The 225,870-nt window shown below is 29.9% G+C and carries 244 protein-coding genes, 4 tRNA genes and 1 rRNA gene (1 of these 249 cut by a window edge); 151 read left to right on the forward strand and 98 right to left on the reverse strand.

Annotation, left to right across the window (positions count from 1 at the left end):
• The 3 genes in view from leuS to holA are tightly spaced (each overlapping or abutting the next) and all read left to right on the forward strand, a layout consistent with a single transcriptional unit that may run on beyond the window.
• Positions 1-1,672: the 3' portion of a leucine--tRNA ligase gene (leuS, locus tag ACTT9C_RS02070; RefSeq protein ID WP_440922848.1), read on the forward strand. Its footprint begins 872 nt before the window's first position; 1,672 of the gene's 2,544 nt are visible here — the last part of the coding sequence; its start codon lies off the left edge, out of view; the stop codon is at positions 1,670-1,672.
• Entirely contained in the window at positions 1,672-2,139 is a 468-nt protein-coding gene (locus tag ACTT9C_RS02075) for a hypothetical protein (protein ID WP_440922849.1), read from the forward strand. The genes leuS and ACTT9C_RS02075 overlap by 1 nt, the downstream gene beginning before the upstream one ends.
• Positions 2,129-3,127: a DNA polymerase III subunit delta gene (gene holA, locus ACTT9C_RS02080; protein ID WP_440922850.1), complete on the forward strand. Its 999-nt coding sequence runs from the start codon at positions 2,129-2,131 to the stop codon at positions 3,125-3,127. Before ACTT9C_RS02075 ends, holA begins: the two co-directional genes overlap by 11 nt.
• Here holA and ACTT9C_RS02085 read toward each other — a convergent pair.
• The 9 genes from ACTT9C_RS02085 to hemE all read right to left on the reverse strand — a co-directional run bounded on the left by ACTT9C_RS02085 (position 3,111) and on the right by hemE (position 12,522).
• Positions 3,111-3,953 (reverse strand): ParB/RepB/Spo0J family partition protein, encoded by an 843-nt coding sequence (locus tag ACTT9C_RS02085; protein WP_440922851.1) that lies wholly within the window; start codon positions 3,951-3,953, stop codon positions 3,111-3,113. The genes holA and ACTT9C_RS02085 overlap by 17 nt on opposite strands.
• Complete coding sequence (locus ACTT9C_RS02090; RefSeq protein WP_440922852.1) at positions 3,953-4,747, reverse strand: ParA family protein; 795 nt, start codon at positions 4,745-4,747, stop codon at positions 3,953-3,955. Before ACTT9C_RS02090 ends, ACTT9C_RS02085 begins: the two co-directional genes overlap by 1 nt.
• A complete protein-coding gene (locus tag ACTT9C_RS02095) occupies positions 4,744-5,391 on the reverse strand; it encodes a 16S rRNA (guanine(527)-N(7))-methyltransferase RsmG (protein WP_440922853.1) in 648 nt (215 codons plus the stop codon). Before ACTT9C_RS02095 ends, ACTT9C_RS02090 begins: the two co-directional genes overlap by 4 nt.
• The gene (gene mnmG / locus ACTT9C_RS02100; RefSeq protein ID WP_440922854.1) at positions 5,391-7,262 is read right to left on the reverse strand and encodes a tRNA uridine-5-carboxymethylaminomethyl(34) synthesis enzyme MnmG; all 1,872 of its coding nucleotides are present in this window, start codon (positions 7,260-7,262) and stop codon (positions 5,391-5,393) included. The genes ACTT9C_RS02095 and mnmG overlap by 1 nt, the downstream gene beginning before the upstream one ends.
• Positions 7,263-7,379: 117 nt before the next feature.
• A complete protein-coding gene (gene mnmE, locus ACTT9C_RS02105; RefSeq protein ID WP_440922855.1) occupies positions 7,380-8,711 on the reverse strand; it encodes a tRNA uridine-5-carboxymethylaminomethyl(34) synthesis GTPase MnmE in 1,332 nt (443 codons plus the stop codon).
• A 41-nt stretch (positions 8,712-8,752) separates the two neighbouring features.
• Positions 8,753-10,021 (reverse strand): transcription termination factor Rho, encoded by a 1,269-nt coding sequence (gene rho, locus ACTT9C_RS02110; RefSeq protein ID WP_440922856.1) that lies wholly within the window; start codon positions 10,019-10,021, stop codon positions 8,753-8,755.
• Between the two features lie 63 nt (positions 10,022-10,084).
• The gene (hemJ, locus tag ACTT9C_RS02115; protein ID WP_440922857.1) at positions 10,085-10,519 is read right to left on the reverse strand and encodes a protoporphyrinogen oxidase HemJ; all 435 of its coding nucleotides are present in this window, start codon (positions 10,517-10,519) and stop codon (positions 10,085-10,087) included.
• 3 nt (positions 10,520-10,522) lie between these two features.
• Positions 10,523-11,521: a ferrochelatase gene (gene hemH, locus ACTT9C_RS02120; RefSeq protein WP_440922858.1), complete on the reverse strand. Its 999-nt coding sequence runs from the start codon at positions 11,519-11,521 to the stop codon at positions 10,523-10,525.
• Positions 11,521-12,522, reverse strand: a complete 1,002-nt coding sequence (gene hemE, locus ACTT9C_RS02125) for a uroporphyrinogen decarboxylase (protein ID WP_440922859.1) — start codon at positions 12,520-12,522, stop codon at positions 11,521-11,523. Before hemE ends, hemH begins: the two co-directional genes overlap by 1 nt.
• 282 nt (positions 12,523-12,804) lie before the next feature.
• Between hemE and ACTT9C_RS02130 the strand changes: the two genes are divergently transcribed.
• From ACTT9C_RS02130 to dnaQ, 5 genes are read left to right on the forward strand one after another with little or no spacing between them, the layout of a single operon-like run.
• Complete coding sequence (locus tag ACTT9C_RS02130; RefSeq protein WP_440922860.1) at positions 12,805-13,629, forward strand: pyruvate, water dikinase regulatory protein; 825 nt, start codon at positions 12,805-12,807, stop codon at positions 13,627-13,629.
• Positions 13,622-14,206: a Maf family protein gene (locus ACTT9C_RS02135; protein WP_440922861.1), complete on the forward strand. Its 585-nt coding sequence runs from the start codon at positions 13,622-13,624 to the stop codon at positions 14,204-14,206. Before ACTT9C_RS02130 ends, ACTT9C_RS02135 begins: the two co-directional genes overlap by 8 nt.
• The gene (gene aroE, locus ACTT9C_RS02140; protein ID WP_440922862.1) at positions 14,203-14,997 is read left to right on the forward strand and encodes a shikimate dehydrogenase; all 795 of its coding nucleotides are present in this window, start codon (positions 14,203-14,205) and stop codon (positions 14,995-14,997) included. The genes ACTT9C_RS02135 and aroE overlap by 4 nt, the downstream gene beginning before the upstream one ends.
• Positions 14,994-15,563: a dephospho-CoA kinase gene (gene coaE / locus ACTT9C_RS02145; protein ID WP_440922863.1), complete on the forward strand. Its 570-nt coding sequence runs from the start codon at positions 14,994-14,996 to the stop codon at positions 15,561-15,563. Before aroE ends, coaE begins: the two co-directional genes overlap by 4 nt.
• Entirely contained in the window at positions 15,560-16,222 is a 663-nt protein-coding gene (dnaQ, locus tag ACTT9C_RS02150) for a DNA polymerase III subunit epsilon (RefSeq protein ID WP_440922864.1), read from the forward strand. Before coaE ends, dnaQ begins: the two co-directional genes overlap by 4 nt.
• Here dnaQ and ACTT9C_RS02155 read toward each other — a convergent pair.
• Together ACTT9C_RS02155 and ACTT9C_RS02160 are read right to left on the reverse strand one after the other, a co-directional pair.
• A complete protein-coding gene (locus tag ACTT9C_RS02155) occupies positions 16,219-16,641 on the reverse strand; it encodes a protein-export chaperone SecB (protein ID WP_440922865.1) in 423 nt (140 codons plus the stop codon). The two genes, dnaQ and ACTT9C_RS02155, sit on opposite strands and share 4 nt — an antisense overlap.
• Positions 16,625-17,050: an FxsA family protein gene (locus ACTT9C_RS02160; protein ID WP_440922866.1), complete on the reverse strand. Its 426-nt coding sequence runs from the start codon at positions 17,048-17,050 to the stop codon at positions 16,625-16,627. The genes ACTT9C_RS02155 and ACTT9C_RS02160 overlap by 17 nt, the downstream gene beginning before the upstream one ends.
• A gap of 57 nt (positions 17,051-17,107) precedes the next feature.
• Here ACTT9C_RS02160 and ACTT9C_RS02165 point away from each other — a divergent pair, with 57 nt between their 5' ends.
• Positions 17,108-17,704, forward strand: coding sequence for a Tim44/TimA family putative adaptor protein (locus ACTT9C_RS02165; RefSeq protein WP_440922867.1), 597 nt, complete (start codon positions 17,108-17,110; stop codon positions 17,702-17,704).
• Complete coding sequence (locus tag ACTT9C_RS02170; RefSeq protein ID WP_440922868.1) at positions 17,705-18,118, forward strand: Smr/MutS family protein; 414 nt, start codon at positions 17,705-17,707, stop codon at positions 18,116-18,118.
• Here the strand turns inward: ACTT9C_RS02170 and hslU are convergent.
• The gene (hslU, locus tag ACTT9C_RS02175) at positions 18,113-19,486 is read right to left on the reverse strand and encodes an ATP-dependent protease ATPase subunit HslU (protein WP_440922869.1); all 1,374 of its coding nucleotides are present in this window, start codon (positions 19,484-19,486) and stop codon (positions 18,113-18,115) included. The two genes, ACTT9C_RS02170 and hslU, sit on opposite strands and share 6 nt — an antisense overlap.
• A complete protein-coding gene (gene hslV, locus ACTT9C_RS02180; RefSeq protein ID WP_440922870.1) occupies positions 19,486-20,001 on the reverse strand; it encodes an ATP-dependent protease subunit HslV in 516 nt (171 codons plus the stop codon). The genes hslU and hslV overlap by 1 nt, the downstream gene beginning before the upstream one ends.
• A gap of 91 nt (positions 20,002-20,092) precedes the next feature.
• Between hslV and hisB the strand changes: the two genes are divergently transcribed.
• The 9 genes from hisB to ACTT9C_RS02225 are packed head-to-tail and all read left to right on the forward strand — an operon-like array spanning position 20,093 to position 26,127.
• Positions 20,093-20,683 carry an imidazoleglycerol-phosphate dehydratase HisB gene (gene hisB / locus ACTT9C_RS02185; RefSeq protein ID WP_440922871.1) on the forward strand — a complete coding sequence of 197 codons (591 nt, stop codon included), beginning with the start codon at positions 20,093-20,095 and terminating at the stop codon, positions 20,681-20,683.
• A 5-nt stretch (positions 20,684-20,688) separates the two neighbouring features.
• Complete coding sequence (hisH, locus tag ACTT9C_RS02190; RefSeq protein WP_440922872.1) at positions 20,689-21,315, forward strand: imidazole glycerol phosphate synthase subunit HisH; 627 nt, start codon at positions 20,689-20,691, stop codon at positions 21,313-21,315.
• Positions 21,316-21,341: 26 nt separating this feature from the next.
• Positions 21,342-22,403 carry an adenine-specific methyltransferase EcoRI family protein gene (locus tag ACTT9C_RS02195; protein ID WP_440922873.1) on the forward strand — a complete coding sequence of 354 codons (1,062 nt, stop codon included), beginning with the start codon at positions 21,342-21,344 and terminating at the stop codon, positions 22,401-22,403.
• Positions 22,403-23,521 (forward strand): HNH endonuclease family protein, encoded by a 1,119-nt coding sequence (locus ACTT9C_RS02200; protein ID WP_440922874.1) that lies wholly within the window; start codon positions 22,403-22,405, stop codon positions 23,519-23,521. The genes ACTT9C_RS02195 and ACTT9C_RS02200 overlap by 1 nt, the downstream gene beginning before the upstream one ends.
• A 5-nt stretch (positions 23,522-23,526) precedes the next feature.
• Positions 23,527-24,243, forward strand: a complete 717-nt coding sequence (hisA, locus tag ACTT9C_RS02205) for a 1-(5-phosphoribosyl)-5-[(5-phosphoribosylamino)methylideneamino]imidazole-4-carboxamide isomerase (RefSeq protein WP_440922875.1) — start codon at positions 23,527-23,529, stop codon at positions 24,241-24,243.
• Positions 24,236-24,991 carry an imidazole glycerol phosphate synthase subunit HisF gene (gene hisF / locus ACTT9C_RS02210; RefSeq protein WP_440922876.1) on the forward strand — a complete coding sequence of 252 codons (756 nt, stop codon included), beginning with the start codon at positions 24,236-24,238 and terminating at the stop codon, positions 24,989-24,991. Before hisA ends, hisF begins: the two co-directional genes overlap by 8 nt.
• 1 nt (position 24,992) lies before the next feature.
• Complete coding sequence (hisE, locus tag ACTT9C_RS02215) at positions 24,993-25,265, forward strand: phosphoribosyl-ATP diphosphatase (protein ID WP_440922877.1); 273 nt, start codon at positions 24,993-24,995, stop codon at positions 25,263-25,265.
• The gene (locus ACTT9C_RS02220; protein WP_440922878.1) at positions 25,262-25,627 is read left to right on the forward strand and encodes a histidine triad nucleotide-binding protein; all 366 of its coding nucleotides are present in this window, start codon (positions 25,262-25,264) and stop codon (positions 25,625-25,627) included. The genes hisE and ACTT9C_RS02220 overlap by 4 nt, the downstream gene beginning before the upstream one ends.
• A complete protein-coding gene (locus ACTT9C_RS02225) occupies positions 25,624-26,127 on the forward strand; it encodes a GNAT family N-acetyltransferase (protein ID WP_440922879.1) in 504 nt (167 codons plus the stop codon). Before ACTT9C_RS02220 ends, ACTT9C_RS02225 begins: the two co-directional genes overlap by 4 nt.
• On the opposite strand, the gene ACTT9C_RS02230 is transcribed toward ACTT9C_RS02225, so the two are convergent.
• A complete protein-coding gene (locus ACTT9C_RS02230; RefSeq protein WP_440922880.1) occupies positions 26,124-26,672 on the reverse strand; it encodes a LolA family protein in 549 nt (182 codons plus the stop codon). The genes ACTT9C_RS02225 and ACTT9C_RS02230 overlap by 4 nt on opposite strands.
• Positions 26,672-28,759, reverse strand: coding sequence for a DNA translocase FtsK (locus ACTT9C_RS02235; protein ID WP_440923117.1), 2,088 nt, complete (start codon positions 28,757-28,759; stop codon positions 26,672-26,674). Before ACTT9C_RS02235 ends, ACTT9C_RS02230 begins: the two co-directional genes overlap by 1 nt.
• A gap of 63 nt (positions 28,760-28,822) precedes the next feature.
• On the opposite strand from ACTT9C_RS02235, the gene ACTT9C_RS02240 reads away from it, so the two are divergent.
• Positions 28,823-29,905 carry an FAD-dependent monooxygenase gene (locus ACTT9C_RS02240; protein ID WP_440922881.1) on the forward strand — a complete coding sequence of 361 codons (1,083 nt, stop codon included), beginning with the start codon at positions 28,823-28,825 and terminating at the stop codon, positions 29,903-29,905.
• Position 29,906: 1 nt separating this feature from the next.
• Here ACTT9C_RS02240 and ACTT9C_RS02245 read toward each other — a convergent pair whose 3' ends face one another.
• On the reverse strand, positions 29,907-30,548 hold the full coding sequence (locus tag ACTT9C_RS02245; RefSeq protein WP_440922882.1) for an LON peptidase substrate-binding domain-containing protein: 642 nt from the start codon (positions 30,546-30,548) through the stop codon (positions 29,907-29,909).
• Positions 30,549-30,601: 53 nt separating this feature from the next.
• Between ACTT9C_RS02245 and ACTT9C_RS02250 the strand changes: the two genes are divergently transcribed.
• From ACTT9C_RS02250 to ACTT9C_RS02260, 3 genes are all read left to right on the forward strand, one after another.
• Positions 30,602-31,453, forward strand: a complete 852-nt coding sequence (locus ACTT9C_RS02250; protein WP_440922883.1) for a sulfotransferase domain-containing protein — start codon at positions 30,602-30,604, stop codon at positions 31,451-31,453.
• Positions 31,454-31,503: 50 nt separating this feature from the next.
• Positions 31,504-31,578: transfer RNA gene (locus tag ACTT9C_RS02255), tRNA-Gly, on the forward strand.
• Positions 31,579-31,585: 7 nt separating this feature from the next.
• Entirely contained in the window at positions 31,586-31,930 is a 345-nt protein-coding gene (locus ACTT9C_RS02260) for a 4a-hydroxytetrahydrobiopterin dehydratase (protein ID WP_440922884.1), read from the forward strand.
• On the opposite strand, the gene purH is transcribed toward ACTT9C_RS02260, so the two are convergent.
• From purH to ACTT9C_RS02290, 6 genes are all read right to left on the reverse strand, one after another.
• Positions 31,920-33,455, reverse strand: coding sequence for a bifunctional phosphoribosylaminoimidazolecarboxamide formyltransferase/IMP cyclohydrolase (gene purH, locus ACTT9C_RS02265; protein ID WP_440922885.1), 1,536 nt, complete (start codon positions 33,453-33,455; stop codon positions 31,920-31,922). The two genes, ACTT9C_RS02260 and purH, sit on opposite strands and share 11 nt — an antisense overlap.
• On the reverse strand, positions 33,455-35,080 hold the full coding sequence (locus tag ACTT9C_RS02270; protein WP_440922886.1) for a heparinase II/III family protein: 1,626 nt from the start codon (positions 35,078-35,080) through the stop codon (positions 33,455-33,457). Before ACTT9C_RS02270 ends, purH begins: the two co-directional genes overlap by 1 nt.
• A gap of 1 nt (position 35,081) precedes the next feature.
• The gene (rpe, locus tag ACTT9C_RS02275; RefSeq protein ID WP_440922887.1) at positions 35,082-35,741 is read right to left on the reverse strand and encodes a ribulose-phosphate 3-epimerase; all 660 of its coding nucleotides are present in this window, start codon (positions 35,739-35,741) and stop codon (positions 35,082-35,084) included.
• A gap of 40 nt (positions 35,742-35,781) precedes the next feature.
• A complete protein-coding gene (locus ACTT9C_RS02280; protein WP_085146653.1) occupies positions 35,782-36,126 on the reverse strand; it encodes a hypothetical protein in 345 nt (114 codons plus the stop codon).
• A gap of 69 nt (positions 36,127-36,195) precedes the next feature.
• Complete coding sequence (locus ACTT9C_RS02285) at positions 36,196-38,010, reverse strand: sodium:solute symporter family protein (protein ID WP_440922888.1); 1,815 nt, start codon at positions 38,008-38,010, stop codon at positions 36,196-36,198.
• Complete coding sequence (locus tag ACTT9C_RS02290; RefSeq protein WP_085146648.1) at positions 38,010-38,270, reverse strand: DUF4212 domain-containing protein; 261 nt, start codon at positions 38,268-38,270, stop codon at positions 38,010-38,012. Before ACTT9C_RS02290 ends, ACTT9C_RS02285 begins: the two co-directional genes overlap by 1 nt.
• A gap of 125 nt (positions 38,271-38,395) precedes the next feature.
• Here ACTT9C_RS02290 and ACTT9C_RS02295 point away from each other — a divergent pair, with 125 nt between their 5' ends.
• Positions 38,396-39,019 (forward strand): esterase, encoded by a 624-nt coding sequence (locus ACTT9C_RS02295; protein ID WP_440922889.1) that lies wholly within the window; start codon positions 38,396-38,398, stop codon positions 39,017-39,019.
• On the opposite strand, the gene acs is transcribed toward ACTT9C_RS02295, so the two are convergent.
• From acs to tsaD, 3 genes are read right to left on the reverse strand one after another with little or no spacing between them, the layout of a single operon-like run.
• Positions 39,016-41,103 (reverse strand): acetate--CoA ligase, encoded by a 2,088-nt coding sequence (gene acs / locus ACTT9C_RS02300; protein ID WP_440922890.1) that lies wholly within the window; start codon positions 41,101-41,103, stop codon positions 39,016-39,018. The two genes, ACTT9C_RS02295 and acs, sit on opposite strands and share 4 nt — an antisense overlap.
• Positions 41,104-41,109: 6 nt before the next feature.
• The gene (locus ACTT9C_RS02305) at positions 41,110-41,523 is read right to left on the reverse strand and encodes an EVE domain-containing protein (RefSeq protein ID WP_440922891.1); all 414 of its coding nucleotides are present in this window, start codon (positions 41,521-41,523) and stop codon (positions 41,110-41,112) included.
• Positions 41,523-42,596 carry a tRNA (adenosine(37)-N6)-threonylcarbamoyltransferase complex transferase subunit TsaD gene (gene tsaD / locus ACTT9C_RS02310; RefSeq protein WP_440922892.1) on the reverse strand — a complete coding sequence of 358 codons (1,074 nt, stop codon included), beginning with the start codon at positions 42,594-42,596 and terminating at the stop codon, positions 41,523-41,525. Before tsaD ends, ACTT9C_RS02305 begins: the two co-directional genes overlap by 1 nt.
• 55 nt (positions 42,597-42,651) lie before the next feature.
• On the opposite strand from tsaD, the gene hemC reads away from it, so the two are divergent.
• Genes hemC through ACTT9C_RS02345 form a run of 7 tightly spaced genes read left to right on the forward strand, consistent with a single transcriptional unit; the run spans position 42,652 to position 47,005 of the window.
• Entirely contained in the window at positions 42,652-43,569 is a 918-nt protein-coding gene (hemC, locus tag ACTT9C_RS02315; RefSeq protein WP_440922893.1) for a hydroxymethylbilane synthase, read from the forward strand.
• Position 43,570: 1 nt separating this feature from the next.
• Entirely contained in the window at positions 43,571-44,269 is a 699-nt protein-coding gene (locus ACTT9C_RS02320) for a uroporphyrinogen-III synthase (protein ID WP_440922894.1), read from the forward strand.
• Between the two features lie 2 nt (positions 44,270-44,271).
• The gene (locus ACTT9C_RS02325; protein WP_440922895.1) at positions 44,272-45,357 is read left to right on the forward strand and encodes a mechanosensitive ion channel family protein; all 1,086 of its coding nucleotides are present in this window, start codon (positions 44,272-44,274) and stop codon (positions 45,355-45,357) included.
• Complete coding sequence (locus ACTT9C_RS02330; protein WP_440922896.1) at positions 45,354-45,644, forward strand: YggT family protein; 291 nt, start codon at positions 45,354-45,356, stop codon at positions 45,642-45,644. Before ACTT9C_RS02325 ends, ACTT9C_RS02330 begins: the two co-directional genes overlap by 4 nt.
• A 5-nt stretch (positions 45,645-45,649) precedes the next feature.
• A complete protein-coding gene (locus tag ACTT9C_RS02335; RefSeq protein WP_440922897.1) occupies positions 45,650-46,495 on the forward strand; it encodes a bifunctional 5,10-methylenetetrahydrofolate dehydrogenase/5,10-methenyltetrahydrofolate cyclohydrolase in 846 nt (281 codons plus the stop codon).
• Between the two features lie 36 nt (positions 46,496-46,531).
• On the forward strand, positions 46,532-46,735 hold the full coding sequence (locus ACTT9C_RS02340; RefSeq protein WP_440922898.1) for a hypothetical protein: 204 nt from the start codon (positions 46,532-46,534) through the stop codon (positions 46,733-46,735).
• A 3-nt stretch (positions 46,736-46,738) separates the two neighbouring features.
• Positions 46,739-47,005: an SHOCT domain-containing protein gene (locus ACTT9C_RS02345; RefSeq protein ID WP_440922899.1), complete on the forward strand. Its 267-nt coding sequence runs from the start codon at positions 46,739-46,741 to the stop codon at positions 47,003-47,005.
• Positions 47,006-47,008: 3 nt separating this feature from the next.
• On the opposite strand, the gene ACTT9C_RS02350 is transcribed toward ACTT9C_RS02345, so the two are convergent.
• From ACTT9C_RS02350 to ACTT9C_RS02365, 4 genes are read right to left on the reverse strand one after another with little or no spacing between them, the layout of a single operon-like run.
• On the reverse strand, positions 47,009-47,908 hold the full coding sequence (locus ACTT9C_RS02350) for an EamA family transporter (RefSeq protein WP_440922900.1): 900 nt from the start codon (positions 47,906-47,908) through the stop codon (positions 47,009-47,011).
• Between the two features lie 57 nt (positions 47,909-47,965).
• Positions 47,966-49,024 carry a PQQ-dependent sugar dehydrogenase gene (locus ACTT9C_RS02355; protein WP_440922901.1) on the reverse strand — a complete coding sequence of 353 codons (1,059 nt, stop codon included), beginning with the start codon at positions 49,022-49,024 and terminating at the stop codon, positions 47,966-47,968.
• Between the two features lie 5 nt (positions 49,025-49,029).
• Entirely contained in the window at positions 49,030-49,332 is a 303-nt protein-coding gene (locus ACTT9C_RS02360; RefSeq protein WP_440922902.1) for an antibiotic biosynthesis monooxygenase family protein, read from the reverse strand.
• Between the two features lie 6 nt (positions 49,333-49,338).
• Positions 49,339-50,049, reverse strand: a complete 711-nt coding sequence (locus tag ACTT9C_RS02365; RefSeq protein WP_440922903.1) for an SDR family NAD(P)-dependent oxidoreductase — start codon at positions 50,047-50,049, stop codon at positions 49,339-49,341.
• A gap of 27 nt (positions 50,050-50,076) precedes the next feature.
• Between ACTT9C_RS02365 and ACTT9C_RS02370 the strand changes: the two genes are divergently transcribed.
• The 8 genes from ACTT9C_RS02370 (at position 50,077) to ACTT9C_RS02405 (ending at position 55,503) form a co-directional block, all read left to right on the forward strand.
• Positions 50,077-51,567: a cryptochrome/photolyase family protein gene (locus ACTT9C_RS02370; RefSeq protein ID WP_440922904.1), complete on the forward strand. Its 1,491-nt coding sequence runs from the start codon at positions 50,077-50,079 to the stop codon at positions 51,565-51,567.
• A complete protein-coding gene (locus ACTT9C_RS02375) occupies positions 51,567-51,698 on the forward strand; it encodes a DUF2256 domain-containing protein (protein ID WP_440922905.1) in 132 nt (43 codons plus the stop codon). The genes ACTT9C_RS02370 and ACTT9C_RS02375 overlap by 1 nt, the downstream gene beginning before the upstream one ends.
• On the forward strand, positions 51,695-52,228 hold the full coding sequence (locus ACTT9C_RS02380) for a hypothetical protein (protein WP_440922906.1): 534 nt from the start codon (positions 51,695-51,697) through the stop codon (positions 52,226-52,228). Before ACTT9C_RS02375 ends, ACTT9C_RS02380 begins: the two co-directional genes overlap by 4 nt.
• A complete protein-coding gene (locus ACTT9C_RS02385) occupies positions 52,218-53,663 on the forward strand; it encodes a CRTAC1 family protein (RefSeq protein ID WP_440922907.1) in 1,446 nt (481 codons plus the stop codon). Before ACTT9C_RS02380 ends, ACTT9C_RS02385 begins: the two co-directional genes overlap by 11 nt.
• Positions 53,660-54,349, forward strand: coding sequence for a hypothetical protein (locus tag ACTT9C_RS02390; protein ID WP_440922908.1), 690 nt, complete (start codon positions 53,660-53,662; stop codon positions 54,347-54,349). Before ACTT9C_RS02385 ends, ACTT9C_RS02390 begins: the two co-directional genes overlap by 4 nt.
• 73 nt (positions 54,350-54,422) lie before the next feature.
• A complete protein-coding gene (locus ACTT9C_RS02395; RefSeq protein ID WP_440922909.1) occupies positions 54,423-55,142 on the forward strand; it encodes a type 1 glutamine amidotransferase in 720 nt (239 codons plus the stop codon).
• Entirely contained in the window at positions 55,139-55,276 is a 138-nt protein-coding gene (locus ACTT9C_RS02400) for a hypothetical protein (RefSeq protein ID WP_440922910.1), read from the forward strand. Before ACTT9C_RS02395 ends, ACTT9C_RS02400 begins: the two co-directional genes overlap by 4 nt.
• 5 nt (positions 55,277-55,281) lie before the next feature.
• A complete protein-coding gene (locus tag ACTT9C_RS02405; protein WP_440922911.1) occupies positions 55,282-55,503 on the forward strand; it encodes a hypothetical protein in 222 nt (73 codons plus the stop codon).
• Here ACTT9C_RS02405 and ACTT9C_RS02410 read toward each other — a convergent pair.
• Genes ACTT9C_RS02410 through ACTT9C_RS02435 form a run of 6 tightly spaced genes read right to left on the reverse strand, consistent with a single transcriptional unit; the run spans position 55,500 to position 60,270 of the window.
• Entirely contained in the window at positions 55,500-56,639 is a 1,140-nt protein-coding gene (locus ACTT9C_RS02410; protein WP_440922912.1) for an FAD-binding domain-containing protein, read from the reverse strand. The genes ACTT9C_RS02405 and ACTT9C_RS02410 overlap by 4 nt on opposite strands.
• 6 nt (positions 56,640-56,645) lie before the next feature.
• Positions 56,646-57,026, reverse strand: a complete 381-nt coding sequence (locus tag ACTT9C_RS02415) for a phosphate-starvation-inducible PsiE family protein (RefSeq protein WP_440922913.1) — start codon at positions 57,024-57,026, stop codon at positions 56,646-56,648.
• Entirely contained in the window at positions 57,026-57,484 is a 459-nt protein-coding gene (locus tag ACTT9C_RS02420; RefSeq protein ID WP_440922914.1) for a UbiA family prenyltransferase, read from the reverse strand. Before ACTT9C_RS02420 ends, ACTT9C_RS02415 begins: the two co-directional genes overlap by 1 nt.
• Before the next feature lie 57 nt (positions 57,485-57,541).
• Positions 57,542-58,729 carry an argininosuccinate synthase gene (locus ACTT9C_RS02425; RefSeq protein WP_440922915.1) on the reverse strand — a complete coding sequence of 396 codons (1,188 nt, stop codon included), beginning with the start codon at positions 58,727-58,729 and terminating at the stop codon, positions 57,542-57,544.
• 3 nt (positions 58,730-58,732) lie between these two features.
• Positions 58,733-59,236: an invasion associated locus B family protein gene (locus ACTT9C_RS02430; protein ID WP_440922916.1), complete on the reverse strand. Its 504-nt coding sequence runs from the start codon at positions 59,234-59,236 to the stop codon at positions 58,733-58,735.
• On the reverse strand, positions 59,233-60,270 hold the full coding sequence (locus ACTT9C_RS02435; protein WP_440922917.1) for an aldo/keto reductase: 1,038 nt from the start codon (positions 60,268-60,270) through the stop codon (positions 59,233-59,235). Before ACTT9C_RS02435 ends, ACTT9C_RS02430 begins: the two co-directional genes overlap by 4 nt.
• 77 nt (positions 60,271-60,347) lie before the next feature.
• On the opposite strand from ACTT9C_RS02435, the gene ACTT9C_RS02440 reads away from it, so the two are divergent.
• Complete coding sequence (locus ACTT9C_RS02440) at positions 60,348-61,112, forward strand: Bax inhibitor-1/YccA family protein (RefSeq protein WP_085146588.1); 765 nt, start codon at positions 60,348-60,350, stop codon at positions 61,110-61,112.
• Position 61,113: 1 nt separating this feature from the next.
• Here ACTT9C_RS02440 and ACTT9C_RS02445 read toward each other — a convergent pair whose 3' ends face one another.
• Positions 61,114-61,455, reverse strand: coding sequence for a DUF2794 domain-containing protein (locus tag ACTT9C_RS02445; RefSeq protein ID WP_440922918.1), 342 nt, complete (start codon positions 61,453-61,455; stop codon positions 61,114-61,116).
• The gene (locus ACTT9C_RS02450) at positions 61,448-61,999 is read right to left on the reverse strand and encodes a septation protein A (RefSeq protein WP_440922919.1); all 552 of its coding nucleotides are present in this window, start codon (positions 61,997-61,999) and stop codon (positions 61,448-61,450) included. Before ACTT9C_RS02450 ends, ACTT9C_RS02445 begins: the two co-directional genes overlap by 8 nt.
• Positions 62,000-62,084: 85 nt before the next feature.
• Between ACTT9C_RS02450 and hspQ the strand changes: the two genes are divergently transcribed.
• The 21 genes from hspQ (at position 62,085) to ACTT9C_RS02555 (ending at position 80,232) form a co-directional block, all read left to right on the forward strand.
• Positions 62,085-62,408, forward strand: a complete 324-nt coding sequence (hspQ, locus tag ACTT9C_RS02455; protein WP_440922920.1) for a heat shock protein HspQ — start codon at positions 62,085-62,087, stop codon at positions 62,406-62,408.
• A 161-nt stretch (positions 62,409-62,569) separates the two neighbouring features.
• On the forward strand, positions 62,570-63,277 hold the full coding sequence (gene ccmC, locus ACTT9C_RS02460) for a heme ABC transporter permease CcmC (protein WP_440922921.1): 708 nt from the start codon (positions 62,570-62,572) through the stop codon (positions 63,275-63,277).
• Complete coding sequence (ccmD, locus tag ACTT9C_RS02465; RefSeq protein ID WP_440922922.1) at positions 63,274-63,501, forward strand: heme exporter protein CcmD; 228 nt, start codon at positions 63,274-63,276, stop codon at positions 63,499-63,501. The genes ccmC and ccmD overlap by 4 nt, the downstream gene beginning before the upstream one ends.
• A gap of 10 nt (positions 63,502-63,511) precedes the next feature.
• Positions 63,512-63,931 (forward strand): cytochrome c maturation protein CcmE, encoded by a 420-nt coding sequence (gene ccmE / locus ACTT9C_RS02470; protein WP_440922923.1) that lies wholly within the window; start codon positions 63,512-63,514, stop codon positions 63,929-63,931.
• 2 nt (positions 63,932-63,933) lie between these two features.
• Positions 63,934-65,811: a heme lyase CcmF/NrfE family subunit gene (locus ACTT9C_RS02475; protein WP_440922924.1), complete on the forward strand. Its 1,878-nt coding sequence runs from the start codon at positions 63,934-63,936 to the stop codon at positions 65,809-65,811.
• Positions 65,801-66,319, forward strand: coding sequence for a DsbE family thiol:disulfide interchange protein (locus ACTT9C_RS02480; protein WP_440922925.1), 519 nt, complete (start codon positions 65,801-65,803; stop codon positions 66,317-66,319). The genes ACTT9C_RS02475 and ACTT9C_RS02480 overlap by 11 nt, the downstream gene beginning before the upstream one ends.
• Positions 66,316-66,678: a cytochrome c-type biogenesis protein gene (locus tag ACTT9C_RS02485; protein ID WP_440922926.1), complete on the forward strand. Its 363-nt coding sequence runs from the start codon at positions 66,316-66,318 to the stop codon at positions 66,676-66,678. Before ACTT9C_RS02480 ends, ACTT9C_RS02485 begins: the two co-directional genes overlap by 4 nt.
• A 15-nt stretch (positions 66,679-66,693) precedes the next feature.
• On the forward strand, positions 66,694-67,203 hold the full coding sequence (locus ACTT9C_RS02490) for an acyloxyacyl hydrolase (protein ID WP_440922927.1): 510 nt from the start codon (positions 66,694-66,696) through the stop codon (positions 67,201-67,203).
• 9 nt (positions 67,204-67,212) lie between these two features.
• A complete protein-coding gene (locus ACTT9C_RS02495) occupies positions 67,213-68,364 on the forward strand; it encodes an alpha-hydroxy acid oxidase (protein ID WP_440922928.1) in 1,152 nt (383 codons plus the stop codon).
• The gene (locus ACTT9C_RS02500) at positions 68,364-69,515 is read left to right on the forward strand and encodes an alpha-hydroxy acid oxidase (RefSeq protein WP_440922929.1); all 1,152 of its coding nucleotides are present in this window, start codon (positions 68,364-68,366) and stop codon (positions 69,513-69,515) included. The genes ACTT9C_RS02495 and ACTT9C_RS02500 overlap by 1 nt, the downstream gene beginning before the upstream one ends.
• Before the next feature lie 17 nt (positions 69,516-69,532).
• Positions 69,533-70,699, forward strand: coding sequence for a pyridoxal phosphate-dependent aminotransferase (locus tag ACTT9C_RS02505; protein WP_440922930.1), 1,167 nt, complete (start codon positions 69,533-69,535; stop codon positions 70,697-70,699).
• Positions 70,700-70,738: 39 nt separating this feature from the next.
• Entirely contained in the window at positions 70,739-72,112 is a 1,374-nt protein-coding gene (locus tag ACTT9C_RS02510) for an FAD-binding oxidoreductase (protein WP_440922931.1), read from the forward strand.
• Positions 72,113-72,124: 12 nt separating this feature from the next.
• A complete protein-coding gene (locus ACTT9C_RS02515; protein WP_440922932.1) occupies positions 72,125-73,078 on the forward strand; it encodes a 2-hydroxyacid dehydrogenase in 954 nt (317 codons plus the stop codon).
• A 118-nt stretch (positions 73,079-73,196) separates the two neighbouring features.
• Positions 73,197-74,354, forward strand: a complete 1,158-nt coding sequence (locus ACTT9C_RS02520) for a TRAP transporter substrate-binding protein (RefSeq protein WP_440922933.1) — start codon at positions 73,197-73,199, stop codon at positions 74,352-74,354.
• 88 nt (positions 74,355-74,442) lie between these two features.
• Positions 74,443-75,033 carry a TRAP transporter small permease subunit gene (locus ACTT9C_RS02525; protein WP_440922934.1) on the forward strand — a complete coding sequence of 197 codons (591 nt, stop codon included), beginning with the start codon at positions 74,443-74,445 and terminating at the stop codon, positions 75,031-75,033.
• Complete coding sequence (locus ACTT9C_RS02530; protein WP_440922935.1) at positions 75,023-76,384, forward strand: TRAP transporter large permease; 1,362 nt, start codon at positions 75,023-75,025, stop codon at positions 76,382-76,384. The genes ACTT9C_RS02525 and ACTT9C_RS02530 overlap by 11 nt, the downstream gene beginning before the upstream one ends.
• Before the next feature lie 6 nt (positions 76,385-76,390).
• The gene (locus ACTT9C_RS02535) at positions 76,391-77,719 is read left to right on the forward strand and encodes an amidase (protein ID WP_440922936.1); all 1,329 of its coding nucleotides are present in this window, start codon (positions 76,391-76,393) and stop codon (positions 77,717-77,719) included.
• A 4-nt stretch (positions 77,720-77,723) separates the two neighbouring features.
• Entirely contained in the window at positions 77,724-77,900 is a 177-nt protein-coding gene (locus ACTT9C_RS02540; protein ID WP_179850329.1) for a hypothetical protein, read from the forward strand.
• Between the two features lie 11 nt (positions 77,901-77,911).
• Entirely contained in the window at positions 77,912-78,817 is a 906-nt protein-coding gene (locus ACTT9C_RS02545; protein ID WP_440922937.1) for a DMT family transporter, read from the forward strand.
• Positions 78,801-79,619, forward strand: coding sequence for an alpha/beta hydrolase (locus ACTT9C_RS02550; protein ID WP_440922938.1), 819 nt, complete (start codon positions 78,801-78,803; stop codon positions 79,617-79,619). The genes ACTT9C_RS02545 and ACTT9C_RS02550 overlap by 17 nt, the downstream gene beginning before the upstream one ends.
• A gap of 49 nt (positions 79,620-79,668) precedes the next feature.
• The gene (locus ACTT9C_RS02555; RefSeq protein WP_440922939.1) at positions 79,669-80,232 is read left to right on the forward strand and encodes a hypothetical protein; all 564 of its coding nucleotides are present in this window, start codon (positions 79,669-79,671) and stop codon (positions 80,230-80,232) included.
• Here ACTT9C_RS02555 and ftsY read toward each other — a convergent pair.
• Together ftsY and dapF are read right to left on the reverse strand one after the other, a co-directional pair.
• Positions 80,225-81,142: a signal recognition particle-docking protein FtsY gene (gene ftsY, locus ACTT9C_RS02560; RefSeq protein WP_440922940.1), complete on the reverse strand. Its 918-nt coding sequence runs from the start codon at positions 81,140-81,142 to the stop codon at positions 80,225-80,227. The two genes, ACTT9C_RS02555 and ftsY, sit on opposite strands and share 8 nt — an antisense overlap.
• Positions 81,142-81,966 carry a diaminopimelate epimerase gene (gene dapF, locus ACTT9C_RS02565; RefSeq protein ID WP_440922941.1) on the reverse strand — a complete coding sequence of 275 codons (825 nt, stop codon included), beginning with the start codon at positions 81,964-81,966 and terminating at the stop codon, positions 81,142-81,144. Before dapF ends, ftsY begins: the two co-directional genes overlap by 1 nt.
• Positions 81,967-82,127: 161 nt before the next feature.
• Here dapF and ffh point away from each other — a divergent pair, with 161 nt between their 5' ends.
• The 29 genes from ffh (at position 82,128) to atpC (ending at position 115,021) form a co-directional block, all read left to right on the forward strand.
• The gene (gene ffh / locus ACTT9C_RS02570) at positions 82,128-83,486 is read left to right on the forward strand and encodes a signal recognition particle protein (protein WP_440922942.1); all 1,359 of its coding nucleotides are present in this window, start codon (positions 82,128-82,130) and stop codon (positions 83,484-83,486) included.
• Positions 83,487-83,498: 12 nt separating this feature from the next.
• Positions 83,499-83,981 carry a 30S ribosomal protein S16 gene (gene rpsP, locus ACTT9C_RS02575; protein ID WP_440922943.1) on the forward strand — a complete coding sequence of 161 codons (483 nt, stop codon included), beginning with the start codon at positions 83,499-83,501 and terminating at the stop codon, positions 83,979-83,981.
• Between the two features lie 14 nt (positions 83,982-83,995).
• On the forward strand, positions 83,996-84,682 hold the full coding sequence (gene trmD / locus ACTT9C_RS02580; protein ID WP_440922944.1) for a tRNA (guanosine(37)-N1)-methyltransferase TrmD: 687 nt from the start codon (positions 83,996-83,998) through the stop codon (positions 84,680-84,682).
• Positions 84,683-84,698: 16 nt separating this feature from the next.
• On the forward strand, positions 84,699-85,274 hold the full coding sequence (rplS, locus tag ACTT9C_RS02585) for a 50S ribosomal protein L19 (protein WP_440922945.1): 576 nt from the start codon (positions 84,699-84,701) through the stop codon (positions 85,272-85,274).
• A gap of 11 nt (positions 85,275-85,285) precedes the next feature.
• A complete protein-coding gene (leuC, locus tag ACTT9C_RS02590) occupies positions 85,286-86,689 on the forward strand; it encodes a 3-isopropylmalate dehydratase large subunit (RefSeq protein WP_440922946.1) in 1,404 nt (467 codons plus the stop codon).
• 1 nt (position 86,690) lies between these two features.
• On the forward strand, positions 86,691-87,296 hold the full coding sequence (gene leuD / locus ACTT9C_RS02595) for a 3-isopropylmalate dehydratase small subunit (RefSeq protein WP_440922947.1): 606 nt from the start codon (positions 86,691-86,693) through the stop codon (positions 87,294-87,296).
• Entirely contained in the window at positions 87,289-88,395 is a 1,107-nt protein-coding gene (leuB, locus tag ACTT9C_RS02600) for a 3-isopropylmalate dehydrogenase (RefSeq protein WP_440922948.1), read from the forward strand. The genes leuD and leuB overlap by 8 nt, the downstream gene beginning before the upstream one ends.
• 26 nt (positions 88,396-88,421) lie before the next feature.
• Positions 88,422-90,185 carry an acyl-CoA dehydrogenase C-terminal domain-containing protein gene (locus ACTT9C_RS02605; RefSeq protein WP_440922949.1) on the forward strand — a complete coding sequence of 588 codons (1,764 nt, stop codon included), beginning with the start codon at positions 88,422-88,424 and terminating at the stop codon, positions 90,183-90,185.
• Positions 90,186-91,802 (forward strand): long-chain-fatty-acid--CoA ligase, encoded by a 1,617-nt coding sequence (locus ACTT9C_RS02610; protein ID WP_440922950.1) that lies wholly within the window; start codon positions 90,186-90,188, stop codon positions 91,800-91,802. It begins immediately after the preceding gene.
• Positions 91,803-91,810: 8 nt separating this feature from the next.
• A complete protein-coding gene (locus ACTT9C_RS02615) occupies positions 91,811-92,587 on the forward strand; it encodes an alpha/beta fold hydrolase (protein ID WP_440922951.1) in 777 nt (258 codons plus the stop codon).
• Positions 92,584-93,693 carry a dimethylsulfoniopropionate demethylase gene (locus tag ACTT9C_RS02620; RefSeq protein ID WP_440922952.1) on the forward strand — a complete coding sequence of 370 codons (1,110 nt, stop codon included), beginning with the start codon at positions 92,584-92,586 and terminating at the stop codon, positions 93,691-93,693. The genes ACTT9C_RS02615 and ACTT9C_RS02620 overlap by 4 nt, the downstream gene beginning before the upstream one ends.
• Before the next feature lie 15 nt (positions 93,694-93,708).
• A complete protein-coding gene (locus ACTT9C_RS02625; RefSeq protein ID WP_440922953.1) occupies positions 93,709-94,716 on the forward strand; it encodes an aspartate-semialdehyde dehydrogenase in 1,008 nt (335 codons plus the stop codon).
• Complete coding sequence (gene sdhC, locus ACTT9C_RS02630) at positions 94,706-95,089, forward strand: succinate dehydrogenase, cytochrome b556 subunit (RefSeq protein ID WP_440922954.1); 384 nt, start codon at positions 94,706-94,708, stop codon at positions 95,087-95,089. Before ACTT9C_RS02625 ends, sdhC begins: the two co-directional genes overlap by 11 nt.
• A 1-nt stretch (position 95,090) precedes the next feature.
• Positions 95,091-95,414 carry a succinate dehydrogenase, hydrophobic membrane anchor protein gene (gene sdhD, locus ACTT9C_RS02635; RefSeq protein WP_440922955.1) on the forward strand — a complete coding sequence of 108 codons (324 nt, stop codon included), beginning with the start codon at positions 95,091-95,093 and terminating at the stop codon, positions 95,412-95,414.
• Entirely contained in the window at positions 95,411-97,186 is a 1,776-nt protein-coding gene (gene sdhA, locus ACTT9C_RS02640) for a succinate dehydrogenase flavoprotein subunit (protein WP_440922956.1), read from the forward strand. Before sdhD ends, sdhA begins: the two co-directional genes overlap by 4 nt.
• Positions 97,186-97,965 carry a succinate dehydrogenase iron-sulfur subunit gene (locus ACTT9C_RS02645; protein ID WP_440922957.1) on the forward strand — a complete coding sequence of 260 codons (780 nt, stop codon included), beginning with the start codon at positions 97,186-97,188 and terminating at the stop codon, positions 97,963-97,965. Before sdhA ends, ACTT9C_RS02645 begins: the two co-directional genes overlap by 1 nt.
• Before the next feature lie 42 nt (positions 97,966-98,007).
• Complete coding sequence (locus ACTT9C_RS02650) at positions 98,008-99,501, forward strand: CoA-acylating methylmalonate-semialdehyde dehydrogenase (RefSeq protein WP_440922958.1); 1,494 nt, start codon at positions 98,008-98,010, stop codon at positions 99,499-99,501.
• A gap of 6 nt (positions 99,502-99,507) precedes the next feature.
• Positions 99,508-100,470 carry a malate dehydrogenase gene (gene mdh, locus ACTT9C_RS02655; protein ID WP_440922959.1) on the forward strand — a complete coding sequence of 321 codons (963 nt, stop codon included), beginning with the start codon at positions 99,508-99,510 and terminating at the stop codon, positions 100,468-100,470.
• The gene (gene sucC / locus ACTT9C_RS02660) at positions 100,470-101,630 is read left to right on the forward strand and encodes an ADP-forming succinate--CoA ligase subunit beta (protein WP_440922960.1); all 1,161 of its coding nucleotides are present in this window, start codon (positions 100,470-100,472) and stop codon (positions 101,628-101,630) included. The genes mdh and sucC overlap by 1 nt, the downstream gene beginning before the upstream one ends.
• Positions 101,631-102,506 carry a succinate--CoA ligase subunit alpha gene (gene sucD / locus ACTT9C_RS02665; RefSeq protein ID WP_440922961.1) on the forward strand — a complete coding sequence of 292 codons (876 nt, stop codon included), beginning with the start codon at positions 101,631-101,633 and terminating at the stop codon, positions 102,504-102,506.
• 35 nt (positions 102,507-102,541) lie between these two features.
• Positions 102,542-105,415 (forward strand): 2-oxoglutarate dehydrogenase E1 component, encoded by a 2,874-nt coding sequence (locus ACTT9C_RS02670; RefSeq protein ID WP_440922962.1) that lies wholly within the window; start codon positions 102,542-102,544, stop codon positions 105,413-105,415.
• Positions 105,416-105,421: 6 nt separating this feature from the next.
• Entirely contained in the window at positions 105,422-106,747 is a 1,326-nt protein-coding gene (gene odhB, locus ACTT9C_RS02675) for a 2-oxoglutarate dehydrogenase complex dihydrolipoyllysine-residue succinyltransferase (RefSeq protein ID WP_440922963.1), read from the forward strand.
• Position 106,748: 1 nt separating this feature from the next.
• Entirely contained in the window at positions 106,749-108,149 is a 1,401-nt protein-coding gene (lpdA, locus tag ACTT9C_RS02680) for a dihydrolipoyl dehydrogenase (protein WP_440922964.1), read from the forward strand.
• A gap of 22 nt (positions 108,150-108,171) precedes the next feature.
• Entirely contained in the window at positions 108,172-110,127 is a 1,956-nt protein-coding gene (gene priA, locus ACTT9C_RS02685) for a replication restart helicase PriA (protein ID WP_440922965.1), read from the forward strand.
• Between the two features lie 108 nt (positions 110,128-110,235).
• Complete coding sequence (gene atpH / locus ACTT9C_RS02690; protein ID WP_440922966.1) at positions 110,236-110,793, forward strand: ATP synthase F1 subunit delta; 558 nt, start codon at positions 110,236-110,238, stop codon at positions 110,791-110,793.
• On the forward strand, positions 110,794-112,329 hold the full coding sequence (atpA, locus tag ACTT9C_RS02695) for a F0F1 ATP synthase subunit alpha (RefSeq protein ID WP_440922967.1): 1,536 nt from the start codon (positions 110,794-110,796) through the stop codon (positions 112,327-112,329).
• 6 nt (positions 112,330-112,335) lie between these two features.
• The gene (locus ACTT9C_RS02700; protein WP_440922968.1) at positions 112,336-113,208 is read left to right on the forward strand and encodes a F0F1 ATP synthase subunit gamma; all 873 of its coding nucleotides are present in this window, start codon (positions 112,336-112,338) and stop codon (positions 113,206-113,208) included.
• A 2-nt stretch (positions 113,209-113,210) separates the two neighbouring features.
• On the forward strand, positions 113,211-114,629 hold the full coding sequence (gene atpD / locus ACTT9C_RS02705) for a F0F1 ATP synthase subunit beta (RefSeq protein ID WP_440922969.1): 1,419 nt from the start codon (positions 113,211-113,213) through the stop codon (positions 114,627-114,629).
• Positions 114,629-115,021 (forward strand): ATP synthase F1 subunit epsilon, encoded by a 393-nt coding sequence (gene atpC, locus ACTT9C_RS02710; protein WP_440922970.1) that lies wholly within the window; start codon positions 114,629-114,631, stop codon positions 115,019-115,021. The genes atpD and atpC overlap by 1 nt, the downstream gene beginning before the upstream one ends.
• On the opposite strand, the gene ACTT9C_RS02715 is transcribed toward atpC, so the two are convergent.
• The 12 genes from ACTT9C_RS02715 to metX all read right to left on the reverse strand — a co-directional run bounded on the left by ACTT9C_RS02715 (position 115,004) and on the right by metX (position 124,043).
• Positions 115,004-115,489, reverse strand: coding sequence for an RNA pyrophosphohydrolase (locus tag ACTT9C_RS02715; RefSeq protein WP_440922971.1), 486 nt, complete (start codon positions 115,487-115,489; stop codon positions 115,004-115,006). The two genes, atpC and ACTT9C_RS02715, sit on opposite strands and share 18 nt — an antisense overlap.
• Positions 115,490-116,629, reverse strand: a complete 1,140-nt coding sequence (locus tag ACTT9C_RS02720) for a S41 family peptidase (protein WP_440922972.1) — start codon at positions 116,627-116,629, stop codon at positions 115,490-115,492.
• Complete coding sequence (gene rsfS / locus ACTT9C_RS02725; RefSeq protein ID WP_085149447.1) at positions 116,626-116,976, reverse strand: ribosome silencing factor; 351 nt, start codon at positions 116,974-116,976, stop codon at positions 116,626-116,628. Before rsfS ends, ACTT9C_RS02720 begins: the two co-directional genes overlap by 4 nt.
• 17 nt (positions 116,977-116,993) lie before the next feature.
• Positions 116,994-117,536, reverse strand: coding sequence for a nicotinate (nicotinamide) nucleotide adenylyltransferase (gene nadD, locus ACTT9C_RS02730; RefSeq protein ID WP_440922973.1), 543 nt, complete (start codon positions 117,534-117,536; stop codon positions 116,994-116,996).
• Positions 117,517-118,767: a glutamate-5-semialdehyde dehydrogenase gene (locus ACTT9C_RS02735; protein ID WP_440922974.1), complete on the reverse strand. Its 1,251-nt coding sequence runs from the start codon at positions 118,765-118,767 to the stop codon at positions 117,517-117,519. The genes nadD and ACTT9C_RS02735 overlap by 20 nt, the downstream gene beginning before the upstream one ends.
• Positions 118,767-119,873: a glutamate 5-kinase gene (gene proB / locus ACTT9C_RS02740; RefSeq protein ID WP_440922975.1), complete on the reverse strand. Its 1,107-nt coding sequence runs from the start codon at positions 119,871-119,873 to the stop codon at positions 118,767-118,769. The genes ACTT9C_RS02735 and proB overlap by 1 nt, the downstream gene beginning before the upstream one ends.
• Positions 119,863-120,846, reverse strand: coding sequence for an Obg family GTPase CgtA (gene cgtA / locus ACTT9C_RS02745; RefSeq protein ID WP_440922976.1), 984 nt, complete (start codon positions 120,844-120,846; stop codon positions 119,863-119,865). Before cgtA ends, proB begins: the two co-directional genes overlap by 11 nt.
• Positions 120,847-120,873: 27 nt before the next feature.
• Positions 120,874-121,128, reverse strand: a complete 255-nt coding sequence (gene rpmA, locus ACTT9C_RS02750) for a 50S ribosomal protein L27 (protein WP_085149425.1) — start codon at positions 121,126-121,128, stop codon at positions 120,874-120,876.
• Between the two features lie 13 nt (positions 121,129-121,141).
• Positions 121,142-121,540 (reverse strand): 50S ribosomal protein L21, encoded by a 399-nt coding sequence (rplU, locus tag ACTT9C_RS02755; RefSeq protein ID WP_440922977.1) that lies wholly within the window; start codon positions 121,538-121,540, stop codon positions 121,142-121,144.
• 64 nt (positions 121,541-121,604) lie between these two features.
• Positions 121,605-122,324, reverse strand: coding sequence for a hydroxyacylglutathione hydrolase (gene gloB / locus ACTT9C_RS02760; RefSeq protein WP_440922978.1), 720 nt, complete (start codon positions 122,322-122,324; stop codon positions 121,605-121,607).
• A 1-nt stretch (position 122,325) separates the two neighbouring features.
• Entirely contained in the window at positions 122,326-122,922 is a 597-nt protein-coding gene (metW, locus tag ACTT9C_RS02765) for a methionine biosynthesis protein MetW (protein ID WP_440923118.1), read from the reverse strand.
• A gap of 2 nt (positions 122,923-122,924) precedes the next feature.
• Positions 122,925-124,043 (reverse strand): homoserine O-acetyltransferase MetX, encoded by a 1,119-nt coding sequence (metX, locus tag ACTT9C_RS02770; RefSeq protein WP_440922979.1) that lies wholly within the window; start codon positions 124,041-124,043, stop codon positions 122,925-122,927.
• A 194-nt stretch (positions 124,044-124,237) separates the two neighbouring features.
• Between metX and hisC the strand changes: the two genes are divergently transcribed.
• Positions 124,238-125,323: a histidinol-phosphate transaminase gene (gene hisC / locus ACTT9C_RS02775; RefSeq protein ID WP_440922980.1), complete on the forward strand. Its 1,086-nt coding sequence runs from the start codon at positions 124,238-124,240 to the stop codon at positions 125,321-125,323.
• A complete protein-coding gene (locus tag ACTT9C_RS02780) occupies positions 125,320-126,216 on the forward strand; it encodes a prephenate dehydrogenase (RefSeq protein WP_440922981.1) in 897 nt (298 codons plus the stop codon). The genes hisC and ACTT9C_RS02780 overlap by 4 nt, the downstream gene beginning before the upstream one ends.
• Here the strand turns inward: ACTT9C_RS02780 and ACTT9C_RS02785 are convergent.
• The 3 genes from ACTT9C_RS02785 to ACTT9C_RS02795 are packed head-to-tail and all read right to left on the reverse strand — an operon-like array spanning position 126,213 to position 129,773.
• Positions 126,213-126,965: a C40 family peptidase gene (locus ACTT9C_RS02785; protein ID WP_440922982.1), complete on the reverse strand. Its 753-nt coding sequence runs from the start codon at positions 126,963-126,965 to the stop codon at positions 126,213-126,215. The two genes, ACTT9C_RS02780 and ACTT9C_RS02785, sit on opposite strands and share 4 nt — an antisense overlap.
• Complete coding sequence (locus ACTT9C_RS02790; RefSeq protein WP_440922983.1) at positions 126,955-128,331, reverse strand: AmpG family muropeptide MFS transporter; 1,377 nt, start codon at positions 128,329-128,331, stop codon at positions 126,955-126,957. Before ACTT9C_RS02790 ends, ACTT9C_RS02785 begins: the two co-directional genes overlap by 11 nt.
• A 2-nt stretch (positions 128,332-128,333) precedes the next feature.
• Entirely contained in the window at positions 128,334-129,773 is a 1,440-nt protein-coding gene (locus ACTT9C_RS02795) for a TrkH family potassium uptake protein (RefSeq protein ID WP_440922984.1), read from the reverse strand.
• 88 nt (positions 129,774-129,861) lie between these two features.
• Here ACTT9C_RS02795 and ACTT9C_RS02800 point away from each other — a divergent pair, with 88 nt between their 5' ends.
• The 4 genes from ACTT9C_RS02800 to ACTT9C_RS02815 are packed head-to-tail and all read left to right on the forward strand — an operon-like array spanning position 129,862 to position 133,395.
• On the forward strand, positions 129,862-131,424 hold the full coding sequence (locus ACTT9C_RS02800) for a lysine--tRNA ligase (protein WP_440922985.1): 1,563 nt from the start codon (positions 129,862-129,864) through the stop codon (positions 131,422-131,424).
• Entirely contained in the window at positions 131,424-132,470 is a 1,047-nt protein-coding gene (locus ACTT9C_RS02805) for a quinone-dependent dihydroorotate dehydrogenase (RefSeq protein ID WP_440922986.1), read from the forward strand. Before ACTT9C_RS02800 ends, ACTT9C_RS02805 begins: the two co-directional genes overlap by 1 nt.
• A gap of 56 nt (positions 132,471-132,526) precedes the next feature.
• Complete coding sequence (rpmB, locus tag ACTT9C_RS02810) at positions 132,527-132,841, forward strand: 50S ribosomal protein L28 (protein WP_440922987.1); 315 nt, start codon at positions 132,527-132,529, stop codon at positions 132,839-132,841.
• Complete coding sequence (locus tag ACTT9C_RS02815; protein WP_440922988.1) at positions 132,841-133,395, forward strand: queuosine precursor transporter; 555 nt, start codon at positions 132,841-132,843, stop codon at positions 133,393-133,395. Before rpmB ends, ACTT9C_RS02815 begins: the two co-directional genes overlap by 1 nt.
• Here the strand turns inward: ACTT9C_RS02815 and speB are convergent.
• The 3 genes from speB to ACTT9C_RS02830 are packed head-to-tail and all read right to left on the reverse strand — an operon-like array spanning position 133,392 to position 136,498.
• Positions 133,392-134,267 carry an agmatinase gene (gene speB, locus ACTT9C_RS02820; RefSeq protein WP_440922989.1) on the reverse strand — a complete coding sequence of 292 codons (876 nt, stop codon included), beginning with the start codon at positions 134,265-134,267 and terminating at the stop codon, positions 133,392-133,394. The two genes, ACTT9C_RS02815 and speB, sit on opposite strands and share 4 nt — an antisense overlap.
• Before the next feature lie 3 nt (positions 134,268-134,270).
• Complete coding sequence (locus ACTT9C_RS02825) at positions 134,271-135,314, reverse strand: 1,9-bis(guanidino)-5-aza-nonane synthase (RefSeq protein ID WP_440922990.1); 1,044 nt, start codon at positions 135,312-135,314, stop codon at positions 134,271-134,273.
• Positions 135,314-136,498, reverse strand: coding sequence for a type III PLP-dependent enzyme (locus tag ACTT9C_RS02830; protein WP_440922991.1), 1,185 nt, complete (start codon positions 136,496-136,498; stop codon positions 135,314-135,316). The genes ACTT9C_RS02825 and ACTT9C_RS02830 overlap by 1 nt, the downstream gene beginning before the upstream one ends.
• Before the next feature lie 149 nt (positions 136,499-136,647).
• Here ACTT9C_RS02830 and ACTT9C_RS02835 point away from each other — a divergent pair, with 149 nt between their 5' ends.
• Positions 136,648-137,211 (forward strand): ActR/PrrA/RegA family redox response regulator transcription factor, encoded by a 564-nt coding sequence (locus tag ACTT9C_RS02835; protein WP_440922992.1) that lies wholly within the window; start codon positions 136,648-136,650, stop codon positions 137,209-137,211.
• Here the strand turns inward: ACTT9C_RS02835 and ACTT9C_RS02840 are convergent.
• A complete protein-coding gene (locus tag ACTT9C_RS02840) occupies positions 137,204-137,755 on the reverse strand; it encodes a biotin transporter BioY (RefSeq protein WP_440922993.1) in 552 nt (183 codons plus the stop codon). The genes ACTT9C_RS02835 and ACTT9C_RS02840 overlap by 8 nt on opposite strands.
• 46 nt (positions 137,756-137,801) lie before the next feature.
• On the opposite strand from ACTT9C_RS02840, the gene polA reads away from it, so the two are divergent.
• Genes polA through ACTT9C_RS02875 form a run of 7 tightly spaced genes read left to right on the forward strand, consistent with a single transcriptional unit; the run spans position 137,802 to position 146,276 of the window.
• The gene (polA, locus tag ACTT9C_RS02845; protein ID WP_440922994.1) at positions 137,802-140,576 is read left to right on the forward strand and encodes a DNA polymerase I; all 2,775 of its coding nucleotides are present in this window, start codon (positions 137,802-137,804) and stop codon (positions 140,574-140,576) included.
• Between the two features lie 45 nt (positions 140,577-140,621).
• The gene (locus tag ACTT9C_RS02850; protein ID WP_440922995.1) at positions 140,622-141,329 is read left to right on the forward strand and encodes a response regulator; all 708 of its coding nucleotides are present in this window, start codon (positions 140,622-140,624) and stop codon (positions 141,327-141,329) included.
• On the forward strand, positions 141,329-142,870 hold the full coding sequence (locus ACTT9C_RS02855) for an ATP-binding protein (RefSeq protein WP_440922996.1): 1,542 nt from the start codon (positions 141,329-141,331) through the stop codon (positions 142,868-142,870). The genes ACTT9C_RS02850 and ACTT9C_RS02855 overlap by 1 nt, the downstream gene beginning before the upstream one ends.
• A gap of 45 nt (positions 142,871-142,915) precedes the next feature.
• Positions 142,916-144,202: an adenosylhomocysteinase gene (gene ahcY / locus ACTT9C_RS02860; RefSeq protein WP_440922997.1), complete on the forward strand. Its 1,287-nt coding sequence runs from the start codon at positions 142,916-142,918 to the stop codon at positions 144,200-144,202.
• On the forward strand, positions 144,186-144,641 hold the full coding sequence (tsaE, locus tag ACTT9C_RS02865; protein WP_440922998.1) for a tRNA (adenosine(37)-N6)-threonylcarbamoyltransferase complex ATPase subunit type 1 TsaE: 456 nt from the start codon (positions 144,186-144,188) through the stop codon (positions 144,639-144,641). Before ahcY ends, tsaE begins: the two co-directional genes overlap by 17 nt.
• A 10-nt stretch (positions 144,642-144,651) precedes the next feature.
• A complete protein-coding gene (locus ACTT9C_RS02870) occupies positions 144,652-145,590 on the forward strand; it encodes a phosphotransferase (RefSeq protein ID WP_440922999.1) in 939 nt (312 codons plus the stop codon).
• Entirely contained in the window at positions 145,587-146,276 is a 690-nt protein-coding gene (locus ACTT9C_RS02875; RefSeq protein WP_440923000.1) for a sugar phosphate nucleotidyltransferase, read from the forward strand. The genes ACTT9C_RS02870 and ACTT9C_RS02875 overlap by 4 nt, the downstream gene beginning before the upstream one ends.
• On the opposite strand, the gene ACTT9C_RS02880 is transcribed toward ACTT9C_RS02875, so the two are convergent.
• A complete protein-coding gene (locus tag ACTT9C_RS02880; RefSeq protein WP_440923001.1) occupies positions 146,254-146,967 on the reverse strand; it encodes a 2,3-bisphosphoglycerate-dependent phosphoglycerate mutase in 714 nt (237 codons plus the stop codon). The genes ACTT9C_RS02875 and ACTT9C_RS02880 overlap by 23 nt on opposite strands.
• A 44-nt stretch (positions 146,968-147,011) precedes the next feature.
• Between ACTT9C_RS02880 and ACTT9C_RS02885 the strand changes: the two genes are divergently transcribed.
• Entirely contained in the window at positions 147,012-147,407 is a 396-nt protein-coding gene (locus tag ACTT9C_RS02885) for a VanZ family protein (RefSeq protein WP_440923002.1), read from the forward strand.
• Positions 147,388-147,987, forward strand: coding sequence for a transglycosylase SLT domain-containing protein (locus tag ACTT9C_RS02890; protein WP_440923003.1), 600 nt, complete (start codon positions 147,388-147,390; stop codon positions 147,985-147,987). The genes ACTT9C_RS02885 and ACTT9C_RS02890 overlap by 20 nt, the downstream gene beginning before the upstream one ends.
• Here ACTT9C_RS02890 and ACTT9C_RS02895 read toward each other — a convergent pair.
• From ACTT9C_RS02895 to msrA, 4 genes are read right to left on the reverse strand one after another with little or no spacing between them, the layout of a single operon-like run.
• Complete coding sequence (locus ACTT9C_RS02895; RefSeq protein ID WP_440923004.1) at positions 147,977-151,105, reverse strand: efflux RND transporter permease subunit; 3,129 nt, start codon at positions 151,103-151,105, stop codon at positions 147,977-147,979. The two genes, ACTT9C_RS02890 and ACTT9C_RS02895, sit on opposite strands and share 11 nt — an antisense overlap.
• Positions 151,105-151,974, reverse strand: a complete 870-nt coding sequence (locus tag ACTT9C_RS02900) for an efflux RND transporter periplasmic adaptor subunit (RefSeq protein WP_440923005.1) — start codon at positions 151,972-151,974, stop codon at positions 151,105-151,107. Before ACTT9C_RS02900 ends, ACTT9C_RS02895 begins: the two co-directional genes overlap by 1 nt.
• A 7-nt stretch (positions 151,975-151,981) precedes the next feature.
• Positions 151,982-152,797 carry a rhodanese-like domain-containing protein gene (locus ACTT9C_RS02905; protein WP_440923006.1) on the reverse strand — a complete coding sequence of 272 codons (816 nt, stop codon included), beginning with the start codon at positions 152,795-152,797 and terminating at the stop codon, positions 151,982-151,984.
• A 1-nt stretch (position 152,798) separates the two neighbouring features.
• Entirely contained in the window at positions 152,799-153,242 is a 444-nt protein-coding gene (gene msrA, locus ACTT9C_RS02910) for a peptide-methionine (S)-S-oxide reductase MsrA (protein ID WP_440923007.1), read from the reverse strand.
• 35 nt (positions 153,243-153,277) lie between these two features.
• Between msrA and ACTT9C_RS02915 the strand changes: the two genes are divergently transcribed.
• Positions 153,278-154,162 (forward strand): DMT family transporter, encoded by an 885-nt coding sequence (locus tag ACTT9C_RS02915; RefSeq protein WP_440923008.1) that lies wholly within the window; start codon positions 153,278-153,280, stop codon positions 154,160-154,162.
• Complete coding sequence (locus tag ACTT9C_RS02920; RefSeq protein ID WP_440923009.1) at positions 154,155-154,790, forward strand: DNA-3-methyladenine glycosylase family protein; 636 nt, start codon at positions 154,155-154,157, stop codon at positions 154,788-154,790. Before ACTT9C_RS02915 ends, ACTT9C_RS02920 begins: the two co-directional genes overlap by 8 nt.
• Here ACTT9C_RS02920 and ACTT9C_RS02925 read toward each other — a convergent pair.
• Together ACTT9C_RS02925 and ACTT9C_RS02930 are read right to left on the reverse strand one after the other, a co-directional pair.
• On the reverse strand, positions 154,777-155,076 hold the full coding sequence (locus ACTT9C_RS02925; RefSeq protein ID WP_440923010.1) for a DUF1330 domain-containing protein: 300 nt from the start codon (positions 155,074-155,076) through the stop codon (positions 154,777-154,779). The two genes, ACTT9C_RS02920 and ACTT9C_RS02925, sit on opposite strands and share 14 nt — an antisense overlap.
• Positions 155,076-155,966, reverse strand: coding sequence for a hypothetical protein (locus ACTT9C_RS02930; RefSeq protein ID WP_440923011.1), 891 nt, complete (start codon positions 155,964-155,966; stop codon positions 155,076-155,078). Before ACTT9C_RS02930 ends, ACTT9C_RS02925 begins: the two co-directional genes overlap by 1 nt.
• Positions 155,967-156,030: 64 nt before the next feature.
• Between ACTT9C_RS02930 and ACTT9C_RS02935 the strand changes: the two genes are divergently transcribed.
• A complete protein-coding gene (locus ACTT9C_RS02935) occupies positions 156,031-158,571 on the forward strand; it encodes an NAD-dependent epimerase/dehydratase family protein (RefSeq protein ID WP_440923012.1) in 2,541 nt (846 codons plus the stop codon).
• A 9-nt stretch (positions 158,572-158,580) separates the two neighbouring features.
• The gene (locus ACTT9C_RS02940) at positions 158,581-159,102 is read left to right on the forward strand and encodes a phosphoribosyltransferase (protein WP_440923013.1); all 522 of its coding nucleotides are present in this window, start codon (positions 158,581-158,583) and stop codon (positions 159,100-159,102) included.
• Between the two features lie 32 nt (positions 159,103-159,134).
• Here ACTT9C_RS02940 and ACTT9C_RS02945 read toward each other — a convergent pair whose 3' ends face one another.
• Positions 159,135-160,445 (reverse strand): NCS2 family permease, encoded by a 1,311-nt coding sequence (locus ACTT9C_RS02945; RefSeq protein WP_440923014.1) that lies wholly within the window; start codon positions 160,443-160,445, stop codon positions 159,135-159,137.
• 126 nt (positions 160,446-160,571) lie between these two features.
• Here ACTT9C_RS02945 and ACTT9C_RS02950 point away from each other — a divergent pair, with 126 nt between their 5' ends.
• Positions 160,572-160,877: a hypothetical protein gene (locus tag ACTT9C_RS02950; protein ID WP_440923015.1), complete on the forward strand. Its 306-nt coding sequence runs from the start codon at positions 160,572-160,574 to the stop codon at positions 160,875-160,877.
• A 38-nt stretch (positions 160,878-160,915) separates the two neighbouring features.
• On the opposite strand, the gene ACTT9C_RS02955 is transcribed toward ACTT9C_RS02950, so the two are convergent.
• On the reverse strand, positions 160,916-161,362 hold the full coding sequence (locus tag ACTT9C_RS02955) for an Hsp20 family protein (protein ID WP_440923016.1): 447 nt from the start codon (positions 161,360-161,362) through the stop codon (positions 160,916-160,918).
• 100 nt (positions 161,363-161,462) lie between these two features.
• Complete coding sequence (locus tag ACTT9C_RS02960; protein WP_440923017.1) at positions 161,463-163,538, reverse strand: S9 family peptidase; 2,076 nt, start codon at positions 163,536-163,538, stop codon at positions 161,463-161,465.
• Between the two features lie 14 nt (positions 163,539-163,552).
• On the opposite strand from ACTT9C_RS02960, the gene ACTT9C_RS02965 reads away from it, so the two are divergent.
• Positions 163,553-164,056 carry a J domain-containing protein gene (locus tag ACTT9C_RS02965; RefSeq protein ID WP_440923018.1) on the forward strand — a complete coding sequence of 168 codons (504 nt, stop codon included), beginning with the start codon at positions 163,553-163,555 and terminating at the stop codon, positions 164,054-164,056.
• On the opposite strand, the gene ACTT9C_RS02970 is transcribed toward ACTT9C_RS02965, so the two are convergent.
• Positions 164,053-165,015 (reverse strand): glycosyltransferase family 9 protein, encoded by a 963-nt coding sequence (locus ACTT9C_RS02970; RefSeq protein WP_440923019.1) that lies wholly within the window; start codon positions 165,013-165,015, stop codon positions 164,053-164,055. The two genes, ACTT9C_RS02965 and ACTT9C_RS02970, sit on opposite strands and share 4 nt — an antisense overlap.
• 48 nt (positions 165,016-165,063) lie before the next feature.
• Between ACTT9C_RS02970 and ACTT9C_RS02975 the strand changes: the two genes are divergently transcribed.
• Genes ACTT9C_RS02975 through ACTT9C_RS02990 form a run of 4 tightly spaced genes read left to right on the forward strand, consistent with a single transcriptional unit; the run spans position 165,064 to position 168,689 of the window.
• Positions 165,064-165,948 carry a dihydrodipicolinate synthase family protein gene (locus ACTT9C_RS02975; RefSeq protein WP_440923020.1) on the forward strand — a complete coding sequence of 295 codons (885 nt, stop codon included), beginning with the start codon at positions 165,064-165,066 and terminating at the stop codon, positions 165,946-165,948.
• Between the two features lies 1 nt (position 165,949).
• Positions 165,950-167,137 carry a class I SAM-dependent methyltransferase gene (locus ACTT9C_RS02980; protein WP_440923021.1) on the forward strand — a complete coding sequence of 396 codons (1,188 nt, stop codon included), beginning with the start codon at positions 165,950-165,952 and terminating at the stop codon, positions 167,135-167,137.
• Positions 167,138-167,166: 29 nt separating this feature from the next.
• Complete coding sequence (locus tag ACTT9C_RS02985) at positions 167,167-168,366, forward strand: hypothetical protein (RefSeq protein WP_440923022.1); 1,200 nt, start codon at positions 167,167-167,169, stop codon at positions 168,364-168,366.
• Between the two features lie 29 nt (positions 168,367-168,395).
• Positions 168,396-168,689 (forward strand): hypothetical protein, encoded by a 294-nt coding sequence (locus ACTT9C_RS02990; RefSeq protein ID WP_440923023.1) that lies wholly within the window; start codon positions 168,396-168,398, stop codon positions 168,687-168,689.
• On the opposite strand, the gene ACTT9C_RS02995 is transcribed toward ACTT9C_RS02990, so the two are convergent.
• The 10 genes from ACTT9C_RS02995 to rpmH are packed head-to-tail and all read right to left on the reverse strand — an operon-like array spanning position 168,672 to position 176,070.
• On the reverse strand, positions 168,672-169,160 hold the full coding sequence (locus tag ACTT9C_RS02995) for an SET domain-containing protein (protein WP_440923024.1): 489 nt from the start codon (positions 169,158-169,160) through the stop codon (positions 168,672-168,674). The genes ACTT9C_RS02990 and ACTT9C_RS02995 overlap by 18 nt on opposite strands.
• A gap of 30 nt (positions 169,161-169,190) precedes the next feature.
• Complete coding sequence (locus tag ACTT9C_RS03000; RefSeq protein WP_440923025.1) at positions 169,191-170,114, reverse strand: histone deacetylase family protein; 924 nt, start codon at positions 170,112-170,114, stop codon at positions 169,191-169,193.
• Positions 170,111-171,268, reverse strand: coding sequence for a succinyl-diaminopimelate desuccinylase (gene dapE, locus ACTT9C_RS03005; RefSeq protein ID WP_440923026.1), 1,158 nt, complete (start codon positions 171,266-171,268; stop codon positions 170,111-170,113). Before dapE ends, ACTT9C_RS03000 begins: the two co-directional genes overlap by 4 nt.
• A 2-nt stretch (positions 171,269-171,270) precedes the next feature.
• Positions 171,271-172,098, reverse strand: a complete 828-nt coding sequence (gene dapD, locus ACTT9C_RS03010) for a 2,3,4,5-tetrahydropyridine-2,6-dicarboxylate N-succinyltransferase (protein WP_440923027.1) — start codon at positions 172,096-172,098, stop codon at positions 171,271-171,273.
• Between the two features lie 3 nt (positions 172,099-172,101).
• Complete coding sequence (locus tag ACTT9C_RS03015; protein ID WP_440923028.1) at positions 172,102-172,794, reverse strand: pyrimidine 5'-nucleotidase; 693 nt, start codon at positions 172,792-172,794, stop codon at positions 172,102-172,104.
• On the reverse strand, positions 172,791-173,639 hold the full coding sequence (gene argB / locus ACTT9C_RS03020; protein WP_440923029.1) for an acetylglutamate kinase: 849 nt from the start codon (positions 173,637-173,639) through the stop codon (positions 172,791-172,793). Before argB ends, ACTT9C_RS03015 begins: the two co-directional genes overlap by 4 nt.
• A 27-nt stretch (positions 173,640-173,666) precedes the next feature.
• A complete protein-coding gene (yidC, locus tag ACTT9C_RS03025) occupies positions 173,667-175,346 on the reverse strand; it encodes a membrane protein insertase YidC (protein ID WP_440923030.1) in 1,680 nt (559 codons plus the stop codon).
• The gene (gene yidD / locus ACTT9C_RS03030; protein ID WP_440923031.1) at positions 175,346-175,585 is read right to left on the reverse strand and encodes a membrane protein insertion efficiency factor YidD; all 240 of its coding nucleotides are present in this window, start codon (positions 175,583-175,585) and stop codon (positions 175,346-175,348) included. The genes yidC and yidD overlap by 1 nt, the downstream gene beginning before the upstream one ends.
• Positions 175,582-175,926, reverse strand: coding sequence for a ribonuclease P protein component (gene rnpA, locus ACTT9C_RS03035; RefSeq protein WP_440923032.1), 345 nt, complete (start codon positions 175,924-175,926; stop codon positions 175,582-175,584). The genes yidD and rnpA overlap by 4 nt, the downstream gene beginning before the upstream one ends.
• A 3-nt stretch (positions 175,927-175,929) precedes the next feature.
• Complete coding sequence (gene rpmH / locus ACTT9C_RS03040; protein ID WP_440923033.1) at positions 175,930-176,070, reverse strand: 50S ribosomal protein L34; 141 nt, start codon at positions 176,068-176,070, stop codon at positions 175,930-175,932.
• Positions 176,071-176,163: 93 nt separating this feature from the next.
• On the opposite strand from rpmH, the gene ACTT9C_RS03045 reads away from it, so the two are divergent.
• The 16 genes from ACTT9C_RS03045 to ACTT9C_RS03120 all read left to right on the forward strand — a co-directional run bounded on the left by ACTT9C_RS03045 (position 176,164) and on the right by ACTT9C_RS03120 (position 188,662).
• The gene (locus ACTT9C_RS03045) at positions 176,164-176,886 is read left to right on the forward strand and encodes a TVP38/TMEM64 family protein (RefSeq protein ID WP_440923034.1); all 723 of its coding nucleotides are present in this window, start codon (positions 176,164-176,166) and stop codon (positions 176,884-176,886) included.
• Between the two features lie 174 nt (positions 176,887-177,060).
• Positions 177,061-177,258: a hypothetical protein gene (locus ACTT9C_RS03050; RefSeq protein WP_440923035.1), complete on the forward strand. Its 198-nt coding sequence runs from the start codon at positions 177,061-177,063 to the stop codon at positions 177,256-177,258.
• 97 nt (positions 177,259-177,355) lie between these two features.
• Positions 177,356-177,916, forward strand: coding sequence for a dCTP deaminase (dcd, locus tag ACTT9C_RS03055; protein ID WP_440923036.1), 561 nt, complete (start codon positions 177,356-177,358; stop codon positions 177,914-177,916).
• 3 nt (positions 177,917-177,919) lie between these two features.
• Complete coding sequence (gene murA / locus ACTT9C_RS03060) at positions 177,920-179,185, forward strand: UDP-N-acetylglucosamine 1-carboxyvinyltransferase (RefSeq protein ID WP_440923037.1); 1,266 nt, start codon at positions 177,920-177,922, stop codon at positions 179,183-179,185.
• Positions 179,178-179,576 carry a DUF2948 family protein gene (locus ACTT9C_RS03065; protein WP_440923038.1) on the forward strand — a complete coding sequence of 133 codons (399 nt, stop codon included), beginning with the start codon at positions 179,178-179,180 and terminating at the stop codon, positions 179,574-179,576. The genes murA and ACTT9C_RS03065 overlap by 8 nt, the downstream gene beginning before the upstream one ends.
• The gene (hisD, locus tag ACTT9C_RS03070; protein ID WP_440923039.1) at positions 179,573-180,856 is read left to right on the forward strand and encodes a histidinol dehydrogenase; all 1,284 of its coding nucleotides are present in this window, start codon (positions 179,573-179,575) and stop codon (positions 180,854-180,856) included. Before ACTT9C_RS03065 ends, hisD begins: the two co-directional genes overlap by 4 nt.
• 2 nt (positions 180,857-180,858) lie before the next feature.
• Positions 180,859-181,074: a translation initiation factor IF-1 gene (gene infA, locus ACTT9C_RS03075; RefSeq protein ID WP_075535637.1), complete on the forward strand. Its 216-nt coding sequence runs from the start codon at positions 180,859-180,861 to the stop codon at positions 181,072-181,074.
• 6 nt (positions 181,075-181,080) lie between these two features.
• A tRNA-Phe gene (locus ACTT9C_RS03080) sits at positions 181,081-181,155 on the forward strand.
• 75 nt (positions 181,156-181,230) lie between these two features.
• Positions 181,231-181,443 carry a cold-shock protein gene (locus tag ACTT9C_RS03085; RefSeq protein WP_085146969.1) on the forward strand — a complete coding sequence of 71 codons (213 nt, stop codon included), beginning with the start codon at positions 181,231-181,233 and terminating at the stop codon, positions 181,441-181,443.
• A gap of 344 nt (positions 181,444-181,787) precedes the next feature.
• Positions 181,788-183,185: a histidine--tRNA ligase gene (hisS, locus tag ACTT9C_RS03090; protein WP_440923040.1), complete on the forward strand. Its 1,398-nt coding sequence runs from the start codon at positions 181,788-181,790 to the stop codon at positions 183,183-183,185.
• Entirely contained in the window at positions 183,163-184,215 is a 1,053-nt protein-coding gene (locus tag ACTT9C_RS03095) for an ATP phosphoribosyltransferase regulatory subunit (RefSeq protein ID WP_440923041.1), read from the forward strand. Before hisS ends, ACTT9C_RS03095 begins: the two co-directional genes overlap by 23 nt.
• Positions 184,215-184,904 (forward strand): ATP phosphoribosyltransferase, encoded by a 690-nt coding sequence (hisG, locus tag ACTT9C_RS03100; RefSeq protein WP_440923119.1) that lies wholly within the window; start codon positions 184,215-184,217, stop codon positions 184,902-184,904. The genes ACTT9C_RS03095 and hisG overlap by 1 nt, the downstream gene beginning before the upstream one ends.
• 147 nt (positions 184,905-185,051) lie before the next feature.
• Positions 185,052-186,143 (forward strand): DNA recombination protein RmuC, encoded by a 1,092-nt coding sequence (locus ACTT9C_RS03105; protein WP_440923042.1) that lies wholly within the window; start codon positions 185,052-185,054, stop codon positions 186,141-186,143.
• 37 nt (positions 186,144-186,180) lie between these two features.
• Positions 186,181-186,870 carry a hypothetical protein gene (locus ACTT9C_RS03110; RefSeq protein ID WP_440923043.1) on the forward strand — a complete coding sequence of 230 codons (690 nt, stop codon included), beginning with the start codon at positions 186,181-186,183 and terminating at the stop codon, positions 186,868-186,870.
• A gap of 3 nt (positions 186,871-186,873) precedes the next feature.
• Positions 186,874-188,310, forward strand: coding sequence for an exonuclease domain-containing protein (locus tag ACTT9C_RS03115; protein WP_440923044.1), 1,437 nt, complete (start codon positions 186,874-186,876; stop codon positions 188,308-188,310).
• A 34-nt stretch (positions 188,311-188,344) separates the two neighbouring features.
• Positions 188,345-188,662, forward strand: coding sequence for a thioredoxin family protein (locus ACTT9C_RS03120; protein WP_440923045.1), 318 nt, complete (start codon positions 188,345-188,347; stop codon positions 188,660-188,662).
• Here the strand turns inward: ACTT9C_RS03120 and ACTT9C_RS03125 are convergent.
• The 13 genes from ACTT9C_RS03125 to ACTT9C_RS03185 form a co-directional block, all read right to left on the reverse strand.
• The gene (locus tag ACTT9C_RS03125; protein ID WP_440923046.1) at positions 188,659-189,924 is read right to left on the reverse strand and encodes a bifunctional folylpolyglutamate synthase/dihydrofolate synthase; all 1,266 of its coding nucleotides are present in this window, start codon (positions 189,922-189,924) and stop codon (positions 188,659-188,661) included. The genes ACTT9C_RS03120 and ACTT9C_RS03125 overlap by 4 nt on opposite strands.
• Complete coding sequence (locus ACTT9C_RS03130; RefSeq protein ID WP_440923047.1) at positions 189,878-190,810, reverse strand: acetyl-CoA carboxylase carboxyltransferase subunit beta; 933 nt, start codon at positions 190,808-190,810, stop codon at positions 189,878-189,880. The genes ACTT9C_RS03125 and ACTT9C_RS03130 overlap by 47 nt, the downstream gene beginning before the upstream one ends.
• The gene (gene trpA / locus ACTT9C_RS03135) at positions 190,807-191,607 is read right to left on the reverse strand and encodes a tryptophan synthase subunit alpha (RefSeq protein WP_440923048.1); all 801 of its coding nucleotides are present in this window, start codon (positions 191,605-191,607) and stop codon (positions 190,807-190,809) included. The genes ACTT9C_RS03130 and trpA overlap by 4 nt, the downstream gene beginning before the upstream one ends.
• Complete coding sequence (locus ACTT9C_RS03140) at positions 191,600-192,835, reverse strand: pyridoxal-phosphate dependent enzyme (RefSeq protein WP_440923049.1); 1,236 nt, start codon at positions 192,833-192,835, stop codon at positions 191,600-191,602. The genes trpA and ACTT9C_RS03140 overlap by 8 nt, the downstream gene beginning before the upstream one ends.
• On the reverse strand, positions 192,832-193,455 hold the full coding sequence (locus ACTT9C_RS03145; protein ID WP_440923050.1) for a phosphoribosylanthranilate isomerase: 624 nt from the start codon (positions 193,453-193,455) through the stop codon (positions 192,832-192,834). Before ACTT9C_RS03145 ends, ACTT9C_RS03140 begins: the two co-directional genes overlap by 4 nt.
• Positions 193,452-194,126, reverse strand: a complete 675-nt coding sequence (gene pyrF, locus ACTT9C_RS03150; protein ID WP_440923051.1) for an orotidine-5'-phosphate decarboxylase — start codon at positions 194,124-194,126, stop codon at positions 193,452-193,454. Before pyrF ends, ACTT9C_RS03145 begins: the two co-directional genes overlap by 4 nt.
• Positions 194,113-194,406, reverse strand: a complete 294-nt coding sequence (locus ACTT9C_RS03155; RefSeq protein ID WP_440923052.1) for an HU family DNA-binding protein — start codon at positions 194,404-194,406, stop codon at positions 194,113-194,115. The genes pyrF and ACTT9C_RS03155 overlap by 14 nt, the downstream gene beginning before the upstream one ends.
• Positions 194,407-194,423: 17 nt before the next feature.
• On the reverse strand, positions 194,424-196,148 hold the full coding sequence (locus ACTT9C_RS03160; RefSeq protein WP_440923053.1) for a S1 RNA-binding domain-containing protein: 1,725 nt from the start codon (positions 196,146-196,148) through the stop codon (positions 194,424-194,426).
• A gap of 148 nt (positions 196,149-196,296) precedes the next feature.
• The gene (gene aroA, locus ACTT9C_RS03165; protein ID WP_440923054.1) at positions 196,297-197,622 is read right to left on the reverse strand and encodes a 3-phosphoshikimate 1-carboxyvinyltransferase; all 1,326 of its coding nucleotides are present in this window, start codon (positions 197,620-197,622) and stop codon (positions 196,297-196,299) included.
• Positions 197,623-197,624: 2 nt separating this feature from the next.
• Positions 197,625-198,401, reverse strand: a complete 777-nt coding sequence (locus tag ACTT9C_RS03170) for an ATP-binding cassette domain-containing protein (protein WP_440923055.1) — start codon at positions 198,399-198,401, stop codon at positions 197,625-197,627.
• A 2-nt stretch (positions 198,402-198,403) separates the two neighbouring features.
• Positions 198,404-199,000, reverse strand: coding sequence for a hypothetical protein (locus tag ACTT9C_RS03175; RefSeq protein ID WP_440923056.1), 597 nt, complete (start codon positions 198,998-199,000; stop codon positions 198,404-198,406).
• 3 nt (positions 199,001-199,003) lie between these two features.
• A complete protein-coding gene (locus ACTT9C_RS03180) occupies positions 199,004-199,966 on the reverse strand; it encodes a KpsF/GutQ family sugar-phosphate isomerase (RefSeq protein WP_440923057.1) in 963 nt (320 codons plus the stop codon).
• A gap of 8 nt (positions 199,967-199,974) precedes the next feature.
• Entirely contained in the window at positions 199,975-200,586 is a 612-nt protein-coding gene (locus ACTT9C_RS03185; protein ID WP_440923058.1) for a ribonuclease D, read from the reverse strand.
• Between the two features lie 18 nt (positions 200,587-200,604).
• On the opposite strand from ACTT9C_RS03185, the gene ACTT9C_RS03190 reads away from it, so the two are divergent.
• Complete coding sequence (locus tag ACTT9C_RS03190; protein ID WP_440923059.1) at positions 200,605-201,570, forward strand: complex I NDUFA9 subunit family protein; 966 nt, start codon at positions 200,605-200,607, stop codon at positions 201,568-201,570.
• A gap of 18 nt (positions 201,571-201,588) precedes the next feature.
• Here the strand turns inward: ACTT9C_RS03190 and ACTT9C_RS03195 are convergent, their stop codons facing one another.
• Positions 201,589-202,086, reverse strand: a complete 498-nt coding sequence (locus ACTT9C_RS03195) for a GcrA family cell cycle regulator (protein WP_440923060.1) — start codon at positions 202,084-202,086, stop codon at positions 201,589-201,591.
• Positions 202,087-202,257: 171 nt separating this feature from the next.
• Between ACTT9C_RS03195 and ACTT9C_RS03200 the strand changes: the two genes are divergently transcribed.
• Positions 202,258-203,424, forward strand: a complete 1,167-nt coding sequence (locus ACTT9C_RS03200; RefSeq protein WP_440923061.1) for an aspartate aminotransferase family protein — start codon at positions 202,258-202,260, stop codon at positions 203,422-203,424.
• On the forward strand, positions 203,425-204,354 hold the full coding sequence (gene argF, locus ACTT9C_RS03205; RefSeq protein WP_440923062.1) for an ornithine carbamoyltransferase: 930 nt from the start codon (positions 203,425-203,427) through the stop codon (positions 204,352-204,354).
• On the opposite strand, the gene ACTT9C_RS03210 is transcribed toward argF, so the two are convergent.
• Positions 204,346-204,888 (reverse strand): c-type cytochrome, encoded by a 543-nt coding sequence (locus ACTT9C_RS03210; protein WP_440923063.1) that lies wholly within the window; start codon positions 204,886-204,888, stop codon positions 204,346-204,348. The genes argF and ACTT9C_RS03210 overlap by 9 nt on opposite strands.
• A gap of 106 nt (positions 204,889-204,994) precedes the next feature.
• Between ACTT9C_RS03210 and kdsB the strand changes: the two genes are divergently transcribed.
• The 5 genes from kdsB to recR all read left to right on the forward strand — a co-directional run bounded on the left by kdsB (position 204,995) and on the right by recR (position 209,268).
• Positions 204,995-205,729, forward strand: coding sequence for a 3-deoxy-manno-octulosonate cytidylyltransferase (gene kdsB, locus ACTT9C_RS03215; protein ID WP_440923064.1), 735 nt, complete (start codon positions 204,995-204,997; stop codon positions 205,727-205,729).
• Positions 205,729-206,565, forward strand: a complete 837-nt coding sequence (locus tag ACTT9C_RS03220; protein ID WP_440923065.1) for a prephenate dehydratase domain-containing protein — start codon at positions 205,729-205,731, stop codon at positions 206,563-206,565. The genes kdsB and ACTT9C_RS03220 overlap by 1 nt, the downstream gene beginning before the upstream one ends.
• Before the next feature lie 134 nt (positions 206,566-206,699).
• Positions 206,700-208,343: a DNA polymerase III subunit gamma/tau gene (gene dnaX / locus ACTT9C_RS03225; RefSeq protein ID WP_440923066.1), complete on the forward strand. Its 1,644-nt coding sequence runs from the start codon at positions 206,700-206,702 to the stop codon at positions 208,341-208,343.
• Positions 208,336-208,653 carry a YbaB/EbfC family nucleoid-associated protein gene (locus tag ACTT9C_RS03230; RefSeq protein ID WP_440923067.1) on the forward strand — a complete coding sequence of 106 codons (318 nt, stop codon included), beginning with the start codon at positions 208,336-208,338 and terminating at the stop codon, positions 208,651-208,653. The genes dnaX and ACTT9C_RS03230 overlap by 8 nt, the downstream gene beginning before the upstream one ends.
• Before the next feature lie 3 nt (positions 208,654-208,656).
• Positions 208,657-209,268: a recombination mediator RecR gene (gene recR, locus ACTT9C_RS03235; protein ID WP_440923068.1), complete on the forward strand. Its 612-nt coding sequence runs from the start codon at positions 208,657-208,659 to the stop codon at positions 209,266-209,268.
• Here recR and ACTT9C_RS03240 read toward each other — a convergent pair.
• On the reverse strand, positions 209,260-211,416 hold the full coding sequence (locus tag ACTT9C_RS03240) for a malate synthase G (protein WP_440923069.1): 2,157 nt from the start codon (positions 211,414-211,416) through the stop codon (positions 209,260-209,262). The two genes, recR and ACTT9C_RS03240, sit on opposite strands and share 9 nt — an antisense overlap.
• 98 nt (positions 211,417-211,514) lie before the next feature.
• Here ACTT9C_RS03240 and ACTT9C_RS03245 point away from each other — a divergent pair, with 98 nt between their 5' ends.
• On the forward strand, positions 211,515-212,612 hold the full coding sequence (locus ACTT9C_RS03245) for an acetyl-CoA carboxylase carboxyltransferase subunit alpha (protein ID WP_440923070.1): 1,098 nt from the start codon (positions 211,515-211,517) through the stop codon (positions 212,610-212,612).
• Here the strand turns inward: ACTT9C_RS03245 and secA are convergent.
• On the reverse strand, positions 212,607-215,150 hold the full coding sequence (gene secA / locus ACTT9C_RS03250) for a preprotein translocase subunit SecA (protein ID WP_440923071.1): 2,544 nt from the start codon (positions 215,148-215,150) through the stop codon (positions 212,607-212,609). The two genes, ACTT9C_RS03245 and secA, sit on opposite strands and share 6 nt — an antisense overlap.
• A 65-nt stretch (positions 215,151-215,215) precedes the next feature.
• Between secA and argJ the strand changes: the two genes are divergently transcribed.
• Together argJ and ACTT9C_RS03260 are read left to right on the forward strand one after the other, a co-directional pair.
• Positions 215,216-216,517: a bifunctional glutamate N-acetyltransferase/amino-acid acetyltransferase ArgJ gene (gene argJ / locus ACTT9C_RS03255; RefSeq protein ID WP_440923072.1), complete on the forward strand. Its 1,302-nt coding sequence runs from the start codon at positions 215,216-215,218 to the stop codon at positions 216,515-216,517.
• A 39-nt stretch (positions 216,518-216,556) separates the two neighbouring features.
• Positions 216,557-216,988, forward strand: coding sequence for a DUF1178 family protein (locus ACTT9C_RS03260; RefSeq protein ID WP_440923073.1), 432 nt, complete (start codon positions 216,557-216,559; stop codon positions 216,986-216,988).
• Here the strand turns inward: ACTT9C_RS03260 and ubiG are convergent.
• Positions 216,985-217,713, reverse strand: a complete 729-nt coding sequence (ubiG, locus tag ACTT9C_RS03265) for a bifunctional 2-polyprenyl-6-hydroxyphenol methylase/3-demethylubiquinol 3-O-methyltransferase UbiG (RefSeq protein ID WP_440923074.1) — start codon at positions 217,711-217,713, stop codon at positions 216,985-216,987. The genes ACTT9C_RS03260 and ubiG overlap by 4 nt on opposite strands.
• A gap of 68 nt (positions 217,714-217,781) precedes the next feature.
• On the opposite strand from ubiG, the gene ACTT9C_RS03270 reads away from it, so the two are divergent.
• From ACTT9C_RS03270 to ACTT9C_RS03290, 5 genes are read left to right on the forward strand one after another with little or no spacing between them, the layout of a single operon-like run.
• The gene (locus ACTT9C_RS03270) at positions 217,782-219,002 is read left to right on the forward strand and encodes an aspartate kinase (RefSeq protein WP_440923075.1); all 1,221 of its coding nucleotides are present in this window, start codon (positions 217,782-217,784) and stop codon (positions 219,000-219,002) included.
• Positions 218,999-220,099, forward strand: a complete 1,101-nt coding sequence (ispG, locus tag ACTT9C_RS03275) for a flavodoxin-dependent (E)-4-hydroxy-3-methylbut-2-enyl-diphosphate synthase (protein ID WP_440923076.1) — start codon at positions 218,999-219,001, stop codon at positions 220,097-220,099. Before ACTT9C_RS03270 ends, ispG begins: the two co-directional genes overlap by 4 nt.
• Positions 220,096-221,169: a peptide chain release factor 1 gene (gene prfA / locus ACTT9C_RS03280; RefSeq protein WP_440923077.1), complete on the forward strand. Its 1,074-nt coding sequence runs from the start codon at positions 220,096-220,098 to the stop codon at positions 221,167-221,169. The genes ispG and prfA overlap by 4 nt, the downstream gene beginning before the upstream one ends.
• Complete coding sequence (gene prmC / locus ACTT9C_RS03285) at positions 221,170-222,012, forward strand: peptide chain release factor N(5)-glutamine methyltransferase (RefSeq protein ID WP_440923078.1); 843 nt, start codon at positions 221,170-221,172, stop codon at positions 222,010-222,012. It abuts the gene before it with no gap.
• Positions 222,013-222,022: 10 nt separating this feature from the next.
• Positions 222,023-222,406, forward strand: coding sequence for a DUF4167 domain-containing protein (locus ACTT9C_RS03290; RefSeq protein ID WP_440923079.1), 384 nt, complete (start codon positions 222,023-222,025; stop codon positions 222,404-222,406).
• A 20-nt stretch (positions 222,407-222,426) separates the two neighbouring features.
• On the opposite strand, the gene ACTT9C_RS03295 is transcribed toward ACTT9C_RS03290, so the two are convergent.
• Complete coding sequence (locus ACTT9C_RS03295) at positions 222,427-223,719, reverse strand: M23 family metallopeptidase (RefSeq protein ID WP_440923080.1); 1,293 nt, start codon at positions 223,717-223,719, stop codon at positions 222,427-222,429.
• A gap of 333 nt (positions 223,720-224,052) precedes the next feature.
• On the opposite strand from ACTT9C_RS03295, the gene ACTT9C_RS03300 reads away from it, so the two are divergent.
• From ACTT9C_RS03300 to ACTT9C_RS03310, 3 genes are all read left to right on the forward strand, one after another.
• Positions 224,053-225,527: ribosomal RNA gene (locus ACTT9C_RS03300) — 16S ribosomal RNA — on the forward strand.
• A gap of 97 nt (positions 225,528-225,624) precedes the next feature.
• A tRNA-Ile gene (locus ACTT9C_RS03305) sits at positions 225,625-225,701 on the forward strand.
• 12 nt (positions 225,702-225,713) lie between these two features.
• Positions 225,714-225,789, forward strand: a tRNA-Ala gene (locus tag ACTT9C_RS03310).
• The last annotated feature ends 81 nt before the right edge of the window (positions 225,790-225,870 follow it).

Genomic DNA, 225,870 nt, shown 5'->3' on the forward strand with positions numbered 1-225,870 from the left:
TGAGGAATCTATCGCTCAAGCAACTAAAATTGGTTATAAAACTGATCTACTAGCAATAAATCCTTTAGACAATAACTCTAAAGTCCCAGTATACTTTGCAAATTTTGTCTTAATGGATTATGGATTTGGGGCTGTTTTTGGATGTCCGGCTCATGATCAGCGTGATTTTGATTTTGCAAAAAAATATAATCTTAAAATAAAAACTGTCGTTAAACCTGATAATGAAAATGACAATTTTGAGGTAAAAAATGAAGCTTACACTGGACCTGGTTTAATAATTAATTCAAAATTTTTAAATGGCTTAAAAGTACCTGAAAAATCTATTGATGAAACAATAAAAGTTTTGGAAGATAAAAATTTAGGAAAGAGAAAAACAAACTTTAGATTAAAAGATTGGGGAGTTTCAAGACAAAGATATTGGGGATGTCCTATACCAATCGCATACGATGAAAACTATAACGTCATAAAAATCCCTGAAAAAGATTTACCTGTAAAACTACCAGACAAAATTGATCTAAACACTAATGGGAATCCACTAGATGCTCAAAAAGAATGGAAAGAAATAACTATCAGCGGAAAAAAATGTATCAGAGAAACAGATACTTTGGACACATTCGTAGACTCATCTTGGTACTTTCTAAGATTTTGCTCTGCAAAAACTAATAATGAACCGTTTCATGTTGATGATATTGATTATTGGATGCCAGTTGATCAATATATAGGTGGTGTTGAACATGCTATATTACATCTTCTATACTCACGTTTTTTTATGAAAGCTATAAGCTTAAACAATAAAAAGATAAAACTACAAGAGCCATTCAAAGGTTTATTCACTCAAGGAATGGTTTGTCATGAAACTTACAAAGATGAAAATAATAATTGGCTTTTTCCAGAGGATGTGTTCAGCAAAGATGGCAAAAATTATTATGTTAATAATGACCCTTCAAAAAGAGTTATTGTTGGTCCCTCAGAGTCAATGTCAAAATCAAAAAAAAACACTATCGACCCTGAAAAAATAATAAAAATGTACGGCGCTGATGCAGTTAGATTATTTATATTGTCAGATAGTCCTCCAGAAAAAGATATTCAATGGTCTGACACTGGCATCAGTGCATCTTTTAAATTTCTACAAAAATTTTGGATGCTTAATAACGAAATTCTTGAAAACAAAAAAAATTTTTCTATGTTTGATGAAAATCTTGAAAAATTCAATAATCAAACAATTAAAAAACTTGAAAAAGATTTAGATAGATTTGGATTTAATGTAGTTATAGCCTCAATACATAAAATTTATGCTTTTTATAGTCAGCAAATTAATAAAAAAGATTGGGGCAGTAATTTTTACAAAAATTACATAAATATATTAAAAGTAATCAATCCAATATTGCCTCATTTTTCCAATGAATGCCTTGATAAATTGAATCAAAAAGTAGATGGAGTTGAGTGGCCTAAGATAAATGAAAAATATCTAGAAAACGAAATTTTTAATATAGTTACCCAAATAAACGGAAAAAAAAGAAAAGTATTTTCTGTAAGTAAGACTTTAGATAAAGACACCATGGTGAAAGATATTAAAAATGATCCACAGATAAAAAAACATCTAGATAATAAAGAAATTATCAAAACAATATATGTAGAAAATAAATTAATTAACTTTATTATAAAAGAATAATGAAAAACTTAAAATTTTTACTCATTTTCTTCTTTTTACTAAGCTGTGGATATATACCTATTTATCAAACAGATCAAAACTCAAAAATCAAGTTAGATATTATAAATTATTCAGGTAATAAAGAATTAGGTAGATCTATAATTAAAGGTATTGAAAGATTAAAAAACAACGAATCAACCAACATTTATGATCTTAATTTTACAAGTTCAAAAAAAGAAGCTATCGCTGCAAAAGATAAAAAGGGGAATATATCAACATACAAACTGATTATAGAGATAGATGTTAGTTTGAAAAATAAAGAAAATAACAAAGTTTTTTCAAAAAAGTTTTCTGAAGAAACGACGTATAATTCAATGAACAACAAATTTGAATTAAATCAATATAAATTAAATTTAGAGAAAAATATGATTTCACAAATATTACAAGATTTAAATATTTTTTTAAGCATAATTGGAAATGATCTCTAAATTTTATGAACTAGTTAAATACAAGAATAAGTTTAATTACTATTTATTTTATGGCGAAAATGATGGACAAAAATTAGACACCATAGAAACAAATTTTAAGAATTTTACCAAAGAGAATACTTATAAGTATTCAGAAAAAGAGTTAATTGCTGATCCACAAATTTTTTTTGAAAAATTATATTCAAAGTCTTTTTTTGAAAAAGAAAAATTAATAATAATTTCAGATGTAACAGACAAAATACTTAATTTAATTAAGGAAACTTTAGAGACCAAAATTGAAGATATAATCCTTATATTACTAGCAAAAAAATTAGATAAAAGATCTAAAATTAGAAATTTTTTTGAAAAAGAAAAAAAAGTCTTGATTGTTGCTTATTACGAAGACACGCCACAAACACTTATCACAATTGCAAAAAATATTTTAAACAAAAGTAAAATAAATTTATCACAAGAGTATTTAAATCTAATAATTGAAAGATCACAAGGAGATAGAATTAATCTTAAAAATGAATTACAAAAAATTATTAACCTAAGTCAAAAGAATAAAAAATTAGAATTAGAAGATATTTTAAAATTAACAAACTTAAGTGAAAATTACAGTGCTGGAGAGTTAGTAGATAATTGTCTGAGTAAAAATAAAAAAAGAACTCTCAATATTCTTAATGAAAATATTCCATCAAGTGAGGATAATATTTTAATTTTAAGAACTTTTTTAAATAAGTTAAAAAGACTAAGAAAGTTAAGATTAAATTTGAACGAAAATAATAATATTGATCAAGTAATTAACTCATTTAAACCTCCAATATTCTGGAAAGATAAAAATGTAATCAAGCAACAGATCAAAATATGGAAATTAAATGATATTGAGAGTTTTATTGAAGATTTAAACAAAACTGAGAGTTTAATTAAAAAAAATCCTCAGATTTCTAATCAAATCATTAACAATATGATTTTAGATAAAGTTGAAAATACTAATATCCAGATTTAATTATATCAATAATCTTGTTTAATTGATCAAGCTCTTTGTAATAAAATGATATTGTGCCCTTATTGTTTTTATTATTTTTAATAGAGACACTAAGTCCAATTTTTTCAGAAATAGAGTTTTCTAAATCTCTTATATTTGAGTCTACTCTACTTGAGGTATTTCTTTTAGATTTTCTGAATAATTTAACCAAATTTTCAGCTTGTCTAACAGATAATTTTTTTTCAATAAATTTATTTGCTAAAAAGGTAGCATTATCTAGTCCAACTAATATCTTTGCATGACCAGCCGTGATTTTTTTTTGCTCAACAAAATCAAGAACTTCTTTGGGTAAATTCAGTAATCTTAATGAGTTAGAAATATAGCTTCTGCTCTTTCCTATAAATTTTGATACTTTATCTTGATCATATGCGAATTCATCTATCAGTCTTTTATAGCCTTGTGCTTCCTCTAAAGGATTAAGATCATGTCTCTGAACATTCTCAACAATCGCAAATTCTAAAGATTTAAGATCATCAGCATCTGTTACAACGACTGGAATATCATACAGACCAGCTTTTTGAGCTGCTAACCACCTTCTTTCTCCTGCTATAATTTCGTATTTAGAGTTATCCGTATTAGATTTTCTAACTATAATTGGTTGAATAACACCCCGTTCTTTTATTGAATTAACTAAATCATTTAAATTTTCCTCATCAAAATTCTTTCTTGGTTGATATTTGTTTGGAACTATTTCGGCTAAACTTAAATTATTTGTTTTATTCTCAACTTTAGTTTCACCGATTAAGGAAGATAAACCTCTGCCCAAACCTTTTTTTATTTTATTCATTATGCGGCACTCCCAACTTTATTTTCTTGCGCCATAAACTCATCTGTAAAATTATAATATGACTTACTACCTGGACAATTCTTGTCATAAATCAATACTGGAATACCGTGAGATGGGGCTTCAGATAATCTTACATTTCGAGGTATTACAGTTTGGTAAACTTTATCTTTGAAATAATCTCTCGCTTCTTGTTCAACCTGCGATGAAAGTTTGTTTCTTCGATCATACATAGTTAAAAGTATGCCTTGAATTTCTAATTCAGGATTTAAGTTAGTTTTAATTCTCTCAATAGTCTTCATAAGCTGTGTAAGTCCCTCTAAAGCAAAAAATTCTGTTTGTAATGGCACAAGCAGTGAGTTAGATGATACCAAGGCCATTACTGTTAAAAGACTCAAAGAAGGAGGGCAATCAATGAGAATATAATCATATAATCCTCTAGAATCATTTAAATACGAGGTTAATTTAGCCTTAAGTATAAAGGCTCTATCACTATCACCAGCGGTCTCAACCTCTAATCCAGACAGATCTACATTAGATGATATTAAATCAAGATTTTGAAAGTTTGTTTTTTTGATTACGTTTGAAATCGACATTGTCCCATTAAGAATTCCATAAATTGTTTGATCAGATTGAGAGTTGTTGGATAATCCTAATCCAGTGGTAGCATTCCCTTGTGGGTCTAGATCAATTACTAAAATTTTTTTACCAAGTTGAGATAACGCTGATGCTAAATTGATAACGGTTGTTGTTTTTCCAACCCCACCCTTTTGATTTATAATTGAAATTATTTTCATGAAATTTTTTTTTTAATTTTTTTGATGTTTAATATAAACGAGTCGTTGTTTGTTAAACTTTTTTTTTCTTCATAATCTAAATCCCACTCCTGAAGAGCTTCATTAAGAATTTTTCTTCCACTACTTCCCATAAAAAAAATAATATTTTTATATTTTTTAAAATTTTCATTAACCAAGTTTAAAATGACTGGCATCGGCTTAAAAGCCCTGGACATTATTGTTCCAGTTTCAATATTTTTAAGAGAAAAAATATCTTTCTGAATTATTTCTGTATTTAAGTTTAATTTTTTTGAAACTTCTCTTAAGAAAACACATTTATGATAACTTTTTTCATAAAGGTTAACTTTCATGTTATTTTTAATTTTTTTCATCACTATAGCCACTATTAATCCAGGCATTCCACCCCCTGTACCTAAATCAGAGGTTGTATTATAATTTAAATCAACAAAATCAATGATTTGTGCAGAATCTATTATATGACGCTCTCTTATAGCCTTTTTTTCATACATTTTTTTACTTATAATGTTAATTTTCTGATTTTTTTCCTGTATCATTGTAATTAAGCTTTCAAGCTCATTACAAGTTTCACGTGAAACATTCAAATTAGAGATTTTGGAATAAGAATTTAAAATTAAGTTATCCATTAAGCTATATGCTTAATAGACTTTCTTTTGACGTGTGACAACAAAATATATACGGCTGCAGGAGTGATTCCATCGATTCTTAGGGCCTGGCCCATGGTTTTAGGCTTTATTTTTTTGAATTTAGCTTTTACTTCATTAGATAGGCCTGAAAATTGATCATAATCAATATTATCTGGTATTGTTAAATTCTCATCTCGTTTAAATGCTAAAATATCGGCCTTTTGTTTCTTTAAATATCCTCTGTAATGAGAGTTAATCTCAATCTGCTCATCAATTTCATTCCCATAATCAGCTATTTCAGGCCAAATGTTCCTTATTTTCGTCATATCAACGCTTTTTTGAGTAAGAATTTCCTCTGCTGATCTAAAAACACCATCTTTCGCTATTTTTATACCGAATTTATCTGCTTTAGAAGGTGAAATGTTTAAATTAGACATTTGAAGAGATATTTTGCTTAATTTATTAAATTTATCCTCGAATAGTTGTTTTCTATTTTCTGCTATTAAACCAATTTTAATTCCTTTATGAGTAAGCCTTAAGTCTGCATTATCTGATCTAAGACTTAGTCTATATTCTGCTCGAGATGTGAACATTCTATAAGGCTCAGCAACACCTTTAGTGACTAAGTCATCTATCATAACGCCAATGTATGCGTCTGATCTATCTAAAATAAAAGGTTCCATGTTCTTTAAAGATAAAGCAGCATTAATTCCCGCAATAAGGCCTTGAGCAGCTGCTTCTTCATAACCTGTAGTTCCATTTATTTGACCAGCGAGATAAAGATTTTTTATTTTTTTTGTCTCCAATGTTAAAAAGAGCTCTCTCGGGTCAATATAATCGTATTCAATAGCATATCCTGGTCTAATTACTTTTACATTTTCTAAACCATTGATATTATTGAGTATTTCATTTTGCACAACCTCAGGTAGTGATGTTGATATGCCATTTGGGTAAATAGTATAATCATTTAAACCCTCAGGCTCTAGGAATATTTGATGTCTTGTCTTATTAGCAAATTTTACTATTTTGTCCTCAATAGACGGACAATATCTAGGACCAACACCTTGTATGCTCCCGGAATACATTGCACTCTTAGATAAATTCTTTTCTATTATTTTATGAACCTTTTCGTTTGTATAAGTCATCGAACAAGAAACCTGCTTGTTTATATTTTTTTTGGTCAGAAAAGAAAAAAAATATGGATCTTCATCGGCAAACTGTTTTTCCAAATTTTCAAAATTAATTGTTCTAGAATCTAACCTAGGAGGTGTGCCTGTTTTTAATCTTCCAATTTTGAAATTATACTTTTCTAATTGTTCACTTAAACCTGTACTCGGTTTTTCATTAAATCGTCCTGCAGGAGTTCTTTCATCACCTATATGTATCAAACCATTCAAAAAAGTGCCTGTTGTTAAGATTAACTTGTTACAACTCACTTTGTTACCTTTAAGTGTTATAAACCCACTTATTTGGTTATTTTCAAAAATAAACTTTATTACAGGATCAGAAAAAATGCTTAAATTACAATAGTTTACAAGTTTTTCTTGCATATATTTACGATATAATGATCTATCAGACTGAGTTCGTGGTCCCCTTACCGCCGGTCCTCTACTTCTATTTAACAATCTAAATTGTATTCCTGACTTGTCAGCAACCTCTCCCATAACACCATCTAAAGCATCTATTTCTCTAACTAGATGACCTTTGCCTAAACCACCTATAGCTGGATTACATGACATTTCCCCGATTGTATTTTTGTTATGTGTAAACAAAGCAGTATTTATACCAAGCCTTGCTGAGGCTGCTGCAGCTTCACAACCAGCATGACCACCTCCGATAACAACTACATCAAATCGTAAATCTTTTTTCATGAGCTAAATTTATATTCGATTAGAATATTTACAAGATTTCTGTTTTTTTTTCGTAAAAATTGTTATTTATCAACGAGTATCTACAAAAACCTTCTAAAAACCCCCATAAAACAGCTATTATTTTCCAATGCAAAAATCGTTAAAAATGCTGCCTAATATCTCCTCTATATCAACTCTACCAACAATCATACCTAATTGTCTTGTGGCTAATCTTAAATCCTCGGCACCTTTATCAAAATCTTTTTTATCATTTTTATCTGAAAAATTTTTCAAGTGTTCGACACACTGTAGCAAATGCTGTCTATGTCTTTCTCGTGTAATTAAGATATCTTCCTCTGATATAAATTTATTTTCTAAGTGGTTTTTTATTTTAGAAATCAATTTATCTATATTTAGATTTTCTTTTAGTGAAATTAAAACATGATTAAATTTAGAAATTTCAGAGTCTAATTTTTCTTTCAACAAATCGGATTTGTTAATAACTAAAATTGCGTCTTTTTTTAATAAATCATTCAAAAAACCGCTTAAATCAATGTTTTTGGCATCAACTACTACTAACTTTAAATCAGCATTTTCTGCTTTTTTAAGAGATAACCTTATGCCTTTTTTTTCTATTTCATCTTTTGAGTCTCTTATGCCTGCCGTATCCGAAATGATAACTGGGTACCCATCTATGTTTAAATGTGTTTCAACGACGTCTCTTGTGGTACCAGCAATTTCAGAGACTATAGCAACTTCCCTGTTTGATAAATTATTTAATAGACTAGACTTACCAGCATTAGTTGGGCCTACAATTGCAATTTTAAAACCTTCACGAATTATCTCACCAACTTTTTGATCATTTAAAATTTTCTTAATCTCATTTAAGACATTCGATGAATCCTCTTTTATCTTCTGTAAATTTTCTTCTGGTAAATCCTCCTCTGGAAAATCTATTTTTGCCTCAACAAATGACAAAATTTTCAATAATTTTTCTCTCAACTCATTAAATTTGTCTGAAGATTTTCCTTTCATCATTTTTACAGCTTGTAATCTCTGAATTTCGGTTTCTGCCGAAATCAAATCAGCTATGCTCTCTGCTTTTAGTAAATTTATTTTACCATTTTGAAAAGCCAGTTTTGTAAATTCCCCTGCCTCTGCTAATCTACAATTTTCAATTTTTGAAATTTCATTTTGAACAGAGATAACTACTGCTTTCCCGCCATGTACATGGATTTCTGCCATATCCTCTCCTGTGTAGCTCTCAGGACCTGGAAACCAAATTATTATACCTTCATCAATGAGCTCAGAAGTGTTGATATTGTTTATTTTACGAAGGGTTGCCACTCTTGGCTTTGGAATTTCTTTATTTGTAAGTTTTTTTAGTGCTTTTACAGTCTCAGGACCTGAAATTCTTATAACAGCCACCCCAGACACACCTGGGCCAGACGATAGGGCGTAAATTGTCATTAAATCAGTATAACTTTAATTCGAAAATAATGAAAAATAAATTAAGTAGGTTTATTCATCGAATTAAAGAAGTCCGAATTATTTTTTGTATCCTTTAATTTAGAACTTATAAATTCGATTGCATCCATAGTGCCCATCGGGGCAATAATTCTTCTTAAAACATTCATTTTTTGCAGATCATTTTTATCGAACAGTAATTCTTCTCTTCTCGTTCCTGATTTAGTTATATCAATAGCTGGATATATTCTTTTGTCAGCAATTTTCCTGTCAAGAACTGTTTCGCTATTACCGGTTCCTTTAAATTCTTCGAAAATTACCTCATCCATTCTGCTACCTGTATCAATCAACGCTGTGGAGATAATTGTCAAAGATCCTCCTTCTTCGATGTTTCTTGCTGCACCAAAAAATCTTTTTGGGCGTTGAAGTGCATTGGCATCAACACCGCCGGTTAAAACCTTTCCAGAACTAGGTATTACAGCATTGTAAGCTCTTCCCAATCTGGTTATTGAATCCAAAAGAATTACGACATCTTTTTTGTGCTCAGTAAGTCTTTTTGCTTTTTCGATAACCATCTCTGCCACTGCAACGTGTCTTTGTGCTGGTTCATCAAAAGTAGAGCTTATTACCTCACCTTTTACAGTCCTTTGCATATCTGTAACTTCTTCTGGTCGTTCATCAATAAGCAATACAATTAGATAGCATTCTGGATAATTTTTAGCAATTGAGTTTGCAATGCTTTGTAAAATCATTGTTTTACCAGCCTTGGGAGGTGAAATAATAATCGATCTTTGTCCTTTTCCTATTGGGCTTACTAAATCAATTAATCTAGGTGTTAGATCTTGTTTTTTGTCTGGTTTTGACATTTCAACTTCCATAACCAGTTGTTTATCTGGGTATAATGGAGTCAGGTTATCAAAAGCTATTTTGTGTCTAGACTTATCAGGTTCTTCGAAATTTATCTTACTTACTTGTAAAAGAGCAAAGTATCTCTCACCTTCTTTGGGTGCTCTAACTGGCCCTTCTACTGTATCTCCAGTTCTTAATCCAAATTTTCTTATTTGGCTTGGACTGACATAAATATCGTCAGGTCCTGGAAGATAGTTTGATTCCATGGCTCTTAAAAAACCAAATCCATCCTGAAGCAATTGTAAAACGCCAGCTCCTGTAATTTCCTCTTTTTCAGCAACTTTTTTAAGAATTGCAAAGAGAATTTCTTGTTTTCTAAGTGTGCTTGCGTTCTCAATACCAAGCTCCTCTGCTTGTGTAATAAGTTGTTCAGATGATTTGAGTTTTAGTTCTTGTATGTTCATGATTAAAATTATTAAGGACTTAATAATAAACTAAATATATATACTATTTGTAAATATTCAACCCTAGATAGGCTTAAAAATCACAACAAATATGATTAAAATAAGCAATAACGTCGGTATTTCATTTATAAATCGATAAAATTTATGTGAATGTGTATTAAGATCTGATTTGAACTGTCCTAAAATTCGACCTAGATAAAAGTGATAAATTGTTAATATAACCACAAATATCAATTTCAAAATCATCCAGGTTTGTCCAAGTTGTTGAAATCCTATTTCATGGATAAGTAGCAAGCCAAATAGCCAAGATAATATCATTGCTGGTGTCATGATATAAAAAAATAGTTTTCTTTCCATAACCTTAAATACATCTGATATAATTGGCTGAGTATTGTTTTGAGAATGGTAAACAAAAATTCTTGGAAGATATAACAATCCAGCCATCCAAGAAATAACAGATATTAAATGTAGCGATTTAAAAAGTAAGTAAGTATTCATTAATCAGATATTTTTTTGAATTAAAGATTTTAATAAAATTATGTGATCATCATTATCATTCAAACATGGCACCATATCAAAATTTTCTCCACCAGATTCTAAAAAACTCTCTTTTCCTTGAATTTGTATTTCTTCTAAAGTTTCAACACAATCTGAGGCAAATCCTGGACATATAGCTAAAACATTTTTTTTACCCTCTTTAGGTAAACTCTCTAAAGTTTTGTCTGTGTAAGGTTGAAGCCACTTCTCAGGGCCAAATCTAGACTGGAATGTTGTCTTGATCTCAACTGAAGTAAATTTCTCTGATATAAGTCTCGTTGTTTTATGACAATAGCAATGGTAAGGGTCACCTTTATCAAAATATTTTTGTGGTATTCCGTGATAAGAAGCTAATATCAAATCCGGTTTCCAATTTATTTCTTTAATTTTCTTATTTAAAGAATTTACAAGCGCTTCTATATATAAAGGGTCAGATTCATAATGTGGCACTATTTTTAGTGAAGGCTGCCATCTCATTTTCATAAGAGTTCTATATACTTCATCACAGACGGTTGCTGTAGTTGCTGCTGCGTATTGAGGATAAAGCGGTAGAATTATTAAATTTTCACAACCCATTTCATGAAGAGTTGCAATTTTACTTTTTATGCTCGGATTTCCATATCTCATTGCGTAATCTATTATTAAGTTTTTTTCAGATATTAGGTTTGAAAGCTTTTCTGCTTGTTTTTGCGTATAATGCAAAAGAGGAGAAATGTTTTTATCTTCCATCCAAATTTCTTTATAAGCCTTAGCTGTTTTAGATGGCCGAAAGGTTAATATGATTACATTCAATATGATTTGCCAAATTATCGGGTTAACCTCGATTACTCTCCTATCCGATAAAAACTCTTTTAGATATTTTCTTATATCAAACCAACTTGTTGAGTCGGGAGTTCCAAGGTTAACAATTAAAACTCCGGTTTTTCCAAAATTAACCGGTGGGTGGTCTATTTTTTTTATCATTAATAATCCTTCACAGTTTTTACTAAATAATCCATCATATTAGGGTCCGTCTCTGGAAGAACGCCATGTCCTAAGTTGAATATATATGGATGATCTTTAAATATATCTAAATATTTGGTTGTTTCTTTTTTTAAGTTTTCTTTATTAGAAAGCAAAACTTTTGGATCCATTCCACCTTGAACAGGAATTTTTATTTCTTTATTAATTTTTATCGGATCAACCTTATAATCAATGCAAATTGTGTCTGGTTTGATAATTTCACAATAATCTTTGTAATTTCTAATACCTCTTGGAAAGCAGATAACAGGTACGTTTAAAGTTTTGGTGTAATTAACCAAGCTTAAAGTGGGGTCATAAATGTAATGAGGTAAATCCTTTTCTTTTAACAAACCAGCCCAACTATCAAAAATTTGAATTATCTGGGCACCATTATCAATCTGGTTTTTAATGTGTATCTTTAAAAATTTATCTAAAATTTTAAGAACTTTATAAATTAAATCTTTGTCTTCAAAAAAATTTTCATTCAAACTTAATTTTGGTGATTTCTTATTTATCATATAAACTAATAGAGTCCACGGTGCTCCAACAAAGCCTATAGTAGTTTTATTTTTAGTAAATTGGGAGTTACTAACTAATTTAATTAATTTATAAACAGGGGATAGTTTTTCTACAAATTTGACTTCTTCAATATTTGAAATTTTTTTTAAGTCTAAATTTCCAAGTAATGGGCCTACATTTTTTTTAAATTCAACAACTTGATTTAAACCATATGGTAACATTAAGATATCAGAAAAAATTATTGCTGCATCTAAATTGAACCTTTTTAAAGGTTGTAAAGTGATCTCACTTGATAATTTTTCGTTCAGACACAATTTAATAAAATCAGGATTTTTTTTTCTTATTTCTCTAAATTCTGGTAAATATCTACCAGCCTGTCTCATTATCCAAATAGGTTTAATATCACTTTTCTTGTTTATTATTACTTCTTCGATTGGAGACATATTAATAATTAAATATAATTAATTGTAATGTTAGTATATTCTGTGAATAATGGTGATTAAATTTATTGAACATTTTGTAAACAGTTTGTTAACATTTAGAATTTAAATTTTAATAAATATATACGCAAAATTGAAGCTTATTAACTAAATACACCAAATGATTATTAGAGATTTTAACATGTTTAATTTTGTTAATAAAAGCATTGTTTTACAACATAAATTTTAAAATATGAAAAATGATCAATATAATAAAAATAGTACAAATTTATACACATATTATACATGAGTAATTTATATCAGATTTATCTTATATCAGATGCAACTGGTGAAACTCTTGATCGTATTTTTATAGCTATCAAAGCTCAATTTAAAAATATAAATTATAAGATACACACTTATTCTTTTACCAGAACAGAAAATCAAATTATAAAAATTTTAGAAAGCGCAGAAAAAGAAAAAAACTCAATAATTTTATACTCCATTGTTGATAGTAATTTAGCAAAATATCTTGCAAAAAATAGTGACATGAAAAAAATTCCATGCTTTGGAGTATTGGGTGACTTAATATTAAGTTTTTCAAAACTTTTAAATCAAAAAGCCTCACATCAACCAAGTGGTCAATACGCTCTTGATGAAGAATATTATAAAAGAATTGAAGCTATTCAATTTACAATGAACCACGATGACGGCAATCTTGTAAAAGAAATAAAAAAATCTGATATAATTTTGCTGGGGGTAAGTAGAACAAGTAAGACGCCAACCGCAATCTTTTTAGCCAACAAAGGCTTTAAAACATCCAATATACCTTTAATAAATGAAAATTCTTTACCGGATGTTTTAAAAGAAAACCCTAAAATCTCATGCATTATCGGATTAAATACTGAGCCAGAAAGGCTTGTAGAGATTAGAAAAAACAGGATGACTTCTCTTAAGGAAAATAAAAATAAATTATATACAGATTTGGAACAAATTAAAAAAGAAGTAGATATGGCAAGAAATACTTTCAAAAAATATAAATGGCCATTTATAGATGTGACACGAAAATCTGTAGAAGAAACTGCAGCTTCAGTAATTAAAATTTACGAAATATATAAAGAAAATGCTTAAGATTATTCTAGCTTCTAAAAGCAAGGTTAGAAAAAAGATACTGGATGATAATGATATTTTAAATGAGGTAAAACCATCAAATGTTGATGAAGATGTTGTGAAATTAAGTTTATTAAAAGAAAAAGTTTCGCCAGAAATTATATCAAAAAATTTAGCAGAATTAAAAGCCAATAAAGTAAGCAACAAGCATGTCGATGATTTGGTTTTGGGTGCTGATAGTGTAATTGATTTAGAGGGAGAACTCATATCAAAACCTAACAACAGAAATGAAGCATTAGAAATTTTAAAAAAGCTTAATGGTAAAAAACATCATTTAATAAGCTCAGTTTGTATCTCTAAAAACGGATCTATGATATGGAACCATACCGATAGAGCATTACTGACAATGAAAAAAATGACAGAAGAAGAACTAAAAAAATATCTATTAAAAATTTCGGATGAGGCGTTATATGCTTATAATGTTTATCAAATAGAAGGTCAGGGAAGAGATTTATTCTCAAGTATTGATGGAAACGAAAATACAATAATGGGGCTTCCGATTGAAAAAATTAAAAAATATTTAGATAATTATAAATGAAAAAATATCTTGTAATTGGAAATCCTATCGAGCATTCACTTTCACCCAAATTACACAATTATTGGTTTGAAAAAAATAATATTAATGCAAATTACGATAAAAGAAAAATAGATAAAAGCGAAATCAAACAGATTATTTCTGAAATTAAGGATGATAAATTAGATGGGATAAATGTTACTGTTCCTTTTAAAAGTGATGTTATTCCTTTTTTGGATGCACTAAGTGAAGAGTCCCAGATTACACAATCTGTTAATACTATATATAAACAAGATAAAAAACTTATTGGTCACAACACTGATATAAAAGGTTTTGAATTGAGTTTAAAGGAAATCCAATTTGCTTTAGAAAACAAAACAATATTTATATTGGGAGCTGGCGGTGTAGTACCATCTATAATTTATGCTTTAGAAAAATTAGATGTCTCTAAAATTATAGTAAGTAATAGAACTAAACAGAAAACTGAAAATTTAAAAAAATATTTTTCAAATATCAGCATAGTCGATTGGGGAGATCAACCTGAATTTGATATGATTATTAACGCTACCAGTCTGGGTTTAAACAAAGAAGATAATATTAATTTAAACTTTAAAAATATAAATAAAGAAAAGCTATTTTACGATGTTATCTACAATCCAAAAGAAACCAATTTTTTAAGAACTGGGAAAAATTTAGGCTGTAAGGTTTCTAATGGTAAAATGATGTTTATTTATCAGGCTTCTGAGGCATTTAAATTATGGCACAGGGTTAAACCAGAAATTAATGAGGAATTAAAAAAATATTTAAATTTATGAAAAGAGTAGGTATTTTAGGAGATATAGGTTCTGGCAAAACTTACATATCTAAATGTTTTGGTTTTCCTGTATTTAACGCTGATTTAGAAGTTGCAAAAATTTATAAAAATAACAGAAAAGTTTTTCAAAAATTAAAAAAAGAACTTCCAAATTATTTTGGCTCTTTTCCTGTAAAAAAAAAAGAAATTATTAATGCAATTTTATCTAATAAAAAAAATTTAAAAAAAATTATTAAAATTGTTCATTATGAAGTTAGAAAAAAAATGAATGATTTTTTGAGAAAAAACAAACATAAGAAACTTGTTATATTAGATATTCCTCTTCTCTTGGAGAACAAGATTAATGAAAAAAAAGATATATTAATTTTTGTTGAGTCTAAGAAATCAGAAATTTTAAAAAGACTAAAAAAACGAAAAAATTTTAATATGAAAATACTTAATAATTTTAAAAGGATGCAACTATCGCTTGTTTTAAAAAAGAAAAAATCTCATTTTATAATTAAGAACAATTTTAAAAAAAATTCTGTTAAAGTTAGAGTAAGAGAAATTATAGAAAATTTAGTATGAAAGAAATTGTTTTAGACACAGAAACAACTGGTATTTCAGTTAAAGAGGGGCACAGAGTTGTAGAAATTGGGTGTATTGAGTTAAACGATTTAATACCAACAAAAAAAAAATTTCATTGTTATTTAAATCCTGAAAGAAAAGTATCTGAGAAAGCTTTTGAAGTGCATGGATATTCAGATAGTTTTTTATCTGATAAAATGAAATTTGGGGAAATTGCTGATGATTTTCTTCAATTTATAAAAGATAAAAGATTAATAATTCATAATGCGGAATTTGATCTCTCTCATTTAAATAATGAGCTTAAGATTATTGGAAAAAAAAAAATTGATAATGAAGTAGTGGACACGGTATTACTGGCTAGAAACAAATTTCCTGGGTCCCAAAATAGTTTGGATGCTTTATGTAAAAGATTTAGAATAGATAATTCCAAAAGGGTTCAACATACTGCGCTTGTTGATTGTGATCTGCTAGCCAAAGTTTATATAAACTTAATTGATCAAAAAGAACCAACTCTAGATTTTAAAAATAAAGAGGAAGACTTTTCTAAATTAAATACTGGAAATGTTATTTATTCCACAAAAGTTATCAAACCATCTTCCGAAGAGCTTAAAAATCATCAAACTTATCTTAAGAATTCTCTTAAAAAAAACTATTTTTAATTTAATCTTTCTAAATAAAGTTTTGTAAAATCAATTTTTTTTTCTAATTTTATATTAGGGAATCCAGAATTGTGCATCATATCTGTAAATGATTTTTCTATGTCTGAAACAACTGAATTAGGCACGTCGCATAATACAATTTTTTCTAAGTCTTTTTTTTCTTTTATAGTCTCATCAATTTTTACAGCTACTGCGTATACAATTTCAAAATGAGATTTTTTGAGTTGAGTGTCTTTGTGTTGAAATTTCAGTGTTATAATTACCTCAATCATTTTATTTTTAAGGGCTATTGACTTGATATCTATATCTAATTGATATTTACTAATATTATTCCCGGCAGATATGTAAGTTTCAACATCAGGTGTTTCGCTAGACATATCTTTAATGTATTTTGCTAAAATTTTAAATTTTTCTGTCATTGTCATCTTCTATATCTTCAAATTCTCCCTCAATAAAATCACTCTTCTTTACGTCTTTATTTTCAAATTTTTTGTTAAATTTTCCTATTATTAACTTTCGTGTTATTGGGATGATTAAGAGGAAACCAATCAAGTCAGTTGCAAATCCTGGTATGATTAACAAAACAGCCGCAAATGCTATTGCAGCACCTGAGATTAATTCGTGGGCTGGAATTTGATTTTTAATTATTTGCATCATTCCAGATCTTAGAGTGTTAATACCTTCGTATCTGGCATAGTACACTCCTACAACCGCAGTAAAAAATACTAGGAATATAGTACTGAAAGCGCCAATTTGAGACCCGATCTTTATAAAAAGGTAAATCTCTACAATTGGGATTAAAATAACAGCTAAAAGTACTGTGTTCATTTGTCTTTAATGTAATTGTTAGTTGAAATTAATCAACATAGTAATTAAGTTTAGTATATGAATTATAGTTTCGAGTATATTGATATTATTTTATTAGCAATGATTGCCGGCTTCATTTTTTTAAGACTAAGAGGAATTTTAGGAAAAAGAACAGGTTTTGAGGGAAAAGCCTCACCTCAGTTTGAGGAAATGTTGAAAAATATAAATCCAGAATCAAAAATAAATAAAAAAACTGATTTTGACGAAAATGCAAAAAAAGACTTTTTAAAAGGTGCACAAATAGCTTACGAAACTATTATTACAGACTTTGGTGATAGTGATAATAAATTGACCACAAGCAAGCCTCTATTAAGTAATAAAATTTACGATCAATTTAACACAGCATTAAAGGAGAGAGGTAAAAGGGGTCATATTGCTGAAATAACTTTTATTGGAGTAAATTCAGCGAATGTAAAAGAGCACAAGTATTTAGGAAAAATTTTACAGGTAACTGTAGAATTTGTAGCTGAAGTAATAACTTGTATAAGGGATAAAGACAAAAAAATAGTTTCTGGAGACCCAGAAAAGATCAAGAAGATTTACGATACTTGGGTATTTTCAAGAGATACAAGCACTAATAATCCAAACTGGCAATTAGTTGATACTCTTACGTAATTGACAAATAATATTTCAGACAAAGATCAAAAAGATTGGAAAAATTTTTTAGAAAAAAATGAAAAGTTAACTAATAAAGATTTAGAAAAAGAAGAGGTTAAGTCTCATATAACTAAATCATTAGATCTCCATGGCTACACACTTGATGAAGCAAACAAAAAAGTAGAAAACTTTATAACTGATTGTTTTGATCAAAAAGTCTCCAAAATTATAATAGTTACTGGTAAAGGACTGCATTCCCAGAACGATAAAGACCCATATATTTCAAAGAAATTTGGTATTTTAAAAAATTCTGTTCCTGATTTTATTAAAAATAATTCCAGCTTAATGAAAAAAATAAAAAATATAACTGATGCCGAAATTAAAGACGGTGGCAGTGGCGCTTTTTATGTTTTCTTAAAAAAAAAATTATAAAATAAATTTTGATAAATCTGTATCCTTAACAAGATTATCCAGGTTTTTATTAATATATTCTTTATTTATTGAAATTTTTTCACCAGATCTATCAGTTGCCGTGAAGCTTATTTCATCAAGGATTTTTTCTATTATTGTGTGCAATCTTCGAGCACCTATATTTTCAACTGTAGCATTTACTTCAGAAGCAATATTAGCGATTGCATCAATCCCATCTTCAGTAAACTCAAGCTCAACATTCTCAGTCTTTAGTAAAGCCACATATTGTTTAATTAAACTGAAGTCAGGCTCTTTAAGAATTCTTTTGAAATCTTCACTTGATAAAGCCTCTAGCTCAACTCTTATTGGTAGTCTACCTTGTAACTCAGGAAGTAAATCAGAAGGCTTGGCTAATTGGAAAGCACCAGATGCAATAAATAATATGTGGTCAGTTTTTATAGGTCCATATTTTGTGTTTACAGTTGTTCCTTCAATTAAAGGCAACAAATCTCTCTGCACACCTTCTCTAGATACATCCCCTCCAACCCTATCTGTTCTTCCAGAAATTTTATCTATTTCATCTAAGAAAACTATTCCATTATTTTCTAAAGAGATTTTTGCAGCTTTAATTATTTTATCTTGTTCTATTAACTTATCAGACTCATCGTTAATTAAAATTTCGTGAGACTCTTTCACTGTCATTTTTTTCTTTTTTTCCTGCTTGCCCATAGATTTTCCAAGCATCTCTCCAATATTAATCATTCCTACATTGGCACCAGGCATTCCAGGAATTTCAAAAGATGTGCTATTACCACCACTTTCGCTGACAGCTATTTCTATCTCGTTATTATCTAAATCTCCGTCTCTAAGTCTTTTTCTAAAACTTTCTCTTGTAGCCGCACTTGCCTTCTTCCCAACTAAAGCATCCAATACTTTTTCCTCTGCTAATTTTTGAGCTTTTGCGTATACCTCTTTTCTTTTTTTAACTTTTTCCATTGAAATTGCTATTTCAATTAAATCTCTGACAATTTGTTCTACATCTCTTCCAACATAACCCACCTCAGTAAATCTAGTTGCTTCAACTTTTACAAAAGGAGCCTCCGCTAATTTAGATAGTCTTCTTGAAATTTCTGTCTTACCAACACCCGTTGGCCCGATCATTAAAATATTTTTTGGCAAAACTTCATTTCTCATTTCACCTTTTAAAGCTTGTCTTCTCCATCTGTTTCGTAAGGCAACAGCAACCGCTCTCTTAGCTTTATTTTGACCTACTACAAACCTGTCTAATTCAGAGACAATCTCTCTTGGTGACAAGGAGCTTACTAACGAAGCTTCTTCTTTTTGCTGATCACCTTTAGGATGCAATTGAGTTACGTTTGATTTATCCATTATATTTTCTCAACTTTGACATTTTCATTTGTAAATACGCAGATATCAGCTGCAACTTTTATTGCTTTTTTTGCAACTTCCTCTGCTGATATATTACTTTCCATTAAAACTTTTCCTGCAGCTAAAGCATAATTGCCACCAGAACCAATACCAATTACATCTCCCTCAGGCTCTAATACGTCACCAGTACCTGAAATAATATAACTATTATGTTTGTCACCAACAGCCATTAGTGCTTCTAATCTTCTTAGATATTTATCAGTTCTCCAATCTTTAGCTAGCTCAACAGCAGCTCTAGATAAGTTACCAGCATGTTTTTCTAATTTTCCCTCTAACCTTTCAAACAATGTTAAAGCATCAGCTGTTGATCCAGCAAAACCAGCTACAACATCTCTCTTTTCAATTTTTCTGACTTTTGAGGCAGTGCTTTTTACTACAGTATTGCCCATACTTACTTGGCCATCACCAGCTACTACTACTTCGTTGTTTTTCCTAACTAACACAATCGTTGTCATAGCTTATAAATGGATACTAAATTTGATACTTCAAGCCCAGGTTTAGTATTATTGCCATAATTGGATAATATATGTATACCTGTTTTTAATTATGAAGCGTAAAGGCAAAATAAGCAGGAAAACAAAAGAAACAAGCATTAGTGTTGATTTAAATATTGACGGTAAAGGTAAATACAAAATTGACACAGGAATAGGTTTTCTAAATCACATGCTTGAACAACTATCTAAGCATTCTTCAATAGATATGAGTATAAAAGCTAAAGGAGATACTCATATTGATCTACACCACACAACTGAAGATACAGGAATTGCTATTGGTGAGGCTTTAAAAAAAGCTTTGAAAAAATCTGTTGGAATCAGAAGATATGCTCATGCGATGATCCCAATGGATGAAACTCTATCACGTGTTGCAATTGATATTTCAAATAGACCTTATTTAATTTGGAAAGTTAAGCTAAAGGTCGAAAAGCTTGGTGAAATGGATACAGAACTTTTTAAAGAATGGTTTCAAGCATTTTCTCAAGCCGCTGGAATTACTCTACACGTTGAAAATATTTATGGTGATAATAGTCACCACATTATCGAGTCTTGCTACAAAGGGTTAGCAAGGTCTCTAAGAGCTGCATTAGAAATAGATCCGAGGAATAAAAAAACTATTCCTTCTACAAAAGGTTCTTTATAAGTTTAATGAACGTCACAATTGTTGATTATAAATCGGGCAATATAAGCTCGGTAATAAACTCTTTTAAAGAAGTTGCAAAAGATAAAGTAAATATCGAGGTTACCTCAGATTTAAATAAGATAAAATCAAGTGACAAAGTGGTTTTACCGGGGCAAGGCTCGTTCAAAAGTTGTGTGGATGCTCTGAATAAAATTAAAGGTCTTACAGACACTTTAAATGAATTTGCAATAGCAAATAAAAAACCTCTACTTGGAATTTGTGTTGGTTTGCAGATGTTTGCTGATGTTGGTTATGAAGAAACCGAAACTAAAGGGTTAGGTTGGATTGAGGGAAAAGTTTCAAAAATAGATAATCAAAACGGTAAGTATAAACTTCCTCATATTGGTTGGAATGAAATTGAAATTAAAAAAGAAAGTAAGATTTTCAAAGATATCAAAAATAAGACACATATGTACTTTGTACATAGTTATGAATTTATTCCTGAGGATAAATCAGTTATTTTAGCAACAACAAACTACTCATGTGAAATAGTATGCGCTATTGAGAGAAATAATTTATTTGGAACACAGTTTCATCCAGAAAAAAGTGATAAAATTGGACTCAAAATAATTGATAATTTCATTAAAATTTAATTTTTTGTAATATAATATAATTATTTATGCCTAATACAGATTTAAGAAATGCTAATAAGGCAAAACAGGATGAGTTTTATACCTCGCTAACAGATATTGAAAAGGAACTTAGATTTTACAAAAAATTTTTTAAAAATAAAACTGTTTATTGTAATTGTGATGACCCGAGAGTAAGTAGTTTTTTTCATTATTTTTCAGAACAATTCGAAAACCTGAAACTTAAAAAACTTATAACCACTTGTTATAAAAATAAAAATTTAGATCTATTTAGTAAAAATGATAGCGAAAGAGCGATTTACCTAGAATATAACGGCGATAAAAATGGTAATAGTGTTCCTGATTTAGAGGAAATAGGAATTAATGAGTTAAAAGGTGACGGTGATTTTAGAAGCGAAGAGTGCATAGAACTTTTAAAAAAAGCGGATATTGTTGTTACAAATCCTCCTTTTTCTTTATTTATACCTTATGTTCAGCAACTCCTTAAATATAAAAAAAAATTTCTTATAATTGGAAGACTTACAGCTTTTTCATACAAAGATATATTTCCACTTTTAAAAAATAATTTAATGTGGGTAGGGCCCAGTATTCACAGCGGAGACAGGGAATTTGGAGTACCAAAAAATTATGAACTAAGATCAAAAAGTCAAAGAATAGACGAGAACGGCAATAGATTTATCAGTGTCAGTGGTGTGCGATGGTTTACAAATATAAATTACAAAGAAAAAATCGACGATATAGTCCTTTATAAAAAGTATAATAAAACAGATTATCCAAAATATGAAAATTATAATGCAATCAATGTAAATAAGACTAAAGAAATACCAAAAGATTATGCCGGTCATATGGGTGTGCCCATTACTTTTTTTGATAAATATAACCCAAAACAATTTGAAATTATTGGACTTGGTATAGCAGGGTTAGGCTTAGAAATGGGAGTAAAACCTTATAAGAAGGAACACAAAAAATATAGAAAAGAAGTTCAAAAAAGAGCAGCGGTAGATGGAGATTTATATTTTGCTAAAGAAAATGGCGAAATCGAAGTTCCATTTTCAAGAATTATAATTAGAAATAAAAAATTAACAAAATAATGGATATAAAACTTCATCAAATAAAGATTAAAGATCTATTTAATGGTTACCAAGATAATGATGAAGAGGGTGTTGTTGGATATGGAGGAAAATTAGATATACGACCTAAATATCAAAGAGAATGGGTTTACGATGATAAAAAAAGAAATGCTGTTATAGACACATTACTAAAAGGACATCCACTAAATTCAATATATTGGGCGGTAAGAAAAGACGGTGGATACGAAGTAATAGATGGACAACAAAGAATTATTTCAATTTGCAGATTTTTAAATAATGATTTTTCAATAGAAGGTAAATATTTTAAAAGTTTTAGGGAGCAAAGAGATGAGATATTAAATTATTCACTCACTGTATATTTTTGTACTGGAACAGAGAAGGAAAAATTAGAATGGTTTGAGACTATAAATATTGCTGGAGTAGTATTAACACCTCAAGAATTAAAAAATGCAACTTTCTCCGGACCTTGGGTCACTGATGCAAAAAAATACTTCAGTAAATCTGGTTGTTTAGCGTTTAATATTGCTGCAGATTATCTAGACGGACGAAGAGATAGGCAAGAATATTTGGAAACAGCAATAAAATGGATATCAGAGGATAAAATTAAAGAGTACATGTCTAAGAATCAATTTAAGGAAAATGCAAACGAGTTGAGGGACTATTTTACAAATGTAATTGAGTGGGTAGAAAAAATATTTGTAAATAAAAGGTCTAAAATTATGAAAGGCCAGCCATGGGGAGAGTTTTATAATAAATTTAAAGATAGAAAATTTGATCCTCAACAAATTGAGGAAGCAGTTTCTTATTTAATTAAATACGATGGTAAAATTAAGTTAAAGGGTATTTATCAATTTATTTTGACTGGAGATATAAAATATTTGCAAGAAAGAAAGTTTTCAGATTCTATCAAAATGAGAGTTTATGAAAAACAGAAAAAAGAGTGCAACATTTGTAAAGAAAATTTTGAAATAATAGAAATGGAAGCTGACCATAGTAGACCCTGGTATGACAATGGAGAAACTATTGAAAATAATTGCCAGATGCTATGTAGACCTTGCCATTATAAAAAGACAGACTCTCAAACAAAATTTTTAAAAACAAAGCTTAACATAATCTAGAACTAGTGAAAATTTTTCCAGCAATAGATATTAAAGATAAAAAGTGCGTGAGGTTAATTAAAGGGGATTTTGATAACAAAACTGAGTATAAAATGTCCCCACTTGAGCAAGCTGCAAAATATAAAGATCATGGTTTTAAAAATTTGCACATAGTTGATTTAGATGGGGCTTTAATTGGTGAAACAGTAAATCTAGAAATTATTCAGGATATAGTTGGTAAATTTAATTTAAAGGTTGAAGTAGGTGGTGGTATTAGAAATTCTGATAGTATTCAAAAATATATAGATGCTGGTGTAGAGAAAGTAATTCTGGGAAGTGCTGCTATTAAAGACAAAAATTTCTTAAAAGAATCATGTGAAAAATTTCAAAATCATATTGCTTTAGGTTTAGATGCTAAAGAAGGGTATTTGTCAGTGTCTGGATGGAAAGAAAGCTCTAATCAATTAGCTTTAGATTATTTAAAAGAAATTAACGACTTTGGTGTTAGTAGATTAATTTATACTGATATTAACAGAGATGGTATGAAACAAAGTCCAAATTTCAATGAAACGATGAAAGTAGCTAAGATGTCAAATTGCCCCGTAATTGTATCAGGTGGTGTTTCATCAATAGATGATATTAAAAAAGCAAAGAATTTAGAAAATGTTGAGGGTATAATTGTTGGTAAAGCTATTTATGATGGTGATATAAAATTAGAGGAATTAGTAAAAGAAGATGCTTAAAAATAGAATAATACCTTGTTTAGATGTTAAAAATGGCCGAGTTGTTAAGGGTATAAACTTTGTTGATCTAAAAGATGCAGGAGACCCTGTGGAACAAGCCAAAATTTATAGCGAAGGTGGAGCAGATGAAATTTGTTTTTTAGATATTACTGCGTCCAATGAAAATAGAGATACTATTTATGATGTTGTGGAGAAAACTTCAAAAAAGTGTTTTGTGCCATTAACTGTAGGCGGTGGTGTTAGAAGTGTTGAAGATATTAACAAATTACTTAATTGTGGGGCTGATAAAGTTTCCATAAACACTGCAGCAGTTGAAAATCCAAAAGTTGTTATTGATAGTTCAAAAAAATTTGGGTCTCAGTGTATTGTAGTTGCAATCGATGCTAAAAAAAATGGAGATAAGTGGGAAGTGTTTACTCATGGAGGAAGAAATAATAGTGGTATTGATGCGTTGGAGTACGCTGAACAAATGGAAAAAAATGGTACAGGGGAGTTATTAGTAACTTCGATGGATAGAGATGGAACACAAGTAGGTTATGATATTGATCTCATGTCAAAAATTTCATCCAAAGTAAATATTCCAGTTATTGCATCTGGCGGGGTGGGTAATTTAGATCACCTAGTGGATGGAATTAAATTAGGAAAAGCTAGTGCAGTTTTAGCAGCTTCTATATTTCATTATGGAAAACACTCGATAAAAGAAGCCAAGGATTATTTGGACTCAAAAGGAATACCTGTTAGAATTTAATATGCTCAATACTTTAGAAAGCTTATTTAATCTTGCAAGAGAACGGAAAAAAACCCCAGTAGATGGTTCTTACACTAATAAATTACTTAGTGATAAATCCTTCAGTAAGGAAAAGATCCTAGAAGAAATTAATGAACTTATTGAGGCAGTAGAAAAAAATTCAAATAAAATTCATGAAGCAGCTGATGTTTTCTATCATTTAATAATGTATCTAGAGGCAAATGATGTGAAAATTGAGGATGTAATGGAAGAACTAAACAAAAGAAAAAAATGAGTTACGATGATAATAATATTTTTGCTAAAATTTTAAGGGGAGAAATTCCTTGTAAAAAGATTTTTGAGGATAAATATGTTTTGTCATTTCATGATATTAATCCACAAAAAAAAATTCATGCGTTAGTAATACCAAAAGGAAAATATACTGACCTTGATGATTTTAGTCAAAAAGCCTCTCCAGAGGAAATGGTGGGTTTACTAAAGGGTATAAATTTAGTTGCTAAAAAACTTGGTATATCAGTAGACGGCGGTAAAGGTTATCGTGCTTTAGCTAATATTTCTGAACATGGTGGCCAAGAAGTGCCTCATTTACATTTTCATTTGTTTGGGGGTGAAAAAGTTGGAAAGATGGTGGAGTGAGTATTAAAGTTGAGAGAAATTACCTGGAAATCAATTCTCTTAAAGATCTAAAAATATCAAAATTTTCTCCAGAAGACTGCATTATTAATTTGAGTGACCCAGCAGATTTTCAAATAAATAAGTTTTTTTATAAAAGTATCGGTAAAGAACATCGATGGACCGACCGGTTAGTTTGGACAGATAAGCAGTGGATTGCATATATTTCTGATCAAAAAGTAAAAACATATATCCTTAAAAAAGCCAATGATATTGCTGGTTATTTTGAACTAATTTTTCACCAGGAAAAAAAGGAGACAGAGATTGCTTATTTAGGTTTGCTTAAAGAATATCAAAATAAAAAATTAGGCTCATTTCTTTTAACATCAGCTATTAAAAATTCTTTTTTAGATACCACTAAGCGAGTGTGGGTACATACATGTTCTCTAGATCATGAACATGCTTTAAATAACTATATTTCGAGAGGCATGAGAGTTTTTAAAACCGAGTCTGTTTTGATTTAGTTTTGTTTAGGAAGAATAAATAAACTGTTATCTAATTTTTGGTTTTTTTTAACGGAAGCCAAGAAGGTGATACTAAGATTTTGATAGATATCGGTAGTTTGCCACCCTATTAGATTAAGAGTTTTATAATCAAAAAATATATTTACCTGAAAATCAGCTTCAGAAAATTTAAAATTTACAAATTTATTATCTAAAATTCTTTCATTCAAACCCTTGATTTTATTCACTAAAAAATTTTTATTTAGTATTAAATTTAGTGGTGTTCTTTCAAGCGGATAAAGATAATAACTATTTGTAGTTTTAATCACTATTGACTTTCCATTGGAAACTAAAATTTTATTGTTTTTTAAATTATATCTACAAAAAATTTTTTTAGGATATGACAATGCACAATAGCCATTTTCAGTTTTGCCGTTGACGTTTTGCTCAAAATTAAATGTTAAATTTTCTGTAGATTTTAAGTTTTGGACTATTTTTTCTTTGATAGATGCTGAGGCATCGACGATTGAAAAAAATAAAAATAAGATGATTAATTTATTTCTCATTAAAGAACATCACGTTTCCCAACATGATTAGCCTTACTCACAACTCCTTCTGCTTCCATCATATCAATGATTCTTGCTGCACGATTATATCCAATTTGAAGTTTCCTTTGTAAAAAAGATGTAGATGCTTTGCCCTCGGATTTAATTATTTCTAGCGCGGTTTGATAAAGTTCATCTTTATCATTAAGATTTTTTGAGCTATCTCCAATTTCCTTCTCATCAGCAAAATTTAAGATTTCATCAACATAATCTGGCTCTGCTTGAGATCTCAGAGAAGTATTAATTTTTTCGATTTCATTGTCAGATACAAATGGTGCATGTATTCTTACAATTCTATTAGCTGAGGACATATAAAGCATATCTCCCTTTCCTAATAATTGTTCAGCACCCTGTTCTCCTAAAATTGTTCTACTGTCTATTTTAGAAGTTACTTGGAAGGATATACGAGTGGGAAAATTTGCTTTTATAGTCCCCGTTATAACATCGACACTTGGTCTTTGAGTAGCCATGATAATGTGTATACCGGCAGCTCTGGCCATTTGTGATAATTTCTGAATATAATTTTCAATTTCCTTTCCAGCCACTAGCATCAAATCCGACATCTCATCAACCACGACAACTATGTATGGCATTGGAAGTTTGTGTTTGGAGTTATATCCATCAATATTTCTCACACCCTCCCTAGTCATTAATCTGTATCTACTTTCCATTTCTTTAACTACCCAACCTAAAACTGAAGCAGCTTTTTTAGCTTCAGTAATTACCGGACATAATAAATGAGGGACTCCTTCGTAAGTTGATAGTTCTAACATTTTAGGATCTATCAAAATAAATTTACATTTTTCCGGAGTGTGTCTAAAAAGAAGAGATAATATAATTGTATTTATACATACAGATTTTCCTGATCCAGTTGTCCCTGCAATCAGCAAGTGAGGCATTGATGATAAGTCTTCCACTATTGGATTACCAGAAATACTTTTACCTAATGCAATAGGTAATTTGATATCTTTTTTTTTAAAATCAGAGTTATTTAAAATTTCACTCAAATATACATTTTCTCTTGCAGTGTTTGGGAGTTCAATTCCAACTGTATTACTGCCTGGAATAGTAGAAATTCTTGCTGATTCAGAGCTTGTATTTCTGGCTATGTCATCTGAAAGATTAATTATCTTTGATACTTTTACTCCAGCTGCAGGTTCAAATTCGTTTAGTGTAACCACTGGGCCATGACTGATCTTCTTTATTTTTCCACTAACCCCAAAATCTAACAATATTTTTTCTAAAAATTCTGGATCAGAAAATTGATTTTTTTCAGAGTTATCCCTCTCTTTTTTTGAGGGAACTTTAAGTAAATCTAAAAGTGGTAACTTAAATTTTAATTTATCTCTTTTATTAATCTCTTCAGCTTTGATAAAAGGCAAGTCTTCTTGAATTAAGTTTTTAATTTCTTCCTGAGGAATATACTCATTAATTACCTCACTTTTATCTGTATAGTTCTTTTCTTTTTTATTTAAATATAACTTAATTTTTTTAAAAAAAATAAATACTTTTTTTAGACTAAAATTAATACTTAATAGGAATAGTACTGAAACTAATATGATTAAAAAATAGTATGATATAATCTCATTAAAATTAATTAGGTTCTTGAATATATTGTCACTTAGATAAGATCCAATAAAACCTCCATTACCATTGATAAATAAAGCAAAAGTGGTGTTATAAAAAAAACTTAAAAAAAGAGAACCAAATAGAAGGTATAATATTGAATAAAAAATATTCTCAATTATTAGAAAAAAATCTTTGTTTGAAAAAATATTTATACCTGTGAAAATTAGCGTAAATGAGAATAAAAAAGAGGTTAATCCGACAGATTGAAAAAAAAGGTCGGAAATATAACTCCCTCTAAAACCTAACCAATTTTTAATTTCCATATTTTCTGGAAATATAAAATTTGGATCTTCTGGAGAATAAGAAATTAAGGAAATAAATAGGAGTAAACCAGATATAGAGATTATAACACCAAATATTTCTGACAATCTTTTTATAATGAAAAGAAAAGCCGTATTAGTGATTTTTTTTATATCCATATTAACTGAATCAAATTTATCACTTTGTATCATCTAATTTTTCTTGTTAAAATTAAATTTATTATGAAAATTTGTATTATTGGAAATAGCTTGACTAGCTTAACTTTGGCGAAAGCATTAGTTAATAAAGAGATATTTGTTGATGTTTTTTGTAAAAATAAAAATATTGACCTAGATAAGTCTCGTACAATAGGAATTTCAAAGTCAAATATAAATTTCTTCAATAATAATATCTCAAAAATTAATAAAATTTTATGGCCAATTAAAAAGATTAAAATTTTTTCAGAAAATTCAGGGGATAATGAGTTAATTGAATTTGAGGAGCCAAATAACCATCTTTTTTCAATTATCAATAATTTTAGTCTGTATAATCAATTAAATTCTGAATTAAATAAAATCAAATACTTTAAAGTAAAATATGATATTCCATTTAAAAAATTAGACAATCTTGGTTACGACCTAATTATAAATTGTGATCCTAATCATTTAATTACCAAAAAATTTTTCTCAAAAAAATTTGAAAAAAAATATCATAGCTTTGCATTTACAACAATTATTGAGCATAAAAAATTAGCACTCAATAACACTGCAATCCAAATTTTTACAAAGAAAGGTCCTATAGCCTTTTTACCAATCTCAAATAATAAAACTTCAATTGTTTATTCTATGAGAATAAAAGATGGTGGACAGAATTCAGATATAGAGAAACTTATCAACAAGTTTAATCCAAATTTTGAAATTAGAAAAATTAATAAAATTTCAAAATTCAAATTGAAATCATTCAATTTAAGAAAATATTATAAATCAAATATATTAGCTTTTGGTGACTTATTGCATAAACTTCATCCATTGGCTGGACAAGGTTTTAACATGTCCTTAAGAGATATAAAAAAATTATTGGATGTGATTAATAAAAAGATAGAACTAGGATTAGCTCTGGATCAGAGTGTATGTAATGAATTTCAAAATAAAACAAAAACCAGAAATTTTGTTTTTTCTGAGGGAATAGATTTTATTTATGAGTATTTTAACTCTGAAAATAAAATTAAAAATAATTTGATAGACACCTCTATTAAATACATCGGAAAAAATAAATATATGAATGACTATTTTAAAAAAATTGCAGATGAAGGTTTACAGATTTAATCTATTGAAGTGTTGTGTTTTCAAATTCATCGTAAGTGTAAGTATTTAATATCTCTGCAATTTTAGTTTTTCTTGTATTTAAATTTTTAGCTTCAAGTAGGACTTGTTTTTCCTCTAAACTAAAAGGTGAGGTCATTGCAAGAGCATTTATTGTTTCATCTAAGCTTTGTTTTTCTAGTGCTCTCCAATTTATTATAAAACCTCTCTTTTCAAATAATGTTTTAAAATCTTTAAAGATTAGCTCTAAATCTGAAAATTTTAGATCCTCTTTTTTTTCATCTAAATCATGTAAAAAATTATCGTAATCTATTTCAACTTCTCTATATTTCTTACCTGAGTTGATTTCCTGCTTGATCTCAAACCTGATTACTCCTTTTAATTCAATAAGATATCTGCTGTCACTCGTTTCTTTAAAGCTGGTTATTTTACCCAAGCAACCGATTTTATGAAGCACAGGAAGTTTTGAATTATCAAAATTTTTCAAAGTTTTCGGTTGTACCATCCCTATAAATTTATTTGATTTCATGGTATCATTGACCATATCTACATATCTTGGCTCAAAAATATTTAAAGGCACTGTTGTTTTTGGAAAAATGATAAAATTACTCAGCGGGAAAATAGGTATTTTTTTTGGGAGATCCATAATTTTATTAACTATATAATATAAATTATATTAATTTTTAAAAGATTAAATAAATGATAATTTGGCTTTCATCTTACCCCAAAAATGGAAATACTTGGTTACGTGCGTTGATAAGTGCTTATTATTACTCTGATGATGGTCTTTTTTTAGGAGATAGAAACTTACAAAATATTCAACAATTTCCTGTTAAAAAAAGTCTCGAGGGCTTTAATTTTGATCCAAGTAAACCCGGTGAAAGCGCAAAATATTGGATTCCTGCTCAAGAAAAACTGAATGTTGATAAAAAATTAAGATTTTTGAAAACTCATAGTGCTTTAGTAAAATTAGGTCAAAACGATTTTACAAATAAAAAAAATACACTTGGTTGTATATATATTGTTCGTGATCCTAGAAATGTTCTAGACTCCATGTCTAGGCATTTCCAAATAGATCATGATAAAGCTTTGAGCGTGATGCAAGATGAAAAAAATTTTACTTATGACTTTAAGAAAATAAACGATTACAGTGACTATCAATTTATTAGTTCATGGGAAAAAAATTATCAATCGTGGAAAAATAATAGATTAATTCCAATAAAATTTTTAAGATATGAAGATTTATTAAAAGAAACTTTTTTTGTTTTTAAGGAAGTTGTGGAATTCATAGATATGTTAATTAATAATAAAAGTGGTTTTAATAGAGAGAAAGCCAAAAATGCAGTTAAAAGTACATCATTTGAAAATCTCAAGAAGATTGAGGAAAATAATGGATTTAGCGAATCTATTATTGCACGAAAGGATAAAAAAAAAATACCTTTTTTTCATTTAGGTCCGAAAAATGAGTGGCAAAAAAATTTTGATAATAAATTTATTGAAAAAATTAATAACATTTTCCAAAAAAATTTAGATGAATTGAATTATCTGTAATTAAAATTTCTTGAAATAAGAATTTACATTCTTTATATTGTTTGTGTTTTGCGGGCATAGCTCAGTGGTAGAGCGTCTCGTTGCCAACGAGAAGGTCGAGGGTTCGACCCCCTTTGCCCGCTCCATTAAACTATGAATGATTTATTAGAAAAAAAATGTGTTCCTTGTGAGGGAGGTGTTAAAGCTTTTGATATTTCTGAAATTCATAAATATCAAAAAAAAGTTGATGGCTGGGAGATTATTCAAAACGATAAAAAAGTTTATCTTTTAGAAAAAAAATTTGAATTTAAAAATTTTTTAGAAAGTCAAAAATTTGTTAATGAAGTTGGAAAAGTCTCTGAGGAAGAGGGGCATCATCCAGATATTATTTTTGGATGGGGTTATGCTAAGATTAATATCACAACTCATGCTATAGAAGGTTTATCTGAAAACGATTTTATATTAGCCGCTAAGATTGATAATATAACTAATGCCTAAAATGACGAGTTTTTGAAAAAACCAAAACAGTATTCGTTTCGTTTGCAAATTTTATAATTTCTTTATCTCTTATTGATCCAGCAGGCTGTACTATTGCACTAACTCCTGACTGAACTAATTTTTCTATTCCATCAACAAATGGGAAAAAAGCATCTGATGCAGCTACTATTTCATTTTTGATTTTTGAAAATTTATTCATTTTATTTATTGCAATCTCACAACTATCTAATCTACTAGGTTGTCCTGAACCAATGCCAATAGTGGATTTATTACTAGCAAGAACGATGGCATTTGATTTTGTGTATCGACAAACATTAAATGCAAACATTAAATTATCAAACTGTGATTTACTTGGTTGTCTTTTCGAAACAATTCTAAAATCTTTCTTTGAAATAACCTTTTTATCTTCTGATTGAATAAGTGTAAAATTATCTAAAGAGTTGAATTTCCATACTTCATTGAATGAAATTTTTGAGGAGTCTATCAGCCTAAGATTTTTTTTTGATTTTAATATTTTAAGAGCTTTCTTATCAAAACCATTGGCCACAACTACTTCAAGAAAAATTTTATTTAGCATTAATGCGAGTTTTTGAGTAACCTTATAGTTACACGAGATAATACCACCAAATGCACTCATTGGATCAGTCTCTAACGCAGATTTATAACTATCTAAATTATTTTTCAAAGCTGAGACACCACAAGGGTTTCCGTGTTTAACAATTACTGTACCAATGTTTTTTGGTAATGATTTTGAAATAGTAATTGCAGCCAAAATATCATCGTAATTATTATAACTCAAAGTTTTTCCATGTATTTGCGCTAATTTATTTTTTTTATTTTGAGAATAGAAAGCACCCAATTGGTGAGGATTTTCTCCATACCTAAGATTTTCTATTAAATTAGTGTAAAGAATTTTTCTTTTAGGGAAATTAATATTGTTAAATTTATTGAAATAATTTGAAATCACGGCATCATAATAGGCAGTTTCGCTAAAAGCTAACCTAGACATTTTTTCTCTAAATTTTAGAGATGTACTACCTTTATTTTTTTTTAACTCATTTATAAGTTCTGAATATTGATCGGTAGAAGTAATTACAGTCACATCAATATAATTTTTGGCAGCAGCTCTTACCATAGTTGGTCCACCAATATCAATATTTTCAATTATTTTTGAATGGTTTTTTGTTTGTTCAATCGTTTTTTCAAATGGATAGAAATTTACTATCACTAAATCAATATTCTCAAAACCATTTTTTTTAATATCACTCGAGTGAGATTTGTTATTCCTTTTGTTTAAAATTCCAGCATGTATTTTTGGGTGCAAAGTTTTGACTCTTCCATTAAGTATTTCCTTAAACCCTGTAAAATCTGAAATATCTAAACATTTGAACTTAAGTTTCTTAATTATTTTAAATGTTCCACCAGAACTAATTATTTTGATATTATTTCTCCTCAATTCTTGCAATAAAGGCTTAAGATTAGATTTATCAGATAATGATATTAAAGCTGATCTAATTTTTTTCATTATATTTTTTTAATTTCCCATTTAATGTTCTCTTCAATATTATTTAATATTCCTGAAACAAAAAAATTTTGGTTCTCAATATATGAATTTTTATTACCGAAGTATAATCCATTATCAATATTAATTTCATAATTATCACAAGTAAATTTCCAACCCTCATCCTCTAATTCTATTAAAATGGATTTATTATCTTGAGTTTTCATTAATTTAATATTTGGTTCTAAATGAAATCGAATATCAAACTTGAAATTATGATTATTTTTTTTTCTTATAATCTTATCATTTCCAACAAATTTCATTTGCTCAGGATAAAATTCAATATTTCTCTCATGAATTGATTTAAATTTTTTAAAATATCCATCATGAGCAGCGTTGATTTTCCAATAATTTTTCTCACACACAGAATTTTTTTGAGTGATTTTTAAACCTGTTTTTAAAATTAACTTATCTTTCTTTTTTGTAAATTTGCACGAGGAATTATCATCAATTATTAAAGTGCTGTGTGCAGCTGATGATTTTGATATTTCATTAAGATTTTGATTATTTTTTTTGTAATAACCACAATTGGTTATAAGTTTCTTTCCATTTGAAATTATTTCAAATGAAAGAGCACCCGACTGGTAATCCCTAGTATAGTTGGTATTTGGCGAAGATCCCGCATCCATTGCAAGGCAAATTTTTTTATTCTTTAAAATTATGTAACCACCGCAGTCTTTATTTTCATTTTTAAATTTATAACCAAGTCTTCTTAAGTAATGATCGAAATCTTGTTTATTAGAGTTATTATTACCATTAAACAAAAGATCTGCGTTTATATTTTGTCTTATGAAAGCATAACTTTGTCCAAAATAGTAAATATTTTCTTCTATGTATTCTGGAACCTCAATTTTAGATTCCTTAAACCACTCTCTTATAATTATAAAATATTTTAAAAAAAATATTAATTGTTTTATGTTTCGTGAGTTTGTAAAACCTTGGTTATCTATTGAGGAATTAGTAATTTTTTTTAGAAAATTTAAACCAATATCTACATAATTTTTCTCAATTTTGTAACATAATCCTGTCAAAATTATTGCAGAGCAACCAATTATTTTGTTCTCTAAATCTTTAGAGCTTTTTATTTCGTTTAATAAATGATTAGTTTGTTTTTGAATCATGTAATTAAACATTGACCGATATTCTTTGTCACTTTCGCTATAAGAAAGTTGGTGGTTAGATAACCATGAAATTATTCTTTTTGCAGTAATATTAAATTCCCAACTCTCTTTTTTAAATTTATTGTTTTTATTCATCCAATTTAAGATGACTGCTTGGACTGACTTTTTTGAAGATTTTAAATCTAGACTAAAAAACCAAAAAAAATTATTCAATTTTTCAAAATCTTTAGGTTTAATTTGGCTATTCCAAACTGTCTCTAGTTCAAAATCTTCAATCTTGTATTTCTTGTTTTGGTATTTGATTATTGATGAAAGTAAGTGAGGACTTGGTTTGTATATGAACTCATTATCAAAAGTTTTAGAAATTTTTTTTTCGTATAAACTTGAATTTTGATAAATACCCCTGATTTCTTTTTTTATTATTTCAGTAAAATCATTTAAAGTTTCAAAAAATCCATCTAACAGCATTCTACACTTCTTTAAGTGTTTCTATATTTTTTTTAATGTTTCCGTTGTTTTCTCTAAATATTGTAGTTCCTGATACAAGAATATTTGCGCCTGCGTTTATTACATCTTTCGAGTTTGAAAAATTTATTCCTCCATCTACTTCAATGTCGTACTCATAATTTTTATCATCTTTTATCTTTTTTAATAGTTCAATTTTTTTAATGACGTCAGGTATAAATTTCTGCCCTCCAAAACCCGGATAAACACTCATGACTAAAATCAAATCCACATTTTTTAATTCATTTTCAATTATGTTGATCTCGGTATTTGGATTTAGAGAAATACCAACTTTTTTTTTAAAACTTTTAATATGTTTAATCGATTCTGATAGATTATCAGTGGCTTCAGGATGTATAGTAATTATATCAGCTCCTGCATCTGCGAAATCTTTTATATATTTATGGACAGGTGAAATCATTAAGTGCACATCAAAGGTTAATTCTGAATGCTTTCTAAGATTTTTAATGACTGGAGGTCCAATAGTTAAATTTGGAACGAAGTGACCATCCATTACATCAACATGTATCATGTCTGCCCCTGCATCCTCGAGTCTCTTAATCTCATTTCCTAGTTGACTAAAGTCAGCAGATAATATTGAAGGGGAAATTTGTATTTTTTTCATAGATTATTAAATTAACTAGTACCAAATTTTAAAATCTAATTTAATTAAAAAATTGATAAATTTGTCTTGAAATCTCACTTTCTAACGGAAATGACAACATGCCCATCACCGAGTATCCTAAAACCCAAGGCATAAAGTAAAACCTTATCATAAAAAAAAACCAAGCAACGTAAAGAGGCACGATTGGTTGTATGATAAAAGACGGAGTTATAGGTTTAAATAAGTTGATCAAAGGATTAGTAAATTTAACAAAGACTCTCATAAAAAAAAATTGAGAATCTTCTCTTTGAAAAATATTCATTGCAACTCTTCCAATCAATGTCCACATGATTACTCCAAGAATATAGTCAATTATATATACTAAAGGATGAAAGTTAGCCGACATTGAGAAATTTATATTGGAAAAAGATCGAAATTAAAAGGGGCGAAATTAATCGCCCCTTAAAAAGATTATTTAGTGTTGTTTGCCAAGGATCGATTTACCAGCTGGTACACGAACCTCATCAACCATTTTCTGCGTTGCAGCGTTTGGTGCTTGAGTCATTAAACTCACTACAACCATTGCTACTAAGCTGACAGCTGAACCAAAGATACCAAACGTTAACTGAGTAATTCCTAAGAATCCACTTCCGCCTGTTCTTACCCAAACTAGGTAAGCAGCACCAGAAACTAATCCTAAGAACATACCAGCTATAGCACCTTCTTTGTTAGCTCTCTTCCACCATACACCAAGTACAAGTGGGAAGAATAGTCCTGACATCGCAAAGTCAAAAGCCCAGATTACTGAACCTAAGATACCTTGAATCTCAAGAGCTGCGATTGTTGCTCCTGCAAAACCAATTACTACAAGTAATACCCTTGCAACAACTAGTCTCTTCGCAGTCTCAGCTTTTGGATCGATGATCTTATAGTAAACATCGTGTGAGATTGCGTTTGCAATTGCTAAAATCAAACCATCAGCTGTTGACATGGCAGCGGCCATACCTCCAGCAGCAACCAGACCTGAGATTACATATGGTAATCCAGCTATTTCTGGAGTTGCTAACACAACGGCTTTACCACCCATGAAAAACTCATTTAACTCAAGAGTTCCATTTCCGTTAAAGTCGCTTACAAACATTAAGTTTGCTTGGTTCCAGTTTTGATACCAATCTATCGATTGAACTTCAGCTATTGATTTACCGATAATACCTGTTGGTAGTGACGGATCAATCAATGACAACTTAGATAGTGTCGCTAACATTGGAGCAGAAGAATAAAGTAGGAAAATAAAGAATAATGACCAACCTACTGATTTTCTAGCTGCTTTTACACTTGGAGTAGTAAAATATCTCATCATAACGTGAGGCAATGAAGCTGTTCCCATCATCATCGCTAACGCTAATGAAATAAATGCCCAAGGTGTTGCGTTCACCGCTGAGTGAGCTTTAGTTATTCCAGCCAAACCTTTTGGCACTTCTTTTAGATTTTCAGCTGAGTTTTTAACAAAACCAAACTGAGCCTCTAATTCAGCTATTCTAGAAACTTCATCAGCTAACATGAAGTGAGGGAAGAAACCCGCACCCATTTTGTTACTGATCCAGAATACTGGTAATAAGTAAGCTATGATTAGTACGATATATTGAGCTACCTGTGTCCAAGTTACCCCTCTCATACCACCAAGCATTGAACAAAGTAAGATACTTATAAGTCCAACGTATACAGCGTATTGGAATGGAATATCAAGTGCAACAGATGCAATTGTACCTGTGGCGTTAATTTGTGCAGTCACATAAGTAAATGAAGCAACAGTTAAAACTACTACCGCCATAAATCTACTTAAATTACCACCGTATCTTGTACCAATGAAATCTGGAACTGTGTAACAGCCAAATTTTCTTAGGTAAGGTGCTAATAATGATGCAACTAATACATATCCACCAGTCCAACCTACAAGTAATGCCATGTATCCGTAACCTTTAAAGTAAATACCACCTGCCATTGCAACGAATGATGCACCAGACATCCAGTCTGCTGCTGTCGCCATTCCGTTGAACACGGTTGGTACTTGTCTTCCAGCTACGTAATACGCATCAGCTTGAGCTGTACGTGATAGATAACCAATTATAGCATAGATGGCTACCGTGAAGGCAACGAAACAAATACCAATTGTTTTCGCTGTCATACCCATCTGCTCGGCAATTGACATAATGATTATGAAAGCTAAAAAACCACCTGTATAGATTCCATAAACTTTAGGTAAATTGTCTATAAAATTACCTTTTATCATTAGTCATCTCCTCTTTCACTGAAGCCGAACTCTTCATCAATTTTTTCTTGCCTGTTCGCAAACCAGAAAATTAGTAATACGAAAATTCCAAGAGAACCTTGACATGTGAACCAATAAGTTAACGGATAACCAAATGGTCCCGTAACTTCGTTCATTTCAGCCCCGAATAGGAAGATGCCAATTGAGAAAACAAACCAAATTGCTAACGTCATCATTAGCAAACCCTTGGATTTTTCCCAGTGTTGTTCTTGTTTTGACATTTATACCTCTCTCTTTTTAGTTATAACTGGCGAAAACCATAACCATTATGAAATAGATTTAAAGTGTTAAAATTGGTAAATTTGCTAGCCTTTTCAAGTTATAAGTGTCAAAAATAGGGCTTTTTATGGGAAAATACAAATTAACGTGGAGAGACTTAACTTGGCATGATTTTAAGACTTATCTTTTTGCTATGTTCAAAGCTTTCATCCCCAAGGGGAAAATTAGCAATTTGGATGAACTTGAAACGTTTATTCAAACAAAATCTGCCTGGGTGAGTCAGGTCACTCTTTACGGTTATCTTAAAACAAGAATGGGGACTAGATATGTTCTTCATTTTGAAAATGATAATTTTATGGACTCAGTAAATCTGGCAAAGTGGAATATTTATGCGGTTGCTCTTCAAGATCTTACATTGTTTACATTTTCAAAATTGAAAGCAAATTTTAATTACCAAGATACTGAGAAAGCAAAAGAAATTTTTTTAAAGATTTTAGATGATGAAACTTCAAATAAGATGCCAACTGATATTATAGAAAATGCAAAAAAAAGTTTTGATGAAAGAATACAAAATATTAATTGGGATGATCATCACAATGATTTACCATTTAATCCAAGTGCTTTATCTTTGTATAAGTGGGCACCAATTGCAGAAGATTTAAAAACTTTAGATCGCAAAATTGTTCTCAATTCAGTGATTTTAAAATGGGATGTTGTAAAAAAAGAATTTAATGAAAGAATAAAATTTTAGATATTTTTTCTATTTTCAACTAAGCTATCGACTACACCTGGATCCGCAAGAGTAGTAGTATCACCTAGTTGACCGTGTTCATTTGCTGCAATTTTTCTTAAAATTCTTCTCATAATTTTCCCAGATCTTGTTTTTGGAAGCCCAGGAGTAAAATGAATTAAATCTGGTGTAGCCAAAGGTCCTATTTGTTTTCTTACCCAAAGTTTTAGTTCTCTATCCAAATCGCCCGTCTCGTTTTCTCCAGCGTTTAAGGTAACATAACAGTACAACCCATTTCCTTTGATATCATGAGGATATCCAACTACTGCAGCTTCAGCTACTTTAGGATGTGCAACAAATGCACTTTCAATTTCAGCGGTACCAAGATTATGCCCAGAGACAATAATCACATCATCAACTCTACCAGTTATCCAATAGTAACCATCTTTGTCTCTTTTACATCCATCTCCGGTGAAATATTTTCCATCAAACTGTGAAAAATATGTATCAATAAATCTTTGATGATCACCATAAACTGTTCTCATTTGACCAGGCCAAGATTGAGCTATACAAAGTCTTCCTTCACCTTCACCTTTTATTTCTTTACCGTCTTTATTTACAAGCACCGGTTTAATTCCATAAAAAGGTTTTGTTGCTGATCCAGGTTTAAGCGGAATAGCTCCAGTTTGTGGCGCTATAAGAATTCCTCCCGTTTCTGTTTGCCACCATGTATCAACTATTGGACATTTTGAATTACCAACAGTTTTGTAATACCACATCCATGCTTCTGGATTTATAGGTTCTCCAACAGTTCCAAGTAATTTCAGAGATTTTCTAGTAGTTTTATTAACTGGGCCATCACCTTCTCTCATCAAGGCTCTAATAGCTGTTGGCGCTGTATAAAAGGTGTTCACTTTATACTTGTCTACAATTTGCCACCACCTTGAACTATCAGGGTAATTTGGAACACCTTCAAACATAATGGTTGTTGCACCATTAGCTAATGGTCCATAAATTATATAGCTATGACCAGTTACCCATCCAATATCTGCTGTGCACCAATAAATGTCATTTGGTTTATAATTGAAAATATATTGATGAGTCATAGAAGCATAAACCATATATCCTCCAGTGGTATGTAACACTCCTTTAGGCTTTCCGGTTGATCCTGATGTATAGAGAATAAACAAAGGATCCTCTGCATTCATTTCTTCAGCCTCACAATAATTTGGTACATCTTTAATTAGGTCGTGATACCAGACATCTCGATCTTGATCCCAATATACATAATTACCAGTTCTCTTTACTACAATACATTTTTTAATATCTGGACAATTAGATAAAGCTTCATCTGTCGTTGCTTTTAAAGGAATAGTTTTACCTCCTCTTACTCCCTCATCAGCAGTAATTATATATTCTGATTTACAATCATTCACTCTTCCTGAAATTGACTCTGCAGAGAAACCACCAAAAATTATTGAGTGGACGGCACCTATTCTTGCACAAGCTAACATCAGTATTGCTAATTCAGGTATCATCGTCAGATAGATAGTGACACGGTCACCTTTTTGTATTCCTAGTTTTTTTAGACCATTAGCAGCTTTTGAAACTTTTTGATGCAATTGTTTATAAGAAATTTTTTGAGTATCTTTAGGATCATCTCCCACCCATATAATTGCAGTTTTATCTTTTTTGTCTTTTAAATGACGATCAATACAGTTTGCAGATGCATTTAAAGTACCATCTTCAAACCATTTAATTCTTACTTCGTCCTTACTATACTTGACATCTTTAATTTTTTTGTAAGGTTTTATCCAAGTAATTCTCTTTCCTTCTTTTTTCCAAAACGAATTATTATTTTTAATAGAATCAGAATATTTTTTTTGATATTGGGCTTTATTTGCTAAACTTCTTTTTACCCATTCAGGTTTAGTTTTGATAACTTGATCATTAGAAGATTTTTTATCTATATTTATCTTTTTAGATCTTTTGGCAGGTGTTCTTTTAGCTTTTGAAGCTCTTTTTATTTTTCTTCTTTTTTTTGAAGATTTTTTTTTATTTCGCTTTTTGGCTTTTTTCTTTTTTGATTTCTTTTTTTTTGGCATATTTTTTTAATATTTACTCATTTTATTTAAAATCTTCCAGCTTTTAGAGTCAATAGGCATTACAGATAATCTACTTTGTTTAATTAAAGATAAATGGCTTAAATCCTTGTTTTTTTTAATTTGTTCTAAAGACACAGGATTATCAAGTCTTTTCAAAAACTTAACAGTCACTGCAACAAATCTTCCTGATTTGTCTGTTTTATCAATGTAATGTTCTTTCACAACTTCTACTATGCCAACAATTTCTTTTCCTATATTTGAGTGGTAAAAAAAACATTGATCACCCTTTTTCATAGTTTTTAAATTCTTAGCTGCTTGATAGTTTCTCACACCGTCCCAGGGTGCTCCTTTTTCACCAGCTTTTTTTTGTTGATCAATTGACCAAACGTCAGGCTCTGATTTAAGTAACCAGTATTGCATTATAATTTTACACCTGCTCCTTTTAAGAAACTAGCTTTTTCATCTAGCGGCCATCTGGGTTTTGCTGGATAATTCAAATCACTGAATTGATTTAATCTAAATTTTTCTAAGCCTACCATCCCTATCATTGCAGCATTGTCACCACAGAGTTCTAATGGAGGAAATATACTTTCATAATTTTTTTCTTTACATAAATTAATTAACATTGATCTAATTTTTTTGTTAGCTGCAACACCGCCAGCAACAACAAAAATTTTTTTTTTAAGATTATTTTGTTTCTCAAACTCTAAAAAAGCAATCTTTGTTTTCTTATACAGAATTTCTATAATTGTTTTTTGAAAAGAGGCTGCTAAATCAAACTTATCTTGTTCTGTTTTTATTTTTTTTGATATTTTTAAAATTGCTGTCTTCAAGCCTGCAAATGATAAGTTACAACCTCCTCTGTTAATAATTGGCTTTGGTAACTTATATCTTTCAGGATTTCCCTTATCAGCAAAAACTTCAATTTTGGGTCCACCGGGAAATTCTATTCCTAATAATTTTGCGGTTTTATCAAATGCCTCACCTAAAGCATCATCTATAGTAGTGCCCAATCTTTTATAATTTCCAAGTCCTTTAACATTTAAAAATTGTGAGTGTCCACCTGAAATTAATAAAAATAAATACGGGTAATTTAACGCCGAATTAATTTTTGGACTTAAAGCGTGGCCTTCTAAATGATTAACTGCAATAAATGGTTTTTTAATTAAATTAGCAAAAGTTTTACCAAAACTTAATCCAACTGATAAACAAACAACCAATCCTGGTCCAGCCGTTGCAGCAACTGCATCTATTTCGTCTATTTTTTTTCCACTTTCATCCAAAGCCTTTTGAACAATCCAATCAATTTTTTGTAAATGGGACCGTGCAGCAAGTTCAGGAACAACTCCACCAAATTCCTTATGCACCTCTGTTTGGCTAGAAATAATATTAGAGAGAATTATTGGTATTCCTTGCTCATTTTCTGAAATTAAAGATGCTGCAGTCTCATCACAGCTAGTTTCTATTCCTAGAATTAAAGGTTTTTTATTCATACAAATAGTTTTTAATAATTGTACAATCCCAATACAAGTAAGAAATGATTTTTTTATGAAAAAGAAAATAACAATTGGGTCTCGAGGAAGTAAGTTAGCATTATTATATGCACAAAAAGTAAAACAAAAAATTATTGAGGCAACCAACTTTACTGGTCAAGATATAAATATTGAAAAGATTTCTACCAAAGGTGATGAGATACTAGATACCAGATTATCCGATGTTGGTGGTAAAGGTTTGTTTTCAAGTAGTATCGAACAAGAACTTCAAAAAAATAATATTGATATAGCTGTGCATGCACTAAAAGACATGCCAGCTATTGAGACCAATGGTCTTTTAACAGATACATTTCTTGAAAGAACTGATGCTAGAGAAATCGCAATAGTTAATGGAAATAAAAAATTTAAAGATTTAAAACAGAATGCTGTTATTGGAACATCTTCTTATAGGAGACAATTTCAAATTAAAAAAATAAAGCCTGATGTTAACTGTAAACTTATAAGAGGGAATGTTGACACTAGAATAAAAAAATTAGCAGATGGTGAGTATGATGCGATAATTTTATCTTATGCTGGAGTAAAGTACCTTAAATTAGAAGATAAAATTTCAGATATTTTTTCTATTGAGGAAATAATTCCAAGTGCAGGACAAGGCATAATTGCTATACAGTGTAGAGAAAATGATAAAGATATGATTTCAATGTTAAAAAAGATCAATCATAAAGAAACTTATCAAAGAGCACATGCTGAAAGAAATATTTTAAAAATTTTAGAGGGAGATTGTGAAACAGCAGTAGGAATTCATTCTAAAATAGATGAAAACAAAATTACAGTGGAAGCTGAGCTCTTCTCATTAGATGGTTCACAAAGATTTTATGAAAAAAAATCTGATAAATTAGAAAATTTTAGAGAACTCGGAAATGAGATTGGTCAAATTTTAAAAACAAAATCGAATAATTCTTATAAAAGATAAAATGCATATTCTATTAACCAGACCTATAGAAGACTGTTCTGAAATGATCATCAAGTTCCAGTCTCTTGGTCATAAGGTTTCTCATTTGCCTTTATTATCAATTAAAAAAATTCTGCATGAAGAAATAGATCTTTCTGAATTTAGGGGTATCATTTTTACAAGCTCTAATGCTGTAAGATTTTTAAATTCAAACGGACTAGATAAAAATATAAAATGTTTTTGCGTAGGAAATGCAACCGAACAAGAGGCAAGAGGCCATGGTTTTTCCAATACAATTGCTGCAGAGGGAAACGTTCTAAATTTGAAAGAATTGATATTGCAGAATTTTGCTAAAACAGAGGGTAAATTAATTTATGTAAGTGGAGAAAACATATCAGTAGATCTTGATAATCAACTACAAAATGAGGGATATGAAGTTAAAAGACTGATAAACTATGAAACTATACATAATGAAAAATTTGATAATGATTTTATCAATAAGTTAAAACTTGATATGCCTGATATGGTTTACGTTTATTCACAAAATAGTGCATCAAGTCTTTTAAAGTTTATAAAATTTAATCAGCTAGAGAGTCTTTGGATGAGTACTAATTTGATGTGTATAGGTGAAAAAACATCAGCTAAATTAAATGAAATTAAGTGGAAAAAGATATTTCTTTTTAACCCTGGAGAAGAGGAATTTTTGTTATATAAAATTTAATTATGGAAATAATAAATAATTTTTCTGAAGTTTTTTTATCAGTCTGGAATAGAGGGATTCTAGGAGTAGATATTTTTCAAATATTAATTGGTATTGGAATATTTTTAATTTTTTTAATATTTAGAGGATTAATAAGTAAACTTATTATTAAAAAATTAGAGATAATTTCTAAAAGAACTACTAATAAATTAGATGATACTTTTGTGTCTGCATTGATTGGACCAGCAAGATTTTTACCAATTGTTTTGGGTTTTTTTATAGCAAGTTATTATATGACTTTTTCAATTGAAGGTAGAGAAGTTGTTGACACAATAAATAGAACTTTAATAACAATTTTAATCTTTTGGGTGATACATCAAATTATTGAACCTGTATCTTATATTTTAAGCGGACTTGATAAACTTTTAACAAGAGAGTTAATTGGATGGATCATTAAATCTTTAAAAATACTAATTTTTATTTTAGGTCTAGCTGCTGTACTAGAACTTTGGGGAATAAAGATAGGACCAATTATTGCTGGTCTTGGTTTATTTGGTGTTGCAGTAGCTTTAGGTGCTCAAGATTTATTTAAAAATTTGATTTCAGGTATTTTAGTTTTGGTTGAAAAAAGATTTAAAATTGGTGATTGGATATTAGTCGAGGGAATTATAGAGGGTATAGTTGAAAAAATTGGATTTAGATCAACAACAATAAGAAAATTTGATAAATCATTAGCGATTATTCCTAACTTTCAATTTGCTGAAAATGCAGTTGTAAATGTTAGTGAAACTTCAAATTGGTTAATAAGTTGGATTATTACTCTTCAATATGACACCACGGTTGATCAATTAAAAACGATAAGAAATGAAATTGAAGATCACATTCAAAAAAGCGAAGACTTTAATACAAGCATAGGAATTGCAGTAAGAGTTGACAAATTTTCTGATAGTTCGATTGATATGTATGTTCGTTGTTTTACTAAATCAGACAGTTGGAACGAGTGGTTATCAGTAAAAGAAAAATTAGCAATTGGTATCAAAAAGATTGTTGAAAAAAACAAAGCGTCTTTTGCATTCCCAAGTTCTTCTATTTATATAGAAAAAAAATGATAGCCATTTTTTATTTAGCTTTACAAATATTAAAGCTTTATTCCTACGTAGTAATAGCGAATGTAATTATAAGTTGGTTGGTTGCTTTTAATGTTTTAAATACACAAAATAGATTTGTTTATTCAATTTTAGAATTAACATATCGTTTAACAGATCCTATACTTAATAAAATAAGACGTTTTTTACCTAATTTAGGATCCTTAGATATCTCACCCATTATATTACTTCTATTGATTTGGTTTATAGAAATGTGTATGAAGCTCTACATCGCACCTTTAATTTTTTAAAACTTATGATTCTAATTGATGGAAAAAAAGCAGCAGCTGAATTAAGAGAAGAACTTAAACAAGAAGTTGCTGAATTAAAAAATAAGTACAATAAAGTGCCAGGTTTAACGGTGATTTTGATTGGAGATCTTACCCCTAGTCAAATATATGTAAGAAACAAAGAGAAATCAGCAAAAGAGGTTGGTTTAAAGTCTGATGTAATTAAATACCCAGACTCTGTAGAAGAAAAAGTTATTTTGGATAAGATTAATGATCTAAATAAAGATAAGAGCGTTTCAGGTATTTTAGTTCAGTTACCTTTGCCAAAACATATCGATAAACAAAAAATTATTGAAGCTATTCATCCATCAAAAGATGTTGATGGATTTCATCCTATGAATGTTGGTAATCTTTCTTCAGGTTACGAGAGTTCCGTGCCCTGTACTCCACTAGGCTGTTATTTATTAATTAAAAAAATTGAGCCAAACTTAAGTGGAAAAAAAGCAGTTGTAGTTGGAAGATCTAATCTAAATGGAAAACCAATGACACAACTTCTTTTAAAAGAAAATTGCACGGTAACAATTACCCATTCAAAAACAAAAGATCTCAAGGCTGAATGTTTAGAAGCAGATATTATTATAGCTGCTGTCGGTATCCCCGAACTTGTTAAAGGAGATTGGGTTAAAAAAGACACAATCGTAATTGATGTTGGAATTAACAAAACCGATAAAGGTATTGTTGGCGATGTTGCATTTGATGAAGTTTCAAAAAATGCTAAAGCATTAACACCAGTTCCAGGTGGAGTTGGACCAATGACAATCGCTTGTTTATTAAAAAATACTGTAGAGTGTTTCAAAAGATCGCAACTTTAAAGTTACAACCTATTAATTTTTTTGATATTTTGAGGTGTGAAGAAACCTAAATATCCATATAGAATTGCAATTGTATTCTTAATTTTAACAGTTCCTACCATTGGAGCGACCCAATTGGGCTGGTACTTATATGATCAACAAACAGGTTTTGATTATGGTATGATTGTTGGAACATTTTCAGTTATATATGCAGCTTGGCTAATGTATGAAAAAAATTGGAGAGAAGAGGATGATGATTAAGTAATGGAAAAATTAATTTTTTTTGGATTGGTAATTCCTATTTTATTCTTTGTTTTATACTTAGGGACGAGAGCTATCATGAGTGGTGTTAGTGCGAAACAAGCTAACCAAGCTAACAAAGATGAAAATGAAATAGATGAAAATAATGAGGAGTCAAACTCTGATAAATCTTTGAGTGACGAATTAGAAAAATTGAATGAACTTAGAGAAAGCGGTGTATTAACCCAAGAAGAGTTTGAAAAGGCAAAAAATAAATTATTAAATAATTAAAGATTAAGTTGTTCTTGTTAAAAGCAATAAAGTTGCACCAGCTATAAATATCAAAATACCTAAAATCTCAATAAAAGTTATTTTTTCTTTAAAAAGATATTTTGATGAGATGTAACTAAAAAATATTTCAATTTGGCCAACAGCTCTAACAAAAGATGCTTGAATCAAAGTGAAAGCAAAAAACCAAGATAGTGTCGCTAAAAAACCAGCTAGTCCAGTCAAGCATATTTCAAATTTATTATCAAAAAATTTTTTGAATTCTGATTTTTCAAAAATTATCAGATATGCAGTAATGATTATAGTTTGAATTACTAAAGCAAAAAAAACTGTAGTAAGCGCTTTATCAAAATTAGAGGAAAAATTTTCTAGTGTTAGTGCAGCTGCCCTAAAATATACAACACTGAGACCCAGTAAAAGTCCTGCCCCCAATCCAATAAGTGTTACTCTTGAAAAAAAATTTTTAAAAAATAATTTATAATCTTTGATCGAAATAATAATAACCCCAAGTGTTGCAATTATTATTCCAAAAACACCAAGCAAATTTAATTTATCTTTTAATATGATATATTCAAAAATCGCAATTTGAATAACTTCTGTTTTACTTAGTGAAGTACCGACAACAAAATTCGAAAATCTAAAAAGGTATAATAGTGTTATTGTAAAAGTAACTTGTAAAATAGATCCTAAAAAAGTGAAAAAAATAAAGTTAGTTTGATCTAGAATATCTGAAACGACATTAAAGTCATGAAAAAGAAAAAATAATATAAATGCAAAAGGTAAAGCAAAAGCAAATCTTACATAACCAGATGCTACCAATGATAAATTTTTATTTAATTTTTTCTGTAAAGAAGTTCTTAGATTTTGAAAAAAAGCTGCTAAAATTGTAAAAACGACCCAATTCATAAATTTATTTAGATATAATCTTTTATTCGAATTAAGTGGTTACTTATATCTAAAAAATTAGTTTTTCTCCATCAGCCAGAGAGCATCTTCTCCTAAAAAGTAAATTTTTCCGTTATCTGGATGGACTTGTATATCTCTTATTCTTCCAATTTTATTTTTAAATATGATTTCCTCTTTTACGTTAGATAAGTCGTCAAATATTAATTTTCTCAAGGATTTATCTTTAAGTGAAGTAATTAAAGCATGGCCATTCCATTCACTAAACTCTTTACCTTTGTAAATTGTTATTGCACTTGTTGCTATGGATGGCACCCAATATTGTATCGCTTTTGTAAAACCTGGCTTCCATTTAGGACCGATAGGAATACCTGAATAGTTTGTCCCTCCCCAACCTAAAATTTTCCATCCATAATTTTCACCTTTCTTTGCTTCACCAAACCAATCTCCTCCTCTTGCTCCATGATTACTCATATAAATTTTTTCATCAAATGGTGATAAAGTTAGACCTTGAGGATTTCTAATACCTATTTGATAAATTTCAGGCAACCAATCTGATTTACCCTGAAATTTTGGATTGTCTCTTGGAATACTTCCATCAGTATTTATTCTAATGATGCTACCTGGATGCTTTGTAGGATCTTGTGCAATCATACCTTGGCCTCTTTCACCGGCAGATGCAAATAAATAATTACCTTTGATCGCTAATCTTGATCCAAAGTGATAACCTGAGTCGATAGGTGGGTTAGCCTGAAAAATATTTTTGAATATTAAGTCTTTTTTATCAAATTTTGATTTTGCTATTGACGTACTGGTTTTTCCATTTCCTCTATTTTCTGAGTAAGAAATATATACAAAATTTTCATTAAAAAGAACGTCTAGTAGACCCCCCTGACCATGCTCAAGAAAATTTATGTTATGATTAATAATATCAATATTTTTATTTTTTATATTTATTAATTTTATAGCTCCACTTTTTTCAGTGATAAGTATGTTGTTATCGTCAATAAAAGTTGACCCCCATGGGGATTTCAAGGTTACAATTTTTGTAAAGTTAAGATTTTTTGCGCTAGCTATATTTGGAAAAATAAATATTAATAATATGAAAATAATTTTCATATTTGTTAAAAAACTACTTCAAAGCCTTCAAAGTCTGGTGGACCTAAATATAAATCTCTATGTTGAGCTGCATTTTTGTGAGCGAGTCTAAAAGCCTCAGATTTAGTCCAATTTATAAAATCCTCTTTTGATTCCCATGTACTATGAGAGGAATATAACGAGTAGTCTTTATTAGTATCACCTTTTATTAAATTAAAATTTTTAAAACCTTTTACTCCCTCTAGATGTGTGTCTCTATTTTTCCAAACATTTTCAAAATCTTTTTCTTTCCCAAGAACAATCTTAAATCTATTCATCGCTATATACATAATTTTTTAAGATAACTTCGATCTTCCTCCATCAACGGCTATAACTTGACCAGTGACCCAAGAACTATCATCCGAGATAAGAAATTTAGCCAGTGAAGCAGAGTCTTTTCCCTCTCCTAAACGTTTTAATGGATGAGCTTTAGCAATTCCATCTGCTAAGGCTTTATTCTTTAACATTGGTTCAGCAATTTTAGAATTAGTTAAACTCGGTGCAATACAGTTTACTCTTATATTCGGGGCAAATTCTGCAGCTAGAGAAACTGTTAAACCTTCAACAGCAGCCTTTGTAGAAGCAATTATAGCGTGATTTGTAAAACCTCTTTGTGCAGCAACTGTAGAGAATAGAACCACTGAGCCTTTATTTTTTTTTAAACTATCCTGGTAGCCTTTTATAACCTCAACTGCTGAATAAAGATTTAGTTTCATACACTTATTAAAATCTTGCTCACTAACCATTCTTAAAGGTTTTAAATCAATCGAACCCACACAATATGCAATACCTTTTACGTCAGAAATATCATTTTTAACCTTATCTACAAATCCATCTTGCAAAACATCAGCTACTGTGAATGCACAACCTAATTTTTCAGAAATATTTTTAGTTTCACTTTCATTTCTACCAACTAAATGAACTGAATTTCCTGTGTTTACTAATTGTTCAGCTAAACTAGAACCGATTGATCCTGTCGCACCAAAAATAAGATATTTTTCTGACATAAAAAATTTTATTAGTTATATTTAATTATGAAGTTATTTTTTATACTGGGTAATCAATTATTTCCATCAAAATACTTGGATCGCTTCAAAAAAGACCACCTAATTTTTATGGCAGAGGATTATCAATTATGTACTTATGAAAAACATCATAAAAATAAGATACTTCTCTTTTTGTCATCAATGCGTTCACATGCGGAAAACCTCAGAAAAGATAAGTTTAAATTAGAATATTTTAAAATTGAGGATAAAGAATTTAAAGATGATTATTTAAAAAAATTGAAAAAAGTAATTAATTCAAAAAAAATAAAAGAGATTTCAAGTTTTGAAGTCGAGGATAAATTTTTTGAGAAAAAAATTAATCATTTCGTGAAAAAAGAAAAGATTAAATGGAATATCTTTCAAACTCCAATGTTTTTGAACTCAAGAGACGAATTTAAACAATATCTATCTAAATCAAAAAAACCTTTCATGGCAACTTTTTATAAGGAAGTGAGAAAGAAATCTGGAATATTAATGGGTTCTGATGGAAATCCTATTGGAGGCAAATGGAGTTTTGATGAAGATAATAGAAATAAGTTACCAAAAAATATTTCTATTCCAAAGTTTCCTAAAATTAATGAAACAAATCATACTAAAAAATTAAAACCCATTATTGAAAAACTATTTAAAGATCATCCAGGAACAACCGAAAATTTTTGGTTTGCCACAGAGTACAATGATGTGGTCAAATTATTGAATTTTTTTATTAAAGAAAAATCTAATTTATTTGGTGATTATGAAGACGCAGTAGATCAAAAAGATAATATCTTATTTCACAGCGCTTTAAGTCCTTATATCAACCTAGGTTTAATCACACCTGAATTTATTATCAAAAAAGTTTTAGATTTTCATAAGAGTAAAAAAATTAGATTAAATTCTTTAGAAGGTTATGTTCGTCAGGTTATAGGATGGAGAGAATTTATGAGAGGAATTTATCAAAGTTACTCAAATGAAATGGAAACTGGAAATTTTTTCAAACAAAATCGTAAAATGAAAAAGTCATGGTATGACGGAACGACTGGTTTGCCTCCACTAGATTATGCAATTAAAAATGCTTTAAATTATGGATGGTCTCATCATATTGAAAGATTAATGATTTTATCAAACATCATGAATCTTTGTGAGATCAAACCAGTGTTTGTTTATAAATGGTTTATGGAGATGTTTGTCGACTCCTCTGATTGGGTTATGGTTCCGAACGTCTATGGTATGGGATTATTTAGCGATGGGGGAATTTTCGCAACTAAACCTTACATTTGTGGATCAAGTTATTTTATGAAAATGATGGATTTTAAAAAAGGAGAATGGTGTAACACGATGGACGGACTTTACTGGAGATTTATAGATCGTAATAGAAAATTTTTTTTAAAAAATCCAAGACTTTCAATGATGGTTAGAATTTTTGATAAAATGAAAGTAGATAGAAAAAAAATAATATTATCTGCAGCTGATAAGTTTATTAAACAAAATACAATTTAGTGAAAAAAGAAAATCTTCCCTCTAAAATCTGTATTGTTTGTAAAAGACCTTTTATTTGGCGCAAGAAATGGAAATTGAATTGGGAAAAAGTTAAATATTGCTCAAAAAGATGTTCTAGTAAAAAAGTATGAACCTAGGAAAGTACAAATGGAAAAATAGAATTTTACTTGTTTCTACTACAAGCTATAAGGATAAAATTTATCTAGAAGCCAAAAAAATATATCAAGATAAAATAAAAGATTTTCATAAAAGATTTGTAAAATTAATTTGTAAAATTAATAAGCAGGAAAAATCATCAATTGATTTAATTGGTTTTGACGGCAAATCCAAAAAAAAGATGAATAAACTTAATTATAAAACAATTTTTAAAATTATAGATAAAATGCCATTAAGTAAAAAAATTAAGCCTATAAATTTATCGCTTTATTCAGATTACAATCCTAAAACCACTACTCAAGGTTTGGGGTTTAAAAACAAGGAAAAAGCTCTTTACACAATTAAAATTATTAATAATCGTCCAATTAAGTATCAGGTGAATGTAATCGCAACAATGCTGGGTAGAGCAAAGAACCATCCTAATAAAACTGTGGATATGGAGGATGCTATAAAAATTTTTAGTAGTTGGATGAAAAAATATAAAAGTAAAAAAAATGAAAATTAAAATAAATGAATATTTAAAAAAAATAGTAGTTTTATTTTTACTACTTACCCCAAACGGTCTATATGCTGATTTCTTTGAGGATATTACAAACCAAATTGTTGATAATCCCAAAAGACTTAGTTATGGAGTTTCTGTAACGGACGTAAATCAAGATGGAAATTTTGATTTTGTAGTCACAGGTTTTGGTTATTTTAATTTAGCTTTATCCTACGAAGATGGAAAATTAATTAATATTGTGAAACAAAAAAAATTTACAGATGAGTTTAGAAGAACAATTGGTGTAGCTGCATGCGATATAGATAAAGATGGATACGAAGAAATATATTTTCTTAACACTGATACTTATAGTGGTACAAAAAAATATTCAGATAGACTTATAGATTTAGAAAAAAATAATAATTATATAGATTTATTTGAAATCGAAAAAAACCAGAGAGACCTTAATTTAACAGCAGGCAGATCAGTTGTTTGTGTCGACAGAAAGGGTGATGGAAATTATGGGGTTTATGTAGCAAATTACGGAGGCCCGACCAGATTTTATGAGATTGAAGATGAATCGATTAAAGATAAGGCTCAGAGTTTAAATCTTGATAATATCACTGGTGGTCGAGCAGTCGTAGCTGGACATATTATTTCTGATAAGATTGATGTGTTTGCTGCTAATGAGAGAGGAGCAAATTTTCTTTATGAGAATAATAATGGAATTTTTCAAGATGTAGCATTTGACTACAGAGTAGATGATGAAATCCAAAATGGGAGAGGTACAGCTTTATCAGACATATATTATCGAGGTAGATTAGATATTTTGAGTGGTAATTGGCTTGGGTATCATAGAGCTTGGGTTTTAGAAAATAATGAATTTAAGGACATAGGAAATAAAGATTTTGATAAACCTTCCAGAATAAGAACAATTATTTCTGCAGATTTTGATAACGATGGTTTTGATGAAGTTTTTATGAACAATATAGCAGAACCAAATAAATTATTTCGTATCAAAGATGATGGAAAATTTGAACAGATAAATTTTGAAGTTGGTCTCGAAGCTAATGGGTATGGAACTGGGGCAGCAGTCGCAGATATTGATAATGACGGAGTTTTAGAATTGTTAGTTGCTCGTGGTGAAAGTAAAGAACAACCATTAACTTTGTATAAAGCCAAAGTTAACAAAGAAAATAAATACCTAAGAATTAAACCGTTAAATAAATATGGTGCCCCAGCGAGAGGAGCTACGGTAACATTAATAACTAATAAAAGAAAGCATTCCAAAACTATTGATGCAGGATCTGGTTACTTATGTCAAATGGAGCCTGTGGCACATTATGGAATTAGAAAAAATGAAAAAAATTTTAAAGTAGAAATTAAATGGACCAATGGAACAAAAAAATTATTCAATGTAAGTGAGTTAAATCAAACAATTACGATAAAGCAAAAATGAAAAAATTTTTAAATCTTTCTTTGATTATATTTCTAATATTATTTCAGCTTAAATCGTTTGCTGAAGAAAAAAACTATCACAAGGAGCTTATTACTGATTGGTCAAGAATATTTCCTGATAAAAATAGAAATGCGGCAGGACCTAAGTTTTTTAAATATATTATAGATAAAAAAATTACTTATAAGGATTTTATCGAATTTAATAAATTATACTGTGCAGTTTCTGGATCTTTGATTGATCCAAATAGCGACTCAGAATTTTTATTTGTTGAAGAAACTAAAACCAAAAAAAAAATTTGTGGAAATTATTATAGATGTTGTGTTCCATGTTCATGTGATCTTATGAAGTACTCTGAAACTCAAAAAATGAAATATGAATTTAAAGATGGCTTGAAGGAATTTTATGTTTTAACAATCAAAAATCCTTGCGATAAACAAGATTTTCCAAACAGAGTAAATAAAGATTATTTTTGTGATGGTAAAAAAATTAATAAATCAGAGGTGTATAGTCTTGACGATCGAATAGTTATAGGTTTGCTACATAATGGAAAAAGTTGTGAAAAAGATGAAATAGATTTTGTTAAAAGCCATCAAGTTACAGGTAGGTATTGTGAGTTAAGAAACAATACACCTTTGGAGAATTTAGATGCTGGTATGGGAGATATATTCATTAAACTAGCGAGATAATTTAAAAAAATTTTTATTTTTTTTTACCAGTAAATTATTGTTAATAGATTTAACTCGGTTAAAATATTAAGTATTGAACATACTTATTTTACAACATATTAAAATTGAAGATCCAGGTTACATAAAGGATCTAATGTTGGCTGATGGTTTAAATCTTACAACAATCGAACTTGATGAAGGTGAGAAAATCCCAAATGACCTAACAAAATATGATGGAATGTTATGTATGGGTGGGCCGATGGATACCTATATGGAAAAAGAGTATCCCTGGTTAGTTGAAGAAAAAAAAAGAATAAAAGAATTTGTAGTAAATCTTAAAAAACCTTATTTAGGTTTCTGTTTAGGCTGTCAGTTATTAGGTGAAGTAGTTGGTGGTAAAGTCGTAAAATCAAAACCAGCAGAGATTGGCATGATGGATATAAATTTTACTGACAATAAAAAAAAAGACATTTTGTTCTCAAAATTTCCAGATAATATTAAAAGTTTACAGTGGCATTCTTATGAGGTTCAGGGGGTTGATAAAAATCCCGATATTACTTTAATAGCATCATCGCCAATAACTAAGTATCAGATTTTTAAATATCAAGATCATGCATATGGCATCCAATTCCACATAGAGATTAAAGATACAACAGTTAATGAGTGGGGTTGTGTACCAGAATATAAAAAGGCACTTGAGGATCAACTTGGTGATGGAGCATTAGAAAAATTTGATCAATCTGCACAAAAAAATATGAAAGATATGAATAATTATTCAAAAATTTTATATAATAATTTTAAGAGTCTCTTATGAGTAAAAAAAGAAAAAAATTAAAAAAGAAAAATCCAATGGCCAAATTATTGAGCTCACCAATGCTCAGAAATAAAATAGTAAAAAATAAAAAAAAAATTTATAATAGAAAAAAATTCAAATTAGAGAATGAATAAAAGATATGAATAATAAAATTTTTGAATGGGCAGGAGTTATAACTGCTATATTATATTCATTATTTGTAGCTATGAATGTTGGCATAGAGTTTTTTGGTTTTTGTTTATTACTTATATCTGCAATCCTAATTGGAATTTGGGCTTATAGGGGCGGTCACAGAGGAATATTATTTTTACAATTCTTTTATGCTACTGCAGCAATTATCGGGATGTTCAGGTGGTTTTAATTTAAAGATGATATTATTTTAGGAATATAGTTTTTAAAATTAAAAAAACCTTTATTACAATATTGCCATGAATATTGATCGAGTTTTCTATATAAAAAATCTATTTTTAAATTATTTGAATTTAAATAATCCAGGTTTTCACCAACTGTTGGATATAACGCAATAACTTTTTCGTTTATATTTTTAACCTCACTTATATCTATCACTTCACAATTGATAGAATTATTTTCTAATCTTTGTTTTTGATCACTAATTAAAAGAGATTTAAATTTAATAACTTTTTCACTCAGCTTTATGGATCTATTTTCATTTTTATTTGAAATTATATAAATTTTTTTAAATTTATAATTTTGAAAATCTGTAGTTTCAAATGATAAACTATTTTCAAAAATAAAAAGATTTTCATCATCTGTATTTTTATTGCTAAAATCTTGTTTAACTATTGAGTAAGTTTTTTCAGAAACTTTTGGAGGAGCAGTTTCATTTAATTTAATATTATTAAATCTGTTATTAGTGAATTTTTTGATATTCCACTCACTTGCTAAATAGTGTTTTCCCTGTGTTTGAATTCCAGCTACCCATCTCCAACCAAGAGTATTAGATGCAGAGTCGCCATCATAAAGATGTTGCATAAAAAATTCTGCTCCTAATTGCCAGGGTAATTCTAATGTAAAAATCCAAATACTAGCAAACCACATTCTAGTATGATTATGTAAATAATTATTTTCTTTAAGTTCTGTTACCCAGTAATTAAAACATTCAATATTGGTTTTTCCATCTATTGCATTTTTGTAATTTTGGTTATCTTTATATTCTTCTCGAATTTTATTTAACTCTGCTACGTAATCTGTCCAAACGTTTGGTCGTAATTCTAACCAACCCTTCCAATATGTTCGCCATAAAACTTCTTGAATAAATTTTTCATTTTTTGAAAAAGAAAACTTGCTAAGTGATTTTTCAATAACTTCTTTTTCATTGATAACTCCATGAGTAATATATGGAGATAAACCAGATATATTTGTTCTTTTTTCCGGACCAAAGTCAAAATTTCTTAGTTTGGAATATTCAGAAAGATTTTGTTCTACAAAATTATTTAATCTATTTAAGGCCGCAGCCTTTGAGGCTTCAAATTTCATTTTGATTTATTTTGATTTTTTTTTCTTTAAACCAAGCTTGTCGCTATGTCTTAATCTTAAAATAACAATTGCACCAGCAATTAGAACAATGGCAATAGCTTCATAAACTAATGCTGTTGGATCCATTTCCTTACCTTGAAGAATAATAAATCGTGCTAAAGCAGTAATTGCAATTAACAATGGAAGGGTAATACTAATTGATTGTTGGTTCCAAAAAACTCTTACCATTGCTAGCACTTCTAGGTAAAGAAACATTAATAATAAATCAGCTAAAGTTACCGATCTATTCTCAAACATTTTGTACATCTCTATACCGACTGCAATAACTGTGCTTATTAAAATGATAACCATTAAAATAAGCTGTAAATTTTTTGCTATTTTTTCCATTATTTATCTTTACTAAAAGGCAACCATTTTTCAAACACTGATTTTGAAGAACCTTCATAAGGAATTGAATAAGAATATGGATTCGGACTTGTTAATACTTCAATACCTTTTGAAAAAACAAATATAAACACAATCACAAAAACAAGAACCATTATTTTAAAAGGGTCAAAATTTTTTGTTTTAAAAACACTAGCTGAATTTTCTTCTGCTCTATGAAAATGTTTAAAGGTCATATACACGGCAAAGATTAAACCAATGTGAGCTAAAAAAAGACCAGTCCAACCAAAAACAAAAGTTGTGTATGAAAAAACATATAAACTAAAAACTGTGGTCCATATAAAGCTTAAAACTAATAAAATTTGCAACCTAACAGTTTTAGGAAGAGAACGAAGATCATTTTTACTATCATCAAATAAAATGTTTGCTGTATCTCTCATCCAATTTTTAAGTGATTCCATAATTCTAAGATATAGCTAAAAATAAATTTAACAAACTATAAATTGTCCTAAAACTTATTAATATCTCAGTTTTTTCTTGTGATAATTAATAAATCTTTCAACATTAGATTTATTAAATGTTTTATTTTCTTCAAAAGAAACTTTTTTCATTGAGTATGCATTACTTTTTGTAATTCTAGATTGAATAGCAATATTCCCTTTGTATAGTTTAAGTTTTACGGACCCATTCACCTTATTTCTTTTTTGATCAATAATTTTTTGCAATTTAAATCTCTCTTTTGAGTACCAATAACCATTATAAATCAGTTCGGCATATCTTGGCATAATCAAATCTTTTTTGTGCATTGTTTCTTTATCCAATGTCACTGACTCAATAGCTCTATGGGCATGAATCAAAAGTGTTCCGCCCGGTGTTTCATAAACTCCTCTTGATTTGATTCCAAGAAATCTATTTTCAACGAGGTCAACTCTTCCTATGCCATTTTTTCCAGCAATAAAATTTAATTTGGTAAGAATGTTTTCAGGATTTAATTTTTTTCCATTTATTCCAACAGGGTCACCATTTTTAAAATTAATTGAAATAAAAGTTGGTTTATTCGGTGCTTTTTCAGGGGAAGTTGTTCTTTGGAAAATAAATTCTGGAGCTGAATTTTTTGGGTTCTCTAAAATTTTACCCTCAGTTGAGGTATGAAATAAATTATCGTCAACAGAAAAAGGGGGTGCACCTTTTTTATCTTTGGGGATAGGTATCTTATGTTTTTTTGCATAATTAATTAAATCGCTTCTAGATTTTAATTTCCAAATTCTCCAGGGTGCAACAACTTTTATCTTTGGGCCAAAATAGTGATAACCTAACTCAAATCTGACCTGATCATTACCTTTTCCAGTTGCTCCATGAGATACTGCGTATGCTTTAAATTTTTTTGCAACTCTTATCTGGTCTTTTGCGATTAATGGTCTTGCTATAGAAGTTCCTAATAAATAAACTCCCTCATAGATCGCATTACCTCGTATCATTGGAAAAACGTAATCTTTTACGAAAAGATTTTTTAAATCTTTAATTATGATCTTTTTAACACCAAATTTTTTAGCATTATTGATTATTTTTTTTCGATCAATCTCTTGCCCTATATCAGCAGTGTAACAAATGACTTCTGCGTTATAATTTTCTTGAAGCCATTTTAGAATTATAGATGTATCTAAGCCACCAGAATAAGCTAAGACAATTCTTTTTTTTAATTTCATTAATTAACTGCAAGCTTTTTTTGCAGAATTGTAGGCCTTTGTGAATCCTAATAATGAATAATGATCTATGGTTTGTGAACCTTTTTCATTGTAACCAGTAACCATAATTCTTGATCCTTTTTTCATAACTTTAACCATTATTTTTTCTTTTTTATTACTCGTCATCCAAGCAAAACCCTGTTGTTTAATATCAAATTTAAATTTGTTATTTCCTGAAGTTGCTAAAACAGTATTATTTTTGTTAAATTCATATCCAGCAGTTGCACTTATTTCATTAGAAATTTTTTCATTCGGTCTGAAAGTAACAAATAATCTAGCGTCTCTTTTATTTGTCTTTGGTGCCTGTAAAACAGGGGTAGATTGAGCAAAGCAGACCTTACCGGAACTTTCATTTAAAACAAGTGTTTCCCAGTCTTTAAATTTACCAATTTTTTTAATATCAGCAAAAATATTTGTAATTGATACAGTCCATAAAACAAATGAGCAAATTAAAATCTTTTTAATCATGGACATGGATTTGGATAATATTTTTGGATTTCATTAATTTCATGAATAATTTCATCAGTTAAAATTATATTTACACTTTCTATATTAGTTTTCAACTGCTCCATTGTCGTTGCACCAATAATTACAGAAGTTACAAAAGATTGAATTTCTAAAAATTTTATAGACATTTGCGCTAGATCGAGTTTATATTTTTTTGCTATTTCATAATAAGCGTCAATTGCTTTATTTGAGTTGGGCTTTTTGTATCTTGTCCAAAAATCTCCATCACGTTCAATTCTAGAATTTTTGGGCATTTGATTATTTCTATATTTTCCAGAAAGATATCCACATGCCAATGGGGAATAAGCTAACAACCCTGCTTTTTCCCTGACAGACATTTCGGCCAGACCCACTTCATAAGTTCTATTAAGAAGATTATAGGGATTTTGAATTGAAAGTACTCTTGGAAGATTTTTATTTTTAGATATTTCTAAAAATTTAAATAAACCCCATGGAGTTTCATTGGATAAACCAATATGTCTAATTTTCCCTTGCTCAATAAATTTTTGAAGGTTTTCTAAGATGTCTTCAAATTTAGTCCATGAACCATCATCATCATGTTCATAGCCCAATTTACCGAAAAAGTTCGTATTTCTCTCTGGCCAGTGCAATTGATATAAGTCAATGTAATCTGTTTTTAATCTTTTTAAACTACCCTCTAATGCTTCAGAAATATTTTTTTTGCCGAATTGGTTTCCACCACCTCTAACGTATTCTCTCATTGGTCCACAAACCTTTGATGCCAGAATTACATCTTTTCTTTTGTTAGTTTTATTGAACCAATTTCCAATTATTTCCTCCGTCCTCCCAAAAGTTTTTTCTTTAGGAGGAATAGAATAAATTTCTGCTGTATCCCAAAAATTTACTCCCTGGCTTAAAGCAAAATCCATTTGTTCAAAACCTTCTCTCTCTGAATTTTGTTCACCCCAGGTCATTGTACCGAGACAAATTGTACTCACATCTAGATCAGTATTTCCTAATTTTTTGTAATTCATCAGTGTTTAACAACATTAGTCATTTATTGTTTTTTTGATATCTTGAATAATTAATAAAAGATTATATATGTTTCATTATGGAATTTAATAAAAAAGGTATTTTAGGTAGAGCAAAAGAAGCTGCCCAACAATCAACAGCAGTAACGGATGAAGGCTTAAGAGCCTACATGCTAAAAGTATATAACTACATGGCAACGGGAATCCTGATGACAGGGATAATTGCTCTTATAACTTTCAAAATGTCTGTTGTTACCGATAGCTCAGGATCTATAGTTGGACTAACTCAAGTGGGTAACGCAATCTATATGTCAGGGTTAAAATGGCTGGTAATGTTAGCTCCGCTTGGTATCGTTTTTTACATGAGCTTTGGTATAAATAAAATGAGTGCGGCTAAAGCGCAAACAACATTTTGGATTTTTGCTGCATTAATGGGTCTATCTCTTTCATCAATTTTATTGGTTTATACAGGCATGAGTATCACAAGAGTATTTTTTATTTGTTCTGCAACATTTGGAGCAATGAGTATATATGGATATACAACTAAAAGAGACTTAACAAAATTAGGATCTTTTTTAATGATGGGTTTAATTGGTATTATTATTGCATCTATAGTTAATATATTTATGAAGTCCTCAATGATGTATTTTGTAATTTCAATTCTAGGAGTTTTAATTTTCGTGGGACTTACTGCTTACGACACACAAAAAATTAAAAACATGTATGCCGCTAGTGACACGGGTGAATTAATGGGTAAAAAAGCTGTAATGGGTGCTTTAACACTTTATTTAGACTTTATTAATTTATTTATAATGTTGCTTAGACTTTTTGGTCAAAGAAGATAATTTAAAGTTTTTTCCAATTAATATTTTTCAACAGATTATTTAAATCAGACGAATTTCTAAATATTTTTCCATTAGCATCTGTAATTAAATATTTAAGATTTTTATTTTTTGGCTTAAAATTTTTGCAAATCTTATACAGAGCATTTTCTGTAGTGTTTTTAAAAACACTAAAACCAACTTGTTTGCTTGAAATATTAAGTCCATAGTCTTTCCATGACCCTTCAGAGACCATTTTAGCATATAAGTCTAAAATAATTTTTAATTCATCTTTTTCAAAAAAATGTTTTTCTTCAATATTCTTCTTATTAACATTATCGATTATTAGACGTAAATTATTATTCATTTGTTTTATACTTATTTATTAGACCTATTTGAAAAGCGGTGAATATAAATGTAATTGGTAATAGTCCCCATACTTTAAAATTTACCCAAAATTCTTCAGATTGAGTTCTCCAAACTATTTCGTTTAGAATTGCAAGACCAAAAAAGAAATATACCCATCTTTTATTTAATATTTCCCATCCTTCATCAGTGAGTGAGACAGAGCTACCCATTAATTTTTTTAAAACAGGTTCATTTGTGAAGTATCTTCCAAATATCAGAGCGAATGCAAAGAGAATATTTATAATTGTAGGTTTAACATAAATAAAAACTGGATTATCAAAGTAAATTGTTAAGCCTCCAAATAAAGTAATTAAAACTCCACTTAACAAAGGAATCTTTGGTATTTTTTTCTCTAAAAACCAAACAATAGCTAATGCAATTATTGTCGCAATAATAAATGGGGGAATTGCAATTTTTAAGTCTTTTCCACTATCGTAGTAGTAATAAAAAAAAATTACTAGAGGTCCAAAATCTGTTAAAAACTTTAAAAAAGATTTGTTCACAGGCAAGATATTAACATAAATAATATTTTCATAGAAACTTTTAATTTTTCTTATTGATTTTTGTTTTTAAATACCCATACTAATTATGATGGCAATTCAAAAAGCTAAATTTTCAATTGGAGATATAGTGAAACATAAACACTTCGACTTTCGAGGTGTAATTTATGATGTTGATTTTGAATTTAATAATTCAGAAGAATGGTATCAATCGATACCAAAAAATGTAAGACCAAGAAAAGACCAGCCTTTTTATCATCTGTTAGCTGAAAATGATGAAATCACATACGAGGCATACGTTTCCGAGCAAAATCTTCTTGTTGATGACTCAGATGAACCAATTAAACATCCTTTAATTGAAGAAATTTTCTCTGGAAAAAAGGGATCTAGCTATTTCAAGCTATCTAATTAAATAAATCACTTTTTTAACACATTTAGCTCAAACCTTTGACACAGCAATTTGCTTTAATGAGGTTAATTCTGATCAAGGGTGCTACTTATTTACCCTTCGTTATTATCTCCCTCTGGCATTCTTGATCAGGCAGTTTTTTCATAATAAATATAATCTCATATATGTTTAAATATTTTGAACCGAATAAAATTTTTTCAATAACATCAAAAGCTCCTAAGTATGTGTTATTTTTATTTATTGTCATTCTTTCAATAGGATTAACAGAGGCGTTAATATTATCTCCTGAGGATTATAAGCAAAGTCACTCTGTCAGAATAATGTATGTTCATGTTCCAGCAGCGTGGATCTCGCTTGGAATTTTTTCAGCTATTACTTTTTTATCTATAGTTGGATATATTTTTAAAATAAGAAATTTTTTTTTAATCGCAAAAAGTTTGGCACCATCTGGGTTAGTATTTAATATAATAGCTCTTGTTACTGGTTCCATATGGGGCAAACCCACGTGGGGAACTTGGTGGGCTTGGGACGCAAGAATAACTTCAATGTTAATACTGGCACTGTTTTACATAATGTATCTTGTTGCATGGAGAATTTTTGAGGATAATGACAAAGCATTTAAAGTCACGTCAATTATCACAATTTTGGGAATTATTAATGTTCCTATAATTAAGTATTCAGTAGATTGGTGGAATACATTGCATCAACCAGCTTCAATCAACATACTCTCGAAGTCTTCAATTCACATATCAATGCTGTTTCCATTAATGACAATGACTGCGGCATTTGCCCTATTTTCTCTACTGATTTTTTTAATGAAATATAATACAGAACTGATAAAAATTAAGAATAAAGGGTTAGATAGATTATGATTGAAAATTTATTTTTTATGAGTGGATATGGACTGTATGTTTGGTCAGCATTTTCGTTTACATTAGTAAGTTTTTTTACACTTTTTTTGATTATCAAAATTCAATACAAAAAAGAAAAAAATAAATTTATAGCAAAATTTGGATCTTTAAATTCTGAGAGAGCAGCTTTTGCAAAATCTCAAAGTATTAATAAAGAAATTTTGTCAAATACTTCAAACATTTAACTTTTGAAACATGTATGGGCGAAAAGTTAAATTAAGATTTTTTTTTATATTATTAATAATAACAACTCTAGCGTTATCAGTCTTTTTATTAGTCAAGTCTTTAGAGGAAAACGTTATTTTTTTTAAGTCTCCAACAGAAATTAAAACTTTAAGTGAAATTGGTAAAAAGAAAATTAGAATAGGTGGAATGGTCAAGAAAGACTCTATAACTATGATTTCAAAAGAAATTAAATTTATTGTTACAGATTTTAAAAACGAGATAAACGTTGTTTATTCTGGGGTTGTACCGAATCTTTTTGCTGAAGAGAAGGGTGTTGTTGCTGAGGGATATTTAAAAGATAAAAATTTTTTTTTAGCTACAAAAATCTTGGCTAAACATGATGAAAATTATATGCCACCAGAAGTTAAGGCGGCATTAGAGGAGAAATAAATTTGGCGAGTTTAATAGGTTCTTATTCATTAAGTTTTGGACTTCTTTTTTCAATCTTAATTATTTTTTTTTCAGTTAAAAATTTAAAAGATGCTGAAATTTTAGATAAGAAGATAATAACTTTTACATTTATTCAATTTTTCTTTGTAGTCATAAGTTTTTTTGGATTAATTATCTCTTTTATCAACTCAGATTTTAGCAACGAAACTGTTTTTAATCACTCTCATACAACCAAACCATTATTTTATAAAATTTCAGGAACTTGGGGTAATCATGAAGGTAGTTTATTGCTATGGTTGCTAGTATTAACTTTGTTTATTTCAATTTTTTTAATTAAATCTAATCAACAGCCGAAAAAGTACAGAATTTTTACCTTATTATTTCAACAAATAATAATTGTAGGCTTTTTTATTTTTTTGATTAAGACCTCAAGCCCATTTAATTATATTTTTCCAACACCTAATGAGGGTTTAGGCTTGAACCCAATTTTACAAGACCCAGCTTTAGCAATACATCCACCAATTTTATATTTAGGTTATGTAGGTTCTTCAATAATTTTCTCGTCAGCTCTTGCTGCCATGGTTACGTCATATGTTTCAAAAGAATGGGCGAAGCATATTAAAAAATGGGTTTTAGCATCTTGGGTTTTTCTTACATTAGGAATTTTACTTGGATCCATTTGGGCATACTATGAATTAGGCTGGGGAGGTTTTTGGTTTTGGGATCCAGTTGAAAATGTATCTTTAATGCCATGGTTTGCACTAACAACTTTACTTCACTGTATTTTAGTTTTGGAGAAGAAGAAAATATTAACTTCATGGGCCATGATACTGTCAATTGCAACTTTTGCTTTGAGTATGAGTGGTACTTTTTTAGTAAGATCTGGAATTTTAAATTCAGTTCATACATTTGCCAATGATCCAGAGAGAGGTTTATTTATTTTAATTTTTCTTTTTACGCTTATTTTTTTATCAATTTTTATTTTCATTTTTTTTCATACAGAGAAAGAAAAATTAGAAAATAATTTTTTTTGGTTAAGCAAGGAGACATCTATTTTAGTAAATAATTGGTTTATGATGTACTTTTTATCAGTAGTTTTAATAGGGACAATTTATCCAATCTTTTTAGAGGTTATAACCGCAAATAAAATATCCGTTGGACCACCTTTTTATAACAAGCTCATATTGCCTTTCTTAATTCCATTTTTAATAGCTATGGCAATTGGACCAAATCTTAATTGGGTTAAATCAGATTTTAAAGATAAGTTTTATATGACCATATTTTTAATAATATCTTTTTTGTTATCAGCATTAATAATTAAACAATTTGATATAAATTTCTTGATTAATACAATTTTGGTTTCTTCTGCTTTCTTTTTATTTTTTTCTACTTCTAGAGAATTTTTTGTCAAAAGATTTAGAAATTTATCTCAGAACATTGCTCATTTTGGTTTTAGCTTATTAATTCTAAGTATTTTATTTAATAATATTTTTTCTAATGAGGTAATTACCAATTTAAAAATTGGTGAAACTTTTGAATCTAAAAAATTTACGATAAATTTTGAGAACATTCAGCAAGAAGATGAAAAAAACTTCAAAGCAATAATAGGAAAATTTAATGTACAAAATTTGGATGGTTCATCACATATTCTGAATCCTGAGTTAAGAATATACAATCAACCAAATATAATTACGAGTGAGGCTGATATAAAAACAAACCTGCTCTCAGATAAATTTATGACGATGAATTATGTTCAGAACCAAGAATATTTTAATGTTAGATATCAAGTTAAACCTTTTATGATTTGGATATGGATTTCAGTAATATTAATAAGTGTGGGTGGCTTTTTAAGTTTTTTTAAAAAAAAATATGAAATCTAAATTTTTTCCACTAATTTTAATTTTAATCTTTTTAATTACTTTTGTAATCTTTTTCAAAGGTTTAAAAAACTCAAACATTTATACCCCGGACACCAATTTAAAAAAAGAAGTTCCATCATTCGAGTTAAAATCTTTTGAGAATGATTCTATTGTCATCTCAGAAAAAATTTTTAAAGATAATGATTATTATTTTATGAATATTTGGGCATCATGGTGTATCCCCTGTAAGGAGGAACATGAATTTTTAATGGAATTAAAAAAAGACGACAGGATAGAATTAATAGGATTTAATTATAAAGATAACTTTAAAAACGCCTTAAGTTTTTTGAAAGATTTGGGAAATCCTTACGATATAATTGTATCAGATAAAGATGGTACAGCATCAATTGAGTGGGGAGCCTATGGTGTGCCAGAAAGTTTTTTAGTATATCAAAATAAAATTATAAAAAGATTTATTGGACCGATAAATAATGAGAATTTATTAGAAATTCAGAAAATAATTAGATGAAATTTATTTATATATTTTTGATTGTAGCTTCAATTTTAAATTTTAATTTTTTAAAGTCAGATGAAATTAAAATTGAAAACAAAATAGCAAAAAATTTAAGATGCTTAATCTGTCAAGGCCAGTCAGTGTATGACTCAGATTCAGAATTCGCGATAAGTTTAAAGTTAGTTATTAAAAATAAAATCCAAGAAGGTCTAAATGAGCAACAGATATATAGTTTTTTAAAAATGAAATATGGAGAATGGATATTGTATGATCCAGTTTTCAACAGAAATACCTATTTTTTATGGCTATTGCCTATCTTGATATTCTTAGCGGGTGGTGCAATAATCATCAAAAAGTTTTATATTAAAAAATAATTTTAACGAGGAAAAATGATTTTCAAAAAAATTTTTTTAGTTTTATTAATTTTAACTTTGCCTTCAAAATTAATTGGGGATACCGATATTGATGATAACAACCATCAATTTAATTTATACCTTGGGAATTTTGATTTTAGTGATAACAAACAAAAAGCAGCATTGCTTGGCTTCCAGCACCAAAATGAAAATTTAAATAGAAATACATTTTTAGGGAATGTTTCTCCTGTGACAGGAGGTTTCATAACCGCCAATTCCGCTGCGTATATCTATACAGGCGTGGAGTGGAATATGAACATGGGCCCATTTTTCCTCACTCCGAGCTTCACTCCTGGACTTTACCATGAGGGTGATGGAAAAGATCTTGGACATGTTCTTGAATTTAAGTCAGAATTACAGCTTTCTTATAAAACTACAGATACAACAAATTTTGCTGTATCATATAATCATGTATCTAATGCTAGTTTAGGAGATAAAAATCCTGGGGCAAATAGTTATATGTTTAACTTCCTCAAAAAGTTTTAAGTAAAAACTATGAATTTAAAAGACTGCCACAATTTTAGTGATTTTAGAAAATTAGCTCAAAAAAGGTTACCATCGCCAATCTTTCATTATATTGATGGTGCAGCAGATGATGAAGTTACATATGCCAGAAATACTAGTGCATTTGATGATGTGGATTTAGTTCCCAATGTTTTGAGAGGAGTTGAAGAAGTTGATTTGTCTACAACGATATTTGGAAAAAAATTAGATTTACCTTTTTACTTATCACCAACAGCTTTACAGAGACTTTTTCATTACGATGGGGAAAGAGCAGTTGGAAAAGCAGCAAAAAAATTTAATACAATGTTCGGTGTCTCTGCTTTAGCCACAGTTAGTGTAGAGGAAATTTCTTCAATGATTGATACACCCAAAATGTTTCAATTTTATTTTCATAAAGATAGGGGTTTAAACGACTCTTGTTTAGAAAGAGCTAAAGCAGCAAATTTTGATGTGATGGCCTTAACAGTTGATACTATTACTGGAGGAAATAGAGAGAGAGACTTAAGGACAGGATTTACCTCTCCACCAAAGTTAACTTTAGCAAGTTTATATAGTTTTGCTACTAAACCGATGTGGGGAATTAATTATCTAACAAAAGGTAAGTTTGAATTACCTCATTTACAAGATTTTGTGAAAGAAGGTACTGATGTTAACTCATCGATTGGAAATTATTTTTCAACTATGCTGGATCAATCTATGAATTGGAAAGATGCTGAAAATCTTTGTTCTAAATGGGGAGGTCATTTCGCTCTCAAAGGAGTTATGAGTGTTGAAGATGCAAAAAGAGCGGTAGACATAGGATGCACAGGTATAATGGTATCAAATCATGGCGGAAGACAGTTAGATGGATCTAGAGCGCCTTTTGATCAACTTGCAGAAATTGTTGATGCAGTTGGTGATAAGTTAGATGTGATTTGTGAAGGTGGAATTCATAGAGGTACTCATATGCTTAAAGCATTATCATTAGGTGCTAAAGCTTGTTCAGGTGGAAGATTATATCTTTATGCTTTAGCAGCTGGAGGTCAAGCAGGTGTCGAAAGAGCTTTAGAAAAATATAAAGCTGAACTAGTGCGTGATATGAAACTTATGGGGTGCACTAAGATTAGTGATCTAAATAGAAGTAATTTAAGATTCAGAAAATAGTGGTTTTAAAAGATTGCTATAATTTTAATGATTTTAGAAATCTAGCAAAAAAAAAACTTCCCTCACCGATTTTTCATTATATTGACGGCGGTGCCGATGATGAGACGACCTTAAAAAGAAACACTGAAGCTTTTAACCAATGTGATTTAGTTCCAAATATCCTGGCGAGTGTTGGTAAGCCAGATTTATCAACCACCATATTCGGTAAAAAAATTGATATGCCAATTTTTTTATCTCCTTGCGCAATGCAAAGATTATACCACCATGACGGAGACAAAGCTTCAGCTAGAGCAGCTGAAAAATTTGGAACTTTTTATAGTATGTCAACAATGGCCAACAATACTATAGAAGAGATTTCAAATATTTCTGGTGGCCCAAAATTGTTCCAATTGTATGTGCACAAGGATCAATCAATAACAGATGATTTAATAGATAGATGTAAAAGATCAGGGTTTAATGGAATGTGTTTAACTGTTGATACATTAGTCGCAGGAAATAGAGAGAGAGATCATAGAACCGGATTTACAACACCACCTAAATTGACTTTGCAAAGTTTAATGAGTTTTGCATCACATCCTAGTTGGGTTTTTAATTATTTAACTCATGGAAAATTTAAACTAGCTAATGTGGCATCAAAGACTGATAAAGGAACTAACATTGCTAAATCTGTTATAGAATATATTAATGAGCAATATGATCCTTCAATGAATTGGAAAGATGCAGAGTATTGCGTTAAAAAATGGAATGGTCCTTTTGCATTAAAAGGAGTCATGAGTGTTGATGACGCAAAAAGAGCAATTGATATTGGTTGCACTGCAATTATGATTTCAAATCATGGAGGTCGTCAGCTGGATGGATCTCGATCACCTTTTGATCAAATTAAAGCAATTTCAGATGCAGTAGGAGATAAGCTGGAAATAATCTTAGACGGTGGAGTAAGGAGAGGGACACACGTCTTAAAAGCCTTAGCAGCTGGGGCAAAAGCCTGTAGTTTTGGAAAAATATTCTTGTTCTCTTTAGCCGCAGGTGGACAGCAAGGTGTTGAGCATTTATTAAAAAACATGCACGATGAGATAAATAGAAATATGGTATTAATGGGTTGTAAAAATTTAAAAGAGTTGAATAGTTCAAAATTAATTTATAGAAATTAGGTTTAAAAATAAAAATTATGAAACTAGCTAAAAGTTTAGAAAGATTAGGAACAGAGTCTGCATTTACAGTCCTTGCAGAAGCGAAAAAATTGGAAGCTCAGGGTAAACCAATGATCCATTTAGGATTGGGGCAGCCAGACTTTAAAACTCCAAAACATGTTGTTGAGGCAGCCAAGAAAGCACTTGATGATGGACATCATGGATATGTAATGTCGAATGGAATTCCTGAATGTCGACAAGCTGTTACGAGGTGGATAAAAAAACGTTACAATGTTGACATCAATTTTGAAAGAATTTTAATTATGCCAGGTGGTAAGCCAACAATGAGTTATGCTATTCAGTGCTTTGGTGAACCTGGAGCTGAGATTATACACCCAACACCTGCTTTTCCAATTTATGAGTCAATGATTAATTACACAGGCTCAACTTCAGTTCCATATGACTTAACAGAAAATAAAGATTTGAAATTCGATCCAGACAAAATATTATCTATGATAACGGATAAAACTCGTTTGTTAATTTTGATAAATCCTAATAATCCAACTGGTAGCTTTGTTGAGAAGAAAGACGTAGATGTTCTAGCTGATGGTCTGAAAAAACACCCTCATGTAACAATATTAAGCGATGAAATTTATAGCAGACAAATTTTTGATGGAAAAGAAATGCCAACATTTTTTAATTATCCTGAGTTGAGAGAAAGATTAATTGTATTAGAGGGATGGAGCAAAGCTTACTCAATGACTGGGTGGAGACTTGGTTGGAGTTTTTGGCCGGAGCATTTAGTTGAACATGTTAATAAATTATTAATTAATAGTGTTTCATGTGTTAATGCTGCAGCTCAATTTGCTGGTATCGCAGCATTGGATGGACCAGATGATTCAATTGATGTAATGATGGAAAAATTTACTCAAAGAAGAGACCTAATTTATAAAGGTTTAAATGATTTACCAGGTGTAGAATGTAGTTTACCTGGAGGAGCTTTTTATGCATTTCCTAAAGTGATTGGTACAGGTATGAATGGAGCAGAGTTTGCAAGAAAGGCAATGCATGAAGCAGGAGTAGCAATAGTTCCTGGATCAGCTTTTGGTGAAACTTGCCAAAATTATGTTAGATTTAGTTTTGCTGCATCAAGAGATAATATTTCACAAGCATTAGAAAATATAAAGAAAATGCTATCTAAATAAGGTATATTTTTTTAGCATTATTTATTAATATCACTTCTTATGAACGATCAAGTACAAGCTGAGCTAAAAAAAATTTTTAATGGAAGATTTTCAACTTCTGTATCCACGAGAACAAATTATGCCAGAGGTGAAGACACTTATGATCCAATTTTATCAAAAGCTGTAGTATTCCCAGAAACTAATCAGGAGGTTTCACAAATATTAAGACTATGTAATGAACATAAAATTCCTGTGGTACCATTTGGTACAGGTACCTCTTTAGAGGGCAATGTGGTTGGTAATGAAAAGGGGATAACCATAAGCCTTGAAAAAATGAATAAGATTTTAAGTGTTAATGCTGAGGACTTCGATTGTAGGGTGCAAGCATGTGTTACAAAAGAACAATTAAATGAATATCTTAGAGAGGATGGTGTCTTTTTTCCGATTGATCCAGGTGCTAATGCAGCGATCGGAGGTATGGCTTCCACATCGGCTTCAGGAACAATGGCGGTTAAATACGGCACTATGAAAACTGTAATTACTGGTTTGACTGTTGTTTTGCCTAATGGAGATATTATCAACACAGGAGGAAGAACGAAAAAAACCTCAGCGGGTTATAATCTAACTAATTTATTTATTGGTTCTGAAGGAACTTTAGGAGTTATAACGGAAGTTCAATTAAGACTTTCTCCTATACCAGAGAGTATAATGTCAGCTGTCTGTCATTTCCCAACTTTAGAAAAAGCAGTTCAAACTGCGCAACAAGTTATTCAATATGGGGTCCCAATCGCAAGAATTGAAATGTTAAATAAAGACCAAATGGGAATAAGTATAAATTATTCAAAATTAAAAGATATTGAGGAAACGCCAACATTATTTTTTGAATTTCATGGATCCGAATTATCTAATAATGAAAATATCAAAATAGTTGAGGAAATATCTAAAGATAATAATGGAAGCTCTTTTAAATGGGCAAAAGATTTAGAGGAAAGAAATAAACTCTGGCAAGCAAGATGGGATGTTTACTATTCTGTAAAAGCTTTGATAAATAATGGAAGAGTTTATTCAACAGATGTGTGTTTACCTATCTCAAATATAACAGAATGTGTTAATTATGCAGAGGAAGAAGCAAAAAAGTTTGGACTTAGAGCTCCAATGGTGGGCCACTTAGGAGATGGAAATTTTCATGTATTGTTACCATTTGATCCTGAAAAAAAGGAAATGTATAAAAAGATAAGAGAATTTAACGATTTATTAATAAAAAAGGCTTTAGAACTTAAAGGAACGATTACAGGAGAACATGGTGTAGGCCTTCATAAAAAAGAATATCTTTTAAAAGAGCATGGAGACAACATTCCTGTTATGAAATTAATTAAAAGAAGCATTGATCAAAACAATATAATGAATCCAGGCAAGATATTTGATCTTAATTAACAAAAATATTTTATGAAAAAAATTTTGATTACAAGAAAATTAATCAAAGAAAGTGAAGATAAAGCTTCAAAAACATTTGACCCAATATTCAATTCTAATGATGAGTTATACTCACAATCAAAAGTTATAGAGATGAGTCAAGGTTGTGATGGCATACTATCCTCTTTAACCGATAAGATGGATAAAGAGACTATTGATAAGTTACCAGATACAATAAAAATTATTTCAAATTTTGCAGTTGGTTTTGGAAATATAGATTTGGAAGCAGCAAAAAAAAGAGGAATTGCAGTTACTAATACACCTGAAGTTTTATCAGACGCAACAGCTGAGATTGGTATTCTTTTAATATTAGGAGCTTGTAGAAGAGCTGCAGAAGGAATCGAGTCTGCCAGAGAGGGTGGATGGAAATGGTCTGCAGATTATCTGATTGGTAAACAATTAACCGGAACAAGGCTTGGAGTTTTAGGAATGGGCAGAATTGGACAGAAAATTGCAAGGATTGCAAAATCATTAGGAATGATTATTCACTATCACAACCGGTCAAAACTGAGCGATGAAAAAGAGCAAGGTGCCATTTATCATGATAATTTAAAAAGTCTTTTTTCAGTATCAGATGTTTTATCTATTTGTTGTCCAGCAACAAAAGAGACTGAAAATATGATAAACAAAGAGACAGTTGAGTATTTCCCTAAAGGTGCAGTAATCACAAATGTTGCAAGAGGTGATATAGTTGATGATGATGCATTGATAGATGCACTTAATAGACGAAAAATTTATGCTGTGGGACTTGATGTTTATAAGAATGAGCCAAATTTAAACCCAGGATACTTAAAGATTAAGTCAGCCTTTATTTTACCCCACTTAGGTAGCGCAACTAAAGATACTAGAATTGCGATGGCAAACCTTGCGATAGATAATATTGATGAATTCTTTAAGACAGGAAATTGCACAAATAAAGTAAATTAATTCTACTTCAGATTGAAATTAATTTTAATTCTGCGACATCTACCCCATTTTTTGGAAAGACTCTAAATTAAATCTGTGCTTAAATTGATTGAGTTAATTAACTTTAATAGGAGTAATAATGACAAAAGAAAATAAATCATTGAAGGTGAAAACATCTTCAAGACGTAAGTTCTTTAAAACTGCTGCTAAAGCTGGTGCTGTAGCTGCAGCTGCGGTTGCAATGCCAAACATAGCAACTGCTGGCGGTCATAAAACTTTAAAGATGCAAGCTGCATGGCCAAGTGGAGCAAACATCTTTTTTGAAATGGCCGGTGACTACTGCAAAATGGTAGATGAGATGTCTGGAGGTACACTTAAGATTGATCTTCAACCAGTTGGAGCAGTCGTAAAGACTTCAGAAATCGGACAAGCAGTAAGTTCTGGTGTAGTAGATATGGGTCACTGGGTGACTGCATATTGGTATGGTAAAAATCCAGCTGCATCACTATTTGGAACTGGTCCTTCATACGGTATGTCATCTCAAGAAGTTATGGGATGGATGGAGTATGGTGGAGGAAGAAAACTGTATGACGAAACTCTTGCAAAAGTAGGTTTCGATTACATTGGTTTTTTCCATATGCCTATGCCAGCACAGCCTTTTGGTTGGTTCAAAAAGAACGTAACAAAAGTATCTGATGTTAAAGGTATGAAGTACAGAACAGTTGGTCTAGCGACTAACGTTTTGACTGCAATGGGAATGGTAGTTAGACAATTACCAGGAGGTGAAATTCAGCCAGCTATGAAAACTGGTTTGATTGAAGCTGCTGAGTTTAACAACCCAACTTCAGACTCTCAATTTGGTATGCAAGACGTTTCTAAGCACTATCACTTAGGAAGCTTCCACCAATCTCAAGAGATGTTTGAGATCCCAGTTAACAAAAAAACATATAATAGTTTATCACCTGCGCACCAAGCGATATTGAAAAATGCTGCTTATGCTGCAAACAGTGATAACTACTTTAAAGCTTTGGTAAGATACTCAGCTGACTTAGCTAAGTTGATGAATGAGCATAAAGTAAATGTTTACCAAACTTCAGATGAGATTTTGGCTCAACAATTAAAAGGTTGGGACAAAGTAATTGGTGACTTTAATAAGAAAGATCCTTTCTTTAAGAAAGTTGTTGATTCTCAAAAATCTTATGCGAAGAGAGTAATGAAGTACTTGCTGATGAATCAGCCTAATTACAAACTTGCATATGAAAATGAGTTTGGTCCAATTGCAAAAGTTAAGATATAATTAACTTTTACAAATTTTAATAAGGGGGCTTCGGCCCCCTTTTTTATTTGATTAATTTAGAACAATTCAATAAGAGTCTATATCTATGATGAGATCTTACATAAAATTCGCTGATCGTTTGAGTGTCTCAATGGGTAAAGCATTCTCGTGGTGTATAGTAATTTTGATGGGCGGAACATGCTATGAAGTTTTTATGGCGTATGCTTTGAATGCCCCAACCTTATGGAATTTCGATTTTAGTCTTCAGATGTATGGTGCAATTTTTATGATGGCAGGAGCTTATACTTTATGCACTGAAGCACATGTTAGAGGAGATGTTATATACAGATTATTTTCTCAGAGAACACAAGCTTGGATAGATGTTGTTTTATATTTTATTTTTTTCTTCCCTGGCGTTGTTGCTTTAGCTTTTTATGGTTATGAATATGCAGCATTAGCATGGAAAATTAAAGAAACAAGTTGGAATAGTCCTGCACAAATTCAAATTTATATGGCAAAATCTTTAATACCATTATCTGGAACACTTTTAACGCTCCAAGGAATTGGTGAGGTATTTAGATGTATCATCTGTATTAAAACAGGTAGTTGGCCTGAAAGAGGAACAGAGCGTGATGCTGAGGAAACTGAAAAAGTATTAATGAGAACTTCACAACAAGGAAACAAAGAAGATGTTATTTAGTTTAACAAATCCTGAAGTAGCAATTATGATGATGGGAATATTTCTATTTGCTGTCTTATTAGGTTTTCCTATTGCGTTCACTTTAATGGCAATGGGTTTAGGTTTTGGATACTACGCTTATTTTGATCCAACCAAGATGGAACATCTATTTGATAACAGGATATTTCAACTCTTTGTTCAAAATACTTATACTGTAATGGATAACAATGTGTTGACCGCAGTCCCCCTCTTTTTATTCATGGGATATTTAGTTGAAAGAGCTGGAATTGTCGCAAAATTATTTTTTGCAATAAGATTAGCATCTCACAAACTTCCAGCTTCAATGGCAGTTGCTGCACTAATTACTTGTGCACTATTTTCAACCGCAACAGGTATCATAGGAGCAGTAGTAACGTTAATGGGTCTTCTTGCTTGGCCAGCGATGATTAAAGCTGGTTATGATAAAAAATTTGCATCTGGAATTATTTGTTCAGGTGGTTGCTTAGGAATTTTAATTCCACCTAGCATCATGTTGATTGTCTATTCTGTTATTGCTCAATTGTCGCCTTTACGATTATTTGCAGCTGCAATTTTCCCAGGATTAATGTTAGCAGGACTTTATATTGGTTATGCAATATTTAGGGCTTGGATGAATCCTTCGATAGCTCCAAAACCTGCAGCAGAAGAGATACCTCCTACTGCGGTAATTATGAAAGAGGTTTTGGTTTCTTTCTTGCCATTATTTTCTTTAATAATCCTAGTTTTAGGGACAATACTTGCAGGTATAGCAACTCCGGCAGAGGCAGCTGCTGTTGGTGCATTTGGTTCATTAGTGCTCTCATATTTTTATAAAACACTTAAATGGAAAAATTTTAAAGAGTCAGTTTTTCTTACAGCAAAAACAACAGCTATGATCATGTGGTTATTTATTGGATCTTGGACTTTTGCCTCAGTATTTTCATATTTAGGTGGCCATGAAGTTTTTGAGCATTTTTTTAAATCTTTAAATTTACAACCTTGGCAGTTTTTAGTTATTACTCAATTAATTATATTTTTATTAGGCTGGCCTCTAGAATGGACAGAGATATTAATTATATTTGTGCCAATATTTTTACCATTAGTTGAATTTTTTGGTGTTAACCCATATTTTTTTGCAATGCTAATCGCTTTAAATTTACAAACTTCATTTTTGACACCCCCCATGGCAATGTCAGCATATTATTTGAAAGGAGTTCAATCAAAGAATGTTGAACTTATGCAAATTTTTGGAGGAATAATGCCTTTCTTAGGAATTGTAATTTTAGCGATGGTTTTAATGTATTTATTCCCAGGAATAGCACTTTGGTTGCCAGAGACATTATTTGCAAATTAATTTTAAATGACAGATATATTTTCTTTAAGTCTCGAGGAACTAGCAAAAAAAATAAAAGATGCTCAACTTACATCAGTCGAGGTTTGTGAAAAATATATTGAACGAATAGATAAGTTTGAAAAAGATGTAAAAGCTTGGGCACATTTTGATAAAAAAGTTTTATTAGAAAAAGCAACTGAGGCTGATGATCATAGAAGATCAGGAAAACCAGTAGGACCGCTGCATGGAGTACCTATAGCAGTGAAAGATATCATAGGAACTGTTGATATGCCCACTGAGTGTGGAACTGTAATCAGGAAAGGAAAATCATATTCTCAAAATGCTGAAATAATTGATTTGCTTCATGCATCAGGAGCAATTGTTATGGGCAAAACAGCAACTTCAGAACTTGCCTACTTAGGACCTCCAGCTACAACTAATCCTCACGACAAAGATAGAACACCAGGTGGTTCATCTAGTGGATCAGCAGCTTCGGTTGCTTCCTTTATGGCACCAGCTTCTATTGGCTCTCAAACAGGAGGATCTGTAATAAGACCAGCGTCTTATTGTGGTGTAGTTGGTTATAAACCAAGCTATGGACTAATTTCAAGAAACGGGGTTCTAAGAACCTCATACAGCTTAGATCAAATTGGTATGTTTGGTCGTAAAGTTGAAGACGTAGCTATGCTAGCAAAGGTATTGATAAAGAAAGATAAATATGATCCAGCTACAATCCATTACTCTACAGAAAATATTTTAACTGAAACTAAGAAAGGTCCAATTTTTGAGCCTAAGTTTATTTTTTATAAAACTGATCATTGGAAAATAATTGATAAAAAATCGAGAGAGTCTTTTGAGTATTTTGTAAAATCTTTTAAAAAAAATATTGAGATATTTGATACTCCCTCGTATTTTAAGGATATACACAAATATCACCAAATTATTCATGAAACAGACTTAGCAAATAATTTTTCTATTTATTATCAAAAATTTAAAAAGAAACTTTCAAAGTATATGCAGGATGCTATTTCAAATGGAAATAAATACACCGCAAAAGAATATGCTGAGGCAATCGATTTCATGAAAAGAAGTTATGAGTCTTATGAGGAAGTATTTGAAGATTATCATGGAGTATTATCACCATCTAGTCCTGGTGTTGCACCTAAAGGATTAAAGAGCACTGGAACAGCAGAATTTAACAAAGTCTGGTCTTATCTAGGTACCCCTTGCATATCACTGCCTTTACTTGAGGGTGAAAATAATCTACCATTAGGAGTTCAATTAATTGGCAACAAATATGATGATCATAGATTTTTAGGTGTTGCTAATTGGCTTGAAAAGGAGTGTCAGGATTAATTGTATGAATAAAATAACAACAATAATAGGTTTGTCATTTGCTGTTTTCTTTTTAATTGGTCTGGCGACTACTCTTACTAGATCAATGATGATTGGTTTTTTAGATGTAATACCGGTTTATTTATTAATGGGTGCTGCCATCATAATGATGATTTACGAAGCCTTCTTTGATAAAAGTTAATCTATCGTAAATTGAATAATTCGAAAAAAAATTTTTTTTCATTTTCCTTATTATTTATTCAGCCAATTTTTATGGCTAGTAATCTTGTTGTAGCTAGAGGTGGTGTCGAGTTTGTACCTCCAATATCATTAGCTTTTTGGAGATGGACAATAGTTTTTTTGATATTATTACCTTTCACATACATAACATTAAAAAAAAATTTTAAGATTATTAAAAAAGAATATAAAAAATTATTTTTTTTAGGCTCAATGGGATGCGGAGTATGTGGAGCCTTTCCATTTTTAGCAGGTGAGACTACAACTGTGACTAATATGGGAATTATTTACACATCTTCGCCCGTGTTCATAATTTTGATTTCATACTTTTTTTTTCATGAAAAAATAAATTTTACAAAAATAATTGGATTAATCGCATGTTTAATTGGAGTCTTTACAATCATTATAAAAGGAGATTTAAATTTATTAATAAATTTACAATTCACAATTGGTGATTTATGGATGTTAGCTGCCGCTATTGGATGGGCATTATATTCAATTTATTTGTTTTACTGGAATTCAGAACTAAAAATTTTTGAAAGATTTACCTTAATATCATTTTTTGGAGCTTTAAGTTTATTACCATTCTATATAGGTGAGGAAATATTTTATAAACAGACAGTTTTTATGCCTCAATTTTATTTTTGGGTAATCTTTGCCGCTATTTCGCCAGGAATAATTGCTTTTACACTTTACACTGTTGCCCAAAAAAAATTAGGTGCATCTTTAACAGGCTTCACTCTTTACGTTTTTACAGTCTATGGAGCAATTTATGGTTATTTTTTATTTGATGAAAAATTTGAAAATTATCATTTCATCGGAACAATCCTGGTGTTTTTTGGCATATACTTAGCAAAGAAAAAAAATGTTAAAAAAGTTTAGGAATATTTTGTTGTTATTTTTTCAAATAGTTATTTTTGTCTATTTTTTAATCTTAGTTTTTTTATATTTTTATCAGAGAAATTTATTATATCATCCTAATGAAAATAATTATTCTGGTGATCAAATATCAGTCCCTATTGAAAAAGTAAAAATTAAGACGGAGGATAACATTGATTTATTGGGCTGGTTTCATGAAAAAGACTTAGAAAAATATAAAACAGTTTTATTTTTTCACGGAAACGCCGGTTCCCTTGAAAATAGAATTCATAAATTAAACCATTTCCATAAAATGAATGTTAATTTTTTAATAATTGCCTGGAGAGGCTTTAGTGGCAATGAAGGTAAACCATCTGAGGAAGGCCTTTATAAAGATGGAAGAAGTGGAATAAATTGGCTAGTTAGAAAAGGTGTAAAAGAAGAAAATATTGTTATTTATGGCGAGTCATTAGGAACTGGTGTTGCAACTCATTTGTCACAAAATAAAGATTTTGCTGGCGTTGTATTGGAAACTCCTTTTACTTCTATGATTGATGCAGCCAAAACCTTTTATCCGTATGTACCTGTAGGTTTATTATTGAAAGATAAATTTGATAATAAAAGCAAAATTAAGAATATAAATATTCCAATTTTAATAATGCATGGTGAGGCTGATCAAATTGTTCCATTTTTTATGGGAAAAAAAATGTATGAAAAAGCTAATGAACCGAAATATTCTTATTTTACAAAACATGACAATCATATGATGGAGTATGATGAAAACCTTGTTAAAGCCCTTAACTCATTTTTAAAAAGTTTAAATTAAGCCACAATATCAACAAATATACCTCAGAATTTAATTTTATTAAAAGATAATGAAAAGATTATCTGTTTTGTTTATTGCTTTCTTTGTTTTTACTACCAACGTTTATTCACAAGATGAATTTTTTCAACCAGACGATTTATTTCACATAGATCACATGGATTCACATAACAAAGAATTTAGCTTATATTTTAAAGGTAGAGAAAAATCTATTTTAGCGAGAGGCGAAAATGAAAATTATATAAATGATTATCCAAAGGATCTTTATATTTATAATCATTTAACAAAGTCCTCTTCACCTTTAATTTCTTATGAGTGGTTTCCTTCGCAAGCTAAATATCTTTTACAAGAATATGATTTTCCAGTGTTTCCAGATGATTTTGCATATTATTTATTAAAAGACGATAAAACATTAGTATTGATTAGCGCCGTGAAAAGTTTAAATGCTAATTTTAAATATGACATTGCCAGTAAAAAACTAGAGCTTTACCCAACCACCGGTAAATTCGACTTTATAATCTCCTCATTTTCTAAAGATTGTGGTCATTATAAATTTGATGATAATTATAAATGTAATATCTACAAACCTTTGATCTCTAGCAATTTAATCAATTAATTTGAGTAAAAGCCTCGGCAAATTTTTCTGCTTCGAACAACTGTAAGTCGTCTTCTTTTTCACCCAAACCTAGTGCAATAATTGGAATTTTATATTTTTTTGCCAGCGCTAACAAAATTCCTCCCTTGGCTGTGCCATCTAATTTTGTCATCACGATACCAGTTATTGGGATAATTTTATTAAATTCTTCGACTTGATTTAATACATTTTGTCCTGAGGTTGCATCTAAAATTAAGATAACATTATGAGGTGCGCTGGGATCTATTTTTTTTGTGACATTCGCTATCTTTTTATATTCTTCCATTAAATTTTTTTTATTTTGGAGCCTGCCAGCAGTATCTATTAAAACTTGATTAAAATTATTTTTAATAGCTTCATCTACTGCTTTAAAAGCTACTGAGGCGGGATCAGCTCCTTGAGATGATTTTACTATTTGAACATCTACTTTACTTGCCCAATTGTCTAGTTGTTCAATTGCAGCGGCACGAAATGTATCTGAAGCTGCAAATATGACTTTACTGCCGTTGTTCCTTAATATCTTTCCTATTTTACCGATAGTTGTTGTTTTCCCAACGCCGTTTACCCCAGAAATTAATGTTGCATTAAGCTTTTCTTTTTTCTCGAAAAAGGATTTATTTTCTAAAGGTTTCATCAAAGAAATTATGTATTCTTTTAAAATAGAGTTTATCTCTTTAGATAGATCTTTATTTGGATCAATTTTTTTTCTAGAAATTATTTCTTTTATTTCAGAGGCAGCTTCAACCCCCACATCTGATTGAATTAAAAATTCCTCAATTTTATTTAAATTTTCGTCATTAATTTCTTTTTTGACAATTATTTCTTTAAGTCCTGATGTAAACGCCGATGCACTTTTCTTAAATCCGATTTTAAATTTATCAAAGATTCCCATTACAATTTTATATTTATTTCTTTAATATTTGAAACAGGTCCTTTCATGTGAATTGAATCATTTTCATCTATAGAAATTGATAATTTTCCAGTTGCAAACTCTATATCAGTTTTATTTTCTGTAAGATTATTTAATTTACCTGCATATGCTGTAGCACACGCTGCAGTTCCGCAAGCTTTAGTAAGACCAGCTCCTCTTTCCCAAACTTTTACTTTGATCAAATTTTTATTAAAAATTTGCGCAATTGATACGTTACATTTCTCAGGGAAGATTTCGTGATTTTCTATTTCGGGGCCAATTTTCTCTATATTGAAATCCTCAATCCTTTTAACAAAAAAAACAATATGTGGGTTACCCACATTAATTGCAGTGCCACCTAAGTGCTCATTATTATTTGTATCAATAATTTTGATATTTAAGTTTTTTGTATCCATTTCTTTTGATAAAGGTATTTCATCCCATTTTAACTTTGCTTTCCCAATTTCTGTTGTAACAATTTTTTTTTCTAAAATTTCAGATTTTAATTTTCCTGATAGCGTATTTAAAATTATTGACTTGTTATTTTTTTCATTTGAAATCAAATTTGCAACACATCTAGTTCCATTTCCACATGCTCCAGACTCTCCTCCGTCTGAATTAAAAAATTTTAAATTTGCATCTGCAGAACTATCTGGCTCAATAAATATTAGTTGATCACAGCCAATAAAATTTCTGTCACAAATTTTTACTATCTGATCTTTAGTCAAATTGGTAATTTTTTCTCTATTATCGATTATCACAAAATCATTACCCAATCCGTCCATTTTAAAAGCTTTGATGTCCATATATAGTTATTTAACTTATTTATTGACTTTTTGAACCTCTATTATAGTTTGTGGCAGTTTCCGCAAAAACATTAAATTTGCGGTGTCTTTGGAAACAAAGAGATCGACACTAGTCAGCGAGGGTTCGCCCACTAGTGCGATTACTGCTGTGTGTAATAAATATGTTTGAAAACTTAACAAATAAATTTGAGGAAGTTTTTTCCTCTCTAAAAAAAACCCCATCACTTGATGAAAATCAGGTTGATGAAGGATTGAGAGGAATAAGACAAGCTTTATTAGAAGCTGATGTGTCTCTTGAAGTTGCTAAAGATTTTATTGAAAAGGTTAAACCAAAAGCATTAGGTCAAGAAATTATTAGATCAACATCACCCGGCGATATGGTGGTAAAAATTGTTTATGATGAATTAGTTAATCTTTTAGGTGAAAAAAATAATGATGTAAATTTAAATGCAGTTCCACCAGTGCCAATGATGCTCGTCGGGCTACAAGGTTCTGGTAAAACAACAACAACTGCTAAACTTGCGAGATATTTAGAGAATACAAAAAAAAAGAAAGTAATGATGGTCAGTTTAGATATTTACAGACCAGCCGCTCAAGAGCAGTTAAAATCTTTAGGTGAACAAAATAATATATTAACTCTTCCAATAATTGAAGGTCAACAACCCAGTGATATTTGTCAAAGAGCAATTAGTGCAGCAAACTTGAATGGCGCAGATATTATCTTATTCGATACTGCCGGTAGAACACAAATAGATTTGCAGATGATGAGTGAAATTAAACAAATTGAAAATGCCATTAAACCTGCGGAGACGTTTTTAGTTGCTGACTCTCTCACTGGACAAGTAGCTGCATCAGTAGCAAAAGAATTTAATAATACAGTAAATTTATCTGGAATTATTTTAACAAGGGCAGATGGTGATGCGAGAGGTGGGGCTGCTGTAAGTATGAAATTTGTTTCACAGGTTCCAATTAAATTTTTAGGTATTGGGGAAAAGATCGAAAATCTTGAAGTTTTTCACCCAGATAGAATTGCAAATAGAATTCTTGGAATGGGAGATATTGTTTCTCTTGTTGAAAAAGCAGCCCAAGATCTTGGGGAAGAAAATATAAAAAAAACAGAGGAAAATTTAAAAAAAGGACAATTCTCAATGCAAGATTATTTAACTCAACTGAGACAAATGAAAAAAATGGGAGGGATTGAAGGTATCATGTCTTTCATGCCAGGAGTTTCAAAGGTTAAATCTCAAATGGATGCTGCAGGTATTGATGAGAGTGTTATTACAAAAAATGAGGCTATAATTTTATCAATGACTAAAAAAGAGAGAGAGAACCCAAAAATAATTGATGGTTCTAGAAAAAAAAGAATTGCTAATGGCTCAGGAACTGATCCAGCCACTATCAATAAATTGTTGAAACAATTTAAAATGATGTCTGAAATGATGAAGAAGATGTCAAAAGGAAATCTGAAAGGTATGTCTGATAAAGGAATACCTCCAGAATTATTTAATCAATTAAAATAAAAAGGAGAGTAAATGTTAAAATTAAGATTATCTAGAGGTGGCACAAAAAAGAGGCCTGTTTATAAGGTTGTTGTAGCCGACAGTCGATTTGCTAGAGATGGTAGATTTATAGAGAAAGTAGGTTTTTTTAATCCATTGTTACCAAAAGAAAAAAAAGAAAGAATTGGATTAGAGGCTGAGAGAATAAAGTATTGGTTGGGTCAAGGTGCACAACCTACTACAAGAGTAGCTAGAATTTTAGGTGAGAATGAATTGATGCCTATGCCTGCTAATGGAAATAACCCACAAAAAGCAATTCCAAAAAAAGATAGAAAAAAAGATGGTTCAGAAGAAACTAAAAAGGAAGAGTCTTCAAAGGCAGATGCTGCTCCAGCTGGAGAAGCTAAAAAAGAAGAAGCTCCAAAAGCAGAAGCTAAAAAAGAAGAAGCTCCAAAAGCAGAAGCTAAAAAAGAAGAAGCTCCAAAAGCAGAAGCTAAAAAAGAAGAGAAGAAATAAAGTAAAGGATATTAATGTTGCAAGCTCAAGTATTTACACTTTATCCAGATATTTTTCCTGGGCCTTTAGGAAAAGGTCTTTACGGAAAAGCGATGTCTAAAAAATTGTGGAGTTTGAATGTGATAAATATAAGAGATGCAGCTACAGACAAACATAAAACAGTTGATGATACTCCTTACGGTGGTGGAACAGGCATGTTATTAAAACCTGATGTTTTAGCAAATTCTATCGATCAAAACATAAATAAAGGAGATAGGATTTTGTATCTTTCACCGAAAGGCAAAGTATTTAATCAAAAACTTGCACAAGATCTATCATTAGAAAAATCCTTCTCATTAATTTGTGGTCATTTCGAAGGTGTTGATGAGAGAGTATTATCTACAAGAAATATTGAAGAGATTAGTGTAGGAGACTATGTATTGTCAGGCGGAGAAACTGCTGCGCTGGTAGTGCTTGATAGTGTATTGAGACTTTTACCTGGAGTCTTAGGGAATGATAAATCAGCTTCAGAAGAAACTTTTGAAAATGGCCTTTTGGAGTATCCACAATATACCAAACCCCAGATTTGGGAGGAAAAATCAGTTCCAGATGTGTTATTATCTGGTGATCACGCTAAAATTAAAGACTGGCGTTTATCTCAATCTGAGGCTATAACACGCGACCGAAGACCAGATTTGTGGCATAAATATAAGAAGAATTAATTTGTTAAATATTAAAATGAAAACAATAGAAGAAATAAACCAAAATAACGTTAAAAAAATTCTTTCAGAAAAAAAGATCCCTGATTTCTTTCCTGGTGATGTTGTTAAAGTTGGTGTCAGAATTACAGAGGGAAAAAAAGAGAGAATTCAATATTTCGAAGGTGTTTGTATAGCTAAAAAAAGTAGAGACATAAACTCCTCTTTTACTGTTAGAAAAATATCTTTTGGAGAAGGTGTTGAAAGAACTTTCCCGTTGTATGGAACTGTTATTGACTCAATCAAGGTAATTCGTTCAGGAAAAGTAAGAAGAGCTAAACTGTATTATTTAAGAGATAGAACTGGAAAATCTGCGAGGATTGCTGAAAAAATAAGAAAAAAAATTGGTATTGATATTGATGTTAAGCCTGAGACTGTTACTGAAGAAAATCTAGCGCCAGCTGAAAAAGAAAGTGCACCAGAAGCTGCAAAAGAGGCTACCCCAACTGTAGAGCCTAAAAAAGAGGAAGCCCCAAAAACAGAGATGAAGAAAGAGGCACCCAAAGCTGAGACTAAAACTGAAAAAAAACTTGAAAATTTACAGGAAAAAAAATAATTTTTTTCTCAATGCCCAATACTCTTTACGATAAAATTTGGAACGAACATTTAGTTCATCAGCAAGAAGATGGAACAGCTTTGTTGTTTGTTGACAGACATTTAGTTCATGAAGTTACAAGTCCGCAAGCCTTTGAGGGATTAAGAAATTCTAAACGTAAAGTAAGACACCCAAAATTGACACTAGCTGTTGCAGATCATAATGTTCCGACAACGGATAGGTCAAAAGGTATTTCAGACCATGAGTCTAAAATTCAAGTTGAAACTTTAGAGGCTAATTGTAAAGAGTTTGGTATTAAACTTTTTGGAATGAGCGATAAGAGACAAGGAATTGTTCATGTCACAGGACCTGAACAAGGTTTTACTCAACCTGGTACAGTTATTGTCTGTGGCGATAGTCATACAGCAACACATGGAGCATTTGGTGCATTAGCTTTTGGTATTGGAACTTCAGAAGTAGAACATGTTTTAGCAACTCAAACATTAGTTCAAAAAAAAGCTAAGAATTTTAGAATAAATGTCAACGGCACACTTCCATTAGGTGTTACATCAAAGGATGTAATTCTTCAAATAATTGGAAAAATTGGAACTGCGGGAGGAACAGGATGTGTAATAGAATATGCAGGTGATCTAATTAAATCACTTAGTGTTGAGAATAGAATGACAATTTGTAATATGACAATTGAAGGTGGTGCAAGGGCAGGATTAATTGCTCCTGATGAAAAGATATTTAAATACTTAGAAGGTAGACCAATGTCTCCTAAAGGAGATGATTGGGATAAAGCACTAGATAATTGGAAAAATTTAAATACTGATGAAGGTGCCAAGTTTGATAAAGAAGTAAACCTAACTGCCAATGAAATTTCGCCAATGATAACTTGGGGAACTTCACCTCAGGATGTTATTACGATTGATGAAAGAGTACCAAATCCAAAAAATGAGAAAGATGAGGATAGAAAAAATTCTTTGGAACGAGCCTTAAATTATATGGGCTTAAAACCAGATATGGCAGCTAAAGATATTAAAATTGATAAAGTTTTCATTGGGAGCTGTACTAATGGGAGAATTGAAGATTTAAGAGAGGCTGCAAAAATTTTAAAAGATAAAAAAATTGCCTCTCATGTTCATGCTATGGTTGTTCCTGGATCAGGGCTAGTTAAAGAACAAGCAGAACAAGAAGGATTAGATAAAATTTTTGTAAAGTCTGGATTTGAATGGAGAGAGCCAGGTTGTTCAATGTGTTTAGCAATGAATGCAGATAAATTAAAGCCAGAAGAAAGATGTGCCTCTACATCAAATAGAAATTTTGAAGGTAGGCAAGGTAGAGGTGGAAGAACCCATTTAGTAAGCCCAGGTATGGCAGCAGCAGCAGCAATATCTGGAAACCTTGATGATGTAAGGAAATATCAAAATTAACATGCAAAAATTTAACACTTTGAAGAGTATACCAGCGTATTTGCCAATAGTTAATATTGATACAGATATGATTATTCCAAAACAATTTTTAAAAACAATTAAAAGAACTGGACTGGGCAAAAATTTATTTTTTGAGATGAGATATGACGATCAAGGTAAAGAAATAAATGATTTTGTTTTAAATACAGATCCTTACAATAACTCAAAAATTTTAATTGCTGGAAAAAATTTTGGTTGTGGTTCTTCAAGAGAACACGCTCCATGGGCATTATTAGACTTCGGTATCACGTGTGTGATAAGTTCAAGTTTTGCAGATATCTTTTATAACAACTGTTTTAAAAATGGAATTTTACCAATAATTTTAGATGATGATAAAATTAAAGAACTATCAGAATATGCAAAAAGAAAAGAAGAAATTTTTATAGATCTTAATGAAGAAAAAGTTTTTTTTGGAAATAATGAATTAAAATTTAAAGTAGACTCGTTTAAAAAAAAGTGTTTGTTAGAAGGATTAGACGATATAGCTCTTTCATTAAAAAAATCTGATAAAATAGAAATTTTTGAAAAAGATTTAAAAGTCAAAAAGCCCTGGGTGTTTAATGATTAAAGTTAAAAAAAGAAGAGTGTTATTGTTACCAGGTGATGGAATAGGTCCTGAAGTGATTGCAGAGGTTAAAAAGGTAATCAATTGGTTTAATGATAAAAAATCTTTAGATTTTGAAATTGATGAGGATTTAGTTGGAGGAATTTCTTTTGATAAGCATGGAACACCTCTTACTGATGAAGTTTTTTACAAAGCATTAGAGAGTGCTGTAATAATGTTAGGTGCAGTTGGTGGACCAAAATGGGATGGTGTAGAATTTTCAAAAAAACCTGAAAGAGCCCTTTTAAAACTTAGAAAAGAACTAAAACTTTTTGCTAATTTAAGGCCAGCAATATGTTTTGAACAATTGGTAAATGCTTCAACTTTAAAACCAGAAATTGTATCAGGTTTAGATATTTTAATAGTTAGAGAATTAACTGGTGGAGTATATTTTGGTGAACCAAGAGGAATTAAACCAATAGAAAATGGAGAAAGAAAAGGAGTAAACACTCATACTTATACTAGTAGTGAAATTATTAGAGTAGCTAGAGTTGCTTTTGATTTAGCTAAAAAAAGATCAAATAGAGTCATATCTTGTGAAAAATCAAATGTAATGGAAGCGGGTCAACTTTGGAAAGAAGAAGTGCAATCATTACATGATAAAGATTATAAGGATGTTGAGTTAAGTCATATGTTAGCTGATAATTGTGCGATGCAATTAGTAAGAAACCCAAAACAATTTGATGTAATCTTAACTGATAATTTATTTGGTGACATGTTATCAGATGAAGCCTCTATGTTAACAGGTTCTCTTGGATTACTACCTTCAGCATCATTAGGTGCAAAAAATAAGGATGGCGAAATGAGAGCTATGTATGAACCTATTCATGGTTCAGCTCCAGACATTGCTGGAAAAGGAGTTGCAAATCCTATCGCCTCAATTTTGAGTTTTGCTATGGCACTAAGATATTCTCTAGATTTAGATAAAGAGGCAGAGGCCTTAGAAAAGGCTGTACAAGAGGCTCTTAATGATGGATTAAGAACAAAAGATATAATGTCTGATAAAATGAAAGAGGTTTCTACTTCTCAAATGGGTGATGCGATCATTTCAAAATTGCAATAATTAATTAATTATCTTAAAGTCATACTATGCCAAGCTATACCGCTCCTGTTGATGATATGATGTTTCTATTCGAGAAACTTAGAAATAATCAAAAATATAATGAGTTAGAAAAATATAAAGAGGTAACAACTGATTTAGTAAAAGATATTTTGCAGGAGGCAGCAAAGATTAATCAAAATTTAATTTTACCATTAGCTAAAGCTGGTGACGAAAATCCTGCAGTTTTAGAAAATGGAGTAGTAAGAACTCCTCCAGGTTATAAAGAAGCTTACAAAAAATATATTGAGGACGGGTGGACCTCACTATCTTGTGATCCAAAATATGGGGGTCAAGGTATGCCAAAAACTGTAAGTGCATTTTTTGATGAAATGCTTTCCTCAGCAAGTCTGTCTTTTAAATTATACAGTGAACTAAGTATAGGTGCATATAATTGTATTAATCATCATGCTACAGACGATATAAAAAATAAATATTTACCTAAAATAGTTGAGGGAAAATGGAGCGGCACTATGTGTTTAACTGAGCCAGTATGTGGTACCGATTTAGGTTTATTAAGAACAAAAGCTAAGAAACAAACTGACGGAACTTATAAAATAAGTGGTCAAAAAATATTTATTACATCTGGTGATCATGATTTAACCGAGAATATTATTCATCTAGTTTTGGCAAGAGCAGATGACTCTCCAGCAGGCACAAAAGGAATAAGTTTATTTTTAGTCCCAAAATTTGTGGTTAAAGATGATGGAACAATTGGACCAAGAAATGGGATATCTACAGGATCTATAGAGACTAAGATGGGAATAAAGGGATCAGCAACTTGTGTATTAAATTTTGATGATGCTACTGGATATATGATAGGTGCTAAAGAAAAAGGATTAAGTGCAATGTTCACTATGATGAATCTTGAAAGAATAGTTGTTGGTATACAAGGTTTAGGTATTTCAGAAATCGCCTATCAAAATTCACTTTCTTATGCAAAAGAGAGAAAACAAGGAAAATCAAATAATTCTAGTTCAAAAAATGGTGCAGATTTTATAATTGAACACGCTGACATTAGAAGAACCCTACTTAATATGAAATCAATTATTGAAGGTGAAAGAGCTTTATGTTTTTGGCTATCACAGCAAACTGAAGTAAGTTTAAACCATCCAGATGAAAAAACCCGTCAGGAAGCCTCAGATTATGTTTCCCTCATGACTCCTGTGGTAAAATCATTATTCACAGATTTAGCAATGGAAATCACAAGTGATGCTATGCAAATTCATGGTGGATATGGATACACTAAAGATCAAGGAATAGAACAATTATATAGAGATAATAGAATTACACCTATCTATGAAGGTACAAATTCAGTCCAAGCTTCAGACCTAGTTTTCAGAAAATTATCAAATAAAAACGGCAATATAATAAATAAATTTTTAGACCAGGTTAAGTCAGAGTGTGAAACTGACAATGAAAAAATTAAACCATTTTTATCAGAATTTAATAAGAATTTAGACACTCTTAAAAAATTTAGTGATTGGATGACAGATAAAGCAACTACATCAAAAGATGATGTTAGTGCAGCAGCTAATGATTACCTTAAAACTTTAGGTTATGTATCTATTGCTTATGCATGGATTAAGGTTTTAGAGGTAAGTTTTAAAGATTATGAGGAAAATAAAAATTTTTATAATGATAAAATAGACACTGCTAGATTTTATTTTGATAAAGTATTACCTAGAGCTGAACATCATTATAAGTCTGCAATCTCTGGAAGTTCAAATATAATGAATTTCAAGTTCAATTAAATGAGCCATTACGAAACTAATCTTAATAAAAATGATGCAAATTATGTTCCATTAACACCTTTGACTTTTTTGAAAAGAGCTTATGAGATTTATCCCAATTATGAAGCAGTTATTTATGAAGATAGGAAATATACTTGGTCTCAAGTTTATAAACGTACTGTAAAATTTGCTAGTGCACTTAATAAAATTGGAGTTAGTAAGGGTGATACTGTTTCATTTTTAGCTTTTAATACCCCTGAAATTTTTGAAGGACACTATTCGGTTCCTATGACAGGTGCAGTTCTTAATACTATTAATATAAGATTAGATGCTAAGACAATTGCGTATATTTTAGAACATAGTGAGGCAAAAGTTTTAGTTGTTGATAGGCAACTTCATGTTGAGGTTAAAAAGGCCTTAAATACTTTAAAAAGAAAAATCATAATAATCGATATCAACGATAAATTTGCAGACCAATCTAAGTGTGAGCAAATTGGAGAATTAGAATATGAGAGTTTTTTAAACACTGGTGATGAAAATTATGATTGGAAAATGCCAGAAGATGAATGGCAAGCATTATCACTTAGTTATACTTCAGGAACAACTGGAAACCCTAAAGGTGTAGTTTATCATCATAGAGGATCATATTTAATGTCAACTGGAAGTGCAGTTGCATGGAATATGCCAAATAGGTTAAATTTTTTAACAATTGTACCTATGTTTCATTGTAATGGTTGGGGTTATCCATGGACTGTCCCTATGTTAAATGGAAGAACTATTTGTTTAAGAAATATTGATATAAAAAAAATATTTGAATTAATTGATAAATATGATGTTACCCATTTTGGTGGAGCACCGATTGTATTGAATATGATCACCGGAGCTCCAGAGTCGGATAGAAAAAAATTAAAACAAAAAGTTTATGTATTAACTGCTGGTGCGCCACCACCAAGTATTATATTTAAAAAAATGAAAGAGCTTGGATTCGAGGTAATGCATGTCTATGGATTAACAGAAACTTATGGCCATGTTACTCAATGTGCTTGGAACGATTCTTGGAATGAATTTGATGAAGAAAAACAAAATGAAATAAAGGCAAGACAAGGTGTAAGATATCCTAATACAGAGGGGATCACAGTTATGGACCCTGAAACTATGAAAGAAGTTCCAAAAGATGGAAAAACGATTGGTGAAATTATGATTAAAGGAAACGTCGTTATGAAGGGTTATTTCAAGGATAAAAATGCTACAGATAAAGCGATGAATGGTGGTTGGTTTCATTCTGGAGATTTGGCAGTTATGCATCCAGATGGATATGTTAAAATTCAAGACAGATCGAAAGACATCATTATTTCTGGAGGTGAAAATATTTCTTCAATCGAAATAGAAAACACTTTAGCAAAGCATCCATCAGTTTCTATTGCAGCGGTAGTAGCAAAACCAGATGAAAAATGGGGCGAAGTCCCATGTGCATTTATTGAGATGGTCCAAGATAAACCAGTCACAGAAAAAGAATTAATAAGTTTTTGCAAAGAAACTCTTGCTGGTTTTAAAGTGCCGAAACAAGTTGTTTTTTGTGAATTACCAAAGACTTCAACAGGTAAAATTCAAAAATTTGAGTTAAGAAAAAAATTTTAGGAAAATAATTGATATTCCAACTAGAAAACAAAAACATTCATGCATCCGACTCTGGTCAGGGTATAGATACAAATAAAGATACGATAGTATTTTTACATGGAAGTGGTCTCTCACATATTGTCTGGTCGCTATCTGAACAATTTTTTTCATCAAAAAATTATAATGTATTATCTATAGATTTACCTGGACATGGAAATTCAGATGGTCCTTGCTTAGATAGTGTAGAAAAAATTGCTGATTGGATGGAAAAAGTATTTGATAAATTAAAATTAAAAAACTTAATTTTAGTTGGTCATTCTCAAGGATGTTTAGAAATACTCGAATATTCTTTAAGATATAAAGAGAGACTAAAAAAATTAGTTTTTGTTGGAGGTTCAAATAAAATGCCAGTACATCCGGATTTAATTGAATTAGCTCAAAGCGGACACTCAGACGCTGTTAAATTAATGATGAAATGGGGATATGAGGGTTCAAAAAAGTTTATTGGTGGTAACCCAGTAGAAAAAATCATTCAATCGCCGAGAGATATAAGTGAAATTTTGGCTGTTGATTTAAATGCATGTAACAATTATTTAAATGGCTCTAAGGCTGCAAAAGAAATTGATCTACCATCAATGCTTATATTTGGAGAATTAGATAAAATGGTTAATTTAGAAGCAGGAAAAAAATTCTCTAATTTGATTAAAAATTCAACTACTCACGTGATCAAAGGATGTGGCCATATGATAATGATTGAAAAAGCATTCGAAATGAGAGAAAAGATTTTAGAATTCTTAAATAAATGAAAAGTTATCCAATAGCTAAATCAAGAAGAGTGAGAAGTACTCCGTACACTTCAAGAATTGAAAATCAAGGTGTGACTGCCTACACAGTTTATAATCATATGCTGTTACCAGCAGCATTTGGATCTTTAGAAGAATCCTGTGATCATTTAAAAAAAAATGTTCAAGTATGGGATGTATCAGCAGAAAGACAGGTTGAAATTTCAGGCAATGATGCAGCGAAACTTGTTCAACTTATGACCTGTAGAGATTTATCCAATTCCAAAATTGGTAGATGTTATTATTGCCCAATAATTGATGAAAGTGGAAATTTAGTAAATGATCCAGTTATTTTAAAGCTAGCTGAAGATAGATGGTGGATCTCAATTGCTGACTCCGATGTTATTTTTTTTGCAAAAGGATTAGCATCAGGTAATAAATTCAATGTAAATATTTTTGAGCCTAATGTTGACATCCTAGCAATTCAAGGACCCAAATCTTTTGATTTGATGGAAAAAATTTTTGGTAAGGAGATAAAAGAGTTAAAATTTTTTGGATTTAATTATTATGATTATAAGGGTGTAAAACATTTAATTGCTAGATCTGGTTGGTCAAAACAAGGAGGTTTTGAGATCTATGTTGAAAATACTAAATCCGGATTAGATTTATATGATCAACTCTTTGTATTAGGAAAAGAATTCAATGTAAAAGCTGGATGTCCAAATTTAATTGAAAGAATAGAAAGTGGTTTACTTTCTTATGGAAACGATTTTGACAATAATGATAATCCATTTGAATGTGGTTTTGAAAAGTATGTAAATCTAGATACAGATATAGATTTTTTAGGTAAGGAAAGACTGAAAAAGATTCAAAAAGACGGGATCAAAAGAAAATTAATGGGTGTTCAGATTGATACTAGTAAAATTAATTTAACTAAATCTCTTAATATTAAAGATGAAAAAGGAAATTTAATTGGGGATTTAAGATCTGCCTGTTATTCACCTCATTTTAAAAAGTCTATAGGTATTGCGATGATAAATGAGCCACATTGTAAAGCATCCGCTTCAGGATTATTGGAAATTGATGGAAATTTAATAGCTGTAAAAGTTTGCGATTTACCTTTCATCTAGTATAAAACCTACATCATGAATATAGCAATAGTAGGAGCAACAGGTAATGTTGGAAGAAAAACTCTGGAAGTTCTCGAAAAAAAAGGACTTACTTCAGGAAATCTTTACTTAGTTGCTTCGTCTAAAAGCGCTGGAAAAAAAATTCATTTTCAAGGTAAAGATATTATAGTGAGTGAATTAGAAAATTTTGATTTTTCCAAAGTTAAAATCGCTTTTTTTGCAGCAGGTGGTAAAATTTCTGAAAAATTTGCTGAAAAAGCAGCCAAGCATTGTTTAGTAATTGATAATTCAAGTTTTTTCAGAATGGATCCGGATGTTCCTTTAATAGTCCCACAGGTAAATTCAGATGCTTTAAACAATATTAAAAAAAATATTATTGCAAATCCTAATTGTTCAACAGCACAATTAGTAATCGCATTAAAGCCATTACATGATTTATTTGTAATTAAAAGAATAGTTGTTTCAACATACCAATCCGTTTCTGGTGCTGGCAAAGCATCAATGGATGAATTGATTAAACAAACTAAATTAGCTTTAGATGGTAAAGATATTAAATCTGAAAATTTTACAAAACCAATTGCTTTTAATGCAATCCCGCATATCGACGTTTTTTCAGAAGATGGCTACACGAAAGAAGAGTTAAAAATGAGAAATGAGACTAAAAAAATCTTAGATGACAAAATCGATCTAACAGCAACATGTGTTAGGTTACCAATATCTGTTTCTCACTCAGAATCGGTAAATATTCAATTTGAGAAAACTTTTTCTTTAGAGCAAATAAATAAAGCACTGAATAGTTTTGATGGTTGCAAAGTAATTGATGAAAGAATTGATGGAGGTTACTCGACACCATTAGAGGCAGAAGGAAAAGATGAAACTTTTATTTCAAGGATTAGAGAAGATAAAACAATAAAAAATGGATTAAATTTGTGGATTGTATCTGATAATCTTCTAAGAGGCGCTGCATTGAATGCAGTTGAAATAGCTGAAACATTAATTAAAAATAATTTTTATGGAAAATAAACCTCCTCTATCACCACATATTCAAATTTATAGATGGCATATCTCCTCTTTGGTTTCCATTACTCATAGAATTACAGGAGTGATAAATATTATTGGAATTACTTTTATTTGCATTTGGTCTTGTTTACTTCTTCTTGGTGAAAATAATTATGAAGTAATTAATTTATTTTTAAAATCATTATTTGGGAAATTTATCATTTTGGGAATCACATGGTCTTTTTCATTTCAAATATTAAGTGAAATTCGACACTTGATAATGGATCTAGGTTATGGTTTTGAACTGAAGATAACTAGGATCACGGGTTTAATAGTAATATTTGGATCAATAATTTTAACGATTATTTTTTTTACATTAGGAAAAAATTTTATTTAGTATGATTAGTGCGACTAAAAAATGGATTTTTTTAAAGATCAGTGGAGTTTTGTTAGTGCCATTGATGACATGGTTTATTTTAAATTTCATAATGATTTATGATAAAGAATACTTAAATCTAATAGAATTTTTTACAATGCCTTTATCTAAATTTTTATTTAGTATTTTTATAATAAATGCTTATTTTTTTTCAGCTTTAAGTATAAGTGAGGTTTTTGAGGATTATATTAAAAATAATAAAATCAAAAGTGTCGCAAATAAGCTTTTATATGCATCAGCAGTAGTAATTCCTCTAATTACAATTATATTAATCTCTAGCTTATGAGTTCATATAAAATAATAGATCATGAATATGACGTTGTAGTCCTAGGTGCTGGTGGTTCTGGCTTAAGAGCCGCTGTTGGTTTAAGTGAAGCAGGATTAAAAACTGCATGTATTTCAAAAGTATTTCCAACAAGAAGTCATACTTCTGCTGCGCAAGGTGGAATTTCAGCTGCCCTTGGAAACATGGGCGAAGACGACTGGCGTTGGCATATGTATGATACTGTAAAAGGAGCAGATTGGTTAGGAGACCAAGATAGCATTGAGTACCTTTGTAAAGAAGCTCCTAAAGCAGTCATTGAATTGGAAAAATATGGTGTCCCATTTAGCAGAACAGAGGATGGCAAAATTTATCAAAGACCTTTTGGTGGTATGACCAAAAATTATGGAAATGGAATAGTCCAAAGAACATGTGCTGCAGCCGATCGAACAGGACACGCAATTTTGCACACTTTATATGGTCAAGCTTTAAAACATAAGACAGAGTTTTTTATTGAGTATTTTGCTCTCGATCTTTTAATGAAAGATGGGGAATGTAAAGGATTGATAGCATGGAATTTAAATGATGGAACTATTCATCGATTTAGATCTCATATTGTTATTATAGCTACAGGCGGCTACGGAAAAGTTTACTATTCTGCAACATCTGCTCATACATGTACTGGTGATGGAAATGCAATGGTGCTAAGAGCAGGTCTACCGTTACAAGATATGGAGTTTGTGCAATTTCATCCAACCGGAATTTATGGACACGGTACCTTAATAACAGAAGGTGCGAGAGGTGAAGGAGGTTATCTTACAAATTCTAAAGGCGAAAGATTTATGGAAAGATACGCGCCTAAAGCTAAGGATTTAGCATCACGTGATGTTGTAAGTAGGTCAATGTCAATTGAAATTAATGAAGGAAGAGGAGTTGGAAAAGATCAAGATCATGTTCATTTGAACTTAAGTCATCTAGATAAAGAAATTATAGAAAGTAGATTGCCAGGTATTACAGACGCAGCAAGATTATTTGCCAATGTAGATGTTACTAAGGAACCAATTCCAGTTGTACCTACAGTTCATTATAACATGGGTGGTATACCAACAAATTATAAAGCAGAAGTTTTGACTGTAAATGGTTCTGAAAAAACTGTTCCAGGACTTATGGCTATAGGGGAAGCAGCTTGTGTTTCAGTTCACGGAGCAAATAGATTGGGCTCTAACTCTTTGATTGATCTTGTTGTTTTTGGAAGAGCAGCTGCAAAAAGAGCTGCTGAACTAATTAAACCTGGTACACCACATGAGGAGATCAGTGAGTCAGAAACTCAAAAATGTTTAGATCGTTTTGATAAGATTAGAAACTCTGATGGAGATATTGGTACTGCTGAACTAAGACTGTCCATGCAAAAAACAATGCAATCAAAATGTGCGGTTTTTAGAACAGAAAAAACACTTAAAGAGGGTGTTGATGAAATACGACAAACATTTGATGGATTGGATTCTTTATCAGTTAAAGATAAATCATTAATATTTAATACTGACCTAGTAGAAACTTTAGAATTTGATAACTTAATTAGACAAGCTGTTGTGACAGTTGACTCCGCTTATAATAGGAAAGAAAGTAGAGGAGCTCATGCAAGAGAAGATTATCCAAAAAGAGATGATGAGAAGTTTATGCAACATACATTAGCTTGGTGTGATGGAAAAAAATCAAAAATAAGTTATAGAGATGTTCATAAGTCTACATTAACCAATGAAGTACAGTATTTTCCACCTCAGGAGAGAGTATATTAATGGTGCAAATCAGTTTACCTGAGAATTCCAAAACAAAAAAAGGTAAATATTTTAAGGACAAAACCGGCTCAAAAAATTTAAGAAAAGTTAATGTATATAGATGGGATCCATCTTCAGGAGAAGGTCCAAGAATCGACACTTATGAAGTTGATATGGATAACTGTCCATCCAAAGTATTGGATATTTTAAATAAAATTAAAAATGAAATAGACCCCACCCTTGCTTACAGACGATCATGTGCTCACGGTGTATGTGGATCGTGTGCAATGAATATAGGCGGTAAAAATGGTCTTGCTTGCACAACTCCTCATGAAAATATTGATGGAGATATTGATATTTATCCGTTGCCACACTTAAAAGTTAAAAAAGATCTAATCGGAGATTTAGATGGATTATACAAGCAATATAAATCTATTGAACCTTGGTTAAAATCAAGTTCAAAATCTGAGTCAGCTGAGTTAATTCAGTCAAAAGAAGATAGAGCTAAGCTTGATGGTGCTTATGAATGTATTATGTGCGCATGTTGTTCTACTTCTTGCCCAAGTTATTGGTGGAATGGAGATAAGTACTTAGGACCAGCAGTTTTATTACAAGCTTATAGATGGATTATTGATAGTAGAGATGAGGAAAGACAAGCTAGATTAAAAAAAGTAGCAGATGAACTTAAATTGTATCGTTGTCATACTATTTTGAACTGTACTAGTGCATGCCCTAAAGGTTTAAACCCTGCAAAAGCAATTGCTGAAATAAAGAAAATGTTAGCAACAGCCAATATTTAAACAATAGACTAATAAGAATTTTTACTCTAAAAGATCCTATTCATGAAATTAATTGAACATTTTGTAGGTGGAAAAATAATTCCCGGAAGTTCAGATAAAAAAGGAAAAGTTTTTAATCCCGCTACTGGTGAACAGGAAAAGGAAGTAAGACTTGCCTCCTCTAGTGACTTAGACCAAGCAGTAGTAATTGCAAAAAAAGCTTTTGAGACATGGTCATTAAAACCTTCACTTCAAAGAGCAAGGATAATGTTTAAATTTAAAGAGTTAATTGAAAAAAATTCTGATGAATTGACACAATTAATTGTTTCTGAACACGGAAAAGTTTATGAGGATGCAAAAGGCTCATTAACACGAGGATTAGAAGTTGTAGAATTTGCTTGTGGAATTCCACATTTACTTAAAGGAGAATTTTCAGAAAATGTAGGGACAGATGTTGACAGCTGGTCAATGCGTCAACCAGTAGGAGTTGTTGCTGGAATAACACCATTTAATTTTCCAGCTATGGTTCCGATGTGGATGTTTCCAATTGCTATTGCATGTGGAAATACATTTATATTAAAGCCATCAGAAAAAGACCCCTCTTGTGCAATAAGATTAGCAGAATTATTGAAAGAAGCTGGCCTTCCAGATGGTGTATTTAATGTGATAAATGGAGACAAAGAAGCAGTAGATGCAATTTTAAATAACAAAGATATTAAAGCAGTTAGTTTTGTTGGTTCAACTCCTATAGCTAAATATATTTATGAAAATTCAGCAAAAAATGAAAAAAGAGTTCAGGCATTAGGAGGAGCTAAAAATCATCTAGTAGTGATGCCAGACTGTGATTTAGATGGTGCTGTGAATGGCTTAATGGGTGCAGCTTATGGCTCCGCTGGAGAAAGATGTATGGCTCAGTCAGTGGCTGTAGCAGTTGGTGATATTGGAGATGAACTAGTGTCTAGATTATCAAAAAAAGCAGAGGCTTTAAAAGTTGGACCAGGAATGGACAAAAACTCAGAAATGGGCCCTCTAGTTACTAAAGAACATTTAGAAAAAGTAAAAAGTTATGTTGATTTGGGCGTAAAAGAGGGTGCGAAATTAGTTGTCGATGGAAGAAATTTAAAATTACAAGGATATGAAAATGGCTTTTACATTGGTGGCTGTTTATTTGATAAAGTGACAAAAGATATGAGGATTTATAAAGAAGAAATATTTGGCCCGGTTTTATCTGTTGTAAGGGTTAAAACTTTTGAGGAAGCTTCTAAATTAATAAACGATCATGAATATGGAAATGGTGTAAGTATTTATACAAGAGATGGAGATGCTGGAAGAACTTTTGCAAGCAAGATTCAAGTTGGAATGGTTGGTATAAATGTACCAATACCTGTGCCGATGGCTTTTCATAGTTTTGGTGGTTGGAAAAGATCTTTGTTTGGAGATAGTGCAATGCATGGGATGGAAGGAATAAAATTTTATACTAAATTAAAAACGATAACTTCAAGATGGCCCTCAGGAATTAGATCTAATGCTGAATTTGTGATGCCAACAATGAAATAATAAACAATGAGCAAAATATCTTTAATTGGAGCAGGTCAAATAGGTGGGACTTTAGCTCATTTAATTGGAATAAAAGAATTAGTAAATGAGGTAGTTTTATTTGATGTTGCGAGCGGTGTTGCAAAAGGAAAAGCGTTAGATATTGCACAATCATCATCTGTAGATGGTTTTGGTGTTAAATTTTCAGGGACTGATGATTACAAAGACATAAAGGGCTCAGATGTTATTATAATTACAGCTGGAGTACCAAGAAAACCTGGTATGAGCAGAGATGATTTACTTGGCATAAACTTAAAAATTATAAAACAAGTTGCAGAAGGAATTAAAAAAAATTCGCCTGATGCATTTGTAATTTGTATAACAAATCCATTAGATGTAATGGTAATGGCTTTTCAAAAATTCTCAGGCCTCTCACCAAATAAAGTAGTTGGCATGGCGGGTATATTAGATAGCTCCAGATTTAAGTTATTTTTATCTGAAGAATTTAGCGTCCCGGTTAAAGAAATAGAGGCAATGGTGATGGGTGGTCATGGTGATACAATGGTTCCCCTTCCAAGATTTACTAAAGTTTCAGGAAAACCTTTATTAGATTTAGTTAAAGAAGGAAAAATTTCTCAAAAAAGGTTGGAAGAAATAAATCAGAGAACTAGAGATGGTGGAGCTGAAATTGTAAAGTTTCTTGAAAAGGGTTCGGCTTTTTATGCCCCAGCAGCTTCAGGAGTTGAGATGGCCAAAGCTTATCTTAAAGATGAAAAAAAATTGCTCCCATGTGCTGCATATTTGAAAGGTGAATATGGTATCAATGATATATATGCCGGGGTTCCAATTATTGTGGGAAAGAATGGTGTTGAAAAAATAGAGGAAATAAACCTAGATGAGAAAGAAAAATCTGAATTTCTCCACTCAATTGATGCAGTAAAAAAACTCTGGGAAGCAGCGTCTAAAATAGATCCAGATTTAAATAAATAATGAATATACACGAGCATCAGGCAAAACAAATCTTAAAAAAATTTGGAGCAATTGTACCAGAGGGTGTATTTGGTTTAACAGTTGAGGAACTTTTAAAGAAATGTAAGTCATTAAAAACAGAAAAATATGTTTTAAAAGCTCAAATTCATGCAGGTGGAAGAGGGAAAGCAGGAGGTGTTAAAATTCTGAATAACCTAGAAGAACTTGAGAAATCAGCCAAAGAGCTTTTAGGAAAAAAATTAATAACTCATCAGACAGGACCTGAAGGAAGAGAAGTTAAAAGATTATATGTTGAAGTTTCATCAGATATCGATAAAGAATTTTATTTATCATGTTTGGTAGATAGAGCTTCTTCAAAAATTGCTTTTATCTCTAGTGATCAAGGTGGAATGGACATTGAGGATGTAGCAAGCAAATCACCTGACAAAATTTTGACAACTAAAGTAGAATTAAAAGAAGAAATTTCAAATAAGGAGTGTGAAAAGATTATTCAAATATTCAAATTAGAAAACAGTTCAAAAAACGAGGCAATATCTTTAATTAAATCAATCTATAAGATGTTTGTTGAAACTGATGCAAATATGGTTGAAATAAACCCTCTAATACTCACAAAAGAAAAGAAAATTATTTGTTTGGATGCAAAGGTAAATTTTGATAGTAACGCTTTGTTTAGACATCCTGAAATTTTAGAACTTAGAGATTTGAATGAGGAAGATCCTACTGAAATTGAAGCTAGTAAACATGACCTAGCTTATATCAAATTAGATGGCAGCATTGGATGCATGGTCAACGGAGCTGGTTTAGCAATGGCCACTATGGATATAATAAAATTATATGGAGAAGAGCCAGCAAATTTTTTAGATGTTGGTGGTGGAGCATCAAAAGAAAAGGTCTCAGCAGCTTTCAAGATAATTTTGTCAGATAAAAATGTAAAAGGTATATTAATCAATATTTTTGGTGGCATAATGCGATGTGATGTTCTAGCTCAAGGCGTTGTAGATGCTGCGAAAGAAATGAAAATCAATGTTCCTTTGGTAGTCAGATTAGCTGGCACAAATTTTAAAGAAGGCAAAGAAATACTAGATAATTCAGGTTTAAAATTAATATCTGCTGAAAATTTGGATGATGCAGCCAAAAAAATTGTTGAGGCAATTAAGTAAATGTCAGTTTTAGTCAATAAAGATACTAGATTAATCTGTCAAGGATTTACAGGTTCACATGGAACATTTCACTCTGAGCAAGCAATCAAATATGGAACAAATTTAGTTGGTGGAGTGACACCAAAAAAAGGTGGCCAAAAACATTTGGACCTTCCAGTTTTTAATACAGTGAAAGAGGCAAGAGAGTCTGAGGGAGCTAATGCAACTATGATATACGTCCCAGCTAAATTTGCAGCCTCAGCAATTATTGAAGCAATAGATGCATCTATAGAACTGATTGTATGTATAACTGAGGGGATTCCTATTCAGGATATGTTAAAAGTTAAACAGAGATTGAATAATTCAAAAAGTAGACTGATTGGCCCCAACTGTCCAGGTGTCATAACTCCCGATGAGTGTAAAATTGGCATAATGCCTGGCAGCATTCATAAAAAAGGAACAGTTGGGATAGTTTCAAGATCAGGAACTTTAACTTATGAAGCAGTAGCTCAGACTACAGAAAATGGATTAGGACAATCAACTTGCATTGGAATTGGAGGCGATCCTATTAATGGTACAAACTTTATAGATTGTCTAGATCTATTTTTAAACGACGAAGATACTCAATCAATTTTAATGATTGGTGAAATTGGAGGGACATCCGAGGAAGAGGCTGCAGATTTCATTAAAAATCATAAAATAAAAAAACCAATTGTTGGATTTATTGCAGGCGTTACTGCCCCACCAGGACGTAGAATGGGTCATGCAGGAGCCATAATCTCAGGAGGCAAAGGTGGTGCGAAGGAAAAGATAAAAAAAATGGAGGATTGTGGAATAACTATGGCAAACTCTCCATCAAAAATTGGAAAAACATTATTAAATAAATTGTCTAATTGAAAAATTTCTTTCTAGGTCTATATTAACTAATAGCGATGTCATCTTCTAAAAATCTTGAATTTGAAAAGACTGCTTTCTTAAGTAAATCCAATAGTGCTTTTATTGAAGAAATGTATCTTAAGTTTGTTAATAATGATCCATCTTTGCCTGATAGCTGGAAAATATATTTTAATCAGATTGGTGATGAGGCAGACATAATTGTAAATGAAATTAATGGTCCATCCTGGAGTCCATCAAAAAAAGTTTCAATTAAAAAATTACAAAATTTCAATAATGGTAATGAAAGTCAAGGTGAACTAGTTTCAAAACGATCTAATGCAAATTCTATAAAAGCTGTTGCCATGATTAGATCTTACAGGCAGAGAGGTCATTTGATTGCTAAATTAGATCCTCTAGGCCTTTTGAAGGCTGATTATTTAGAAGAACTACATCCCGAGTCATATGGATTTAAGAAGGGGGAATATAATGATAAAATATTTTTGGATGGGGTCATTAATAGGCAATATTCTAGTATTTCTGAAATTTTAAAATTTTTAAGAGATAAATATTGTGGATCTTTAGGTTTTGAATATATGCATATCTCAAATCCAACTGAAAGAAAATGGTTTAGAGATAGAGTTGAAAAAGCAGATGATTTTAAATTTACTCAGAATGGAAAAGAGGCTATTCTTAAAAAATTAATTCAAGCTGAAGGTTTTGAAAAATTTTTACACACAAAATACGTTGGCACAAAAAGATTTGGTTTAGATGGAGGTGAAAGTTTAATCCCTGCCCTTGAGCAAATAATTAAAATTGGTGGTCAATCAAAAGTAAAAGAAGTTAAAATAGGAATGTCCCATAGAGGAAGATTGAATGTTTTAGCCAATGTCTTACAAAAATCTTATAAAAGAATTTTTAATGAATTTGCTGGAGAGATTAGTTCAAAATCAGAGGACGACACAGGAGACGTCAAATATCATTTAGGTGCTTCATCAAACAGAGAATTTGATGGAAATCAAGTGCATGTAAGTTTAACGGATAATCCATCTCATCTTGAAGCAGTAAACCCTGTAGTTTTAGGACAAACAAGAGCTAAACAATATTTCCATAAGGATAAAGAGAGAAATAAAGTTATACCAATTTTAATTCATGGAGATGCAGCTTTTGCAGGCCAAGGTGTTGTAGCAGAATGTTTTGCAATGTCTGGTCTTCCAGGACATAATACAGGCGGAACTATCCATATTATAGTGAACAATCAAATAGGATTCACTACAAGTCCAAGATTCGCAAGATCATCACCTTACCCTTCTGATATTGCAAAAATGGTTGAAGCACCAATCATCCATGTTAATGGCGATGATCCTGAAGCAGTTGTTTATGCTGCAAGAATAGCAACTGACTTTAGATTAAAATTTAATAGAGATGTTGTTATTGACTTAATTTGTTATCGAAGATTTGGTCATAATGAGGGGGATGAACCGTCTTTTACTCAACCACTAATGTATAAAAAAATCCGTTCACACCCTTCACCCATCAAAGTTTATGGTGAAAAATTAATTAATGAAGGATCAATTACAGATGATTATTTTAGAAGATCTATAAAAGAATTTAAGGAATTACTTGATGAACAATATAAGAATGCAAAGAATTATAAGCCTAAAATTGAATGGTTTGAGGGTACATGGTCAAGATATAAACCAGCGAGAGGAAAAGATAAAAGAGGCGTAACGGGTTATGATGTTAAAAAATTAAAAAATATTTCTGAAAAGATAAATACAATACCTAAAGAAATTAACATTCATAAAACTATCGCTAAAGTCTTAGAAAATAGAAAATCAAACGTTAATAATGAGAAAAAAATTGATTGGTCTACAGCTGAAGCTTTGGCGTTTGGATCTTTGTTAGAGGAAGGGTACCCAGTAAGATTGGTCGGCCAGGACTCAGGAAGAGGTACATTTAGTCAAAGACATTCAGTATTAAGAAATCAATTAGATAATTCTCGATATGTTCCGTTAAATAAAATATCTAAAAATCAAAAGAATTTTGAAATTGTAGATAGTTTCTTATCTGAATTAGCAGTTTTAGGCTTTGAATATGGTTACAGTTTAGTTGAACCTAATACACTTACAATTTGGGAAGCTCAATTTGGTGATTTTGCTAATGGTGCTCAAGTAGTCATAGATCAATTTATTGCTTCAGGAGAAAGAAAATGGTCAAGAGCCTCAGGATTAGTTATGTTATTACCTCATGGCTACGAAGGTCAAGGTCCTGAGCATTCTTCTGCTAGATTAGAAAGATTTTTACAATTATGTTCAAATGACAATATGCAGGTAATGAATTGCACAACACCTGCAAACTACTTTCATGCATTAAGAAGACAAATGCATAGAGATTTCAGAAAACCTCTAATAATAATGACTCCCAAATCTTTACTAAGACATAAACATTGTATTTCAAGCTTAAGCGATTTTAGTAAAAAAAATACATTTCATAGAGTTTTATGGGATCACGCAATAGATCCAAAAGTAAAAGGTTTTATCAAATTGAAAAAAAAGGAAAAAATAGAAAAAGTAATTTTATGTTCAGGAAAAATTTATTTTGATTTACTTGAGGCTAGAGAAAAATTTAAAAGAGATGATCTTATATTTTATAGAATTGAGCAACTTTATCCTTTTCCAGCCAAGGCACTTGCAAAAGAGCTAAAACCTTATGCTAAAAAAGCTAAATTTTATTGGTGTCAGGAAGAGCCTAAAAATATGGGAGCTTGGTTTTCTGCTAGAGATTATATCCAATGGACATTAGATAATATAAAGGCTAATAATAAAAAGATTTCTTATATTGGAAGAAGTCCAGATGCGTCACCAGCTACTGGTTATGCAAAAAGACATATTTCACAACAACAAGAAATTATTAATAAAGTTTTTGAATAATTTAAAATGAGTGAAAAAATATTAGTTCCAGTTTTAGGTGAAAGTATTACAGAAGCCACGGTTGCAAAATGGTTAAAAAATAAGGGAGAAACAGTAGATGCAGATGAGCCTATTGTAGAATTAGAGACTGACAAAGTTAATTTGGAAGTACCGTCTCCTGTTACAGGGAAATTAGTTGAAATTAATTCTCAAGATGGATCAACTGTTAAAGTGGGTGAAATTTTAGGTTTAGTTACTGAAATTGAAGGTGAAGTTAAAAAATCGAATAAAATAGAGAAAATTCAGCCCTCGAATTTACAAAAAAAAGAGGAGATTAAAGAAAAAGATAATGTAATCAAGTTAGATCCAATTAAAGAACAAGCGGAATTAGGTATATTTGAAGAAGAGAATAATAGTAACGATTTAAAAGAGGAACCACTGGTTTTAACAGAGGAAATAAAAAACAGTCACACAGAGGAAAATTCTACTGAGGAAAGTCAAACATTATCTCCAGCTGTAAGAAAAATGGTAGATGAAAACAATATTGACGTTAAGTCGGTAAAAGGATCTGGGAAAGATGGACGAATACTAAAAGGTGATTTGATAAGTCTGATGGGAGTTAATCCTCCACCTTCAGAGAGAAAGATTAAATATGGTCAAGAAGAGCGCATTAAAATGACTAGGTTAAGGCAAACTATAGCAAAAAGATTGAAACAAGCTCAGGAGAATGCAGCGTTACTTACTACTTTTAATGAAGTGGATATGACAAATATAATTAACATGAGAAAAGAAAACCAGGAGGATTTCCAAAGTCGATATGGTATCAAGCTTGGCTTCATGTCGTTTTTTGTTAAGGCTTGTATAGTGGCTTTAAAAAATTTTCCAGCTGTTAATGCTGAAATAGATGGAGACACAATTGTTTACAAAAATTATTATAATATAAGTTTTGCAGTTGGAACAGATAAAGGTCTTGTAGTTCCAGTTTTAAAAAATGCAGACGAACTATCTTTTGCAGATATTGAAAAAAATATTAAAGAAATTTCTGAAAAAGCAAAAGATGGGAAACTTGTAATTGAAGATCTCCAAGGAGGTACTTTTACTATTAGCAATGGTGGAGTTTATGGGTCAATGCTTTCAACTCCAATTCTAAACTTACCTCAATCTGGAGTATTAGGGATGCATAATATTGTTGATAGACCTATTGTAGTGGATAGTGAAATCAAGATAAGACCAGTAATGTATTTAGCTTTATCTTATGATCATAGAATTATTGACGGCAAAGAGTCAGTATCCTTTCTTAAAATGATCAAAGAAAGCCTTGAGGACCCTAGAAGGTTATTTTTGGATATTTAGGATGTCGGAAAAATTTCAAGCAGTAGTTATAGGAGGTGGCCCAGGAGGTTATGTTTGCGCAATTAGACTTGCCCAACTGGGGTTAAAAACTGCATGTATAGAGTCCAGAGGATCTCTTGGTGGTACATGCCTGAACATTGGTTGTATCCCCTCAAAAAGTTTACTTAATTTATCTGAGGAATTTCATAAAGTTAAAGGTTTGGCAAATAAAGGTATTGAAATAGGAGAAGTAAAACTAAATCTTGATAAAATGATGAAGAGCAAGGACAAAGCAGTCACTGTTCTTACAAAAGGTGTAGAATTTCTTCTAAAAAAAAACAAAGTTACCTATTTTAAAGGCCATGGAAGTTTTAAATCAAAAAATGAAATCTTAATAAAAGATGATCAAAAAAAAGAAACAATAATTCAAACTGAAAAAACAGTTATAGCCACAGGATCTGTACCAGTATCTCTACCGGGCATCGAAATAGATGAAAAAATAATAGTTTCATCAACCGGAGCTTTAAAATTAGAAAAAGTGCCCAATAAAATGGTTGTTGTTGGTGGAGGTTATATCGGTTTAGAGATGGGATCAGTGTGGTCAAGACTTGGTGCAAAGGTAGAAGTTGTTGAGTTTTTGGATCATATAACACCTGGTATGGATAAAGAAATTTCATTTGAGTTTATGAAAATTCTTAAAAAACAAGGAATGAAGTTTAATATGCAAAATAAAGTTGAAACAATTCAAAAAAATAATTCAGGTGCAGTGGTCTCAACAATTGATAAAGATGGAAATAAAAATAATTTTGAATGTGATGTAGTTTTAATTTCAGTTGGCAGAAAGCCAAATACAGATGGTTTAAACTTAAAAAATGCCGGGGTGAGTTTAGATGAAAAAAATAGAATAAAGACTGATAAGAAATTTAAAACAAATATTGAAAATATTTATGCAATAGGTGATGTGATTGTTGGGCCCATGCTTGCACATAAGGCTGAAGATGAGGGTATAGCAGTTGCAGAAAATATTGTAGGTCAATCAGGTCATGTAAACTATGATACAATACCAGGTGTGGTGTATACCTCACCAGAGGTTGCTTCAATTGGTAAAACAGAGGAGCAATTAAAAGAATTAAATAAAAGTTATAAGGTTGGTAAATTTTCATTCATGGCCAACTCTAGAGCTAAAGCTATAGATGATGCAGAGGGTTTTGTGAAAATTCTTGCAGATGCTGAGACAGATAAAGTTTTAGGCGCACATATAATTGGCCCTCATGCTGGAGAATTAATTGCTGAAATCGGTGTTGCAATGGAATTTGGTGCAAGCGCCGAGGATATAGCAAGAACCTGCCATGCTCACCCAACTTTCTCTGAAGCTGTCAAAGAAGCTGCGTTATCAGTAGATAAAAGAGCAATACACTCTTAATTTTTTTTCATATTATAAAAATATGAAATACCCGATTCTACTACCTAATATTTTTAATCATCCTTTTACTTATGAAAGTGAAATTAATCTTAAGCTAGGTGAATTTGTTCTAGTCCCTTTTGGAAAATCTAAAATAACAGGTGTTGTGTGGGATGAATTTGAAAAAAACGACAATAAAAAATTTACAATAAAAAGTATTCAAAAAAAATTAGACGTAGCTCCACTAAAGAAAGACACAATAAATTTTTTAAATTGGTTTGCTGAGTATAATTTAATACCAAAAGGAATGGCATTAAAGCTAGTTTTATTGAGTAGTAATGCGATAGAAAAAATGGAAAAAAAAATTTATGAACCGTATAATTATAAAATAAAAAAAAATTCCTTTAAACTATCTATCAATCAAATCAAATCTTTAGAAAAAATGGGTTATTCAAATAAAAAATTTAGAGTTCATGTTTTACAAGGAACAACAGGATCGGGTAAGACCTTAGTTTATTTTGAGGCGTTAAAATCTTTAATAGAGAAGGGTTTTCAATCATTAATTCTTTTACCAGAAATAGGTTTGACCAGTCAGTTTGAGCAAAAATTTTCAGAATATTTCGGATTTAATCCAGCGATTTGGCACTCTGGTATCTCAAAAAAAAAAAAAGAAATAATTTGGAGTGGCATTTCCTGTGGTGAAATTAAAGTTGTCATTGGTGCAAGATCTTCTTTATTTTTACCGTTTGAAAAATTAGGAATAATAATTGTTGATGAGGAACATGATCAGTCTTTCAAGCAAGATGAAGGTATCACATATAATGCTCGAGACATGGCGATTTCAAGAGCATCATTTGAAAATATTCCTGTTAACTTGATCACAGCAGTTCCCTCCATAGAAACTTTTGAAAATATTAAAAAGGGAAAATATGAAGTCTCTAGACTTAGTGAAAGATACAGAAATGCAGCACTACCTAATTATGAAATCATTAATTTAAATAATACAAAACTTGAGAAGCAATCATGGTTATCAGCGAAGATAATTGAAAAAGTTAATTTTCATCTTGAAAAAAAAGATCAAATTTTGTTTTTTTTGAATAGAAGAGGTTTTTCACCTAACGCATTATGTAAAAAATGTTTTTCAAGCTTCACATGCCCAAATTGTACAATAAATTTGGTTTATCATAAGAATAAAAATAATTTGATATGTCATTATTGTGGTTTCAAATCAGAGTTAAAAAGAAATTGTAAGAAAGGTGATAATTGTGAATTTATTTTTAGCGGACCAGGTGTTGAAAGAATTTCTGAGGAAGTAAAAAGAAAGTTTCCTGGTAAAAAAATTGAAATTTTCTCAAGTGATACGATGAATAAAAAGGACTCAAAAGAAAAAATTAGAAAAATAATTAATAATGAAATTCAAATTTTAGTAGGAACTCAATTAATATCAAAAGGTTTTCATTTTCCTCACTTGAATTGTATTGTTGTTGTAGATATTGATCTTTCATCTCATGGTCATGATTTAAGAGGAGCTGAAAAGAATTTACAACTTTATCATCAGCTTTCAGGAAGAGCTGGAAGAACTGGAAATCCAGCGACAGTTTATTTTCAAACCTATGAAAATAATTCAAAAATGATCTCTGAAATAACAAATAAAAATCCAGATATCTTTTTAGAAAGAGAGTTAGAAATAAGAAAAAAAAATAAACTTCCTCCTTATCAAAGATTTATTTCTTTAATTCTCACAGGAGAAAATGAAAAAAAATTAGAAAAAGATGCTTTTAACTTTAAAAATTTTATTGAAAACAAAATTAATGGAAAAATTTTGGGCCCTGTAAATGCACCAATATTTAGAATAAAAAAAAAATTTAGGATGAGACTTTTGATAAGAGGATCAAAATCTATGAAAATGCAAAATTCTTTAGCTAAAATTATTCCAAAATATAAATTTTTTAAGGGAATAAAACTTTCAGTTGATGTTGATCCAATAAACTTCAATTAACCAATAAAAAGAGGCATTTTTGACGTATCAGTCACTTGAAGACACAAGGGTCATATGTTAATTAAAGCCTGAATTTTTAATAATCTTCAACATTATATAGGAAACAAGTTGAGCAAAGATACAGGATTTTCAATTTCTTCAGCTGAAAGGTATTCTCTCGCACTTTTTGAGCTTTCAGAAGAAAATAATTTATTAAGCCAGATAGAAGAACAATCTTTATCTGTATTAAATCTTATTAATCAAAGTAAAGATTTTTTTAATTTAATTAAAGATCCCACTACTAGCCAAGAGGATCTCTCAAAAGTGATAAATAAAATAGCTTCTAATAATAAATTTGATAATTTATTTAAAAATTTTTTAAATTTCTTAATTCAAAAGAGACGTTTCTTTTTTATAGAACGAATTCTTAAAAGTTTTATTGAAATTTGTTCCCAAAAAAGAGGTGAGATTATAGCTGAATTGAAATCAGCAAAAAAATTATCAAGTGATGAAATTAAAAAAATTACAGATGAGTTATCAGTAAATTTTAGCTCTAAAATAAAATTAAACTACAAATACGATGAAAGTTTAATAGGAGGCCTGGTAGTTCAAGTTGGAAGTACTATGGTTGATTCCTCAATTAAAAATAAATTACAGCAAATCGAAAATAGAATGATAGAGGCATAGATGGAAATAAATCCTTCAGAAGTTACAAAAATATTAAAAGAACAAATTAAAAATTTTGGTGAAAAAGCCGAAGTTGCAGAAGTAGGGCAGGTATTATCAGTTGGAGATGGTATCGCAAGAATTTATGGTTTGGATAATGTACAAGCTGGTGAAATGGTGGAATTTTCAGATGGATCAAAAGGGATGGCTCTTAACTTAGAAAGTGAAAACGTTGGTGTTGTAATTTTTGGTGATGATAGAAATGTAAAGGAGGGTGATGTAGTAAAACGTACTGGTAACATTGTTGATACTCCTGTTGGAAAGGAATTGTTAGGAAGAGTTGTAGATGGTTTAGGTAATCCTATTGATGGAAAAGGTTCATTTGATAAGAATATTAAAAAAACTAGAGTAGAAGTAAAAGCACCAGGAATTATTCCTCGTCAATCAGTCAATGAACCAATGCAAACTGGATTAAAATCAATCGATAGTTTGGTTCCAATTGGAAGAGGTCAAAGGGAATTAATTATTGGTGACAGACAAACGGGTAAAACTGCAGTTGCTGTGGATGCAATTATTAATCAAAAAAAAATAAATGAATCCGGTGATGAAAAGCAAAAATTATATTGTATTTATGTTGCAGTTGGACAAAAAAGATCAACGGTAAGACAAATTCAAAAAACTTTAGAAGAAGCAGGTGCAATGGAGTACACAACTATTGTTGCAGCTACAGCATCAGATTCTGCGCCATTACAATTTTTAGCTCCATATACAGGATGTGCCATGGGTGAGTATTTTAGAGATAATGGAATGCATGCACTTATTATCTATGACGATTTATCTAAACAGGCTGTTGCGTATAGACAAATGTCTCTATTATTGAGAAGACCTCCAGGCCGTGAGGCTTATCCGGGAGATGTATTTTATCTACATAGTAGATTACTTGAAAGAGCTGCAAAGTTAAGCGACGAGCACGGTGGTGGTTCATTAACAGCACTTCCAATTATTGAAACACAAGGAGGAGATGTTTCTGCATTTATTCCTACAAATGTAATTTCAATTACTGATGGTCAAATATTCTTAGAAACAGAATTATTTAACCAAGGTATAAGACCAGCAATTAACGTTGGATTATCAGTATCTAGAGTTGGATCATCAGCTCAAACAAAAGCTATGAAAAAAGTTTCGGGATCGATGAAACTAGAATTAGCACAATATAGAGAAATGGCAGCATTTGCTCAATTTGGATCTGATTTGGATGCATCTACACAACAACTTTTAAATAGGGGCTCAAAACTAACTGAACTTCTAAAACAAAAACAATATTCACCATTAACTGTTGCTGAGCAAGTAATATCAGTTTTCTGTGGTGTTAAAGGTTATCTCGATGATATTGATTTAAAAGATGTATCGGAGTTTGAAAGCAAAATTATTAATAAATGTAAATCAGATAAACCTGAAATAATTGAGTCAATTCAAAGCACTGGAAAACTTGATGAAGATAAAGAAAAGCTATTGGTAGAAGTAATTACTCAGCTGAAAGGAACCCTTAAATCTTAATATAATATGGCAAGTCTAGATGATCTCAAAAAAAGGATAGCGAGTGTAAAGTCTACACAAAAAATCACGAAAGCTATGAAAATGGTTGCAGCAGCAAAATTAAGAAGAGCTCAAGAAAGTGCTGAGAGAGGAAGACCTTATTCAGAAAAAATGAATAATATTATTTTAAACTTATCTAATGGCATATCTGATAAAGAAAATGCTCCAAAATTATTATCTGGGACAGGTGAAAATAAAGTTCACTTATGTGTAGTAATGACATCAGACAGAGGTCTTTGTGGTGGTTTTAATTCTAACATCATTAAAAAAGCGAAAAGTTATTTCTCAAAAATTTTAAACGAGGGTAAACAATTAAAGATTATTACTGTAGGGTCGAAAGGAAATGACCAACTAAAAAGAGTTTATGGAGATAAAATTATTGAAAATATATCTTTTAAAGAATCTAAAAATGCAAATTATTTTGATGCCGATAAAGTTGGAAGGATCATAATTGAAAAATTTGAGGCTGGTGAGTTTGATATATGTACAATTTTTTATAATCAATTTAAAAATGTAATCACTCAATTACCTCAAGCTCAACAGATTATACCCTTAAACAATGAAGAGGATCAAAATAATTCAGATGAAAGTTATGAATTTGAGCCAGATGAAGATGAAATTTTAAACAATTTACTACCAAAAAATATTTCAACACAAATATTTAAGGCAATGTTGGAGAATTCAGCTAGCGAACAAGGGTCCAGAATGAGTGCAATGGATAATGCTACCCGTAACGCAGGTGAAATGGTTGACAAACTTACTATCGAATATAATAGAAGTCGTCAGGCAGCAATTACAAAAGAACTAATAGAAATCATATCAGGAGCAGAAAGTTTATAATTATGAGCAAAGGAATAATTACACAGGTTATTGGAGCAGTAGTAGATGTTAAATTTGATGGAGAACTTCCAGAAATTTTAACAGCATTGGAATGTAAAAATGGAAACAACAGATTAGTTTTAGAAGTAGCGCAACACTTGGGTGAAACTACAGTTAGAACTATTGCAATGGATGCTACTGAAGGTTTAAAAAGAGGTGATGAGGTAATAAATACCGATGCTCCCATACAAGTTCCAGTAGGACCCGAAACTCTTGGAAGAATTATTAATGTGATTGGAGAGCCAATAGATGAAAGAGGAGATGTAAAAACTAAAGAGAGCTGGCCAATTCATAGAGGTGCTCCTGAATTCAATGATCAATCGACTGAAACTGAAATTCTTGTTACTGGTATTAAAGTAATTGATTTGCTTGCGCCTTACGCAAAAGGGGGAAAAATTGGTTTGTTCGGCGGCGCTGGTGTTGGAAAAACTGTTTTGATTATGGAATTAATCAATAACGTTGCAAAAGCACATGGTGGCTTTTCAGTTTTTGCTGGTGTAGGAGAAAGAACAAGGGAGGGAAACGATCTTTATCATGAAATGATTGAGTCTGGTGTAATCAAACAGGACGGACCAGGATCTAAAGCAGCATTAGTTTATGGACAAATGAATGAACCCCCAGGCGCTAGAGCTAGAGTGGCACTTACTGGATTGACTGTAGCAGAATATTTTAGAGATCAAGAGGGACAAGATGTACTTTTCTTTGTTGATAATATTTTTAGATTTACCCAAGCAGGCTCAGAGGTTTCAGCCCTTTTGGGTAGAATTCCATCTGCAGTTGGTTATCAACCAACATTAGCAACTGATATGGGTAATCTTCAAGAGAGAATTACTACCACTAACAAAGGATCAATTACCTCAGTACAAGCAATTTATGTACCTGCAGATGATTTAACTGACCCTGCTCCGGCTACATCTTTTGCTCATTTGGATGCAACAACAGTGCTTTCAAGACAAATAGCTGAAATTGGAATATATCCTGCTGTTGATCCGCTAGACTCAACTTCAAGAATTCTAGACCCTAGAATTGTTGGTGATGAACATTATAGAGTAGCAAGAGATGTGCAAAGAATATTACAATCTTACAAATCATTACAAGATATCATAGCCATTTTAGGTATGGATGAATTATCTGAGGAGGATAAGCTGGTTGTAGCTAGAGCAAGAAAAATTCAAAGATTTTTATCTCAGCCATTTTTTGTTGCAGAAGTTTTCACAGGATCACCAGGAAAATTGGTAGATTTAGACTCAACCATCAAAGGCTTTGATGCTATTTGTAAAGGTGAATATGATCATTTACCTGAAGCAGCGTTTTATATGGTAGGCACGATTGAAGAGGCAATTGAGAAAGCTAAAAAAATGGAACAAGAAGCTGCTGCTTAATGAGTGAAGAGTTTAAAATTGAAATTGTAAACCCGGAAAAATCCTTTTTAGTTAAAGAGGATGTTTTAGAGGTTGTTGTGCCTGCATTTGAGGGTGAAATGGGGATTTTAAAAGATCACATATCTATTATTTCTTTTTTAAAACCTGGGATAATTAAAGTATTTTCGAAATCAGGTGATGAAAATTATTATGTAGAAGATGGAATTATCGAATTTAAAAATAATAATTTATCTATCTTAACAAGCACAATATTTTCTGTGACAGATTTAGATAAATCTAAACAAGGGGATTTACTCAAAAAAGCTGAAGCGGAAGCAAGTAAATCTGAGATCAGTGATCAGGCTAAATATTTAGCTGATCAAAAAGTCGAAGTTCTAAGATCGATTAATTAATAATAACTCTAATTTTTTTTTAATTTCTTGATAAACGTGCAATTTAAAATCTACCACAACTTTTGTTAAAGATTCCAAATCAATCCATTTCCATTCAAGAAATTCAGGTTTTTTTGTTTTAATATTTATTTCACTATCCTTTCCTGTAAACTTCATTATAAACCATTTCTGTTTTTGTCCCTTATACTTACCCTTCCAAATTATACCTAATAGGTGATCTGGTAATTCATATGTTATAAAACCATCTAATTCTTTAATTAGCTCTACTTTTGTAATACTAGTCTCTTCCTTTAACTCCCTGTATGCAGCGGCAAGAAAATCCTCACCTTCATCAATACCTCCTTGTGGCATTTGCCAGAAGTTTTTTGGGTTGTCTATTCTTCTTGCAACGAAAATTTTATTTTCTTGATTAAGAACAACAATGCCTACACCACTACGTAGTGGTAGATGTTTATATTGTTCTTTCATTTATCCGTTTAAAAGTTTTAATGCGTAGCTTAGTTGATTATCGGTATCTGTCTTAATCCTAAATTCATCCGTATCTTCATCAATCTCAATATCAGGACTTACTCCAACCTCAGAAATTGATTTGCCTGACGGCAAGTAATATTTTGCAACAGTGAGCCTTATTGCTCCTTTATTCTTTAGTGGAATAATTGATTGCACTGAACCCTTTCCATAACTATTTTCACCTAAAATAATTGCTCTTTTATGATCTTGTAGTGCTCCAGCAACTATCTCTGAAGCAGATGCAGAACCGTAATTAATTAATACAACCAAAGTTTTGCCACCTATCAAGTCTCCTTTTTTGGCAAACCATTTTCTATTTTCAGAGGCTTTTCTACTTTTGGTAGATACTATTTCCCCATTATCTAAAAAAAAATCTGATATTTTTACAGCTTGTGATAACAACCCTCCAGGATTATTTCTTAAATCTAGTATATATGAATTTATATTTTCATTTTTTTCAAATTCTCTAATTTGCTCTCTTATTTGATCACCACTATTTTCATTAAAAGAAGTTAATCTAAGATAACCAATGTTATTTTTTAAAAGATCAGCTTTAACTGATTTAATTTGAATTATTTCTCTTACAATTTCAAATGTTAGAGCCTTTTTTTGTCCAATTCTTCTTACAGTTAAAATAATTGATGAACCTACAGGTCCTCTCATCAAATCTACAGCCTCACTTAGAGATTTACCCTGTACTTGAATATCATCTATTTTTATGATGTAGTCACCAGCTTTAATTCCAGCTCTAGACGCTGGAGTATCGTCAATAGGGGAAATTACTTTTACAACCCCAGACTCCATATTTACTTCTATTCCCAAGCCACCAAATTCACCACTTGTTTCAGTCTGCATCTCGTTAAAAATTTCAGGTGACATATATGCTGAGTAAGGATCTAGTGATTGAAGCAAACCATCTATTGCAGCATCCATACTTTCAGATTGATTTATTTCATCGACATATTCTTTATTAATTTTTTCTAATACTTCTCCAAATAAATCTATTTTCTTATAAACATCATTTTCAGCTGCAACAACAGGATTAAAAGTTGAAAACTTTAGTAAAAATATACTGACAATAAAAAAAATTTTCCTCATATTATAAGTTTTTCTTTTGGAATAAATTCTGACCACATTTTTTCTAGTTCATAAAATTTTCTTTTTTCTGGATGAAATATGTGGACAATTAGATCTATTCCATCCACCAGTTTCCACTCCGTGCTATCTTTTCCCTCAATTTTTGAATCTTTCATTCCATAATCTTTGAATTTTTCTAAAACTTGCTCAGAAAGTGACTGGATATGTCTAGATGACGTACCACTTGCAATAATCATGTATTCAGCCATCGAGCTTTTATCTTTAAGATCGATGCTAACAATGTCTAATGCTTTATTGATATCTAAAGTTTGAATTATGATTTTTTTTAAATCAGAAATTTTGTCCATTAATTAACTAAACCATATCAAATTTTTCTCAATTGAGAAGAAGAAATATTGACCTTTTCAAATTCAATAAATTTCAAATTTTCTCTATTTAATCTTTTATATGTAGTTGAATTTAGTGATTTTTTTTTAAAACCATGCCTATCAAATACTATTATTTTACATTTCTGTGAAATTAATTCCCATTTATACCATTTGTGAAATTTTATTAAATTATCAGCTCCCATTATAAAATAAATTTTATTTTTTTTGTTCTTTGAAATATGATTTATTAAATCAAAAGTTTTATTCGATTTAATTGTGTCTTCATAAAATTTTACCCTAATTAATTTATTTGATCCAATAATTTTTTTGCAATGCTTGATTCTATTATCCAAACTTGTATGCGTCTTTTTTTTAAAAGGATTTTTTTTTGTTATTGCCCAAATAACCATTCGCAATTCAAATCTTTTAATTGCTTCTTTTGAGATTGTTAAGTGACCTTTGTGTGCAGGATCGAAGGATCCACCTAGGATCCCTATTTTATTTCTTCTTCTAACCAATTTACTTTCTAATTTTACCATTACTTGTTACTTGATATTTGTAGGAAATTAGTTGTCCAAGTCCTACAGGGCCTCTTGGTGGAAGAACATTTGTCGAAATTCCAACCTCACCACCAAATCCAAATTCACCACCATCTGCAAATTGTGTAGATGTGTTGTGCATTGCGATTGAACTTTTAACCTCCATTAAAAATTTTTTAGCAGTTTTTTTGTTTTTAGTAATAATACAATCAGTATGCATAGTTCCATATTTATTAATATGAGAAATAGCCTCTTGTAAGTTTTTGACTGATTTTACAGAAACGGTTGCAGATAAATATTCTTTTGACCAATCTTTGATTGATGCTTTTTTGATTTTACCTACATAAATTTTTCGTATTTTATTATCACCAATAATTTGACAACCTTTTTCCTCTAATAACTTTAATATATGGGCTCCAAACTTTTTGATTATACGCTCATTTAGCAAAATTGTTTCAGTCGCTCCACAAATCGCTGTATTTCTTAGTTTTGCATTTACTATTACTTTGGTAGCAATTTTGGGATCTGCATCTTTATCTACATATGAATGACAAACACCTTCTAAGTGACCAATAGTTGGAATTTTGGAAATGTTTTGTACTTTTTTAACTAAATTTCTACCTCCTCTTGGTATGATTACATCAATAAAATTAGTCATTTTAGTGAGTAAAAAATCTACTACTTTTCTATTCTTTATATCAATGAATTGAACAAAGTTTTGATTAACTTTATTAATCTTCAAAGCTTTTCTGAATAAATTTGATAAAATTTTATTAGAATAAAAGGCCTCAGTGCCACCTTTCAAAATAACTGGATTTCCAGACTTAAAACATAATGATGCTACATCCGAGGTTACATTTGGTCTACTTTCATAAATTACACCTATTACTCCTATCGGGATTGATATTTTTGAAAATACAAGTCCATTAGGTCTTTTCCATCTTTCAATAACATTATGAACTGGATCCTTTAACTTAATTATTTTTTGGATTGAATTAATAATACCCAAGATTTTTTTTTCATTTAAAATTAGTCGATTTATTAAATTATCTCTTAGCTCTATTTTGATAGCCCGATCTACATCTTTTTTATTTTCTTTAAGAATTAAATGCTTATTTTTTCTTATCATTTTAAGATAATCACTTAAAACTTTATTTTTTTTATAAGTATCTATTGGTTGAGCAAATGCTTGTTTTGATTTTTCACCAATATTAATTAATATCTTTCTCATTAGATTTCTACCATATCGTCTTTATGTACTACCTCAGATTTTGACACGTATCCTAAAATTTTTTGTATTTCATTCGAATGACAGCCCATAATTAAATTTATTTCTTTGGATGAAAAAGAGCTAAGTCCACGAGCAAACTCTTTTTTTTTATTATCTAAAATTTTAATATGGTCTCCCTTATTAAATCTACCGACCACTTTTTTAATTCCAGCCGCTAATAAACTTTTTCCACTATGAAGAGCCTTTTTTGCCCCATCATCAATTATAAGTTCACCCTTAGGAGAAATCGAGCTGATTATCCACTTTTTTCTTGCATGCATTTTAGATATTTTAGAAATAAACCAAGTGCAGTTATCTTCACTCTGGATACGATCGATAGGATTAAGATTTAACCCATTTGCTATTACCATATTGCAACCAGCCAAATTACAAATTTTAGCAGCTTCGATTTTTGTATTCATGCCACCACTTCCTAATTCTGTCATACCTTTGATATTTATACTCTTAATAACTTTGTCTAAATCAACCACTTTCTTAATTAACTGAGCATCTTTGAATTTTTTTGGGTTTTTTGTGTATAAGCCATCTACATCCGAGAGTAATATTAAGGTATCTGCATTTGTAATTTGGGCAACTCTAGAAGCAAGTCTATCATTATCTCCATATTTAATTTCAGATGTAGCAATAGTATCATTCTCATTAACAATAGGGATGAAATCAAGATCAAATAAGTTTTCAAAGGTTCTTTTTGCATTAATTGATCTTCTTCTCTCCTCGGTATCGTCAAGGGTAAGTAAAATTTGAGAAATATCTAATTTATATTTTGAAAACGTTTCTAAAAACAAATTCATCAATTCAATTTGTCCTATAGATGCAATTGCTTGACTTTTATCTAGCTTAAGATTTTTTTTATTATAATTCATTTTTTTACATCCAAGGGCTATTGCGCCTGAAGAAACAATTATAACTTTTTGATTGTTCGATCTTAATTTTTTTATATCTTTCGCAAAGCTAGAGAGCCATTTTTTTCTTATTTTATTATCTCGATCAACTAAAAGTGAAGATCCGATTTTGACAACAATTTTTTTTGAGTTTTTAAGATACATAATTCAATAATTTTGATTTGATTTTTGATACTGAAGATTTATTGAATGTTGATACTGCAATAACTTCTGATTTAGTATTGTTTTTAAAATCTTTAATTATGTGATTAACTTCTTTTTCATCAATAAGATCTATTTTATTCAACACGATTAATTCTTTTTTTTTAGTGAGTTTGTTACTATATTTTTTAAGCTCATTTTTTACTTGTTGATAGCTTTTTTTTAAATCTTCACTTGTAATATCAATTAAATGTAAAAGAGATTTACATCTCTCAATATGTTTCAAAAACTGAATTCCAAGGCCTGTACCTTTATGAGCCCCTTCTACTAATCCTGGTATATCTGCTATAGTAATTTCTTTATTATCATAACTTGCTACTCCCAAATTTGGATTTAAAGTGGTAAATTGATAGTTTGCAATTTTAGGATTTGCATTAGTAACTGATGCTAATAAACTTGACTTACCTGCATTAGGTAATCCTATAATCCCGATATCAGCTATTGTTTTCAATTGAAGCCAAATTGTAAACTCTTCTCCTCGAGTTCCTTTTGTAAATTTCCTTGGAGCCCTATTAGTAGAACTTTTGAATCTTGTATTGCCCAATCCACCTCTACCACCAGCAGCAGCGATAAACTCCTCACTAATTTTTGTAAAGTCGTAAATTAGTGTTTTGTTGTCCTCCTCAAAAACTTGCGTCCCTAAGGGAACTTTTAAAATCAAATCTTCACCACTCTTGCCTGTTCGGTTTTGTCCTGCACCGTTCCCACCTCTCTTTGCTTTATGATGTTGTTGATATCTGAAATCAATCAATGTATTTAAATTCTGTTCAGCTTTTAAAATTACTGAACCTCCTTTTCCACCATCACCACCATCTGGACCACCATATTCTATAAATTTTTCTCTTCTGAAACTCGGAGAACCATCTCCACCGTTTCCAGCTTTAATAAAAATTTTAACTTGATCTAAAAATTTCATAATACAACAATATTTTAAGTTGTACTATTAATTGGGTTTTACTGAAACAAAAGTTCTATCTGACTTTGTTTTTTTAAAAACTACTTTACCTTTTATTACTGAAAAAATTGAGTGATCTTTACCCATTCCCACATTTTCTCCAGGAAATATTTTTGTACCTCTTTGTCTTACAATAATGTTTCCTGGTATAACAGATTGGCCACCATACTTTTTGACACCAAGTCTTCGCCCAGCACTATCACGTCCATTTCTAGAAGATCCGCCTGCTTTTTTTGTTGCCATAATTAATTACTAGTTATTTACCAGCCTCTTTTTTTATTTCTGTCTTTCTTGTTACCTTAGAAACTTTTTCAGCCTCTGAAAGAATTTTACCATCTTTCGAAAAAATTTTATTTATTCTAATCATAGAATATTCCTGTCTATGCCCATTTTTTCTTCTTGAGTTATGTCTTCTTCTTTTTTTAAAAATTAATACAGTCCTATTTTTACTATTTTTAATTAAGTCAGCTTCAACTTTTGCACCACTTACCATTGGGGCTCCAACTTCTATTTTACTGTCATCTCCATAAGCTAAAATTTCATTAAATTCTATTTTTGAATTAGCTTTGATATCTGTTAATCTTTCAACCTTCAAAATCTCTCCAGATTTGACTTTGTATTGTTTACCACCTGTTTTTATGACTGCGAACGACATATAAATACTCTAAATTTTGTTAAGGCAATATAGTCTGAGCAAGACTATAGTCAAGTTTTATAAATCAAAAATTGTCCTTTAAATCTCTTAATTTTGAAAAACTTTCGACATCTTTAGCTTTAAGAAATATATTACATTCTATTTCATCAGATAAAATTGATGGAATGGTGGGTTGGCCATTTTTTATTTTTTCTTTAATTTCTTTAATTTTACTCTTTAAATTTAAATTATCGGGATCATTTGTTTCACAAAATTTTGAATTTTGTAATGTATATTCATGGCCGCAATATATCTGAGTATCTTTTGGAAGTTCTTTTAATTTTTTTAATGAATTAAACATCTGTTCATAAGTTCCCTCAAAAATTCTACCACATCCTAAAGAAAATAAGGTATCCCCAGTAAAAATTTTTTTTTCCAAAAAAAAATGAAAGGCAATATGCCCACTTGTATGACCTGGTATGTGATAAATTTTCGCCTCAAAATTTTCGCCTTTCCATTTTTGATTATCTTTCACAAACACATCAATTTCTGGAATACGATCTTTATCTTCTTTAAATCCAACTATTTTAGAATTATATCTTTTCTTTAATTCTAAGTTGCCACCTACATGATCATAATGATGGTGAGTATTAAGAATATATTTTAACTCGATATTATTACTTTCAACATATTTTATAATTGGAGCTGCCTCACCAGGGTCAACAACACATCCAATATTTTTAGTGTCATCGATTAACAAGTAACTATAATTATCTTGTAAACACTTAATTATTTCTATTCTCATCTTATTTTTCAATTAAGAATATACCTAATTCTGCAAATAAATTTTTATAAAATAAATTAGAATTATTAATATTTGATATATTTTTATTAGTCAGAGCTAGAGATTTAAAGATTTTAAAGTTTATAATTTTTGAAAATTTAACAAAATCTTTAATAGTACACATATGAATATTTGGGGTGTTATACCAATCATTTGGTAATGATTCTGTGATTGGCATTGTTCCTTTGATAAGCAAATTTAATCTTACTTTCCAATGACCAAAATTTGGAATTGTTATGATTGCTTTTTTTCCAACTCTTAAAAGTTCTTTTATAACAATCTCAGGATTTACGAAAGCTTGCAAAGTTTGACCTAGGACAACATAATCAAAAGAATCATTTGGAAATTGTTTTAAATCCAATTCCGCGTTTCCTTCAATTACAGTAAGTCCTTTTGACACACAGGTTTGAACTTTATCCTTTGAAATCTCAATCCCTCTCACATCAACACTTTTATTTTTTTTTAATGACTCCATTAGTGCTCCATCATCGCAGCCAACATCTAAAACTCTTGTTTTTTCTTCTATTAAATCGACTATTATTTTATACTCTGTTTTCACCATTATCTTTCTAAGTAAGACTTATCTAAAAAATTTTTAAGGGTTTTTAAAAAGTCTGGAACATCTAATAAAAAAGAATCATGACCTTTGTCAGATTTTATTTCAACAAATCCAACATCAGCACCAATTGCATTAAGAGCGATAACTATATCTTTATTTTCTTGGGTCGGATAGAGCCAGTCTGAGGTAAAAGATATTATAAAAAACTTAGCCTTAGTTTTTTTAAATGCATTAGATAAATTACCATCAAATTGTTTAACTAGATCAAAATAATCCATTGCTCTTGTGATATAAAGATAACTATTAGCATCAAATCGATCTACAAAAACCGATCCTTGATATCTTAGATAACTCTCTATTTGAAAATCTGCATCAAACCCAAATTTAAGAGCATCTCTCTCTTGGAGTTTTCTTCCGAATTTTTCTTGTAAACCTTTTTTAGACAAATAAGTTATATGAGCAGCCATTCTTGCTACTGATAACCCTTTATCAGGAAGAGTATTATTAGATAAATATCTTCCGTCTGACCAATTATGATCTGATGCTATCGCTTGTCTACCCAATTCATTAAAAGCAATATTTTGTGCAGAGTGACTGGAGGTACATGCAATCGGTACAACTGTACTAGCTTTATCCGGATAATTACTTATAAATTGTAAAACTTGCATTCCTCCCATTGATCCACCAACAACTGAAAAAAGTTTTTTTATCTCAAAATGATCTAATAAATTTACTTGTGCGTTGACCATGTCATTAATAGTAATTACAGGAAAATCGGTTCCGTAAATTTTATTTGTATCAGGATTTTTATGGCTTGGACCAAATGAGCCCATACAACCACCTATTACATTTGCACAAATAACAAAATATTTATTTGTATCTATTGATTTGTTAGGGCCCACTGCGTAAGACCACCAGCCATCTTTTTTTGTGACGGGATTAATACCCGTAACAAATTGATCACCAGTAAGCGCATGAAAAACAAGGATTGCATTATCTTTGTTTTTATTAAGCGAACCATAAGTTTCATATGCGAGTGGAAAATTATTAATCGTTTTACCACAATCAAGTTTCAACGGTTTTTTAATAACAAGCGTTTTTATATTCTCTTTAATATTCATAATTATTAATGCTAATTATTGAATTGTGAGAAAAAAAACTTTTTTAGCGGTTTTTTTAAAGCGCTCGCAATTCAGGTAAATCAGCGCATAAATTTTGTACAAGATGTTATTTAGTATGTCAATTTTTAAATAATTTGAACTAATTCTATATGAAAAATTGTTATTTTATTTATAAAGAGGCTAAAATTTAAAAGATGACAACTATAAAATTTAAAAGATTTAATATCGAGGCTTATCAACCTGGCAAATCAACTATTAAGAGTTTTAATAAAATCATTAAACTTTCGGCAAATGAATCAGCTCTAGGAGTTAGTGTCAGGGCCAAGAGGGCAATATCAAATAAAAAATTAAGTCTTTTCAGATATCCTGATGGAAAGTCTAAAAAATTACGAAGTCAGATCTCAAAAAAATTTAGTTGTGACAAAGAAAAAATAATTTGTGGAGCTGGTTCAGACGAAGTTATTCAAATGTTATGCCAACTTTTCCTTAAACCAAAAGATGAAGTAATTCTTCCTCAATTTAGTTTTTTAATGTACAGAATATATGCAAAAATAGTTGGGGCAAAAGTTGTTTTTGCCAAAGAAAAAAATTTTAAAGTTTCTGTTTCTGAAATAATTAAAAAAGTAAGTAATAAAACTAAAATGGTATTTATTGCTAATCCAAATAATCCAACTGGTACTTACTTGAATAATTTTGAATTAATTAATTTAAGAAAAAGATTAAGAAAAAATATCTTGCTTGTTATAGATGATGCTTATGCAGAGTACATGCAAAATAGAGACTATAAATCTGGTTTAGATTTATTCAAAAATAAGCAGAATGTTTTTATATTAAGGACATTCTCAAAAATCTACGGACTATCATCCCTAAGAATTGGCTGGGGATATGGCTCAAAAAAAATTATTGATGCTTTGAATGTTATTAAACCTCCATTCAATGTTAATGAAGTAGCTCAAAAGGCAGCTATTGAGTCACTTAAGGATAAAAAATTTATTTCACGTTCAGTAAAACATAATTATTTTTATGCATCAAAACTGAAAAAATTTTTGAGCAATTATGATATTAGCTCAAACAAAGTTTCTGCTAACTTTCTATTATTGAATTTTAATAAATGCAAACTAAGAGCTAATAGTTTCTATGAAAAATTAAAAAAAAAAGGAATTATTTTAAGATCTACTGAAAAAGGTTATAAAATAAAAAATATGCTACGATTAACGATTGGATCAAAAGAGGAGAATATAAAGTTTATTAAAGCAACACAAAATATATTTAGAAAATGAGAAATGTATTAATTATAGGCTGTGGATTATTGGGCTCTTCTTTAGTAAGGAAGATTTCAAAAAAAAAAATAGCAAAAAAAATATTTATTTATGAAAAATCAAAATCTAATATCACTAAAATAAAAAGACTCAAATTACCCGGAACAATTGTTAAGTCACTCAAAGATGGTTTGGTAAATTCAAACCTAGTGATTGTTTGTACATCAACGAGTGAATATAAAAAACTCATTCTCAAAATTAATAAAACTATTTTGCCAAAGACACTAATTACTGATGTGGGATCTTCAAAAATAGAATCATCAAAAATTATTAAAAAATTTTTGAAGCGTGGTATAAATTGGATAAGGAGTCACCCTATCGCTGGATCAGAAGTGAGCGGACCAGAATTTGGAAAAGCTGATATGTTTGAGGATAAATGGTGTGTATTAATTAAGGACAAAAAAACAAGTTCTAAGAATTTAAAATTTTTAAGTTCTTTTTGGAAAAAGATGGGCTCAAAAACTGTTATTATGAACTCTGAAAAACATGACAAAGTTTTTTCAATCACAAGTCATTTACCACATTTAATTGCTTATAATTTAGTAAAATCGGCTCAAGATTTTGAAAAAATACTCAAATTTGGTCTTATTAAATACAGTGCCGGGGGGTTGAGAGATTTTTCAAGAATAGCTGCTTCAAATGAAATTATGTGGAGAGATATTTTTTTTGAAAACAAAGTTAATGTTACAAAAGCAATAGATTTATTTATCAAAAACTTAAAATCTTTTAAAAAAGATATAAATTCCAAAAATAATAAATCGATCTTAAAAAAATTATCACAGACAAAAAAAGTTAGGTCTAAAATTATTAAATTAAAACAGGATGTTAACAAACCTGACTTTGGTAGAGATTAAATATTACAAATATTACTTACTTTTTTAACTTTTAAATTTGCTGTTTTATCAATTAATTTTATTGTTTGTATTGTTGGCATTATTATCACCTTCTTTTTTGGTCCATAAGCATGAATAAATCTAAGCTTATTAAGACATATACCAACATGTCCTTTCCAAAATAAGATATCTCCTTTAAGTCGATTTTTACCTCTTTTTCTTTTACAAAATCTTATTTGGTCTTTTGTGTCTCTTGGAAAAAATATTCTGTTGTAATAAAAATAAATTTGAATTAATGCTGAACAATCGATACCGGCACAGGTTTTTCCGCCCCATAAGTATTTTGTGTTTAAAAAGAATTTGAATACTTTGATATAATTTTTTTCATAATGATCAATATTTTTGATATCACTTTTTTTGATCCATTTATTTTTTTTAAATTCAATATACTTTTTGTTTTCATTTCTTATACACACACCAGATCCATAATATAGATAATGGTTTGAAGACAAAAATCTTTTACCTTTTTTAAAGAAAATTCTAGATTTAATCTTTGAAACTTTATGTGAGGGTTTAAAATTTTCTAAAAACTTATCTTTTTTAATATATCCAATATAATTGTCATAATGAGTTTTTATTTTTAAATATTTTTTTCTTTTCAATAGAATCTTAAATTTCTCTCCATATAAAATTTGCGAAACTACTTCAGAATTAGAAGTTGGTTTAATGTAAACATTAGCTACAGATTTATTTAAAAAATTATTTTTCACTTAGTTGTAGTTTATTTTTCATAATCCATAGGATTATTAATGAAGGTATGACCATTAGCGCAGTTAAAATAAAAAATACTCCCCAATCACCATTTAACCAGTCAACGAGGGCGCCAGAGGAGGAGGCTAAAGTTGTTCTACCAGCGGTGCCTATCGATGCTAAAAGCGCATATTGAGTTGCCGTATAGGCTCTGTCTACGAGCATAGATATAAAGGCTACAAAAGCTACTGTTGCAAATGCAGCAGCTATATCGTCAAAAATAACTGCAATAGCAAATAAAAATTCTGATTTATCGCTCCAAGCCAACACACTAAATAAAAGGTTTGTGCTTGCCATCACTACTCCAGCAAAAAACATTGCTTTTAAAACCCCCGATCTTATTACAAAAAGTCCACCTAAAAGAGTAAACGTCACAGTAGTGATCCAACCTAACGTTTTAGAGTAAATAGCGATATCCGACTTACTAAAACCTATTTCTTTATAAAAAATTATAGACATCCTTCCAAGAAATGCCTCCCCCACTTTAAATAAAAAAACAAATCCTAAAATTCCTATAGCAATCGAAAAGCCATTTTTTTTAAAAAAACTAATGATTGGACCACTAATTGTTCCAGCAACCCAGGTTATCAATTTTGTAAATATATTTTCTTTTTTAAATTGAGATGATATCAATTTATCATTTTCTTTTTGTTGATTTTGTCTCTCTAAATTTCCAGACTCGTCAATGAACATTAAGCCAATGTTCATTAAAATTACTAAAATCCCCAAAATTAAGAAAGTTAGTTGCCAATAATTTTCAAATCCAATGTTTTGTAGAATATCAGCTGCAAATAATGATAGTACTCCACCTAACTTGTATCCTGTCCACCAACCGACAACCGCCATTGCAGCTCCAGCAGCCATGGATTTTCCCTCATTCTCACCAATCTGTTCAATTCTTAAAGCATCAACTGTTATATCTTGAGTTGATGATGCTATAGCAATTATTAAGCCTACTGAAACAACTAAAGCTAAATTTTCTGATGGATCGAGTAAACTCCAAAGAACGAGTGAGAGTAAGATGATAATTTGCATCAAAACAATCCATCCTCTTCTGTGACCTATTTTTTTTGTTAAATATGGTATTTGTATTCTATCTATTAAAGGTGCCCATAAATAATTAAATGCGTAAACTGCAAAAATTAATCCAGCCCATCCAACAGTTGATCTACTTAGTCCATCTTCTTTTAACCATAAACTTAGACTACTTCCAATCAAAACCCATGGAAAACCAGATATTGCACCAAGCAATAAAATTTTGAGCATTCTTTTGTCAAAATAAACCGAGAACATTTCAGACAAAGAATTTTTTTTAATTTCTATCAAATTTAATTCCTCCAAAAAGATGGTAAAAATAATACAAGGATTGCAAATAATTCCAATCTACCCAAAATCATACCAAAGCTTAAAATCCACTTAGAAATATCAGGTAGTGATGAAAAATTTCCGTTTGGCCCAATAGTTGAACCTAGGCCAGGTCCTACATTTGAAATAGATGTTGCAGCACCAGAAATTGAAGTAATAAAGTCAAGACCTGTCAAAGATAATAATGCTGTAATCGCAAAAAAAATTACCAGGTACATATAAATGAAAGAAATAATTGATGCAGTAAATTTATCATCTACAGGACTTTGATTATATTTTAGAACAAAAATTCCCTTAGGATAAATAATTTTTTTTAGCTGGTTCAAAACAAATGAATAAAGTATTTGAAATCTAAATATTTTTATACCACAGGTTGTTGAGCCAGCACATCCACCAATAAACATTAGACCTATAAATATAATTAAGGGAAATCCACCCCAGTTATCAAATTGTGCATTTACATATCCAGTTCCTGTCAAAATTGATATTACATTGAATAAAACTTTTCTGAAGTTTAGTTCAGACGATTTATCTAAAAACAAATAAATTGATAAGATCAGAATACTGATTAAGATTATTTTCAAAAAAGTTCTAATTTGAATATCTGAAAAAAATATTCCTCTATTACCGTTTAAGAATTTGATGTAAGCGATAAAAGGTAAACTTCCCAAGATAATAAAAATCATTGCTGAAATTTCTATTGAAAAACTGTTAAAGAAACCAATGGACTCGTTATAGTTTGAAAACCCCCCAGTTGCTATTGTTGTCATAGAATGGGTTATACTATCAAAAGTATTCATCCCAAGAATTTTATACGATATTGCGCAAAGGGTAGTGAGACCTGAGTAAATATAAATCAATCTCAATGCAATTTCTTTCGATTTAGGAAGAATTTTTTCCGATGAGTCACTGTTAGAAATTTTGAATAATTGCATACCACCAACATTCATTATTGGCATCAAAGTGATCGCCATAACAATTATTCCAATACCACCCAACCATTGAAGAATCGCTCTCCAAAGCAAAATTGCTTTGGGCATCTCCTCTAAGTTTGGAATGATTGTTGAACCAGTTGTTGTAATGCCTGACATACTCTCAAAAAATGCATTGGTAAACGAAAAATTTACTTCAGAAAATATTAGGGGAAGTGAGCCAAAAATTGCGATACTTAGCCAAGATAACGCGGTCAATAAAAAAGCTTGCTGTAAATTTAACTTCTTATCATGATCAAGATTAGATAAAAAAAATAGCGTACCAAAAATAATTGTAATAATTGAGGCACCAAAAAAAGAGGAGTCAATTTCTTTAAAAAAAAATTGAACAAATATTGGGATCAACATAAATATTCCAAGAATTATTTGAAGAATTCCAAGTGTAAAAAAAACAGTTTTATAATTAGACATTTTGATAGAACATTATTTTATGGTAAATAAATTTCAACTCTATAAGAATAAGTTAAAGCGTTAATTTAAGATTTTATTTGAATTAATCATGATTAAAAAAGAGAATTTTGATAAAACAAGTGCATGGCCTTTCGTTGAAGCAAAAAAAATGCTTCGAGAAAGAAAATCTTTTATAGAAAAAAAAGGCAAAATAATTCTCCAAACAGGTTATGGTCCTAGTGGCCTTCCACATATAGGAACTTTTGGAGAAGTTGCAAGGACATCAATGATTGTAAATGCACTAAAACATTTGACTGAATTACCCACCGAAATCATTACTTTTTCAGATGATATGGATGGTCTTAGAAAAGTACCTGACAACGTTCCACAAAAAGAATTATTAGAAAAAAATTTACACAAACCGCTTACTAATGTACCTGATCCCTTTCAAAAATTTGATAGTTTTGGTGAGCATAATAATGAAATGTTAAAAAAATTTTTAAACAATTTTAATTTTAAATATAATTTTAAAAGTTCAACATCACTTTATAAATCAGGTTTCTTTAACTCTTCTCTCCAAGTTATTTTAGAGAATTATGATGGTATAATGAATATAATACTTCCTACACTAGGAAAAGAGAGACAAAAAACGTACAGCCCATTTCTTCCGATTTGTCCGGTTACAGGTCATGTTCTAGAAATACCTGTAAAAAATATTAATAAAGAAAAATCTATTATTGTTTTTGATAATAATGGAAAAGATTTGGAAACAAGCATTTATGATGGAAATTGTAAATTACAGTGGAAAGTTGATTGGGCTATGAGATGGTATGCACTTGATGTTGATTTTGAAATGTATGGAAAAGATCTTATAGAGAGCGCAATACTTTCAACAAAAATTATCAAATTGATTGGAAAAACAAATCCCTCAGGGTTTGCATATGAACTATTTTTGGATGAAAAAGGAGAAAAGATTTCAAAATCAAAGGGAAACGGCATCACTATTGATCAATGGTTAGAGTATGCTTCTCCTGAAAGTTTGTCGCTGTATATGTATCAAAATCCAAAAAGAGCAAAGAAACTTTACAAAGAAATAGTTTCAAAAACTGTCGATGATTATTTGGATCTGATTGAGAAAGCAAAAAATCAAAATGAGTTGCAGCTACTTATGAATCCTGTATGGCATGTTCATAATAGTTTAGTACCTAAAGAAAATATGATTATGTCATTTTCAATGTTATTAAACTTGGTCGAAACAAGTAATGCTGACAACAAAGAACTTCTTTGGAAATTTGTTAAAAAATATAAAAAAGACATTTCAGAGAAAGATAATCCTATCTTTGATAATTTAGTAGGCTATGCAATAAAATATTTTAACGACGTAATAAAATTAAAAAAAAAATACAAAAAACCTAATAGTGAAGAAAAAAAAGCTTTAGAAGCTCTTGTAAAAACTTTAGATAAATGTGACGACAAAATGAAACCAGAAGATATTCAAACAATGATATATTCGACTGGTAAAGAAAATGGATACACTGAGAACCTTCGAGATTGGTTTAAATTAATTTACGAGGTAGTTTTTGGAGACGAAAATGGACCAAGGATGGGTTTTTTTATAAGTTTTTTTGGTGTGAAAGAAACAAAAGATCTTATATTAAATAAGATTAAATAATGTTTTCAAATTTAAGATCTTTAATTTTTAAATTAGATCCCGAGACGGCTCATAGCTTAGCGATAAAGTCACTAAAATTTAATTTTATTCCAAATATTTTAGATGACGAAAAAAATAATCCTCTTTTTAAGACTAAATTATTTAATAAAGAAATAGAAAATCCAATTGGTATGGCAGCAGGATTTGATAAGAATGCCGAGGTATATAATTCATTGTTCAATTTAGGGTTTGGTTTCGTCGAAGTAGGAACTGTTACACCATTAGAGCAATACGGAAATCCCAAACCTAGAGTTTTTAGACTTGTAGAAGATGAGGCCCTGATAAATAGACTTGGCTTCAATAATCTAGGCTCAAAAAATATTGTAGATCGAATTAAAAGAAATAATCCAACTGGATTACTTGGAATAAATATCGGACCTAATAAAGACTCAGAAGATAGAACAAATGATTATATACAGTGTTTAAAAATGTTTAATGGGGTCTCTGATTATATTACTGTTAATATTTCCTCACCAAACACCGAAGATTTAAGAAACTTTCATGATCAAAAAAAATTAGATGATCTTTTAAAACTAATAGAAAAAGAGAAGAGAGATCTTAATTCTAAAACACCTATAGCGGTAAAAGTATCACCTGATATTAATGATAAAGAAATTATGAAAATTTCTGAAGTGCTTTTAGATAACAAGATAGAAGCTGCTATTATTTCTAACACATCCGATACAACAAGAGAAAATTTACAAAATTCTCAAAGCCATCAAAAAGGAGGATTATCCGGGAAACCTATTGAGTTAAAGTCTTCAGAGTTAATCAGAAAATTTTATAAAGTTTTAAAAGGCAGAATCAAAATTATAGGCGTAGGTGGTGTGGACTCTGGCAGATCTGCTTATCAAAAATTTTTAGCAGGAGCTGATTATTTACAACTTTATACAGGCATGGTTTTTAGAGGTCCAAATATTGTTGGTCTAATTAAAAAAGAACTGAAGGAAATACTATTAAAAGATGGTGTAAAAAACTTTAATGAAATAGTAGGAAAAAAGGATTAGAGTAATCTAATAAACTTGACGCCATCAATATCTCACTTTATATAGTCGAACAAATCATGACAAAAAAATGCGAATTAACTGGGAAAAATCCAATGAAAGGTCATAACGTTAGTCATGCTAACAATAAGACAAAAAGAAGATTCTTACCTAATTTAAAAAAAGTAAAATTTACAAGTGAACTTTTAAAAAGAAGCTTAAAATTAACAGTAAGTAATGCAGGGGTTAGATCAGTAGATAAAAAAGGTAGTTTTGATGAATTTCTAAAATCTGTAAAAAATAAAAATTTATCTCCTAGATTAAAAAAATTAAAAAAAAGTTTATTAATTAAATCTCCATTTCAAAAAAAAACTGCACAATCTAAAATAGCTTAATGAGTAAATCGTTTTTACTTCTATCATTTTTGATGGGTGTTGTTGTCCTATCCTCTAATTATCTTGTTCAATTTCCAATTAATTATTATGGTTTAAATGAAATATTAACCTACGGAGCTTTCTCTTATCCGATCGCTTTTTTAATTACAGATTTAGCTAATAGATCTTATGGAAAAAGAGTTGCAAGAAAAATTGTATATTTTGGCTTTGTACTAGGAATTGGTTTTACAGTTTTATTTTCTACTGATTTTGCAGATCTTATATCTATTCGTATAGCTATTGGGTCTGGAATTGCATTTTTAACTGCACAATTATTAGATGTCCAAATATTTGACAGATTAAGAAAGGAAGAATGGTTTGTTGCACCATTAACATCCTCAATGATTGGCTCAACAATCGATACATTTTTGTTTTTTTCAATATCATTTTATGGGACTGGCGTGCCATGGGTTACACTTTCTCTTGGAGATTTGATTGTAAAAGTAATAGTAGCTTTGTTAATGTTAATACCATTTAGATTACTTTTAAAAACTTTTAAGCCAATTAAAGCTTAAATCAAAAATTTATAAGACAATATTTTATAAGCGAGCTTTGCAACAAGAAAGTTGTATGAATTAAAACCTTTAATAGGTGCTAATTCATTGATGTCAGCACCAACAATGTTTGAATTTTTTGCAGCAATTTTAATTATATTGAGTGTCTCATCCCATAATAATCCACCAGGTTCAGGAGTCCCAGTTGCTGGCATGATACTTGAGTCGAAACCATCGACATCAAATGTTAAATAAACTGTCTTATTTTTTATAAGCTTTTTAAATTTTGTTAAATCCCACTTTGATTTATCTTTTGCCCAAAAAATATTTATTCTTGATTTATTCTTTTTTAAAAACGGAATTTCACTCTCTGATATATTTCTGATCCCAAAAGATATTAATGATATATTTTTATGGTCTAAGCACCTTCTTATTGCTGATGCATGAGAGAACTTTTCACCATTGTAACTATTTCTTAAATCAGCATGGGCATCGAAGTGTAAGAGACAAATTTTTTTGTATTTTTTAACAAATGGATTAATACATCCGGGTGTAATTGAATGTTCTCCTCCAAACGTGATTGGAAAAAGTTTTTTATCTAAAATTTCTTTATTTATATTTGATATTTTCTCGAGAGCTTTTTTGATATTTCTATGAATCTTAAAGGGCTTTAATGTTTTAATCCCAATTTTTTTATAAGGTTCACAATTTAGCTCTTCATCATATAATTCTACTTGATGAGAAGCCTTTATAATTTCTTTAGGTCCATTTCTGGTGCCACCACCATAACTAACAGTTTTCTCTAGTCCAAATGGAACCACAACAACCTTTTCTTTGAAATTAAATTTATTGTCGACTCCTAAAAATCCATTTTTATTTGATAAATATTTCAATTTTTACTCAAAAATTTTTGTGAATTTTTTCTTATCCCTATTTTTCCACTCACCTCTGTGATAAGCGTCGCTAGCTATTAGGGGTAGTACACTAGTGGCTTCAGCAAATACCATTTGTTCTTTTGTAACATCAACTTTACCCCATGAACTTGCTTCCTTTAATGTTGAACTACTGCATGCACCGTCTCTAGAGTCGGCAACTGTGATTTGCACCGCATATTTATGCATGTCAACTTCCTTGCCTAATAATTCAGCACAAATTACAGTGTCTTGAATAAAATTTTTTGGAACACCACCACCAATCATAAATAAACCTGATCCCTTCGAGCGTATTTTAATTTCAGTCAATTCTCTAAATTCTCTTATAGAGTCGATTGTCATATGCTTTTTTGGATTTTTTTCTTGATGTATAACTAAACCAAATCCTGCACTGGAGTCGGTGAAAGCTGGGCAAAAAATTGGAACATCATTATCGTATGCTGTTTCAATCAAAGAGTCTTTTTTAATAGAATTTTTTTTTAAATATTTACCCATTTCTTTAATAAATTCTCTTGATGTATAGCTTCTAGGTTCCAAGGTATCCGCGATTTCACATATCTTTTTATCACAAATCTGTAACTCATCTTCGTCTATGTATGTGTCGTAAATTCTATCGATATAATTTTTTCTTAATTCAGTATCATCTTGGAATTGAGACCCTTGATAGTGTTTAAAACCAAGAGCTTCAAAAAAATCCATATCAATTATTGAAGCGCCAGTCGCTACAATTGCATCAACCATATTATATTTAACTAAATCTTTATAAATATTCATACAACCTGCAGCAGATGTTGAACCTGCTAATGTTAAAAAAATTGTACATTCTTTGTCTTTCAACATTTCATTATAAATATTGGCTGCGTTTGCTGTTTCTCTTGAAACAAAAGACATTTTTTCCATGGAGGAGATAATTTTTCTAGAATCGAATGATGTAATATCAATATGCTCTACAGGTTTTTTTAAGAAATCTTTTTTACTGTTATGACCAAGATTTTTATTTTCTGACATTAAGCAACTAGAGTAGCTTTGTCTGAATTCTTATCATACATAGACATTATTGGTTTATCCTCAACCTCATAAATCTCATTAGAGTAATAACCATTAAATTGAGTTCTAAAAGTTAAACCATATGATCCTAATTGACCAAGTTCAATGTAATCATTTTCTTTAATATTATTCGGAAGTAAGAAGGGACCTTTCATATAATCCATACTGTCACATGTTGGTCCATAAAAATCAAATGCAGTCATTTTCTTGGAAATAATCTTACTTGAATTTTCTTTAATTAATTTTGATGGAAAAACTATATTAGGTGTTCCAGCATCAAAAAGTGTACCATAAGTACCGTCATTAATATAAAGTTTTTGTTTTTTTCTTAAATTAACTCTCACGATTGTTGATCCACTTTCTGCAACCAAAGCTCTCCCAGGTTCACAAATTATTTGAGGCATATACTTTAGATTTAAATTTTCTAAACTTTTTTTAATTTCTCCCATATAGCTTTCCAAAGATAGAGGCACAAGATCAGGATAAATTGTCGGAAAGCCTCCACCGATATTAATATAATCTGGAATTATTTTAGTTTTTTTAATTATATTTCCCACTTCATTAATTCCTTTAGAATATGAAATTGGATGCATACATTGGGAACCAACATGAAAACTTAAGCCAATTTTTTTTGAATGAAGTTTTGCAAGTCTTAACAGTCCTGAAGCTTCAGAATTCAAAGCACCGAATTTTTTTGATAAATCTATTTCAGCATGCTCATTGGAAACAGCAACTCTAATAAATAATTCTAAATCTTTAGCATTGTTTGTTGTTTCGATAATTTTTATTAATTCATCTTTAGTATCTAAAGCAAAAGTTTTTATTCCAAAATTGTAATAAGCTTCCTTTATGCTTTCTCTACTTTTAACAGTATGCATAAAAGAACATTTTGCAGTATTATCAAATTTCCTCACTGCTTTGATTTCTTCGATAGAAGCAACATCAAATTGGTTAATTCCGCTTTTTATCAAAGTTTTGATAACTTCAGGATGAGGATTAGTTTTTACAGCATATAGTATTTTTCCTGGAAACTTCTTTTTAAAAAATTTTGAAGCAGAAAGAATAGAATTCTTTCTTATACAATAGACAGGTTTTTCCGGTTTCAGTTGATTGACTAACTCCTCAACTGACTTAAATTTTTGCATTTTAAATGCCCCCCAAAAAAAAATTTAACAAAAAAAAAGTCTTTTATTTAAAAAAAACTTTAATATTCGAGCAATTAATTCAATAGTTATTCAATGTAAAGGAAATAATGGCCTATTGAATTGTGGAAAAAAATATCCATATAAGGCTCATGAAAAACCAAGCTCCATTACAAAATCTGGCTGATTTTGACAATAAATCCTTATTAATCGTGGATGATGACAATCCTTTTAGGGAGAGATTAGCGAGAGCGATGGAAAAAAAGGGGTTTGAAGTCTTACAAGCTGAGAGTGTGCAAAAAGGTAAAGACATGGTTAAAGTGAAAAAACCAGGTTTTGCAGTAGTTGATCTAAGGTTAAATGATGGAAATGGATTAGAGGTTGTAAAGGAAATTCAATCATCAAATTCACTTAGTCGAATCATAATGTTAACTGGATACGGAAATATTCCAACCGCTGTAGCTGCAATCAAAGAGGGTGCTATTGACTATTTAGCTAAACCAGCAGATGCCGACGATGTAGAAAAAGCGTTATTAGCAGATCCATCGAAAAAAGCTGCACCACCTGAAAATCCAATGTCAGCAGATCGGGTTAAATGGGAACATATTCATAGAGTATTTGAATTATGTAATAGAAATGTTTCTGAGACCGCAAGAAGACTTAAAATGCATAGAAGAACTCTTCAAAGAATATTATCTAAAAGATCGCCTAAATAAATTTTCTAAATTTAATAATTTTTTTTGCTATTAAGGTAAGTAGAAAAATTTTGAAAATTTCAGCGACTAAAAAAGGCAATACACCTAATTCTAAAATAGGTTTATCCCAACCAATTAATGTACCTAGCCATAGAATACCTAGGATATAAATTGTTGAAACTGAAAATATTAATTTAAAAAAAATTAAAAAATAATTGTCATCATTTTTTATGAATGAGGCTAAAAAACACGCTGATAGAAATCCAATCAAATACCCCATTGTTGGACCTGTAAAATAAGCCAAACCAATTCCTCTTTCAGGAGAATTAGAAAATACTGGTAAACCTAATATACCTTCTAATAAGTATAAACCTACAGTGGCTAGAGCTATTTTATATCCGAAGCTGATACCTAAAAATAAAACTATGAATGTTTGCATAGTCATTGGAACTGGATAAAAAGGTATCTTGATTTTGGCTGAAATTGTAAGAATTATTGAACCTATAAAGATAACCAATAATGATTTTACAAGCTGGTTTTGAGTATTTTGCTTTATAAGTTCCATAAAAAATAATACTCTTATTTTTATCTTTAATCTATATTAAATTTTAATGAATAAGATTCAAAAAAAAGATCATTTTTATCTAATTGATGGATCAGGTTATATATTTAGAGCATATTATGCCTTACCGCCATTAACTCGAAAAAGTGATGGGTTACCGACTGGAGCAGTAAGTGGTTTTTGCAGTATGTTGTTTAAGCTTCTTGAAGATTCAAAATCAAATGAAAATCTTCAAAAACCAACTCATTTTGCTGTAATTTTTGACTCAGCGAGAAAGACTTTTAGAAATGAAATCTATAGTGATTACAAAGCTAATCGATCTGAGGCACCAGATGACTTAGCACCACAATTTGAATATATAAGAAAATCCGTTTTAGCCTTTAATTTACCCTCTGTTGAATTAGTTAATTATGAAGCTGACGATTTAATTGCAACTTATGTTGATCAGATTTTAAAAAAAGGAGCAAAGGTAACGATAGTTTCATCAGATAAAGATTTGATGCAATTGTACAGAAAAGATGTTCGTATTTTTGATCCAATGAAAAATAAGTTCATCTCTAATGAGGATGTAAAAAATAAATTTGGAGTAGATCCAGATAAAGTTATAGATGTTCAGGCTCTAGCCGGGGATAGCAGTGATAACGTTCCTGGTGTTCCTGGAATTGGTGTAAAAACTGCAGCAGAATTAATTAATAAGTATGGTGATTTAGAGACACTTTTAAAATCAGCAGATGAAATCAAACAAAATAAGAGAAGAGAGACTTTGCTAAACAACAAAGATAAAGCTTTAATAAGTAAAAAATTAGTAACATTAAAAAACGATGCTCCAATTGAAATGAAACTTAATGATTTTGAATTAAAAAGAATTGATAAAGATAAACTTTATAAATTTCTTCGAGAAATGGAGTTTAATAGGTTACTTAGCTCTGCCATTTCTGCTTATGGGGAGCCAGATTTTAATGGTGAAAAAAAGGATGTTAAGATAAAGGAAAAAAAAGTTGAAATTGATAAGAAAAATTATTTTTTAATAACAGAGCACAGTAAAATTGATGAATGGATTAAGGAAGCTGAAGAAATAGGAGAAGTTGCAGTTGATACAGAAACAAATTCTTTAGATCCTCATCAAGCCGATTTAGTTGGAGTATCTTTGAGCTCTAAGATTGGAGAAGCTTGTTACATACCAATAGGACATAATTCAAAAAAATGCATTGATAAGGACATAGTGCTTAAAAAATTAAAACCTTTACTTGAAGATCCAAGTATCAAAAAAATAGGTCAGAACATTAAATTTGATTTTATTGTATTTTACAATCATGGGATAACGTTATCAGCGATGGAGGATACCATGCTCATGTCTTATGTGCTAGATGCTGGAAAAAATAGACACAATATGGATACGTTATCTGAAATTCACTTGAATCATAAAACAATAAAATTCAAAGAATTAGTTGGTTCTGGAAAGAAACAGATAAATTTCAGTGAAGTCGATTTAGAAAAAGCAAAAGATTATGCTGCTGAGGACGCTGACATAACTTATAGACTATATAAAAAATTCATTAAAAGTTTGAAAGAAGAAAAAATGATTAATATTTATGAAATTTTTGAAAAACCATTAATTAGAATTTTAGCTGATATGGAAATACACGGTATTAAAGTTGATAAAAAGTTTCTAAAAACATTATCTACCAAATTTGAAAAAAAGATTGAAAAAATTCAGAAAGAAGTTTTTAAGTTCTCCAAGAAAGAGTTTAATATTGCTTCTCCAAAACAACTGGGTGAAATTTTATACAATGATCTTAAGATTGCAGACTTAAAAAAAACTAAAAAGGGAAGTTTTGCAACAAGTGCCTCAGTGTTAGAAGATCTCGCTTTTAAAGGTCATAAATTTCCACAATTAGTCTTGGACTGGCGGCAAGTTTCAAAACTAAAAAATACCTACTCAGACTCATTACCCGAACATATTAATCCTGATACAAAAAAAGTTCATACTTCTTTTTTATTAGCAGCAACGACTACAGGACGATTAGCTTCAAGCGATCCTAACTTACAAAATATTCCAATTAAATCAGAGGATGGCAGAGATATTCGTAAAGCTTTTGTTGCTGACAAAGATAACATTTTGATTTCTGCAGACTATAATCAAATTGAAATGAGAATTTTAGCTGATTTAGCTGGTGTTAAAGAATTAAAAAAAGCTTTTCAAAATAATGAGGATATACACTCTTTAACTGCTAGCCAAATTTTTAATATTGATATTAATAAGGTCAATCAAGATCAAAGAAGAAAGGCTAAAGCCATAAACTTTGGAATAATTTACGGAATTTCTCAGTATGGATTAGCAAAGCAAATAAATGTCTCTAATTTTGAAGCTGAGGAGTTTCTAAATTCATATTTCTCAAAGTTCCCAGAAATTAAAGTTTATATGGATCGAACAATTAAATTTTGCAGAAAAAGTGGTTATGTGAGTAATATTTTTGGAAGAAGATCTCACTTTATAAATATAAATGATAAAAATTATAATGTGAGAAACTTTCAAGAACGAGCAGCGATTAATGCTCCAATACAAGGGTCTGCAGCTGAAATAATGAGATTGGCAATGATTAGAATTGATAAAAAATTAAAGGATCAAAAACTCAACAAAACAAAGATGTTACTTCAAATACATGATGAACTAATTTTTGAAAGCCCAAAAAAAGAAGTAAAAAAAATATCTAAAGTGATAATTGATGAAATGTCTAGCGTTGCTGAGAGTGATCAACATTCTTTTTCAATACCTCTTACAGTAGATTTAAATATTGGAGAAAATTGGGGTGCATTACATTAATTTATTTGCCCAAATTAGAACAATTTAGTATTTTTATAATCAACTATGCAAAAACAAACTATTGCTTTAGTAGATGATGACAGAAATATTTTAACCAGCTTAAGTATTGCTCTTGAAAAAGAAGGGTTTAAAGTTCAGACTTACATTGATGGAGAGAGTGCATTAATTGGATTGACCAGGACACCACCAGATCTAGCTATTGTTGATATAAAAATGCCAAAAATGGACGGTGAAGAATTGCTTAAGAAATTGAGAAAAAAAACCTCATTACCAGTTATTTTTCTGACTTCTAAAGATGATGAAATTGACGAATTACTAGGACTAAAATTAGGCGCTGATGATTTCGTAAAAAAATCAGGTGGTTTTTCAATTAAAGTTTTAATTGAAAGAATTAGAGTTCAACTTAGAAAAAAAGACTCCAAGGAAACCTTAGAAGAAAATAAAAGCATTATATCACACGGAAAATTAAAACTTGATCCGTCCCAATTAGAATGCGAATGGAATGGGAAACAATTACCTGATAAATTGACTACAACAGAATTTTTACTGGTAAAAGAGTTAGCCAAAAGACCAGGAATTATAAAAGAAAGAGCCCAATTAATGGACATAGCCTATAGAGAAGATACAGATATTGAAGATAGAACAATTGATAGTCATGTTAAAAGAATCAGAAAAAAATTCAAAAAAGTTGATCCTGAATTTTCAGCTATAGAAACCAGATATGGAAGCGGATATAGATGGAATGTTAGTTAATGCTCAGCAATTTTCTTAAGAACTTATCAATTTTAAAAAAATTTTTATTTATTAATTCTATTTTTTTTACAATAATAGGCTTGTTCACATTCGTTTATTTGAAAAATGTCCAACCAAATTTAATTAAAAAAAAATCTTCAAATCATATCGAGGTAATCAATAATACAATTGATAATCTAACAAGATTAAATGTAAAATTTGTTGAAAAAGATATTAGAAAATTTTTGTTTTCAACAAGATTTCTTTTTCAGAATCTGGATAGGGTAATATTTTTTGATAATAAACTTAATCTAATAGGAGATACTGATACATTAGACTTAGACCCAAGATCATTTTCACAAAGGTTGGATACTATTGAGCTAGAGATATTAGACTCAACAACAACAAAAAAAATCACCGAAGAAAAAAATATAGATATTGGGAATGAAAATAATGTGTCTTTAAATGATGTTCTTTTAAATTACGCAACATCTAAAAATTTTGGAATTCCTTTTACATTTACCGAGGAAGAATTTAATAAATTTAAATTGACTACTATTAAGAACGTAATGAAGGATGGAGAAAATATAGGATATTTAGCAATAACAGAAAATGCCAATGATATAAAAGCTGCCATAGATGAAAGAAAAACTTTTGTAATTAGGACTGCAATTGCAGTTGGTATCGTAATATTGATTTTTTCGTTTGTTTTAAATCGATATTTTTTAAAACCAATTAAAAATTTAGTCAGTTATACCAAAATCATAAAAAATAAAGACACAAAAAAAACTAACATAGATACATTAAAATTAAGAAATGATGAACTTGGTTTACTCTCTAACTCTTTGGATGATATGACTTTAGAATTACAAAAAAGAATTTCACATGCAGAAAATTTTTCAACTGATCTTGTACACGAAATTCGTAATCCATTGGCATCATTAAAAAGTGCATCAGAAATTTTACATGACGCACAAGATTCTGAACAGAGACTTAAATTGATTAATATTTTAAGCCACGATGTACAAAGAATTGAAAGATTGATCACGGATTACTCACAAATGTTAAAAGATGAAGTTGCATTAAGTAAAGAAAAAATAAAAAAAATTGATATTGAGCCAATAATTAAGTCTGTAGTAGATGATTTTAACAATATTTATAAAGTTAAAAAAGGAATTAATATTTATTATAAAAATGATGGTAAAAACAAATATTTAATTTATGGGATCGAAAACAGAATTGAACAAATCATTGCAAACCTTTTAGATAATGCGATTTCTTTTAGTGATGATAATAAAGATGTAATTGTACAAGTTTCGAAATCAGAGGATAGTAAAGTGTACATAAAAATATTAGATGAGGGACAGGGTTTTAAAGAAAAAGACACGAATAAAATATTTAAAAGATTCTATAGTAATAGACCTGATAAATTTGGACAGCATTCTGGTCTAGGGTTAAATATAGTAAAAAATTTAGTTGATTTACATAATGCCACAATCAAAGCATCTAATAGACAAGATAAAAAAGGAGCAAGTATGGAAATAGAGTTTCCAAAAGTTTAAAGAGTTTTATTGATTAATTAATTGTTAATTGTTAGAAGAGCCACGATGGAAGATTATAAAGTAAAAGATTTATCACAAGCAGAATTTGGACGAAAAGAAATTTCAATTGCTGAAAGTGAAATGCCAGGGCTTATGGCTTTAAGGGAGGAGTACGCTGGAAAATCTCCTTTAAAGGGTGCAAAAATTATAGGTTGTTTGCATATGACAATACAAACAGCAGTATTAATTGAAACCTTAGTAGATTTAGGTGCAGAAGTAAGATGGTCATCTTGTAACATTTTTTCTACTCAAGACCATGCAGCAGCAGCAATAGCAAAAGCTGGTATTCCAGTTTATGCGTGGAAGGGAGAAACTGAGGAGGAATATGTTTGGTGCATAAAGCAAACCATTGAAGGTAAGAAAAGTTGGAAACCTAATATGCTTTTAGATGATGGTGGGGATTTAACAGCAATGATGCACAATGAATATAAAGATTTGTTAAAAGATGTGAAAGGAGTTTCGGAAGAGACAACTACAGGGATAAAAGCTTTGAATAAAATGGAAAAAGAAAATTCTTTGTTGGTCCCAGCAATTAATGTGAATGATTCTGTTACCAAATCAAAATTTGATAACTTATATGGATGTAGAGAAAGTTTAGTTGATGGAATTAGAAGGGCCACTGATGTAATGATGTCAGGAAAAATTGCAATTGTTGCAGGCTTTGGTGATGTTGGAAAAGGAAGTGCTGCATCATTAAGGCAGAGTGGGGCTCGTGTGTTGGTTACCGAAGCAGATCCAATATGCGCATTACAAGCTGCAATGGAAGGTTACGAAGTTGTTTTAATGGATGAAGCAATTAGTAAAGCAGATATAGTTGTAACTGCAACCGGTAATAAAGACATTGTTACAGCTGATCATATGAGAGATATGAAGGATAGAGCAATCTTATGTAATATCGGACATTTCGATAATGAAATCCAGGTTGAAGCTTTGAAAAATTACAAATGGACTGAAGTAAAACCTCAAGTACATGAAATTGAACTACCTAGCAAAAAAAGAATAATTTTATTGGCAGAGGGTAGATTAGTAAACTTGGGCTGTGCTACAGGACACCCAAGTTTCGTAATGAGCGCTTCTTTCACAAATCAAGTTATTGCTCAAATAGAATTATGGAATAATCATAAAAATTATGAAAACAAAGTTTATGTTTTACCAAAACATTTAGATGAGAAAGTAGCCACACTTCATCTTAAAAAAGTTGGTGCCAAATTAACTAAACTTTCTAAAGATCAGGCAGACTATATCAGTGTAGGAGTAGAGGGACCTTTCAAACCTAATGCCTATCGCTACTAAAAGTGATTTTATTAATTTATCTTCAGAAAAAAAAACAGAGGAATTAGCTAAGAAGATTTCAAAGAAATTGAAATTAGGACATATAGTTTTTTTTGTGGGTGAGATGGGTGTCGGAAAAACTACTTTTATTAGATATCTAATCAACAATTTTCAAAAACAAAATGGACTTAAAATAACTGAAGTAACAAGTCCTACATTCAATTTATTAAATGAGTATAAAATTAAACAAATCAAAATTAATCATTATGATCTATTTAGAATAAATAGTTTAGATGAAATTCACAATTTAGGATTATTTGACGATATTACTAATGCTATCACATTAATTGAATGGCCACAAAAAATAAAACCAAAACCAAAAAATTTGATAGAATTAAATTTTGAATATGGAAATGATTACAAAAAACGAATGTTAAAAATTAAGGGTTTAAATTTGTAATTGTAGATAAATGCAAAATCTTAAAATATTAAAGGGAGACGCGTCACATAGAAAGTTTTTTAGAAAGAAATCTAACTATGGTAATTCTATTGTAATTCTAGCAAAAAAAGACAAATTTAAAAATCTTCTTATTTATGATGCAATTAGCAAGATTTTAAATAAAAACAAAATTCTAGCTCCAAAATTATATCGCGAAAATTATAAGAATAATTATATTGAAGTTGAGGATTTTGGAAATAAGACAATTTTTCGAATTTTAAAGAAAAATAAAAATAAAAAATTATTATATTTCAAAGATATAATAAAATTACTTAATCAAATACAGTCAATAAAAGATAAAAAAATAAGAAATTTTAGAAATAAATATTATCGAATACCTGAGTATAAAAATGAAATTTTAATTCAGGAAGCTAATTTATTTTGTGAATGGTATGTGAAAAAAAATTTGTCAAAAAATAAGAGACTAGACTTTAATAAAAAGTTTAAAAAAATAATTAAAACTTTATCATTATGTCTTAAGATGAAAAATAATGTATTTGTTCATAGAGATTTTCATGTATCAAATTTAATGCTTGTTGATAACAGAATAGGTGTAATTGACAGTCAAGATGCTTTAATAGGAAACAGAGCCTATGATTTAGCCTCTTTAGTAGATGATGTGAGAATTAGAACTTCAAAAGTTTTAAAAAAAAAAATTTTCAATCATTATATAAGTATTCACAAAAAAATTAATAAGAAAAAAATAAAAAATGATTTTGAAATTTTATCTGTTCTGAGAAACCTAAAAATTATTGGAATATTCACACGTCTGGCGATCCGAGATAAAAAAAAGGATTATTTAAAATTAATACCTTATGCGTGGGAATTGATTTCTTTAAGAGTCAATGAAAATGAAATTTTCTTAGATTTAAAAAAATTACTAAATGATAATTTTAAAAAAGATTTATGAAAATTAATAATGCCTTTATTCTCTGTGCTGGATTTGGCAAAAGACTAAATCCTTTAACACTTAAAAAACCTAAACCATTATTACAAATAAAAAATCAAACAATTTTAGAGGATTGTATTAATACAATAATAAAATTGAAAGTCGAGAATATTTTTTTAAATACTTTTTATTTAAGTGAACAGATTATTGACTTTTTTAAAAATAAAAATTTTTCAGTGAAAATAAATATTATAGAGGACGGCAAAGAAATTTTAGACACTGGTGGAGGAATTTTAAATTTGATAAACCACTCAGATTGCGAGGATTTTTTTGTTTTTAATCCAGATACTATTTGGAATGAAAATTATGTGAGTGAAATTAATGATATGCAAAAATATTATTTTCAAAATAAATTAAATAATATTCTTTTATTAGTTAATAAAAAACTAAGTTTTGATAATAACTTAGAGGGCGATTTTGAATTAGAAGATAATATAATTAAACAAAGTTTTGAAAAAAACTTCATATATACTGGTTGTCAAATTTTGAATAAAAACTTATTTAATGAATATGAAGTAGAAAACTTCTCAATAGCTAAAATTTGGAATAAATTATTAATGAAACAACAATTAAATGGATTTGAGAGCATCAATAAATTTCAACATTTAACGAACTTAGAAATTTTTAAAAAACTAAAAGGTTCTTAGATCTCTCTTTATCTAGATATTTACATTCATTTATTTTCAAATTTTCACCGAAGTTGATTATTAAGGGATTTCCTGTTGGAATTTCTAAACTTGTGATTTGATTATTATCTAAGTTGAACAGATATTTACATAAAGCTCTTATGGAGTTTCCGTGTGCTGTAATTAATATATTTTTATTTATTAGTTTTGGCTGTATTTCTTTTTTGAAATACTCCAAAACTCTGTAGTATGTATCTTTTAAAGATTCTGTGTCAGGAATGAGCTCTTTGGGTATTTCCTTATATGTTTCAATATTTAATGGATGATAAGAGCTTTCTTTACTTAATTTTCCAGGTTTGATATCCCAAGATCTTCGAAATTTAAAAACTTTATCTTCACCAATTTTTTTTGCAGTCTCAATTTTATTTAACCCTGTAAGCTCACCATAGTGTCTTTCGTTTAGCTGCCATGCTCTTACAAAGTCCTTTTTTGATTTTAATACTTTTTGTATTATCTTAAGAGTATGGTTTGCCCTCACTTGAAATGATGAATAATAAAAATCTATATTTATGTTTTGATTTTTGATAAGTAAACCAGCTTTCTCAGCTTCTATTTTACCTTGATCTGTAAGATCTACGTCAACCCAACCGGTGAATCTTTTTTCAAGATTCCAAATACTCTGACCATGTCTTACTAATATCAAAAAACTCATCTTGTCATATTTAAAAATTATTTATAAAAAAATCATTTAACTAAATGTCAAAATTTTTTTCTACATATAAAGTAATATTTTATATAGTTAATGTCCTTTTAATTATTTTATATCTATATCCTGGAAGTCTATTAGGCTGGATAATTTATGATAATAAAAGTATACAACCTCAAATAACTCCAAATTTTGTTATATCATCAAATCATTTTTATGTATTTGTATTAATTTCAATTATTGGCTTTTTAACTTTTGCTAATTTCAAGAAAAATATCTTATTAATATTATATTTAATTTTTCTTTCTATCACGCTTGAAATTTTTCACCTATTTATACCTGAAAGAACTTTTCAATGGTCTGATTTATTTGGAAATTTATTAGGTGTTATTGTTGTAATTCTTCTTAATAATTTTATAAATAAATATGGTAGATTTAAAAAATAAATTATTAATTTTTATTTATTTTTTCACAATCGGCTGCTCATCAATTCCTTCAAACACTTCCAATAGTTGTTCAATTTTTAGTGAAAGATATTTATGGTATAAACATACAAAAAAAGTTGAACAAAAGTGGGGCACACCTATCTATATTCAATTAGCGATAATAAAAATGGAGTCTGATTTTGACTGGCTTGCTAAACCGGCAAGACAAAAAATTTTTAAAGTGATACCTTATAAACGACCCTCTAGTTCTTTTGGTTATTCGCAAGCAATTAAAGGAACTTGGGAGCAATATAAAAAAGAAACTGGTAATAAATTAGCAACAAGAGCAAGATTTAAAGACAGTGTTGACTTCATTGGATGGTATACAAATAAATCAGAAAACATTTTAAAGATATCAAAGAAAGATGCTTTCAAACAGTATCTTGCATATCACGAAGGATGGGGAAATTATAAAAATTATAAAAAAAATAAAAAAGTAATTGGATTAGCTAAAAAAGTCGAGAGGCAATCTAATAAATACAAAAATCAATTATTGAAATGTAAAAGTAAATTAAATAGAAAAAAATATATTATTTTTTAGACAATTCTTTTTTTAGTTCTAAGTCAACTACATCAATCCTTTTTGTATTTTTTGCTAATGCGAGATACATTGAAGGAGTGACATATAAAGTAAAGAAAGTTGAAATAATCATTCCCCCTAATATTGTAGAACCAACCGCTAATCTTGAACCCTCTCCTGCACCTGGGCCAAAATTTCCAATCACTAAAGGCATCATTGCAATCATCGTACTTAATGATGTCATTATAATTGGTCTAAACCGGACAGCGCACGCTTCTTTAACAGCTAATTCAATAGTTTTTCCACTAGATCTAATTTGGTTTGCGTAATCTACAATTAAAATACTATTCTTAGTTGAGATACCTATTAGTATAATTAATGCAATTTGAGAAAAAATATTTACTGAGCTATTTAAAAATAAAATAAACACTAGTCCTCCAAAAATAGCCAAAGGCACAGTTAAGATTATTACAAATGGATGAACAAATGAGTTGAATGTTGCAGCCATAACCAAATAAGCAGTTAATAAAGCTAAAGCGAAAATTATAAATAATTCATTACTTGTCTCTTTAATTTCCTCTGATTTTCCTTTCCAAGTAATTTGATTTTCTGGTGCTAAATCAACCATCACATTTTCGAAGTATTTAATCGCTTCTGTTAATGTATACCCCTCACTAATATTTGCAGAAATTGTTACAGCTCGTTGTCTATTATATCTAGCAAGTTCCTTTGCTGAACCTTCTTCTTTAAAACTAACGAGATTTGCTAAAGATATTAATTTTCCATTGGTTTCAGAGCGAACAAATATTTTTGAAACACCTTCTTTATTTCGTCGATCAGATAAATATTGTTGAACAATTATTGGATATTCTTTACCTAGTTTATTAAAAGTTGTTATTTTTTTACCCCCATAAAGTGTTTCAAGTGTTTCCCCAATTGATTTAGTCGAAACGCCTAAATCTTTGGCTTTATTTTTATTTATTATTAACTTTACCTCTGGTTTGTTTCGATTGTAATCAGACTCAATTCTTGAGAGATTTTTATTAGATCTGAGTTTTCGTATTACTTTTTTTTGTATCGCTTCAAGTTCTTCGTAAGTATTTCCATAAATGACCATTTGGACTGGTTTGTTGTAATTTGATACTCTAATAGATTGAGGAGATATAGGAAAAGCTAGGGCTTGGGGTAAGGTCACTATTTTTCCAATTGCTTCTCTAAGAACAACTTGTTGACCTTTTTTACGATTTTTCCAATCATCAAGTAGAGCGATTATTATAAAACTATTATATGAATTAGCTGAATTTCCAAAACCTGGAACACGCATTATAAATCTTGAATATGGGCTATCCTCAGCTTGTAGCAAAGGAATAAGTCTTGCCTCTACTTTTTGGGCTTGTTCTTGAGTATATTCAAAAGAGCTTCCCTCATCAGTTGAGCCAATTATTAGATATGCTCCCCGGTCCTCCATAGGCAAAAGTTCTTTTTTTGAGAAACTAAATAAAAGCACTGAGGCAACTATTATAAAGATAATAAAAAAGCTTACACTTTTAGTTTTATTAGTAACAAAAACTAAAGTCTCCTCATAAAATTTTGCAAAGTTTGAAAAAATTTTTTCAAATTTTTGAATAAAAATTTTTTTTGATTTTGTTTTATATAAAAATTTACTTGCAAGCATTGGTGACAAAGTTAATGCAACAAAAGAAGAAACTACAATTGAAAAAGATAATGCAATCGCTGTTTCTCTAAACAATGTTCCAGAAATTCCCTCAATAAATATTAATGGTAAGAAAACTGCTACTAAAATTAATGTCGTAGCAACAATAGCAAAAGAAATTTGTTTGGAGCCTTTATAAGCTGCAACGAGCGGGGTCTCACCATTCTCTATTCTTCTGTATATCGCATCTGTCATAATTACTGAGTCGTCTGTGATTATCCCAATCGCTAAAATAAAACTTAAAAGGACAAAAATATTTATAGAAAGACCAAATATGTATAAGCCTAGAAATGATGCTATTAAACTCACGGGGAGTGCAATAGCAGGTACGATGACTGCCTTTAAATTCCCTAAAAATAAATAAATTATCAATACTACTAAGATAAACGCAATAACCAAAGTTTTATATACTTCTTCAATTGCAGCCTCAACATAGTTAGCTCTATTGAATGAAACCCTTAAATCCAATTCTTCTGGTAAAGATTTTTTTACTTCAACAATTTTTTTTTTGATATCATTCGAAAGCTCTACCGTTGAAGCACCACTTCTTGCATAGATACCTATTCCTACAGTTTTCAAATTTATTTGATCTTTAGTCTGAGCTTTAAAAAGAGTTTTCTCTGATACTGGGCCAAATTCAACGTTTGCTACATCTGATAATTGAATTACACGATTACTGGTTTTTTTGATGGGTATTTGCTTTATAGTTTCAATATCGTTGTATGATTTATCTAGATTTAGTGTTAAATCGATATTATCTGCTTCCAACGTTCCTGCAGGCAAACTTACATTTTCGCCACGAATTGCAAATTCAACTTCTTTAATGGTTAAATCATTAGCTGCAAGTTTAATAGGATCAATCCAAACTCTAATGCTTAATTCTCTTAATCCACCAACTCTTATTCTTCCAACATTTTTAACACTTGAAAATTGGTCTACAAGATATCTATCCGCGTAATCTCCTAATTCAAGGTCACTCCATGAGGACGAGGATAATGACAGCCACATTGTTGTTGTAAACCCTGCAGCTCGTTTAAGTATTTGCGGTGGATCTGACTCAGTTGGCAAGTTATCCACAACTCTTGCAACTCTTTCTCTTATATCATTGGCAGCATTATCTAGATCAATACTCGTATCAAACTCGACATTAATTGTGCTTCTTCCATTTTCGGATTTCGAGTCTATATTTTTTATACCTTCAGCCCCACCAATAACATCCTCAACAACTTGTGTAACTTCTTGATCTACTATCGAAGCTGATGCAGACTTGTAGTCTACTTGAACTTGAACAACAGGTGGTTGAATTCCATTTGGCAATTCTCTTACGGGTAATTTCCAAAAAACAAATAAACCAAAAATGATTAGTATCAGTGACATAACCCAAGATACCGTCGGTCTTTTAATACTTAATTCAGTAATAAACATTATTTATTTATAGGTTTTATTTTTCCACGTGGCATTACCTTTTTTAGACCCTCAGCCACAATTATATCACCCGCAATTAAGCCTGAAATTATTTCAATGTTACTATTGCCTCTAAGGCCAGTTTTTACCTCAGTTTTATTTGCAATATTTTCTGCATTAATTTTGTAAACATATGATTTATCGCCCTCTATCATCACACTTGTATCAGGTACACTTAAAGAATTTCTCAAATCAAATTTTACTCTTACCTCTAAAAGTGAGCCTGAAATTAATTCTAAATTTTCGTTTTTCACTTTTATTCTTGATAACAAACTTCTGGTGTCTGCATTTATTCTACTTGAAACAAAATCTATTTCGCCTGAAAAGATTTTATCTTTAAAACTTGATAAGGTAACTTCGACTGGAAGACCTTTTTTTATAAATGTAGAGTAACTTTCTGGAATTTTAATATCTGAGTAAATTATTGAGTTATCATCAAGTGTAATAATAAATATGTTATTTGAAACAAGAATGTCCTCAGTTAAACCTGTGTAGCCAAGAACCCCACTAAATGGAGCCAATATATCCCCACTTTTTAGTTTAATTAAAACATCTCCTTTTTTAACAAAATTCTTAAGTTTTAAATCCTCAAAAAGATCATCTTTTTTAATCTTAAAAGTTTTTGATTTTTTAGAAATTGCCGTACCGTAGGTTTCTATTTGTTCAGAGAATTCTTTTTCAATAACCTCAGTTACAATTATTCCTGGTGGTGGTCTCTTACTGAATTTTTTTTTAAAATGATCACCAATCATGGATCTTCCAACAATTACAATTGTAATTATTAAAAAAAACACAAATATTATTGAAATTGTTTTCGTAGATCTTTTCATATTAAATTTAAATTAATCCGTATTCGGCCCAAGAGCCATCATATATACATGGAAGATATTTATCATTAATTAAAGAATAAGCTAGTGCCAAAACACACGCTGTAACACCTGAACCACATGAAAAAACAATCTTTTTTTGCTCTAAATTTTCAATGCTTGTTTTAAAAATTTTTTTAAGCTGATCTTTATTTTTAAAAGTTTTATCATCGTTTAGACAGTCATTAAATGGTATACAAAAAGAGTTTTTTATACATCCGCTTCTAAGACCTATTCTGGGTTCAGGGATTTTACCTTCAAATCTTTCTCTACTTCGAGCATCAATTAATGTGAATATTTTTTCGTCTATATTTTGATCAATTGCTTGTTTATTCTTAACAAGATATTTTCTCTCGCTACCTTTATAATCTGATTTATCTATATTTGAAATTTCATCAGTTACTTTCTTTTTTTCTTTAAGCCATTTTCTTAAACCACCATTTAAAACATTTATTAATTTTGGATCATGTCCGTAATAGATAAAATTAAACCAACCACGACATGAGCTTATAACATCTGAATTATCATAAATGACTATTTCATCATTTTTTTTAATTCCCATATTTGAAACAATTTTATCCCAAGTCATTTGGTCAACTAACATATGTGGTAAAGCAGTATCTTTTCTTGAATTTTCATCTATATCAAAAAAAATTGCGCTTGGTATATGAAGGGATTTATATTCCTCAAATCCATTTCTTTGTGTTTGAGGCATATGCCAAGAGCAGTCAATAATTTTCACCTTAGTAAGGTTTTTTTCCAACCAATCAGTTTCAACTAAAGACATGCTATCGCTTTTCCAAGTATTTTTGATGATATTCCTCAGCTGGACAGTAATTTTTTAGTAAAGATATTCTTGTTACAACTTTTCCAGATAAACGCGCATTCACTTCATTTAATACCTTCTCAGCTATTATTTTTTGATTGTCATTAAGATAAAATATTTCACTTCTATACTGAGTTCCAAAATCTGGTCCTTGAGAATTTAAAGTAGTTGGATCATGAATTTGAAAAAATATTTTTAAAATTTTTTCGTAAGAGATAATTTTTTCATCAAAATCTAGCTTAACCACCTCAGCATGATTTGTGTTGCCAGTGCAAACCTCTTTATATGTGGTAATAGAGCTATTACCTCCACAGTAACCAACTTCTGTTTTGATTATGCCATCTATTTTACTGAATTTAATTTCAGGTCCCCAAAAACATCCAAGTGCTAAAACAGCTATTTCCATTGAATAAGATTTAATTTAATTTACAAATTATTCATATGCTAAGTAAAAATCAATTGGGATTTTTGTACATGTTTTTGTCCATTTGTGCATTTTCATTAATGGATTTAATTGTTAAGTGGTCTGTAGATTATCCTATTGGGCAGGTTTTGTTTTTTAGAGGTTTTTTTGGGATAATTTTTTATTTTTTTATAATTCCAAAAGAAAGATTTCATAATTTTTACAAAACTCAACGACCAGGATTACATGCTTTAAGATGTGGCTCAGGATTAGTTGCTCTAATTGCAATATTTATTGCTTTAAGGCAGCTGCCATTAGCAACCGTTGTAAGCATTTCTTTTGCTGCTCCAATATTTACAACAATATTATCTATTTTTCTATTAAATGAAAAAGTAGGAATCTTTAGGTGGTTAGCAGTTATCATAGGCTTTGTTGGAATTCTCATAATTACAGAACCTGGGATCACTGAATTAAACATTTATTATATTTTTCCGATTATATTTTGTTTAGGTCTATCTTATGTAGCCATAACTATTAGACAACTGTCAACAACCGAACCAGTGTGGTTAATTTCTTTTTATTTTTCCTTAGCCATTACATTATTAAGTTTTTTAACTATCCCTCAAGGCTGGGTTATGCCTACTTTGAATCATTTCATACTTTTATCTTTGATAGGTATTTTTGGAGGTGTCGCAAACTTGTGGTTAAGTCAATCATATAAATTTTCAGAGGTTTCTTTAGTAACTCCCCTTAAATATTTGGCTTTAGTTTTCGCTATAATATTTGGATATTTCATTTGGAACGAGATACCCACGTTCAAAACGTTAATGGGGGCCTTATTGGTGATTTTTTCAACACTTATAATTTTTAGACGGGAGATTTATAAAAAAAAAATTATAACATCTAGGTCAATTAATGAGTAAAGTACCTAAATACTGGAACAAAGCAAAAAAATATTTATCAAAAAAAGATCAAACTCTTTCTAAGTTAATCAAAAGTTATGAAAGTCCCTCAGAAACTATTTTAACTTCAAGAAGAGATATTTTTTTTTCGTTATGTAAAAGTATAATTGGACAACAAATAAGTGTTGCAGCAGCGAATTCTGTCTTTTTAAAATTTAAAAAAAAATGTAAAAATAAAATTAACGCAAAAACAGTATCTAGACTGACCTTTACTCAATTGAAAACCTGTGGATTAAGCAGACAGAAAGTATTAGGTATAAAGAGTTTAGCGAAGCAAACAATAGAAAAAACTTTTAATCCTAAATTAATTAATCAAATGTCAGATGAGGAGGCTATAAATTATTTATCACAATTAAGACAAATAGGGAGATGGTCAGCTGAAATGATTTTATTATTCACATACAATAGATCAAATATTTGGCCGATTCAGGATATCGGCCTTCTAAGAGCTATTTCAAAAAATTATAAAAAAAAATATTTACCACCTGATAAATTTGTATCTTTATTAAAAAAAAGGTTCAGTCCCTATTGTTCTGTTGCAACGTGGTATTTATGGAGAAGCATAGATCCTGAGCCTATTCAGTACTAAACCCCTCAACCACTTGCATATGTCTTTTTGTAGTTTTTTTTGCTACTGCCCAACTATCTTGATATTCTTTAGAGGAGTGACACTCTAATGCTTTGGCATAACTTGGAAATTCCCATACAACAGTCCTACTAAAATCATCACCATTAAAAGTGTCATGCTTACCACCTCTTATTAATGGCACGCCACCGTAACTTTTGATCACTGGTGTAGCTAACTCTGAATATTTTTTCAGATTTTCCTGATTGTCAATTTTAAAATATAAGCTAACCCAATATCCTTTTTTCATTATGCCAGCCATTTATCATATTTAGTTTTATTTTCACTGATATATTTTGGTAATTCATTAAAATTCATTACTTCTAGAGCAACACCTTTTGAAAACTGATTCTCTCTTTTATCTGCCGATAGATTATATACCGATTCTTTATTTTTGATCCTTTTTTCAATATTTTCTATTCCTATAGGGTTTAGGTCATACTCTCTATGATGAGTGTACGACTGAAGTTTTTGTTCAATCAATTCAGGGGTATTTAAATATGAAAAATGCCAGCCACCATTATCAACAAAAATTATATTAGTATATTTAATTTTTGAAAAAAAAGTATCCACCCTCCATTTCGGGTAAATTTTAGGCTTTATATCTCTAAGCCACTGAGGTGATACAAGATTCTTTTTTTTGCAAGCTCTTGATCCTACCCAATTATAATTTTTTTGATAAAGATTGAATTTGTAATAACACATTTTTTGATTAAAAAAAATTAAGTTATCTTTAATTTCATTAACATTAATTTTTTTCAAATTCGGTATTTCATCAATATCGGAAATTATAATTATATCATTGTTATCAACCCCATTAATTCCAGTTGATATATAATTTCTTTGAAAATTATCTCTTCTATAACCATTTAAAATATATTTCCTGGATTTTTCATTATCTGTGTCTTTATCATTAATCTCTTCAATATTTGTTGGTTGTTTTTCAGATACAAAATATTCAATTTTATTTTTAAATTTTGAAAAGTTGTTAATATTAAAATTTAATTTTTTTTTTTGGCCTCTATGATTGAAAGTACTTTCAACAATTATGAATTTATCAACAAATTGATTTAAGTAATTTAATCTTACTTCTAGTATTACATCCTCATTATAATACATAAAACAGTCATAAATTTGCATATTATGGTTCTTAATGATTATTAAAATTGATGTAAAGTTTTAAATAATTTGTTAAGAAATACCGATGAAAAAAATCGTTATAACTGGTGGCTTAGGTTACATTGGTACTGAATTATGTAAAATTTACTCAGGATATAGTTGGAATGATAAAATTACAGTAATTGATAACAGATTCATTTCTGAAAGAGTCAATCAAATTAGAAATTGGAATATGAACTTTGTCCATGGTGATATCTTAGATAAAGAGTTGATAAATGAATATTGTAAAGACGCAGATATTGTTCATCATCTGGCAGGCATAACTGATGTACCAAGAGTAAAAAGTGAGAGTACTTCCGCTAAAGAGGAATTAATAAGAAAAGTAGCAGAAGAGGGAACGCAAAATATTTTAGATGTCATCAGTAATGAATGTAAAATTATTATGCCATCTTCTCATGTCGTATACGAGGGATTAAATAGTATTAAAAAAAATATTAAAGAGAATGAGGAAACTTGTCCAGTTCTATCATATGGTAAATCAAAAAATAATAATGAAAATCAACTTAAAAATTCAGGAAAAAACTTTGTTATATTAAGGCTCGGATCTGTCTACGGTTACTCAACAGATACTGCTAGAATAGATATTATGGCAAATTTTTTTGCAAAAACCGCGTCACAAAATGGAACACTCAGACTTTTTGCAGGTGGAAAACAAATTAAAAGCTTGGTTCCTTTAATAGATGTAGCTAGATGTTTTAAATTTATGGAAGAAAAAAAAGATATTAATTATGAATTATTTAACCTAACAAAAGACACCGTGACTGTAAAAGAAGTTGCTGATATATGTAAAAAATATAATCCGAACATCTCTCTAAGAGAAACAAATGATGAAATTCCTAATTTAGGTTTCTCTTTGTCAAATGAAAAGATTTTAAAAACAGGTTTTAAGTTTTTATATGCATTGGATGAGAGTCTTAAAGAAATGATTACAAAATGGTCAAAACAAAAATTAATTAAAGATCTCGAAATTGTAAGAGATGGAGATAATGAATTCATTGATAACCGTGGAAAAATAAGCAATCATGAGCTTACAGAACCAATAAATATGATCGGTTTAATTGATTCAAAAAAAGGTACTATTAGAGCTAATCATTATCATCCTCAACAAGAACAAAAATGCTTATTTACTAAAGGACAAATTATCGAAATTTTTCAAGATATTTTAAACCCTAATTCACCTAAAATTACTCAAGTAGTAAATCAAGGACAGTTGTCAATTATTAAACCTAATGTAGCTCATACTATGATTTTTACAAAAGACACTACTTTTTTAAATTTGGTGAGGGGTGAGAGAGAGCACGAAAATTACGGAATAACTCACACCATTAAGCATGTATTTGTTAACGAGAAGGAAAGAGATTTATTATTAAAATATTATAAGTTTGAATGTAGATCATGTGGAAATGAAAAGCTGAAGAGGGTTATTTCCTTAGGATATCAACCACTGGCAAATAACTTATTAAATAAAAAAAATGAAAGTACAGAGTTGTATCCTTTAGAATTAAATTACTGTGAAAAATGCCACAACTGTCAATTATCAGTTTCTGTTGATCCTAAAAAGATGTTTTCAAATTATCTTTATACATCTTCAACCTCTAAAGTTTTTAGAAATCATTTTGCTAATGCTGCTAAACAGTATGTGAGGGACTTTAAACTTAAACCAAAAACCTCATACATAATTGATGTTGGTAGTAATGACGGTGTTGGTTTGAGACCTTTTAAAGAATTAGGGTTTAAAAATATCCTAGGTATAGAACCTGCAAAAAATCTTTCTAAACTGGCTAATGAAAATAACATTAAAACATTCAACGGTTTTCTTGAGAAAAAAAACCTTAAGAAAATTAAAAAAAATGCTGACCTAATTTTAGCCTCAAACGTTTTTGCACATTCTGATAATCTTAAAGAAATGGCAGAATGTATGATAAAATTATTAAAAAAAAGTGGTACTATTATAATAGAAGTTCAATATTTACTTAATACTCTTAAAGACTTAACATTTGATAACATATATCACGAGCACTATAACTATTGGTCTTTAACATCACTTATAAATTTTTTTGAAAAGTTTGATTTAACAATATTTAAGGCTCAAAAAATAAATACTCATGGTGGCTCAATAAGAGTTTATTTAAAAAAAAAGAAAATTAAAATTGAAAAAAGCGTAAAATTTTTACTAAAAGAAGAGGAAGATTTTGGTGTTAAAAAATTTAGCGCATACCAAAAATTTTCTGATCAAATTTACAATATTAGAAAAAATGTAATTAATAATCTAAATAAGTTAAAAAAAGATAATGATCAAATAATTGGTTATGGTGCTCCTGCAAAAGCAACAACTGCATTAAATTTTTATGGTGTAACAAATCAAATTGATTTTATAATTGAGGATAATAAATTAAAACATGGTAAGTTTATTCCTGGAGTAAAAATTCCTATAACATCAAAGGCGAAATTAAAAAAAAAAGCATCAAAAATTTTGGTATTAGCATGGAATTTCTATGATGATATAAAAAAAAATAACTCAAATTTGTCAAAAGATTTCATAAATATTAAAGATTTAGAAAAATAGATTTAAGTCATGTCAAAAAAAATGATAGTAAGCTGGGAAGAATACAAAAAAATCGTTGAGAAATTAGCAGTTGAGGTTCACAAAAACTACAAGCCAACTGTTTTAATTGGTATTATGAGGGGCGCAGCTCCTATAATTGATATCTTGTCAAGAATTCTAAAATTACCGATAGCTTACATAGTCATTCAAAGTTATTCAGGAAAAGGTATTGAAGATCAACAGGGTCAACTGATGTTCGCAAGGGAAATAAGTTCTTTGGCAGACAATAAAGATTTTAATAAAGTTCTATTAATTGATGATTTATCTGATACGGGTCTAACACTCAATAAAAGTATTGAGTGGTTGAAAAATTATGGACCTACAAAAGATTATATCAAAGAGGTAAAAACAGCTTGTTTATGGAAAAAAAAATCATCTAAATTTGAACCAGATTTTTGTCCAATCAGATTAGATTCAGATCCATGGATTGTGCAACCAACAGAACATTACGAGGAATTTTCGATTGAGGAAATAATTGAAAGAAACGAATAGGGCTAGATAAAAAATCTAGCCCTATAAAACTTTTAAGCGACCGCGAAGCTTACAACACTTAGTATTGCAACAACCCATATTGCTGGAGAAGTGCTTGAGAATTTTCCAGTGAATATTTTTATTAAAGCATACGAAACAAATGCCAAAGCAATTCCATTACTGATACTATAAGTTAAGGGCATAGCAATCATGGCTAAAATTGCAGGAGCTGACTCTGAAATGTCATTCCATTCTATATCAGTAATATTTCTAATAAATAAAACAGAAACAAAGAGTAAAGCGGCACCGTCAATTTGTTTAGGTAAACTAGTTGCAAGAGGTGCAAAAAATATACATGCTAAAAATAATATACCTATCACAAGGGAAGTCATCCCGGTTTTACCACCTGCCTTTACGCCAGCACCTGACTCAACATAACTAGTAACAGTTGTTGTTCCCATCATGGCACCCGTAACAGTCCCAACGCTGTCAGACAACATTGCTTTATTAATGTCTTGAACTTTTCCTTGTTTATCAACTTTACCTGCAACGTTTGCAACAGAAGTTAATGTTCCAGCTGTATCAAAGAAATCTATAAATAATAAAGTAAATATTACTGTAGACATTCCTGCAGTCATGGCAGCGGACAAGTCAAATTCAAAAAGGTATGTCATCGGAGGAGGCGCACTTGCTAAACCATTAAATTTAGCCAGACCAGTAGCCCAAGCAATAACACTAAAAAATAAAATACCTATAATGATATTCCCTTTAACATTCATTTTTTCAAGTACGATAATTGCAATAAATGTTGCACATCCAAGAAGTACTAATGGGTCGCTTAAATTTCCAAGCTGTACTAGTGTTACAGGATTATCAACTACAACTTCCATAATTTGTAATCCAATAATTGCAAGAAATAATCCAATACCCGCACCAATTCCTAGTTTTAAACTTTTTGGAATTGAGTTAATCAACCAGGCTCTTATTGGCGTAAGTGAGATGATTAAGAACAATACACCAGCAACCAAAACTGCACCAAGAGCTTCTTGTGGCGTATAACCCATACCAGCACAAACTCCAAAAGCAACAAATGCATTAATACCCATACCTGGGGCTAGTCCAATTGGCCAAGTTTTTCCGTAAAAAGCCATTATAAAACAAGCCAAAGCCGTTGCTAAAATAGTTGCTGTGTACACCGCGCCGAAATCAAAGAAACCTTTTTCAGGACCGGCGAATTCTCCTGATAAGATGAATGGATTTAAAAACATTATGTAAGCCATTGTTAAGAACGTGGTTGTTCCAGCAATTACTTCAGTTTTAAAATCTGTTTTATGTTTTTTGTATTCAAAATATTTTTCAAGCATTTATCCTCCTATAAATCGCAAAATATTTGATTCTTTCCAGTATTACCCCTCAAAACTAATTCTTATTAACAATTTTCAACCCACAAGTTTATATTTATGCCATAATTACGTTGTTATTATAAAATTATGAAAAAAATTAAGATCCTAATTCTAAATGTATTAATAATTTTTTCTTTATTGGGTTGTCAGACAATTAAGCAAAAAACTGACGCTATTGTTGAGAAGGAAAATAAAAAATTAAGTGCATTTATAGGCAAGTCATCTCAGGATTTAAAAAGCAGCTTAGGTAGCCCAGATGAAGATTTTAAAAATGAAAAAGGAAATTTAGTTTTAGTTTATAACACAAAAAAATACGGAATACCTTGCGAAAGAAGATTTGAAGTAAATGCAAAATTGATCGTTATTGGATTTGTTTCTAACGGTTGCTTTTGATTACCTGCGGAGAATCTATCTCCGCAAGCAAGGTATACTTATTTAATTTCAATAAGTTTTCTTTTTTTATGCTCAGGAACAATCCTTTCACAAGATACTGTTAAAAGACCATCTTTTAACTCAGCACCATTAACTTTCACATCGTCAGCTATAGTAAATGATCTGGCAAATTGTCTTTGAGAAATACCTTTGTGAATTATTTCTCCATCAGCATTATTATTTTCAGATTTATTAACTTGTTTGGTTCTTACAGTTAATAAATTGTCTTCAAACTCAACTTCAACATCGTTTTTATTAAAACCAGCTAAAGCAACTTCGATTGCATAATTATCCTTTCCAGTTTTTCTGATGTTATAAGGTGGGTAGTTTGACTGCATAGTCAAAGAACCATTACCAAGCATATTTTCAAACTGGTCAAACATATCGTCAAAACCAATTGAAAAAGGTCTTAGTGAGTTGAATATAGATAAATCCTTACTTGTCATAATATCCTCCTTTGTTAAGCAAGTTTATTTATTGTTAGCCCCATTAGGCGACCAACAAAGCTTATATGGGAGTTATTTTATTTTTTTCAAGATATCAAACTCAAATTTTTTCAGAGATCTTCAATATAAATGCATAGTCAAAAGCTATTTCTTCAATGGCACCATCTCTACCTGACTTTCCTCCGTGGCCTGCGTTCATTTCAGTTTTTAACAAAAGTAAATTATTATCAGTTTTTAAATCTCTAAGTTTGGCGGTAAATTTTGCTGGTTCATCGAATAGCACTCTATTATCACTTAAGCTTGTAGTGATTAACATGTGAGGGTAATCCATTTTTTTAATATTGTTATATGGAGCATAAGAATAAATATAATCAAAATGGTCTTTTTTATCTTTTGCATTTCCAAACTCATCAAATTCTCCAACAGTAAGGGGCAAAGAATGATCTAAGTTAGTTGTTAGTGAGTCAACGAACGGCACAGCCATAACAATTCCAAGAAATAATTCTGGTGATTTATTTACTACTGCTCCCATTAATAAACCACCAGCTGATCCACCCATACCAATAATTTTTCCTTTTGATGAATATCCTTTTTCAATCAAAAACTTTGCTACGTATATGTAATCTTCAAATGTATTTTTTTTATTAAGAAGCTTTCCTTCTTTCCACCACTTCATTCCTTTTTCCATTCCTCCTCTAATATGTGCAGTTACCCAAATAATATCTCTGTCGATTAGACTCAATCTAGTTGAGGAAAAATCTGGAGTCATTGAACTTCCATATGACCCATAGCCATATAAAAGTAAATTTGCTGAACCATTAATTTTTGTTTTTTTGTGCCTGGTAATTGTAAGTGGAACTAATCTTCCATCATGAGAAGGGCACTCCAGTCTTTCGACTATATAGTCATCTGGATTATGACCGGATGGGATTTCTTGTTCTTTTACTAATTTTTTTTCTTTTGTTTTTAAATTGTATAAATAAGTTTTACCTGGTGTTTTTGGGGATGAATATGACAAGTAAACTGTGTCAGTATTTTTATTTTTTTGAGTCAACGAAACACTGGGTACAATCACAGATTCGTCAGTAAATTTTAATTCTTCCTCAATTCCTGTTTTTTTATTTCTTACAAATAATTTTCCTAATGCATTTGATTTTTCTCCTCTGATAATCCAATCATTTAAAAATATTAATCCTCCTATTAAAACTTCTTCTTTAGCAGCTATATAAATTTCCCACTTTTGATTTGATAAATCTTCACATTTTTCGATTTTAAAATCCTCTGCATCATCATTAGTATGACAATAAAAATATCCACCCCAAGAATTGACTGAATAAATTACACCCTTTTTTCTTTTTATAATTAATTTTGGCTTTGGGTTTTTTTCTGTTACCTCAAAGTAATATTGTTCAGAAGTATTATGATCCGATGTTGTTATAAAAAAATATTTTTCATCTGAACTCAAACTCATGCCCACAGTAAATGCTTCACTTTTCTCTTCAAAAATAAGTTCATCATTTTTGACTGATGATCCAATTTTGTGTCTATATATTTTTCTTGGTCTATGAAATTCATCAAGCTTTGAGTAAAAAAAATATTGATCGTCCAAACTAAAAGTAATACTTCCACTTGTTTCTTCTATTTTCTCGGTGACTAATTTTCCTGAGGTAATATTTCTTATGTAAATTGTATAATATTCAGATCCTTTTAAGTCTAAAGAATAACCTAAAAGTTTGTCATTATAACTTACCTCTAAATCACCTACGCCGAAATAATCAGTTTTTAATTTCTCTTTTTCTACATCACCATTCCAAAATTCTTCAACAGTATCACTTCCAATTTTCTTTCTAAGTTTTATCGAATAATTTCCTACCGCAGTTGTTTTAGTCCAATATTCATATTTTTTGTCTTTAAATTTTAACGATTCATCATCTAATTTAATTCTACCTTTAATTTCATCAAATAAGATTTTCTGATATTTTTTTGTGTCTTTTAAATTATGTTCTGTAAAATTATTTTCCTCTTCAAGATATTTCCTAACATCTGGAAGTAGCTTGGAACTATCTTTTAAAACCTCAAGAATGTTATCCTGATGGATCCAACTATAATTATCTTCCCAAGTGGTATTGTGACAAGATTTAAGCTCTGGTTTTTTTTTAAGTTGTGGTATTTTCATTAGATCAAAAATATATGAATATAATAATTTATACAGTAGTTATATTAACCATTTTTTATTTTCTACTACGTTTTATAACCAACATTTCATCTAGGAAAATTTCAAAAGGCTTAAGATTTTTAATTATATTAGGATTAATTGCTTTAGCAGTATTGTTTGCTATTGGTGGAAAATTTTTATTAACCCTACCTCTTACTTTGGCAAGTTTAGCTTTATTAAAATTAAAAGGCTTATCTATTTACCAATTAATCTCTCTTTTTAGACTTATTCAAACATTAAGAAAATCTGGTCGCTTTTCTTTTAACCAAACAGGTACCAATAACGTATCGTCTATATCAGTTTCAGAGGCGTATAAAATTTTAAATTTAGATATGAATAAAAAAGTTACCAAAGAGGATGTTAATAAAGCATATATAAAAATCCAAAAAAAGATTCATCCTGACATTTCTCCCGAAACTTCAAGATTATCCTCAATTGTTAATGAGGCTAAGGATATTGTGCTAAACGATATTTCTTAAGCAATAATTTCTAAAAATCTCTCAAAAATTCTTTGTGGATTAACTTTATCTTTACCTAAAGTATTATGTGTAACTGTGCTTTCACCTTCTGGAATTATTGGAAACATTTTTGAGCTATAATTTCCGTAAATTAAGGGAGTATCAGCCATTAAAGTAATCGTTTTAATACCTAAAGCTGAGGATAAATGACTAAAGCTCGAGTCATTACAAATGGAAACATTACAATTCTTAATTAATGGTAAAATTTCATTGATAGTAAAATTATCTAAACGAGTACAAAAATTCTTAAATTTAGACTGCAAAATTTCGTTTAATACTTCCTGTTCTTCTTTTGTCTTACCTGTTGCGAGAAAAAATCTGCAATTTTTCATATTTGATATTTTATCAATTACACTTAAGAAAGTTTTTGCAGGAATTCTTTTTGTAGGTCCAGAACCACCTATGCCCAGGAGAATATTTGTAGTGTTTTTATCTATTTGAAATTTTTGTGCTGCTTTAGAAATTGAATCATTGTCGATTTGCACTTCAGGATCTTCATTAATGTCTAAATCTAAATTTTCTTTTAAAAATTTTTTAGGAGCCTCAATTATGTGTTGTTTGTTTTTTGTGAACAATGGATATTGGTAAATTTGTGGAATACCTGATATTTTAGCAATTAATTTAAATCTTAAAGATGAATTAAAAATAAAAATTTTATCGAACTTATGTTTTTTTAAATCGGTTGCTAAATTAAAAATACCAAAAAAACCACCATGTCTATTATTCGTTTTATTATCTCTTTCTAAGATAAGAATTTTATCAATATATTTTGTTTGGTGTAAATATTGATTAGCTTTTGAATTTTCTTTAACCAATATATTTATTGGTGAATTAAATTTTTTGTATAAAGCCTTTATAAATGGCAAGAAAATTATGGTATCTCCAATACCCATTCTGCTCTGTATTGCTAATATTTTCATATAGTATTTATAAACTTTACTGAGTATATTTTTATATAAATTTTTATTATGACAAAAATAAGTGGAATTTATGCTGCTTCGATGTCAGTGCTTAACGATGATTTAAGCTTGAATGTTGAAAAAACAATAATGCATGCCGAGAAACTTATCGATCAAGGCTGTCATGGTACGGTAATATTTGGAAGCACAGGTCAGTCTCAATTAATACCTATTTCAGAAAAAATTGACTTACTCAACAATCTCTCGAAAAGCAAATATCAGAATAAACATATAATTGGCACAGGTCTAAACTCTTTAGGTGAAACAATAAATTTTATGAAGATAGCAATTTCATTGAACGTAAATAAATTTTTAATCATGCCTCCCGCTTATTATAATTATGGTGATAAAGAGGTTTTGGATTTTTATTCTAGAATAATTCATTCAGTGCCAGATTGTAAGATTATTCTTTACAATTTTGAAAAACTTAGTGGTTACAAATTTAGTCTGAAGTGTGTAGAGACACTTGTAAATAAATTTCCAGAACAAATAGTTGGAGTAAAAGATAGCTCTTACAATTTATATGAAAATTTAAAGCTTAAAAATTTTTCTATTTTACCAGGTTCGGAGACTAAATTGTTAAAAGGTTTGGAATTAGGATGTTCTGGTATAATAACTGCAACATGCAACGTTACAGCAGAATTATCTAGGCAAGTTTATGATGATTTTTTTGCTGGAAAAAAGCAGTTACATAATGATAAGTTATGTGATGTGAGAAGCACTTTTGATAAATATAATCTTATTTCAGGTTTACATACTTACTGTGCTCAAAATGACAATATATATAAAAATATTTTACCACCACTAAGTCTCTTAAATCGAAATGATGAAGAAGAATTAATGAATAGATTAAAGGATTTAGAATTTTATAATAAACCAACCCTGGCGGCATAAAATGCAATTAGCAAGATTTCTTAATAAAATTTTTAAAAAGGGTGGTTTTGTATTAACCGATGCTAATTCCAAAGATTATATTATTGGAGAACCAGACCATAACCCTATTAAATTAAAAATTTTAAACAAAAATCTTCATTATAAATTGTTATTTCATCCTGATTTATATTTTGGTGAGGCATATACCAATGGTGAAATTGTAATTGAAAACGGCACACTTACGGATTTTTTAGATCTTGCCTTAATGAATTTTGGAAGGGGAGAATTAAACTTTTTCAGTTATTTAATTAATAGATTAAGGGGATCATATAGATATTTAACTAACTTTAACTTTATTAAAAAATCCAAAATGAATGTATCTCACCATTATGATATTCAGGACGACTTGTATGATTTATTTTTAGATCCAAAAAGACAATATTCTTGTGCATATTTTAAAAATGAAAATGATAGTTTAGAAACAGCTCAAAATAATAAAATTCAACATATAATTAAAAAATTAAATATAAAACCTAATCAAAAAGTTTTAGATATTGGATGTGGCTGGGGTTCACTTGCCATCGATATAGCCAAAAGTGCTCAATGTGAGGTAACAGGTATTACTTTATCAGAGAACCAACTTAATTATTGTACCCAAAAAGCTAAAGAACTCAATTTAGAAAATCAAGTAAAGTTTAAACTAATGGATTATAGAGAGTTAAATGAAAAATTTGATAGAATTGTAAGTGTCGGGATGTTTGAACATGTTGGAAGGAAATTTTACAAAAAATTTTTCAAACAAATCGAAAAAATGTTGAAAGAGGATGGGGTATCACTGATACATACCATTGGATCTGTAAATCCTCCAAGAGATCCTCATCCATGGATTACGAAATATATTTTTCCTGGTGGTTATACTCCTAGTTTAAGTGAAGTAACCAACCCCATTGAAAAAGCTGGCTTAATAGTGACAGATATTGAAGTTTTAAGGCTTCATTATGCGCACACGTTGAGACATTGGAAAGAAAATTGCTTAAAAAATAAAGATAAAATTATTCAAATGTTTGATGAAAAATTTTTTAGAATGTGGGAGTTTTATCTTGCTGGTTGTGAAATGGCATTCAAGTGGGGAGATCAAGTTGTATATCAATTTCAACTTACCAAAAATTATAATTCAACACCTGTGACTAGGGACTATATTTATCAATAAATTATTGATAGGGTCATTTCTTCTCAGAAATGAAAAAAAAACAAAAAAAATCAAAAAAAAAGACTAAAACTAAAAAGAAAAATAAAGCTACCAAAGTTAAAAGAAAAATAAATAGAATTAGAAAAAGCTCTAAAAAACAAAGAAAAAATAAGTTAATTAATAAAAAAAAAAAAAATAAGTACAAAAAACTAAAAAAAGTCAATTACCTACCAAAAATAAGAAAAAAACAGAAAGATAGTCTAGTCTTAAAATTGGTTAAATTTCAATTATCTCTTAAGCCTAAGTTTAATTTTAAATTTAATTTTGGTTTGGAAAAAAGCATTCAGAGTTTTTTTGATAAAATTTCAGAAGTAATTTCTGACTACAAGATATTAAAAACTGATGAAAAAAGAAGGATAAAAATAGAAAAAATTGAGAGAGAGAGAGAAGAAAAAATCGAAGAGGCAAAGAAGAAAAAAGAAGAAGAAAATTTGAGATTAAAGCTGAGAGAGCTAACGTTAAAAGAAGAGAAAAGATTAGAAAAACAAAGAACGAAAGATATAAAATTATTTTTAAGAAAAGAACAAGCGCTTTTAAGAATTGAACAAGCAGAAAAGCAAAAACAATTTTTAAAACAATTAAGATTAGATAAACAAATTGAAAAATTCAGAATAAGAGAAGTTAAAGAACTAGAAAAACTTGAGAAAATTTCCCTAAAAGAAAAAAGAGAAGATTATTCTGGACTACAGGAGAGAATCGACAAATTAAAAGAAAGATACAGATTACTCAGAGATCAAAAAATTAAAGAAAGAGTTGAGGCGCTAGGTGTTAAACTTCAAGGTAACGAGGATAGAGAAACCTTATTAGAAAAAGAAAAAGAATATACATTAGCAAGACAAAAAGTTGAATTTGCACTTGAGAGCTTTTATAGAAGCGCAAGTAGTTTAGTATTTCAACTCAATAGAAGACATATTACCCGTGATATGTCTATTTTTAGATGTATTGATAGACGATTTGAAACTGGAGAGGTTTTTATTAAATGGGATGAGTCATCTGACGATGAGTGGTTATTATTAATTTATATAAAAAATAACTCGCCAGATGAAGGAATTGTTATCGAGGATAAAACAAATCCAGAAAAAAATCTTTCTCATGAGTTTAGAAATGTGGATATCTTTAAAGCTTCAGATACCATGGTAGACTCTTTAACACAGCTCATTGCTAGAAAAAGAGATAAAAATATTAATTAATCTTTAAATTTAATTAGGTATTATACCTTATGATTTTGGGTTCAATTTTTTTAATAATTTTATATTTAGTTTTTAGATATATTATCGCTTGGATAACTTATTTTAACAATTTAGATCCAAGACTTGGTGATAGCACTTGGAGATTTACTTATGATTATCCAGTAGCTGGTGAAAGAGATATTTCAGATTTAGATGATAAAGATTTTGTAAGGCTAAGAAGAAAGAAAAATAAAATCGTATTATTAATGTATTCTATAGTTTTAGTAATGTTTATATCTTCTATGTCTTTATTAAGTAAATTTTTATTATTTTTTTTTAGTTAGTTTTTTTTTATTACCCATAGCAAACTTTTTATTTATTCTCCATCTAGACTCTTCTCTTACAATATAACCACAACATTTTTTTGAGCCACATTTACAAGGAAATTGTTTATAGTCCTCATCATAACCAAAACCATAATCGCAAGTAAATTCTTCTCCCTTTTTAATATCTCGAATAGCTGTAATCCAAACTTTTAAACCTTTCCCATTATAATCGCAATTGTTGTCACAGCTGTGATTTATTAGTCCTGCAGTATTCCAAGAAAAGTCTCCATCAAGTGTATATTTTTTGTTTAATGTAAATAAATAAATTGGTTTTTTGTTATCAAACTTTTCTGACTCATCAACTTGTTTATTTGTAATAATTTTTCCGACATAATCTATTATTTTTGTTCCCTCTTTAATATCTCGTGTAGCATAAAGACCTTTTCCTTTATTATCAATTTTAGATTTTTTTATTTTATACAATTTCATTTGGATGATTTATGATGAGCTAAAAATTATTTAATTAAATTCTATTAGAGCATTTATATGCTCGTTTGCACTTTCAGCTAAAGCGTTCAAATCATATCCACCCTCAAGTATAGAAACAACTTTTCCATGAGTGAATTTGTTAGTAGCAGTTAATGTTCTTTTGGTTATCTCATAGAAGTCTTTGGAGCTTAGTTGAAATTGAGCCAAAGGATCATCTTTGTGAGCGTCAAATCCAGCTGAAAATAATAAAAAATCAGGTTTATATTCAACCAACCTGTCCAAAACTCTATCAAATGCGTTAAAATATTGTTCAGAGTTTGTACCTGCTGGTAATGGTATGTTTAGCGAATTATTAAAATCACCTTTGTCTTTATCAGTTCCTCCTCCAGGATAAAAAGGATATTGATGAGTAGAAATGTATAATGAATTCTTATTACTACGCATAACATCGTAATTTCCATTACCCCAGTGCACATCAAAATCTACACAAGCAACCCTTTTGTAGTTATATTTACTAATTAAATAATTAGTAGCTACACCTGCGTTTGATATGCAACAGAATCCCATTGCTTTGTCTTTTTCGGCATGATGTCCTGGAGGTCTTGATAGACAAAATGCATTTTTAAATTGATTATTTTCTATGCCATCGATTGCCCTAATTGTTGAACCCGCTGCCTCAAAGACCGCTTTTTTGCTTTCTGGTGATACTACCGTATCCCCATCTAAAAACTTTAGTCCTTTTTGAGGAAAAGAACTTTTTAAATTTTCTAAGTAATTCTTGGAATGTGTCATAGCTAATATATTTTCAGGTACTTTGTCTGGTTTGTCCCAAATTAAGTCTTTTCTTTTACTCAATTTTTCTTTAATAGCTATTACTCTCTTTGGTTGTTCAGGGTGACCATCACCAGTGATATGTTTTTCGTAAGAGTCTGAATTAATTATTGCAGTTCTCATAAAAAATAAGCCTCTAAAATTTTTGAGTAAATTTTCGTAAGATTTCTTAAATCTTTTAAAGATACTGCTTCATCAACTTTATGCATGGTCTTTCCAACTAACCCAAACTCTAAACCTGGGGATATCTTTTTGATAAATCTCAAATCTGAAGTACCACCAGTGGTAGATAATTTTGGTTTCATATTAGTAACTTTTTTGACAATATTTTGAATCATAAATGTTGTTTTGTTTGGCTTGGTCAAAAAAGCTTCACCAGAAACCTTATAATCAATTTTAAATTTTGATTTATTTTTTTTATTAACTTGAATAAGAATTTTATTAATTTTTTTAATTAAGGATTTTGAAGAGTGTTTGTTATTAAATCTTATATTGAATGTTGCCTCAGCTGTTGCAGGAATTACATTATCAGCAGTATTATCAACATTTATTTTTGTCACTTCTAAATTCGTAGGTTGGAAATTTTTGGTTCCTTTATCAAATTGAATGTCTTTAAATTTTTTTAAAACTTTTACAATTATGCTTGAAGGATTATTGGCCCTATCAGGATATGCGACATGGCCTTGGATGCCAAATATAGTTAATTTACCAGTTAAGCTCCCTCTTCGACCAATTTTTATCATTTCACCTAATTTGTTAGGATTTGTTGGTTCACCAACTAGACAAAAATTAATTTTCTCTTTCTTATTTTTTAAATATTCTACAACTTTTTTTGTACCATTTACAGCATCACCTTCCTCATCACCTGTAATAAGTAAACTAATTGATCCATTAAACTTTTTATTTTTTATCAAAAAAGTACTTACAGCAGAGACAAAAGCTGCAATTGAGCTTTTCATATCATTTGCGCCTCTACCAATTAAATAGCCTTTTTTTACAGATGGTCTGAATGGATTTATTGTCCAATCTTTTATGTTTCCTGGAGGCACTACATCTAGGTGACCTGCGTAACAAAAATTTGGCCCTTTAGTTCCAAGTCTAGCATATAAGTTTTTAACGGGCTGGAAACCTTTTTCTTTAAATTGCAATATTTTTGTTTTGAAACCTAGTTTTTTTAATTTTTTTTCTAAAAATTTCATCACACCCGCATCAAGAGGAGTAATAGATTGAAATTTGATTAGCTCTTTGGCTAATTTTAACTCATTAAAGGTTTTCATTCTTAATCTCTTAAGAGGTCATTTATAGATGTTTTTGATCTTGTTTTCTCATCTACCTGTTTAATTATAACTGCACAATACAAAGATGGCGCAGATGAATTATTTTTATCAGGTAAAGATCCTGGAACTACGACTGAATAAGGCGGAATTTTGCCGTAAGAGATTTCACCTGTTTTTCTATCAACTATTTTGGTTGATTGACCTATATACATTCCCATACTTAAAACTGACCCCTCACCAACAATTACTCCCTCCACTACTTCAGACATCGCTCCTAGAAAAACATTATCCTCGATTATTGTTGGAAGTGCTTGAGCAGGTTCTAACACGCCGCCAACACCTGAGCCAGCAGATATATGACAATTCTTTCCGATCTGACAACAGCTACCCGCCCTTGCAAAAGTATCAATCATTGTCCCCTCATCTATATATGCACCTATGTTAACATAGCATGGCATAAGTACAGCGTTTTTACCAACGAAGGATCCTTTTCTTACTGGAGAATTAGGAACCATTCTAAAACCAGCTCTCTCATGGTCCTCTTTTGTCCATCCAGCAGTTTTTCCTTTTAATAAATGTGATTTGTCGTACCAACTACTATATGGACCATTTAAATTTTCCATTGGATAGATCCGGAAACTTAACATAATTGCTTTTTTCAAATACTGGTGAGTTATCCATTCACCATTAACTTTTTCAGCCACCCGAGATTTACCACTATCTAAGTCACTTATAACCTGATTTATTGCATCTTTAAGTGATTTATCTGAATTCTGATTAACTTGATCTTTATTTTCCCAAGCATCATTTATAATTTTTTCTATAGACATAATTTATTGACTTTTTAATAACCTTATTTCTTTAAGAAATAAAGACAGATTTTCAATTTTATGAGAAATATAATCTTTATCAGAATCTATCTTACCAAAATGTTCATCGTTAATTAACCAAACAGTTGCACAGCCTCGTTCATAACCAATACTCAGGTTTTTTGCGATATCTTCTATATAAATGGTTTCTTTTGGATTTAATCCAAATTTTTTAACCATTAAATCAAAAGTTTGAGCCTCAGGTTTTGGCACATACCCAGCGTCTTTAATATCAAAAACTTTATCCCTTCCAAAAAGATCATAAACACCTAAATGAGTTAAAATATTTTCAGCATGCTCAGCGCTTCCATTAGTAAAAATAAACTTTTCCATGTCTAATTTTTCAAGTTCATTCCTCATTATTTTGTCTTCTTTCATAAATGAAAGATCTATTGTGTGGACATATTTTAAGAATTCTTCTGGTGGTATATCATGATGTATCATTAAACCATTTAAGCTTGTATTATATTTGTAGAAATAATTTGTCTGTAATTTTTTTGCTTCTTCCATATTTATTTTTAGTCTTTCAGATATAAACATTGTCATTCTTTTGGAAACTTGACCAAATACTCTTTCAAGGGAATAATTATTGTGTTTTCCGTAACAAACCCCATCAAGATCCAATAGAAGATATTTCATGTCTTTAAAATTTTTCATTTTCTTATCAAAGTCCCAGAACCCTTGTCGGAAAAAATTTCAAACAATATAGAGTGTTGCTTTCTTCCATCAATTATACCTACTGCTGTAACCCCATTTTTAACTGCATCTAAACAAGTATTTATTTTAGGTATCATTCCCTCTGTGATAATATTATTTTCAATCATTTTTAAAACTTCTGTTGAAGTAATCTCATTAATTAGTTTTTTGTCTTTATCTAGAACTCCTTCTACATTGGTCATTAATAGTAATCTTCTGGATTTTAATGACTTTGCGATCGCACCAGCAGCTGTATCACCATTAATATTATATGGATGATTATCATTTCCTAAGCCCAGTGGTGAAACTATTGGAACTTGATTTTGATTAAGAATTTTTTTTATAAGATCATTATTAATTTTCTTAGGCATTCCTACAAAACCCAGTTCTTTTGATTCTGGCGTTACCTCAATTATATTGTTTTTTTTTGTATGAATTGAGACTGCATCAGTGCCAAATTTTTTTAAAGAATCAACAATATCATTATTAAAATCAATCAATACTGACTCAACAACATTTATTATCTTTTTATCTGTTACTCTTAAACCTCTAATAAATTTTGATTGAATATTTGATTTATCTAGTTCTCTTTTTATTCTTGGACCTCCACCATGAACGACTACAAACGATATACCTAACTTACTGAGTATATTTATATCTGTTATAAAATTGTCAAAGATATTTCTATCTATAAAAACATTTCCTCCGTATTTTATTACTATGAGGTCATTTTTATATTTTTCTATGTATTTAGACACTTCATTAATTGGTGGTCCATTTTTTGGAAGTATTTTTTTTAAATCCATTTTTATTATTGTGTAATAATTAATTTTTTAAGTGACAGTTTTGACCGTAGTCCTTTTCATAATGAATACTTGTTGGGCCATAGTTAAAATATTATTTACAGTCCAATAAATTACTAAGCCACTTGGAAAGGGCGCTAATATTACGGTCAAAAAGAGTGGAAAGAACATAAATATTTTAGCTTGCATAGGATCAGTAGGAGCAGGATTTAATTTCTGTTGTATATACATCGAAATTCCCATCGCCACGGGCCACGCTCCAATAACTAGGAAACTTGGGACATCATAGGGCAATAAACCAAAAATATTGAATATACTTGTAGGGTCACGTTCACTTAAATCATGTATCCACCCATAAAAAGGCATATGTCTCATTTCTATCGTAACGAATAAAACTTTATACAAAGCAAAAAATACTGGTATTTGAACAAGAATTGGAAGACATCCAGACATCGGGTTGACTTTTTCTTTTTTATAAAGTGCCATCATTTCTTGTTGTAATTTCATCTTATCATTTTTGTGAAGCTCCTTTAATCTTACCATTTCTGGAGTGAGAGCTTTCATTTTTGCCATGCTTCTAAAAGAAAAATTTGCCAAGGGAAAGAAAACTAAACGTATGCAAATTGTTATAGCTATAATGGCCAATCCATAATTACCAAGTAGTTTGAAAAAATAATCAATACCAAAAAATAGAGGTTTTGTTATGAAATATAAAAAACCCCAATCAATTACCAAGTCAAACTTATCTATAGCAAGACTTTTTGCATAGCCATCAATGACATCCACTCTTTTAGCAGCAACTATTATTTGTAAATCTTCCTCAATAGAATTATTTGGACCCAATTCAAGTGGTTCAGTTGCAATAAAATTCGCTCTAAATTTATCTTTATAATCAAATGTTGTTTTAAACTCTTTATTTTGTGGAGGTATCAGTGAAGTAATCCAGTATTTATCACTTATTCCCAACCAGCCTTTTTGAGCAGTTTTTGTAAACTTTTTCTCTTGAATATCGTCATAATCTTCCTCAATTAATTCATCATCTAAAGTTGCAATTAACCCTTCATGAAGAATTAAAAAGTCTATTATGTCTGGGATCTCATTTCTTATAATTTGGCCATAAGAATAAAAGTCATATTTTCCACTTGTTTTGTTAATAACTCTCTGCTTAATCGAAAATAAATATTTATCATCTAAAGAAATTTCTTTTTCAAAGGTAATTCCCTGATCATTGGTCCAAGATAATTTAATTGGAGAATTCTCTGTCAATTTTTTATTTCCTTTTATAGACCAGATAGTCTCAGATGTTGGAATATCTATATTTTTGTCAGAAGTTACAAATCCACTCTCAATTAAATAACCTTCTTTAATATTTCTAGGCCCTAATAATATTATTTTTTCATCACCCTCAAGTTCAACATTATAATTTTTAAAAGTTAAATCATCTATTGCTGCGCCCTTTAAAGATATTGTGCCAATCACATTAGAGTTTTCAAACTTAACTCTTTCACTTTCAATTAATGCATCTTTCCTTGAAATCTCAATAAGAGTCTCTTTTTTTTCTAAGCTTGGTGTATCAGTACTTTGTTCAATTTTTTCTTTTTCAACAGGATTTTGACTTGTTGATGACTTTTCAGGAACAAAAAATAATGAATATAAAACTATTACTGCTGAGGATAATGCTATAGCTGCTATTGTATTTTTTGAGTCCATTATTTTTTTACTTTTACTTCTTTTTTAACTGGATCAAATCCACTATTTCCCCATGGATGGCATGATATAATTCTTTTAAAACTAAGCGATAAACCTTTTACAAAACCGTAAGTTTTGAGAGCCTCAATGCTATATTCGGAGCAAGTTGGCAGATATCTGCACGAGGGACCAATTAAAGGACTGATTAAATATTTATAGAATTTAATAAATTTGATTAATATGTGTGTAAAAATATTCATTTTTTTATTTTATTAAATTCTTGAAACAAGGTTTCTTTTATTAATTTAAATTCATTATTTAGCATAGTTGGCTTAGCAATAACAAGATATGAATACTTAAGATTTATTGATGTTTCCTTACATGCGTCATTCATAATATTTCTTAGTCTTCTTTTAATTTTATTCCTATTAACTGCATTTCCAATTTTTTTCTTTGTTACGAATGAAATATTTAATTTTTTTTCATCTTTATTACTAAGAACACCAAAAAATATTGTAACATATTTGTTTGATATTTTTTTATTTTTAAGAAGGCTTTTAAATTCTTCGTTTTTTGAAAGAGCAAGTATTTTGCTTTTCATTGTCTAACTTGAAACGGTTAAAGATTTTCTGCCTCTAGATCTTCTTCTAGCTAAAAGTTTTCTACCACCTTTTGTCTTCATTTTTGACCTAAAGCCATGTTTTCTAGCTCTTTTTATTTTAGAAGGCTGGTATGTTCTTTTCATAAAAGTGATTTTAATTTTTATTAAATTTCGACCTTTATAGTAAGTAAATATATAAATAGCAAATATAAGATTTTATAAATAGGATAGTTAATAATGGAAAAAACTAAAAAAATTAAATTATTTATAGGATTATCTTACTTAACTTTAATAATAATATTTTTATTTTTGTTTTTTTCAAAATTTAGTCTCCAAGAAATAACTTCATACGATTTTATAAGAGATAATAGATTATATTTTGATGAAATTAAAAGTTCAAACCTATTTTTGCTGTCGATAATTTTTTTGCTTTTTACAATATTGTGGGTATTTCCATTTTTAGGATTTGGATCACCTATTGCTCTTATTGGAGGTTTCATTTTAGGTAAATGGATTGGTACCCTTATTGTAGTTTTAGGGTTGAGCATCGGTGCTACTTTTCTTTATATTTTTGGAAATTATTTTTTGAAAGATTTTATAAGAGAAAAGTTTTTGAATAGATTTCAAACACTTGAAAATAAATTTAAAAATTCAGAATTTATTTATTTATTGATTTATAGATTTATCGGTGGAGTTCCATGGCAATTAAGCTGTCTTCTTCCAACTCTTTTTAATGTAAAAATATCTAACTTTTTTTTTGCAACATTAATTGGAGTTATTCCTCAAATTTTTCTCTCTGTTTCGATTGGTGATGGACTTGAAAAAATTATTCAAGATAACGCTCAAATCCCTAAAATAACTGATGTAATTTTTTCTCCAGATATATATATACCAATTTTAGCATTTATATTTTTAGTCTTAATTACAATTTTTTTTAGAAAGTTATTTTATAAAAATTAGTGGTGCTCCCACCCTGTACTGACCAGGGAACTAGTCCTTACCAAGGACTTGTTATGCCATTTAACTACAGGAGCGATTATTACAAATTGTATTTTATTAATAATAATGCATTTTTTCAAATTATTGCCTTAATTTTTTGTGTAATATGATCTATATCTATTGAGGAAAATTTTTATGGGCATTCATTACGATTATAAATCTACTAAAAGTGCTAAACTGATGGAAAAGCAAGCAAAAAGAGAAAAAAAACTTGCTGAAAAAAAAGCTAAACGTTTAGCAAAAGAAGGTGTTAAAAAAAATAATGAAGACAAAGTTTTAGACGCATCTAAACCAATTACTCTAGATTTTCTTACAAATCCAAATAAAGAATGATTGTAAAAGATAAAAATGAGCGTTTAAGTTTAGCTCTAAAGAAAAACTTAAAAAAAAGAAAACTTTTTCAAAGAAAAAATAAAAAAAAAAGTAAATAATGTCTATCCAGCCTGATACTTGGATAAAAAAAATGTGCAAAGAGCACAAAATGATAGATCCATTTCTTGATCATCAAGTTTCTGAGGGAAAGATATCCTATGGATTAAGCAGCATGGGTTATGATGTGAGAATTTCTGATGAATACAGAATATTTACAAATGTAAATAGTTCTTTAGTAGATCCTAAAAATTTTTCTGATGATAATTTCATTGAGAGAAAAGGGCCATATTGTATTATCCCACCTAATTCATTCGTCTTGGCAAAAACGGTTGAATATTTCAGGATACCAAAAGATGTTTTATGTATTTGTGTTGGAAAAAGTACTTATGCTAGAACCGGTATTATTTGCAATGTAACTCCAATCGAAAATGAATTTGAGGGAAATATTGTTATTGAGCTAAGTAACACAACTCCAAATCCAGCAAAAATCTATTCTAACGAGGGAATTGCACAATTTTTATTTTTTAAATCAGATACTCAACCCGAAACAACTTATAAATCTAAGAACGGCAAATATCAGGGTCAAACTACAATTCAAGTTGCTAAGATTAAAAAGTAAATTATGGACAAGTTTTCTATAGAAGGCCCTTGTAAAATAAAGGGTAGAGTAAAAATTTCAGGATCAAAAAATTCTTCATTGCCAATCTTAGCAGCGACACTTTTATTTGATCAACCTGTCACAATTAGAAATTTGCCAAAAGTAAAAGACATTGACACAATGCTTAGTTTGTTAAAATCTCTTGGCTCAAAAATAATCTTATCTAAAGATAAAAGAGTCGCTAAAATACACAATAAAGATAGAATAAAAACTTTCGCAAGTTATTCTCTTGTAAAAACTATGAGAGGTTCAATTTTAGTATTAGGACCTTTAATCGCAAAATATCATAAGTCAAAAATATCCTTACCAGGTGGTTGTTTGATTGGCGCAAGACCAATCAACTATCATTTAGATGCTTTAAAAAAGCTTGGAATGAATTATGTTTTAAAGGATGGATATATTTTGGCAAAATCTAAAGGTAAATTGAATGGAAAGGTTTTTAGATTTCCAAAAATTAGTGTAGGAGCTACAGAAAATTCTATAATTGCAGCTTGTTTAGCAAATGGGACTACGATTCTAAAAAATTGTGCTGTAGAGCCCGAAATTAAGGATCTTACAAATTTTTTAAACTTGGCTGGAGCAAAAATTACTTGGAGTGGAAGAAAGTGTAAAATTATTGGAGTAGACTCTCTGAATAAGACAGAGTACTCAGTTATGCCTGACCGGATTGAGGCAGGCACTTTTTGTGTTGCAGCTACAGTTGGAAAAGGAAATTTAGAAATATTAAATTTTGATGCTAAAATTATTAAAACAGAGCTGAATTTGTTAAAAAAATTTGGCGCAAAAATTAAAATTAAAAACAAAAAAATTTTTATTAAAGGCCCTGAAAATATCAAGTCGATTAAGAATATCAAAACAAAAGAATATCCAGGAGTTTCTACTGATATGCAATCACAACTTATGGTTATAATGTGCCTTGCCAATGGAAAAGGTTCTATAACTGAAAATATTTTTGAAAATAGATTTATGCATGTTGCTGAACTTCGTAGGCTTGGGGCAAAAATAAATATTAATAGAAATGAAGCTATAATCGAGGGAAATACAAAGTTTATTGGTGCTGAATTAATGTCTAGTGACTTACGCGCTTCAGTTTCTCTTGTTTTAGCGGCAATGGTTTCTAAAGGTAAGTCAACAATAAATCGAATTTATCACTTAGATCGAGGCTACGAGGGCATTGAAAATAAACTCAAAAAAATTGGGGTACGAATTAGAAGACAAAAAAATGGTTAAATATCTAGCAAAGATAATTGCAAACGATCAAGAGGGCTTACAAGTGATATCTGCATGTATCGCTGGCTCAAAAACAAAAGTTGATAATATTAAGTATTTAGCATCAAGCAAAGTTTTTCTATTATCAATCGAGAGAACTAAAATTGAGTCTGATCAAATGAATAAGAAAATAAACAGTATTTGCAGATTTGATTTTGTTGATAAGGTCAAATCTAAAAATATCGATCAAGAAAATAAAGAAAAAATACTAAACTTAATTGGCATCGACTATTTGAAAAATAAAGATGATTATGAAATAAATTTAATTTTTGATAATAATAGTCACATTGTTTTGACTACAGAGACGATTGAGGTAAGGTTAGAGGATCAAAATGAGATTGAACAAATATGAAAATATTAGATAGTAAATTAAGAAATTTTAATAAAAAGTTAGATGATTTATTATTAAGAAGAAAAACTAAAGTTCAAACGAGCTCTGTCTCTGTTATTAAAATAATTAATGATGTAAAAAAAAATGGTGACAAAGCATTGTTAAAATATGAGAAGAAATTTAACCAGAATAGAGTAATTAAACCTAGTTTTAGTCAAATTAAACAATCTATAAATTCTCTAGATCCTAAAGTAAAAAATGCTATCGATCTAGCTTATTCAAGAATTTACAAGTTTCACTCATTACAAAAATTTAAAAATATTTCTTACATAGATAAATTAAAAAATAAATTAGAATATAAATTTCTACCAATCGAATCTGTTGCAATTTACGTGCCAGGATCATCAGCGTCTTATCCTTCAAGTGTTTTAATGAATGCTATCCCTGCGATAGTTGCAGGAGTAAAAAGAATAATTATGATTAATCCAGGATACAAAGGAAAACAAAATGCTGCAGTACTGTATGCAGCTAAAAAATGCAAAATTAAAGAAATATATTCTATTGGTGGTCCATCAGCGATTGCAGCAGTTGCTTATGGAACAAAAAAAATTAATAGAGTGAATAAGATTGTGGGTCCTGGTAATAAGTATGTAGCAGCTGCTAAAAAAGAAGTTTTTGGGGACGTTGGTGTTGAGGGAATGATAGCTGGACCATCGGAAGTAACCGTTGTTGGTGATAGATTTTCAAATCCAGGCTGGATAGCAAGCGATCTTATTGGTCAAGCAGAACATGATGAACTTGCTCAATGTATTTTAATTTCTAAAAGTAAAGACTTAATTATTCAAACCAAGGAAGAAATTTCTAAACAATTAAAAAAAATTTCAAGAACAGCTATCGCAAAAAAAAGTTTATCAAATAATGGAATTTTAATTAAAGTAAACTCAGATAAAAAAATAATTGATATTGTGAATAAAATCGCTCCAGAGCATTTAGAATTAAATGTAAAAAATTACAAATCTTTTATTTCAAGAATTAAAAATGCTGGTTCTATTTGTTTAGGAAAATATGCTGTGATGGCAATGACTGACTATAATGCTGGTTCAAACCATATATTACCAACTAATGGATCTGCTAAATTTTCAAGCGGTATAAGTGTTAATGAATTTTACAAAAGAATTTCATATATAAACTTATCAAAAAAGGGTATTGAAAAGCTTGGACCATCAGTTATAACTCTTGCAAATTATGAAGGGTTGGCGGCACACGCTCAATCTGTGAAAAAACGAATTGGGAGTAAATAAATTTGTCGAAACAAGATTTGCTTGAATTTAAGGGTAAAGTAACTGACCTGTTACCTAATGCTATGTTTAGAGTTCAATTGGAAAACGGTCATGTAGTGACAGCACATACCGCAGGTAAGTTAAGAAAAAACCGAATTCGAGTATTACAAGGTGATAATGTGACTGTAGAAATGACACCTTATGACCTTACTAAAGGTAGAATTATCTTTAGAGGTTAACTTTTTGCCTCGGTAGCTCAGGAGTAGAGCAGAGCCCTGAAAAGGCTTGTGTCGGAGGTGCGAATCCTTCCCGAGGCACCACCAAAATATCTTGAAATTAATATACAAAGAAATTAACTTCTACCTTAAATAAATAACAAAAAGGACGAGTAAAAGATGAGTACAATTCAAGGAAAAGTAAAATGGTTTAATGGCAAAAAAGGTTATGGCTTTATAGAAAGAGACGATAAAGAAAAAGATGCCTTTGTTCATGCCAGCGCAGTAAAAGCTGCAGGAATGAGATTTCTTAATGAAGGAGATAAATTAGAATTTACTTTAGAGGATGGCCCAAAAGGCCCTTCAGCAGTAAACTTAAAAAAATTAGATTAATTTAAAAATTTTACAAGGGCGTTTTCTCAGAAATAAGAAAACGTCCTTTTCTTTTTAGGGTTGAATAATTTCAATTTTTGTCTAAAACGCTGCTCATGAATAAAAATGAGATCAATTACAAATTAAACTCAGGTACTCTTAGACTAGCTCTTAGAGGAAGTAATAGAGGTGTGCACGCTCATTTCCACGCTGGCTAAAGCTAGCGAATAATCACTTATATTATAATTTTAAATAACAACAAAATAAGATAAAACAAAAAAGGATATGCCTTGATGGTGAAATAGTATCACGTCGGTTTGTGGATCCGAAGTCGTAGGAGCGTAACCTACTCAAGGTACCAAAAAATGAATAAAGAAAATAAATTAATTCCTGGATTACCCTCAGGTTTTGAAGATAGATGGAATAAAAAATTACTTCTCAAAAAAAGACTATTAAGGGTTATTGAGAAAAATTTTATAAAATATGGATTTGATCCATTAGAAACACCATCATTTGAAATTAGTGAAAATATAGGGTCCTTTCTTGCAGAGGACGAGAATAATCCTATGTCTGATGTGTTTACATTCGATGATGGTGAAAAGAATATTACTTTAAGATATGACTTATCAAGTCCACTTGCTAGATTTGTTGCACAAAATAATCAAGAGCTTCCTTCAATATATAAAAGATATGCAATTCAAAATGTATTTAGAAATGAAAAATCTGGAAATGCTAGGTATAGGGAATTTACCCAAGCAGATTGTGATATAGTTGGAAACGTTAATCCAGCCCAAGCCAATGCTGAACTGTGTAATTTGATCTCAAATACTTTAGTAGATTGTGGTTTAAAAAAAGATCAGTTTACTATTAATGTCAGTAACAGAAAAATCGTTCAAGGTCTGATTGAGGATTTGAAAATCGAAAAAGATAAACAAATCAAAGTAATGAGAGCTATAGATAAACTCGATAAACCAGGTTTTGGTTTAAAGGGTGTTGAAGAATTATTAAAAAAAGAAAGAAAAGATAAAAGTGGAGCTATAACAAAAGGTGCGAACCTAAGTGATGTACAAGCTTCGAAAATCTTAAATTTTTTAAGGATTAAAGATTTAAAGGAACTTAAAAAAAATTTTAAAAATCCTGTTACCCAAGAGGGCATTGAAGAGTTAGAAGAATTATTTGAAGTTTTAAACTTTGGAAATTATTCTGATCAAGTAAAAACTAATTTTACCATAGTTAGAGGTTTAGATTATTATGATGGGTTTTGTGTTGAAACCAATCTAAATTTTAAAGCAAAAAATATTAAAGGCAAGGAAGTTGATATTGGAAGTATCTGCTCAGGTGGACAGTATAATAAATTAATTTCGAGATTTAAGGGTGTAGATATTCCTGGGACAGGTGTAAGTATTGGCGTTGATAGATTGCTATTTGCAATGATGCAATTAAATCAAATAGAAGTTGATATACAAAATCCAGTTATTGTTTGTGTAATGGATGAAAAATATTTAAAAAATTATTACGAAATTTTAGACAATTTAAGAAAAAATAATATCAATTCTGAAATATTTTTGGATAGTAAAAAAAATCTAGGTAAGCAACTTAATTATGCTAACAAAAGAGAGTGTCCAGTTGCAGTTATCTGTGGTGAAAATGAATTTAAAGATAATAAAATAACATTAAAAAATCTGCTTGGGGCTAAAGGGGAGAATAACCAAATTACATTTCCAAAAGAAAATTTAATAAATGAAATCAAAAAATTTATCTAACAAAATCCTTAGATCAGTTCAATCTAAAGGATTTAAATATATTGAATTACCATCAGTTATTGAGACTAATCATATAGTTCAAAGATCTGGTGAAAGTTTTAGAAAATTTATTTTTTCATTTACAGATCAGACAGGTAATGAATTATGTTTAAGACCTGACCTTACCATTGCTTCTTGTCTTAGATATTTAGAAAACAATTTAAAGGGCAAAGAAAAAATATTTTATAGCGGACAGGCCTATAGAAAATCTCAAAATAAAAAGGACTCTATAATCCGAAATCAAGTTGGTTTTGAGATTATAGGATCAAAAGATGAAAAAAATGATGACAAAGAAATAATAAATACATCACTTAAATCACTAAAAAATTTGAAATACTCAACTGGCACACTTACTATTGGCAATGTGGAAATTTTTAATCTTCTAATATCTAAATTAGATATACCGAAAAGATGGAAATTAAGACTTACAAGACATTTTTGGCGAGAAGATTATTTCAGTGATTTACTAAAAAGATTAGAGACAAATTCTGATGTAGATCCAACTATTGTTGAAGTTGATAAAAAACGATATTTAAAAATGTTAAAGGATAATCAATCATCAATTGTTGCAGGTAGGACATTAAAAGAAATTTTAGAAAGGTTTGATAAAAAGATTAAGGATCCAAGAAGAACAAGTAAAGGAAGTAATACATCGAAAATCATTAAAGAGTTTCTAAAAATTAAATGTCCAATAAATAAAGCTGCAAAGGAATTAAATAAATTTTTTAAAAAACATAAAATAAACCTTTTTGTTGACCAGAAATATTTTCCTGTCTCAAAAAATAAAATATCTAAATTGAATGTGGTTTTTTCATCAGCCTTTGGTAGACAATTAGAGTATTACACTGGCATAGTTTTTAAAATAGACATCAAATTAAAGTCAAAAATTATTAATTGTTGTAATGGTGGTCGTTATGACAAATTAATTTCTGATCTTGGTTCAAAAAAACAAACACCAGCAGTTGGAGCAGCTTTTAATTTAAATCAATAATTATGAAAAATTTAATAAATATAGGAATACCAAGCAAGGGACGGTTAAGAAAAGATGTTTTAAAAATTTTTACTAAAAAAAGATTAAAGCTTATTTCTGAGCGAGGGGAAAGAGATTTGATAGGTTCAATAAAAAATAAATTAAGCATAAAAATTTTATATTTGCACGCTAGAGAAATTATTGAAAGATTAGGAGATGGCTCTTTAGATATTGGCTTTTCTGGTTTTGATTTATTAAAAGAAAGTAAGATAAATACCCAAAACAAAATAAATGTTATTAAAAAACTTGATTTTGGAAATGCTAATCTAGTTGTAGCTATACCTGATCCTTGGATCGATGTTCAAACAATAGCTGACCTAGAAGAAATTGCATTTGAATTTAGAGATAAAAAGAAAAAAAGATTAAGAGTTGCAACTAAGTATCCAAATCTAACTAGGGATTTTTTATTTTCTAAAGGTGTTACTCAATTTAAGTTAGTTGATAGTTTAGGAGCAACTGAGGCGTACCCTTTTACTGGTTCAGCTGAATTAATTACAGACATAACATCTACAGGTGAGACTCTTAGAGCGAATAACCTACGTATATTGAAAGATGGAGAAATCTTAAAATCTCAAGCTTGTATTTTTACTTCAAAAAAAAATAGTAAAAAAAAAGGTTTAAAAAACTTTGTTAAATTACTTTCTAAGTAATTTATCTTTAAAGTATATAAGAATAATTTTGATGATATCTAAATTTCTTATTATTGCATAAGTAGCTATTAGAATCCCTATTCCGAAAATAATTCTCAAAATAAGATATAATTCCATAAAAATCCTTTATAATATAACTTACGAATCATGGACACAATTTTATTAATAATTTTGATTTTAATGTTTGGAGCAATCTTGGCTATTTTGTATTTAAATATGAAGGCCAAGAAAGAGAACAGAGCTGATGAGACTAATGAAATAGCAAATTTGAATGCGGAAATTATTAGATTAAAAGATAGCTTAAACTCTACAATCAATACATCTCTAAGTTCGATGTCTACTTCATTTAATTCTTTATCAACTGGGGTTACAAAGGATATGACCGAGGCACTTACTAAAGTTGATGAGAAGGTTGGTAATTTTAATGAACAAGTAAAGCTCTTAAATCAAAGTCAAGAGGGAATTACTAAAATTTTAGCTGGGGTTAAAAAGTATGGAACTTTGGCTGAATATTCTTTGGATGCTTTAATCAAGGATTTGTTACCTGCGTCTCAATATATAACAAATGTCAAAATGAAAGAAGATACAAGTGAAAATGTAGAATTTGCAATCAAGCTTCAAGGAGATGTTTTGGTTCCAGTAGACTCTCATTTTCCAGTAGAAAAATTTAAGGCAATTACAGATGCGCACGAGGCAGATGATAAGAAGGCAGTTGCTGATGCTAGAACAAAATTAGCAAGTGCATTTAAGGCTAAAGCAAAAAGTGTTATGGAAAAATATATTGTTCCACCTAAAACTTCAAATTTTGCAATAGTGTATGCTCCTACAGAAAGTCTTTATAAAGAATTAACTGAGTATCAAGACCCAAGCACTAAAGAGTTATTAATTCAAGAATTAATGAAAAAATATAAAATAGTAATTTGTGGCCCAAATACTCTTTCAGCTTATTTACAGTCTTTACACATGGGCTTTCAGTCTCTTAAAATTTCAAAACACGCAACAGAAATTTATGATCATTTAAAAACTATAAGTACGAGATTTTCTAGTCATTTTGATAATATCTATAAATTAAGAAAAAAACTTGAAGAGGCCATGACAGTTGTTGATAGTTTTGGAAAAGATGCAAGATCAATTACTAGAACTTTAGAAAATATAAAAGATCCCGAGCAAGTTGAAAAAGCTGTTCTGACGGAGAACGTTGAGAGTTTTGTTGAAAGAAATAAACAAGTCAAAAAATAATTTCTTTTTTCAGATAATACCGACTATAAGAAATCACATGCGTTGGAACAAAAAATATGACTATCCTACAAGCTCAAGAGCGACAGAAGATGGAATAAGAAGATACGTATTAGGAGAAGCAAAGTTACCGAGTGTAACTTCAATACTTGATGCAACTAAATCCGAGGAAGATAAAGCAGCTTTAGCTAATTGGAGAGAGAGAACCGGTCACAAAGAAGCTGAAGCTATTACAAAGGCAGCAAGTAGCAGAGGTTCTCAGATGCACAGCTATTTAGAGTCTTTTCTTTTAGGAAGAGAAAATTTGAGTTTTTTTGAAGACAATGAGCAATATAAAAAAATGGCAAAAGAAATTATTGATAAGGGTTTAACAAACAGATTAGAAGAAATATACGGTGTTGAGTGTACAATGCATTATCCTGAGAAATATGCGGGAACAGCAGACTGCATTGGCGTTTATGAAGGAAAAGAAACAATAATTGATTTTAAGCAGTCCAACAAACCAAAAAAAGCTGAATACATAGATTCTTGGTTTTTACAAACTGCGGCTTACTCTTTAGCGCATAATGTTGTTTACAATTCAAATATCAATGCATGTGTTATTCTAGTTTGCACAGTGGATAATTTGTTTCAAGAGTTTAAGATTCAAGGACCGGAACTGATAACATATCAAAATTTGTTTTTAGGTAGATTAAAAAAGTTTAATGAAATGAATAATTTATTTTATTAAAAAATGGATAAAATTGTAATTTACGATACCGAAACCACGAATTCAACAATATGGGGATCCATAATTGAAGTTGGGGCTGTTGTAGTTGATAAAAATTTAAAAGAAATTGGAAAGTTAAATATAAGAGGGCGAATGCCAGAAGGTGAGGTGCCGAGTGCAAAGGCTTTACTTGTAAATTCAACCAGTATTGATTTATTAACTAAAGGCAATTATTCACATTATGATTTCTTAGGTGCTGTTGAAAACTTTTTTTCAAAATGTGCCCCAGCAATGTTTATGGGGTGGTCAAATTTAAATTTTGATCGAAGGATGTTTCACTTTAATTTTTTTAAGGGCAATCGTTATCCTTACGCTACTCACTCTTCACCTAATAGTGAACATGATGGTTTACACATAGCCAGAGCAGCCCAAACATTAAACTCAGAAACCTTAAAAACAGAACTAACAGAGGCAGGAAACCCAAGCCTTGCTTTAGAATCTTTGTCTAGAATGCAAGGTTTTGATACCTCAGCTAGTCATACAGCTTACGTAGATGCGCAAAACTCACTAAAGGTTCTTAGAATTATTAAAGATAAACATAAAGAAAATTGGGAAACATTTTTAAAAACATCAACTAAAACTAGCGTAGAAACGTTTTTAAAAAATGAAGGCATATATTCTATTTTTGAAAATGTGAAGGGTAGAAATATGATGTATCTCACTAGCACACTACATCCAAGTCATTGTTTTCATCCATCTTACGCATCGTGGGGATATGTTTGGGATTTAAGAAGAGATCCAGAGCCGTTATTAAATTTATCAGTAAATCAATTAAGAGATATATTAAAAAAATTTAGTCCTAAGGCTACAAGAGTTTTAAAAACCAATAAAGCTCCAGTAATTTTGGATAAAGAATTTGCCTTAAAACAAAAACCCTATTCAGACCTAGACTTAGAAACAATAAAAAAAAGAGCACAAATGGTCAGAAATAATGAAAATTTTTGTAAAAATATACAAATTATAAATAGAGAGGCAGCAGAAGAAAAAGAGCAAACTAAAACCCAGGAAGATTTGTTACCTGAAGAGACTTTGTATGAAAAATTTATTCCTAATAAAGATACTGCTCTTTTTAAAACCTGGCATAGTTCATCTTGGGAAGATAAGTTGAGAATGCTAGATAAATTTACAGACAAAAGATGTAGCTGGTTTGGTCAAAAAATAATTTATCAAGAAGCCCCTCAAATTTTACCACCTGATTTATATAAAAATATTAAAAGTGAAATTGCTAGACGTATACTAAGTAAAAATAAGGAGAAGTGGCAAACGGTAAATATGGCATATAATGAGATCGACTATTTGAGAGATCAAGCAGATAAAAGAGATGATAAAAATGAATTAAATAAACTAGACGAAATAAATGATTTTATTATGTCTATTGAAAAGAAATATGAAATTGCCTAGTTGACTTTAATAAACAAATTAATAGAAAGGTTTTATGCTTATAGATTTTAAAGATGAAGATTTTGAAAACAAAATTAAAAGTGAAGACGTTTCGGTAATCCAGTTTAGTGCAGCTTGGTGTGGGCCTTGTAAGTCTTTAAAACCAATTATGGATAAGCTTGCAGTTGAGTATAAAGACAAAGCTGGTTTTTATTACGCCGATATAGAGGATGGCGGCATTAATACAGGAAGTGCTGCAGGAATAAGAGGTGTTCCAACAGTGATAATCTATAAAAAAGGCGTTGAGGTTGATAGAAAAGTTGGTGGCGTACCAGAAAGCCACATGAAAGAGTTTTTAGAAAAAAATATCTAATTTAAGTTTAGAATTTCACCGGCCAAATACAAAGATCCTGTTATAATTAACATATCATTTTCTTCAAGTGACAAGGTTTTAATTGCTTTCTCAATATTTTCTTCATATTTAACATTTGAAACTTTACCAAATTTTTCTTTTAATTTTTTACCACTGATAGCGTTTGGTTGATTTGGGATATCAACAGTAGTTAGAGACGAAATATCTTTAAAGTAGCTAATATATTTTTCATGATCTTTATTAGACATCATTCCTATAATAAAATGTTTATTACAATCTAAAGTTTGAAGGTACTCATTTAAAACTCTAGCACCATCTTCATTATGACTTCCATCTAACAATAATTGGTTATTTTTGATTAAATTTTTAATTTTCCCAGACTTTATTTCTTGTAATCTTCCAATACTCTCAATTTTGGTAATTCCTTTTTTTATGTCATCATCATTAATTTCTAAATTTAATTGTCTTATGGTTGCTATAGCTGTTGAAATATTTTCTAACTGAAACTGTCCAAGGATATTTGGTAATGGTAGTTTTAAGCCACCAAATTTATCTTCATAATAAAAAAAACCATTTTCCCCATTAGAATAGCTATAATCCTCATTAAAGAACAATTTATTAGATAAGTTTTGTGAAATTGATTTTTTGATACTTTCAGTTGTTTCAACTGAATTTTGTTTAGATACAACTATATTAGAATTTAAAAGGGAGGATGTTTTTTCAAATACAATTTTTTCAATAGTTTGTTGATTTTTTGGCAACCAATCAAGATGATCTTTGCTTATTGAGCATACTATACTTGCTAAATTACTTTTCAGTATATTGGTGGCGTCAAACCTATGAAATAAACCTGCCTCTATTAAATTAATATTATTTGGATATTGAGCAGCCTTATAGAAATAACAAGCAGACAAAGCTTCAAAAAAAGTTAAGGGACTTTGATCATTTATTTTTTCAACTTCCTCAAAAAGATCAATTAATTCATCATCATTTAGCATTTCATTATTAAAAACAAATCTTTCATTAATTTTTTGAATGTGTGGACTTGTATAAACATTACATTTTATTTTTGATTCTTTGAGAATAGTAAAAATTGCATTAATGGTAGATTGCTTACCATTTGTACCTACTACCGATATTGCCCTTATTTTATTTTGAGGATTACCCAATTTTTCACAAAGAATTTTTATACGATCTAAACTTAAATCTATCTCTTTAGGATGCAGCCTTTGTAAGTGATTGACTATCTTCTGAAGTTTCATTTTCTTCAGTGCTTATAACAGGTTTCTTATTTAATAGAATTGAAATTAAAATCCCAATTTTTTCTTGAAGATCTTTTCTATCTAGAATTAAGTCCACAAACCCAGTTTTCTGAACATAAGAGCTTCTTTGAAAATTTTCTGGCAAACTTTCTTTAACGGTTCCTTCGATTACACGAGCACCTGCAAAAGCTATTAAAGCATGATCGGACTCTGCGATATGTAAATCACCCAACATCGCGTAAGAAGCTGTAATTCCACCAGCGGTCGGATCAGTTAAACAAACTAGGTAAGGAAGATTATTTTTTTTTAATTCGTTAATAGCCATCGTCGTTCTTGTCATTTGAGATAATGAAATCAAACTTTCCATCATTCTCATTCCTCCACCAGAACTAAAACAAATAAAAGGAGTTTTGTTTTCGATGGCATGTTGAATACCATGTAAAAATGCTTCACCCTCTGCAGCTGCCATTGAAGCACCTAAAAAATCAAAATCTGATGCAACTGCAGTAACTTTAATATTATTAATGGAACCAGAAACAACCATCATACCACAATCCAGTCCTGTTTTTTTTCTCGCACTTTTTAATCTATCTTTGTAAGATTTAGAGTCTGTCCAATCTAGTGGATCATCTTTTGGAATTGGTGTTTTAAAAATTTCATAATTATTTTTTCCAAAAAAAATATCAAATCGTTGTTTAGGATTTATTCTGTGGTGTTTATTGCAATCAGGACATACCCAAAAATTTTCCTCTAAATCTTTTTTTAAAATTGGCCCTTTACAGCAACTAGTCCAATCACTATTAGCAATTTCATCTTTAGTTGCCCTTTTATGAATAGCTGTTTTTATTTTTTCACCAGCTTTAATTATTTTTGTTATCCAATTCATTTAATTTTTTTTTTTAATCTATTTACGACATTATAAACATTTGTGACCGGATTTTGTCTTTTTTTTATAGAATTCGTTATTTCCTTACAAATAGCACTTCCAACAACTAAACCATCAGCTTTTTTAAGTGATTTTATAGTTTTTTCAGTGATACCAAAACCAATCACAACATTTTTTTTCGAATTGATTTTTTTTATTTTATCATAATTAGACATTATTTCTTTAGAGGAAACTTTAAGCTTTCCTCCAGTAGTAGAAAGCATAGATATGAAATAAATCATTTCATGTGAGTCTTTAATTATTTTTTTTAACCTATTTTTAGTTGTAGTCGGTGATAAAAGTTGAATAAAAAATATTGATTTTTTTTTACATTTACTCGCAAATTTCTTATTTTCAGGCCAAGGTAAATCTACAACTATTAATCCATTTACTCCTGAAATTTTACATTTTCTTAAAAATTCATTTTCACCATATTGAAAGATCATATTATAATATCCCATCAATATAATTGGTTTATTTTTGTCAAATTTTTTAAAATCTTTTACAATTTTAAAAATATCATTAACTCTAATTCCGTTTTTGATTGCTCTATATGAGCTTGTTTGAATTTGACTTCCATCGGCGACTGGAGTGTTGTGAGGAACTCCAATTTCCAACATATCAACCTCTTTTGAAATTGATTTTAATATTTCCAAGGATTGTTTCTTTGAACTATCTCCAGCTACAGTATAAGTCAACAGAGCAGGTCTTTTTTCACTTTTAGCTTTTTTAAATGCATGACTGATAGGATTAGACATATTCTTTCCCTAATCTTCTCTCAATAATTCCTCGATCTTTGTAAGCATCTCCACAACTATTGACTACAACAATTGTATCTTTACTTAATTTTTTGGACTCTGCTATTGCAACCGAAAAAGCATGACTCGGTTCTAAGGAAGGTCTTAATCTTTCAAGCCTCGTAACCAGCTTGTAAGCTCTTAAAGCTTCCTCATCACTTGCTGCAGTGTATCTCGCTCTTTTCGTATCTTTAAGAAAACAATGAAGTGGAGAAATACCAGGGTAATCTAGTCCAGCAGAAATTGACTCCGTTTCTTCTATTTGACCATCGGAATTTTGATTTACATATTGAGCTGCACCATGAAGAATTCCTATTTTAGATCCATATGTTAGTGGTGCTGCATGTCTTTTGCTTTTTGCTGGACCACCAGCCTCTACACCAATAAACTCACACTGTTTTTTTTCGTAATCCATAAACTCATTCCAAAAACCAAAACTAGAACTTCCACCCCCAACACAGTTATAAAGTTTGAGTTTCTTTGGAACTGAACCAAACTCATCAACTAATTGAGTTTTTAATTCTCTAGATATTTGACTTGTACTCCATCCACAGATACGGACGAAAACAGCTGGGCCAACAGTACTGCCAACACACATTGCAACTTTATCACAATTTGCAACCCAATAACGCATGCATTCAGAAACTGCATCTACGAGAGTTTGACTTCCAGAGTATACTGGAATAACTTCCGCTCCATTTTTTTTCATTGCTCTCACATTGGGTTGTTGCCTCTTAATATCTTTCGCCCCCATGAAAATTTTACATTTTAAACCAAATTTTTTGGCTGCCATACTTAACATTTTACCTGCATACCCAGCACCAGTGTCTCCACAAATAACTTTTTTTCCAGAACGCTTTGCAAGCAAACAGTGGACAGTTGCATTATAAATTTTATGTGCGCCCCCATTTGCATCAGATACAACTTTAGACCAAATTTGAGCTCCCCCCACATGTTTTGTTAAATTTTCTAATTTGATAAAACGAGTGGGACTACCAACCCAATTTTTAAAATACTTATCTCTTTCATTTATAAATTTTTTATCTTTTTTGAGTTTATTAAAAAGAATTTCTAAATCTTCGATAGGTTTTTTTAATGTTTCAGGGACAAAGTTTCCTCCAAATTTACCCCCCCAAAATCCAAAACTATCTCCTTGATCAATTACTGGAATTCCTTTTTTTAATTTCATACCTTTGTGAATAAATTTAACAGTTTATCAATTTTATCAATATCTTTTTTTCCATTTTCATCTTCTAGTGCTCCACTTAAATCAATTATGAAGCTTTTATTTTTAAAACTAGGAATATCATCTATTTGAATATTTCCTGCAATCATTTTATCTAATTCATAAGGCACCTCATCAAGCAAGCTATGATCGAAACTCTCAGATTTATGATAACCTTTTGAGTCAAACAAAATTATATCTGGTATATTATAATAATCTTTATATTTTATTACATCGTTTTTGCTTGAAACAGTAATAGCTGTAATTATCTTTTTTTTATATTTCAATTTTATTTCTTTTGTTCTTTCAGGGCTTACGTCATACAATTGATAAAAATCAAAATTTAAATTTTTTATTTTTTCCAAGGTTTCGTCAGTAGGTTTTACTAGAACAGAAATAAATTTAACTCCTTTTTTATCAACATTAATTAAATCTTTTAATTTTTCATATTTTACAAATCTCCGGCTTTTTTCATAGTTTGTAATGAAACCTATCATCATCGATGTAGGCCGATTACTATGATTTAAAATATATTTTAAAGTTATAGGATCTGAGATCCCACAAATTTTCAAACCTTTCATCATTGATTTAAGTGATCAATGAGTGTTTTAACATTTTTCTTTATATCACCTTTAGTAATATTTCTGCCGATTACAAGTGAATGAGAACCATTTTTATAAGCCTCTTTAGGAGTTAAAACTCTTTTTTGATCATTATTTTTTGATTTAAATCTTATACCAGGAGTTATTATTTCATTTTTAAAAATTTTTTTTACTATTTTTACTTCTTGTGGACTGCAAACAATTGCATCTAACTTAGCTTTTTTTGCTAATCTTGCTTGGTGAACAACTAATTTTTTAACACTATTCCTAAATCCAATTTCTTTTAATTCTTTATTATCTAAAGAGGTAAGAACACTTACACCAACTAGGCGTATTGAGCCCGAGACCTTTTTTGCTGCTTTAAGAGCCTGCAACCCGGAGCTTATATGAATTGTTAAATAATTTACTTTTAAATCCTTAATTGCTTTAATTGTTGATACACAAGTATTTGGTATGTCATGTAATTTAAGATCTGCAAAAATAATTTTTTTTTTTAATTTAGATACAAAATTTCTACCATGTTTAGAATTTAAAAATTCTAACCCAAATTTATATCCAATCTTTATCTTAGTATTTGAGGTATATTTAATTATTTTTTTTATCTTAGAAATACTGGTGCTATCACAAGCAACAAATATTTTATTTTTTTTCATTATTCAAAATTTTAAACAAATCTTTAGACATTTTGAAGTTAATTGTTTTTTTTTCTGGTGTATTGATTTTTTCGTTTGTTTTTGGATTTCTAGATATTCTAGCTTTTTGAATTTTGCTTGAAAATACTCCAAAACCTCTTAGCTCTACTCTTTCTCCTCTTTTAAGACTTCTTTTTATTTCACTGAAAATTATATTCATAAATTTTTCTAAATCTTTTTTCAAAAAATTTGGATAATTCTTTGAGAGCTGTTTCAAAAGATTAGATTTAACTATGGCCAATTTTATTTATAGAATTTCTATTTCTTTTTATTTTTTTTACTAAGTTCGGTTGATAGTGATGAGAAAGGAAGATTTTTACCTGAGTCTTCAGCTCCATATTTTTCTAAAGCTTCTTTTTTCTCTAATTCTTCTAATAATTTAATACTCAAAGTTGCCCTTCTTTTATCGAAATCTAAATCAGATATAGCACAATCAATTCGCTCTCCCCCTGTAAATCTTGATGGTCTTGCATCTGCAGTATTAATTGCAATTTGATTTTTTTTGATAACGAAGTCCATTTCACATTCCTCGGGCCTTACAATTAGACCTTTGTTATCAGATGAAATGATCTTAACAGTAATTATTTGATTTATTTTTTTATCTTTAAACCAATCAAATGGATCAGGTCGTGTTTGTCTTAATCCTACTCTTATTTTTTGATCACTTAATTTAATTTCTAAGACTTTAACTTTTATCTTATCACCTTTCTTATATTTTTTTAGCTCGTCTTCTCCATTATTTAGGTAAGTTAAATCATTACAATGTAAAAATGCATCAATTTCTAAGTTTTCTACATTTAAAAATAGTGAGTATTCATTTTTATTAACTACCACACCCTCAACAATTGTCCCTACGGGAAACTTTTTTTCAAAAATTTCAAAAGGGTTGTCTTTTGCAAGTCTGTGTGAAATAGCAACTCTTCTTTTATCTTTATCAATTTCTGTGATAACACAATCAATTTCATCACCAACTTTAAACATTTTTTTTGCTGATACATTTTTTTTGGTCCAGCTGAGTTCACTTGAATGTAATAAAGTTGTCAAACCTGGCTCTAATTCACAAAATGCACCGAAGTCCATAATTTTAACAACTTTAACTTTATAAACTTTTTTTAATTCATAATTTTCAATATGCTCAAATGGGTCTGGAGATAATTGTTTTACAGAGCAGCCCACTTGAAGTTTTTCTTTATCAACACTTATAACTTTTAAGTCGTGTTTCTCGCCGATATTGAATACTTCGTCAGGATGATTTACTCGACTATATGAAATTTCTTGAAGATGTACTAAAACGTCTAATTCATTATTAACATTAAAAAAACACCCGAATGAGCTATAACCTTTTACCTCAGCACCTTTTATAATATCACCAACTTTATATTTTTCTATTATTTTAGCCTTATCCTCTTTTTTAAATGAAGAAATTATTTCTCTTCTAGATACACAAGCATTTCCTCTAACCTTGTCTAATTTAATTAAAGCAAATTTTTGAGGTTCATTCATAAGGTGACTTATATCTTTTAGAGGTTTGTCACTTATTTGAGATCCAGGTAGGAACATTAAAGAGCCTGTATCTAAATGTTCCACAATACATCCACCTTTACATTTAGAAACAATTTTACCCATTATAGGTTCCTTTTTTTCATATGCTTCTACAAGCTTATCCCAACCTTTAATTTTAAGTGCTTTACTTGCAGAAACAATCACATCTCCATTTTTATCTTCAATTTTTTCCAATAAAACTGAAATTGTTTCGCCAACTTTTATACTTTCTGATAACCCCATGCTTTTTAGCTCATTAATATCTAGAACAGGCTCACTTTTTAAGCCCTCAACAAATAAAAAAACAAATTTTTCAGTTATTTTGTTTATTTTACCATCAATAACTTTACCTTCTTCTATAGTGTTTTTAGAGAGTTGACTGTTTAATAGTTTTTCAAATTCTTTTGATTTAGGGTTTGAAAGGTCTTTATATATTTCCATTTATTAAGTCTCAATTTTTTATTAAAAAACAACGAACTTTTAGATAAAATTATGGTTTTAATCAAGATTGAAATTTAAAAAAATAAGTGAAATTACATAGTAAACACGGTGAAATCTTAATTTTTTACTTAATTTTAATATTAAAATATTAATAACTCATTTTTGCACCAAGATAGTTCATCTTATTTAGGAAAGATGGAAATGAGGTGTTAATTGAGTCTTTATCATGTATTTGCCATTTACCTCCAAATGTAAGCGCAGCGACTACACTAGTCATGAAAACTCTATGATCTTTCAAAAAATTTTTAATCACAATCTTCTTATTAACCTGAATATTTGGATTACCATAAATTTTAATACTATTATTTGTAACAATATTTTTAATTCCTATTTTGTTTAATATTTTTGAACCCCATTTTAATCTTGGACTCTCTTTTTCATTTAATTCTGATAAATTTTTGAAATATGAAATTCCATCAGCTTTAGCTGCAACTAAAAATATTAATAAGAATTCATCTATTGCAGCACTATTAAATTTGATCGGACAATTTATAGATTTAAATTTCTTTGAGCTATAAATTACTAAATCTGCGATACGTTCGCCTTTATATACTCTTTTATTTGTAATCTTAATTTTTACTTTCATCATTTTAAGGATGTTTAAAATCCCTGTTCTTGAGGGATTGATATTTATGTTATTAACTCTTAATTTTGAATTTTTTGTCAGCGCAGTCAAAACAATAAAAAAAGCACTGGAGCTTATATCAGCAGGTATTTTGTAGTTAATTGAGGAAATTTTTTTTTTGCCTTTAATTTTAATAATATCATAATTTTTCTTTTTCTTAATTTTTATTGGTAATTTTAGGTGCTTAAAAAGAAGTTCACTATGGTCTCTTGATTTCTTTGCTTTGATAGTTGTTTCTCCTTTAGTGTTCAATGCTGCGAGCATAACAGCACTTTTGCATTGAGCCGATCCCCTCGTTTCGTTATAAATTATTGGTGTAGGATTTTCAGTGCCCTTGATTGAAACTGGAAGTTTTCCAGAGTTCGTTTTAAACTTTGCACCGAATTTTTCTAAAGGTTTTGAAACTCTTAAAAAATCCCTTTTAGATAAACTTTTATCACCTTTTAGTTTTATAGTGTTTTTACAATGTACCATCAGCCCCATCATTAGTCTTCCCAATGTTCCAGAATTTCCAGCATATAAAGATAAACTTTTCTTATATTTAAAACCATTTAATCCTACACCAATTATTTCGCAAAATTTCTTTGTTAATTTTATTTTAACCCCAAGTTTTTTTAAACATCTTAAAGTATCGAGAACATCCTCAGAAGTTAATAAATTGTAAGACCTACTTTTATACTTTGATTGAGAAGCTATAAGTGCCCATCGAATAGACAAACTCTTATCTCCCGATGATGTTAAAATCTTATTAAATTTTTTAATCTTTTTTTCTATTTTTATAAGAGACATTTCTAATTTATTTTGAAAGAATCTCCAAAATAAGCATTTTGAGCATCAATATTCTTAATAAGATTATTAGGGGTGTCTTTAGCAATTACTTTACCATTAGATAAAACAATTGCTAAGTCAACACAAGATAATAAATCTCTTGCTTGATGATCACACAATATAATTGAAATATTATTTTGTGTCTGCAAATCAACAATAATTTGTTGAAGGTTTTTAATTGTCATAATATCTAAAGCAGCAAAAGGTTCATCCAATAATAAAATTCTAGGATTGCTCAACAAAGCCAAACATATTACTAAACGCTTTTTTTGTCCTCCAGATAAAAATTCAGCTTTAATATTTTGTAAAGACTCGAGTTCAAATTTTGAGATTAATAAGTTAATTCTCTCATCTCTCAATTTTTTATCCTCAATGACCATTTCGCTTATTGCTTTTAAATTTTCTCTCAAGGTAAGGTCGTAAAAATAGCCTCCATGCTGTGGCACGTAACCAATTTTATATTTCTTAGTCCTATGAAATATTGGATCGTTAGTTATATTTTTTTGATCAATAAATATAGAACCATAGTTTGGTTTTAATAATCCTATTATAATATTAAAAATTGTTGATTTTCCAACACCATTTGGACCAAGTAATCCAAGAATTTCCCCTTGATTTAAACTAAAATTTAAATCTTCAAATATTTTTCTTTTTCCAAAATAAATTGAAATCTTATCCAGTTTTATAAGTTCTTTTTTAGTTTTAAAATTTGTTATCCGAAATTTTTTAATTATAGCCACAATTAGTATTTTCCTGTAATCTGAATATTATCATTTTGATTATTCATTGAAATTTTCATTTTTTTTCTTAAGTAATCTAATTCAACTTTATCAGCATATATATTAGTATTATCACTCATATAATGAACATTCTCAATGATTTCTATTAAATTTTTGGTAAAATTAAGTTTTACTACTTCTGCTTTAATTGTTTGATTATCATATTCAATCCTTACAGCTTTTTCAAATACTGTATTATTGTTCTTTTTATTATAATCAGCAATTTCAGAAAAGATTTTAATTGTTTCGTTATCTTGACGAATTATTTCAGCATTGACTTTGTAAAGAGTTATATTTTCAACATTATTTTCTTCAAATTTTGCTGTGTCAGCGTTAATAACATAAGTGTTACCAACTAAATCTTGAGATATATATTTTAAAGTCTCTATTGTATTCGAATTTTCAATTTTATTATCAGAGTCATTGTTAAATATCTCTTTTTCATTTACTTTTGTTTCAATGAGATCCTTACTTTGATTAAAAAACTTTTGATAAAAAATTATTGAAGATAAAATCAACAAAACTATCAATGATAATTGTAAACCTTTTTTTTTATTCATTAACTAATAAATTTTATTTTCCAGAATATTGTGAACATGTATGATTCCAATTGTATTTGATTTTTTTTTTGTATCATAAACACATAAACACGTTATTTTTTTTTCATTCATAATTGATAAGGCTTTAGTTGCTAAAGTGTTTTTTTCAATTTTTATTGGGTTTTTTGTCATTACATTTTTCACTTTTAGTAAATTAAAATTAATATTCTTTGAATTTAATCTTCTAATTTGACCATCTGTAATAATTCCTGTTGTATGTTTTTTTTTATTTCTTACCACTAATGTTCCTAATTTTTTTTTAGTCATAATTTTAAATGCCTTTATCATTAATATGTCCTCATTTATAAATGGTATTTTATTATTAGTTAACATTAGATCTTCCACAGTTTTTAGTTTTTCTCCTAAACTTCCAGAAGGGTGAAATTTCTTGAAATCTAAATTATTTATTTTTTTTTTTTTAATAGTAGACACCGCTAAAGCATCACCTATACTTAGTTGATTAATTGTACTTGATGTTGGAACCATGTCTAAACCAGCCTCCTTAACCTCCGGGGTAATGAGGCCTATATCGCTATTTTTAAATAAGTCAGAGTTTTTTTTTGAAGTTATACCAATTAATAAGATTTTGTTTCTATTAGCATAATTAATTATATTTTTTAATTCAACCGAATTACCTGAATAACTTATTAAAATTAATATATCTTTTTTAGTTATACTCCCGAGATCACCATGTGAACAATCATTTGCAGATAATGAAAAAGATGCTGTTCCAACAGAGGATAAGGTGGCAGCTATTTTATTAGCGATGATTCCACTTTTTCCCACTCCACACAAAATAACTTTTGATTGACAATTAACTATTGCATTGACCGCTTTATCAAAGTTTTTATTTAATGACTTTTTGAGTTTTTGAAGAGCTTTAATTTCTAAATTTATAACACTTTTAGCTATATCAATGTAACTCATCTTCTTCATTAATGTGCCCATATATCCTCTTTAAATAAAGCAAGATCTAATTCGACTCTCGTTTTAAGAAACTTTAAACACTCTTGGTAAAGTTCTATCCTATTTTCCCTTAATAATATTTTATTAAGTTCCTCATTAATTTTATGAAGATATATTACATCATTAGCGCAATACTTTAGTTGACCTTGGGAAAGTTCACCACCAAAATCTGTAGTTTGAAATTGTTTACTAATATCAACATTTATGAATTCTTTGATTAATGTTTTTAATGAATGGTTATCAGAAAAAGTACGTGCAATTTTAGATTGGATTTTAGTACACTCAACATTGTTTACATCAGTTTTTAGATAATATTTAATATGAGCCAAATCACTACGAGCATAATGAAAAATCTTTTTAATATTTTTATTTGCCAATAATTTAATCAAATTGGGCGCGTGGTATACACTTCTATCAAATTGAACTATATGAGCATCTGAATTTCCTGAGGAAATCTGAATTAAACATAAAGGATCTCGTCTAACATTTAATCCCATGAATTCACCGTCCACAGCTATTGTATTGCCCAAATTAAGATTCTCAGGTATATCAGCCTTGTACAACTGTATATTATTACTCATTTTTAAATATATATATATATGAAAGCAAAAAATTGTCTAATTTTTGGTGGAAGTGGTCAAATTGGAAGTAACTTGATTAGAAAACTTGCTAAAAACAACCTTAGAGCAACAGTAGTAACAAGAAATATTCATCAAAAAGGCCTGAAGATTAAAACTCAGGCAAATGCAGGCTTTATAGAGATTGTAGAGTCGAAAATTTTTGATGAAAAAAAAATTGAAAAATTATTTAGCACAGCTGATTTTTGCATAAATTTGATAGGAATTTTATATGAGAAAAATAACGGTAATACTTTTAAAAATATTCACTCAGTTTTTCCTACACTTTTGGCAAAACTCTGTAAAAAATATAATTTACAGCATTTAGTTCATGTTTCGGCTTTAGGTATCAATGAAGCAGTTGACTCAAAATATGCAATCTCAAAACTTGAGGGCGAAAAAGGAATTTTGAATAATTTTTCAAAAACTACAATATTGCGGCCTTCAGTAGTTTTCTCAAATTCTGATAATTTTAGCACACAATTTATGACACTGTTAAATAGATTGCCAATTTTCCCTCTTTATTACTCGGGAAAAACTAAATTTATGCCAATACATTGTTCTGATCTCACAGATGTTATTTATCATGTTTTACAAAATGATATTCAATCTCAAATTATTGAGTGTGTTGGTCCAGAAACTTTGTCTTTTAAAGAAATTATAGAAACTCTCCTTCAGCTGATAGGAAAAAAGAGAGTCCTCGTACCAATGCCATTAATTTTAGCAAATTTATCTGCAAAATTTTTTCAGTTACTTCCGAGTCCACTTTTGACTGAAGATCAACTTAGATTATTAAAATATGACAATGTTCCGTCTGGGAAATATAAGACTAATAAAGATATAGGCCTACCAAGTAAACTCTTTTTTAAAGATGAGGTAAAAAAATATTCTTTTATGTGGAGAGATGGGGGACAATTTTCAACAGAAAAATATAACCAAGTTGATTAAATTGAATAGTTGATTTTATTATATAGCTGAGATTTTTTTTTCGTTATATTCTTGAATTTCCTCTTTATCATTATTCTCATCTTTTTTACCCTTTGGTTGATACGCATATAGTAAATGCAGTCTACAATAAGAAAAATCTTTAAGCGATGTTCTCCCACAAAAGTAAAATGATTTTTCATTAGGATGACCAATAGGCCATTTACAAGAATTTTCATCTAATTCCTCTAGTTGTTTAGGATTTTCAGGCTCAAAATCTTTTTCTATAATAAGAGATTTGAATCTGCTTTTTCTTCCCCTTCTAAATTTATCTATATTATTTTGTGAACTTGATTTAAGATTATTATTTGTGTTCGATACTGACCTAGTTTTAATTTTAGCAGATAAGTTTAGCCTGTGAGCTTTTCCTATTACTGCATTTCGACTAATTCCACCAATTATTTCAGCAATTTGGCTTGCAGTATTGCCTTTCCCCCATAATTCTTTTAGTTTTGCAACTTTTTCGTCATTCCAGCTCATAAATTATCAATATAATGTGCTATTTTAAATAGTAGACACTATATAGGCCTCTTCATAAAAAAATAACAAGTTAATAATTTAAGTTATTAACAAAGATAATTGAAATATTTTTTCAATCTAGACTTGTATCAATTTGTTCAAAGAATATAGAAGTATATAATTAAGTTTTTTATGAGCTATTTAGCAAAAAATTATAATAGAAAAAAAATCTCATTTAAATATGGAAAAGGCAGCTACTTATATTCGAAAGACAATAAAAAGTATTTAGATTTTGTTCAAGGTATAGCAGTTAATTCTCTGGGACACGCACATCCAAAATTAATAAAAACAATAAATTATCAGTCAAAAAAACTTTGGCATGTTTCAAATGCCTTTCAAATTCCAGAAGGAGAAAAATTGGCCAAAAAAATATGTCAAAAAACATTTGCAGATTATGTTATGTTTCAAAATAGTGGTGCGGAGGCTACAGAAGCAGCAATAAAAGTAGCTAGAAGATATTTTTACTCTATTGGAAAACCAAATAAAAATAGAATTTTATGTGTAAAAAATTCATTTCATGGCAGAACATTAGCCACAATTTATGCTAGTGGATCAAAGAAAATGACTGAAGGATTTGGCCCAAAAGTTGGAGGATTTGACCATTTTAGATTTGGAGATCACAAATCTCTTAAAAAAAAGATTACAAAAAAAACAGCAGCTGTAATGATCGAACCTATAATGGGTGAAGGGGGTATTAAGGTAATACCAGACTGGTGTTTAAAAGAATTAAGAAAGTTATGTAATAAGAAAAAAATATTATTGATTTTAGATGAAGTGCAGTGTGGAATTTCAAGAACAGGTACCTTTTTTTCATTTGAAAAATCTAAAATTAAACCAGATATAGTTCCTATTGCGAAAGGAATAGGTGGTGGATTTCCATTAGGTGCTGTCTTAATGAATAAAAAAGTTGCTTCCGGAATGATACCTGGAACACATGGCTCCACTTTTGGTGGCAATCCTTTGGCTATGGCTGTTGGGAACGCTGTAATGGATATAGTTTCAAGTAAAAAATTTTTAAAAAATATTGAAAATTTATCAAAATATTTTTTATTTGAATTAAGAAATATTCAAGAGGCATACCCACAAATAATTAAGAACATAAGAGGAAAAGGTTTTTTAATCGGAGTTCAACTTTATAAAGATCAAACGATTTTCATTAGAAAACTCATGGAAAATAAACTGCTTACAATAAGAGCTTCTGAAAATGTCGTTCGTATACTTCCTCCTTTAAATGTTAAAAAAAGTGAGCTGGATCTTTCTTTAAAAATTATAAATAAAGTTTGTAAAGAGCTTAATTAAATGAGGAATTTTTTAAATTTAAAAGATATTCCTGTAAGGGATTTAAAAAAAATCCTTTTTGATGCCAAAAGACGAAAAAGATTGAGAAAAAGATTAAATAATCTTGAAATTGATAAAGGAGCACCATTAAAAGGAAAATTATTGATACAAATGTTCGAGAAATCAAGTCTCAGAACCAGATTAAGTTTTTATTTAGCAATAAAGCAACTGGGTGGAAGCACTTTAACACTTAGACCAGATGAACTTCATTTGTCAAAGGGAGGAGAAAGCATTAAAGATACAGCAAAAATTTTATCAAATTTTGGAAACGCTTTTATGCTTCGAACAGATAGTGATAAAAAATTAGAGGAATTTGAAAAATATTTATCTATACCAATTATTAATGGTCTTAGCCCCAGTTCACATCCAACTCAAATCTTATCAGATATTTTTACTGTTGAGGAGATTAAGAAGAAACCAATATCAAAGCTGAACATCACTTGGATTGGCGACTCTAATAATGTATTGAATTCTTTAATCGCAGCATCAATAAAATTTTCTTTTAAACTTAGTATTGGATGTCCAACAAAATATCAACCAAGCAAAATAATAATGAAATATATTAAAAGCAATAATAATAAAATACGTATATTACACGATCCAAAAAAAGCAGCTAAAGGAGCTGATGTTATTTTTTCGGATAAAGTAATTTCCATGAACGATAAGGTGAATAAATCAAAAAAATTGAATCAATTTAAAAAGTTTAAAATAAATAAAAAGTTAATGAGTTTTGCAAAAAAAAATTGTATTTTTCTTCACTGTTTGCCTAGAGGTAAAGAGGTAGAAGAGGATGTTTTTTTAAGTAAGAAATCTAAAGTTTGGCAACAGGCTCTTAATAGAGTCCATGTTCAAAAATCTATATTACTTTATTGTTTTGGAAAATTAAGGTAGTGGTAACGGATTATCTGAATTTTCATTCAGGTACAAAATAACAGAAGCTCTATCTTTTTCCTTTCTTAATCCAGCAAAGGCCATTTTAGTTCCTTTAATCCATTTAGCTGGTTTAAGTAGATAGCCATTAAGTTCTTCAAAAGTCCAGGCTTTTCCATAGGCGGCAAGAGCTTTAGAATATTTATAATCATCTACAGCACCCACATCTCTACCAACAACATTATACAATGCTGGACCAATATTATTTTTTCCACCTTTTACAATAGAATGACATGCAGCACATTTTTTAAAAACCTTTTCTCCTGTAGCAATATCTCCCATTGCGATTAATGCAGCAATATCAACTTTGTCTTCAGTCGGTTGCGAACTTGTTTGTGAACTTACTACAGCAGCCTGCTCTATCTCAACTGAGTAACCAGGTGTTTCAGGTTTTTCAACATGAAAAATAACATCTGAAAGCTTTCCAATACCTATTATTAGAAGTGCCACCATTAATACTGCAGCTATTATTTTATTTAGCTCGAAAGAATCCATTTATTAAAATTATTTTGAACATATAGCACTATAAATATAAAATTGCTTATATTTTTAATGTACATTTTTGCCTCTATTTATATTGTAATGAAAAATTAAAAGAAAAATGAAGACATTAGTTATAATTCCCTCCAGATTATCAGCATCAAGATTACCAGGTAAACCCTTACTTAAAATTAATGGATTATCAATCATTTCTCATGTTTATAAAAAAGCTCAAGAAGCTAATATTGGAGAGGTATTTGTTGCTGCAGAAGATCAAGAAATTATCGAGGATGTGAAAAAAAATGGTGGAGAAGCAATTTTGACAAACAATAATCACAAAACAGGAACAGATAGAATTTATGAGGCTTTTGTAAAGCTAGGTAGAACAGATATAGATTTAATCATGAACTTACAGGGAGATGAACCACTGATGAATATTGAGGATATTCAAAAATTAAATAAGCATATGATCCAGACCAAGCGTGATTTAGGAACTTTAGCAGCAAAAATTAATAACAAAAAGGTTTTTGAAAATCACAATATTGTTAAGGTAGTTACAGAAGAAAGTTTAGATGACACAAAATTTCCTCGAGCAATAAATTTTATGAGAAAATTAAATAAAGAAAATAATCAGGCTTATCATCATTTAGGAATTTATTGTTATAATGTAGAAATATTAAAAAAATTTATTTCTTTTAAACAGTCGCAAAATGAGATTGAAAATAGATTGGAACAGTTAAGAGCATTAGATAATAATATTAATGTAAATGTAGCTCTTGCAAAATCATCTCCTATTGGAGTAGATACTAAGGAAGATTTTATGGCTATAAAAAAAATAATGGAATATAAGTCATAATGAGTAAAATTTATTTTCAAGGAACTTTCGGAGCGTATTCTCACTTAGCTGCTTTATCTATAGACTCTAATGCTGAAGTAGTGCCCTGTAAAACTTTTGATGATTGTTTTGTTCAAGCTTCAAAAGATACAAATTCAAAAATTATTATTCCAGAGTCAAATAGAATTACTGGCAACATAGGAATTGAATATTTAATTTTTGAATATAGGTTAAATATTTATGCTGAGTATTTTCAAAAAATAGAACATAATTTACTGGGTTTACCTGGAACAAAAGTCTCAGAAATCAAGGATGTTTATTCTCATGCCCAAGCACTATCACAATGTTCAAAATTTATAAAATCAAATAGACTTACTGAACATGTAAGAGCTGACACAGCTGGATCCGCGGAAATGGTCTCAAAAAGTAAAGACAAAACTAAAGCTGCAATTGCTTCATCATTAAGTGCTAAAACATATAATTTAGAAATTATAAAAAATAATATAGAAAATGAAAAAGGGAACTTAACAAGATTTCTTGTTATGGGTAAAAATATATCACAACCAGAATTTAGTGGAAAAAAATATATTACTTCTTTTTTATTTAAATTAAAAAGTAAACCTGCAGCTTTATATCAATCTTTAGGAGGCTTCGCTATTAATGGAGTAAATCTAACAAAGTTGCAAAGTTATCCTGAAAAAAATTCTTTCGACTCTTTTTTCTTTTTATGTGATTTAGATGGTCACATTGAAGAACCAAGAGTACAAAAATCACTAGAAGATTTAGGATTGCATTGTCAAGATTTTCACGTCCTAGGTGTTTTTGAAGCTGACAAACAAAGAGAAATAAATAAATAACTTTTCTTGTAGATAAGAAATTATTACTGTTATAATAGTTTTGGAGGCTAGAGGTGGATGCTGCTTGAACCCGACCAGATCTTAACGGAAGCAGTCGTAAAGACAGTTTTTCAGGTTCTAGTCTCCTTGTAAATATGAGCAATGATTCAAAAGTATTAGCACTTAAATATAGACCACAAAATTTTGATGATCTTATTGGTCAAGACGTAGTTGTAGAAACTATAACTAATTCAATAATAGCTGATAAAGTTCCTAATGCATATTTATTCACTGGAATAAGAGGAGTTGGAAAAACCACTATAGCAAGAATAGTTGCTAAGTCACTTAATTGTCCAAATGTAATTGAAAAAAAGTGCAAAGGTAAATGTGATAATTGCAATGCCATAGCTAATTCAAATCACATTGATGTTTTAGAAATGGATGCCGCAAGCAGAACTGGTATTGACGATGTTAGAGAATTAATTGAGTTTTCTAGATATGGACCAACATCATCAAAGTATAAGATCTTCATTATCGATGAAGTTCACATGTTAAGTAAACAAGCATTTAACGCTTTGTTGAAAACTCTTGAAGAACCTCCAGAATATCTAAAATTTATTTTTGCAACTACCGAAGTTAAAAAGATTCCAGTTACAGTTATATCAAGATGCCAAAGATTTGATTTATCAAGAATTAGATCATCTGAATTATTTAATTACATTAAAAAGATTAAGAATAAGGAGGGTGGTAAAATTACTGATGAAGCATTAAAATTAATAGTGAAAATTTCCGAAGGGTCAGTAAGAGATGCACTATCCTTACTAGATAGGGCTTTATTAACTTTAAATCCAAAAACTGAGTTTGATTTAAAATCAGCACAGAAAATTTTTGGTTTTTTTGATAAATCACAACTAATCGATTTATTTGAATTTATTCTTAAAGGAGATGAGATTAAAGTTATAGAGATTTATAGAAAAATTTATGACCAAGGTGTTGAACCAAAAATCTTTATTAATGATTTCTTAGAATTACTTTATTATTTTAAAAATATTGAGTCATTAACTTTAGAAAGTACAAATTTTTCATTAAATGATCGAGAATTTCAAAAGATCAAAGATTTAAATAAAAATCTTGATCAGAGCGTATTAATTTTATTTTGGCAATTTACAATCTCAACCCTTGATGAACTTACCATAGTTTCAAATCAACATTTATCAATGGAGATGTTTTTGCTAAGGCTGATGCATTTAAGTTCGATTAAGTTAGGTAAAAATACTGATATAAATTCTGCAAGTGAAAATCCAGTTATAGATAAAGAAATTAATAATCAATCAAAACCAATAAATCAAATCAAGAACATTTATCAAGAAGAGAAAAGCAAACCAGAAATTCATAAAGAAGTTAAATCAGAAAAAAAAATACTTATAAATAGTTTAGAAAAATTAGTACAGACTTGTCTCGATAGAAAAGAAATTAAACTAAAATATGAGTTAGAAAAAAATGTAAACCTAGTAAGATTTGAAAAAAATATGATTGAGATATCTTTTAATGAAAATTTAGATAAAAACTTCGTTAAAGAGCTTTCATCAAAACTTTTTGATTGGACAGGCGAAAGATGGATTATTTCATTTAGTCAATTAAAAGGTGAATTTTCAATGAAAGAAAAAAAACAAAAAATAAAGAAATCTTTAATAGATGAAGCTAAAAATTCAAAAATTTATAAAGATGTAATAAAAAATTTTCCTGATGCCGAGTTAATTGATATTAATTTAAAAGAAGAGGATGAACCTAATGACTGATTTTACAAAAATTTTGGATAAAGCAAAAGAACTCGAGTCAAAAATGAAAGAAAGTCAGAAAAAAATAAAGGAAATAAAAGTTGAGGGAGTTTCAGGCTCGAATTCAGTTAAAGTGGTACTTGATGGGGAGGGAGAGATGCAATCAATCAAATTATCAGAGGAAATTATGATGGAAGATAAAACTATAATTGAGGATCTAATTGTTGCTGCTCATAATAGCGCAAAGTCACAACTCAAAACAAAAACAGCTGAAGAAATTTCAAAAGCAACAGGTGGACTAGGAATACCTGGATTTAAATGGCCATTATAGTAAATGCAGAATATCTCTGAGATAGAAGAACTTGTTAAGTTAATATCAAAATTACCAGGTTTAGGACCTAAATCAGCCAAAAGAATAGTTTTAAAATTAGTAAATAACCGAAACGAACTTGTTAAGCCACTGGCAAATACATTAGCTCAGGTTTATAAAAATGTTGTTAGATGTAATTTATGCGGGACTTTAAAGTCCAATTCATTTGGATGCTTAAATTGCGAAAATACAAAAAATAAATTTACGAAAATTTGTGTAGTTGAGGATATTGCTGATCAGTGGTCAATTGAAAATTCAAATATCTTTCAAGGATATTTCCATATTTTAGGTGGCACAATCTCATCTGTTGGTAATAAAAAAGAGGATTTATTAATTAATTCTTTAATTGAGAGAGTTAAGAAAGATAAAATTGATGAGGTTATTTTAGCAACTAGCGCAACAGTAGAAGGTCAAACTACTGCTTTCTATATACAAGATAGCTTAAAAGATACCGATGTTAAGATTACAAAATTAGCTCAAGGCCTACCTGTTGGTGGTGAAATAGAAAGTCTCGATGATGGCACTCTTCTTTCTGCTTTTAAAAATAGATCTAAAATAAATTCTAACTCAAGCTGATTTTTTTTTTAATCGATTTAAATGTAAGAGTGGCTCTGTATATCCAGAAGGTTGTTCTTTTCCCTTAAAAATAAGTTCACATGCAGTTTGAAATGCTATGGACCTATCATAATCATGGCTCATTTTAATATAACTTTGATCATTCTCATTTTGTTTATCCACAATCTTTGCCATTTCTTTCATTATTTCAATAACTTGCATTTTTGTTGTAACACCATGATGTACCCAGTTTGCAATATGTTGCGAAGAAATTCTTAAGGTTGCTCTGTCTTCCATCAACCCAACATTATTTATATCTGGTACTTTGGAGCAACCCACACCTTGATCAATCCATCTTACAACATAACCAAGTAATGTCTGGGCAGAATTTGAGATTTCTTTATTGATTTCATCAACTGACCAATTTGGTCTATCTGCGATAGGTATAGTAAGTAAATCATCAATTTTAGCCTTATCTCTATTAGACAACTTTTTTTGAACATCAAAAATATTTATCTCGTGATAATGTAAAGCATGAAGAGCTGCTGCAGTTGGAGATGGAACCCACGCACAATTTGCCCCAGCTTTAAGATGACCAGTTTTTTGATTTAACATGTCTCTCATCTTATCAGGCATAGCCCACATTCCTTTACCGATTTGAGCTTTACCTGAAAAGCCGCAGGCTAAGCCTACATCAACATTATTATTTTCATAAGCGCTAATCCATTTTGAGGATTTCATATCACCCTTTTTAATCATTGGTCCTGCCTCCATTGATGTATGCATTTCGTCACCTGTACGATCAAGGAAACCCGTGTTTATGAAGAAAACTCTATGCTTTAAGGTTCTAATACACTCTTTAAGATTTGATGAGGTTCTTCTCTCCTCATCCATAATTCCAATTTTGCATGTGTATTTTTTTAATTTTAATACCTCTTCAACTTTAGTAAAAATTTCATTTGTAAATGCTGTTTCGTCTGGACCATGCATCTTTGGTTTTACAATATATATTGAACCAGTTCTTGAATTTCCTTTTTTTTTAGCATCATGAAGAGCTGCTGCTGTTGTTATAAAAGCATCCATCAATCCCTCTGGAATTTCACTCCCATCTTTCAATATTATTGAGGGATTAGTCATCAAATGACCAACATTCCTAATTAATAAAAGGCTTCTACCGTGTAATTTTAATCCTTTCCCTTCTTTTGAAATATAACTTCTGTTTGGATTAAGTTTTCTTTCTAATGTTTTTCCCTCTTTCTCAAATCGCGTTACGAGATTTCCTTTCATTAATCCAAGCCAATTTCTATAACAAATCACTTTATCTTGAGCATCTACAGCCGCAACACTGTCTTCATTATCACATATTGTAGATACTGCAGACTCTAGTATTATGTCGCTTATACCTGCATGATCCTGTTGAGCACTAAAAGCTCTTGGATTTTTCAATATTTCAATATGTAGATTATTATTTTTTAGTATTATTGCTGACGGGTTATCTGCTTCACCTCGATGACCAACGAATTTATTTTCATCTTTTAGAGTTGTTACATCAACACCTTTCAACACTTTTAATTCTTTATTTTGAACAGCTATACCTGTTATCTTTTTCCAGCTAAAATTTTTTAAAGTAAAATATTTATCTAAAAATTCTCTGCCATACTTAATAACAATCTCTCCTCGTTCGGGATCATATCTTTCTGAAGTACTATCCTCAGACTGTTCAATCACATCAGTTCCATACAAACTATCGTATAAACTCATCCATCTTGCGTTAGCAGCGTTCAAAGCATAACGTGCATTCATAATTGGAACAACTAATTGAGGCCCGGCTATTGTAGCGATCTCTTCGTCAATATCACTTGTTTCAATTTTAAAATCTGGACCTTCATCTTTTAAGTAGCCAATTTCTTTTAAAAAATTTTTGTATTCTTTAATTTGAATATCTTTTCCTTTGTTCTCAATATGCCATTTATCAATTTTTTTTTGCAGAGTTTCTCTAAAATCAATTAATTCTTTATTTTTAGGAGCTAATTCATGAACCGCCTTGTCAAAATCTTTCCAAAATTTTTCAGGAGAAATATCAGTGCCTTTAAATAACTCATTATTAACAAAAAGTAATAATTCCTCCGAAACTTTTAAATTATTTATAGAATGATATTTTGATGTCATTGAGGAATATTTAAACTCTAGCTTATTTAAGTCAATTACATAATAGTATCATAGACATTTTATTGTCATTTTTCTTATATAAGTATAATTATATAAAAATGAAGAACTATTTAAATTTTGAAACAGATATTAAAAATCTGGAAAATGAATTGGAAAAATTAAAAGATCCTTTTAATCAAGAGGGTTTGTCAGAAGTTGACACAAAAAAAATTTCTAAAACTCAGGCAGAAATCGATGAGAAGCTAAAAAACATTTATGAGAATTTAGATCCCTGGCAAATTACACTAGTTGCAAGGCACGAGGATAGACCTAAATCAAAGTTTTTTATTGATAACTTGTTTGAGGACTTTATCTCATTAGAAGGCGATAGATATTATGGAGAGGACAAATCGGTTATTACTGGTTTTGCAAAATTTAATGGTCGATCAGTATTAGTAATTGGTCAAGAGAAAGGGGAAAACTTAGAAACTAGAATTGAGAGAAACTTTGGCATGATGAGACCAGAGGGTTATAGAAAAACTATTAGGTTAATGGAATTAGCAGACAAGTTTAATATTCCTATTATATCTTTTATAGATACCCCAGGCGCATATCCAGGAGTGGGTGCAGAGGAGAGAGGACAAGCAGAAGCAATCGCAAAGTCAATCGAGTGTTGTATGAAACTTCAGGTCCCAACTTTAGCTATAGTAATAGGTGAAGGTGGTTCAGGTGGAGCCATAGCTCTTGCATCTTCAAATAAAGTTTTAATGCTTGAGAATGCGATTTATTCAGTAATATCACCTGAGGGATGTGCAACAATATTGTGGAGAGATCCAAAAAAAATGCTCGATGCTGCAAAAGCAATGAAACTGTCTGCCAAAGATTTATTAGAGCTAAATATTATTGATGAAATAATTCCAGAACCTTTAGGTGGTGCTCATAGAGACAGAGATATGATTCTTGAAAATATAAGGAATTCTATTTCTCAAAATTTAGATTTTTTTAAAACTTTAACTTCTGAAGAAATTCTCAATCACAGAAAAGATAAGTTTTTAAAAATTGGAAGAAGTAAAGGATTTGTATCTAGTCCTGAAAGTCTAAGCGCAATTCAAACCTCAGGATTAGGTTTTAAAGAAATAATTAAATCTAAAAAAAATATTGCAATTGCTATAACATCTTTAGTTATTGTGGCTGCACTAACTTTATATATTTTATAGAGCTCCACAACATTTCTTGAATTTTTTACCAGATCCACATGGACAAGGATCATTTCTATTTGTTTTCTTACCAAGATTTTTAAATTTTTCTTTTAGTTGTATCTGGTTTATTTTTTCGGTTGGTTCATTATAAACTTTAAGATTCATCAATATTTTTACATAATCTAGTTTTAATTTGTCTAGTAAATTCGAAAATAAATCAAATGCTTCTTTTTTATATTCTATAAGAGGATCTCTTTGTCCATAAGATCTAAGACCCACAACCTGTCTTAATTGCTCTAGATATTGGATGTGTGATTTCCAATTAAAATCAATGGATTGTAAAAGAATTCTTTTTTCTATTTCTTTTGATTGATTTTCTCCAAGAATTTTAGATCTCTCTTCTCTAGCAAATTTGAATTTTTCAAAAATTACCTCTCTTAGTTTTGTGTCACCTAAAGACATTAATTCATTATATTCGTCATCGTTTAGACTTTTTCCAAAAATAGTCTTTAATTTATTACTAAACTCATTATTTTTAGGATTTGATAACTTTTGAATTTTAAGGCTTATTAAGTTGTCAACTATTTCTGATAAAAAACTATCCGAATAATCAAAAATTTTTTCACTATCCATAGCATCTTTTCTTTGAGAAAATATCACTTGCCTTTGATCATTTAAAACATTGTCAAATTTTATAAGAGTTTTTCTGATATCAAAATTTCGTGTCTCAACTTTTTGTTGTGCTCTCTCTAAAGCCTTATTTATCCAAGGATGGTCTATACTTTCCCCATCTTTAAGACCTAGTTTTTGAAGAATATTATTCATGGACTCAGAACCAAAAATTCTCATAAGGTCGTCCTCTAAACTTACATAAAAAATCGAACTTCCCTCATCTCCTTGTCTGCCCGATCTACCTCTTGCTTGATTGTCAACTCTTCTGGACTCCATTCTTTCGGTTCCAATAACAAACAAACCACCTAAAGATTTAATATAATCTTTATTTTTCTTGAGTTGATCTTCATTAATCGACCCTTTTTTCCCTCCTAGTTGGATATCCACACCTCTACCAGAAATGCTTGTTGTAATAATAACTGATTTAGCTTTACCAGCATTGGCTATAATTTCCGCTTCATTTTCATGATTTTTAGCGTTTAATACGATGTGATTTATCTTTTCTTGTGTAAGTAGTTTGGAATATATTTCAGATTTACTAACACTGGATGTGAAGACTAAAAGAGGTTGACTGTTTTCGTGGCATTCTTTAATTTTTTTAATGATTGCGTTATTTTTCTCTTCTTCAGTTCGAAAAATTTGATCATTGAAATCTTTTCTGATCATTTCTTTATTAGTTGGTATCACAATTACGTTGAGATTATAGATTTCAAAAAACTCCTCCGACTCTGTAGCAGCTGTTCCTGTACATCCTGAAATCTTATTATAAAGTTTAAAATAATTCTGGTAAGTGATAGACGCTAAAGTTTGATTTTCCGCTTGTATCTCAATTCTTTCTTTAGCTTCAATGGCTTGGTGAAGACCATCACCAAACCTTCTGCCCTCTAATATTCGACCAGTTAATTCATCTACAATTTTGATACTGTTATCTTTAACAAGATAATCTTTATCCTTTTTAAATAGATGATTTGCTCTTAAAGCTTGATTAACAAAATGAACTAAATCAAGATTTTCTGGATCATAAAAATTATTATTTTTTAAAACTCCAGCATTAGAGAACAAACTCTCAATATGGTTAATTCCCTCATTGGTTAATAAAATATTCCTATCTTTCTCATCAACCTCAAAATCATTTTGATTCAGCTGCTTTATTACTTTGTCTACAGCAACATATTGATTAGTCTTATCTTCTGCAGCCCCCGAAATTACCAAAGGAGTTCTTGCTTCATCTATGAGACAAGAATCTATTTCATCAACAATTGCAAAATTGTGTCCTCTTTGCACCATTTCTTCTTTTGAATATTTCATATTATCTCGAAGATAATCAAATCCTAATTCACTGTTTGTTGCATAAGTAATATCGCAATCATAATTTTTCTTTCTTTCATTATCGTTTTGATCATTGTTTATGTAGCCCGACGTTAAGCCTAAAAAACTGAAAATTTTGCCCATTTCTAAAGAGTCTCTTTTTGCCAAATAATCATTTACTGTCACAATGTGAACTCCTTTTCCCTCCAGGGCATTTAAATATGCTGCTAAAGCAATTGTAAGAGTTTTACCTTCTCCAGTTCTCATTTCTGCTATTTTATTTTCATGCAGAACAACTCCTCCGATTATTTGAACATCAAAATGCCTCTCACCTCTTGACCTTAAAGAAGCTTCTCTTACCATAGCAAAAGCTTCAGGTAGAATTTGGTCAAGGGACGTTCCTTTTTGAATTTCCTCTTTTAATTTAATTGTTTTCTCAGGAAACTCTTTATCGTTAAGTTTCTGGATATTTTCCTCTAAAAGATTGATTTGGCCTACTATTTTGTCAATCCTATCCAGCTCTTTTTTATTGCCAGATTTAATAAATTTAGAAATAAAGTTTAAAGGATTAAACATTAGTTTTTGATATACATTTTAATTTCAACTTTTAATATAGTTATTTAATTTAAATTTTAAATATCATGGGAATCAATTTATCAAATTTTTTAACCTCAAAATCACACGATCGAAAAATGGGGCAATATCAAGACCTTGATCACCTAGACGGTTTAGCAGTATCCTCAGTAAGCGCTAATTTATACAATTCTAAAAGAGATGATTTAGCACTGTTCTATTTTCGTGAAGGTGCAAATTTTGCATCACTTTATACCCAGTCTAAAATCTTGTCGGAGAATATTAAATGGAATTTGAATCAAAAAACACAAAAGATTTTTTCACTTATAGTCAACACTAGAAATGCAAACTCATTCACGGGCGAGCAAGGTTACAAAAGCATGCAACATCTGGCAGATTTAATTTCAAAACAGCTAACAGAAAAACAAAAAGAAGATGAAGATGATCCAAAAATAATTAAACCAAAAAATCTTATTTTCGGATGTACCGGAACTATAGGAGAAAAATTCCCTGAGGAGAAAATTAAGTCAAAAATTCCAGAATTAATAAAGAATATTAAGTACACTCAAAATAAGTATATTTGGATGAAAGTTGCTCTAGCAATAATGACAACTGATACACAGCCAAAAATAGCAATGGAAGAATGTAAAATTGGAAATACAAATGTAAAGATTTACGGAATTGCAAAAGGCTCAGGTATGATACAACCAAATATGGCAACTACATTAGCGTATGTCTTCACTGATGCTGACATTTCTAATGATGTATTAAAAAAATTACTTAAGAAAAATATTGAGAATACCTTTAATGCAATTTCTTGCGATAGCGATACTAGTACAAATGATATGATCTCAATTTTCTCCACTGGTAAAGCAAAAAATACCTTTATAAAGACAATTAATGACAAAAAGATAAAATCATTTGACGAGTCTTTAAATAGTCTTCTATTAAATCTTGCAAAAAGAGTTGTAGCTGATGGAGAGGGAGCTTCAAAATTTGTAACAATAAATGTGTTAAACTCTAAAACCGAGCAAGATGCAAAAAAAATTGGTTTTTCTATTGCTAACTCTCCATTGGTAAAAACTGCAATTGCAGGCGAGGACCCAAATTGGGGTAGAATAATTATGGCTATTGGAAAATCTAATGTGGATATAAATTTAAATAAATTATCGATTAAATTTGGTGAATTGGTAATTGTAAATAAGGGAAAAATTCATAATCAATATAATGAGAATGAGGCTGCAAAATATATGAAGGGCTTGGATATAAATCTTAGTATTGATGTTGGAAATGGTAAAAAAAGTTTTACAGTGTATACTATGGATTTAACCAATGAATATATCAAAATTAATTCAGACTACAGAAGTTAGATACATTGAATTTCGTATAATAGTAATTAAATAAACTCTATGATCAAATATAATTTATTGTGTAAAGAATGTGAGTTTACATTTGACAGCTGGTTCGCATCTTCAAGAGAATATGACAAACTAAAAAAGAAAAAGCTTATCAATTGTCATAGTTGTGGATCTATAAAAGTAGAAAAAAATTTGATGGCACCAAAATTAATAAGTAAAAGTTTTAGCCATAAAAATGAAAAAAAAGATTTGATAAAATATCAAAAAATTAAAAAAACAATTAACGAATATCAAAAATTTATTAAGAAAAACTTTGATTATGTTGGTGAAAACTTTGCTTATGAGGCTAGATCAATACATTATAACAATAATAAAAGACACAAAGGTATCTACGGAACTGCATCAAAACAGGATTTAAAAGAACTTAAAGAAGAGGGAATAGATGCTCAGATGGTACCGTGGTTAGAGAATGAAAATAATTAATCTTTAATAAACTTGGCAATGTAATTCACTGACTTATCGTTACTCACACTCCATTTATTTTTAATTAAATTAAAATTCATTCCATCTACTCTATCCAGACTTAAATCATTTTTTTTTAGTATTGAGATTAATTCCTCAGGTTTTATAAATTTTTCCCATTCATGTGTTCCTATAGGAAGCCAACGCAATATATATTCCGCACCTACAATTGCAAAAATATAAGATTTTAATGTTTTATTTAAGGTTGCAACAAACATAATTCCATTTTTTTTCAATAGTTTACTGCATGACTTTAAAAAAAATTCCACATCCTCAACATGTTCTACAATTTCCATATTTAAGATAACGTCAAATTTTTCTTTTATATTAAATTTTTCTGGTGATGAGCAAAAATAATCTATTTGAAGATTATTTTTTTTTGAATGAAGTTTTGCTATTTTAATATTTTTATCAGACGCATCAATGCCAGTCACCTTAGCACCCATTCTACACATAGGTTCTGATAACAAACCTCCACCACATCCTATATCTAAAATTTTGATATTTTTTAGGGGTGTCTTATTAGAATTTAGTTTGAATGTCTTAATAATATTTTCTTTTATGTATGAAATTCTAATCGGGTTAAATTTATGTAGTGGTTTAAATTTACCTTCAGGATTCCACCATTCTTTAGCAATTTTGGAAAATTTTTCTATTTCTTTTTTGTTTATTGTGTTATTTTTCATTTGTAAGTTGACTTTATATTCAACATGTATTTATTCAATATTTTTTAAATTTAAAAGATTATTTTACCATGAAAATTGTCGTATTAAAATTTGGAGGCACATCAGTTGGCACTATCGAAAAAATAAAAAGAGTTGCTAAAATAATTATTGATTACAAAAAGAAAAACTACATGGTCATTGTAGTTTCATCAGCTATGAGTGGTGTGACAAATGAGTTAATAAAAAAATCTTTTGAAATTAGTGATAGTTTTGCAGAATCAGAACATGATGTTTTGGTTTCTACAGGTGAGCAAGTTGCATGCTCTTTAATAGCTGGTCGATTGATACATGAGGGATATGAGTCTAGATCTTGGTTATCTTGGCAAGTACCAATTTTAACTAAAGGAAAGTATAAAAATTCTAGAATAAATCAAATAAACAAAAAAAATATCATAAAATATATAAAAAAAGGTGGCATACCTATTATCACTGGGTTTCAGGGTTTAAATGATGAAAATAGAATTACAACTATAGGAAGGGGTGGATCTGACGCAAGTGCAATTATGATTGCCAAATTTTTCAAAGCAGAGAGATGTATAATCTATACCGATGTAGAAGGTGTGTACACAACTGACCCTAACAAATTGAAAAACGCAAAAAAGATTAAAGTAATTTCTTATGAAGAAATGTTAGAGATGGCATCATTGGGTGCGAAAGTTATGCAGCCAGTTTCAATACAAGATGCAAGATTAAACAGGATTGACATCGAGGTAAAATCATCTTTTTCTAAAAAATTAGGAACATTGATTACTAAAAGATCAAATATTTTGAATAATAAAATTGTTACTGGAATTTCCACAACTCAAAATGACTCAAAGGTTTCTCTTATTGGCGTTAAAGATAAACCTGGGGTTGCTGCAGCAATTTTTAAACCGTTATCTAAAAATTTAATAAACGTTGATATGGTCGTACAAAATATTTCTGCTAATGGTAAAGAGACGGATTTAACATTTACAATTAAAACTGATGACTTGAATAAAACAAAAAAAATTATTCAACAAAACAAAACTATTAATTATAGAAAACTACTTTTTGAAAAAGGTGTTTCAAAAATTTCAGTAATTGGGGTAGGTATGATAACAACACCTGGAGTAACATTTAGAATGTTCCAATCATTGGCAAATAAAAAAATAAATATTAAAGTCATCTCAACTTCCGAAATTAAAATTTCAGTTTTGATTGATAAAAAGAATACACAAAAAGCTTTAATTGCACTTCATAAAGAATTTAAATTAGATCAAAAAAAATGAGCATTAGACCTTTTAGAGATATAAAAAGAAGAAAAACGAGAGAGATTAATGTTGGCAAAGTAAAAGTTGGAGGAGGAAATCCTATATCAGTTCAATCAATGACCAACACTCTTACCACAGATGTAAAAGCTACAATTAATCAAATTAATGAAATTAGCTCTGAGGGAGCTGATATAGTAAGAGTCTCTTGTCCCGATGAGTCATCATCCAAAGCATTAAAAGAAATAATTAAACATGTTGATGTACCTATAGTTGCTGATATTCATTTTCATTATAAGAGAGCTATAGAGGCAGCTGAGAATGGAGCTAGCTGTTTAAGAATAAATCCCGGGAATATAGGAAATATTAATAAGATAAACGAGGTAGTGAAAGCCGCTCATGATAACAATTGTTCTATTCGGGTTGGAGTTAATGCTGGATCTTTAGAGAAAGATATTTTAGAAAAATATAAAGAACCTTGTCCGGAAGCTTTAGTCGAAAGTGCTTTAAATAATATAAAGATACTTGAGGATGCGAATTTTGATAATTTAAAAATAAGTGTTAAGTCTTCTGATGTTTTTTTATCTATTGAGGCTTATCGTCAACTTTCAAAAGTTACTGATTATCCTCTTCATTTAGGAATTACAGAGGCAGGAGGATTTGTGCCAGGGAGTGTAAAATCCTCAATCGGTCTAGGAACATTACTTTTAGATGGCATTGGTGATACAATAAGAATTTCTTTATCTGATAATCCAGTTGAGGAGGTTAAGATTGGAAATGAGATACTGAAATCACTTAATTTAAGGGAAAGAGGTGTAAAGATAATCTCATGTCCATCATGTGCTAGACAAGGATTTAAAGTAATTGAAACTGTTAAAATTTTAGAGGAAAAATTAGCACATATCAAAACGCCAATAACACTCTCTGTAATTGGTTGTGTAGTTAACGGGCCAGGTGAGGCTGCAATGACAGATATAGGAATTACCGGAGGTCAAAAAGGAAACAATATGCTTTATTTATCAGGTGTACAGTCAGAAAAAGTTTTAACAAAAGATATGATTGAAAAAATTATCACTGAAGTTGAAAAAAAGGCTTTTGAGCTAAAAAAAATAAAATGATACCGCTTAAAAAGATTGAAGAATTAATCCAAAAACATTCATTGCTGGAAAAGGATTTATCATCAGGCAAAATAGACAAAAAATTATTTGCAGAAAAATCAAAGGAGTATTCAGATTTAAACGAAATTATTAAAGACGCAAAAAAATATTTTTCCTATGAAAAAGATAGATTAGAAATACAGAAAATTTTGGATGATAAAAATTCAGATACTGAATTAATTAAAATGGCTGAGATAGAGTTAAATGATTTGAAGCAAGAAAATGAGACTAATGAAAAAAAACTTAAAATGTTTTTGCTGCCTAAAGATGAAGCAGATAAAAAAAATGCAATAATTGAAATTAGAGCAGGAACTGGTGGTTTAGAGGCAAGCTTGTTTGCGGCAGATCTTTTTAAAATGTATGAAAGAGTAAGTCATAAGAAAAGGTGGACTGTTGAGTTAATTTCTATTTCTAGAAGCGAGGCAGGGGGTTTAAAAGAAGTCATTGCCTCTATCAAGGGAAATAATATTTATTCAACTCTAAAATATGAAAGTGGTGTTCATAGAGTTCAAAGAGTGCCTGATACTGAGACACAAGGTAGGGTACATACATCAGCAGCAACAGTAGCAGTTTTGCCTGAGGCAGAGGAAGTAGATTTAAAAATAAATGAAATTGACCTAAGAATAGATGTATTCAGAGCTGGCGGACCAGGTGGACAATCGGTCAATACAACAGACAGTGCCGTTAGAATCACCCACATTCCAACTGGAATATCTGTTTCACAACAAGATGAAAAATCTCAGCATAAAAATAAAGCAAAAGGAATGAAGATATTAAGAGCAAGACTATATGAGCTTGAAAGATCTAGAATTGAAAATGAAAGATCAAAAGACAGAAAGAATAAGATTGGAACAGGCGACAGATCGGAGAGAATAAGAACGTACAACTTTCCACAAGGAAGAGTAACAGATCATAGAATAAATTTAACCTTACATAAGTTGGAGGAATTTCTAGAGGGAGAAATTTTTGATGAAATGATTGAGGCTTTAACGCTTCAAGCGCAAGAGGAGAGTTTGGGTGTAATAAATTAAATGAATATTGATCAAGCCATTAAAAAAGCATCTATTGATTTGAAAAGGTATCAAATTAAATCTGCATTGTTGGACTGTGAGATTTTGATGTCTAAAGTTTTAAATAAAAGTAGGAAATTTATTATTATGAATCCAAACGAAAAAATTAATGATTATCAATATCATAATTTCAGAGCATTTATATCTAGTAGAGTCAAAAGAAAGCCAATAGCTTATATTACTGGTGAAAAATCTTTCTGGAAATATAATTTTAAGATAAATGAAAAAGTTTTAATACCAAGGCCTGACACTGAAGTCATAATAGAACAAGTTTTAAAGATTTATAAAAAAAAAGAAGGTATTAACTTTTTAGAAATTGGAGTCGGATCTGGTTGTATAATCTTATCGATTTTAAAAGAAAAAAAGTCTTTTTCAGGCAAGGGAGTTGATATTAGTAAAGATAGTTTAAAAGTTTGCACAAATAATGCAATTAAGCTTGGTTTGATAAATAGATTAAAATTATTTAAATCAGATATTGACAATTTCTCATCAGGCAAATATGATTTAATTGTATCTAATCCTCCATACATTAAAAATTTCGATTTTAAAAATATGGATGATGAAGTTGTAAAATATGAGCCAAAATTAGCTCTAGATGGTGGATTAGACGGTTTATCAGAGATTAGAAAAGTAGTTAGTAAATCGTCTGAATTGGTTAAAACTCATGGCAAATTAATTTTAGAAATTGCTCATGATCAAAAAAATGAGGTAAAAAAAATATTAAAGAGTAATAATTTTTACATTAACAAGGTAGTTAAAGACTTTGCTTATAAAGATAGATGTATAATTAGTACTAAAATTTAATTTAAAAAAAATGGTTACATTTAGAAATAATAACAATCGAAGAAACAACTTTAGAAGAGGCGAAAGAAGTTTCAAGTCTAATGGGGATAGAAATAAGTTTAGTTCAAATTTTTCAAATAATGATAGCTTTCAAAGAAAAATGCCCGGCAGAAATAATCATAATGCTTCAAAGTTAATTGATAAATATAGTAATCTTGCAAGGGAGGCACTATCAAATGGAGACAAAATATTATCTGAAAATTATTTCCAGCATGCAGATCATTTTATGAGAATTTTGAATGAAAGAGAACTTCAAAAAAAAAATTCTTTAGCAACAGAAAATTCAAGCAATATTCATGAAAATATATCTGATACAATTAAAGACAAAGACAAAGTAGAAATTAAAAATAACTAAGATCAATATCTAACGTTAGATTAGTTGTAACCAATAATTTTTTCAGATTTTAATACGTTTAATTTAATTTTATTGGTCTCGAAAATTTTTCTCTCATCTCCTTTCAACACTTTACCTGATGGGAGTTTTAATTTTTGAGAATTTACTCTTTTACCATTTATTAAAACTTCATAATGTAAGTGAGGACCAGTTGATTTACCTGTAGATCCTACATAACCAATAGTCTGTCCCTGTTTAACTCTCACGCCACCTCTAATCCCTTTGGCAAACTTTGACATATGAGCGTAAATAGTTTGATAAGTTGAGTTATGTTTAATTACTACACAATTACCTCCACCTCCACACCAGCCAGCTTTTTTTACAACTCCTGAGCCTGATGCCATAATTGGAGTCCCCATAGGAGCAGCAAAGTCTGTTCCTTTGTGCATTTTATTAAAACCATCTATTGGGTGTTTCCTCATTCCAAACGGTGAAGACAGTCTTGCCCCATTAATTGGCGTTTTCATTAAAGCTTTTTGAATACTTTTACCATTTTTATCATAGTGTCCAATGCTTCCCTCTTTATCAAAAAAATATAAAGAATTATCTTCTCCACTTAAAATTAAATTTGCAAATAAAATATTGCCAGTTTCTATAACTCTTTTTTTCTCATCTACAAAAGACTCATACATAATCTGAAATTTATCAAGTTTTCTGATGTCTCTTTGGAAATCTACTTGAAATCCATAAATTCTTGCAAAGTCTATTATTACACTCAAGGGTATTTTTTGATTTACAGCCGACTTATATAAACTCAATGATATTATGTTTTCTTTATAAATAATTTCTTTTTTTAATTTAGTTAGTAAAATCTCTTCTTTAAAATTTTTGTTTTCTAAATCTTGAGTTAAAACTATTCTTTCTTTATTGGAAATTTGAAACATAAATTCTCTAATAGAGTCATTAGTTTGATCAATTGTAAAAAGAATTTTTTGACTCGTATTAAGATTATTGAGATCTATTTTCTTTGATAATTTTTTTTTAATGATTACAATTTCCTCTTTTTTCACATTATACTGATCAAGTATGCTGTGAAAAGTATCTCCTGATTTTACTTTGTGAGATATCTTTTTAAATCTTGGTTCAAATTTATTAAAAATATGATTAATAGTTTTTTTAAAATAAATATTTTCAACTATCTCTCTATAATTTGTAGTAATTTTTTTTTTTGAGTAATTATGATATCCAGTTGAAATTACTGTTATTGAAAGGACCAAAAATAGTAAAAAAAACTCGTTTTTAATTTTTATTTTTAAATTTAGTTTTTGAAACATTGTTTTTTTTTGATTTTTGAAGTATTACTCGATCATTCAAAAAAATCAAAAAAAGTGCCTAAAATCAGCGTTTTTTTAACATTTTTTTAACCTTAAATGCTTGATTTCCTAATATTTTAGCCTATAAGCATCAAACTTTCTCTATAAATAGTTGTTATTACAATTATCTTGGAGTTTATTGAGTTTTTTAACTCAATTAGCTATTTAAAAAGTATATATTTTAGAAGAGAAGTGTGGACGGTTAAGGTTACCAAAATTTGTCGTACACACTTCATAATTATTATATAAATTTTATTCTTAGAATTTATATAGAAGCTAGTGTGCGCCGTTTTTAAACTTGAGAGTTTGATCATGGCTCAGAACGTACGCTGGCGGCACGCCTAACACATGCAAGTCGAACGAAGTAGCAATACTTAGTGGCAGACGGGTGAGTAACATGTGGGTATCTACCCTATGGCCTGGAATAACACGAGGAAACTTGTGCTAATACTGGATAAGTCTTTACGGAGAAAGCTTTATGCACCATTGGATGAGCCCGCACTTGATTAGTTTGTTGGTAGGGTAATGGCCTACCAAGACTTTGATCAATAGCTGATTTGAGAGGATGATCAGCCACATTGGGACTGAGACACGGCCCAAACTCCTACGGGAGGCAGCAGTGGGGAATCTTGCACAATGGAGGAAACTCTGATGCAGCGATGCCGCGTGAGTGAAGAAGGCCTTTGGGTTGTAAAGCTCTTTCGTCGGGGAAGAAAATGACTGTACCCGAATAAGAAGGTCCGGCTAACTTCGTGCCAGCAGCCGCGGTAATACGAAGGGACCTAGCGTAGTTCGGAATTACTGGGCTTAAAGAGTTCGTAGGTGGTTGAAAAAGTTGGTGGTGAAATCCCAGAGCTTAACTCTGGAACTGCCATCAAAACTTTTCAGCTAGAGTTTGATAGAGGAAAGCAGAATTTCTAGTGTAGAGGTGAAATTCGTAGATATTAGAAAGAATACCAATTGCGAAGGCAGCTTTCTGGATCATTACTGACACTGAGGAACGAAAGCATGGGTAGCGAAGAGGATTAGATACCCTCGTAGTCCATGCCGTAAACGATGTGTGTTAGACGTTGGAAATTTATTTTCAGTGTCGCAGCGAAAGCAATAAACACACCGCCTGGGGAGTACGACCGCAAGGTTAAAACTCAAATGAATTGACGGGGACCCGCACAAGTAGTGGAGCATGTGGTTTAATTCGAAGATACGCGCAGAACCTTACCAACACTTGACATGTTCGTCGCGACTTTAAGAGATTAAAGTTTTCGGTTCGGCCGGACGAAACACAGGTGCTGCATGGCTGTCGTCAGCTCGTGTCGTGAGATGTTGGGTTAAGTCCCGCAACGAGCGCAACCCTCACTTTTAGTTGCCATCATTAAGTTGGGCACTCTGAAAGAACTGCCAGTGATAAGCTGGAGGAAGGTGGGGATGACGTCAAGTCCTCATGGCCCTTACGTGTTGGGCTACACACGTGCTACAATGGTATTTACAACAGGAAGCAAGACGGCGACGTTAAGCAAATCCTTAAAAAATACCTCAGTTCGGATTGCACTCTGCAACTCGAGTGCATGAAGCTGGAATTACTAGTAATCGTGGATCAGCGTGCCACGGTGAATGCGTTCCCGGGTCTTGTACACACCGCCCGTCACACCATGGGAGTTGGTTCTACCTTAAGGCAAGGTTTAAAACCCTTGACCACGGTATAGTCAGCGACTGGGGTGAAGTCGTAACAAGGTAGCCGTAGGGGAACCTGCGGCTGGATTACCTCCTTTCTAAGGATGAGTGAAAAATTAATTTCACTCTAAATAATATACAGGATAATGTTGACCGTCCTCATTTCTCTTCTAAATTAGTGTTTCTCTTGCATGGGGGCCGGTAGCTCAGTTGGTTAGAGCACACCCTTGATAAGGGTGGGGTCGAAAGTTCGAGTCTTTCTCGGCCCACCAACTTTAAATTGAGGGGGATTAGCTCAGCTGGGAGAGCGCCTGATTTGCATTCAGGAGGTCAGCGGTTCGATCCCGCTATCCTCCACCAAACACTTAGTTATAAAAATTGTGAATTACGAAATAATAATTAATATCAATATCTATATCCGAACATTAGTGTTTTATAAAC

The sequence above is a fragment of the Candidatus Pelagibacter sp. genome (assembly GCF_052049575.1).
Taxonomy (GTDB): domain Bacteria; phylum Pseudomonadota; class Alphaproteobacteria; order Pelagibacterales; family Pelagibacteraceae; genus Pelagibacter.

Bases quoted from the DNA above. Each gene is read 5' to 3' on its own strand.
- ACTT9C_RS02075 (WP_440922849.1), top strand. From the start codon at position 1,672: ATGAAAAACTTAAAATTTTTACTCATTTTCTTCTTTTTACTAAGCTGT.
- holA (WP_440922850.1), top strand. From the start codon at position 2,129: ATGATCTCTAAATTTTATGAACTAGTTAAATACAAGAATAAGTTTAAT.
- ACTT9C_RS02085 (WP_440922851.1), bottom strand. From the start codon at position 3,953: ATGAATAAAATAAAAAAAGGTTTGGGCAGAGGTTTATCTTCCTTAATC.
- ACTT9C_RS02090 (WP_440922852.1), bottom strand. From the start codon at position 4,747: ATGAAAATAATTTCAATTATAAATCAAAAGGGTGGGGTTGGAAAAACA.
- ACTT9C_RS02095 (WP_440922853.1), bottom strand. From the start codon at position 5,391: ATGGATAACTTAATTTTAAATTCTTATTCCAAAATCTCTAATTTGAAT.
- mnmG (WP_440922854.1), bottom strand. From the start codon at position 7,262: ATGAAAAAAGATTTACGATTTGATGTAGTTGTTATCGGAGGTGGTCAT.
- mnmE (WP_440922855.1), bottom strand. From the start codon at position 8,711: ATGACAATTTACGCCCTATCGTCTGGCCCAGGTGTGTCTGGGGTGGCT.
- rho (WP_440922856.1), bottom strand. From the start codon at position 10,021: ATGAACATACAAGAACTAAAACTCAAATCATCTGAACAACTTATTACA.
- hemJ (WP_440922857.1), bottom strand. From the start codon at position 10,519: ATGAATACTTACTTACTTTTTAAATCGCTACATTTAATATCTGTTATT.
- hemH (WP_440922858.1), bottom strand. From the start codon at position 11,521: ATGATAAAAAAAATAGACCACCCACCGGTTAATTTTGGAAAAACCGGA.
- hemE (WP_440922859.1), bottom strand. From the start codon at position 12,522: ATGTCTCCAATCGAAGAAGTAATAATAAACAAGAAAAGTGATATTAAA.
- ACTT9C_RS02130 (WP_440922860.1), top strand. From the start codon at position 12,805: ATGAGTAATTTATATCAGATTTATCTTATATCAGATGCAACTGGTGAA.
- ACTT9C_RS02135 (WP_440922861.1), top strand. From the start codon at position 13,622: ATGCTTAAGATTATTCTAGCTTCTAAAAGCAAGGTTAGAAAAAAGATA.
- aroE (WP_440922862.1), top strand. From the start codon at position 14,203: ATGAAAAAATATCTTGTAATTGGAAATCCTATCGAGCATTCACTTTCA.
- coaE (WP_440922863.1), top strand. From the start codon at position 14,994: ATGAAAAGAGTAGGTATTTTAGGAGATATAGGTTCTGGCAAAACTTAC.
- dnaQ (WP_440922864.1), top strand. From the start codon at position 15,560: ATGAAAGAAATTGTTTTAGACACAGAAACAACTGGTATTTCAGTTAAA.
- ACTT9C_RS02155 (WP_440922865.1), bottom strand. From the start codon at position 16,641: ATGACAGAAAAATTTAAAATTTTAGCAAAATACATTAAAGATATGTCT.
- ACTT9C_RS02160 (WP_440922866.1), bottom strand. From the start codon at position 17,050: ATGAACACAGTACTTTTAGCTGTTATTTTAATCCCAATTGTAGAGATT.
- ACTT9C_RS02165 (WP_440922867.1), top strand. From the start codon at position 17,108: ATGAATTATAGTTTCGAGTATATTGATATTATTTTATTAGCAATGATT.
- hslU (WP_440922869.1), bottom strand. From the start codon at position 19,486: ATGGATAAATCAAACGTAACTCAATTGCATCCTAAAGGTGATCAGCAA.
- hslV (WP_440922870.1), bottom strand. From the start codon at position 20,001: ATGACAACGATTGTGTTAGTTAGGAAAAACAACGAAGTAGTAGTAGCT.
- hisB (WP_440922871.1), top strand. From the start codon at position 20,093: ATGAAGCGTAAAGGCAAAATAAGCAGGAAAACAAAAGAAACAAGCATT.
- hisH (WP_440922872.1), top strand. From the start codon at position 20,689: ATGAACGTCACAATTGTTGATTATAAATCGGGCAATATAAGCTCGGTA.
- ACTT9C_RS02195 (WP_440922873.1), top strand. From the start codon at position 21,342: ATGCCTAATACAGATTTAAGAAATGCTAATAAGGCAAAACAGGATGAG.
- ACTT9C_RS02200 (WP_440922874.1), top strand. From the start codon at position 22,403: ATGGATATAAAACTTCATCAAATAAAGATTAAAGATCTATTTAATGGT.
- hisF (WP_440922876.1), top strand. From the start codon at position 24,236: ATGCTTAAAAATAGAATAATACCTTGTTTAGATGTTAAAAATGGCCGA.
- hisE (WP_440922877.1), top strand. From the start codon at position 24,993: ATGCTCAATACTTTAGAAAGCTTATTTAATCTTGCAAGAGAACGGAAA.
- ACTT9C_RS02220 (WP_440922878.1), top strand. From the start codon at position 25,262: ATGAGTTACGATGATAATAATATTTTTGCTAAAATTTTAAGGGGAGAA.
- ACTT9C_RS02230 (WP_440922880.1), bottom strand. From the start codon at position 26,672: ATGAGAAATAAATTAATCATCTTATTTTTATTTTTTTCAATCGTCGAT.
- ACTT9C_RS02235 (WP_440923117.1), bottom strand. From the start codon at position 28,759: ATGGATATAAAAAAAATCACTAATACGGCTTTTCTTTTCATTATAAAA.
- ACTT9C_RS02240 (WP_440922881.1), top strand. From the start codon at position 28,823: ATGAAAATTTGTATTATTGGAAATAGCTTGACTAGCTTAACTTTGGCG.
- ACTT9C_RS02245 (WP_440922882.1), bottom strand. From the start codon at position 30,548: ATGGATCTCCCAAAAAAAATACCTATTTTCCCGCTGAGTAATTTTATC.
- ACTT9C_RS02250 (WP_440922883.1), top strand. From the start codon at position 30,602: ATGATAATTTGGCTTTCATCTTACCCCAAAAATGGAAATACTTGGTTA.
- ACTT9C_RS02260 (WP_440922884.1), top strand. From the start codon at position 31,586: ATGAATGATTTATTAGAAAAAAAATGTGTTCCTTGTGAGGGAGGTGTT.
- purH (WP_440922885.1), bottom strand. From the start codon at position 33,455: ATGAAAAAAATTAGATCAGCTTTAATATCATTATCTGATAAATCTAAT.
- ACTT9C_RS02270 (WP_440922886.1), bottom strand. From the start codon at position 35,080: ATGCTGTTAGATGGATTTTTTGAAACTTTAAATGATTTTACTGAAATA.
- rpe (WP_440922887.1), bottom strand. From the start codon at position 35,741: ATGAAAAAAATACAAATTTCCCCTTCAATATTATCTGCTGACTTTAGT.
- ACTT9C_RS02280 (WP_085146653.1), bottom strand. From the start codon at position 36,126: ATGTCGGCTAACTTTCATCCTTTAGTATATATAATTGACTATATTCTT.
- ACTT9C_RS02285 (WP_440922888.1), bottom strand. From the start codon at position 38,010: ATGATAAAAGGTAATTTTATAGACAATTTACCTAAAGTTTATGGAATC.
- ACTT9C_RS02290 (WP_085146648.1), bottom strand. From the start codon at position 38,270: ATGTCAAAACAAGAACAACACTGGGAAAAATCCAAGGGTTTGCTAATG.
- ACTT9C_RS02295 (WP_440922889.1), top strand. From the start codon at position 38,396: ATGGGAAAATACAAATTAACGTGGAGAGACTTAACTTGGCATGATTTT.
- acs (WP_440922890.1), bottom strand. From the start codon at position 41,103: ATGCCAAAAAAAAAGAAATCAAAAAAGAAAAAAGCCAAAAAGCGAAAT.
- ACTT9C_RS02305 (WP_440922891.1), bottom strand. From the start codon at position 41,523: ATGCAATACTGGTTACTTAAATCAGAGCCTGACGTTTGGTCAATTGAT.
- tsaD (WP_440922892.1), bottom strand. From the start codon at position 42,596: ATGAATAAAAAACCTTTAATTCTAGGAATAGAAACTAGCTGTGATGAG.
- hemC (WP_440922893.1), top strand. From the start codon at position 42,652: ATGAAAAAGAAAATAACAATTGGGTCTCGAGGAAGTAAGTTAGCATTA.
- ACTT9C_RS02320 (WP_440922894.1), top strand. From the start codon at position 43,571: ATGCATATTCTATTAACCAGACCTATAGAAGACTGTTCTGAAATGATC.
- ACTT9C_RS02325 (WP_440922895.1), top strand. From the start codon at position 44,272: ATGGAAATAATAAATAATTTTTCTGAAGTTTTTTTATCAGTCTGGAAT.
- ACTT9C_RS02330 (WP_440922896.1), top strand. From the start codon at position 45,354: ATGATAGCCATTTTTTATTTAGCTTTACAAATATTAAAGCTTTATTCC.
- ACTT9C_RS02335 (WP_440922897.1), top strand. From the start codon at position 45,650: ATGATTCTAATTGATGGAAAAAAAGCAGCAGCTGAATTAAGAGAAGAA.
- ACTT9C_RS02345 (WP_440922899.1), top strand. From the start codon at position 46,739: ATGGAAAAATTAATTTTTTTTGGATTGGTAATTCCTATTTTATTCTTT.
- ACTT9C_RS02350 (WP_440922900.1), bottom strand. From the start codon at position 47,908: ATGAATTGGGTCGTTTTTACAATTTTAGCAGCTTTTTTTCAAAATCTA.
- ACTT9C_RS02355 (WP_440922901.1), bottom strand. From the start codon at position 49,024: ATGAAAATTATTTTCATATTATTAATATTTATTTTTCCAAATATAGCT.
- ACTT9C_RS02360 (WP_440922902.1), bottom strand. From the start codon at position 49,332: ATGTATATAGCGATGAATAGATTTAAGATTGTTCTTGGGAAAGAAAAA.
- ACTT9C_RS02365 (WP_440922903.1), bottom strand. From the start codon at position 50,049: ATGTCAGAAAAATATCTTATTTTTGGTGCGACAGGATCAATCGGTTCT.
- ACTT9C_RS02370 (WP_440922904.1), top strand. From the start codon at position 50,077: ATGAAGTTATTTTTTATACTGGGTAATCAATTATTTCCATCAAAATAC.
- ACTT9C_RS02380 (WP_440922906.1), top strand. From the start codon at position 51,695: ATGAACCTAGGAAAGTACAAATGGAAAAATAGAATTTTACTTGTTTCT.
- ACTT9C_RS02385 (WP_440922907.1), top strand. From the start codon at position 52,218: ATGAAAATTAAAATAAATGAATATTTAAAAAAAATAGTAGTTTTATTT.
- ACTT9C_RS02390 (WP_440922908.1), top strand. From the start codon at position 53,660: ATGAAAAAATTTTTAAATCTTTCTTTGATTATATTTCTAATATTATTT.
- ACTT9C_RS02400 (WP_440922910.1), top strand. From the start codon at position 55,139: ATGAGTAAAAAAAGAAAAAAATTAAAAAAGAAAAATCCAATGGCCAAA.
- ACTT9C_RS02405 (WP_440922911.1), top strand. From the start codon at position 55,282: ATGAATAATAAAATTTTTGAATGGGCAGGAGTTATAACTGCTATATTA.
- ACTT9C_RS02410 (WP_440922912.1), bottom strand. From the start codon at position 56,639: ATGAAATTTGAAGCCTCAAAGGCTGCGGCCTTAAATAGATTAAATAAT.
- ACTT9C_RS02415 (WP_440922913.1), bottom strand. From the start codon at position 57,026: ATGGAAAAAATAGCAAAAAATTTACAGCTTATTTTAATGGTTATCATT.
- ACTT9C_RS02420 (WP_440922914.1), bottom strand. From the start codon at position 57,484: ATGGAATCACTTAAAAATTGGATGAGAGATACAGCAAACATTTTATTT.
- ACTT9C_RS02425 (WP_440922915.1), bottom strand. From the start codon at position 58,729: ATGAAATTAAAAAAAAGAATTGTCTTAGCTTATTCTGGTGGCTTAGAT.
- ACTT9C_RS02430 (WP_440922916.1), bottom strand. From the start codon at position 59,236: ATGATTAAAAAGATTTTAATTTGCTCATTTGTTTTATGGACTGTATCA.
- ACTT9C_RS02435 (WP_440922917.1), bottom strand. From the start codon at position 60,270: ATGAATTACAAAAAATTAGGAAATACTGATCTAGATGTGAGTACAATT.
- ACTT9C_RS02440 (WP_085146588.1), top strand. From the start codon at position 60,348: ATGGAATTTAATAAAAAAGGTATTTTAGGTAGAGCAAAAGAAGCTGCC.
- ACTT9C_RS02445 (WP_440922918.1), bottom strand. From the start codon at position 61,455: ATGAATAATAATTTACGTCTAATAATCGATAATGTTAATAAGAAGAAT.
- hspQ (WP_440922920.1), top strand. From the start codon at position 62,085: ATGATGGCAATTCAAAAAGCTAAATTTTCAATTGGAGATATAGTGAAA.
- ccmC (WP_440922921.1), top strand. From the start codon at position 62,570: ATGTTTAAATATTTTGAACCGAATAAAATTTTTTCAATAACATCAAAA.
- ccmD (WP_440922922.1), top strand. From the start codon at position 63,274: ATGATTGAAAATTTATTTTTTATGAGTGGATATGGACTGTATGTTTGG.
- ccmE (WP_440922923.1), top strand. From the start codon at position 63,512: ATGTATGGGCGAAAAGTTAAATTAAGATTTTTTTTTATATTATTAATA.
- ACTT9C_RS02480 (WP_440922925.1), top strand. From the start codon at position 65,801: ATGAAATCTAAATTTTTTCCACTAATTTTAATTTTAATCTTTTTAATT.
- ACTT9C_RS02485 (WP_440922926.1), top strand. From the start codon at position 66,316: ATGAAATTTATTTATATATTTTTGATTGTAGCTTCAATTTTAAATTTT.
- ACTT9C_RS02490 (WP_440922927.1), top strand. From the start codon at position 66,694: ATGATTTTCAAAAAAATTTTTTTAGTTTTATTAATTTTAACTTTGCCT.
- ACTT9C_RS02495 (WP_440922928.1), top strand. From the start codon at position 67,213: ATGAATTTAAAAGACTGCCACAATTTTAGTGATTTTAGAAAATTAGCT.
- ACTT9C_RS02505 (WP_440922930.1), top strand. From the start codon at position 69,533: ATGAAACTAGCTAAAAGTTTAGAAAGATTAGGAACAGAGTCTGCATTT.
- ACTT9C_RS02510 (WP_440922931.1), top strand. From the start codon at position 70,739: ATGAACGATCAAGTACAAGCTGAGCTAAAAAAAATTTTTAATGGAAGA.
- ACTT9C_RS02515 (WP_440922932.1), top strand. From the start codon at position 72,125: ATGAAAAAAATTTTGATTACAAGAAAATTAATCAAAGAAAGTGAAGAT.
- ACTT9C_RS02520 (WP_440922933.1), top strand. From the start codon at position 73,197: ATGACAAAAGAAAATAAATCATTGAAGGTGAAAACATCTTCAAGACGT.
- ACTT9C_RS02525 (WP_440922934.1), top strand. From the start codon at position 74,443: ATGAGATCTTACATAAAATTCGCTGATCGTTTGAGTGTCTCAATGGGT.
- ACTT9C_RS02530 (WP_440922935.1), top strand. From the start codon at position 75,023: ATGTTATTTAGTTTAACAAATCCTGAAGTAGCAATTATGATGATGGGA.
- ACTT9C_RS02535 (WP_440922936.1), top strand. From the start codon at position 76,391: ATGACAGATATATTTTCTTTAAGTCTCGAGGAACTAGCAAAAAAAATA.
- ACTT9C_RS02540 (WP_179850329.1), top strand. From the start codon at position 77,724: ATGAATAAAATAACAACAATAATAGGTTTGTCATTTGCTGTTTTCTTT.
- ACTT9C_RS02550 (WP_440922938.1), top strand. From the start codon at position 78,801: ATGTTAAAAAAGTTTAGGAATATTTTGTTGTTATTTTTTCAAATAGTT.
- ACTT9C_RS02555 (WP_440922939.1), top strand. From the start codon at position 79,669: ATGAAAAGATTATCTGTTTTGTTTATTGCTTTCTTTGTTTTTACTACC.
- ftsY (WP_440922940.1), bottom strand. From the start codon at position 81,142: ATGGGAATCTTTGATAAATTTAAAATCGGATTTAAGAAAAGTGCATCG.
- dapF (WP_440922941.1), bottom strand. From the start codon at position 81,966: ATGGACATCAAAGCTTTTAAAATGGACGGATTGGGTAATGATTTTGTG.
- ffh (WP_440922942.1), top strand. From the start codon at position 82,128: ATGTTTGAAAACTTAACAAATAAATTTGAGGAAGTTTTTTCCTCTCTA.
- rpsP (WP_440922943.1), top strand. From the start codon at position 83,499: ATGTTAAAATTAAGATTATCTAGAGGTGGCACAAAAAAGAGGCCTGTT.
- trmD (WP_440922944.1), top strand. From the start codon at position 83,996: ATGTTGCAAGCTCAAGTATTTACACTTTATCCAGATATTTTTCCTGGG.
- rplS (WP_440922945.1), top strand. From the start codon at position 84,699: ATGAAAACAATAGAAGAAATAAACCAAAATAACGTTAAAAAAATTCTT.
- leuC (WP_440922946.1), top strand. From the start codon at position 85,286: ATGCCCAATACTCTTTACGATAAAATTTGGAACGAACATTTAGTTCAT.
- leuD (WP_440922947.1), top strand. From the start codon at position 86,691: ATGCAAAAATTTAACACTTTGAAGAGTATACCAGCGTATTTGCCAATA.
- leuB (WP_440922948.1), top strand. From the start codon at position 87,289: ATGATTAAAGTTAAAAAAAGAAGAGTGTTATTGTTACCAGGTGATGGA.
- ACTT9C_RS02605 (WP_440922949.1), top strand. From the start codon at position 88,422: ATGCCAAGCTATACCGCTCCTGTTGATGATATGATGTTTCTATTCGAG.
- ACTT9C_RS02610 (WP_440922950.1), top strand. From the start codon at position 90,186: ATGAGCCATTACGAAACTAATCTTAATAAAAATGATGCAAATTATGTT.
- ACTT9C_RS02620 (WP_440922952.1), top strand. From the start codon at position 92,584: ATGAAAAGTTATCCAATAGCTAAATCAAGAAGAGTGAGAAGTACTCCG.
- ACTT9C_RS02625 (WP_440922953.1), top strand. From the start codon at position 93,709: ATGAATATAGCAATAGTAGGAGCAACAGGTAATGTTGGAAGAAAAACT.
- sdhC (WP_440922954.1), top strand. From the start codon at position 94,706: ATGGAAAATAAACCTCCTCTATCACCACATATTCAAATTTATAGATGG.
- sdhD (WP_440922955.1), top strand. From the start codon at position 95,091: ATGATTAGTGCGACTAAAAAATGGATTTTTTTAAAGATCAGTGGAGTT.
- sdhA (WP_440922956.1), top strand. From the start codon at position 95,411: ATGAGTTCATATAAAATAATAGATCATGAATATGACGTTGTAGTCCTA.
- ACTT9C_RS02645 (WP_440922957.1), top strand. From the start codon at position 97,186: ATGGTGCAAATCAGTTTACCTGAGAATTCCAAAACAAAAAAAGGTAAA.
- ACTT9C_RS02650 (WP_440922958.1), top strand. From the start codon at position 98,008: ATGAAATTAATTGAACATTTTGTAGGTGGAAAAATAATTCCCGGAAGT.
- mdh (WP_440922959.1), top strand. From the start codon at position 99,508: ATGAGCAAAATATCTTTAATTGGAGCAGGTCAAATAGGTGGGACTTTA.
- sucC (WP_440922960.1), top strand. From the start codon at position 100,470: ATGAATATACACGAGCATCAGGCAAAACAAATCTTAAAAAAATTTGGA.
- sucD (WP_440922961.1), top strand. From the start codon at position 101,631: ATGTCAGTTTTAGTCAATAAAGATACTAGATTAATCTGTCAAGGATTT.
- ACTT9C_RS02670 (WP_440922962.1), top strand. From the start codon at position 102,542: ATGTCATCTTCTAAAAATCTTGAATTTGAAAAGACTGCTTTCTTAAGT.
- odhB (WP_440922963.1), top strand. From the start codon at position 105,422: ATGAGTGAAAAAATATTAGTTCCAGTTTTAGGTGAAAGTATTACAGAA.
- lpdA (WP_440922964.1), top strand. From the start codon at position 106,749: ATGTCGGAAAAATTTCAAGCAGTAGTTATAGGAGGTGGCCCAGGAGGT.
- priA (WP_440922965.1), top strand. From the start codon at position 108,172: ATGAAATACCCGATTCTACTACCTAATATTTTTAATCATCCTTTTACT.
- atpA (WP_440922967.1), top strand. From the start codon at position 110,794: ATGGAAATAAATCCTTCAGAAGTTACAAAAATATTAAAAGAACAAATT.
- ACTT9C_RS02700 (WP_440922968.1), top strand. From the start codon at position 112,336: ATGGCAAGTCTAGATGATCTCAAAAAAAGGATAGCGAGTGTAAAGTCT.
- atpD (WP_440922969.1), top strand. From the start codon at position 113,211: ATGAGCAAAGGAATAATTACACAGGTTATTGGAGCAGTAGTAGATGTT.
- atpC (WP_440922970.1), top strand. From the start codon at position 114,629: ATGAGTGAAGAGTTTAAAATTGAAATTGTAAACCCGGAAAAATCCTTT.
- ACTT9C_RS02715 (WP_440922971.1), bottom strand. From the start codon at position 115,489: ATGAAAGAACAATATAAACATCTACCACTACGTAGTGGTGTAGGCATT.
- ACTT9C_RS02720 (WP_440922972.1), bottom strand. From the start codon at position 116,629: ATGAGGAAAATTTTTTTTATTGTCAGTATATTTTTACTAAAGTTTTCA.
- rsfS (WP_085149447.1), bottom strand. From the start codon at position 116,976: ATGGACAAAATTTCTGATTTAAAAAAAATCATAATTCAAACTTTAGAT.
- nadD (WP_440922973.1), bottom strand. From the start codon at position 117,536: ATGGTAAAATTAGAAAGTAAATTGGTTAGAAGAAGAAATAAAATAGGG.
- ACTT9C_RS02735 (WP_440922974.1), bottom strand. From the start codon at position 118,767: ATGAGAAAGATATTAATTAATATTGGTGAAAAATCAAAACAAGCATTT.
- proB (WP_440922975.1), bottom strand. From the start codon at position 119,873: ATGTATCTTAAAAACTCAAAAAAAATTGTTGTCAAAATCGGATCTTCA.
- cgtA (WP_440922976.1), bottom strand. From the start codon at position 120,846: ATGAAATTTTTAGATCAAGTTAAAATTTTTATTAAAGCTGGAAACGGT.
- rpmA (WP_085149425.1), bottom strand. From the start codon at position 121,128: ATGGCAACAAAAAAAGCAGGCGGATCTTCTAGAAATGGACGTGATAGT.
- rplU (WP_440922977.1), bottom strand. From the start codon at position 121,540: ATGTCGTTCGCAGTCATAAAAACAGGTGGTAAACAATACAAAGTCAAA.
- gloB (WP_440922978.1), bottom strand. From the start codon at position 122,324: ATGAGAATAGAAATAATTAAGTGTTTACAAGATAATTATAGTTACTTG.
- metX (WP_440922979.1), bottom strand. From the start codon at position 124,043: ATGAATATTAAAGAGAATATAAAAACGCTTGTTATTAAAAAACCGTTG.
- hisC (WP_440922980.1), top strand. From the start codon at position 124,238: ATGACAACTATAAAATTTAAAAGATTTAATATCGAGGCTTATCAACCT.
- ACTT9C_RS02780 (WP_440922981.1), top strand. From the start codon at position 125,320: ATGAGAAATGTATTAATTATAGGCTGTGGATTATTGGGCTCTTCTTTA.
- ACTT9C_RS02795 (WP_440922984.1), bottom strand. From the start codon at position 129,773: ATGTCTAATTATAAAACTGTTTTTTTTACACTTGGAATTCTTCAAATA.
- ACTT9C_RS02800 (WP_440922985.1), top strand. From the start codon at position 129,862: ATGATTAAAAAAGAGAATTTTGATAAAACAAGTGCATGGCCTTTCGTT.
- ACTT9C_RS02805 (WP_440922986.1), top strand. From the start codon at position 131,424: ATGTTTTCAAATTTAAGATCTTTAATTTTTAAATTAGATCCCGAGACG.
- rpmB (WP_440922987.1), top strand. From the start codon at position 132,527: ATGACAAAAAAATGCGAATTAACTGGGAAAAATCCAATGAAAGGTCAT.
- ACTT9C_RS02815 (WP_440922988.1), top strand. From the start codon at position 132,841: ATGAGTAAATCGTTTTTACTTCTATCATTTTTGATGGGTGTTGTTGTC.
- ACTT9C_RS02825 (WP_440922990.1), bottom strand. From the start codon at position 135,314: ATGTCAGAAAATAAAAATCTTGGTCATAACAGTAAAAAAGATTTCTTA.
- ACTT9C_RS02830 (WP_440922991.1), bottom strand. From the start codon at position 136,498: ATGCAAAAATTTAAGTCAGTTGAGGAGTTAGTCAATCAACTGAAACCG.
- ACTT9C_RS02835 (WP_440922992.1), top strand. From the start codon at position 136,648: ATGAAAAACCAAGCTCCATTACAAAATCTGGCTGATTTTGACAATAAA.
- ACTT9C_RS02840 (WP_440922993.1), bottom strand. From the start codon at position 137,755: ATGGAACTTATAAAGCAAAATACTCAAAACCAGCTTGTAAAATCATTA.
- polA (WP_440922994.1), top strand. From the start codon at position 137,802: ATGAATAAGATTCAAAAAAAAGATCATTTTTATCTAATTGATGGATCA.
- ACTT9C_RS02850 (WP_440922995.1), top strand. From the start codon at position 140,622: ATGCAAAAACAAACTATTGCTTTAGTAGATGATGACAGAAATATTTTA.
- ACTT9C_RS02855 (WP_440922996.1), top strand. From the start codon at position 141,329: ATGCTCAGCAATTTTCTTAAGAACTTATCAATTTTAAAAAAATTTTTA.
- ahcY (WP_440922997.1), top strand. From the start codon at position 142,916: ATGGAAGATTATAAAGTAAAAGATTTATCACAAGCAGAATTTGGACGA.
- tsaE (WP_440922998.1), top strand. From the start codon at position 144,186: ATGCCTATCGCTACTAAAAGTGATTTTATTAATTTATCTTCAGAAAAA.
- ACTT9C_RS02870 (WP_440922999.1), top strand. From the start codon at position 144,652: ATGCAAAATCTTAAAATATTAAAGGGAGACGCGTCACATAGAAAGTTT.
- ACTT9C_RS02875 (WP_440923000.1), top strand. From the start codon at position 145,587: ATGAAAATTAATAATGCCTTTATTCTCTGTGCTGGATTTGGCAAAAGA.
- ACTT9C_RS02880 (WP_440923001.1), bottom strand. From the start codon at position 146,967: ATGAGTTTTTTGATATTAGTAAGACATGGTCAGAGTATTTGGAATCTT.
- ACTT9C_RS02885 (WP_440923002.1), top strand. From the start codon at position 147,012: ATGTCAAAATTTTTTTCTACATATAAAGTAATATTTTATATAGTTAAT.
- ACTT9C_RS02890 (WP_440923003.1), top strand. From the start codon at position 147,388: ATGGTAGATTTAAAAAATAAATTATTAATTTTTATTTATTTTTTCACA.
- ACTT9C_RS02895 (WP_440923004.1), bottom strand. From the start codon at position 151,105: ATGTTTATTACTGAATTAAGTATTAAAAGACCGACGGTATCTTGGGTT.
- ACTT9C_RS02900 (WP_440923005.1), bottom strand. From the start codon at position 151,974: ATGAAAAGATCTACGAAAACAATTTCAATAATATTTGTGTTTTTTTTA.
- ACTT9C_RS02905 (WP_440923006.1), bottom strand. From the start codon at position 152,797: ATGTCTTTAGTTGAAACTGATTGGTTGGAAAAAAACCTTACTAAGGTG.
- msrA (WP_440923007.1), bottom strand. From the start codon at position 153,242: ATGGAAATAGCTGTTTTAGCACTTGGATGTTTTTGGGGACCTGAAATT.
- ACTT9C_RS02915 (WP_440923008.1), top strand. From the start codon at position 153,278: ATGCTAAGTAAAAATCAATTGGGATTTTTGTACATGTTTTTGTCCATT.
- ACTT9C_RS02920 (WP_440923009.1), top strand. From the start codon at position 154,155: ATGAGTAAAGTACCTAAATACTGGAACAAAGCAAAAAAATATTTATCA.
- ACTT9C_RS02925 (WP_440923010.1), bottom strand. From the start codon at position 155,076: ATGAAAAAAGGATATTGGGTTAGCTTATATTTTAAAATTGACAATCAG.
- ACTT9C_RS02930 (WP_440923011.1), bottom strand. From the start codon at position 155,966: ATGCAAATTTATGACTGTTTTATGTATTATAATGAGGATGTAATACTA.
- ACTT9C_RS02935 (WP_440923012.1), top strand. From the start codon at position 156,031: ATGAAAAAAATCGTTATAACTGGTGGCTTAGGTTACATTGGTACTGAA.
- ACTT9C_RS02940 (WP_440923013.1), top strand. From the start codon at position 158,581: ATGTCAAAAAAAATGATAGTAAGCTGGGAAGAATACAAAAAAATCGTT.
- ACTT9C_RS02945 (WP_440923014.1), bottom strand. From the start codon at position 160,445: ATGCTTGAAAAATATTTTGAATACAAAAAACATAAAACAGATTTTAAA.
- ACTT9C_RS02950 (WP_440923015.1), top strand. From the start codon at position 160,572: ATGAAAAAAATTAAGATCCTAATTCTAAATGTATTAATAATTTTTTCT.
- ACTT9C_RS02955 (WP_440923016.1), bottom strand. From the start codon at position 161,362: ATGACAAGTAAGGATTTATCTATATTCAACTCACTAAGACCTTTTTCA.
- ACTT9C_RS02960 (WP_440923017.1), bottom strand. From the start codon at position 163,538: ATGAAAATACCACAACTTAAAAAAAAACCAGAGCTTAAATCTTGTCAC.
- ACTT9C_RS02965 (WP_440923018.1), top strand. From the start codon at position 163,553: ATGAATATAATAATTTATACAGTAGTTATATTAACCATTTTTTATTTT.
- ACTT9C_RS02970 (WP_440923019.1), bottom strand. From the start codon at position 165,015: ATGAAAATATTAGCAATACAGAGCAGAATGGGTATTGGAGATACCATA.
- ACTT9C_RS02975 (WP_440923020.1), top strand. From the start codon at position 165,064: ATGACAAAAATAAGTGGAATTTATGCTGCTTCGATGTCAGTGCTTAAC.
- ACTT9C_RS02980 (WP_440923021.1), top strand. From the start codon at position 165,950: ATGCAATTAGCAAGATTTCTTAATAAAATTTTTAAAAAGGGTGGTTTT.
- ACTT9C_RS02985 (WP_440923022.1), top strand. From the start codon at position 167,167: ATGAAAAAAAAACAAAAAAAATCAAAAAAAAAGACTAAAACTAAAAAG.
- ACTT9C_RS02990 (WP_440923023.1), top strand. From the start codon at position 168,396: ATGATTTTGGGTTCAATTTTTTTAATAATTTTATATTTAGTTTTTAGA.
- ACTT9C_RS02995 (WP_440923024.1), bottom strand. From the start codon at position 169,160: ATGAAATTGTATAAAATAAAAAAATCTAAAATTGATAATAAAGGAAAA.
- ACTT9C_RS03000 (WP_440923025.1), bottom strand. From the start codon at position 170,114: ATGAGAACTGCAATAATTAATTCAGACTCTTACGAAAAACATATCACT.
- dapE (WP_440923026.1), bottom strand. From the start codon at position 171,268: ATGAAAACCTTTAATGAGTTAAAATTAGCCAAAGAGCTAATCAAATTT.
- dapD (WP_440923027.1), bottom strand. From the start codon at position 172,098: ATGTCTATAGAAAAAATTATAAATGATGCTTGGGAAAATAAAGATCAA.
- ACTT9C_RS03015 (WP_440923028.1), bottom strand. From the start codon at position 172,794: ATGAAAAATTTTAAAGACATGAAATATCTTCTATTGGATCTTGATGGG.
- argB (WP_440923029.1), bottom strand. From the start codon at position 173,639: ATGGATTTAAAAAAAATACTTCCAAAAAATGGACCACCAATTAATGAA.
- yidC (WP_440923030.1), bottom strand. From the start codon at position 175,346: ATGGACTCAAAAAATACAATAGCAGCTATAGCATTATCCTCAGCAGTA.
- yidD (WP_440923031.1), bottom strand. From the start codon at position 175,585: ATGAATATTTTTACACACATATTAATCAAATTTATTAAATTCTATAAA.
- rnpA (WP_440923032.1), bottom strand. From the start codon at position 175,926: ATGAAAAGCAAAATACTTGCTCTTTCAAAAAACGAAGAATTTAAAAGC.
- rpmH (WP_440923033.1), bottom strand. From the start codon at position 176,070: ATGAAAAGAACATACCAGCCTTCTAAAATAAAAAGAGCTAGAAAACAT.
- ACTT9C_RS03045 (WP_440923034.1), top strand. From the start codon at position 176,164: ATGGAAAAAACTAAAAAAATTAAATTATTTATAGGATTATCTTACTTA.
- ACTT9C_RS03050 (WP_440923035.1), top strand. From the start codon at position 177,061: ATGGGCATTCATTACGATTATAAATCTACTAAAAGTGCTAAACTGATG.
- dcd (WP_440923036.1), top strand. From the start codon at position 177,356: ATGTCTATCCAGCCTGATACTTGGATAAAAAAAATGTGCAAAGAGCAC.
- murA (WP_440923037.1), top strand. From the start codon at position 177,920: ATGGACAAGTTTTCTATAGAAGGCCCTTGTAAAATAAAGGGTAGAGTA.
- ACTT9C_RS03065 (WP_440923038.1), top strand. From the start codon at position 179,178: ATGGTTAAATATCTAGCAAAGATAATTGCAAACGATCAAGAGGGCTTA.
- hisD (WP_440923039.1), top strand. From the start codon at position 179,573: ATGAAAATATTAGATAGTAAATTAAGAAATTTTAATAAAAAGTTAGAT.
- ACTT9C_RS03085 (WP_085146969.1), top strand. From the start codon at position 181,231: ATGAGTACAATTCAAGGAAAAGTAAAATGGTTTAATGGCAAAAAAGGT.
- hisS (WP_440923040.1), top strand. From the start codon at position 181,788: ATGAATAAAGAAAATAAATTAATTCCTGGATTACCCTCAGGTTTTGAA.
- ACTT9C_RS03095 (WP_440923041.1), top strand. From the start codon at position 183,163: ATGAAATCAAAAAATTTATCTAACAAAATCCTTAGATCAGTTCAATCT.
- ACTT9C_RS03105 (WP_440923042.1), top strand. From the start codon at position 185,052: ATGGACACAATTTTATTAATAATTTTGATTTTAATGTTTGGAGCAATC.
- ACTT9C_RS03110 (WP_440923043.1), top strand. From the start codon at position 186,181: ATGCGTTGGAACAAAAAATATGACTATCCTACAAGCTCAAGAGCGACA.
- ACTT9C_RS03115 (WP_440923044.1), top strand. From the start codon at position 186,874: ATGGATAAAATTGTAATTTACGATACCGAAACCACGAATTCAACAATA.
- ACTT9C_RS03120 (WP_440923045.1), top strand. From the start codon at position 188,345: ATGCTTATAGATTTTAAAGATGAAGATTTTGAAAACAAAATTAAAAGT.
- ACTT9C_RS03125 (WP_440923046.1), bottom strand. From the start codon at position 189,924: ATGAAACTTCAGAAGATAGTCAATCACTTACAAAGGCTGCATCCTAAA.
- ACTT9C_RS03130 (WP_440923047.1), bottom strand. From the start codon at position 190,810: ATGAATTGGATAACAAAAATAATTAAAGCTGGTGAAAAAATAAAAACA.
- trpA (WP_440923048.1), bottom strand. From the start codon at position 191,607: ATGTCTAATCCTATCAGTCATGCATTTAAAAAAGCTAAAAGTGAAAAA.
- ACTT9C_RS03140 (WP_440923049.1), bottom strand. From the start codon at position 192,835: ATGAAATTAAAAAAAGGAATTCCAGTAATTGATCAAGGAGATAGTTTT.
- ACTT9C_RS03145 (WP_440923050.1), bottom strand. From the start codon at position 193,455: ATGATGAAAGGTTTGAAAATTTGTGGGATCTCAGATCCTATAACTTTA.
- pyrF (WP_440923051.1), bottom strand. From the start codon at position 194,126: ATGAAAAAAAATAAAATATTTGTTGCTTGTGATAGCACCAGTATTTCT.
- ACTT9C_RS03160 (WP_440923053.1), bottom strand. From the start codon at position 196,148: ATGGAAATATATAAAGACCTTTCAAACCCTAAATCAAAAGAATTTGAA.
- aroA (WP_440923054.1), bottom strand. From the start codon at position 197,622: ATGTCTCTTATAAAAATAGAAAAAAAGATTAAAAAATTTAATAAGATT.
- ACTT9C_RS03175 (WP_440923056.1), bottom strand. From the start codon at position 199,000: ATGAATAAAAAAAAAGGTTTACAATTATCATTGATAGTTTTGTTGATT.
- ACTT9C_RS03180 (WP_440923057.1), bottom strand. From the start codon at position 199,966: ATGAGTTACATTGATATAGCTAAAAGTGTTATAAATTTAGAAATTAAA.
- ACTT9C_RS03185 (WP_440923058.1), bottom strand. From the start codon at position 200,586: ATGAGTAATAATATACAGTTGTACAAGGCTGATATACCTGAGAATCTT.
- ACTT9C_RS03190 (WP_440923059.1), top strand. From the start codon at position 200,605: ATGAAAGCAAAAAATTGTCTAATTTTTGGTGGAAGTGGTCAAATTGGA.
- ACTT9C_RS03195 (WP_440923060.1), bottom strand. From the start codon at position 202,086: ATGAGCTGGAATGACGAAAAAGTTGCAAAACTAAAAGAATTATGGGGG.
- ACTT9C_RS03200 (WP_440923061.1), top strand. From the start codon at position 202,258: ATGAGCTATTTAGCAAAAAATTATAATAGAAAAAAAATCTCATTTAAA.
- argF (WP_440923062.1), top strand. From the start codon at position 203,425: ATGAGGAATTTTTTAAATTTAAAAGATATTCCTGTAAGGGATTTAAAA.
- ACTT9C_RS03210 (WP_440923063.1), bottom strand. From the start codon at position 204,888: ATGGATTCTTTCGAGCTAAATAAAATAATAGCTGCAGTATTAATGGTG.
- kdsB (WP_440923064.1), top strand. From the start codon at position 204,995: ATGAAGACATTAGTTATAATTCCCTCCAGATTATCAGCATCAAGATTA.
- ACTT9C_RS03220 (WP_440923065.1), top strand. From the start codon at position 205,729: ATGAGTAAAATTTATTTTCAAGGAACTTTCGGAGCGTATTCTCACTTA.
- dnaX (WP_440923066.1), top strand. From the start codon at position 206,700: ATGAGCAATGATTCAAAAGTATTAGCACTTAAATATAGACCACAAAAT.
- ACTT9C_RS03230 (WP_440923067.1), top strand. From the start codon at position 208,336: ATGACTGATTTTACAAAAATTTTGGATAAAGCAAAAGAACTCGAGTCA.
- recR (WP_440923068.1), top strand. From the start codon at position 208,657: ATGCAGAATATCTCTGAGATAGAAGAACTTGTTAAGTTAATATCAAAA.
- ACTT9C_RS03240 (WP_440923069.1), bottom strand. From the start codon at position 211,416: ATGACATCAAAATATCATTCTATAAATAATTTAAAAGTTTCGGAGGAA.
- ACTT9C_RS03245 (WP_440923070.1), top strand. From the start codon at position 211,515: ATGAAGAACTATTTAAATTTTGAAACAGATATTAAAAATCTGGAAAAT.
- secA (WP_440923071.1), bottom strand. From the start codon at position 215,150: ATGTTTAATCCTTTAAACTTTATTTCTAAATTTATTAAATCTGGCAAT.
- argJ (WP_440923072.1), top strand. From the start codon at position 215,216: ATGGGAATCAATTTATCAAATTTTTTAACCTCAAAATCACACGATCGA.
- ACTT9C_RS03260 (WP_440923073.1), top strand. From the start codon at position 216,557: ATGATCAAATATAATTTATTGTGTAAAGAATGTGAGTTTACATTTGAC.
- ubiG (WP_440923074.1), bottom strand. From the start codon at position 217,713: ATGAAAAATAACACAATAAACAAAAAAGAAATAGAAAAATTTTCCAAA.
- ACTT9C_RS03270 (WP_440923075.1), top strand. From the start codon at position 217,782: ATGAAAATTGTCGTATTAAAATTTGGAGGCACATCAGTTGGCACTATC.
- ispG (WP_440923076.1), top strand. From the start codon at position 218,999: ATGAGCATTAGACCTTTTAGAGATATAAAAAGAAGAAAAACGAGAGAG.
- prfA (WP_440923077.1), top strand. From the start codon at position 220,096: ATGATACCGCTTAAAAAGATTGAAGAATTAATCCAAAAACATTCATTG.
- prmC (WP_440923078.1), top strand. From the start codon at position 221,170: ATGAATATTGATCAAGCCATTAAAAAAGCATCTATTGATTTGAAAAGG.
- ACTT9C_RS03290 (WP_440923079.1), top strand. From the start codon at position 222,023: ATGGTTACATTTAGAAATAATAACAATCGAAGAAACAACTTTAGAAGA.
- ACTT9C_RS03295 (WP_440923080.1), bottom strand. From the start codon at position 223,719: ATGTTTCAAAAACTAAATTTAAAAATAAAAATTAAAAACGAGTTTTTT.